Annotated in this window: 218 protein-coding genes, 1 other RNA gene, 4 pseudogenes and 4 riboswitches (1 of these 227 running past the window's edge); of the genes and pseudogenes, 29 read left to right on the top strand and 194 right to left on the bottom strand. The window is 39.7% G+C overall.

Annotated features, from left to right (window positions below):
- The 4 genes from K1I61_RS03630 to K1I61_RS03645 all read left to right on the top strand — a co-directional run.
- On the top strand, positions 1 to 738 hold the 3' portion of the coding sequence (locus tag K1I61_RS03630) for an FAD-containing oxidoreductase (protein ID WP_223333258.1). The gene continues 579 nt to the left of window position 1, outside the view; only the last 738 of its 1,317 coding nucleotides appear in the window; the start codon falls outside the window, past its left edge; the stop codon is at positions 736 to 738.
- A 97-nt stretch (positions 739 to 835) separates the two neighbouring features.
- Positions 836 to 2,179 carry a lipid II isoglutaminyl synthase subunit MurT gene (murT, locus tag K1I61_RS03635; RefSeq protein ID WP_223333260.1) on the top strand — a complete coding sequence of 448 codons (1,344 nt, stop codon included), beginning with the start codon at positions 836 to 838 and terminating at the stop codon, positions 2,177 to 2,179.
- Positions 2,179 to 2,961 (top strand): lipid II isoglutaminyl synthase subunit GatD, encoded by a 783-nt coding sequence (gene gatD / locus K1I61_RS03640; protein WP_223333262.1) that lies wholly within the window; start codon positions 2,179 to 2,181, stop codon positions 2,959 to 2,961. The genes murT and gatD overlap by 1 nt, the downstream gene beginning before the upstream one ends.
- 115 nt (positions 2,962 to 3,076) lie before the next feature.
- Complete coding sequence (locus K1I61_RS03645; RefSeq protein WP_223333264.1) at positions 3,077 to 4,159, top strand: M24 family metallopeptidase; 1,083 nt, start codon at positions 3,077 to 3,079, stop codon at positions 4,157 to 4,159.
- 46 nt (positions 4,160 to 4,205) lie between these two features.
- Here the strand turns inward: K1I61_RS03645 and K1I61_RS03650 are convergent, their stop codons facing one another.
- The 18 genes from K1I61_RS03650 to K1I61_RS03735 form a co-directional block, all read right to left on the bottom strand.
- On the bottom strand, positions 4,206 to 4,748 hold the full coding sequence (locus K1I61_RS03650) for a GNAT family N-acetyltransferase (protein ID WP_223333266.1): 543 nt from the start codon (positions 4,746 to 4,748) through the stop codon (positions 4,206 to 4,208).
- 254 nt (positions 4,749 to 5,002) lie between these two features.
- The gene (nadE, locus tag K1I61_RS03655) at positions 5,003 to 5,827 is read right to left on the bottom strand and encodes an ammonia-dependent NAD(+) synthetase (RefSeq protein ID WP_223333273.1); all 825 of its coding nucleotides are present in this window, start codon (positions 5,825 to 5,827) and stop codon (positions 5,003 to 5,005) included.
- Complete coding sequence (locus K1I61_RS03660; protein WP_223333274.1) at positions 5,824 to 7,284, bottom strand: nicotinate phosphoribosyltransferase; 1,461 nt, start codon at positions 7,282 to 7,284, stop codon at positions 5,824 to 5,826. Before K1I61_RS03660 ends, nadE begins: the two co-directional genes overlap by 4 nt.
- A gap of 107 nt (positions 7,285 to 7,391) precedes the next feature.
- On the bottom strand, positions 7,392 to 7,880 hold the full coding sequence (locus tag K1I61_RS03665) for a DUF6773 family protein (RefSeq protein WP_223333275.1): 489 nt from the start codon (positions 7,878 to 7,880) through the stop codon (positions 7,392 to 7,394).
- A complete protein-coding gene (locus K1I61_RS03670; RefSeq protein ID WP_001107501.1) occupies positions 7,870 to 8,079 on the bottom strand; it encodes a helix-turn-helix transcriptional regulator in 210 nt (69 codons plus the stop codon). The genes K1I61_RS03665 and K1I61_RS03670 overlap by 11 nt, the downstream gene beginning before the upstream one ends.
- 149 nt (positions 8,080 to 8,228) lie before the next feature.
- Entirely contained in the window at positions 8,229 to 8,639 is a 411-nt protein-coding gene (locus K1I61_RS03675; RefSeq protein WP_223333277.1) for a GNAT family N-acetyltransferase, read from the bottom strand.
- A gap of 98 nt (positions 8,640 to 8,737) precedes the next feature.
- Positions 8,738 to 10,111, bottom strand: a complete 1,374-nt coding sequence (locus K1I61_RS03680; RefSeq protein ID WP_049495672.1) for an amino acid permease — start codon at positions 10,109 to 10,111, stop codon at positions 8,738 to 8,740.
- Between the two features lie 81 nt (positions 10,112 to 10,192).
- Complete coding sequence (gene greA, locus K1I61_RS03685) at positions 10,193 to 10,675, bottom strand: transcription elongation factor GreA (RefSeq protein WP_223333283.1); 483 nt, start codon at positions 10,673 to 10,675, stop codon at positions 10,193 to 10,195.
- A 77-nt stretch (positions 10,676 to 10,752) separates the two neighbouring features.
- Positions 10,753 to 12,444 (bottom strand): endolytic transglycosylase MltG, encoded by a 1,692-nt coding sequence (mltG, locus tag K1I61_RS03690; RefSeq protein WP_223333284.1) that lies wholly within the window; start codon positions 12,442 to 12,444, stop codon positions 10,753 to 10,755.
- A gap of 82 nt (positions 12,445 to 12,526) precedes the next feature.
- Positions 12,527 to 13,021: a GNAT family N-acetyltransferase gene (locus K1I61_RS03695; protein WP_223333285.1), complete on the bottom strand. Its 495-nt coding sequence runs from the start codon at positions 13,019 to 13,021 to the stop codon at positions 12,527 to 12,529.
- Positions 13,018 to 13,533: a GNAT family N-acetyltransferase gene (locus K1I61_RS03700; protein ID WP_223333286.1), complete on the bottom strand. Its 516-nt coding sequence runs from the start codon at positions 13,531 to 13,533 to the stop codon at positions 13,018 to 13,020. The genes K1I61_RS03695 and K1I61_RS03700 overlap by 4 nt, the downstream gene beginning before the upstream one ends.
- 8 nt (positions 13,534 to 13,541) lie before the next feature.
- Complete coding sequence (gene murC / locus K1I61_RS03705; protein ID WP_006151975.1) at positions 13,542 to 14,876, bottom strand: UDP-N-acetylmuramate--L-alanine ligase; 1,335 nt, start codon at positions 14,874 to 14,876, stop codon at positions 13,542 to 13,544.
- Between the two features lie 11 nt (positions 14,877 to 14,887).
- Entirely contained in the window at positions 14,888 to 15,481 is a 594-nt protein-coding gene (gene zapJ, locus K1I61_RS03710) for a divisome accessory protein ZapJ (protein WP_006151855.1), read from the bottom strand.
- A 46-nt stretch (positions 15,482 to 15,527) separates the two neighbouring features.
- A complete protein-coding gene (locus K1I61_RS03715; RefSeq protein ID WP_223333287.1) occupies positions 15,528 to 18,641 on the bottom strand; it encodes a pilus expression-regulating Snf2 family helicase in 3,114 nt (1,037 codons plus the stop codon).
- 91 nt (positions 18,642 to 18,732) lie between these two features.
- A complete protein-coding gene (locus tag K1I61_RS03720) occupies positions 18,733 to 19,899 on the bottom strand; it encodes a MalY/PatB family protein (RefSeq protein ID WP_223333288.1) in 1,167 nt (388 codons plus the stop codon).
- Positions 19,900 to 19,903: 4 nt separating this feature from the next.
- On the bottom strand, positions 19,904 to 20,998 hold the full coding sequence (locus K1I61_RS03725; protein ID WP_223333289.1) for a cystathionine gamma-synthase: 1,095 nt from the start codon (positions 20,996 to 20,998) through the stop codon (positions 19,904 to 19,906).
- A 142-nt stretch (positions 20,999 to 21,140) separates the two neighbouring features.
- Complete coding sequence (locus K1I61_RS03730; protein WP_223333291.1) at positions 21,141 to 23,099, bottom strand: peptide ABC transporter substrate-binding protein; 1,959 nt, start codon at positions 23,097 to 23,099, stop codon at positions 21,141 to 21,143.
- Between the two features lie 201 nt (positions 23,100 to 23,300).
- Positions 23,301 to 24,923: a putative polysaccharide biosynthesis protein gene (locus K1I61_RS03735; protein ID WP_223333293.1), complete on the bottom strand. Its 1,623-nt coding sequence runs from the start codon at positions 24,921 to 24,923 to the stop codon at positions 23,301 to 23,303.
- Between the two features lie 105 nt (positions 24,924 to 25,028).
- On the opposite strand from K1I61_RS03735, the gene K1I61_RS03740 reads away from it, so the two are divergent.
- A complete protein-coding gene (locus K1I61_RS03740; protein ID WP_223333295.1) occupies positions 25,029 to 26,474 on the top strand; it encodes a UDP-N-acetylmuramoyl-L-alanyl-D-glutamate--L-lysine ligase in 1,446 nt (481 codons plus the stop codon).
- Positions 26,475 to 26,507: 33 nt separating this feature from the next.
- Here the strand turns inward: K1I61_RS03740 and K1I61_RS03745 are convergent, their stop codons facing one another.
- The 22 genes from K1I61_RS03745 to K1I61_RS03850 form a co-directional block, all read right to left on the bottom strand.
- Positions 26,508 to 27,158, bottom strand: a complete 651-nt coding sequence (locus tag K1I61_RS03745) for a DUF1803 domain-containing protein (protein WP_223333296.1) — start codon at positions 27,156 to 27,158, stop codon at positions 26,508 to 26,510.
- Positions 27,142 to 27,654, bottom strand: a complete 513-nt coding sequence (locus tag K1I61_RS03750) for a YiiX/YebB-like N1pC/P60 family cysteine hydrolase (RefSeq protein ID WP_223333297.1) — start codon at positions 27,652 to 27,654, stop codon at positions 27,142 to 27,144. The genes K1I61_RS03745 and K1I61_RS03750 overlap by 17 nt, the downstream gene beginning before the upstream one ends.
- Positions 27,655 to 27,717: 63 nt before the next feature.
- On the bottom strand, positions 27,718 to 28,653 hold the full coding sequence (locus K1I61_RS03755; RefSeq protein ID WP_223333298.1) for a manganese-dependent inorganic pyrophosphatase: 936 nt from the start codon (positions 28,651 to 28,653) through the stop codon (positions 27,718 to 27,720).
- Positions 28,654 to 28,737: 84 nt separating this feature from the next.
- Positions 28,738 to 29,022, bottom strand: coding sequence for a GIY-YIG nuclease family protein (locus tag K1I61_RS03760; RefSeq protein ID WP_223333299.1), 285 nt, complete (start codon positions 29,020 to 29,022; stop codon positions 28,738 to 28,740).
- The gene (locus tag K1I61_RS03765) at positions 29,012 to 29,761 is read right to left on the bottom strand and encodes a tRNA1(Val) (adenine(37)-N6)-methyltransferase (protein WP_223333300.1); all 750 of its coding nucleotides are present in this window, start codon (positions 29,759 to 29,761) and stop codon (positions 29,012 to 29,014) included. The genes K1I61_RS03760 and K1I61_RS03765 overlap by 11 nt, the downstream gene beginning before the upstream one ends.
- A gap of 48 nt (positions 29,762 to 29,809) precedes the next feature.
- Positions 29,810 to 30,172 (bottom strand): S1 RNA-binding domain-containing protein, encoded by a 363-nt coding sequence (locus K1I61_RS03770; protein WP_004252382.1) that lies wholly within the window; start codon positions 30,170 to 30,172, stop codon positions 29,810 to 29,812.
- Position 30,173: 1 nt separating this feature from the next.
- Positions 30,174 to 31,574, bottom strand: a complete 1,401-nt coding sequence (locus K1I61_RS03775) for a bifunctional Cof-type HAD-IIB family hydrolase/peptidylprolyl isomerase (RefSeq protein WP_223333302.1) — start codon at positions 31,572 to 31,574, stop codon at positions 30,174 to 30,176.
- An 80-nt stretch (positions 31,575 to 31,654) separates the two neighbouring features.
- Positions 31,655 to 32,158, bottom strand: coding sequence for a GNAT family N-acetyltransferase (locus K1I61_RS03780; protein ID WP_223333304.1), 504 nt, complete (start codon positions 32,156 to 32,158; stop codon positions 31,655 to 31,657).
- 99 nt (positions 32,159 to 32,257) lie between these two features.
- Positions 32,258 to 32,497 (bottom strand): 30S ribosomal protein S18, encoded by a 240-nt coding sequence (rpsR, locus tag K1I61_RS03785; RefSeq protein ID WP_000068664.1) that lies wholly within the window; start codon positions 32,495 to 32,497, stop codon positions 32,258 to 32,260.
- A 31-nt stretch (positions 32,498 to 32,528) separates the two neighbouring features.
- Complete coding sequence (locus tag K1I61_RS03790) at positions 32,529 to 32,999, bottom strand: single-stranded DNA-binding protein (protein ID WP_036755226.1); 471 nt, start codon at positions 32,997 to 32,999, stop codon at positions 32,529 to 32,531.
- Between the two features lie 11 nt (positions 33,000 to 33,010).
- Positions 33,011 to 33,301 (bottom strand): 30S ribosomal protein S6, encoded by a 291-nt coding sequence (gene rpsF, locus K1I61_RS03795; protein WP_002896497.1) that lies wholly within the window; start codon positions 33,299 to 33,301, stop codon positions 33,011 to 33,013.
- Between the two features lie 129 nt (positions 33,302 to 33,430).
- The gene (locus K1I61_RS03800; RefSeq protein ID WP_006148127.1) at positions 33,431 to 34,087 is read right to left on the bottom strand and encodes a CBS domain-containing protein; all 657 of its coding nucleotides are present in this window, start codon (positions 34,085 to 34,087) and stop codon (positions 33,431 to 33,433) included.
- A 315-nt stretch (positions 34,088 to 34,402) separates the two neighbouring features.
- Positions 34,403 to 35,113, bottom strand: coding sequence for an ABC transporter ATP-binding protein (locus K1I61_RS03805; protein WP_006151996.1), 711 nt, complete (start codon positions 35,111 to 35,113; stop codon positions 34,403 to 34,405).
- Positions 35,113 to 35,877, bottom strand: a complete 765-nt coding sequence (locus tag K1I61_RS03810) for an ABC transporter ATP-binding protein (RefSeq protein ID WP_006151788.1) — start codon at positions 35,875 to 35,877, stop codon at positions 35,113 to 35,115. The genes K1I61_RS03805 and K1I61_RS03810 overlap by 1 nt, the downstream gene beginning before the upstream one ends.
- Complete coding sequence (locus tag K1I61_RS03815) at positions 35,877 to 36,833, bottom strand: branched-chain amino acid ABC transporter permease (protein ID WP_006151638.1); 957 nt, start codon at positions 36,831 to 36,833, stop codon at positions 35,877 to 35,879. The genes K1I61_RS03810 and K1I61_RS03815 overlap by 1 nt, the downstream gene beginning before the upstream one ends.
- 3 nt (positions 36,834 to 36,836) lie before the next feature.
- Positions 36,837 to 37,706 (bottom strand): branched-chain amino acid ABC transporter permease, encoded by an 870-nt coding sequence (locus K1I61_RS03820; protein ID WP_214262189.1) that lies wholly within the window; start codon positions 37,704 to 37,706, stop codon positions 36,837 to 36,839.
- Positions 37,707 to 37,821: 115 nt separating this feature from the next.
- Positions 37,822 to 38,982 carry an ABC transporter substrate-binding protein gene (locus K1I61_RS03825; RefSeq protein WP_004252370.1) on the bottom strand — a complete coding sequence of 387 codons (1,161 nt, stop codon included), beginning with the start codon at positions 38,980 to 38,982 and terminating at the stop codon, positions 37,822 to 37,824.
- Between the two features lie 87 nt (positions 38,983 to 39,069).
- On the bottom strand, positions 39,070 to 39,339 hold the full coding sequence (locus K1I61_RS03830) for a YlbG family protein (protein ID WP_004252368.1): 270 nt from the start codon (positions 39,337 to 39,339) through the stop codon (positions 39,070 to 39,072).
- Between the two features lie 75 nt (positions 39,340 to 39,414).
- A complete protein-coding gene (gene clpP / locus K1I61_RS03835; RefSeq protein WP_004252366.1) occupies positions 39,415 to 40,005 on the bottom strand; it encodes an ATP-dependent Clp protease proteolytic subunit ClpP in 591 nt (196 codons plus the stop codon).
- A 160-nt stretch (positions 40,006 to 40,165) separates the two neighbouring features.
- The gene (gene upp, locus K1I61_RS03840) at positions 40,166 to 40,795 is read right to left on the bottom strand and encodes a uracil phosphoribosyltransferase (protein WP_004252365.1); all 630 of its coding nucleotides are present in this window, start codon (positions 40,793 to 40,795) and stop codon (positions 40,166 to 40,168) included.
- Positions 40,796 to 40,885: 90 nt separating this feature from the next.
- The gene (locus tag K1I61_RS03845) at positions 40,886 to 41,353 is read right to left on the bottom strand and encodes a deoxycytidylate deaminase (RefSeq protein ID WP_006155564.1); all 468 of its coding nucleotides are present in this window, start codon (positions 41,351 to 41,353) and stop codon (positions 40,886 to 40,888) included.
- Positions 41,354 to 41,371: 18 nt separating this feature from the next.
- A complete protein-coding gene (locus K1I61_RS03850; protein ID WP_016466600.1) occupies positions 41,372 to 41,929 on the bottom strand; it encodes a TetR/AcrR family transcriptional regulator in 558 nt (185 codons plus the stop codon).
- Between the two features lie 124 nt (positions 41,930 to 42,053).
- Here K1I61_RS03850 and K1I61_RS03855 point away from each other — a divergent pair, with 124 nt between their 5' ends.
- Positions 42,054 to 42,899: a DegV family protein gene (locus tag K1I61_RS03855; protein ID WP_223333306.1), complete on the top strand. Its 846-nt coding sequence runs from the start codon at positions 42,054 to 42,056 to the stop codon at positions 42,897 to 42,899.
- 56 nt (positions 42,900 to 42,955) lie between these two features.
- Entirely contained in the window at positions 42,956 to 44,131 is a 1,176-nt protein-coding gene (aao, locus tag K1I61_RS03860; protein ID WP_223333307.1) for an aminoacetone oxidase, read from the top strand.
- Positions 44,132 to 44,172: 41 nt separating this feature from the next.
- Here aao and K1I61_RS03865 read toward each other — a convergent pair whose 3' ends face one another.
- On the bottom strand, positions 44,173 to 44,913 hold the full coding sequence (locus tag K1I61_RS03865) for a MerR family transcriptional regulator (RefSeq protein ID WP_223333308.1): 741 nt from the start codon (positions 44,911 to 44,913) through the stop codon (positions 44,173 to 44,175).
- A 229-nt stretch (positions 44,914 to 45,142) separates the two neighbouring features.
- Between K1I61_RS03865 and K1I61_RS03870 the strand changes: the two genes are divergently transcribed.
- A complete protein-coding gene (locus K1I61_RS03870) occupies positions 45,143 to 46,483 on the top strand; it encodes a sodium-dependent transporter (protein ID WP_223333309.1) in 1,341 nt (446 codons plus the stop codon).
- 41 nt (positions 46,484 to 46,524) lie between these two features.
- On the opposite strand, the gene manA is transcribed toward K1I61_RS03870, so the two are convergent.
- From manA to K1I61_RS03885, 3 genes and pseudogenes are all read right to left on the bottom strand, one after another.
- Positions 46,525 to 47,469, bottom strand: coding sequence for a mannose-6-phosphate isomerase, class I (gene manA / locus K1I61_RS03875; RefSeq protein ID WP_223333313.1), 945 nt, complete (start codon positions 47,467 to 47,469; stop codon positions 46,525 to 46,527).
- A 120-nt stretch (positions 47,470 to 47,589) separates the two neighbouring features.
- Positions 47,590 to 47,745, bottom strand: a pseudogene (locus tag K1I61_RS03880) (family 1 glycosylhydrolase); the annotation flags it as partial.
- Positions 47,746 to 47,979: 234 nt separating this feature from the next.
- Positions 47,980 to 48,240, bottom strand: coding sequence for a SemiSWEET family transporter (locus tag K1I61_RS03885; RefSeq protein ID WP_025170330.1), 261 nt, complete (start codon positions 48,238 to 48,240; stop codon positions 47,980 to 47,982).
- 322 nt (positions 48,241 to 48,562) lie between these two features.
- Here K1I61_RS03885 and K1I61_RS03890 point away from each other — a divergent pair, with 322 nt between their 5' ends.
- Positions 48,563 to 48,907 (top strand): LapA family protein, encoded by a 345-nt coding sequence (locus tag K1I61_RS03890; protein WP_049503129.1) that lies wholly within the window; start codon positions 48,563 to 48,565, stop codon positions 48,905 to 48,907.
- A gap of 177 nt (positions 48,908 to 49,084) precedes the next feature.
- Here K1I61_RS03890 and K1I61_RS03895 read toward each other — a convergent pair whose 3' ends face one another.
- The 5 genes from K1I61_RS03895 to K1I61_RS03915 all read right to left on the bottom strand — a co-directional run bounded on the left by K1I61_RS03895 (position 49,085) and on the right by K1I61_RS03915 (position 54,804).
- On the bottom strand, positions 49,085 to 49,432 hold the full coding sequence (locus K1I61_RS03895) for a VOC family protein (protein ID WP_020901924.1): 348 nt from the start codon (positions 49,430 to 49,432) through the stop codon (positions 49,085 to 49,087).
- Positions 49,433 to 49,686: 254 nt separating this feature from the next.
- Positions 49,687 to 51,462, bottom strand: coding sequence for a pyruvate oxidase (gene spxB / locus K1I61_RS03900; RefSeq protein ID WP_006148113.1), 1,776 nt, complete (start codon positions 51,460 to 51,462; stop codon positions 49,687 to 49,689).
- 332 nt (positions 51,463 to 51,794) lie between these two features.
- A complete protein-coding gene (locus K1I61_RS03905) occupies positions 51,795 to 54,017 on the bottom strand; it encodes a heavy metal translocating P-type ATPase (RefSeq protein WP_223333317.1) in 2,223 nt (740 codons plus the stop codon).
- A gap of 9 nt (positions 54,018 to 54,026) precedes the next feature.
- On the bottom strand, positions 54,027 to 54,398 hold the full coding sequence (locus K1I61_RS03910) for a cupredoxin domain-containing protein (protein ID WP_004252344.1): 372 nt from the start codon (positions 54,396 to 54,398) through the stop codon (positions 54,027 to 54,029).
- A gap of 10 nt (positions 54,399 to 54,408) precedes the next feature.
- On the bottom strand, positions 54,409 to 54,804 hold the full coding sequence (locus K1I61_RS03915) for a CopY/TcrY family copper transport repressor (RefSeq protein WP_074324671.1): 396 nt from the start codon (positions 54,802 to 54,804) through the stop codon (positions 54,409 to 54,411).
- 183 nt (positions 54,805 to 54,987) lie between these two features.
- Positions 54,988 to 55,086, top strand: a riboswitch (TPP riboswitch).
- An 83-nt stretch (positions 55,087 to 55,169) separates the two neighbouring features.
- Between K1I61_RS03915 and thiD the strand changes: the two genes are divergently transcribed.
- Positions 55,170 to 55,961 carry a bifunctional hydroxymethylpyrimidine kinase/phosphomethylpyrimidine kinase gene (gene thiD / locus K1I61_RS03920; protein ID WP_223333319.1) on the top strand — a complete coding sequence of 264 codons (792 nt, stop codon included), beginning with the start codon at positions 55,170 to 55,172 and terminating at the stop codon, positions 55,959 to 55,961.
- 47 nt (positions 55,962 to 56,008) lie between these two features.
- On the opposite strand, the gene thiE is transcribed toward thiD, so the two are convergent.
- The 24 genes and pseudogenes from thiE to miaA all read right to left on the bottom strand — a co-directional run bounded on the left by thiE (position 56,009) and on the right by miaA (position 84,172).
- Entirely contained in the window at positions 56,009 to 56,641 is a 633-nt protein-coding gene (gene thiE / locus K1I61_RS03925; RefSeq protein WP_223333321.1) for a thiamine phosphate synthase, read from the bottom strand.
- The gene (thiM, locus tag K1I61_RS03930; RefSeq protein ID WP_223333323.1) at positions 56,634 to 57,437 is read right to left on the bottom strand and encodes a hydroxyethylthiazole kinase; all 804 of its coding nucleotides are present in this window, start codon (positions 57,435 to 57,437) and stop codon (positions 56,634 to 56,636) included. Before thiM ends, thiE begins: the two co-directional genes overlap by 8 nt.
- Positions 57,438 to 57,451: 14 nt before the next feature.
- Positions 57,452 to 57,961, bottom strand: coding sequence for an energy coupling factor transporter S component ThiW (thiW, locus tag K1I61_RS03935; protein ID WP_223333325.1), 510 nt, complete (start codon positions 57,959 to 57,961; stop codon positions 57,452 to 57,454).
- A gap of 3 nt (positions 57,962 to 57,964) precedes the next feature.
- Entirely contained in the window at positions 57,965 to 58,657 is a 693-nt protein-coding gene (tenA, locus tag K1I61_RS03940) for a thiaminase II (RefSeq protein WP_223333328.1), read from the bottom strand.
- A gap of 10 nt (positions 58,658 to 58,667) precedes the next feature.
- Positions 58,668 to 59,318 carry an energy-coupling factor transporter transmembrane component T gene (locus K1I61_RS03945; RefSeq protein ID WP_223333330.1) on the bottom strand — a complete coding sequence of 217 codons (651 nt, stop codon included), beginning with the start codon at positions 59,316 to 59,318 and terminating at the stop codon, positions 58,668 to 58,670.
- A 1-nt stretch (position 59,319) separates the two neighbouring features.
- The gene (locus K1I61_RS03950; protein ID WP_223333332.1) at positions 59,320 to 60,705 is read right to left on the bottom strand and encodes an ATP-binding cassette domain-containing protein; all 1,386 of its coding nucleotides are present in this window, start codon (positions 60,703 to 60,705) and stop codon (positions 59,320 to 59,322) included.
- Entirely contained in the window at positions 60,706 to 61,266 is a 561-nt protein-coding gene (locus tag K1I61_RS03955) for an ECF transporter S component (protein ID WP_223333337.1), read from the bottom strand.
- A 158-nt stretch (positions 61,267 to 61,424) separates the two neighbouring features.
- Positions 61,425 to 61,513: riboswitch (TPP riboswitch) on the bottom strand.
- Positions 61,514 to 61,636: 123 nt separating this feature from the next.
- Complete coding sequence (locus K1I61_RS03960; protein ID WP_223333338.1) at positions 61,637 to 62,305, bottom strand: TenA family protein; 669 nt, start codon at positions 62,303 to 62,305, stop codon at positions 61,637 to 61,639.
- A 218-nt stretch (positions 62,306 to 62,523) separates the two neighbouring features.
- A riboswitch (TPP riboswitch) is annotated at positions 62,524 to 62,612 on the bottom strand.
- A gap of 148 nt (positions 62,613 to 62,760) precedes the next feature.
- Complete coding sequence (gene lctO, locus K1I61_RS03965; RefSeq protein WP_223333340.1) at positions 62,761 to 63,897, bottom strand: L-lactate oxidase; 1,137 nt, start codon at positions 63,895 to 63,897, stop codon at positions 62,761 to 62,763.
- 164 nt (positions 63,898 to 64,061) lie between these two features.
- Entirely contained in the window at positions 64,062 to 64,694 is a 633-nt protein-coding gene (pyrE, locus tag K1I61_RS03970; protein WP_223333342.1) for an orotate phosphoribosyltransferase, read from the bottom strand.
- A gap of 31 nt (positions 64,695 to 64,725) precedes the next feature.
- Positions 64,726 to 65,427 (bottom strand): orotidine-5'-phosphate decarboxylase, encoded by a 702-nt coding sequence (gene pyrF / locus K1I61_RS03975; protein ID WP_223333345.1) that lies wholly within the window; start codon positions 65,425 to 65,427, stop codon positions 64,726 to 64,728.
- A 207-nt stretch (positions 65,428 to 65,634) separates the two neighbouring features.
- Positions 65,635 to 66,900, bottom strand: coding sequence for a cell division protein FtsQ/DivIB (locus tag K1I61_RS03980; RefSeq protein ID WP_223333347.1), 1,266 nt, complete (start codon positions 66,898 to 66,900; stop codon positions 65,635 to 65,637).
- A gap of 9 nt (positions 66,901 to 66,909) precedes the next feature.
- A complete protein-coding gene (locus tag K1I61_RS03985) occupies positions 66,910 to 67,968 on the bottom strand; it encodes a UDP-N-acetylglucosamine--N-acetylmuramyl-(pentapeptide) pyrophosphoryl-undecaprenol N-acetylglucosamine transferase (protein ID WP_223333350.1) in 1,059 nt (352 codons plus the stop codon).
- A 1-nt stretch (position 67,969) separates the two neighbouring features.
- The gene (gene murD / locus K1I61_RS03990) at positions 67,970 to 69,322 is read right to left on the bottom strand and encodes a UDP-N-acetylmuramoyl-L-alanine--D-glutamate ligase (protein ID WP_223333358.1); all 1,353 of its coding nucleotides are present in this window, start codon (positions 69,320 to 69,322) and stop codon (positions 67,970 to 67,972) included.
- Between the two features lie 260 nt (positions 69,323 to 69,582).
- Positions 69,583 to 76,107: pseudogene (locus K1I61_RS03995) on the bottom strand (SIALI-17 repeat-containing surface protein); the annotation flags it as partial.
- Positions 76,108 to 76,358: 251 nt separating this feature from the next.
- Positions 76,359 to 76,506: pseudogene (locus tag K1I61_RS09040) on the bottom strand (YSIRK-type signal peptide-containing protein); the annotation flags it as partial.
- Between the two features lie 297 nt (positions 76,507 to 76,803).
- Positions 76,804 to 78,552: a glycoside hydrolase family 13 protein gene (locus K1I61_RS04000; protein ID WP_223333844.1), complete on the bottom strand. Its 1,749-nt coding sequence runs from the start codon at positions 78,550 to 78,552 to the stop codon at positions 76,804 to 76,806.
- A 239-nt stretch (positions 78,553 to 78,791) separates the two neighbouring features.
- Entirely contained in the window at positions 78,792 to 78,986 is a 195-nt protein-coding gene (locus K1I61_RS04005) for a helix-turn-helix transcriptional regulator (protein ID WP_006148098.1), read from the bottom strand.
- A gap of 6 nt (positions 78,987 to 78,992) precedes the next feature.
- On the bottom strand, positions 78,993 to 79,322 hold the full coding sequence (locus tag K1I61_RS04010) for a hypothetical protein (protein ID WP_006148097.1): 330 nt from the start codon (positions 79,320 to 79,322) through the stop codon (positions 78,993 to 78,995).
- A 398-nt stretch (positions 79,323 to 79,720) separates the two neighbouring features.
- The gene (locus K1I61_RS04015; RefSeq protein WP_223333363.1) at positions 79,721 to 80,476 is read right to left on the bottom strand and encodes an SDR family NAD(P)-dependent oxidoreductase; all 756 of its coding nucleotides are present in this window, start codon (positions 80,474 to 80,476) and stop codon (positions 79,721 to 79,723) included.
- Positions 80,477 to 80,496: 20 nt separating this feature from the next.
- Positions 80,497 to 81,426, bottom strand: coding sequence for a ribonuclease Z (gene rnz, locus K1I61_RS04020; RefSeq protein WP_223333365.1), 930 nt, complete (start codon positions 81,424 to 81,426; stop codon positions 80,497 to 80,499).
- Between the two features lie 14 nt (positions 81,427 to 81,440).
- Positions 81,441 to 82,064: a hypothetical protein gene (locus K1I61_RS04025; RefSeq protein WP_006148092.1), complete on the bottom strand. Its 624-nt coding sequence runs from the start codon at positions 82,062 to 82,064 to the stop codon at positions 81,441 to 81,443.
- Positions 82,057 to 83,295 carry a GTPase HflX gene (gene hflX / locus K1I61_RS04030; protein WP_223333377.1) on the bottom strand — a complete coding sequence of 413 codons (1,239 nt, stop codon included), beginning with the start codon at positions 83,293 to 83,295 and terminating at the stop codon, positions 82,057 to 82,059. Before hflX ends, K1I61_RS04025 begins: the two co-directional genes overlap by 8 nt.
- Positions 83,288 to 84,172: a tRNA (adenosine(37)-N6)-dimethylallyltransferase MiaA gene (miaA, locus tag K1I61_RS04035; RefSeq protein WP_223333379.1), complete on the bottom strand. Its 885-nt coding sequence runs from the start codon at positions 84,170 to 84,172 to the stop codon at positions 83,288 to 83,290. Before miaA ends, hflX begins: the two co-directional genes overlap by 8 nt.
- Positions 84,173 to 84,294: 122 nt before the next feature.
- Between miaA and K1I61_RS04040 the strand changes: the two genes are divergently transcribed.
- On the top strand, positions 84,295 to 84,465 hold the full coding sequence (locus tag K1I61_RS04040; protein WP_001051780.1) for a DUF3042 family protein: 171 nt from the start codon (positions 84,295 to 84,297) through the stop codon (positions 84,463 to 84,465).
- Positions 84,466 to 84,664: 199 nt separating this feature from the next.
- On the opposite strand, the gene K1I61_RS04045 is transcribed toward K1I61_RS04040, so the two are convergent.
- The 33 genes from K1I61_RS04045 to K1I61_RS04205 form a co-directional block, all read right to left on the bottom strand.
- Positions 84,665 to 85,504 carry a thymidylate synthase gene (locus K1I61_RS04045; RefSeq protein WP_223333382.1) on the bottom strand — a complete coding sequence of 280 codons (840 nt, stop codon included), beginning with the start codon at positions 85,502 to 85,504 and terminating at the stop codon, positions 84,665 to 84,667.
- A gap of 101 nt (positions 85,505 to 85,605) precedes the next feature.
- On the bottom strand, positions 85,606 to 86,565 hold the full coding sequence (locus K1I61_RS04050; protein WP_223333384.1) for an ROK family glucokinase: 960 nt from the start codon (positions 86,563 to 86,565) through the stop codon (positions 85,606 to 85,608).
- Positions 86,566 to 86,696: 131 nt separating this feature from the next.
- Entirely contained in the window at positions 86,697 to 88,037 is a 1,341-nt protein-coding gene (locus K1I61_RS04055) for an Ltp family lipoprotein (RefSeq protein WP_223333385.1), read from the bottom strand.
- A gap of 106 nt (positions 88,038 to 88,143) precedes the next feature.
- The gene (pabB, locus tag K1I61_RS04060) at positions 88,144 to 89,856 is read right to left on the bottom strand and encodes an aminodeoxychorismate synthase component I (protein ID WP_223333386.1); all 1,713 of its coding nucleotides are present in this window, start codon (positions 89,854 to 89,856) and stop codon (positions 88,144 to 88,146) included.
- 137 nt (positions 89,857 to 89,993) lie between these two features.
- Entirely contained in the window at positions 89,994 to 90,197 is a 204-nt protein-coding gene (locus K1I61_RS04065) for a helix-turn-helix domain-containing protein (RefSeq protein ID WP_004252288.1), read from the bottom strand.
- 17 nt (positions 90,198 to 90,214) lie between these two features.
- Complete coding sequence (locus K1I61_RS04070; RefSeq protein WP_223333387.1) at positions 90,215 to 90,691, bottom strand: DUF2975 domain-containing protein; 477 nt, start codon at positions 90,689 to 90,691, stop codon at positions 90,215 to 90,217.
- A gap of 67 nt (positions 90,692 to 90,758) precedes the next feature.
- Complete coding sequence (locus K1I61_RS04075) at positions 90,759 to 91,250, bottom strand: hypothetical protein (RefSeq protein WP_223333388.1); 492 nt, start codon at positions 91,248 to 91,250, stop codon at positions 90,759 to 90,761.
- A gap of 278 nt (positions 91,251 to 91,528) precedes the next feature.
- The gene (gene msrB, locus K1I61_RS04080; protein ID WP_223333392.1) at positions 91,529 to 92,644 is read right to left on the bottom strand and encodes a peptide-methionine (R)-S-oxide reductase MsrB; all 1,116 of its coding nucleotides are present in this window, start codon (positions 92,642 to 92,644) and stop codon (positions 91,529 to 91,531) included.
- A 9-nt stretch (positions 92,645 to 92,653) separates the two neighbouring features.
- Positions 92,654 to 93,214: a redoxin family protein gene (locus K1I61_RS04085; protein WP_223333395.1), complete on the bottom strand. Its 561-nt coding sequence runs from the start codon at positions 93,212 to 93,214 to the stop codon at positions 92,654 to 92,656.
- 167 nt (positions 93,215 to 93,381) lie between these two features.
- The gene (locus K1I61_RS04090) at positions 93,382 to 93,945 is read right to left on the bottom strand and encodes a TIGR01440 family protein (protein WP_223333397.1); all 564 of its coding nucleotides are present in this window, start codon (positions 93,943 to 93,945) and stop codon (positions 93,382 to 93,384) included.
- Between the two features lie 196 nt (positions 93,946 to 94,141).
- The gene (gene mecA / locus K1I61_RS04095; protein WP_070678029.1) at positions 94,142 to 94,879 is read right to left on the bottom strand and encodes an adaptor protein MecA; all 738 of its coding nucleotides are present in this window, start codon (positions 94,877 to 94,879) and stop codon (positions 94,142 to 94,144) included.
- Positions 94,880 to 95,145: 266 nt separating this feature from the next.
- Positions 95,146 to 97,701, bottom strand: a complete 2,556-nt coding sequence (locus K1I61_RS04100; protein ID WP_223333401.1) for an MBL fold metallo-hydrolase — start codon at positions 97,699 to 97,701, stop codon at positions 95,146 to 95,148.
- 71 nt (positions 97,702 to 97,772) lie between these two features.
- A complete protein-coding gene (locus tag K1I61_RS04105) occupies positions 97,773 to 98,579 on the bottom strand; it encodes a LicD family protein (protein WP_223333402.1) in 807 nt (268 codons plus the stop codon).
- Positions 98,580 to 99,383: a LicD family protein gene (locus tag K1I61_RS04110; protein WP_223333404.1), complete on the bottom strand. Its 804-nt coding sequence runs from the start codon at positions 99,381 to 99,383 to the stop codon at positions 98,580 to 98,582.
- A gap of 9 nt (positions 99,384 to 99,392) precedes the next feature.
- Positions 99,393 to 100,880, bottom strand: coding sequence for an oligosaccharide flippase family protein (locus tag K1I61_RS04115; protein WP_223333413.1), 1,488 nt, complete (start codon positions 100,878 to 100,880; stop codon positions 99,393 to 99,395).
- A 233-nt stretch (positions 100,881 to 101,113) separates the two neighbouring features.
- Positions 101,114 to 102,151 (bottom strand): teichoic acid biosynthesis protein TarQ, encoded by a 1,038-nt coding sequence (gene tarQ, locus K1I61_RS04120; protein ID WP_223333415.1) that lies wholly within the window; start codon positions 102,149 to 102,151, stop codon positions 101,114 to 101,116.
- A complete protein-coding gene (locus K1I61_RS04125; RefSeq protein WP_223333418.1) occupies positions 102,144 to 103,610 on the bottom strand; it encodes an O-antigen polysaccharide polymerase Wzy family protein in 1,467 nt (488 codons plus the stop codon). The genes tarQ and K1I61_RS04125 overlap by 8 nt, the downstream gene beginning before the upstream one ends.
- Positions 103,611 to 103,626: 16 nt before the next feature.
- Positions 103,627 to 104,613, bottom strand: a complete 987-nt coding sequence (locus tag K1I61_RS04130) for a glycosyltransferase family 2 protein (RefSeq protein WP_223333421.1) — start codon at positions 104,611 to 104,613, stop codon at positions 103,627 to 103,629.
- Between the two features lies 1 nt (position 104,614).
- Complete coding sequence (locus K1I61_RS04135) at positions 104,615 to 105,718, bottom strand: glycosyltransferase (protein ID WP_223333424.1); 1,104 nt, start codon at positions 105,716 to 105,718, stop codon at positions 104,615 to 104,617.
- The gene (locus tag K1I61_RS04140; RefSeq protein WP_223333427.1) at positions 105,708 to 106,544 is read right to left on the bottom strand and encodes a LicD family protein; all 837 of its coding nucleotides are present in this window, start codon (positions 106,542 to 106,544) and stop codon (positions 105,708 to 105,710) included. The genes K1I61_RS04135 and K1I61_RS04140 overlap by 11 nt, the downstream gene beginning before the upstream one ends.
- Before the next feature lie 143 nt (positions 106,545 to 106,687).
- A complete protein-coding gene (locus K1I61_RS04145) occupies positions 106,688 to 108,007 on the bottom strand; it encodes an LCP family protein (protein WP_223333430.1) in 1,320 nt (439 codons plus the stop codon).
- Positions 108,004 to 108,852, bottom strand: coding sequence for a prephenate dehydratase (gene pheA, locus K1I61_RS04150; RefSeq protein ID WP_223333433.1), 849 nt, complete (start codon positions 108,850 to 108,852; stop codon positions 108,004 to 108,006). The genes K1I61_RS04145 and pheA overlap by 4 nt, the downstream gene beginning before the upstream one ends.
- Positions 108,849 to 109,325 carry a shikimate kinase gene (locus tag K1I61_RS04155; RefSeq protein WP_223333434.1) on the bottom strand — a complete coding sequence of 159 codons (477 nt, stop codon included), beginning with the start codon at positions 109,323 to 109,325 and terminating at the stop codon, positions 108,849 to 108,851. Before K1I61_RS04155 ends, pheA begins: the two co-directional genes overlap by 4 nt.
- Positions 109,318 to 110,601, bottom strand: coding sequence for a 3-phosphoshikimate 1-carboxyvinyltransferase (gene aroA / locus K1I61_RS04160; RefSeq protein ID WP_223333438.1), 1,284 nt, complete (start codon positions 110,599 to 110,601; stop codon positions 109,318 to 109,320). The genes K1I61_RS04155 and aroA overlap by 8 nt, the downstream gene beginning before the upstream one ends.
- An 89-nt stretch (positions 110,602 to 110,690) precedes the next feature.
- Positions 110,691 to 111,029, bottom strand: coding sequence for a YlbF/YmcA family competence regulator (locus K1I61_RS04165; RefSeq protein WP_036757185.1), 339 nt, complete (start codon positions 111,027 to 111,029; stop codon positions 110,691 to 110,693).
- Between the two features lie 11 nt (positions 111,030 to 111,040).
- Positions 111,041 to 112,144, bottom strand: coding sequence for a prephenate dehydrogenase (locus K1I61_RS04170; RefSeq protein ID WP_036757182.1), 1,104 nt, complete (start codon positions 112,142 to 112,144; stop codon positions 111,041 to 111,043).
- Positions 112,145 to 112,153: 9 nt separating this feature from the next.
- Complete coding sequence (gene aroC, locus K1I61_RS04175; protein WP_036757180.1) at positions 112,154 to 113,320, bottom strand: chorismate synthase; 1,167 nt, start codon at positions 113,318 to 113,320, stop codon at positions 112,154 to 112,156.
- 9 nt (positions 113,321 to 113,329) lie between these two features.
- The gene (aroB, locus tag K1I61_RS04180; RefSeq protein WP_223333440.1) at positions 113,330 to 114,397 is read right to left on the bottom strand and encodes a 3-dehydroquinate synthase; all 1,068 of its coding nucleotides are present in this window, start codon (positions 114,395 to 114,397) and stop codon (positions 113,330 to 113,332) included.
- A gap of 18 nt (positions 114,398 to 114,415) precedes the next feature.
- Entirely contained in the window at positions 114,416 to 115,270 is an 855-nt protein-coding gene (locus K1I61_RS04185) for a shikimate dehydrogenase (protein ID WP_223333443.1), read from the bottom strand.
- On the bottom strand, positions 115,260 to 115,937 hold the full coding sequence (gene aroD / locus K1I61_RS04190; RefSeq protein WP_016466646.1) for a type I 3-dehydroquinate dehydratase: 678 nt from the start codon (positions 115,935 to 115,937) through the stop codon (positions 115,260 to 115,262). Before aroD ends, K1I61_RS04185 begins: the two co-directional genes overlap by 11 nt.
- The gene (locus K1I61_RS04195; protein ID WP_223333446.1) at positions 115,934 to 117,097 is read right to left on the bottom strand and encodes a class I SAM-dependent rRNA methyltransferase; all 1,164 of its coding nucleotides are present in this window, start codon (positions 117,095 to 117,097) and stop codon (positions 115,934 to 115,936) included. The genes aroD and K1I61_RS04195 overlap by 4 nt, the downstream gene beginning before the upstream one ends.
- Before the next feature lie 201 nt (positions 117,098 to 117,298).
- Positions 117,299 to 118,933 (bottom strand): hypothetical protein, encoded by a 1,635-nt coding sequence (locus K1I61_RS04200; protein ID WP_223333449.1) that lies wholly within the window; start codon positions 118,931 to 118,933, stop codon positions 117,299 to 117,301.
- A complete protein-coding gene (locus tag K1I61_RS04205) occupies positions 118,914 to 119,663 on the bottom strand; it encodes an ABC transporter ATP-binding protein (RefSeq protein WP_223333450.1) in 750 nt (249 codons plus the stop codon). Before K1I61_RS04205 ends, K1I61_RS04200 begins: the two co-directional genes overlap by 20 nt.
- A 174-nt stretch (positions 119,664 to 119,837) precedes the next feature.
- On the opposite strand from K1I61_RS04205, the gene K1I61_RS04210 reads away from it, so the two are divergent.
- Positions 119,838 to 121,289, top strand: coding sequence for an alpha-amylase (locus tag K1I61_RS04210; protein WP_223333451.1), 1,452 nt, complete (start codon positions 119,838 to 119,840; stop codon positions 121,287 to 121,289).
- 46 nt (positions 121,290 to 121,335) lie between these two features.
- Here the strand turns inward: K1I61_RS04210 and K1I61_RS04215 are convergent, their stop codons facing one another.
- The 12 genes from K1I61_RS04215 to cdaA form a co-directional block, all read right to left on the bottom strand.
- Entirely contained in the window at positions 121,336 to 122,010 is a 675-nt protein-coding gene (locus K1I61_RS04215) for a DnaD domain-containing protein (protein WP_004252223.1), read from the bottom strand.
- Between the two features lie 8 nt (positions 122,011 to 122,018).
- Positions 122,019 to 122,963, bottom strand: coding sequence for a homoserine O-acetyltransferase MetA (gene metA / locus K1I61_RS04220; protein ID WP_036757166.1), 945 nt, complete (start codon positions 122,961 to 122,963; stop codon positions 122,019 to 122,021).
- Positions 122,964 to 123,155: 192 nt separating this feature from the next.
- A complete protein-coding gene (locus K1I61_RS04225) occupies positions 123,156 to 123,668 on the bottom strand; it encodes an adenine phosphoribosyltransferase (protein WP_001049312.1) in 513 nt (170 codons plus the stop codon).
- Between the two features lie 139 nt (positions 123,669 to 123,807).
- Positions 123,808 to 124,401 (bottom strand): hypothetical protein, encoded by a 594-nt coding sequence (locus tag K1I61_RS04230; protein WP_223333452.1) that lies wholly within the window; start codon positions 124,399 to 124,401, stop codon positions 123,808 to 123,810.
- Complete coding sequence (locus K1I61_RS04235) at positions 124,401 to 126,269, bottom strand: ABC-F family ATP-binding cassette domain-containing protein (protein ID WP_223333454.1); 1,869 nt, start codon at positions 126,267 to 126,269, stop codon at positions 124,401 to 124,403. The genes K1I61_RS04230 and K1I61_RS04235 overlap by 1 nt, the downstream gene beginning before the upstream one ends.
- Complete coding sequence (locus K1I61_RS04240; protein WP_223333456.1) at positions 126,266 to 127,465, bottom strand: CCA tRNA nucleotidyltransferase; 1,200 nt, start codon at positions 127,463 to 127,465, stop codon at positions 126,266 to 126,268. Before K1I61_RS04240 ends, K1I61_RS04235 begins: the two co-directional genes overlap by 4 nt.
- Positions 127,462 to 128,229 carry a 4-hydroxy-tetrahydrodipicolinate reductase gene (gene dapB / locus K1I61_RS04245; protein WP_223333458.1) on the bottom strand — a complete coding sequence of 256 codons (768 nt, stop codon included), beginning with the start codon at positions 128,227 to 128,229 and terminating at the stop codon, positions 127,462 to 127,464. The genes K1I61_RS04240 and dapB overlap by 4 nt, the downstream gene beginning before the upstream one ends.
- Positions 128,230 to 128,492: 263 nt before the next feature.
- Complete coding sequence (locus K1I61_RS04250) at positions 128,493 to 129,341, bottom strand: DegV family protein (protein ID WP_223333460.1); 849 nt, start codon at positions 129,339 to 129,341, stop codon at positions 128,493 to 128,495.
- Between the two features lie 5 nt (positions 129,342 to 129,346).
- Complete coding sequence (locus tag K1I61_RS04255; protein ID WP_004252208.1) at positions 129,347 to 129,721, bottom strand: DUF1149 family protein; 375 nt, start codon at positions 129,719 to 129,721, stop codon at positions 129,347 to 129,349.
- 66 nt (positions 129,722 to 129,787) lie between these two features.
- Positions 129,788 to 131,137 carry a phosphoglucosamine mutase gene (glmM, locus tag K1I61_RS04260; protein ID WP_223333471.1) on the bottom strand — a complete coding sequence of 450 codons (1,350 nt, stop codon included), beginning with the start codon at positions 131,135 to 131,137 and terminating at the stop codon, positions 129,788 to 129,790.
- Positions 131,138 to 131,163: 26 nt separating this feature from the next.
- Entirely contained in the window at positions 131,164 to 131,955 is a 792-nt protein-coding gene (locus tag K1I61_RS04265) for a CdaR family protein (protein ID WP_223333473.1), read from the bottom strand.
- Positions 131,942 to 132,799: a diadenylate cyclase CdaA gene (gene cdaA, locus K1I61_RS04270; protein ID WP_223333475.1), complete on the bottom strand. Its 858-nt coding sequence runs from the start codon at positions 132,797 to 132,799 to the stop codon at positions 131,942 to 131,944. Before cdaA ends, K1I61_RS04265 begins: the two co-directional genes overlap by 14 nt.
- Positions 132,800 to 132,931: 132 nt before the next feature.
- On the opposite strand from cdaA, the gene K1I61_RS04275 reads away from it, so the two are divergent.
- Positions 132,932 to 133,900: an NAD(P)/FAD-dependent oxidoreductase gene (locus K1I61_RS04275; RefSeq protein ID WP_223333477.1), complete on the top strand. Its 969-nt coding sequence runs from the start codon at positions 132,932 to 132,934 to the stop codon at positions 133,898 to 133,900.
- A gap of 31 nt (positions 133,901 to 133,931) precedes the next feature.
- Here K1I61_RS04275 and whiA read toward each other — a convergent pair whose 3' ends face one another.
- The 13 genes from whiA to rlmD form a co-directional block, all read right to left on the bottom strand.
- On the bottom strand, positions 133,932 to 134,843 hold the full coding sequence (gene whiA / locus K1I61_RS04280; protein ID WP_223333487.1) for a DNA-binding protein WhiA: 912 nt from the start codon (positions 134,841 to 134,843) through the stop codon (positions 133,932 to 133,934).
- Positions 134,840 to 135,817, bottom strand: coding sequence for a YvcK family protein (locus K1I61_RS04285; protein WP_223333488.1), 978 nt, complete (start codon positions 135,815 to 135,817; stop codon positions 134,840 to 134,842). The genes whiA and K1I61_RS04285 overlap by 4 nt, the downstream gene beginning before the upstream one ends.
- Positions 135,814 to 136,704: an RNase adapter RapZ gene (gene rapZ / locus K1I61_RS04290; protein WP_223333490.1), complete on the bottom strand. Its 891-nt coding sequence runs from the start codon at positions 136,702 to 136,704 to the stop codon at positions 135,814 to 135,816. Before rapZ ends, K1I61_RS04285 begins: the two co-directional genes overlap by 4 nt.
- Before the next feature lie 51 nt (positions 136,705 to 136,755).
- Positions 136,756 to 137,136: a RidA family protein gene (locus K1I61_RS04295; protein WP_223333492.1), complete on the bottom strand. Its 381-nt coding sequence runs from the start codon at positions 137,134 to 137,136 to the stop codon at positions 136,756 to 136,758.
- A gap of 9 nt (positions 137,137 to 137,145) precedes the next feature.
- A complete protein-coding gene (gene yihA / locus K1I61_RS04300) occupies positions 137,146 to 137,733 on the bottom strand; it encodes a ribosome biogenesis GTP-binding protein YihA/YsxC (RefSeq protein WP_049494688.1) in 588 nt (195 codons plus the stop codon).
- A gap of 8 nt (positions 137,734 to 137,741) precedes the next feature.
- Positions 137,742 to 138,974: an ATP-dependent Clp protease ATP-binding subunit ClpX gene (clpX, locus tag K1I61_RS04305; protein ID WP_223333495.1), complete on the bottom strand. Its 1,233-nt coding sequence runs from the start codon at positions 138,972 to 138,974 to the stop codon at positions 137,742 to 137,744.
- A gap of 31 nt (positions 138,975 to 139,005) precedes the next feature.
- Positions 139,006 to 139,176, bottom strand: coding sequence for a hypothetical protein (locus tag K1I61_RS04310; protein ID WP_000442255.1), 171 nt, complete (start codon positions 139,174 to 139,176; stop codon positions 139,006 to 139,008).
- A complete protein-coding gene (locus K1I61_RS04315; protein WP_223333505.1) occupies positions 139,176 to 139,682 on the bottom strand; it encodes a dihydrofolate reductase in 507 nt (168 codons plus the stop codon). The genes K1I61_RS04310 and K1I61_RS04315 overlap by 1 nt, the downstream gene beginning before the upstream one ends.
- A gap of 127 nt (positions 139,683 to 139,809) precedes the next feature.
- Positions 139,810 to 140,328: a Dps family protein gene (locus K1I61_RS04320; protein WP_223333507.1), complete on the bottom strand. Its 519-nt coding sequence runs from the start codon at positions 140,326 to 140,328 to the stop codon at positions 139,810 to 139,812.
- A 149-nt stretch (positions 140,329 to 140,477) separates the two neighbouring features.
- A complete protein-coding gene (locus K1I61_RS04325) occupies positions 140,478 to 142,259 on the bottom strand; it encodes an ABC transporter ATP-binding protein (protein ID WP_223333509.1) in 1,782 nt (593 codons plus the stop codon).
- A gap of 10 nt (positions 142,260 to 142,269) precedes the next feature.
- Positions 142,270 to 144,006, bottom strand: coding sequence for an ABC transporter ATP-binding protein (locus tag K1I61_RS04330; protein ID WP_223333510.1), 1,737 nt, complete (start codon positions 144,004 to 144,006; stop codon positions 142,270 to 142,272).
- Between the two features lie 230 nt (positions 144,007 to 144,236).
- Entirely contained in the window at positions 144,237 to 144,995 is a 759-nt protein-coding gene (tpiA, locus tag K1I61_RS04335) for a triose-phosphate isomerase (protein ID WP_070677113.1), read from the bottom strand.
- Positions 144,996 to 145,112: 117 nt separating this feature from the next.
- The gene (gene rlmD / locus K1I61_RS04340; RefSeq protein ID WP_070677112.1) at positions 145,113 to 146,480 is read right to left on the bottom strand and encodes a 23S rRNA (uracil(1939)-C(5))-methyltransferase RlmD; all 1,368 of its coding nucleotides are present in this window, start codon (positions 146,478 to 146,480) and stop codon (positions 145,113 to 145,115) included.
- A gap of 55 nt (positions 146,481 to 146,535) precedes the next feature.
- Here rlmD and K1I61_RS04345 point away from each other — a divergent pair.
- The 3 genes and pseudogenes from K1I61_RS04345 (at position 146,536) to ntdP (ending at position 148,719) form a co-directional block, all read left to right on the top strand.
- Positions 146,536 to 147,311, top strand: a pseudogene (locus tag K1I61_RS04345) (aminoglycoside 3'-phosphotransferase).
- A 10-nt stretch (positions 147,312 to 147,321) separates the two neighbouring features.
- Positions 147,322 to 148,098 (top strand): recombination regulator RecX, encoded by a 777-nt coding sequence (gene recX, locus K1I61_RS04350; protein WP_223335806.1) that lies wholly within the window; start codon positions 147,322 to 147,324, stop codon positions 148,096 to 148,098.
- Positions 148,099 to 148,185: 87 nt separating this feature from the next.
- Complete coding sequence (gene ntdP / locus K1I61_RS04355; RefSeq protein WP_049504712.1) at positions 148,186 to 148,719, top strand: nucleoside tri-diphosphate phosphatase; 534 nt, start codon at positions 148,186 to 148,188, stop codon at positions 148,717 to 148,719.
- A 323-nt stretch (positions 148,720 to 149,042) separates the two neighbouring features.
- Here ntdP and K1I61_RS04360 read toward each other — a convergent pair whose 3' ends face one another.
- The 6 genes from K1I61_RS04360 to K1I61_RS04385 all read right to left on the bottom strand — a co-directional run bounded on the left by K1I61_RS04360 (position 149,043) and on the right by K1I61_RS04385 (position 155,033).
- Positions 149,043 to 149,900: an Rgg/GadR/MutR family transcriptional regulator gene (locus K1I61_RS04360; RefSeq protein ID WP_223333514.1), complete on the bottom strand. Its 858-nt coding sequence runs from the start codon at positions 149,898 to 149,900 to the stop codon at positions 149,043 to 149,045.
- Positions 149,901 to 149,912: 12 nt separating this feature from the next.
- Positions 149,913 to 150,686 carry a class I SAM-dependent methyltransferase gene (locus K1I61_RS04365; RefSeq protein WP_223333516.1) on the bottom strand — a complete coding sequence of 258 codons (774 nt, stop codon included), beginning with the start codon at positions 150,684 to 150,686 and terminating at the stop codon, positions 149,913 to 149,915.
- A gap of 293 nt (positions 150,687 to 150,979) precedes the next feature.
- Positions 150,980 to 151,747, bottom strand: a complete 768-nt coding sequence (locus K1I61_RS04370; RefSeq protein WP_004252154.1) for an epoxyqueuosine reductase QueH — start codon at positions 151,745 to 151,747, stop codon at positions 150,980 to 150,982.
- A gap of 129 nt (positions 151,748 to 151,876) precedes the next feature.
- Positions 151,877 to 153,220 carry an asparagine--tRNA ligase gene (gene asnS, locus K1I61_RS04375; RefSeq protein ID WP_223333518.1) on the bottom strand — a complete coding sequence of 448 codons (1,344 nt, stop codon included), beginning with the start codon at positions 153,218 to 153,220 and terminating at the stop codon, positions 151,877 to 151,879.
- Positions 153,221 to 153,369: 149 nt separating this feature from the next.
- Positions 153,370 to 154,548 (bottom strand): pyridoxal phosphate-dependent aminotransferase, encoded by a 1,179-nt coding sequence (locus tag K1I61_RS04380; RefSeq protein WP_006151527.1) that lies wholly within the window; start codon positions 154,546 to 154,548, stop codon positions 153,370 to 153,372.
- Positions 154,545 to 155,033 carry a cell wall elongation regulator TseB-like domain-containing protein gene (locus tag K1I61_RS04385; protein ID WP_223333520.1) on the bottom strand — a complete coding sequence of 163 codons (489 nt, stop codon included), beginning with the start codon at positions 155,031 to 155,033 and terminating at the stop codon, positions 154,545 to 154,547. The genes K1I61_RS04380 and K1I61_RS04385 overlap by 4 nt, the downstream gene beginning before the upstream one ends.
- 268 nt (positions 155,034 to 155,301) lie before the next feature.
- On the opposite strand from K1I61_RS04385, the gene K1I61_RS04390 reads away from it, so the two are divergent.
- Positions 155,302 to 155,850: an NADPH-dependent FMN reductase gene (locus K1I61_RS04390; RefSeq protein ID WP_223333522.1), complete on the top strand. Its 549-nt coding sequence runs from the start codon at positions 155,302 to 155,304 to the stop codon at positions 155,848 to 155,850.
- A gap of 42 nt (positions 155,851 to 155,892) precedes the next feature.
- Here K1I61_RS04390 and K1I61_RS04395 read toward each other — a convergent pair whose 3' ends face one another.
- Complete coding sequence (locus K1I61_RS04395) at positions 155,893 to 157,083, bottom strand: O-antigen ligase family protein (RefSeq protein WP_004252136.1); 1,191 nt, start codon at positions 157,081 to 157,083, stop codon at positions 155,893 to 155,895.
- 212 nt (positions 157,084 to 157,295) lie between these two features.
- On the opposite strand from K1I61_RS04395, the gene birA reads away from it, so the two are divergent.
- Positions 157,296 to 158,231: a bifunctional biotin--[acetyl-CoA-carboxylase] ligase/biotin operon repressor BirA gene (gene birA / locus K1I61_RS04400; RefSeq protein WP_006151414.1), complete on the top strand. Its 936-nt coding sequence runs from the start codon at positions 157,296 to 157,298 to the stop codon at positions 158,229 to 158,231.
- Between the two features lie 58 nt (positions 158,232 to 158,289).
- On the opposite strand, the gene K1I61_RS04405 is transcribed toward birA, so the two are convergent.
- The 12 genes from K1I61_RS04405 to K1I61_RS04460 all read right to left on the bottom strand — a co-directional run bounded on the left by K1I61_RS04405 (position 158,290) and on the right by K1I61_RS04460 (position 172,038).
- Positions 158,290 to 159,480 carry an acetate kinase gene (locus tag K1I61_RS04405; protein ID WP_223333524.1) on the bottom strand — a complete coding sequence of 397 codons (1,191 nt, stop codon included), beginning with the start codon at positions 159,478 to 159,480 and terminating at the stop codon, positions 158,290 to 158,292.
- Between the two features lie 50 nt (positions 159,481 to 159,530).
- The gene (locus tag K1I61_RS04410; RefSeq protein ID WP_223333526.1) at positions 159,531 to 160,484 is read right to left on the bottom strand and encodes a class I SAM-dependent methyltransferase; all 954 of its coding nucleotides are present in this window, start codon (positions 160,482 to 160,484) and stop codon (positions 159,531 to 159,533) included.
- A 96-nt stretch (positions 160,485 to 160,580) separates the two neighbouring features.
- Positions 160,581 to 162,188 (bottom strand): CTP synthase, encoded by a 1,608-nt coding sequence (locus tag K1I61_RS04415; protein ID WP_223333528.1) that lies wholly within the window; start codon positions 162,186 to 162,188, stop codon positions 160,581 to 160,583.
- 270 nt (positions 162,189 to 162,458) lie between these two features.
- A complete protein-coding gene (rpoE, locus tag K1I61_RS04420; RefSeq protein WP_223333530.1) occupies positions 162,459 to 163,031 on the bottom strand; it encodes a DNA-directed RNA polymerase subunit delta in 573 nt (190 codons plus the stop codon).
- A 176-nt stretch (positions 163,032 to 163,207) separates the two neighbouring features.
- Complete coding sequence (locus K1I61_RS04425) at positions 163,208 to 164,407, bottom strand: ABC transporter permease (protein WP_223333532.1); 1,200 nt, start codon at positions 164,405 to 164,407, stop codon at positions 163,208 to 163,210.
- The gene (locus K1I61_RS04430; RefSeq protein ID WP_223333534.1) at positions 164,404 to 165,297 is read right to left on the bottom strand and encodes an ABC transporter ATP-binding protein; all 894 of its coding nucleotides are present in this window, start codon (positions 165,295 to 165,297) and stop codon (positions 164,404 to 164,406) included. The genes K1I61_RS04425 and K1I61_RS04430 overlap by 4 nt, the downstream gene beginning before the upstream one ends.
- A gap of 195 nt (positions 165,298 to 165,492) precedes the next feature.
- A complete protein-coding gene (gene pheT / locus K1I61_RS04435; RefSeq protein WP_223333535.1) occupies positions 165,493 to 167,898 on the bottom strand; it encodes a phenylalanine--tRNA ligase subunit beta in 2,406 nt (801 codons plus the stop codon).
- Positions 167,899 to 167,974: 76 nt separating this feature from the next.
- Positions 167,975 to 168,484: a GNAT family N-acetyltransferase gene (locus K1I61_RS04440; RefSeq protein WP_223333537.1), complete on the bottom strand. Its 510-nt coding sequence runs from the start codon at positions 168,482 to 168,484 to the stop codon at positions 167,975 to 167,977.
- Complete coding sequence (gene pheS / locus K1I61_RS04445) at positions 168,484 to 169,530, bottom strand: phenylalanine--tRNA ligase subunit alpha (RefSeq protein WP_223333539.1); 1,047 nt, start codon at positions 169,528 to 169,530, stop codon at positions 168,484 to 168,486. The genes K1I61_RS04440 and pheS overlap by 1 nt, the downstream gene beginning before the upstream one ends.
- 278 nt (positions 169,531 to 169,808) lie before the next feature.
- Positions 169,809 to 170,525, bottom strand: coding sequence for an LD-carboxypeptidase LdcB/DacB (gene ldcB / locus K1I61_RS04450; protein ID WP_223333541.1), 717 nt, complete (start codon positions 170,523 to 170,525; stop codon positions 169,809 to 169,811).
- Positions 170,526 to 170,528: 3 nt separating this feature from the next.
- Positions 170,529 to 170,999: an HIT family protein gene (locus tag K1I61_RS04455; RefSeq protein ID WP_223333543.1), complete on the bottom strand. Its 471-nt coding sequence runs from the start codon at positions 170,997 to 170,999 to the stop codon at positions 170,529 to 170,531.
- 1 nt (position 171,000) lies between these two features.
- Entirely contained in the window at positions 171,001 to 172,038 is a 1,038-nt protein-coding gene (locus K1I61_RS04460) for a M42 family metallopeptidase (protein WP_223333545.1), read from the bottom strand.
- Between the two features lie 131 nt (positions 172,039 to 172,169).
- On the opposite strand from K1I61_RS04460, the gene K1I61_RS04465 reads away from it, so the two are divergent.
- Positions 172,170 to 172,706: a DUF1307 domain-containing protein gene (locus K1I61_RS04465; protein WP_223333547.1), complete on the top strand. Its 537-nt coding sequence runs from the start codon at positions 172,170 to 172,172 to the stop codon at positions 172,704 to 172,706.
- Positions 172,707 to 172,745: 39 nt separating this feature from the next.
- On the opposite strand, the gene brnQ is transcribed toward K1I61_RS04465, so the two are convergent.
- The 5 genes from brnQ to K1I61_RS04490 form a co-directional block, all read right to left on the bottom strand.
- Positions 172,746 to 174,071 carry a branched-chain amino acid transport system II carrier protein gene (brnQ, locus tag K1I61_RS04470; RefSeq protein WP_223333549.1) on the bottom strand — a complete coding sequence of 442 codons (1,326 nt, stop codon included), beginning with the start codon at positions 174,069 to 174,071 and terminating at the stop codon, positions 172,746 to 172,748.
- A gap of 165 nt (positions 174,072 to 174,236) precedes the next feature.
- The gene (locus K1I61_RS04475) at positions 174,237 to 174,518 is read right to left on the bottom strand and encodes a rhodanese-like domain-containing protein (protein WP_006152169.1); all 282 of its coding nucleotides are present in this window, start codon (positions 174,516 to 174,518) and stop codon (positions 174,237 to 174,239) included.
- Positions 174,515 to 175,105, bottom strand: a complete 591-nt coding sequence (locus K1I61_RS04480; RefSeq protein WP_223333551.1) for a uracil-DNA glycosylase family protein — start codon at positions 175,103 to 175,105, stop codon at positions 174,515 to 174,517. The genes K1I61_RS04475 and K1I61_RS04480 overlap by 4 nt, the downstream gene beginning before the upstream one ends.
- Positions 175,106 to 175,158: 53 nt before the next feature.
- Complete coding sequence (gene pepV, locus K1I61_RS04485) at positions 175,159 to 176,559, bottom strand: dipeptidase PepV (RefSeq protein WP_223333553.1); 1,401 nt, start codon at positions 176,557 to 176,559, stop codon at positions 175,159 to 175,161.
- Between the two features lie 9 nt (positions 176,560 to 176,568).
- A complete protein-coding gene (locus K1I61_RS04490; RefSeq protein WP_223333555.1) occupies positions 176,569 to 177,174 on the bottom strand; it encodes a nitroreductase family protein in 606 nt (201 codons plus the stop codon).
- Positions 177,175 to 177,405: 231 nt separating this feature from the next.
- On the opposite strand from K1I61_RS04490, the gene K1I61_RS04495 reads away from it, so the two are divergent.
- On the top strand, positions 177,406 to 178,215 hold the full coding sequence (locus K1I61_RS04495; RefSeq protein ID WP_223333557.1) for an amino acid ABC transporter substrate-binding protein: 810 nt from the start codon (positions 177,406 to 177,408) through the stop codon (positions 178,213 to 178,215).
- Between the two features lie 223 nt (positions 178,216 to 178,438).
- Here the strand turns inward: K1I61_RS04495 and K1I61_RS04500 are convergent, their stop codons facing one another.
- The 5 genes from K1I61_RS04500 to zapA all read right to left on the bottom strand — a co-directional run bounded on the left by K1I61_RS04500 (position 178,439) and on the right by zapA (position 183,428).
- The gene (locus K1I61_RS04500; RefSeq protein WP_223333559.1) at positions 178,439 to 178,741 is read right to left on the bottom strand and encodes a hypothetical protein; all 303 of its coding nucleotides are present in this window, start codon (positions 178,739 to 178,741) and stop codon (positions 178,439 to 178,441) included.
- Positions 178,742 to 179,040: 299 nt separating this feature from the next.
- Entirely contained in the window at positions 179,041 to 179,937 is an 897-nt protein-coding gene (locus tag K1I61_RS04505; RefSeq protein ID WP_223333561.1) for a TDT family transporter, read from the bottom strand.
- A 197-nt stretch (positions 179,938 to 180,134) separates the two neighbouring features.
- Positions 180,135 to 182,471 (bottom strand): endonuclease MutS2, encoded by a 2,337-nt coding sequence (locus K1I61_RS04510; RefSeq protein WP_223333563.1) that lies wholly within the window; start codon positions 182,469 to 182,471, stop codon positions 180,135 to 180,137.
- A gap of 109 nt (positions 182,472 to 182,580) precedes the next feature.
- Positions 182,581 to 183,129, bottom strand: coding sequence for a CvpA family protein (locus K1I61_RS04515; protein ID WP_223333565.1), 549 nt, complete (start codon positions 183,127 to 183,129; stop codon positions 182,581 to 182,583).
- A complete protein-coding gene (zapA, locus tag K1I61_RS04520) occupies positions 183,126 to 183,428 on the bottom strand; it encodes a cell division protein ZapA (protein WP_004252047.1) in 303 nt (100 codons plus the stop codon). Before zapA ends, K1I61_RS04515 begins: the two co-directional genes overlap by 4 nt.
- 86 nt (positions 183,429 to 183,514) lie before the next feature.
- Between zapA and rnhC the strand changes: the two genes are divergently transcribed.
- From rnhC to recD2, 3 genes are all read left to right on the top strand, one after another.
- The gene (gene rnhC / locus K1I61_RS04525) at positions 183,515 to 184,396 is read left to right on the top strand and encodes a ribonuclease HIII (RefSeq protein ID WP_223333566.1); all 882 of its coding nucleotides are present in this window, start codon (positions 183,515 to 183,517) and stop codon (positions 184,394 to 184,396) included.
- Between the two features lie 4 nt (positions 184,397 to 184,400).
- A complete protein-coding gene (gene lepB / locus K1I61_RS04530; RefSeq protein ID WP_223333567.1) occupies positions 184,401 to 185,015 on the top strand; it encodes a signal peptidase I in 615 nt (204 codons plus the stop codon).
- Between the two features lie 89 nt (positions 185,016 to 185,104).
- Positions 185,105 to 187,471 carry an SF1B family DNA helicase RecD2 gene (recD2, locus tag K1I61_RS04535; RefSeq protein WP_223333568.1) on the top strand — a complete coding sequence of 789 codons (2,367 nt, stop codon included), beginning with the start codon at positions 185,105 to 185,107 and terminating at the stop codon, positions 187,469 to 187,471.
- Between the two features lie 45 nt (positions 187,472 to 187,516).
- On the opposite strand, the gene tig is transcribed toward recD2, so the two are convergent.
- The 16 genes from tig to K1I61_RS04615 form a co-directional block, all read right to left on the bottom strand.
- Complete coding sequence (tig, locus tag K1I61_RS04540; RefSeq protein ID WP_223333570.1) at positions 187,517 to 188,800, bottom strand: trigger factor; 1,284 nt, start codon at positions 188,798 to 188,800, stop codon at positions 187,517 to 187,519.
- Positions 188,801 to 188,912: 112 nt separating this feature from the next.
- Entirely contained in the window at positions 188,913 to 189,545 is a 633-nt protein-coding gene (locus K1I61_RS04545; protein WP_006152074.1) for a response regulator transcription factor, read from the bottom strand.
- 18 nt (positions 189,546 to 189,563) lie between these two features.
- The gene (locus K1I61_RS04550) at positions 189,564 to 190,553 is read right to left on the bottom strand and encodes an envelope stress sensor histidine kinase LiaS (RefSeq protein WP_223333572.1); all 990 of its coding nucleotides are present in this window, start codon (positions 190,551 to 190,553) and stop codon (positions 189,564 to 189,566) included.
- The gene (gene liaF, locus K1I61_RS04555) at positions 190,550 to 191,248 is read right to left on the bottom strand and encodes a cell wall-active antibiotics response protein LiaF (RefSeq protein WP_223333574.1); all 699 of its coding nucleotides are present in this window, start codon (positions 191,246 to 191,248) and stop codon (positions 190,550 to 190,552) included. Before liaF ends, K1I61_RS04550 begins: the two co-directional genes overlap by 4 nt.
- 98 nt (positions 191,249 to 191,346) lie before the next feature.
- Positions 191,347 to 192,348: a type 2 isopentenyl-diphosphate Delta-isomerase gene (fni, locus tag K1I61_RS04560; protein WP_223333576.1), complete on the bottom strand. Its 1,002-nt coding sequence runs from the start codon at positions 192,346 to 192,348 to the stop codon at positions 191,347 to 191,349.
- Entirely contained in the window at positions 192,326 to 193,339 is a 1,014-nt protein-coding gene (locus K1I61_RS04565; protein WP_223333579.1) for a phosphomevalonate kinase, read from the bottom strand. The genes fni and K1I61_RS04565 overlap by 23 nt, the downstream gene beginning before the upstream one ends.
- Entirely contained in the window at positions 193,326 to 194,279 is a 954-nt protein-coding gene (gene mvaD, locus K1I61_RS04570; RefSeq protein ID WP_223333581.1) for a diphosphomevalonate decarboxylase, read from the bottom strand. The genes K1I61_RS04565 and mvaD overlap by 14 nt, the downstream gene beginning before the upstream one ends.
- Positions 194,261 to 195,139 carry a mevalonate kinase gene (mvk, locus tag K1I61_RS04575; RefSeq protein WP_223333582.1) on the bottom strand — a complete coding sequence of 293 codons (879 nt, stop codon included), beginning with the start codon at positions 195,137 to 195,139 and terminating at the stop codon, positions 194,261 to 194,263. Before mvk ends, mvaD begins: the two co-directional genes overlap by 19 nt.
- 122 nt (positions 195,140 to 195,261) lie before the next feature.
- On the bottom strand, positions 195,262 to 196,257 hold the full coding sequence (gene cbpF, locus K1I61_RS04580; protein ID WP_223333584.1) for a choline-binding protein CbpF: 996 nt from the start codon (positions 196,255 to 196,257) through the stop codon (positions 195,262 to 195,264).
- Between the two features lie 94 nt (positions 196,258 to 196,351).
- The gene (locus K1I61_RS04585; protein WP_006147978.1) at positions 196,352 to 197,041 is read right to left on the bottom strand and encodes a response regulator transcription factor; all 690 of its coding nucleotides are present in this window, start codon (positions 197,039 to 197,041) and stop codon (positions 196,352 to 196,354) included.
- Between the two features lie 11 nt (positions 197,042 to 197,052).
- The gene (gene gndA / locus K1I61_RS04590; RefSeq protein WP_223333586.1) at positions 197,053 to 198,477 is read right to left on the bottom strand and encodes an NADP-dependent phosphogluconate dehydrogenase; all 1,425 of its coding nucleotides are present in this window, start codon (positions 198,475 to 198,477) and stop codon (positions 197,053 to 197,055) included.
- Between the two features lie 76 nt (positions 198,478 to 198,553).
- A complete protein-coding gene (gene mapZ / locus K1I61_RS04595) occupies positions 198,554 to 200,005 on the bottom strand; it encodes a cell division site-positioning protein MapZ (protein ID WP_223333846.1) in 1,452 nt (483 codons plus the stop codon).
- A complete protein-coding gene (locus K1I61_RS04600; RefSeq protein WP_223333589.1) occupies positions 199,998 to 201,176 on the bottom strand; it encodes a THUMP domain-containing class I SAM-dependent RNA methyltransferase in 1,179 nt (392 codons plus the stop codon). The genes mapZ and K1I61_RS04600 overlap by 8 nt, the downstream gene beginning before the upstream one ends.
- An 82-nt stretch (positions 201,177 to 201,258) precedes the next feature.
- An RNA gene (gene rnpB, locus K1I61_RS04605) (RNase P RNA component class B) lies at positions 201,259 to 201,640 on the bottom strand.
- 18 nt (positions 201,641 to 201,658) lie between these two features.
- Positions 201,659 to 201,994: a cell division regulator GpsB gene (gpsB, locus tag K1I61_RS04610; protein ID WP_006152068.1), complete on the bottom strand. Its 336-nt coding sequence runs from the start codon at positions 201,992 to 201,994 to the stop codon at positions 201,659 to 201,661.
- A 69-nt stretch (positions 201,995 to 202,063) separates the two neighbouring features.
- Positions 202,064 to 202,591, bottom strand: a complete 528-nt coding sequence (locus K1I61_RS04615) for an SLOG family protein (RefSeq protein ID WP_006147973.1) — start codon at positions 202,589 to 202,591, stop codon at positions 202,064 to 202,066.
- 67 nt (positions 202,592 to 202,658) lie between these two features.
- Between K1I61_RS04615 and recU the strand changes: the two genes are divergently transcribed.
- Together recU and pbp1a are read left to right on the top strand one after the other, a co-directional pair.
- Positions 202,659 to 203,255 carry a Holliday junction resolvase RecU gene (gene recU / locus K1I61_RS04620; protein WP_223333591.1) on the top strand — a complete coding sequence of 199 codons (597 nt, stop codon included), beginning with the start codon at positions 202,659 to 202,661 and terminating at the stop codon, positions 203,253 to 203,255.
- Positions 203,252 to 205,387, top strand: coding sequence for a penicillin-binding protein PBP1A (gene pbp1a / locus K1I61_RS04625; protein WP_223333593.1), 2,136 nt, complete (start codon positions 203,252 to 203,254; stop codon positions 205,385 to 205,387). The genes recU and pbp1a overlap by 4 nt, the downstream gene beginning before the upstream one ends.
- Before the next feature lie 78 nt (positions 205,388 to 205,465).
- Here pbp1a and K1I61_RS04630 read toward each other — a convergent pair whose 3' ends face one another.
- Positions 205,466 to 207,448, bottom strand: a complete 1,983-nt coding sequence (locus K1I61_RS04630) for a peptide ABC transporter substrate-binding protein (protein WP_223333595.1) — start codon at positions 207,446 to 207,448, stop codon at positions 205,466 to 205,468.
- Positions 207,449 to 207,653: 205 nt separating this feature from the next.
- Between K1I61_RS04630 and K1I61_RS04635 the strand changes: the two genes are divergently transcribed.
- Complete coding sequence (locus K1I61_RS04635) at positions 207,654 to 208,136, top strand: S-ribosylhomocysteine lyase (RefSeq protein ID WP_004251981.1); 483 nt, start codon at positions 207,654 to 207,656, stop codon at positions 208,134 to 208,136.
- Positions 208,137 to 208,195: 59 nt separating this feature from the next.
- Here K1I61_RS04635 and K1I61_RS04640 read toward each other — a convergent pair whose 3' ends face one another.
- Complete coding sequence (locus K1I61_RS04640; RefSeq protein WP_223333597.1) at positions 208,196 to 210,298, bottom strand: AAA family ATPase; 2,103 nt, start codon at positions 210,296 to 210,298, stop codon at positions 208,196 to 208,198.
- A 405-nt stretch (positions 210,299 to 210,703) separates the two neighbouring features.
- Complete coding sequence (pflB, locus tag K1I61_RS04645) at positions 210,704 to 213,019, bottom strand: formate C-acetyltransferase (RefSeq protein ID WP_004251975.1); 2,316 nt, start codon at positions 213,017 to 213,019, stop codon at positions 210,704 to 210,706.
- 238 nt (positions 213,020 to 213,257) lie between these two features.
- On the opposite strand from pflB, the gene dinB reads away from it, so the two are divergent.
- The gene (gene dinB / locus K1I61_RS04650; protein WP_223333599.1) at positions 213,258 to 214,319 is read left to right on the top strand and encodes a DNA polymerase IV; all 1,062 of its coding nucleotides are present in this window, start codon (positions 213,258 to 213,260) and stop codon (positions 214,317 to 214,319) included.
- 35 nt (positions 214,320 to 214,354) lie between these two features.
- Here the strand turns inward: dinB and K1I61_RS04655 are convergent, their stop codons facing one another.
- On the bottom strand, positions 214,355 to 215,200 hold the full coding sequence (locus tag K1I61_RS04655) for an undecaprenyl-diphosphate phosphatase (RefSeq protein ID WP_223333601.1): 846 nt from the start codon (positions 215,198 to 215,200) through the stop codon (positions 214,355 to 214,357).
- Positions 215,201 to 215,261: 61 nt separating this feature from the next.
- Complete coding sequence (locus K1I61_RS04660) at positions 215,262 to 217,154, bottom strand: DUF2207 domain-containing protein (protein WP_223333603.1); 1,893 nt, start codon at positions 217,152 to 217,154, stop codon at positions 215,262 to 215,264.
- 130 nt (positions 217,155 to 217,284) lie between these two features.
- Between K1I61_RS04660 and K1I61_RS04665 the strand changes: the two genes are divergently transcribed.
- Both K1I61_RS04665 and K1I61_RS04670 read left to right on the top strand, forming a co-directional pair.
- Complete coding sequence (locus K1I61_RS04665) at positions 217,285 to 218,850, top strand: ABC transporter substrate-binding protein/permease (protein ID WP_223333606.1); 1,566 nt, start codon at positions 217,285 to 217,287, stop codon at positions 218,848 to 218,850.
- Entirely contained in the window at positions 218,850 to 219,590 is a 741-nt protein-coding gene (locus tag K1I61_RS04670; protein ID WP_004251965.1) for an amino acid ABC transporter ATP-binding protein, read from the top strand. The genes K1I61_RS04665 and K1I61_RS04670 overlap by 1 nt, the downstream gene beginning before the upstream one ends.
- Positions 219,591 to 219,674: 84 nt before the next feature.
- Here K1I61_RS04670 and K1I61_RS04675 read toward each other — a convergent pair whose 3' ends face one another.
- The 13 genes from K1I61_RS04675 to K1I61_RS04735 form a co-directional block, all read right to left on the bottom strand.
- On the bottom strand, positions 219,675 to 219,890 hold the full coding sequence (locus K1I61_RS04675; protein WP_004251963.1) for a capsule biosynthesis transcriptional regulator: 216 nt from the start codon (positions 219,888 to 219,890) through the stop codon (positions 219,675 to 219,677).
- Positions 219,891 to 219,995: 105 nt separating this feature from the next.
- Positions 219,996 to 220,892, bottom strand: coding sequence for an SPFH domain-containing protein (locus tag K1I61_RS04680; RefSeq protein ID WP_004251962.1), 897 nt, complete (start codon positions 220,890 to 220,892; stop codon positions 219,996 to 219,998).
- An 82-nt stretch (positions 220,893 to 220,974) separates the two neighbouring features.
- The gene (gene ilvA / locus K1I61_RS04685; protein ID WP_004251960.1) at positions 220,975 to 222,225 is read right to left on the bottom strand and encodes a threonine ammonia-lyase IlvA; all 1,251 of its coding nucleotides are present in this window, start codon (positions 222,223 to 222,225) and stop codon (positions 220,975 to 220,977) included.
- An 80-nt stretch (positions 222,226 to 222,305) separates the two neighbouring features.
- Positions 222,306 to 223,328: a ketol-acid reductoisomerase gene (ilvC, locus tag K1I61_RS04690; RefSeq protein WP_223333608.1), complete on the bottom strand. Its 1,023-nt coding sequence runs from the start codon at positions 223,326 to 223,328 to the stop codon at positions 222,306 to 222,308.
- Between the two features lie 214 nt (positions 223,329 to 223,542).
- The gene (gene ilvN / locus K1I61_RS04695) at positions 223,543 to 224,019 is read right to left on the bottom strand and encodes an acetolactate synthase small subunit (RefSeq protein WP_223333610.1); all 477 of its coding nucleotides are present in this window, start codon (positions 224,017 to 224,019) and stop codon (positions 223,543 to 223,545) included.
- On the bottom strand, positions 224,012 to 225,712 hold the full coding sequence (locus K1I61_RS04700; protein WP_006152123.1) for an acetolactate synthase large subunit: 1,701 nt from the start codon (positions 225,710 to 225,712) through the stop codon (positions 224,012 to 224,014). Before K1I61_RS04700 ends, ilvN begins: the two co-directional genes overlap by 8 nt.
- Before the next feature lie 205 nt (positions 225,713 to 225,917).
- Positions 225,918 to 226,607: a 50S ribosomal protein L1 gene (rplA, locus tag K1I61_RS04705; protein WP_001085672.1), complete on the bottom strand. Its 690-nt coding sequence runs from the start codon at positions 226,605 to 226,607 to the stop codon at positions 225,918 to 225,920.
- 96 nt (positions 226,608 to 226,703) lie between these two features.
- On the bottom strand, positions 226,704 to 227,129 hold the full coding sequence (rplK, locus tag K1I61_RS04710) for a 50S ribosomal protein L11 (RefSeq protein ID WP_001085808.1): 426 nt from the start codon (positions 227,127 to 227,129) through the stop codon (positions 226,704 to 226,706).
- Between the two features lie 231 nt (positions 227,130 to 227,360).
- Positions 227,361 to 227,846, bottom strand: a complete 486-nt coding sequence (locus tag K1I61_RS04715; protein WP_036756954.1) for a GNAT family N-acetyltransferase — start codon at positions 227,844 to 227,846, stop codon at positions 227,361 to 227,363.
- Positions 227,821 to 228,240 (bottom strand): ParB N-terminal domain-containing protein, encoded by a 420-nt coding sequence (locus K1I61_RS04720; protein ID WP_223333612.1) that lies wholly within the window; start codon positions 228,238 to 228,240, stop codon positions 227,821 to 227,823. Before K1I61_RS04720 ends, K1I61_RS04715 begins: the two co-directional genes overlap by 26 nt.
- Positions 228,241 to 228,267: 27 nt before the next feature.
- Positions 228,268 to 228,918: a phosphatase PAP2 family protein gene (locus K1I61_RS04725; RefSeq protein ID WP_223333614.1), complete on the bottom strand. Its 651-nt coding sequence runs from the start codon at positions 228,916 to 228,918 to the stop codon at positions 228,268 to 228,270.
- The gene (locus tag K1I61_RS04730; protein ID WP_223333616.1) at positions 228,908 to 229,471 is read right to left on the bottom strand and encodes an ECF transporter S component; all 564 of its coding nucleotides are present in this window, start codon (positions 229,469 to 229,471) and stop codon (positions 228,908 to 228,910) included. Before K1I61_RS04730 ends, K1I61_RS04725 begins: the two co-directional genes overlap by 11 nt.
- 148 nt (positions 229,472 to 229,619) lie before the next feature.
- A riboswitch (FMN riboswitch) is annotated at positions 229,620 to 229,838 on the bottom strand.
- A gap of 53 nt (positions 229,839 to 229,891) precedes the next feature.
- The gene (locus K1I61_RS04735) at positions 229,892 to 230,395 is read right to left on the bottom strand and encodes a tRNA (cytidine(34)-2'-O)-methyltransferase (protein WP_223333618.1); all 504 of its coding nucleotides are present in this window, start codon (positions 230,393 to 230,395) and stop codon (positions 229,892 to 229,894) included.
- Positions 230,396 to 230,686: the final 291 nt, after the last annotated feature.

Below are 230,686 nucleotides of genomic sequence, written 5' to 3' on the forward strand. Positions count from 1 at the left end.
CCTCGCGCAGAACCTTCCATTGCTGCTCTTGCTAAACAATACATGGAAGAAGACGGCATTGAACTCCTTCAAAATATCCATACTACTGAAATCAAAAACGATGGTGACCAAGTTCTTGTCGTGACAGAGAATGAAACCTACCGTTTTGACGCCCTTCTCTACGCAACTGGACGTAAACCAAATGTAGAACCACTTCAACTTGAAAATACAGATATTGAACTAACTGAACGTGGTGCTATCAAGGTGGACAAACATTGTCAAACAAACATTCCTGGTGTCTTTGCAGTTGGAGATGTCAACGGTGGACTTCAATTTACCTACATTTCACTAGATGACTTCCGTGTTGTTTACAGCTACCTTGTTGGTGATGGCAGCTACACACTTGAAGACCGTCTCAATGTTCCAAACACCATGTTCATCACACCAGCACTTTCACAAGTTGGTTTGACTGAAAGCCAAGCAGCTGATTTGGAACTTCCATACGCTGTTAAGGAAATCCCAGTTGCTGCTATGCCTCGTGGTCATGTAAATGGTGACCTTCGTGGAGCTTTCAAAGCAGTTGTCAACACTGAAACTAAAGAAATTCTCGGGGCAACTATCTTTTCAGAAGGATCACAAGAAATCATCAACATTATTACTGTTGCTATGGACAACAAAATCCCATACACTTACTTCACAAAACAAATCTTCACTCACCCAACATTGGCTGAAAACTTGAATGACTTGTTTGCGATTTAAGCTAAGATACACTTATGAAAAAACAACCTCCTTAGGGTTGTTTTTTTATCCAAAATCTCAAATCTGTCTTTTTCAGCATTTATGATATAATAGAAACATGAAATTAAAAACTACTTTGGGCCTTCTTGCTGGGCGTTCTTCTCATTTTATTTTGAGTCGTCTTGGACGTGGAAGTACGCTCCCTGGAAAAATTGCCCTTCAATTTGATAAAGATATTTTACAACATTTAGCGAAAAACTACGAAATTGTTGTGGTAACTGGTACCAATGGGAAAACCTTGACGACCGCTCTCACTGTCGGTATCCTAAAGGAAATTTATGGTAAAGTGTTAACTAATCCTAGTGGTGCCAACATGATCACAGGGATTACGACTACTTTCTTGACTGCAAAATCTTCAAAAACTGGAAAAAATATAGCAGTTCTTGAAATCGACGAAGCTAGTCTCTCACATATCTGTGACTACATCCATCCTAGTCTTTTCGTTATCACCAATATTTTCCGCGATCAGATGGACCGATACGGTGAGATCTATACAACCTATAACATGATTTTGGATGCTATTCGAAAAGTTCCTACTGCTACTGTTCTGCTGAACGGTGATAGTCCGCTTTTCTATAAACCTGCAATTCAAAATCCTGTTCAATATTTTGGTTTTGATCTAGAAAAAGGTCCAGCGCAACTTGCTCACTACAATACTGAAGGTATTCTCTGCCCTGAATGTCAAAGTATTCTGAAATATGAGCTCAACACTTATGCTAACTTGGGAGCTTATATCTGTGAAAATTGTGGATGCAAGCGTCCTGACTTGGACTACCGTCTGACAGAATTGGTTGAGTTGACCAACAATCGTTCTCGTTTTATTATTGACGGTCAGGAATATGGTATTCAAATCGGTGGTCTCTACAACATCTACAATGCTCTGGCTGCAGTTGCTATCGCCCGTTACCTAGGCGCTGATTCTCAACTGATTAAGCAAGGATTTGACAAGAGTCGTGCTGTCTTTGGACGACAAGAAACCTTCCATATCGGTGACAAGGAATGCACACTGGTTCTTATTAAAAATCCTGTTGGTGCTACCCAGGCCATCGAAATGATCAAACTAGCTCCGTACCCATTTAGTCTATCTGTTCTCCTCAATGCCAACTATGCGGACGGGATTGATACCAGCTGGATTTGGGATGCTGACTTTGAGCAAATTACGGATATGGACATTCCTGAAATCAATGCGGGTGGAGTTCGTCATTCTGAAATTGCTCGTCGTCTACGTGTTACTGGCTATCCAGCTGACAAGATCACTGAAACAAGTAGCCTGGAACAAGTTCTCAAAACGATCGAAGCCCAAGACTGCAAGCATGCCTATATCCTTGCGACATATACGGCTATGCTAGAATTCCGAGAATTACTAGCCAATCGTCAGCTTGTTAGAAAGGAGATGAACTAATGGTTTATACTTCACTTTCCTCAAAAGACGGCAATTATCCTTACCAACTAAATATCGCCCACCTCTATGGGAATCTCATGAACACCTACGGAGATAATGGAAATATCCTCATGCTCAAGTACGTCGCTGAAAAGCTGGGTGCACATGTGATAGTTGATATCGTTTCGCTTCATGATAATTTCGATGAACATCACTACGATATTGCCTTTTTCGGTGGTGGTCAAGACTTTGAACAAAGTATCATTGCTGGTGATTTGCCAGATAAAAAAGAGAGCATTGACAACTTTATCCAAAATGATGGTGTCGTCCTTGCTATCTGTGGTGGCTTCCAGCTATTAGGCCAATACTATATTGAAGCTTCCGGAAGACGCATCGAAGGTCTAGGTGTCATGGGACATTACACACTCAACCAAACCAATAACCGATTCATTGGTGACATTAAGATTCATAATGAAGAGTTTAATGAAACTTATTATGGTTTTGAAAACCACCAAGGCCGTACCTTCCTCTCAGATGACCAAAAACCACTCGGTCAGGTTGTTTACGGAAATGGAAATAATGAAGAGAAAATCGAAGAAGGTGTTCACTATAAAAATGTTTTCGGTTCTTATTTCCACGGACCTATCCTATCTCGTAATGCCAACCTTGCCTATCGCTTGGTCACTACTGCTCTTAAGAAAAAATATGGTCAGGACATTGTTCTACCAACTTATGAGGATATTCTCAGCCAAGAAATCGCTGAAGAATATAGCGATGTTAAAAGCAAGGCAGACTTCAATTAATATTTAAATTCCAACATGCCATTAGCTGTTGGAATTTTTTTAGGTTCTTTTCTCCTTCTTCCTTGCATTTTCTCCTAATTTTTGCAAAAATAGAGGGGTAGAAAGAAGGTAGCATATGTCTAAATTACAACAAATCTTAACTTATCTTGAATCAGAAAAGCTAGACGTCGCTGTCGTATCTGATCCCGTCACTATTAACTACCTCACTGGCTTTTACAGTGATCCACACGAACGTCAAATGTTCCTTTTTGTCCTTGCAGATCAGGAACCGCTTCTCTTCGTTCCAGCACTTGAGGTTGAACGTGCAACTAGCACTGTCTCTTTCCCAGTAGTTGGCTACGTGGACTCTGAAAATCCTTGGAAGAAAATCCAAAACGCCTTGCCACAGCTTGATTTCAAACGTGTAGCAGTTGAGTTTGATAATCTCATCTTGACCAAATATCATGGCTTGAAAACAGTCTTTGAAACAGCCGAGTTTGACAACTTAACTCCATTGATCCAACGCATGCGCTTAATCAAATCTGCAGACGAAGTACAAAAGATGATGGTTGCAGGTGTCTATGCTGATAAGTCTGTCAAAGTTGGTTTTGACAATATCTCTCTTGATAATACGGAAACTGATATTATTGCGCAGATTGACTTTGCTATGAAACGTGAAGGCTACGAAATGAGCTTTGATACTATGGTTTTGACAGGTGATAACGCTGCAAATCCACATGGTATTCCTGGAGCCAACAAGGTCGAAAACAATGCCCTTCTCCTCTTTGACCTCGGTGTGATGGTGAATGGTTATGCATCCGATATGACTCGTACAGTCGCTGTTGGTAAACCTGACCAGTTCAAGAAAGATATTTACAACTTGACTCTTGAAGCCCAACAAGCTGCCCTTGACTTTATCAAACCTGGTGTGACGGCTCATGAAGTAGATCGAGCTGCTCGTGAAGTGATTGAAAAAGCTGGCTACGGTGAGTACTTCAACCACCGTCTCGGTCATGGTATCGGTATGGATGTCCACGAGTTCCCATCCATCATGGAAGGAAACGATATGGTTATCGAAGAAGGCATGTGCTTCTCAGTTGAGCCTGGTATCTACATACCTGGTAAAGTCGGTGTTCGTATCGAGGACTGCGGTGTTGTTACCAAAGATGGTTTCGATCTGTTTACAAGCACCAGCAAAGATTTGCTTTATTTTGACTAAAAAGTAAATTATAAAAAATAAGATGGAAAAGAATAACTTTTCCATCTTATTTTTTGATTTGATAATAAATTTTATCAGCGATATAACCTTTTCGTTCAACTGCATTTGGAATTGTCTTCCAAAAAGTCATACCCGCCTTTTCCATCACACGACCAGAGGCGGGATTTAAGCTTGCATAGCAAGCATTAACCTCTTTAAATCTAATCTCATCCAAACAGTATGATAAAACAGCCTTCAAGGCTTCTGTCATGAGTCCTCGTCCCCAATAGTCCATCCCTAAGATATATCCGATCTCACAGCTAGAGTTTTCTTCATCCACACTGACCAGACTAATATCTCCAATGACATAGTCAGGATTTTCTTTGAGACAAGCGGCCCATTTGTAATAGTTAGGATTGTCATAGGATGCTACCCAATTGCCAATAGAATTTCTAGTCTGTTCGACATTCAGGTGTGGATTCCAAGTCACATAAGTCAGATTTTCTGAGCGTGAAGCCCAATTATCAAACATGGCTTCAGCATCACCTTCCACAAATCTCCTCAGTATCAATCGTTGAGTTTCTATAGGTTGTGTACCTAGTGGTTTCATAATCGTAACTCGCTTTCTGTTTGAATGCCCAAGCTAAAAAGATCCACTGGACCTTCTTCGCTTTCTTATTTCTAGGTGAGAGGGTAAAAACACTTTACTCATAAACATTGAGAAAATAACAGTTTCCTCTAATTTCATGACGCAGTAGCTGTCTGGCTTGCGGGGGGTGAGACTACGAAATCGAACTCTTCGAGTTACCGATTTTCCTCGTTCTCCTGTTTCTAGACTCGAGGTTCAAGGTCCCCCGGACCTTTTTACTCCCAAAACGTATCAAATACGGTGATTGGTAGGTGGCGTTTGTGTTGGCCTTTGTGCCACCATTTTTCAATGGTTGCTTGGGCTTCTGGGCTGACTTGTTTACCTTCCAGGTAGTCATCAATCTCTGCGTAGGTTACACCGAGTGCAACTTCATCTGCAATACCTGGTTTTTCTTCTTCTAGATCGGCAATCGGTACTTTTTCATAGAGAGTAGGATCAGCTCCAAGCTCCTTCAATAGTTGTTTTCCTTGACGTTTATTGAGGCGATAGAGAGGAAGAATATCTGCACCGCCGTCACCGAACTTGGTAAAGAAACCTGTGATATTTTCCGCAGCATGGTCAGTACCAATAACTGCTCCAATATGAGCTCCTGCGAGTGCATATTGGGCAATCATCCGGCTTCTAGCCTTGATATTCCCTTTATTAAAGTCTGACATTGGACTACCAGTAGCCTCTACTGCCACTGCCATTGCATCTACAGAATCCTTGATATTGACCACCAAACTAACATCTGGTTGGATAAAAGCTAGGGCTTTTTGGGCATCATCCTCATCAGCTTGAATGCCATAAGGCAGGCGAACTGCTATAAATTTATAAGAATCATCACCGGTTTCAGATCGCATTTCTTCCATAGCTAGTTGAGCAAGGCGACCAGCTAAAGTCGAGTCTTGACCACCAGAAATTCCTAATACATAACTTTTAAGGAAGGGATGTTTCTTCAAATATCTTTTTAGAAAGTCAATGGAACGACGGATTTCTTCTTGAGGGTCGATGACAGGTTTAACCCCTAATTGCTGGATAATGGTCTCTTGCAAACTCATTCTTCTTCTCCTTCACCTAGAGCTGCCTTACGCATCTTATCAATCAAGTCCATCTTATCTTGCCAAATATCATGCGCTAAGTCTACTGGATAATGTTGTGGGTTAAGAACACGTTTGTATTCATCCCAAAGCTTATCAAATTCCTTGCGAGCATAAGCTTGAATTTCAGGTAGACTCGGTAAATCATAGATTAGTTTTCCATCCTTGAAAATATCCACCAAGAGAGGAACTGCATCAAAATTACGGACAGTTTTCTTGATGTAAGTATAGGTTGGGTGGAACATCTTGAGTTCAGTCATACTTGACACATCAACGCCGTCATAGGTAATATAATCACCTTCAGATTTTCCTTTTTCACGACTGGTAATGCGCCAAACTTGTTTCTTACCTGGAGTTGAAACTTTTTCAGCATTGCTAGAGAGTTTGATAGTATTGTGCATCTGACCATTTTCATCTTCAATAGCAACAACCTTATAAACTGCTCCTAGAGCTGGTTGGTCATAGGCTGTAATGAGCTTAGTTCCTACACCCCAAACATCAATCTTAGCTTTTTGCATCTTGAGATTAAGGATGGTATTTTCATCAAGGTCATTGGATGCATAAATCTTAGCATCAGTAAATCCTGCCTCGTCCAGTTGTTGACGAACTTTTTTAGAAATATAGGCGATATCACCAGAGTCAATACGAACACCAAGGAAATTAATCTTGTCACCGAGTTCACGCGCAACCTGAATTGCTGCTGGAACACCGATGCGAAGGGTGTCATAGGTATCCACTAGGAAGACACAGTTTTTGTGAGTTGAGGCATAAGCTTTGAAAGCTTGGTAATCATTGCCATAAACTTGAACTAAAGCATGAGCATGAGTCCCTAAAACCGGAATTCCAAAGAGCTTACCTGCACGTACATTACTAGTTCCATTGGCACCACCAATGACAGCGGCACGAGTTCCCCAGATAGCTGCATCCATCTCTTGCGCACGACGTGTACCGAACTCCATCAAAGGCTCATCTTCAATGACCGAGCGAATACGAGCAGCCTTGGTCGCAATCAAGGTTTGAAAATTAACAATATTTAAAAGAGCTGTTTCAACCAATTGACACTGCGCCAAAGGTCCTTCCACTTGAACAATCGGTTCATTAGCAAATACTAAGTCCCCTTCCTGAGCAGAACGTACAGTCAATTCCAACTTGAGATGACGGAGATATTCCAGGAAGGCACCATGATAACCCAGTGATTCTAAATAAGCAATATCACTATCAGAAAAGCGCAGGTTTTCTAAGTAGTTCACAATTCGTTCCAAACCTGCAAAAACAGCATAACCATTTTTAAACGGTTGTTGGCGAAAATAAACTTCAAAAACTGCTTTCTTATTATGAATTCCTTGGTCGAAGTAAACCTGCATCATATTAATCTGATACAAATCTGTGTGCAATGTTAAACTGTCATCTGGGTACATATACTGTCCTTCTTCCCTATTTGTAAAAAGATGAAAATGTTTCTTCTTTTCTCATAAATTAGTACTATTATAACACATTTTCTCGATATTGATAAAAAGCTAACAAGCTATTCCATGCTCTCGAGCTCATCCATATCTTTTTCATACTTCTTCTGAGCCCATTCACCATAACTTTTCAAACCTAAGTTACCAATAAAGACCCAAGGAAGATAAAAGATATAGGTAAATACCCAAGCAAAAATGTATTTAAGATGTAAAGGGTTATGCTGATATATTTCGATATTGAACTGGTAGTTCTGTAGCATCAAGGTAGCTGTAATCACTAGAGTTAATAATAGGCAACCTAAAATTGTAAAATGAAAACGACTATAGTAAGTCACACCTAGACTTCTAGCACGATTGATAAAGTAAAAAGTCCCTATGATAATAATAGCGAGAAGCATGCTAGGATTAAAAAGGCTTGGTGCTAACACTGCTATGAAATAAGCTAGAAACAACAATCCGATAGAGATATAAAAACTCTCTGCACTAGCTTTATTCATCAGTTGTTCTTCTCTTTCGTCTAATAATTGATAATAATAAAATTTATTTTTCATCTTCTTCCTCCCAAAATAATTGGTCTAAAGTTTTCCCTAAGCATCTGCAAATAGACTGGCAAAGCGAAAGCGAGGGATTGTACTTTCCAGCTTCTATCAAGCCGATAGTCTGGCGCGTAACCCCGACAGCTTCTGCCAAGTCACCTTGTGTCATATCAAGCTCTACTCGAGCTAGTTTTAATTTTAAATTCTTAGCCACTTGTAACCTCCTCCTTAATTTTAAAAGTCGCGCTTCTTTTTTCAACTTTATTATATCATATATTTTACATAATGCAATATATATCTGTCATTTTGTGAGATTTTTTTTACAAAAAAACTCTACCACTTACATGATAGAGAGTTCTATGTTTACAAATCTTTTTGATAATAATGTCTTTGTCCAGTGTAGGGATAGTCTTTTAAGATAAAGACTTCCTTGTAGCCCTGCTTTTGATAAAAGGCTGGCGCTTGAAACTGATAGGTATTCACAAAAGCAAAGCGACAGTTTCTCTTTTTAGCTTCACTTTCTGCTTGCTGTAATAGTTGGGAGCCGATTCCTTGTCCTCGCAAGTCCTCCTTCACAAACAAATACTCAATTTCTAACCAATTCCCGAAAGTCTCTGCTACTAAACCAGCCATGATTTCACCATGTTCATCTTCGACATAAAGGTTTAGTGGCTCACTTTCAGCAACTTCTCTTTTGGAACGATTATAGGAGCGAATCAAGTCTCCTATTATTTGCGATTTCTGAGACTCTGTATTTTCCAATCTTATCTGCATCCAAACCTCCTCAAAGATACTTATAGCTTGATTATAGTCTTATTACCAAGAGCTGTCAAACTAGAAAGCTCATCAACCTGAGTTGATGAGCTTATAACTTATTTTCTAAATTTCCATTGGCTATAAATACCAAAAGCAACAATCCAGATAGCTGAACCTTTGGCTCCCATTACTGTTGATTCTTGTAAAAAGAGAGTTCCGAATACAAAGATGAAGAAGAGCATAGTCAGAGGATTTAGCAAGCGATATTGGGGCATGAGATAGCCATCTGCCATAAAGTCTTTTGACTTGCGATACTTAAGATGGGCCACCATGATTAAGATGTAGATAGCGATATAAACACCTGATGAAGAAGCCGTAATCAAAGCAAAGGCATCTGATACGCCAGGAAGTACATTGATGAAGGCTGCAAAACCAATCAATACCGCAGAAGCAATGATAGCATTCTGAGGAACGTTGTGGCGTGAAAGTGTATCTGCCTTAATAGCTTTCAAGAAACGATTTGGTGAATCATGGGCAATTTGGTACAAGTGACGACCTGTTGAGTAAAGAGTTGAATTCAAGGCTGACGCAGCGGAAGTCAAGACAACAAAGTTAATCAAGGCTGCTGCCCACTTAAGACCAACAAGTTCAAATACCGTTACAAATGGTGAATCCGTCGCAGAAAGCTCACGCCAAGGAATAATAGACATGATTGCAAGCAAAGCCCCACCGTAGAAGAAGATAATTCGCAAAGGAATTTCCTTAACCGCCTTGGGCAAGACTTTTCGAGGATCTTTGGTTTCAGATGTTGTAACGCCAATAAATTCAATCATCAAGTAAGCAAAGAAAACCATTTGAAAGGCCATGACAAAGTTCATTCCTCCATTTGGGAAAAGGGAGAATTGCTCACTAATATTGACAAGGCTTGCTGATCCATAAGGAGTTTCAAAGCCGGTCAAGACCATAAAAATACCCGTCGCAATCATGGCAAGAATAGCAACGATTTTAATCATGGCAAACCAAAATTCCACTTCACCAAATATTTTAACTGCAATCAGATTGACCAATCCTAAAATTGTTAAAAAGACAACCTGAATCAACCAAGATGGCCAAGACGGAAACCAAAACTGAACATAGTGAGCAATAGCTGTAATCTCAGCCATACCAATAAAGACTACTGATAACCAATAAGACCAAACCGAGAAATATCCCCAGCCCTTTCCAAGATAGCGAGTAATAAAATTGATAAAGGTGTGTTGCTCCGGGTCTTGGTACAACATTTCTCCAATAGCACGCATCATGAGATACATGAAGCCACCTGTAATCATATAGACCAAAACAATCGAGGGTCCTGTTAAACTAATAGACCGACCAGCCCCAAGAAATAATCCCGTACCAATCGTTCCTGCAATGGCCATAACCTGAACATGGCGATTGGTTAGGCCACGTTCCATTTTACTTTTCTTTTTGTGCTTTTTTTCTGAATTCATATAGTCTCCTTAATTTTTAGAATTAAGAAAAGGAGTGATAGGAAACGCTTTCCCTAAATCTACTCCTTCTTTTTTATCCTATTAAACGGTTTTTTCAACTTTTAAGATTTTAACATCATAGCTTCCAGCAGGTGTTTCGATTGTAACAACATCACCTTTTTTCTTACCAATCAATGCCTGACCAATTGGGCTTTCATTTGATACTTTTCCTGCAAAGGCATCTGCTCCAGCTGAACCAACGATGATGTATACTTCTTCATCTTCTTCGCCAATTTCTTGAATAGTTACAGTTCGACCAATAGCAACCTCATCCTGAGCAACTGCATCGCTGTTAACGATTTCTGCATAACGAATCTTAGTCTCTAGACTTGAGATTTGTCCTTCAACGAAGGCTTGCTCGTCCTTAGCTGCTTCATACTCACTGTTCTCTGACAAATCACCGTATGAACGTGCAATTTTGATACGTTCTACAACTTCTGGACGACGTACTAGTTTCAATTCTTCTAATTCTTTTTCGAGTTTTTCCTTTTCTTCCAAGGTCATTGGATAAGTTTTTTCTACCATTTTTCTCAACTTTCTTTTGATTGTTTAACTAACTTTTTACTTTCTTAAAGCAAAATTATGTGGAAAACCACATAATTTTAGTTTGTGCTATTTGATTGAGGTAATTTACTATTGATATGTTCTTGAACATTACGATCATGTTCTTCCAATGTTGTTGCATAGTAAACTTTACCATCTTGAACATTGGCTACAAAATAGAGATATTCACTCTTTGTCTGATTGATACTTGATTCAATAGCATCCAAGCTTGGGCTATCAACTGGTCCAGGCATTAGACCTACTTTTGTATAGACATTATATGGTGAATCAATAGATGTATTAATGGCTGCATCATCAGAGAGACTGATGTTTTGACCAAGTTTGCCTTCTGCGTAAAGGATAGCAATATTACTTTGAAGTGGCATACCGATGTTTAAGCGGTTATAGAAGATTCCTGCAATCAGCTTACGATCTTCTGTTTTTGCTCCTTCTTTCTCAACAAGTGACGCAATTGTTAAGAGCTCATTTACGGTTAAGTTCTTTTCTTTGATAGCAGCATAGTGTGAAGAAAGGTTCTTATCCATAGCTGCAAGCATTGAATCAATTAAACTTTCAACAGTTGTACTTTCTTTGATCGTATAAGTCGCAGGGAAAAGATAACCTTCCAAACGGTAACGAACACCACTATCTTTTGCTGGTAAGCTTTCAAGTAAGTTTGGATATTTGGCAACCTCTTGAGCAATAAAGGTCTCATCTTGGGCCTTAGCCAAGAATGATTCCGCTGTCAAAGGTTCCTTAAAGTCGCCTTGAAGTTGGCCAACTGTCTGAGCAATCTGTTCCAAAGTATAGCCTTCAGGAATAGTCAAGTCTGCAAGAGTAACTTCCTGAGGTTCAGGTGTACCACCCTTTTGCAACTCTTTAATGACATCTTCAACGCTCATACTCTTTTGCAAGTTGTAATAACCAGACTTCAATCCAGTGTAGTTTTTATACTTGGCATAAAGTGTAAAGACCAAACCGTTTTTAATAACACCAGATTTTTCCAAAACTGAGCCAATTTCTTGAGTATTAGCACCATCTGGAATCTGAACTGACATATATTGTTTAGAACTTGGATCTACTGGTTGTAGAGCTGATTCAGCATAGCGAAGGCCAAAGAAACCACCAGCACCAATTAGAATCAATAATACCAAAACTGTTACTAAAAATCCTTTTAAGCGGAATTTTTTCTTTTTCTTGGCTGGTTTCACAGTCTCTCTCCGACTTCTTCTAGGAAGTTCTGCTTCTTCAGTAGCTTCTTGACTTGCCAATTCTTCCTCATGTGACGCAAGGTTTACTGTTTCTTTTTCTGGAACAGTATCAAATGCACGGTAAGAAACTGAAACTCTAGTTGGAATTGAATTATTTTCTTCTTTTTCCGGAATTGATTGAGATGACTCAACTACTTCTTCTGGAATTTCTTCTTGTACTTCTTCTTGCACTGCTTCTGGAACTGCTTCTTGTACTTCCTCTGCAGCTTCTTCTGGAACTTCTTCTACAAGAACAGGACGCTCAGGAACAGTTGGGGCATTATCAATCAATTGATCAACAGCTGCAACTGATTTTGCAATCAACTCCTCTTCCGAAATACTTGATTCCTTTTTTTCTGAAGTTGCTTCAGAAGGTTTTGCTAAAGTTGAAAAAAGGTCATCCGTTTGTTCAACTTCATTTGCCTCTTTTTTAAGTCGTTCTAAATCTCGCAAAATTTGCTCTTTAAAACTCAACTTTTCTTCATTTGAATTTTCGCTCAAAGGTATTTACCTCCTTGTTGATAATCCTTAATATTATATCTTAAAAACTAAAGAAAAGCAACCTTAGAAGCCTTTCTACTCACTAATTCTTGTTTTCCCAGACCATATCATACCATTCTTCTCCCGCAAATTGGGACTTAGACTTTCCTTCATTGACAAAACCATGCTTCTCATAGTATTCAATAAGGTAGTCATGACAGGTCAGATTGATACCCTCTCGTTCATGCTTAAGAGCCACTTCTTTCAATGCGGTCAGGAGTTTTTTCCCCAGCCCTAGAGATTGAGCTTCTTTTGCTATAGAAAGACAAGTCACAGAAATATAACCACCTTCCTTATGACTGTGGTCTTTTATTTCTTCAGTGAAAGACTGGTCTTGTAAATAACGATGAGGGATTACCGGTCCTTCGATATAACCAAGTATCTCTCCCTCTTTTTCAGCCACTAGAAAGCTCGTTTTTATTTCCTTTAAATGTGCTTCAAAGACAGATCGAGGTATGGCTTCTTCAATAGAAAAATTTTCTAGTTCAATCTCTAAAATACGGTCTAAATCATTAAGTCTAGCTTGTCGAATAATCATAGTTCCTCCTGATAAAAGGGATTCTTCCAGCACATGAGAAAATCAACTTCATTTCCGACTCCCAAGTCTACTATTCCTTGCTCTATAAATTCATTCATCTCAAAATAAGACAGCAATTCATCTTTACAGAGCAGATAAATAGCTGGACTATTTTGTTGAAGAGCAACTTGTTTCATGGCTGCAAGCAACAAGGTTCCAAATCCTTGCCCTTGATAATTCGGATGAACAGATAAAGCATCAATCACAAGATTTCCATTACTAATAGCTTCTCCATCTGCCATCTCTACTATCCATCTACTTACTGAGGAAGTAGCAAAATCTGTCGCTAAAATATAAGCAATCACCTGATCATCTATACTAGCTAAGAGAAACGTATCCGCAAAATTACGGATACGTTCTTCTATTATTTCTCTATTAAATGTTTCTTGGAAGTTTTGAGTACTCTCCTGTATCAAGCAAACCTGCTCGATATCAGATTGCTGAACTTCCTTTATTTTAATTGGAAATTCCATGGTTTTCCTTACTGAACATTACTTGTCAAATTAGACAAGAGACGTTCGAATGAGTATTCATATGATTGAATGTCACCTGCTCCCATAAAGACGTATACAGCATTGTCATGGTCTAAGAGCGGAGACACATTTTCAACAGTGATAACTTGATGTTTTTTATCAATCTTAGCTGCTAAATCTTCAACCTTAACATCACCATGGTCAACTTCGCGAGCTGATCCATAGATTTGTGCTAGGTAAACTGCATCAGCCTGATTCAAGGCTTGTGCAAAATCATCCAACAAAGCAATTGTACGAGTAAAAGTATGCGGTTGGAAAATAGCAACGATTTCCTTGCTTGGGTATTTTTGACGTGCAGCATCTAGAGTTGCAATGATTTCAGTTGGGTGATGCGCAAAATCATCGATAATGACTGTATCGTTAACAATCTTTTCTGTAAAGCGACGCTTAACTCCTCCAAAAGTATTCAAGTGTTCACGTACCAAATCCAAGTCAAAGCCAGCAGTATAAAGCAAACCAATTACTGCTGTGGCATTCATGATATTATGGCGACCGAAAGTTGGAATGTGGAATTGACCCAACTCTTGACCACGGAAGTGAACTGTAAAGGTTGAACCTGTTGTAGAACGAAGCAAATCGCTAGCTACAAAGTCATTGTTGTCTGCTTCAAAACCGTAATAATAGATTGGAGCATTTGCCGTAATCTTACGCAACTCAGCATCTTCACCGTAGACAAACAAACCTTTGGTGATTTGTTTAGCATAATCATTGAAGGCGTTGAAGACATCCTCTAAGCTTGTGAAATAGTCAGGATGGTCAAAGTCGATATTCGTAATAATAGAGTACTCTGGGTGATATGGCATGAAATGACGTTCGTACTCGTCTGATTCGAAGACAAAATACTTGGCATTTTCAGAACCACGACCTGTACCATCTCCAATTAGATAGCTAGTATCAGTGATGTGGGACAAAACGTGAGAAAGCATACCTGTTGTTGAAGTCTTACCGTGTGCTCCGGCAACACCCATGCTGATAAAGTCACGCATAAAGCTACCAAGAAACTCATGATAACGTTTATAGCTTAGCCCATTCTTGTCTGCATAGGCAATTTCAACATTGTTGTCTGGACGAAAGGCATTCCCAGCTATGATTTCTAAATCCCCTTGAAGATTTTTCTCATCGAAAGGTAAAATTTTAATCCCTGCTTGCTCTAGCCCACGTTGTGTAAAGTAATATTTTTCCACATCAGATCCTTGGACCTTGTGCCCCATTTGGTGCAACATCAAAGCCAAGGCACTCATTCCTGATCCTTTAATTCCGATAAAATGATAGGTTTTTGCCATCTTTTTCCCCTTTACTCTGTCATATTTGTCAAGTTCAACTCTTGAGCAATTTTACGTTCTTTTTCTGATTGATTTTCTTTTTTGTTATAAATTTGGCTTTTCTTTAAAAAATCATAATTATTTTTCTTTGGTCCAAGATGCTCTTCTTTGCTTGTCTGTTGCATCTGAGGAGCCATTTCAGCCAAAATATAATGGTTCTGAGTTAGTTTGTCACTAAATTTTGCTAGCTCCCCAGGATTTTCCTTTTGGAAAGGAGCTGTTGGCTGATTTGCCTGTCTTACTACATTATTTGAAGGTTTATAACGTTTCGTAAAACTAACATCTTGAGTCAAATATTTTGCTGAACGTTTCCGTTTTAGATCGGCTCTTGCTTCTTCACGAGCAAGTTCAGCATAGGATTTTTCCTTCTTTTCAGGTAGCTTATCTGATGCTTGAACCAGTGGCTTTTTTTCGGTAGTAATTGGTGACCATTCCAAGTAGTTTTTGTCCTGGTAATCTCCCTTGATATTACTAATGAGATCCGACTCATCATATAAATCCATAAATGGCATCTCTGTCAGCATAATCTCATCATCTGACACTATTGGAAATCGTACTTGTTTCATTTTTATTCCCTTTCAATACTCCATTATAACGTAAAGTCTTGATTTTTCAAGTCTTGGCTTCAGAAATTCCTAATATTTCTTGAATTTCAGTAAGTGTGAGACTTCCACGAGACTCTGTTCCATCCAATACTTCTGAGACCAGATTCTTTTTCTCTTCCTGCAACTCTTGAATCTTCTCCTCGATTGTGCCTCTAGTTACTAGACGATAAACCTCAACAGCTTGGTCTTGTCCCATACGGTGGGCCCGGCCAATAGCCTGTGATTCAACTGCCGGATTCCACCATAAATCTACCAGAATAACTGTATCCGCACCAGTAAGGTTGAGACCAACTCCACCAGCTTTTAGAGAAATCAAAAATACATCGCGCTCACCTTGGTTAAAAGCCTTGGTCATTTCTTGACGCTCCTGTGATGGTGTAGAGCCAGTAATCTTAAAGGAAGTTAAGCCAAGCTGAGGCAACTCCTTTTCGATGCGATCAAGCATTCCCCTAAATTGAGAGAAGATGAGTACACGATGATTTCCCTCAGCAATTTGACCTAACAGATCTCGTAAACTATCAAGCTTCCCGCTATCTCCCTTATAATCTTCCATAAATAGAGCTGGAGTATCACAAATCTGGCGAAGACGCATGAGTCCTGTTAAAATTTCAACTCGATTTCGTTGAAATTCTGCATCGGTCACTTGTCCCAAGCGCTCTTGCATCTGTTGAAGTTGAGCTAGATAGATAGCTTTTTGCTGGTCCTCCAGTTCATTTTTATAAACGACTTCTATCAGATCAGGTAACTCTGTAAGAACATCCTCTTTTTTTCGACGCATGACAAATGGTTTGATAAACTGTGCCACTCTCTCAGCAGGCAATTTCATAAAGTCTTTTTTTGCTGGCAAAAGTCCTGGCAATACAATCTGAAAGATAGACCATAATTCCCCTAGATTATTTTCAATTGGTGTTCCGGAAAGAGCAAAAACTGATGGAACCACAAACTTTCTCAAAATCTTAGCAATTTTGGTTTGGGCATTTTTCATCACTTGGGCTTCATCTAGAAATAGAAAATCAAAAGATAAATTTCGATAGATTTCACTATCCTGACGGAAAGTGGCATAACTGGTCACATAGACCTGATGTTTTTCTGCTAAAATAGTCTCACGATAAGGTTTCAATCCATGTACGACAGCCACATCCAAATTCGGTGCAAATTTTTTAAATTCATCAGCCCAATTATAGATGAGACCAGATGGAGCAAGAATCAAGACACGGCTATTCTCCTGAAGTTGGCTACTTAAAAAAGCGATGGCTTGTAAGGTTTTTCCAAGTCCCATATCATCAGCTAAAATTCCACCAAATCCATAATGGTCTAACATCTGAAGCCATTGAATCCCTTTTTTCTGATAATCCCTGAGTTGGACTCGAATATCTAGGGACTTCATCGGAAAATCCTCTGGATGCGTTAAATGATGCGCCAAATGACGAAATTCATCAGTAAAAGTAACTTGATCCTTGTCCTTAAACAGATGAGATAAGGTATAAGCCAAAGACTTGCGAGCCTGGAAAGCAGTACTCTCTATCTCATCAATTCCTAATTCCTCTAAATCTTGTCGAATACGTTTTGTCTGTTCATCAAAATAATAGACCTGATCAGACGAGCTAATATAATAGTCCTGCTTGGCAACGAGAGCTTTCATTGCTCGATTGATTTCTTCTTGATCAATATCCTGAAAATCAAATTGAATTTCTAAAAGACTTCCCTTGGATGATATCTGAACTTGAGGTTTTTGAATCTGATAAAGATCTTGCATACTCTCAGAAATCTTTAATTCTCCTAGCGCTGAAAAGGCTGGTAATACTTCCTGAAAGAATGTATGGACTGCTTCAGCTTTCAAACTTTGACGCCACGAACGAAAATCCGCTTCAAACCCCGCAGATAAAGCCAACTGAAAAATCTGTTTTTCCAATTGAATATCATTAGCAAAAGGGAGGTTCTCTAGTTCATTACGATTGGTTACTAGGCAAGTTTCATATTGAAATTGCATATCTAATCGAATAGAACCATCCTCTTCTCGTTCCATATAAAAAGACGGACGGAAGGATTGGATTTGTAGTGAATCAGGAGCTTCTACTTTTCCTAGGCATTTAAACTGTGACAAGGTCGAAGCTAAAAGGTCTCGATCACGAGTATCAAACTGTAAGATCTTTCTACCACCATTGTCTAAAGGAACTTTTCTAAGCGCATCTAATAAACTAGCCTGTTTTTTCGTCATCAGGAAAAAATTCCCCTTGTAGAATAATACTTGTCCTCTGTAAAAGAAATTAAGCCCTGTCTGTTCGAAAATTTCCATTTCAAAATAGTTGGATTCAAAATAGTTGGATTTTTCTTCAATTCTAAATGAAAACAAACTTGCTTGGCCATCAAAGTCTTGGAAGAGAAGACGATGATAACTCGAAAGTTGGTGGTCAAACTGAAAGGCTTCTAATCCCATCAGTAGACTAGCCCCCTGCTCAAAAAAGGTTTTAGGGAAATAGAGATGTCGTCCTTGATTTGGGAAAAAAATAGAATTGTCTGTTTTCTCCTCAACTAATCCAAGTAAAAAATTCAAAACTTCTTGACTGGCTTTATCAAATTGTTCAAGTCTTAATGAAGTCTCATAATGCTTTCCTATCATGTAAGGTTTGGAAAACTCTATGACTTTTAAGAAAAGAGGGATATCCCTAATCACATAAAATTTGTCTTGTTGAGAAAGACCAATTCTTAAAGTCCAGATAATGCGATTGGTTCCTGCTTCCACCTGCCCTTGAGCAGAAAGCCGATAGATGTTGGATTGACGCGGAACTTGGATAGACTTCAAGAATTCTCCTCCGAAAGTCACCTGTGTCTCAACAGTTTCCTTCTCTTCCTGATTAGCCTCCAGATTGAGTAAGATTTCCTGTCCTAGTTGATCATTTTTCAAGTAATATTCTAGAGCTGCTAAATGAACACAGTAACCTCTTTTTTTGAAAAAATCACATGCACAAAAAATCAAGTCATCGTCTAAACTATAACGAATTTCTTCTTCCGCTACACGCGCATAGATGCGATGGTCTTGTTCCTTAATGATTTCAATCTGACCAGTTTCATAGAGTTCCACTCCCTCCATTCGAAGCTTTCCTGGAATCAATTTAGCCATAATTTCCCCTTTACTTTATCTCTTAATTATACCATATTTTCGCCTATGAAAATAGCCTTCTAGGAAGACTTTTCTCCTAAAAGGCTAGTTTTTAAAGATTTGAAAAAGTGGCAATGATTCGTTGGCAGACTTCTTCCAAAATAGATGTCGGCATTGCTACATTTAAGCGAGCGTGGAGGGCTCCTTCTTCACCAAAGTCCAAGCCCCTATTCAGGATAACTTTGGCTTCGTCTCTTAAAAGCTTTCTTAGCTCTTCATCGCTAATATCATATGCTGAAAAATCAAGCCAAATGAGATAGGTCCCTTGAGGTTTCATGACCTTGATTTTAGTTTCTTTGCCAAATACATCCACTACATAATTGATGTGTGTCTCAATCAGTTCTTTGAGTTCTGTCAACCAATCTTCACCATATCGATAGGCAACTTCTGTTGCCAAATATCCCAAACCTGAGATTTCATGTTGATTATTAGCCAGCTGGCGCTTTTGGAAAGCAAGTCTCAACTTAGGATTTTCGATAATAGCGTAGGAATTCTTCGTCCCAGCAATGTTAAAGGTCTTGGTAGCACTGCTTAAAATCAGTGAAAATTCTTTAAAATCTTCATTTACCGTATTGAATGACTGGTGCTTGTTTCCAAATAGAGCTAAATCTTGGTGAATCTCATCAGAAACCAGCAAGACTCCATGTTTTTGACAAAGTTGTCCAATCTTCTCTAAGACTTCCTTTTCCCAAACGCGTCCACCAGGATTATGAGGATTGCAGAGAACGTAGAGTTTCACATCTTCTTCGACAAAGTCTTTCTCCAATTGATCAAAGTCAATCTCAAAAAGTCCGTCTTTTTCTACTAGAGAGTTGGTGATTAGTCTACGATTATTGAGCTTAATACTTCGAGCAAAAGGAGGATAAACCGGTGTGTTAATCAGAACCGCTTCACCTTCTTTGGTAAAGGCTTGAATGGCTGTTGAAATAGCTGGCACTACCCCTTCGATAAAGACTAGAGCATCCTTTTCAAAGCGATAACTATGGTGTTTTTCCTCCCAGTTTTGAACGGCTTCAATCAATCCATCACTCGCATAGGTATAACCATAGACTAATTGCTCAGCATAGTCATGGACAGTCTGACGAATCTCAGGTAAGACTTCAAAGTCCATATCAGCAATCCAGGCCGGCAATACTTGACGATCAGTCTCTGCTTCTTTCCATTTGTAGGTATGATGTCCAAAACGATTGGGCAAAGTCGTAAAATCATATTTCCCCATAGTCTTATCCTTCCAAAGCTTGACGCAAATCTTCAATCAAGTCCCTAGCATCCTCAATACCAATAGACAAGCGCAAGAGGTCATCTGTCAATCCATAAGAATGACGAACTTCTGCAGGAATGTCTGCATGGGTTTGAGTGGTTGGGTAGGTAATCAGACTTTCAACACCACCCAGGCTTTCAGCAAAAGAGAATACTTTCAAAGTATTTAAGATATGAGGGATTCGTTTTTCATCCGCCACTTTAAAGGAAATCATTCCCCCACGACCTGTATACAAAACTTCTTTGACTGCAGGTGATTGTTCCAAAAAGGCTACGATTTCTTGAGCATTAGCTGTTGAGCGCTCCATACGAAGTGACAATGTTTTAAGACCACGAATCAATTGATAACTATCAAATGGTGACAAAACAGCCCCTGTCGTGTTGAGATTGTAAAAGAGTTTTTCGTACAAATCAGCATTATCTGTCACAACTACACCAGCTAGAACATCATTATGGCCTGCAAGGTATTTTGTCGCTGAATGAAGGACAATATCTGCTCCATCTTCAATTGGACGTTGGTAAATCGGGCTATAGAAGGTATTATCGACGACAACTTTAGCACCCTTAGCATGAGCTAATTTTGACAATTTTTCAATGTCAAATTCCAACATCAAAGGGTTGGTTGGTGTTTCGATATAAAGTACATCCACATCCTTTTCTAGCTCGGCAATTAGCTCTTCTTCTGTGTTGGCATAGGTAAAGTGGAATCGTCCTTCCTGCTCCACTTGATTGAACCAGCGGAAAGAACCACCGTAAAGGTCACGGACAGCCAAAACCTTACTTCCTACTGGAAAAACGCTAAAGGCTAACACAATCGCAGACATACCTGAACTAGTCGCCAAAGCATACTTGGCTGATTCAATAGCTGCCAAAACTTCCTCTGCCTTGCTACGAGTTGGGTTTTTGGTGCGGGTATAGTCAAATCCAGTTGATTGACCAAATTCTGGGTGCTGATAAGTCGTTGAAAAGTGAATAGGTGTAACCAAAGCACCTGTTGCCTCATCAGACTTGATCCCTGCTTGGGCTAAAATTGTGTTGATGTGAAATGATTTACTCATACAATACCTCCAAATCTATAGTAACTATTGTACCACTTATTTTGGATCCTTCGTTTTCTTGTTTTCAAGAGCTAGTTATAGTTTCAAACTATATAAAAAACGATAACCTCATCAAAGGTTACCGTTTTTAAATTTAGAGTCATTACTTAACGTGTTTAGCAAAATCTTCTTGGGCTTTTTTATTAGATTCTTCTTTTTCTTTCAACCATTTTTCTTTGGCTTTTTCATATTCATCTTTTGTAACTGTCTTATCTTGTAATTTGAGGTATTTATATGATTCAACCCCTTTATTACCAGCCAATGAATATGGTGTTGAGAAAGGAATAATTTTTCTCAATGTTGGTGTTCCGCCCTTAGAAACATTTGGAATTGCTAAAGCGCTATCTACCAACCACGCTTGGATCTCAGCATACTTTTCATAGCGTTTTACAAGATCTTGTTCCTTATTAGCTTCCTCCAACATTTGAGTGTAGACATCCAATCCAACAGCCTTGGCCTTGTCATTGGCCTCACCTGGCTCTAAACCTAGATTTTGCAACAAACCACCAGAATTAATGTTTAAGACATCAAGGTAGGTTGAAGGATCTTGGTAATCAGGACCCCAACCACCGTTGTAAAGATCATAATCCTTCTGAGCTGCGGTCTGAGCCAAATAGCTTGTATTGTCATAATCTTCAGTAGTGAGTTGTTGAATATCAATTACAACGTTCTCTGCACCTAAGGCTGCTTCAATAGATTGCTTCATAGAATTTGCCTCTTGAACACCCTTTTTAGCAGCTTGGTCAACTGTCATATCCAAGTGGATAGGGAATTGGACTCCTTTGGCTTGGAGTTCTTTCTTAGCTTCTGCAAATTTAGCCTTAGCTTTTTCTGGATTGTAGTATGGATCCTGGGCATCTGCAAAGTTGATTCCTTGCCATTCTTTACCATAATTCACCATCTTAGAAGCCACTACTTCACCAAAGTCTTTTCCGTTGATACTTACGAAGTTTGGAGGAACAACCAAGTTACGCAAAATCTTAGTTGCCCCCTCTTCTCCCTGAGATTGAGCCCCGTAAGCTGTACGATCATAGGCAAAGTTAATGGCTTGACGGAAGTTTTTATTAAGAACCGCTTCCTGAGTCGATTTCTTTTCAGCATCACTTGTTTTTGAAGTGAATTTATATGATTTTCTATCTAAGTTGAAGTTTAAGAAGTAAGAAGTAGCATCTTGCAAGCTATAGATGATATTATCCTTATTCTTCTCTTTAATCCCTTCAAAACTTGAACTATTTGGATAAAGACGAGCATAGCTATAGGCACCCTCTACATAGTTACGAGCCAGTGCATCTTGATCACTACCATCATAATAGGCCAATTTGACATCATCTACAAAGACATTTTTAGCATCCCAGTAGTTAGGATTTTTCTTGAATTCGATGACAGATTTTGAAACAAAGGATTTCATCAAGAAAGGTCCATTATACAAAATGCTAGATGGGTCTACCCGCCCAAAATCATCCCCTTTTGATTTCAAGAAATCTGCATTGACTGGGAAGAGAATGGTTGACGTTGTTTTTGAGTTCCAGTAAGATTCTGGTCGTGTCAAAGTGTACTGAACTGTTTGGTCATCAAGAGCCTTGACTCCGACAGTTGAAAAGTCTGTTGTTTTACCAGTGATATAGTCATCTAAACCAGCAACGGATTCTTGCACTAAGTACAAGGCTTCTGATTTTTTATCAGCCGCATATTTCAAACCTGTCACAAAATCTTGGGCAGTTACAGGAGCATATTCTTCTCCATCTGCAGTATACCACTTAGCATCTTTACGCAGTTTGTAGGTATAGGTCAAACCGTCTTGAGAAACAGTCCAATCCTCAGCCAAAGATGGAATATAGTTTCCATACTGGTCATTTTCCATGAGTCCATCTACCAAATTGGTAACGATATCATTGGTTGTTGCACGGTTTTCTGCAAGATAGTTCAAACTAGACGGATCGCTACTATATACATAGTTGTATGTTTTAGTTGAACTAGCTGAGTTGCTACAAGCCGCCAATAGCAGACCTGCACTTAGGGCAACGCCTGCTAGCGTCAGATATTTCGCTTTAGACTTTTTCATAAACAGAACCTCCAAATTTAAATATTTGTATCATTATACAGCTATTGTTTTTTTTTAGTCAAGCGATTTTATCTAAATTTTACCAAATTATAGATTTTTTTCAACAAATTTTATATTTTATCCTATTTTTTTAATAAAAAATGAACGATTTGAACATTTCAATAGATAAAAATTCAAATCGTTCATTTTATTTATAAAATATTAGGTTAATTTTAATCGTGCTCGTAACTGATTTGCTTTTTCCTGTCCAATAACCTTATCCAAAAGTCGAGTATAGAGACACATAACTCCGTAAAGCCCGCCACCGATTGTACCAATTAAGGCGACATATAGGAAACTCCAGAAACGTCCAGTTGGTTGGAAGACAAATCCAATAATCCATTGCAAGAGTCCTACTAGAATAAACATAACCAGAGTCAAAATAGTAACTAAGATTGTTCTCTTCAGAATTATCTTTCGACGCGCACCTGTAACCTGACAGATATCACGATACATCAAGACATTCGGGATGATAAGACCGATAGTCGTTGAAATGAGAGGACCATAACTATGGAAAATAGCTATCGATGGTAATTGTAGAACAATCTTCGCAATTGAGCCATAAACAAAATACAAGACTGCCTTGCGGTTACGGAACATCGCCTGAAGCATTGGTGACAAGACCATGTACAAGCCAAGAATTGTTGATTGCAAGACCGCAAAGACAAATAAGCCCATAGCCAAGCCATCTGGCTTACCGTAAAAGACTGTATAGAGTGGTTCACCTACCATGACTACTCCAACCGTTGCAGGTAAGAGGAATAGGAAGAGCATGGTGATACTATCTTGAACTAGACGAGAAGCCGCTGGCAAATCCCCTTTGACATAGTTCTCAGTCAAGAGAGGCAGACCAACACTACCAATCGAAACTCCAACCGAAATCAAAATCATAGTGATTTTATTAGGATTGGCAGAGAAATAAGAAAACATGACAACTAAGTCTTCATTACTATAGTTGGTAAACCACTTCATGCTATTGATAAAGGTCATTTGGTCCAAGATTTGGAAAAGCTGAATAGCCGAACCAGTCAAGATAAAAGGAATTGCTTCCTTAATCGTATCAACCAAAAGACTCTTACTGTCAATCTTATCTCGTGTTTCAAAAACTTTTTGGAGCAATCCTTCCTTATAAAGGAAATAAAGTAAGACTGCAAAACTAGCTACCATTCCCACAAAAGCTGCAAAGGTAGATTGGGTAACAGCTGATAGATAATCCTTTGAACCGAGCTTCATGATGATAAAGGTTGCTAAGAGCATCCAAATGACACGGATAACCTGCTCAGCAATTTGACTCATGGCATAAGGTTTAAGATTATTCATCCCTTGGAAAAATCCACGGATAACACTCATAGATGGGAATATCAAGACAGCCCACGCTAAACTTTGCATAATTGGAATTAAGTCCTTACCGACTCCGGAAAGGTCCGCCAACCAAGGTGCAAAGAGGTATAAGATCAAGGCAAAGGCAAGTCCTAGCACAGTCATAAAGCCCAAGAAACTTCGAATCAGGGCAAAACTATGCTCTTCCTCATGCATGGTATTGTATTTAGCGACCTGCTTTGCGACCGCCACTGGGATACCTGCTGTCGAAATCAACAAGAACCAAGCATAGATATTGTAACCCATGGTAAAGAGACCATTAGCCTTAGCAGCATATGTTCCCATCCAAATATACCAAGGGATAATGTAAATAGCCCCGAGCAGGCGACTGATAAAGTTACTAGCTGTAAGCCAAGCAGTCCCGCGTAACATCTGGGCCTGCTGATGATTATTTTCGTTAGACATAACTTCCTCATTCAATTTTAATCACTAGGAAAAGTTCCTTATCTTCCATTATAAACTTTTCCTTGTTACTTGTAAAATTCAGACTTTCAGTTTACAATAGAAAGTATGATAAAGATTGAAACCGTATTAGATATTTTAAAGAAAGACGATCTCTTCCGTGAGATTATCGACCAAGGACATTACCACTATAATTTTAATGATGTAACTTTTGATAGCATCTGCTACGATAGCCGAAAAGCAAAAGATAATAGCCTATTTTTTGTTAAGGGAGCTGCTTTCAAGAAGGAATTTCTTCTTTCAGCAATCTCACAAGGACTCGGTTGGTATGTAGCGGAGCAGGATTATGAAGTAGGCATTCCTGTCATCGTTGTTAGCGATATTAAGAAGGCTATGAGTTTGATTGCCATGGAATTTTATGGCAATCCGCAGGAAAAACTAAAACTTCTCGCTTTCACTGGTACCAAAGGAAAAACAACAGCGGCATACTTCGCCTACAATATCTTAAATCAGCAACATCGTCCTGCTATGTTATCAACTATGAATACGACTTTGGACGGAAAAACTTTCTTCAAGTCTGCTCTGACAACACCTGAAAGCATCGACCTCTTTGATATGATGGCGCAGGCAGTTGATAATGGAAGAAGCCACCTTATTATGGAAGTTTCCAGTCAAGCCTACTTGGTGAAACGAGTTTACGGTCTTACTTTTGATGTAGGTGTGTTCCTAAATATCAGTCCTGACCATATTGGTCCTATTGAGCATCCAACCTTTGAAGACTACTTCTACCACAAGCGTCTCTTGATGAAAAATAGCCGAGCAGTTGTCATTAATAGCGATATGGACCACTTCTCTGTCTTAAAAGAACAAGTTGAGAACCAAGATCATGACTTCTACGGTAGCCAGTCAAGTAACCAAATCGAGAACTTCAAAGCCTTTAGCTTCTCAGCTACTGGTAAATTAGCTGGCGATTATGATATCCAGTTGATTGGATATTTCAACCAAGAAAATGCAGTCGCTGCAGGACTTGCCTGCCTTCGTTTAGGTGCTAGTCTTGAAGACATCAAAAAAGGGATTGCTGCAACACGCGTTCCTGGCCGTATGGAAGTTCTCACTCAGAAAAATGGCGCAAAAGTTTTCATCGACTACGCCCATAATGGTGATAGCTTGAAGAAATTGATCTCAGTCGTTGAAACACATCAGACTGGAAAGATTGCTTTAGTACTCGGATCAACAGGAAACAAGGGAGAAAGCCGTCGTAAGGACTTTGGACTTCTGCTCGATCAACATCCTGAAATTCAAGTATTTCTAACGGCTGACGATCCAAACTATGAAGATCCAATGGCCATTGCTGATGAAATTAGCAGCTACATCCATCGTCCTGTTGAAAAGATTGCTGACCGTGAGCTAGCTATCAAGGCTGCGATGTCTGTTACAGATCAAGAACTGGATGCTGTGATTATCGCTGGTAAAGGAGCTGATTGCTATCAAATCGTCCAAGGCAAGAAGGAAGACTACGCTGGAGATGCAGCTATCGCAGAACGTTTTCTATAAGAACTTAAAGAAGGCTAGGGAATTTCCTAGCCTTTATTTTTTTATAAATATGAGTCTTTCTTTGTCAAATTCTACAGCTAACTCATATTTCCCCTCTTCATTTTGAACGATGTAGCCTAACAAAACTAAACTATCGACAAAGATATCACGTCGTTTCTGCATGAGTTGATCTTTCTTAAGAAACTTGAGCAAAAAAGTAGTCATATACTTGAGAGCATACTCAGGATTGACATCCCCTAAAATTTCATACAGTCTCTGCTGTTCTTCCGTCAGTGGATACTGGAACTTGACCTTGTAGAAGTAATTAGACAAGGTCATCTTTTCCCTTGCAAAATCGGTGTGTTCTTCTAGGATAGCCGCATTGGTTTGATTGCGCAATTCTGTCTTAAAATCTTTCTCCAGGATTTCTTGATAAACAGGACTATCATCGCTCACAAAGACTTCTTGGTCTAGTTCAAGAAATTCTGTAGATTCTAGAAATGGGAGATTGAGATAATAGCGTTTATTCTCTCTCAAAATCAAACCCGCTTTAATGTATTCCTCCAAAAACTTATCAACTGGTATCTCTGGAAACTGAGCCTTGATTTCACGGAGGATAACATCATCATGCTGATCAAGATAGTCTACCAAATCTCTAAAGAATGGTTGTCGCGTCAAGCGAGATGGATTAAAAATCTGAATCATGAAGATTCCTTTCTTTACAAACTAAAAGTGGAGAGGCTGCTAATTGACTCGGGTTAGTGCCAGGCTGATTCAGAGGTACAGGAAGACCCAACTCTCGATAATAGTCTTTCCAGAAATCACTGATTTCTTGCTCACCATCCCCAAACTTCATGGGAATGGTCTCAAAAATAGGGAGGATTTCTGCTACAAACTGGGAACAATAGAAACCATCTCCATCTGGATAAAAGGAAGCATTGTAGGGAGCCCCTAAGAGACTCTCTGCTCGCTTTTTGACCTCTGCACCATCAATCTGCTCATAGTGATAAAGGTCATAGACTTTTCCAGCTTCAAAGAAGTCCTCAGGATCCTGGGCAAGGACGCCACCTTCCACCGTAGCATGATAGACCTGTCCGTCCAAAAAGATGGCCACATGGCTATAGTGACCAGTAGATTCCTGGATGGCCTGTCCTATATTCGAATCATCTTTCACAAAAATCAAATCGCCATTTTCTAACATACTTCTCTCCTAGCAAAAAAGGAGCCGAAACTCCTTTTTAACAATGGGCTTTCCCATATATGATTATGCATTAAAGCTTTCAGTCAATTGTGGTACCACTTGTTTCTTACGTGAAACAGCACCTGGAAGGAAAGCGTGGTTGTTTTCAAGTTTGAAGTTGAAGGCTGCTTCCACCTTGTCCATATTAGCACCAAGAGCCAAAATTTCTGAGTTAGAGTTGACGATATCTGTAATCATCAAGACAAAGTCAGAGTAGCCGTTAGCTGCAATTGCGGCTTGGATGGCTGCTTCGATTTCAGCTTGTCGTTCCAAGACTTCAGCAATATCAACTGTGTTGACTTGAGCCACACGAACATTGTTTCCGTTGAGTTCAAATGTCTTGGCATCGATATTAATCAATTCTTCAGCAGATTTTCTTGCCAAGTTTGTACCAGCCTTGAGCATGGCAAGACCGTATTCTTCCAAGTTCACACCAGCCAATTCAGCCAATTCAGGCGCAATCACCTTATCTGATGGGTGAGTGGTTGGAGATTTCAAAAGAAGAGTATCTGAAATCAAACCTGAAAGCATCAAACCTGCGATTTCTTTTGGTACAGCTACACCATGTTCTTTGAACATGCGGTATACGATAGAAGATGTGGATCCAACTGGTTCCAAACGCATGTAAAGTGGGCTGGCAGTTTCAAAGTTAGCCACACGGTGGTGATCCACCACACCGTAAACTTCTACTTCAGCGATATCTGAAACAGATTGTTGGAATTCATTGTGGTCTGTTAGGATGACTTGCTCTGCACCTTCTGCTTTAGCAGATGTGATCACGCGCGGTGCGTCTACACCAAAATAGTTCAAGACAAAAGCTGTTTCTTCATTTGGAGTTCCAAGAGCAACCGCTTCTGTATCCAAACCGTAAGCTTCTTTTGCAAGATAAGCAAAAGCTACAGATGAACCAATAGCATCTGAGTCTGGATTTTGGTGACCAAATACTAGAATCTTAGACATGATAATACCTCGTTTCTTTATTCTCTTTATTGTAGCATTTTTTTTAATTTTTGACAAAAGTAAGAGGAGCCAAAGGACTCCTCATTACTTATCAAAAGCATCGACTAAATTCTTATTTTGACACTCTTTGAGATAATGTTCTTTTTGCATGCGTGTCTTGCGCTTGAAAAGAGCTTCAGCAGACATGGCCTCTTCCTTGCTGTCAAAACCTTCCGCAAAGATGAGTTTTACTGGCAAGCGAGTTCGTGTATACTTGGCTCCTTTACCGCTATTGTGCACGGCAATCCGTTTCTTCACATCTGTTGTATAGCCTGTATAGTAGGAAGCATCACGGCACTCTACCACATACATATAAGCCTTATGATCCATAGTAAATCTCTTGAATTTCTGGTGTATAAGTACCATCACTATTATGAACAATGAGTGGTGGTAAAACCTTAAAACCACTAGTGGAGCCGTCCTTAATAGCCTCAATCAAAAGCATATTGGCTTCCTTCTCCCGTTTAGGATAAACAAATTGCAGACGTTTTGGAGCCAGATTATGCTGTTGGAGCGTAGCTAAGATATCTAATAATCGATCAGGACGATGAACCATTGCCAAACGTCCATTTGATTTGAGAATACTCTGGGCACTACGACAGATTTCCTTAAGATTGGTTGTAATTTCATGCCGAGCTAAAAGATAATGCTCACTTTCGTTCAGATTAGAATTTGGATCCACTTTAAAATAAGGCGGATTGCATAAAATCAAATCAACCTTGCTCCCCTGAATGTGACTAGGCATATTCTTCAAATCATCACAGATGACCTGCATCTGTCCGTCCAGCCCATTTAAACGCACTGAGCGTTCAGCCATATCAGCAAGACGTTCCTGAATTTCTACAGATAGAATTTTAGCCTTGGTCCGGCTACTGGCAAACAGTCCAACAGCTCCATTGCCCGCACAAAAATCCACAATTAACCCATTTTTAGGGAAACGAGGGAAACGCGACAGGAGAACACTATCAACTGAATAGCTGAAAACCTCTCTATTTTGAATAATCTTGATATCTGTAGAGAAGAGTTGATTAATGCGCTCTCCTGATTTTAATAATTGTTCTTCGTTCATACTTCTATTATAACAAAATATAATAACATCACAATGATTTAAGGGATATCAATTACTGTTTTTCTTTAAATGTTCCAAGGCTTCTCGTGTCCAAACAGGCATCATGCGACCAAGCGGCGCGAATCCATGTTTGATGCGATCATTCGAAAAACGTCTCCGTCTAGGAAGTTGATGTTTTTCTTCTTCCAAGGTACGAATGGAAAGACTAGCCTTCCCTGTATATTCGTCAAAATCTACTACTTGTACCTGGACTTCATCACCGATTTTTAAAACCTCGTAAATATTCTCGATAAATCCTGTCCGAATCTCCGAAATATGAATCAGGCCTGTCACTCCTGTTTCTAACTCAACAAAAGCTCCATAGGGCTGAATCCCAGTAATACGGCCATTTAGCTTATCACCGATTTTCATTTTAGTCCTCAATTTCAATAGTTTCAATTACGACATCTTCAACTGGCTTGTCCATTGCACCTGTTTCGACACCTGCAATTGCATCCAGAACTTCGTAAGAAGCTTCATCCGCAAGTTGACCGAATACAGTATGACGACGGTCTAGGTGAGGAGTTCCACCTTGTTCTGCATAAATCTCCGCAATTGGTTCTGGCCAACCACCACGAGCAATTTCTTTCTTAGAATATGGCAAGTGTTGATTCTGCACGATAAAGAACTGGCTGCCATTTGTATTTGGCCCAGCATTAGCCATAGAAAGGGCTCCGCGGACATTGTAAAGTTCTTCTGAAAACTCATCCTCAAATGACTCACCATAGATAGATTCACCACCCATACCAGTTCCAGTTGGGTCTCCACCTTGAATCATAAAATCTTTAATAATACGGTGGAAAATCACACCGTCATAGTAACCATCTTTTGATAGAGCAATAAAGTTGGCTACTGTTTTTGGTGCGTGATCAGGGAAAAGTTTGACACGCATATCCCCATGATTTGTCTTAATAGTCGCAATTGGACCTTCTACTGTTTCAATGTCTACTTGTGGAAAATGTAATTCTTTTTCTACCATACCAAATCCTTCTAAGGCATCAAAGATGCCATCTTCTTCTAATGTTTTTGTAATATAATCTGCTTTTTCTTTGATTTTTTCATGAGAAACACCCATAGCGACACTAATGCCTGCATAATCAAAGAGTTCTAAATCGTTAAGTCCGTCCCCAAAAACCATCACATTTTCAGGTTTAAGACCTAATTGGTCTGCCACTTTGACAACTCCAGCTGCCTTAGAACCAGAAATAGGCACCACATCTGACGAATGTTCATGCCAACGTACCATACGTAAAGTCGATGCCAAAGTATCAGGCAAGACAAGGTCATCACCCTGCTCCTCAAAGGTCCACATCTGATAAATATCTTCTTTTTGGTAAAAATCAGGGTCCACCTCTAAATCAGGATAAATTGGGTCAATCGCCTGGCTAATCATCTCTGTTCGCCTTGATAGTTTAGCAGCTTGGCTTCCCACCAAACCATAATCAATTCCAACTTCTTTGGTCCAAGTAATATATTCTTCAACCTTATCTTTAGCAATTTTGTTACTATAAATGACATTGCCCTTTTTGTCCTCAATATAAGCACCATTCAAGGTTACAAAGAAATCAGGTTTGAGGGCTTTAATCTCTGGGACGACACCAAAAATACCTCGACCAGTCGCAATTCCTGTCAAAATTCCTTTATCACGTAATTGTTTAAAGGCTGTTGGAATAGTACTTGGAACAAAACCTGTCTTTGAATTTCGTAAAGTATCATCTATATCAAAAAAGATAATTTTAATCTTCTTAGCCTTGTATCTTAACTTGGCATCCATCATAATACCTCCTTCAATTCACTCTTTCCATTATACCATAAAGTAGAGAAATCCCACATCCCCAATAAAATCCTTGTCTCTTATACGAATTCCTTTACTAGATACAAAACCAAATCATCATTATTTTGGCTAGTTGCATTCATTTCCAAGGGTTGATTTCGATACCAGACACCTGTCCCATCTGGAATGTAGCCCCGTCTGATATACAATCTCTGGGCAGGGCCATAGCCTAAGTGCAAACCTACACCAAGAGTGACCTTACTCGAAACAAACTTGACTCGTTTTTCTGCTTCTTCTAGCAGTTGATTCCCAATCCCTTGATTTCGAAAAGGCTCAAACACATTAAAATCTGATAATTCTGGATAGATTTCTGCAAAAGGACCATGTTTAGCAGAGGGCAAAATGGTAATGTAGCCCACTACAGCACCATCAATCTCTGCAACTAAGACTTCTCTCTCCCCACTTTCCTGTTCCAGAAAATATCTAGCTAAAATTTCCTCTCTACCAGGCCAACCCTGATTCATAAATCCATGAGATAAGGATTCAATATCAGACTTAATCATATTTCTAATCCTACAATTCATCTTTGACTTACCCACCTTTACTCTTTCTATTGCCATTATAGCACACCAAGGTCAGAAAAAAACTATCTCGTGAAAAAAAGACCCGTAAGGGTCTTTTCTTTAATCTTCGTTTACGAAAGGCATCAAAGCCATTACGCGCGCGCGTTTGATAGCTGTTGTTACTTTACGTTGGTTTTTAGCTGAAGTTCCAGTTACACGACGTGGAAGGATTTTCCCACGTTCTGAAACGAAACGGCTAAGAAGCTCAGTATCTTTGTAATCAACATATTCAATTTTGTTTGCTGCGATGTAATCAACTTTTTTACGGCGTTTGAATCCGCCACGACGTTGTTGAGCCATGTTTTTTCTCCTTTATAGTATTAATTGTCCATTAGAATGGTAAATCATCATCTGAAATATCCAAAGGATTGGTTGATCCAAATGGATTTTCATCACGTGAAAAGTCAGGTACTGAATTTGTAGGTGCTGCATGACTAGCAGTTGGTGCAGAATAAGCTCCACCACTTTGTCCTTCACGAGCACTACGGCTTTCCAACATTTGGAAATTTTCAGCTACGACTTCTGTCACGTAGACACGTTGTCCTTGCTGGTTATCGTAACTACGAGTCTGAATACGACCTGTAATCCCGACAAGAGAGCCTTTTTTAGCCCAGTTAGCAAGATTTTCAGCCTGTTGGCGCCACATAACGACATTGATAAAATCAGCCTCACGTTCGCCATTTTGACTCTTGAATGTACGGTTTACTGCAAGAGTAAAAGTCGCAACTGCTACATTTGATGGGGTATAACGTAACTCAGCGTCACGTGTCATACGCCCTACAAGTACAACATTGTTAATCATAATCTACCTTCTTACGCGTCAAGTTTGACGATCATGTGACGAAGAATGTCAGCGTTGATTTTTGAAAGACGGTCAAACTCTTTAAGAGCTGCGTCGTCGTTTGCTTCAACGTTAACGATGTGGTAAAGTCCTTCACGGAAATCTTGGATTTCGTATGCAAGACGACGTTTTTCCCAATCTTTTGATTCAACAACAGTTGCACCGTTGTCAGTCAAGATAGAGTCAAAACGTGCTACCAAAGCGTTTTTCGCTTCTTCTTCAATGTTTGGACGAATGATATAAAGAATTTCGTATTTAGCCATTGATATGTTCCTCCTTTTGGTCTAATGACCCCAAGCCTTTGCAAGGGGTAAGTGAGGTTTGCTCACAATAAACTATTATACTAGAAAAAAATTTTTTTCGCAAGCTTAAAGTAAGTTATATTTTTCTTTTTAGAGTTTTTTTGCAGAAGTTTTTGTAATTTCATCAACGAGAATATTTTCATCCTCGAATTTCTTTTTCAATGAAGAAAGGTCAATGCTTCCCTCAATTTGTACTTCAATAACAATTTTACCATCCTTACGCGGAATGTTAACAGTGTGAGAGATATTAAGATTTTCTTCAACAATTAAAGAAACAATCTTACCTAAGACCCCAACTTCATTTTCTGTGATAAAACGAACACGGATTCCCTCTTCACCATAACCAGCGATTTCAAGAAAGGCACTGAATACATCGCGATCTGTAATGACTCCATACAATTGTCCATTATCAACAACTGGCAAAATACCAATCTTATTTTTAAGCATGAGATAAGTTGCATCTTCTAAACTTGCATAGCCTGAGACAGTAACAACATCTCTAATCATGACGTCTTTTACTTTGGTCTTATTAAGCAAATAATTCATCTCGAAGATTGAAAGACTAGTCGCTTTTGAAGGACTAGCTTCAGCGATTGTCCCTTCTGTTACCAAGCCTACTAATTTATCATTCTCAATAACAGGGAGACGGTGCAAGCCTTGCTCGCGCATCAAATCTGCTGCGTGTGCAACAGTTGTATCAGGACTGATATAAACGACCTTGCGTGTCATAAAATCTTTAACTGCCATAGGAAATCTCCTTTATGTTTATAGTTTTATTATACACTTTTTACGGAAAGCTATCAAACGCTTTCATTTCTTTTTCAAGATTCAGAAAAATCTGAAGGACTTTACGAAAAAGAGCTCAACTTAGAGCCCTTAATCTTATACTCATGTAGATTGTATGATTGCTTTGCAATCTTTATCCGCCGACTAAAACAATCTCTAAGACTAGATGTGGATTGCTTGGCAATCTTTATCTGCCGACTAAAAAGGTCCCCCAGACTATAGTGGGATTGCGTGCGCAATCTCCATCCACAACCTAAACTAGTCTCCCAGACTAGTTTAGCCACCTAGATATGCTTTTCTGACTTCATCTGATGCTGCGAGTTCTTTTCCTGTTCCTGATAGGACAATCTTTCCTGTCTCAAGAACATATCCTCGGTCAGCGATAGCTAGTGCTTTATTAGCATTTTGCTCAATCAAGAGAACTGTTGTTCCTTGTTTTTGAATATCTTGGATGATATCAAAAATTTCTTGGATAAAGATTGGCGCAAGCCCCATTGATGGTTCATCTAATAAAAGTAGTTTAGGCGTTGACATGAGTGCACGTCCCATGGCAAGCATCTGCTGTTCACCACCAGATAGAGTAGCCGCATCTTGATTTTTACGTTCTTCCAAACGAGGGAAACGAGAGAAGACTTTCTTCAAATTTGCTTGATTCTCTTCACGATTTTTCTTAAGAAAGGCTCCCATCTCCAAGTTTTCCAAAACAGTCAAACCAGGGAAGACATGACGTCCTTCTGGTACTTGAGAAAGTCCTGATGCCACAATCTTCTGTGCAGGCATTTTTTGGATTTCTTGTCCCAAAAATTCAATTCGACCAGAACTTGGGCGCACAAGTCCTGATAGGGTACGAAGGATGGTTGTTTTACCTGCACCATTAGCACCGATAAGTGAAACAACTTCCCCTTCATTAACTTCAAAGCTCACATCACGTACAGCTTGAATCATACCGTAGTGAACTGAGAGGTTTTCAACTTTTAACATAGACATTAGGCTTCACCTCCAAGATAAGCTTCGATAACACGTTTATTGTTCTTGATTTCATCTGGTGTCCCATGAGCAATCAAACGACCGTACTCTAGAACATAGATACGTTCAGTGACTTCCATGACCAAGTTCATATCATGTTCAATCAGCATGATGGTAATCTTGAATTCATCCTTGATGCGACGGATCAACTCAGTCAATTCTGCAGTTTCTTGGGGGTTCATACCTGCTGCAGGCTCATCTAAGAAGAGGATTTTAGGTTCTGTAGCAAGGGCACGAACAATTTCCAAACGACGTTGTTGGCCATAGGCTAAGTTTTTAGCTAAGGTTTCAGCATCACCATCTAAATCAAAGATTTTTAGTAATTCTAAGGCTTTGGCTTTTAATTCTTTTTCATTCTTATAAAAAGCTGGCAAGCGCAAGAAACTTGCAAAAACATGTTGTTTATGATGGTTACTAAATGCAATAAGAACGTTATCCAAAACTGTCAAGTCTTTAAAGAGGCGGATGTTTTGGAAGGTACGCCCTAAACCAAGAGCAGCAATTTTATAAGGTTGCTTGCCATTTAACAAGTGACCATCTAAGGTTACTGTTCCTTCACTTGGTTCATAAACTCCTGTCAGCAAGTTGAAAAGAGTTGTTTTCCCAGCTCCGTTCGGTCCAATCAAGCCAACAAGTTCACCTTCGTTCAATTCTAGAGTTACATCTCCAACAGCAGTCAGACCACCAAAATGCTTGGTTAACTGTTTTACTTCAAGTAATGCCATTAGTTTTGCCCCTCCTTCTTACCTTTTTTAAAGAGTTTTGATAGGCTCAATTCCCATGTTCCTAGAAGGCCTCCTGGTCTGAAGATCATAACAAGTACCAAGGCCAAAGCATAGATAATCATACGAACGCTAGCCACATCTTGAAGGAACATATTCAAAATACCAAGAACAATCGCAGCGACAATTGCTCCTGTAATTGATCCCAAGCCACCAAATACAACGATAATTAAAACGTTGATAGAATTGATAAAGCTATAATCCTTTGGCACAACAGAACCAATAAATCCTGCTTGAAGGGAACCTGCAATACTTGCAGTCATAGCTCCAAATACAAATGCGATAATTTTGATTTTTGTTGTATTGACCCCGACAGACTCTGCTGCAATTTCATCTTCACGAACAGACAAGGTTAAACGACCGATTGGACTACGAAGGAAATTCAGCGTTGCAATTGTCGTAATCACGGCAAAAATGTATACCATTTGCCAATTAGTAAAGTTTGGAATACCAAGGATACCAGCAGCTCCGTTTGTTAAATCACCACCATTGACGATTAGGATACGGATAATTTCAGCAACCCCAAGTGTCGCAACTGCAAGGTAATCCCCCTTCAAACGAAGGGTAGGAATTCCAACGACCAAAGCAACCAAACCAGCAATGATAGCACCAAGCAACATAGCTCCAAAAAAGGCACCATAAGTTGGAGATTTAGAACCAATAATGGCTGCTGCATAGGCACCGATAGCCATGAACCCAGCATGTCCAAGAGAAAATTGACCAGAGAAACCAACGATAAGGTTAAGTCCTACTGCAAGAATAATATTGATACCGATTTGTTCTAGAATCTGAATATGGAAAAGGTTTAAAATACCAAACGAAACTAATAAGCTAATCACACCATATCCAAGCAACAAAAGGAGCAACCAGAGAATATTAACTTTTAAATTTTCTTTCATTGTTTACACCTTCTCTTTCACATTCTTACCAAGGATACCAGCTGGACGAACAATCAAGATCAATAGCAAGATTCCGTACACGATAGCATCACGGAAATCTGACATTCCGAAGGCTGTTGCAAAAGTTTCCAATAGTCCGATCACAAAACCTCCGAGAGCTGCACCAGGAATAATACCGATACCACCTAAAACGGCAGCCACGAATGACTTAATACCCGGAGTCATTCCCATCAATGGTTCAAGAGAGTTGTAGTAAAGGGCAATCAAGACACCTGCTGCACCAGCCAGAGCTGATCCTAATGCAAAGGTGAAACTGATTGTACGGTTTACGTTGATCCCCATTAACTGAGCTGCATCACTATCTACAGATACGGCACGCATGGCTTTCCCCATTTTTGTTTTTTGCACGATGAGTTGCAAAAGAATCATCAAGACAATCGAAACTGTCAAAATCAACAATTGAATATTTGTTAGACTGATTGGACCCAAGTCATAACGAACTGTTTGGATTGCTTGAGGGAAGGCGCGTGTATTGGCACCTACTAGATAGACCATTCCATACTCAAGCAAGAAGGATACCCCGATAGCAGTAATCAATACAGAGATACGAGTTGAATGTCGGAGTGGACGGTAGGCTAGAAACTCGATGATAACACCGAGAATTGCTGAACCAATCATGGACAAAATTAAGGCTAAAAAGAAATTTAAATGGAGGGAATTAATCAAGAAATAACCCATGAAAGCACCCATCATATAGATATCACCGTGGGCAAAGTTAATAAGCTTGATAATTCCATAAACCATAGTATAACCAAGGGCTAGCAAGGCATAGACACTACCCAAGATTAAACCATTGACAAGTTGTTGAAGCATATGGTTCACTCTTTCTAAGTTTTATTTTTAGGATTTTATAAAAAAATAATCCCTTTATAAATACCGAAACAGGGAGTGAGTAAAAGCTCATTCCCCATTTACGATATCTATAAAATTAAGGTTTTACGACTTCTGCCGCATCTACTTTACCATTATTCATGGTCATCATGAAGGCTGTTTTCACAGTGTTATGATCTGCATCAAAGCTTGTTTGACCTGTAACACCTTCGAAGTTTTGTGTTTTAGCAAGATTGTTCTTGATATCAACTGAAGTTTTTGCACCTTTTGCTGCATTAGCTACAAGGTAAACTGAGTCATAAGCAAGAGCTGCAAATGTTGAAGGATCTTCGTTATATTTTGCACGATAAGCTTCAAGGAAGGCTTTTGCTTTATCTGAAACATCAACAGTAGTTGAGAATCCAGAGATGAAGTAGATATTTGATGCGCGTTCAGCAGTTGCTTGTTGAACAAATTCTGCACCGTTAAATCCGTCACCACCGATGATTGGCTTATCAATTCCCATACCACGAGCTTGGTTTACAATCTTACCAGCTTCTGTATAGTAACCTGGCAATACGATTGCATCAAAGTCTTTATCTTTGATTTTTGTCAAAGCTGCTTGGAAGTCTGTATCACCTGATACAAATGTTTCGTCTGCTACGATTTCACCTTTGAATGAATCACGGAAAGATTTTGCAATACCTTTAGCGTAGTCACTTGAGTTATCTGTATACAAGACCACTTTCTTAGCGTTCAATTTGTTTGAAACGTAGTTTGAGATGATTTTTCCTTGGAAACTATCTTGGAATGTTCCGATGAAGAGGAAATCTTGACCTTTTGTCAAACCATCTTGAGTAGCACTTGGAGAAATCAATGGAACTCCAGCTTGTGTAGCATTTGCTACTGCCGCTGCAGTTGCACCTGAAGTCGCAGGTCCTACAATAGCTGCTACCTTAGATTGAGTCACAAGGTTTGTTGAAACAGAAGCAGCTTCAGCAGTTTCAGATTTGTTATCTTTGTCGACTACTTCGATTTGTTTTCCATCGATACCACCTGCTGCGTTGATTTCATCAACTGCAAGTTGAGCACCCTTTTGCTCAGAAGTACCGTAAGATGCTACAGCACCAGTTTCTTCGAAGTTGAAACCAATTTTTACAACTTTTTCATCAATTGGGTTACCAGTTGTGTTTGAAGCTCCTGACTTCACTTCCCCACAAGCTGCTAAAAGAGCTGTACTTGCAAGAGCTACAAGTGACAATGCAAATTTTTTCTTCATGTTTATCTCCTTTTAATGTTCAATTTAAATTACATGTTAAGAATATACCGAATTATCAGAAAATTGTCAACAAGTTTCTCTCACTTTTTAAATGATAACGTTTTCGCTAGTTTTATAAAGGTTCCCAACGAAAGGAGTTTCCAATTCTTGGATATGACAAACTCTCACTTTCTTGATAAATTTCTCTTTTCCTAAACGATTTACCAGCTCTTCTACTTCCTCTGTTGGAACATAAAGTTGTAGGTAACGATGTTTTTTTGAGTGGTAACAAATATCACCATAATTTGCGAGTTTTTTAGCATCGCGATTATAGTATAAATAGATAATCAGACCAGACCGATTCTCTTTTTGAAACATAATTCAACTTCCTTCTTACAATCTTCCTTCTATTATATCAAAAAAAACAAGCTCAGTCGAGCTTGCTTTAGTAGTTTAATTCAAAGAATTATTAGCCATAATTTCGTCAATAAAACCGTAGTCAAGAGTTTCTTGAGCGCTCATCCAGTAATCACGTTCAGCATCTTTATGGATTTGCTCAACAGATTTGCCAGAATTATCTGCTAGGATTTGCTCCAAAGTCTTACGAGTTTTAAGTAAGTGTTCAGCAGCGATGGCCATATCAGTCTGCTGAGTACCACCACCTGTACCACCCATTGGTTGGTGAATCATGTATTCTGCATTTGGAAGCATGAAACGTTTACCCTTTGCTCCACTTGATGCAATGACAGTCCCCATTGAGGCTGCCATTCCCATAACGATAGTTTGGACATCTGCCTTGATAAAGTTCATAGTATCAACGATTGCCAAACCAGCTGATACAGAACCTCCAGGAGTGTTTACATAAAGGTAAATATCTTTTGTACTATCTTGGGCATCCAAGAAAAGTAATTGGGCGATAACTGAGTTTGCCATATTGTCTTCGACTGGTCCAGTCAACATGATAATGCGGTCCTTAAGAAGACGTGAGTAAATGTCATACGAGCGTTCTCCACGACTTGTTTGTTCAATAACTACAGGAATCATTCATTTCTCCTTTTGATTTCTAATTTCTTTGTTAATAGGATTATTATATATCCTTGGTCAAAAAAGGTCAAATTTTTGCTCTATCCTACTAACAGATACAAAAATTCAACCTCCTTTCAAAACTAAGACTAGGCTATAGTCTCAATATCACTTTAGAATCTTATTTTGTTCCGAACAAGCGGTCTCCAGCATCTCCAAGACCTGGAACGATGTAACCATGTTCGTTCAAGCGTTCATCCAAAGCTGCTGTAAAGATTTCTACATCAGGGTGTGCTGCTTGAAGTGCCTTCACACCTTCTGGAGCTGATACAAGGCAGACAAACTTAATGTTTGAAGCTCCACGTTTTTTGAGAGAGTCTACAGCCAAAATTGCTGATCCACCTGTTGCAAGCATAGGATCAACTACAAAAATTTGACGTTGGTCAATATCTTCAGGTAATTTTACCAAGTATTCTACTGGTTGAAGGGTTTCTTCGTCACGGTACATACCAATGTGACCAACTTTTGCTGCTGGAACCAAACTCAATAGTCCATCAACCATACCAATACCTGCACGCAAGATTGGGACAATCGCCAATTTTTTACCAGCCAACTGTTTTTGAACTGTTTTTGTGATAGGTGTTTCGATTTCTACATCTTCAAGTGGAAGATCACGAAGCACTTCATATCCCATCAACATTGCAATCTCGTCTACTAGTTCGCGAAAAGCTTTTGTAGAAGTGTCAGTGCGACGCAAGATTGATAATTTGTGTTGAATCAGTGGATGATTAATAACTTCAAGTTTTCCCATTTTCAGAATTCCTTCTTTCAATTTATTCTTCTTATTATATCAAAAAATGGTTTAAAAAGCTTTCTAAACCATTTATTTTTTTTATAATTTCTAGATTAGGTGAGCCTCTTGGAGAGCTGCCTGCACTGTTTCAAGTGGTAGGTGAGTTAATTCTGTTCCCTTTTCTTGATAAAGGTGTTGGGCATAGTCATCCATACGGTATTGGTTGATATAAACAACACGCTCACAACCTACCTGAAGCAGTTGTTTTGTACAGTTGAGGCATGGAAAATGAGTGACATAGGCTGTGAAACCTTTTGGAACGCCACGCTCTGACCCTTGTAAGATAGCATTCACTTCTGCATGAAGAGTGCGGACACAGTGGCCTTCAATCACCAGACAGTCATGATCTATACAATGCTCTGTTCCTGATACAGAACCATTATAGCCTGTTGAAATAACCTTGTTATCCTTGACTAAAACAGCTCCTACCTTGGCACGTTTACAGGTTGAGCGATTGGCAATCAATAGGGCTTGAGCAGCAAAATACTCATCCCAAGCTAGTCTTTTTTCTGTCATAGCATTTCTCCTCATGTTTTATTTTTTGAAAAATGGCAGGCGTAAATCTGCGATTTTTTCAGCAGGAACCTTCATCCCATCCTTGATCCATTTAAGCAAGACCGATACGATGGCCGAACTCCAAAAAGAATGCAGGTAAGAACTGACACCTTTTGATTTTCCATAGTATTTTTCTAGAAATTCTTGCATGGCTTGCACAAAGATTTTTTCTAAGTGATAGTCTAGGGCAAGCTGAATAACTTTGGCTTCTTTCTTGGCTTCTCTAAAGAGGTGAACCCATACGAGATAAAGGTCTGTTTTAACATCGTAATGGCCTAATTGCTCCATGATATTATGGACGCTACGTTTAAAGACACTTTCTAAAATCTCTTCTTTTGAATCATAGTTTCGATAAAAAGCTGCACGAGAAACGCCAGCACGCTTGACTAACTCAGAAATGCTAATCTTAGCCAACTCTTTTTTCTCCAAGAGTTGCAAAAGAGCTGTTTCAATCGCTTCTCTGGTTAGCAAATTAGATTCTTGATTTGATTTTCTAAGGTTTTCAAGCGATTTTTCAGATATTTTACGTTCAGACATAACAATTTCTTTCTACTTGTGACAACAGAGAGGTACTACTTTTGTTTCAAGGGCTTTCATGATATAATTGTAAAAAAAGACAGAACCTTTGTCAATGTATAAGTGATAAAGATGGAGAATTTCTATGACTTGGAAGATTGTAGCTGACTCTGGTTGTGATTATCGCCAGCTGGAAAACCTTGCTTTTGATACTGAATTTGTCAGTGTTCCCTTAAAGATTCAGGTAGCAGATCAAGTCTTTGTCGATGATGCCAATCTGGATATCGATAAGATGATGGAAACTATGTATGCGACTTCTGAAGCTTCAAAATCAGCCTGCCCTAGTCCTGATGATTACTTACGAGCATTCGAAGGTGCCAAACATATTTTTGTAGTGACTATCACTGGAACTCTCTCTGGTAGCCACAATAGTGCTCAATTAGCTAAGAATATCTATCTCGAAGACCACCCTGACACTCAGATTCACGTTATTGATAGTTTGTCTGCTGGTGGAGAGGTAGACTTAATTGTTGAGAAAATCAATGACTTGATTGACCAAGGACTTTCTTTTGAAGAAGTGGTTGAAGTGATTACTACTTACCAAGAAAAAACGAAGTTGTTGTTCGTTCTTGCTAAAGTGGATAACTTGGTTAAAAACGGTCGATTGAGTAAGCTTATTGGTACAGTTGTCGGGCTCCTCAATATTCGTATGGTCGGGGAAGCAAGCGAAACCGGAACCTTAGAACTCCTCCAAAAGGCTCGTGGTGCTAAAAAGTCTCTTCAGGCTGCTTATGAAGAGTTAATCAAAGCTGGCTACGCTGGTGGGCGTATCGTCATGGCTCACCGCAGCAATGAAAAATTCTGCCAACAGCTCTCAGAGCTCTTACGAGAAAAATACCCACAAGCTGACATTAGAATCATCCCAACTTCTGGACTCTGCAGTTTCTATGCGGAAGAAGGTGGGCTCCTCATGGGATACGAAATCAACTAATAAATCTGACAAGAGATGTCTAATCATCTCTTGTTTTTTTATGGTACAATACTCTTATGAAACATTTTGATACTATTGTCATCGGAGGTGGCCCTGCTGGTATGATGGCTACGATTTCCAGTAGCTTTTACGGGCAGAAAACCCTTCTCATTGAAAAAAATCGGAAACTTGGAAAAAAATTAGCTGGAACTGGTGGTGGTCGTTGCAATGTAACTAACAACAGCACTTTAGACGACCTACTAGCTGGAATCCCAGGCAATGGGCGATTTCTTTACAGTGTCTTCTCCCAGTTTGATAACCATGATATCATTAATTTTTTCACGGAAAATGGTGTTAAACTCAAGGTTGAAGACCACGGACGTGTCTTCCCAGCCAGCGATAAATCGCGAACCATAATCGAGGCTCTGGAGAAGAAAATTACGGAACTAGGCGGGCAAATTGCTACTCAAACAGAGATTGTTTCTGTTAAAAAGATAGACGACCAGTTTGTCCTTAAGTCCGCAGACCAGACCTTTACTTGTGATAAACTCATCGTCACAACTGGTGGCAAATCCTATCCTTCTACTGGTTCAACTGGTTTTGGCCACGAGATTGCCCGTCATTTCAAACACACCATTACCGAACTTGAGGCTGCTGAAAGTCCCTTATTGACTGATTTCCCGCATAAGGCCTTGCAGGGAATTTCCCTAGACGATGTAACTCTTAGCTGTGGTAAGCATGTTATTACCCATGACCTGCTCTTTACCCACTTTGGTTTATCTGGTCCCGCTGCTCTGCGTATGTCAAGCTTTGTCAAGGGTGGCGAAATCCTATCTTTAGATGTCTTGCCACAACTTTCTGAAGGCGACTTAATAAATTTTCTAGAAGAAAACCGTGAAAAATCCTTAAAAAATGCCTTGAAATCTTTGTTGCCAGAACGCTTGGCAGAATTCTTTGTCCAAGGATACCCTGAAAAAGTTAAACAGCTAACTGAAAAAGAACGGGACCAACTTATCCAGTCTATCAAGTCCCTCAAGATTCCTGTAACAGGGAAGATGTCCCTTGCCAAGTCCTTTGTGACTAAGGGAGGGGTCAGCCTCAAGGAAATCAATCCTAAAACGCTAGAAAGTAAATTGGTTCCTGGACTCCACTTTGCTGGCGAAGTACTAGATATCAATGCCCACACAGGTGGCTTTAACATCACTTCCGCCCTCTGCACCGGCTGGGTGGCAGGAAGTCTGCATTATGATTAAACTTTAAAGTAAGAAATCGGCAGAGATTACTCCGCCGATTTTTATTTTGTCTGAGTTCTAACATAGTGGGCAATAACATCTGAAGTGTATTGAGCTGTTCCTGGCCCAAATTTGTCAATGTTTTCCTTGAACTCTGGATTATAGACATAGCCTTGGCCGATATAACCGAAGACCTCGATAGAGCAGTCAAATCCATAAGTACGAATAGCTTGTAAGAGCTTGGCTGCTTCCTCTTGATTTTCAGATTCTGTTATCGGCAGACCAGCTTTGAGATTTTGAGCCAAGGCTTGAAAGACTTGATTAAAGGCTGATGCAACCTCATCCTCTCGTCCTTTTTGACGATCAAGGGCTTGATCCATGACTTCTTGGCCATACTTGTCTACCGCCTCTTGGTGGTATTTTTGATTGTCTTGGTAGCTAAATCCAGTGAATTTTTCTTGAACGGTCATTTTTATTTCTCCTTTTTGTTCTTGAATGGTTTTTTGTAAGGTTGAAATTAAGGTATCCAGATGTTGCCTCTCCTGGGTTAAATAATCCAACTGTCTAGTTAAATGTGACAATATATCTGTCGTATCTTCCTTCAATAACTCTGCTATTCTTTCTAAAGAAAAGCCTAGATACTTGTAATAGAGGATAACCTGAAGTCGTTCTAAATCCTCTTGACTGTAAGTTCGATAGCCATTTTCTGACTTTAACGGAACTAAGAGTCCAATCTTATCATAATGGTAGAGGGTCTTGACGGAGACACCTGAAAATTGCGCAGCTTCTTTGATATGGTACATGATTTCCTCCCCACATGAATAGTATATCCCCTTACCTTAGGGTAGAGTCAAGTATTTTATCATATTTTTTATGAAAACATGAAAATCGCTTTCTTGACAGGCTTCAGAAAACATGATAGGATAATCAAGTCTATCAATCAAATAAAAAGCTCAAAAGAGCAATTGAGAGAGGGCTATTTGACAACTCAAGTAGCCTTTTCTTATTTTAAAAATAGATTGGAGTTTAACGATGTCTGAAAAATCGCAATGGGGCTCAAAACTGGGTTTCATCCTTGCATCTGCTGGTTCTGCAATTGGTCTTGGAGCAGTTTGGAAGTTCCCTTACATGACTGCTGCTAATGGTGGTGGTGGATTTTTACTGGTCTTTCTAATCTCGACACTATTGATTGGTTTCCCTCTTCTACTGGCTGAGTTTGCCCTTGGTCGAAGCGCTGGCGTGTCAGCAATCAAAACTTTTGGAAAACTTGGCAACAATCAAAAGTACAACTTTATTGGTTGGATTGGTGCCTTTGCTCTTTTCATCCTTCTCTCATTTTATAGTGTCATTGGAGGTTGGATTCTGGTATACCTTGGTATCGAGATTGGAAGATTATTCCACCTAATCGGAAATGGAGATTATGCCCAGCAATTCTCTTCCATCATTTCTAATCCAGTTATTGCTTTAGGAGCCCAAGCAGCCTTTATCTTCCTCAATATTTTCATCGTATCACACGGCGTTCAAAAAGGTATTGAAAGAGCATCTAAGGTTATGATGCCCCTACTTTTTATCATCTTTATTGTTATTATCGGGCGTTCTCTTAGCTTGCCAAATGCTATGGAAGGCGTCGTTTACTTCCTCAAACCTGACTTTTCAAAACTAACAAGTGCTGGACTTCTCTATGCACTGGGTCAATCTTTCTTTGCCCTATCCCTTGGAGTTACAGCCATGTTGACTTACGCTTCCTACCTAGACAAGAAAACTAAGCTGGTCCAATCAGGAATGTCCATCGTTGCCTTGAACATCTCTGTATCGATTATGGCTGGACTTGCGATTTTCCCTGCTATGTCAGCCTTTAATATCCAATCTGAAGGTGGACCGAGTCTCCTCTTTATTGTTTTGCCGCAACTCTTTGACAATATGCCTTTTGGTACTATTTTCTATATCCTCTTTCTCTTGCTTTTCCTCTTTGCGACTATAACTTCATCAGTCGTTATGCTTGAGATCAATGTTGGTAACATCACCAACCAAGACAATCGTAAGCGTGCCAAGTGGAGTATGATTTTAGGAATCTTGACTTTTGTCTTTGGTATCCCTTCGGCCCTATCCTATGGTCTTATGGCTGATGTCCATATCTTTGGAAAGACCTTCTTTGACGCCATGGATTTCTTGGTTTCCAACCTCCTCATGCCTTTCGGTGCTCTCTGCTTGTCCCTGTTTACAGGCTATATTTTCAAGAAAACACTGGCAATGGAGGAACTTCATCTTGATGAAACACCTTGGAAACAAGGACTTTTCCAAGTCTGGCTCTTCCTTCTTCGTTTCATCATTCCAATTATCATCATCGTGGTCTTTATCGCCCAATTTATGTAAATACAAAAAGGACTTGAGAATATCTCTCAAGCCTTTTCTTTTTATGGATGGCTAACAATCAATTCTAGACCTTGCCCTTCCAAGGTCCAAGCTTCAACATCACTTGGCAAGATAAAGTGGCTACCTTTTTGAATTGGATAATCTTTTCCGTCTACAGTCAGTTTCCCTTGACCAGCCAAGACACTCAACAAGCTGTAATCAGCCGTCTTCTCAAATTCAACTTTTCCTGTGATTTCCCACTTGTAAACTGCAAAGAAATCATTAGAGACAAGTAAAGTTGAACGCAAATCATCTGCTTTGACAGTCACAGGACGGCTGTTTGCAGGCTCACCAATATTCAAAACATCGATTGATTTTTCAAGATGAAGTTCACGCAAGTTGCCATTATCATCCTTACGGTCAAAGTCATAAACTCGGTAGGTAGTATCACTAGACTGTTGCGTTTCAAGGATTAAGATACCTGCACCGATAGCATGCATAGTTCCACTTGGTACATAGAAGAAATCTCCAGCCTTAACAGGTACTTTTGTAAGCAAGGCATCCCAGTTCTTATCCTCTATTTGCTGACGGAGTTCTTCTTTTGACTTAGCATTGTGCCCATAGATAATCTCTGAGCCTTCATCTGCAGCGATGATGTACCAGCACTCTGTCTTTCCAAGTTCGCCTTCATGCTCTAATCCGTAAGCATCGTCTGGGTGAACTTGGACGCTAAGCCAGTCGTTAGCATCGAGTATTTTGGTCAAAAGTGGAAATACAGGTTCTGGACGGTTGCCAAACAATTCACGGTGTTCCGCATACAAAGTAGCTAGGTCTGTTCCCTCGTAGCGTCCATTTGCAACCTTTGAAACGCCATTTGGATGAGCTGAGATTGCCCAATATTCTCCGATTTTTTCACTTGGGATGTCGTAACCAAACTCATCACGTAGCTTGGTACCTCCCCAAATTTTTTCTTGCATAACTGATTGTAAAAATAATGGTTCTGACATGTCAATCTCCTGTCTGATTTTTCTCCCTTCATTATAGCAAAAAAAGAGTTCGAATTGAACTCTTTTTCACATCTTATAAATTAGGGAGAAGATTTTATAAAAATAGTGAACAAATGTGCTCTACTCAATACTTGCACCATTGCTGGCAATGACATCCTTGTACCAGTAGAAGGATTTCTTCTTGCTACGTTTGAGAGTCCCATTTCCTGCGTTATCTCGATCCACATAGATAAAGCCATAGCGCTTGTTCATTTCGCCTGTTCCAGCCGAAACCATCCGGAAAAGTCAGTTTTTCGGTCATAAGTCTACTCAACTTTCTTATTTGCTTGTTCATTTACTTATATTATAGCTCATTCTGAAACCTTTTCTTATAAAATACTGTGACATACTGATACTATTCTACTATTTAAGTTGATCAGATTGTTTTTTAAAAAATTATCCTCTCGAAAAAGCAAATAGCCTCCCCGGAAACAAAAAAAGAAGACTGAAAACTAGTCTCCTCTGTTCCTTTTAAATCAAAGCTGTGATAGCGGTTACTAGGCCAAAAATAATACCTGGTGCATTCGCTGCTGCAAGGGGGATATCTCTTTCTTTTTTGAAAAGACCGTAGTAGACCCATAGACTACAGTTGATCGCTGCAACCAAGGGCTCAATGAAATTTCCTTTTTGACCAGCCAGATTGTCCATGATTTGTGGGAAGTAAGACATATACATCATAACAGACATAAAGGTCGCTACCCAACCTAACATTTTCATTTGTTTTTCAGTTATTTTCAAAACCTATTTCATTTTTACTGAATCTTATTTTATAATCTTCTTTCAAAACAATCAAGACTTTGAAGCTTTTGTTATAAAGATGTAAACTATCACAATCTTGTGAGAAGAAAGAGGGAACAGAAAAAAGACTGGATTGCTCCGATCTGTTTAGTCAATCAAATATTAGAAAATGAATACTCCTTTTCAATGAATCGATTGATGGTAAATAAGCTGTTAGAAATTATTGACAGTATCGAAATTTTCTAGTAAAATGAATTTTGTTAATACCTAAATGGTGTGTAATTTTCTATCAACATAGTCAGGAGAAAAGGAACTTATGCTAAAAAAATTTAATGAATTGTCACTGAAAGATAAGGCTTATCTAATTGGCGGTTTGATCTTATTAGTCATTGTGATCTCCTTTGGTCTGCTCAATCGTCAAACAGTAACTGTCAGTCTTGTCTTTACACAACTATCTGCTCCCTTGATTTTGGTGATTTTTACTTGTCTAGTAATCGGGATCATTGTTGGTAGTGCTATTGGTTTTAGCTATCACCATGGCAAGACTCAAGAGCTGAAAAGCCGCATTGCTGAAGCAGAAACGACTATCCATAAAAAAGACAAGGAGCTTCTCCAGTACAAGGAACAGGTGCAACAATTAAAACAGGAAGCCAAACAATAAGTGTAGAAATCATAACCACCCGTCAGCGGGTGGTTTTTTGTCTCGCACCTAATGGAACGAGACGGACTGAAAATCGCATAACAGAAAAAAAACCGGATTGCTCCGATCTTTCAATAGTTCATATTCTCACATTCTGTTTTAAGAATAGTTAAGGTTATCTTCAAATGACTAAGCCCCTTATTTCATACGATAAAAATCAAGCACTAGACCAGCAGGACCTTTAACTAATAAGGACTCTGTTCCCCAATCCGTTTCACAAGGACCGTGTAAAATCTCGACACCTCTCTCTTTTAAACGTTGGTAATTCTGCTCTAGATCCTCAATCTCAATGTGAAGAATGATACCTGACTGAAAATCTTCCAAAGGAATCAAATGATTTTGGGACAACATTAGACAATGACTGCCAATCGTGAACTGAGCAAAGCCTTGATCAACATAATCTGCCTGTTTATCCAAAATACGCTCCAAGTCAGCACAGACTTGAGGAATACTTGAAACGATGATATCTAATTGATTTAAATTCATTAACTATCCTCCAGAAAAAGACCGGATTGCTCCGATCTTTTCAAGTTTCTCTCTATGAAAATCAAAGAATAAACAAGGCGGAACCAAGTTTGATGGCAAATCTTTGCTCATCAAACTACGAAAAATCCTTTAGGACTTTTTCTAGGCTCCGCACTAGATTCCATCATTGAAAATTAAGGTTTCAATGATGAAATCGTCGGCAGTAACCTAATAAAGAAGTCTACAAATTTATCTTTGATTTTCGACGAGAGAAATTATTTAATTGCGCGTGATTGCAATCCTTCTTCTTCCAAGAAGAGGCGGAATGGTACGAGTTCTTCTGCTTCGTATTTTTCCTTGAAGGCTTTGATTGCTTCTTCTGAGTGTTGTTTTGGATCCAACTCAAGTACTTCTACTGGAAGTGGACGATGTGGAGTGATGTGAGCATCGATCACAACAGTTTTACCTTCTTTGTTCAATTTAACAGCTTCTGCAACAACTGCATCGATGTCTTCGATACGGTCAACTGTAAATCCTACAGCACCTTGCGCTTCAGCGATTTTCGCATAGTCAGCATTAGGGAAGTCACAACCAAACAAGTGTTTGTTTGTGTCCTCGTATTTGTCCTTGATGAAGGCATATTTACCATTTGAGAAGACAACGTTGATAACTGGAAGGTCGTATTGAACGTTTGTGATAACGTCTGGGTAGCACATGTTGAATGCACCGTCACCCATGATGTTCCATACTTGGCGATCTGGATTGTCTTTCTTAGCAGCGATACCACCAGGAAGGGCAATACCCATTGTCGCAAAGAGTGGAGATGTGCGCCACATGTTCTTAGGTGTCATGTGAAGGTGACGAGTAGATGTTTGAGTAGTGTCACCTACGTCGATTGAGTAGATAGCGTCTTGATCAGCATGTTTGTTGATTGCATTGTAGACTTGGTACAATTGCAATTCACCCTCAGTTTTACCTTCGAGTTTGTTCATGTAATCACGCCAGTTTTGGTTGTTCTTCACGTTTGCACGCCACCATGGAGTAGACTCAACTGGGTTTACTTTATCAAGGATAGCTTTAGCTGCTTGACCTGCATCACCAAGGATAGAAGCGTCAAGAGCGTGACGTTTACCAAGTTTGTAAGGGTCGATATCCACTTGGATGAATTTTTCAGTGTTTTTGAATGCTTCGTAAACTTCAGCAAATGGGAAGTTTGAACCAAGGAAAAGAACTGTGTCTGCTTCAAAGACCACTTCGTTGGCTGGCTTCCAACCAACACGGTAAGCAGAACCTGTCAAACCTTCGTAGTTCCATTCGAAAGCTTCAAAGTTTTTACCAGTTGTGATGATTGGTGCTTTGATTTTACGTGACAATTCAGTGATCACTTCACCAGCTTTAACACCACCGTAACCAGCGTAGATCACTGGGCGTTCAGCGTTGTTCAAAATTTCAACAGCTTTATCAATTTCAACTTCGTTCAAAGCAGGAGCGATGAATGAACGCTCGTATGAACCTGAACCGTAGTATGAGTTTTCGTCGATTTCTTGGAAACCAAAGTTTACTGGAATTTCAACGACAGCTGGACCTTTTTTAGAAACGGCAGCACGGCAAGCTTCGTCAATAACTTTTGGTAATTGCTCTGCGTAAGCTACACGTTTGTTGTAAACAGCGATACCGTTGTACATTGGGTTTTGGTTCAATTCTTGGAAGGCATCCATGTTCAATTCGTTAACTGGACGTGATCCAAGGATAGCAAGGAATGGAGTGTTATCCATAGCTGCATCGTAAACACCGTTGATCAAGTGAGTCGCACCAGGTCCACCTGAACCAACTGCAACACCGATAGATCCGCCAAATTTAGCTTGCATAACCGCTGCAAGAGCACCTGTTTCTTCGTGACGAACTTGCAAGAAACGGATATCTTTGTCTTCAGCCAAAGCGTCCATAAGTGAGCTGAGTGTTCCTGATGGGATACCGTAGATAGTATCTACGCCCCATGTTTTCAATACGTTGAGCATTGCTGCAGATGCAGTAATTTTCCCTTGAGTCATAATGATAACTCTCCTTCAAAATAATTTCATATATTTACAAAAAACGCTTTTATATGTTATTTGAAAACGATTCAGTAAATTTACAATCCTAATTTATCACATTTGATTTTAGATTTCTAAGTATATGCTCAGAAACTTTCATTCTCTATTACAGTACAGTTTGGAAACGTTTTGAAAATCTGTTTTAGAATAGAAAAAAGCGGTTAAGACCGCCTTTTTATACTCAATGAAAATCAAAGAGCAAACTAGGAAGCTAGCCGCAGGTTGCTCAAAGCACAGCTTTGAGGTTGCAGATAAAGCTGACGTGGTTTGAATTTGATTTTCGAAGAGTATTAATCGACTTTAGTAAAATTAAGCATAAGAGAGCTGATTAAAACAGATACTGAACTAAAGGCCATGGCCAATCCTGCAAGTTCTGGATTGAGTACCAAACCAAGACCAGAAAACACTCCTGCTGCAATCGGAATACCAATGAGGTTATAGATAGAAGCCCAGAAAAGATTGAGTAGAATACGATTAAAGGTCTTCTTACTCATATCAAAAGCACGTGCCAATCCTAGTAAATTATTGGTTGTAAGGACAAGATCTGCGGATTCAATGGCAATATCTGTCCCAGAGCCCATTGCAATTCCGACATCCGCTACACTGAGGGCCGGCGCATCATTGATACCATCTCCAACAAAGGCCAATTTGCCATTCTTTTGAAGCTTGTGAATTTCATGTGCCTTTTCCTCTGGCAAGACATTTGCAATCACTTCTTCGATTCCAATTTGCTCTGCAATCGCATGCGCTACTCCAGCATTATCTCCGGTAAGCATGACCGTTCTAAGACCACGTTTTTTCAATTTAGCAATAGCTTCTCGAGCATTTTCCTTAGGGACATCCTGCAAGGCAATTAAGCCTTTTAACTGACCATCTACGGATAGGAAGACAACTGTTTTTGCTTCTTTCTCAAGCAAATCAAATCGTTCTTGATAATCATGTGGAATAGCAAGATCATCTAAAAGTTTGGCATTCCCAAGCAAGACTTGTTTACCATTAATATCCCCAGTCACACCTTTTCCATGTAAGGCTTGGAAGTTTTCAACAGGGTAAAGGCTAATTCCTAGTTCAGATGCACGATTTACAACTGCTTGAGCTAGCGGGTGTTGAGATACATCTTCCAGTGAAGCAGCCAAACTTAGCACTTCTCCTTCATCTCCGACAACATCTGTCACTACTGGCTTCCCTTCGGTCAAGGTTCCTGTCTTATCAAAAACAACTGTTTGGACTTTTTGGATTTCCTGTAAAACTGTACCATTTTTGAGAAGGATCCCCATCTTGGCACTTCGTCCTGTTCCAACCATAAGTGCTGTCGGTGTCGCGAGTCCTAGTGCACAAGGACAGGCAATTATCAAAACAGCAACTCCGTAGAGAAGTGAAGTCACAAAGCTATTTCCAAGTAAAACAAACCAGACCCAAAAAGTAAGAAGTCCTAAAATGACAACTGCTGGTACAAAAATCCCAGAAATCTTGTCTGTCAAATCTTGAATAGGAGCACGACTCGTTTGCGCTTTTTTCACAAAGTCCACAATCTGAGCCAGCATAGTCTCAGAACCAACTTTTTCAGCTCTAAAGATGATCGTACCACTATTATTGATGGTTGAACCAATGACAGCATCTCCAACTGATTTATCGACTGGAATACTTTCCCCAGTCACCATTGATTCATCAATACTCGTTTCACCTTCTAACACAGTCCCATCAACGGCAATTTTTCCACCTGGTCGAACGCGAATGAGATCCCCAACTTTGACTTGTTCTAGAGGTATTTGAACATAAACATCATCACGCAAAACCTCTGCTGTTTTTGCTTGTAGGTCTAATAATTTTTCGACTGCCTGCGAAGTATTTTTTCGCATTTTTTCCTCAAAAACTGCTCCCAAAAGAATGAAGAAGAGGATAAATGCAGCACTTTCAAAGTAAACGGGTAGACCAGTGAAGAGGGCAACTAAGCTATAGAAATAGGCCACTAGGGTTCCCAGAGCAACCAAGGTATCCATGTTGGAATTGTGCTTTTTAAAACTAGCCCAGGCGCTTCTGATATATGGAACTCCAGCTACCAGCATAATGGGTGTTGTGGCTAAAAAGGTGCCCCAACGCATGACTTGGTGACTAACTCCTCCTGTAGACATCCCAATCATGAGAATCACAAGAGGCACAGTAAAGATACTAGTAATCCAAAAACGTTGTAAAAGACTGAGAGACTTTTTAGTTTTTTCAACAACGGTGTAGGACCCCTTTTGCATCTTCATGCCGCATGAAAATTCATGCTCACCCAAGTCTTGAGGCGTAAAGCGAATGACTTTTTCCTCATCTTGAGCGATTGGTTCTAGGATCCCTTCTTCTTCGAAGAGAATTTCCTTATAACAGTTTGAAGGTGTCACACGATGAAAGGTAATCTCAGCAGGAATCCCTTTTTGCAGTTGAATGTGGGCTGGATGATAGCCTTTTTCTGCTGTAATACGAATTTTTTGCACACCATTTTCAAGGCTTGCCTTTACAATTTCGGTCATAGTCTTCTCCTATTCTACAATCATCTTACCGTGCATCATATTCATGCCACAAGAGAAACCATACTCACCTGCTTCTTCAGGAGTGATTTCAACCACATATTGGTCTCCCATAGGCAGATCAGCATGCACTCCAAAGTCTGGAAAAACGATTTGGTCCAAGCAAGGTGAAGGATCTTTTCGATCAAAAATAATACGAGCTGGTTGCGATTTTTTGAGGATAATAGTTCCTGGAGTGTATCCCCCCATGACTTCCACTCGAATTTCTTGATAGCCATTCTTTTGTTGAGCTCTCTTAGCATCTTCTTGCGGTTTTTTGAAAAACCAAAAGAGGATAAAAGCAATCATTCCTAAAACAACAATAGATACAAATAGATTTAACATAGCGTCTCCTTTACATACAATTACATTTTACTTCTGTTACAGCACTTGCTTTTTTCTTTGAAATCACTTCCTCTAAGCCTTCCAAATCAGCTAGGGTAAAGTCACATTCTTCAATCAAATCAGCTAGCAAGAGCTTCATCCTGCGAGAACAAAGCTTGTCTTTGATATCCTGAACCATTAAACCTCTACTATCGTCTAGAGTTAAAAGGGCCGAATAGACAAAGGACTTGCCCTGCTTTTCCCGAGTCAAGCATTCTTTCTCAACCAAACGGGCTAAGAGTGTCTGAATCGTGGACTTAGACCAGCTAAACCTTTTCTCTAATACTTTGATGAGATCAGTACTAGTCTGTTCTCCCTGCATCCAGATAATCTTCATGACCTGCCATTCTGCATCCGAAATCTGCATCAGCATACCTCCAAAATCTACATTTGTCAATTTCAATTATCAGTATACTCGCAAAATCTACATTTGTCAACTATAATTTTTATTATTTTTTCGAAAAATAGAATTCTAATCATGTAACGAGAGATTTACAGTCAAATTTTACTATATAAACTATAAAAATATGCTATACTGAAGAAAAAAGAAAACAACCACTAGGGGTGCGTAAAGCTGAGATTAACGACTGTTAGATCCCTTTGACTCAATCTAGGTAATGCTAGCTGATGGAAGTGGAAATGATAATGAGGACTAGCAGTCTTCTATTGCTTTCCTCAAACAGACTAGCTTGTTCTTAAGAATACAAACTTCAGTTGGTTGGGAGGTTTTAGATGACTTATTTACCCGTTGCTCTAACCATTGCAGGGACTGACCCTAGTGGCGGTGCTGGCATTATGGCTGATTTAAAATCATTCCAAGCTAGAGATGTCTATGGAATGGCCGTTGTGACCAGCCTTGTCGCTCAAAATACCAGAGGCGTTCAGCTAATAGAGCACGTCTCCAGCCAAATGCTGGAAGTTCAATTGGAGAGTGTCTTTTCGGATATCAAGCCTCAGGCTGTAAAAACTGGGATGTTGGCAACTACTGAGATTATGGAGATCATCCAACCCTATCTTAAAAAACTGGATTGTCCCTACGTCCTTGACCCTGTTATGGTCGCTACGAGCGGGGACACCCTGATTGATTCTAGTGCCAGAGACTACCTAAAAACTAATCTGCTTCCCCTTGCAACCATTATCACACCCAATCTTCCTGAGGCAGAAGAGATTGTTGGTTTTTCGATTCATGATCCAGAAGACATGCAGCGTGCTGGTCGCCTGATTATAAAAGAATTTGGTCCTCAGTCCGTTGTTATCAAAGGTGGCCATCTTGAAGGTGGTGCCAAGGATTTCCTCTTTACCAAGGGGGAGCAATTTGTCTGGGAAAGTCCAAGAATTCAAACCTGTCACACCCATGGTACTGGATGTACCTTTGCTGCTGTGATTACGGCTGAACTAGCCAAGGGCAGAAGTCTTTATCAGGCAGTTGATAAGGCCAAGGCCTTTATCACAAAAGCCATCCAAGACGCTCCTCAACTCGGACATGGTTCTGGCCCAGTCAACCATACAACTTTTAAAGATTAAGAAAAAAACTCTCTAGTTCCCGCTATAAGGAATTAGAGAGTTTTTGATTAGGAAACAATGTCATTTAGCTTTGTTAAAAAGGCTTGCGTTTTTGCTTCAATATCTTCTGCCTGCATCAAATCACGTACGACAGCTACTCCAACTATACCCGTGCCGATAAGTTGGTCAATATTCTCTGACGTCAAGCCTCCGATAGCAACTACTGGAATGGCGACCGTTTGGCAAATTGTTTTCAAGGTTGAAATCAGAGTGATGGGTGCATTTTCTTTGGTCGTAGTCGGGAAAATGGCTCCTGTTCCCAAGTAATCCGCACCCGATGTTTCTGCTTCTAGAGCTCTTTTAACCGTTTTAGCAGTGACACCGAGGATTTTTTCAGGACCCAAGACTTTGCGGGCAACCGAAACTGGCAGTTCATCATCGCCAATATGCAAACCTGCAGCATCGACTGCTAGACAGATATCCAATCGATCATCGATAATTAAGGGGACTTGGTAAGCATCTGTTATTTCCTTGACTTGTTTTGCCAGTTGATAGTATTGATTGGTTGTGAGATTTTTTTCTCGTAGTTGGATGATGGTAACACCTAAACGGCAGGCCGTTTCGACTTTTTCAAGAAAGTTTTCCAAGGAATCTTGGTAGCGATTGGTTACTAGATACAGTCTAAGTGCTTCTCTATTCATAAAAGTCTCCTTTGATTGCTTTTAGCCAGTTTTCATCTCTTTTTAGGAGAGAGAGTTGATTGAGAACTTGGTAACGAAAATCTTCCAATCCCATTCCTTGAACAAGTATTCTCTCAGCAGCGATATTGAGATAAGAGACCGCTAGGCAAGAAGCTTCAAAGGCGGTCTTTCCTTGGCTGAGAAAAACGGTTGTCAAGGCTCCCACCAGGTCTCCTGTCCCTGTTATCCAGTCTAATTCGTCGCAGCCATTCCCCAATATAGCAACCTGGGTCTCCGAAACGATGAGATCCTTTGGGCCAGTGACTAGGAACGACATACCAGGATAGGTCTGACACCAGTCTTTCAAAACTTGAAGTAAATCCTTAGTTTCTTGATCTTTAGCACTAGCATCGACCCCGACTCCGTGGTGTTTTAAGCCAACAAGACTTCGGATTTCCGACATATTTCCTTTAAGGACTGTGGGATTGTATTCTAAAAGATTTCTGACTAGATCCTTACGAATGGGTGACGCTGATACACCAACCGCATCTACTACCATTGGGAGACAAGCTTGGTTTGCATAAGTAGCTGCCATACGGATTGCTTTCTCCTTCTCAGCTGACAAATGCCCCAAATTGATGAAGAGAGCCTGGCTTTGCTTAGTAAAATCAAGAACCTCACGAAGATCATCTGCCATGACTGGTTTGCATCCCAGAGCCAAAATGCCATTAGCCAGCATCTCACAAGAAATCTCATTGGTAATACAGTGAATCAAGGAACTAGTTGCCAGAGGGAAAGGATTTGTCAATTTCTGCATCATTCTATCCTTTCTCAAAAGAAATATCCCTGCACTTTTTTAAAGAATTCCAGCTTGATCAAAAATCGAAAGGCAAGAAAAGCTATGGCTGTACCGATCAAGGTCGCTCCGAAAAATCGCGGAGTATAGATAAACCAGCTGAGCTTGGCCGCAGATCCCGTAAAGAGAACCATGACAGGATAGGAAACAATGGAACCGATAATCCCTGTTCCCAATATTTCTCCTAGGGCAGAATAATGAAATTTTCGACCGTACTTATAAAAGAGACCTGCAAGGAGGGCTCCAAAAGTAGCTCCTGTGAGGGCCAAGGGCGGAATGCCTTGAGTAGACATACGGATAAAGGCTGTGACTGTAGCCATGACCAAGGCATAAACAGGCCCCATCAAGATTCCTGCAAGAATGTTGACCACACTAGACATCGGTGCCATCCCTTCAATTCGAAAGATGGGTGTAAGAACAACATCAAGGGCAATCATCATGGATAAAACGGTTAATTTGTGAACTTGAAGTTGGTGGTTTCTCATTTTCTATTTCTTCTCTTTTTCTAAGGACTGTAAATCACTCGTCCATGTTTGGTGTTGGTAAGCCATCTCCCAAAACTTGGCTTCCATGTGGACACTTCTGTGGAAGGCCTCTAGCATTTTTTGTTTGTCTGTCTCGTCGCTTTCTCGATAGAGTTGATTGACCAGCGCTTCTTCCTCTTTAATCTGCTGTTCTAATTCATCGGTGATATAGGTCTCAATCCACTGCTGATAAAGAGGATTCGGGGATGGTTTGCGATTAAGTGCCTTGCCCAAATCATGGTATAACCAAGGACATGGGAGCAAACTAGCAAAAGCAATGCCCAAGTTTGGCTCTGCAAACTGTCGATAAATATGAGAAATGTAATGATAACAGGTTGGAGCAATCGGTTGCTCCTCCATTTCCTGGTCGCTGATTTCCAATTCCTTGAAAAATTGTTGACGGATAAATAATTCACCCTCCACTAGACTCTGGGCATTTTGTTTCAAGAGCCTTTTCATCTCTTGGTTTGAAGTCTTATCAGCCAAGAGGTGATAGGCTTCTGAAAAAGACTTCAGATAGTAGGCATCCTGAATCAGGTAATAGCGGAAAATAGAAGGTTCTAACGTTCCCTCTTGTAACTGTAAAACAAAGGGATGCTGAAAGGAAGCCTGCCAAGCTTCTCTGGATAATTCCATCGCAATATCTGTAAATTCCATAATAACTCCTTTATAGAAATAAACTGGTTTGAAGCAATAAAAAGAAAAGTAGGTAGATCAATTTTGTCCTCTGTGAAATATAAAAAGTCCGATAGCGATTCTCCAAATGAGCATGTTCGTCATATCCATGTGCAGACAGAGCTCTCAGGTAAAGATGGCGCCATCTAAAGACCGTCATCAGAACCTTGCTATAAATCAAGGGAGACCAAACATGCAGTTTTTGACCACGCAATAAGCAAGCTTCCTTGAGAGACTTGATTTCCTGCTGAATGAGGGGAAAGGCATTGAATACCACAATCAAGGCATAGGCCCAAGAGCGCGATAACCCCTTTTGAGACAAGTACAAGAGAAGCTCTTTTAGGGAAATACTAGAAACAAAGACAAGACCTATACAAACCGTCACAAAAGCCCTCGTTCCAAGTATCACTGCCTGCGAAGCATCCCCATGTAACTGAATTGCCCAGTAGTTGGCGAAGGATGGCAAAATGGCGAGCAAGAGCATCCAAGCCAACATTTTAAATCGACGGTGATAGAGCAAGAAGAGTATGCAAAATGCGGCTACCGAAAGATTAAGAGCAATCGAAGGAATGAAGGATGTTTCCAAGGATAAAATTAGAAAGAAGAGGCTGATAACTGGTGTCTTGGTTGCTACTTTGATCATACTACCTCACCTCCCCTAGAGTATCATTGTTCAGAGATGGGAGAGGTTTGGTAATTGTCACTGCTTTCACATGACTGAGACCCTGACTAGTCATCTCGATCCAATAATCGACCACAGAAATCAAGGGATCTAAACGATGGCTAATGATCAAAAAACTTCTTCCCTGATTTCTGTCCTCCAAAATCCACCTGCAAAAATAATGGCAGGCTCTATCATCCAAACCTGCAAAAGGTTCATCTAGCAAGATCACAGAAGCCTTGCTGGTCAAGATGGTCAATAGCTGAAGAATCTTTTGCTGGCCGCCACTTAATTGGTAGGGACTCTTATCAAGAGCCTGCTCCAGATCAAAATATTGTAAAGCTTGGAAAATTCGCTGATTTCTTTCAGAATCAGGTCCATCTAATTGAAGCTCTTCTCGCAGACTGGCTCTGATAAACTGCTTCTCAGCTTCCTGAACAACACCCGTCAGGTCACGGTACAAACTCTTTTTCTTTTTCAGGACTGTCCCCTTCCAAGTAATGAGCCCTTTATACTTTTGAAATTGAAGAATAGAGCGAAAGAGGGTTGATTTCCCGACACCATTGTCACCCAAGATACAGGAAATTCCTTGGTAGAATGTAAAATCCGCAATGGAAAAGAGGGGGCGATTACCCAGCTCACAAGTCACACGATCCATATGGTATAGTTCTGGGCTAGAAGCAACTTCCTTTGAAACAACCTGTGTCATCTCAGAGGTAGGGATTTGAAACACCTCCCTCAGTTGCCCGTCTCTCAGCTCCACCATATGGTCGATATAGGCTTCATAGTCTGATAAATCATGGTCACACAGGATGACTGTCTTCCCATCAAGAGCCAACTCTTTTAGAATCTCCAATATCTCGATTCTGCTCTTGCGGTCAATGGAAGCAAAAGGCTCATCCAAGAGATAGACCCTAGGATTCATAGCAAAGAGAACAGCCAAAGCAGCTTTTTGCTTTTCCCCACCTGATAGGTGATGGATGGGACGGTGCAAGATTGGCTCGCAACGACATTGCCGAACCACCTCTGCTATTTTAGAATCAATCTCTTGAAGGGGATGGCCGATATTCTCCAGGGTAAAAATCAGCTCCTCAAACAAGTTCTCCATGGTAAATTGATGATTGGGATTTTGAAAGAGAATGCCAACCGACTGGACACGTTCGACGATAGAAAGCTGACTGACCTCTCTCCCATCTATCAGGACTTGACCACTATAGGGTAAGGAACTGACTTGAGCAATGACTTGAAAGAGGCTGGATTTTCCTGAACCACTGCTCCCAACTAACAAGGTAAAAGCTTGCGCATGAAAAGTAAAATCAAGCGGCTCTGAGAAGATTGGGGACTGAATCTCCCGTAATTCCAGACCCATCTATGCCTTTCCTCCAGCTGCAAACTGATGATAGAGTTTGACAATGGCACGAACCAAAATGGCACAGAAGAAAAAGACAGAAATAAAACGCACCACCAGCAAGGAAAGGACAAAAGGAAGGGAGAAGGCATAGTAACCTAACTTAATGTATTCATAGACAAAGCTAAAAAGGGTAATCCCAATACTATTAGCAGTTAGAGAGAGCCAACTTTCATAACGATTCTTTGTTACAATAAAACCAAATTCACTTCCCAAACCTTGAACCAAGCCGGACAAAAGAGCGCCTAGACCGAATTGGCTACCATAAAGGACTTCAGCAAGTGCAGCAAGCACTTCTCCAATCGTTGCACTTCCGATTCTTGGAACAAAGATGGCCGCAATGGGCGCAGCCATACACCAGAGACCAAAGAGGATTTCATTGGCAAAGGCCTGCAAACCAAGAGGGGCCAAGATCAGGGTGAGGATATCAAACAGATAGCCTGAACCCACAAAAACGCCACCAAAAAAGATAGACAAGAAAGCAAGTAAGATAACATCTTTTAACTGCCATTTTTTCAACATAAAAAACTCCTTTTTTAAAGAAAAGTGGGGCATTCAAGGAGAGCTACCAAAAGGCTTGCCGTCAAGCCTATCCTCTTTTGATAAACAAAAAAACTCCAATTACAAACGAGAATTAGAGTTTAGCTTACAAGATTAGACAGTTCTTTTCGACATACGAAAAAAACCTTTTCACATTTCCCTTCGCCAGTATTAACTGTATCAGGTTCAATGGGTATCATCTCAGCCTAAAGCACCCCAAATGTCTTTATTATTTTATTACTGGACCAGTATAACAGAAATTGAAAGCCCTAGCAAGATATTTGACCGGAAAATATATTTATATAGTTTGTTTGTTCATTCTTTTAATCTACATAAAAGTATTGCATCTGTCCTATAATTCATAACCAATATCAAAAAAGGCTAATTCTAAAGCAACTGCTTGATTCCAGCGTTCCTGAAGTTCTGTCAAATCTTCTCGACCTTTCCCGACACGATTGAGTTCGTCAACCAGAAATTGAACCCACTCTGCAAAGAAAGGACCTCTATGGAGATTAATCCATTCCGAATGAATATAGGCTTCAGGTTGAGGCAAATCTTTAGAACCCCAGTCTAAATAGAGACCTTCTGCAATGACCAGCATGACCAAAAGATGAGCATAGTCTGATGAAGCCACAGCAGAATACATTAGCTCCTGAAAGGCTTTTGTTACAGGGTGCAAGGTCACTTCTAGATAGTCATTCTCTGCTACTTTTAACTCTTTGAAAGCCTTTTGGAAATAACCATCTTCATCTGCTTCAAGAAAGCCTAGTTGCTTGGCAAAACGAAGCTTGGATTCAAGCTGGTCTGCGTGAGCTACACAGGCACCCAGCATGGATAAAAAGGCATCAAAGAAATGATAATCTTGAATCAGGTAGTCTTTTAAGACCTTATTCTCAATTGTCCCCGCAAAAAGTTCGTTAACAAAGCGATGATTGATTGCAGACTGCCAATCCTTCTGACTGCTTTTTAATAATTCTCCAACGGTCAAACCTGGCTGAAATGCATAGTCTTGTGTTTCCATATTTATTTTTCCTTTCTTTACTCCTTAGTAATCAATAAAATATCAAGAGATACCAAGCAAGATCGTAATTCCACTTGATACTTTTAAAGAACATCGAGGGCATTTTCAGAGAGCTACCTAAACAAGCCTATCCAGTTTGTATAAACAAAAAAACTCCAATTACAAACGAGAATTAGAGTTTACCTTACAAGATTAGACAGTTTCCTTCAACATACGAAAAAAACCTTTTCACATTTCCCTTCGCCAGTCTTAACTGTATCAGGTTCAATGGGTATCATCTCAGCCTAAGGCACCCCAAATGTCTTTATTATTTTATTACTGGACCAGTATAACAGAATTTGAAAGCCCTAGCAAGATATTTGACTGGAAAATATATTTATATAGTTTCTGATAGCGATTTAATCTTTCTATACACGAAGAAAAGCCTCCACATCAGGTGAAGGCCGTCTTACTTATCAATACAATTTCAAGTCACGTGGGTCAACTGGGAAGGTTGGATTGTATGGGTTATGACGGAGTTTGAAGTGTTTGACATCCTCAATAGTCTGAGTTCCAGACAACTGCATAACTGTCTTCAATTCTGCATTCAAGTGTTCAAAGACTTGACGCACACCAACACTACCACCGAGAGCCAAACCATAGATTACAGGGCGCCCAATAGCTACCAAGTCTGCTCCTGAAGCCAAGGCTTTAAAGACGTGTTGACCACGACGAACACCAGAGTCAAAGACAATTGGCACACGTTTGTCAACTGCTTCTGCTACTTCTTGAAGTGAGTCAAAGGCAGCTGGTCCACCGTCGATTTGACGGCCACCGTGGTTGGTTACCCAGATACCAGAAGCTCCAGCAGCGAGTGAGCGTTCAACATCCTCACGGCATTGTGGTCCCTTGACATAAACAGGAAGTCCTGAGTATGTAGCGATAAATTCTACATCACATGGAGACAAGCGTTGTTTGGCTGACTTGTAAACAAAGTCCATTGATTTACCAGCACCTTCTGGCAGGTATTCCTCAACAATTGGCATACCAACGGGGAAGACAAAACCATTGCGCTTGTCGACCTCACGATTGCCCCCTACAGTAGCATCTGCTGTCAAGACAATTGCTTTGTAGCCCTCAGCCTTCACACGGTCCATGATGTGGCGGTTGATACCGTCATCCTTACTAAAGTAAAATTGGAACCAGTGAGGTGTCCCTTGAAGGGCTTCTGTAATTTTTGGAAGATCTACAGTAGAGTAAGAACTAGTTGTATAGAGAGAACCAAACTCATGCACACCACGTGCAGTAGCTACTTCCCCCTGTTCATTTGCTAATTTATGAGCCGCAACAGGCGCCATAATGATTGGCGAAGACAATTTTTCACCTGCAAATTCAATCTCTGTACTTGGATTTTCCACATCACAAAGCGTATGTGGAACGATGAGTTTGTGGTTAAAGGCACGGATGTTCTCGCGTAAAGTGAAAGTATCCTCTGCTCCACTAGCGATATAACCAAAGGCAGCTTTAGGAATAACTTGTTGAGCCATTGGCTCCAAATCATAAGTGTTAATAAAATCTACAGGTCCTTCTGCATTGCTTGTTTTAAATGACATAAAATTTCCTCCTATTTGAGTAAGCGTTTTCTTTTTTCTTTACACATACATCTTACCTCTTTTTCAGAATCCTTTCAAAAATTTTGTCTGGGAATTTCAAACTGATTACCTGGACCTTTCAAAAAAATCAGGTAATCCTTGTGACTACCTGATTTTTCTATGCTCTAAACATTTTGCCAATTTTCTTGGTCTTCTTTAAAGCGTTTGAGGAGAGCAAGTCCTTCTGGTGTGATGTAGCCTTCTTCTTGGGCTAGGTGAATGAGCTCACTGTAGTTTGAAAGAGTCACTAGTTTGACACCAGCATCCGCAAAGTTTTTATCTGCTTTTGGTAATTGATAGCTAAAAATTGCTACGACACCAAGCACATCTGCTCCTTCGCGTTTGGCTGCTGCTACGGCTTCGAGAACCGAACCACCAGTTGAAATCAAATCTTCAACAACAACCATCTTTTGTCCTTGAGCTACACGGCCTTCGATTTGGTTTCCAGCGCCATGATCTTTTGGTTTGCTGCGGATATAGGCAAATGGCAGACTCATCTTATCAGCGATGATAGCACCGTGTGGGATACCCGCAGTCGCTGTTCCTGCAATCACTTCTACTTCTGGGAATTCTGCCTTGATAGCTTCCACAAAACCATTCTCAATCAAGGTACGTGTCTCTGGGTAGGCAAGTGTTACACGGTTGTCCGTATAAATCGGTGACTTGATTCCTGATGCCCAAGTGAAGGGCTCTTCTGGTTTGAGGTAAACGGCTTGAATTTTCAATAGATGGCTAGCAATGTCTTTAGCAAGTGTCATGGGATTCTCCTTTGTATTTTAAACTATATTCTTATTTCCAGTCTTGGGTCCATTCATCCTTGATAGCATGATAAGCTGCTACTGGATCAGTGGCTTGAGTGATTGGGCGTCCGACAACGATATAGTCACTACCAATATGATAGGCATCTGCTGGTGTCATGACACGTTTTTGATCTCCTACTGCAGCGCCTGATGGACGAATGCCGGGTGTCAGGCAAATAAAGTCTGGACTGGTAGCTTCTTTGATGAGCTTAACTTCCTGAGCTGAACAAACCACACCATCTAATCCCGCTTCAGCAGTTTTCTTGGCATAGTGAATAACCGATTCTTGAAGACTGGTTTGAATATTTTGAAACTCTCTCATTTGCTCCTCAGAGGTTGAAGTTAACTGAGTGACAGCAATCAATTTAGCTTCTTTCCCAAGGCCTTCACGCGCAGCTTTCATCATCTCAACGCCACCTGCTGCATGAACATTGGTCATATCAACGCCCAGATGAGACAAGACCTTCATGGCTGATTTGACTGTATTTGGAATATCATGGAGTTTGAGATCCAGAAAGACACTATGTCCCAAATCTTTCAGATAAGATACAATCTCAGGACCTGTAGCATAATAAAGTTCCATACCTACCTTTAGATAGAGGCTCTCTCCTGCTGGAAAAAGAGCTAAAAATTGCTTGACTGCCTCAAAACTTGGAAAATCAAGAGCAATAACTGGACGAGCTTCGCGCATACTTTTCTCCTTTTACCTTTGTTAGCTAGAGAGCATGAAAAAAGGAACCTGCCTACAGCAAGGTTCCACGAAAAATGGGTAGTCTCCACCCTTTCACCGTCTAACCTTAGCTGCCTCTCTGGACTGCTTTAAAGGTTTTTTACTATTCTATTATTTAAAGCGGTACTTGTCAAGTAAAAACAAGTAACTGAACGAATCATCTGAAACTTAGCGACTCTGTGTTGTTTGAGTCGTCTGTGTTGTTTGATCTTGATTTCCTTGCTCAGCTTGTTTTTTCTTCTCTTCTTCCTGCTTCTTCTTTTCCTCTTCTTTGGCTTTGACTCTTTCGTCATCCAGAGCCTTATCCACTAGACTATAGCTATAGATACCGACCTCCATGTCAATACCGCTAGGAACTGTTAACTGTGGTTTTATCTTACTATAGTAAGGTAATTTCTTCCCTAGTTCTGATAATGGCACCAAAATTTCGTCTGTGTCATACATGGTAATCTTTAGAAGGTCACTTGTTACCTTACTTGGTGCAAGTTCAATCTTCTCAATCTCTTGCTTAATTTCTGGACTAACTTCATTTAGCTGAGAAATTAGGGTTTTAATCTGTTCCTCATCGTTAAATAAAACAGATATGTATTTCTCAGGTAAGTTGTCAGAACTAACGGCAGTTGATTCAATGCTTCCACTAGATAAGATTGGATAATAGTTATCTCCTGAAACTGAATAGGCTACAATCACAAATTCTTTAACTTCAATAGTAAAGTGAACTGGGAATTGATAAACTATCTTAGCCGATTCAATCCAGTGATTTGATTTGACCATTTCCGCATGCTTATCTTTATTTAAGAGCAAGCTGATTGTATAGTCACTGTCACGAATTCCAGAAGCTTCTTTGACTTGCTCTGCACTTGTCTGAACCGTCCCTGTAACTTCAATATGTTTCATTGTAGCTAGAGGACTTAGTAGATAAATAGACAAGAATAAGATTATAAAACTAGGGACGAGGATTGTAACTGCTCGCCAGATATGTATAGAAGGAATGGCCGGTTTTGGAGGTTTACTCTTGGTTTTTACTTTTTTCTGTTTCTTAACCTTTTCGTCAGCTTTTTCTTTCTCTACTTGATCCTGACTCTTAGAGTCTTCTTGAGGAGTTTCCTCCGAATCTTTCTCTTCATTTGAAGTCTCATCGCTAGTATCCGAATCCTTCTCTTCAGATTTTTCGGATTCTTCGTCCACTTCTTCAGAACTCTTAGATTGTTCTTCCGTTCTTTTGCTCAAATACTCGTGGTGTTGTTTTTGCCATTCTGACACTTCTTGAGCGCTTTCAGAAGACTCTGATACTTGTTCTTCTTTTTCACGAGCTTCTTCTTCGGCACGTTTCGCCTCTTCTTCAGCTTTTTTTTGAAGATATTCTTGATTTCGTTTTTGCCACTCTGACAATTCCTTGACTTGAGTGTGCTGATTCTTTTTATCCTTTGACATCAATTTTCCTTATGATAAATCTTTTTTGAGTAGCTCATAAAAATCTGCCACAGATTTTAATTCCTGAGAATTCTTCATCTTGTTTTGGTAAATCTCTTTGTTTGTCAAGAGTTGATTTACTTTTTCTTCTAAAGTTGACAAAGTCAAATCGCTCTCTTGCAACTCCTCAGCATAGCCTTTCTTCACAAAATAGGCTGCATTTTCAATCTGGTCTCCACGACTAGCTTCACGACCCAGTGGCACAATGACGTGCAATTTAGCCATAGCAAGGAGTTCAAAAATCGTATTGGCACCACCACGAGTGATGACCACATCAGCCAGATTCATGAGTGGTTGATAGAGTTCTGTCGCATAGTCAACACGGTAGAGGTTCGAACTTAGTTCATTTAAACTAGCATCACCTGTCAGGTTAATGATATTATAGCGACTAGTCAACTCTTCCTTGTGGTCTGTTACTAGTTGGTTAAAGACACGCGCCCCAGCAGAACCTCCAACAAAGAGAAGAGTTGGTAACTTGTCATTGAAAGAAGTTCGGATATCCACCATTTCTTCAGGTTCTTCCATAACTGGACCAGAAACCTTGGTCACAGCTCCTACATGTTCTACCTTAGTGAGACTAGACGCTTGCTCGAAAGTAGAGTACATCTTAGTCGCAAACTTATAGGCAATTTTATTGGCCAATCCCATAGAGAGATCAGACTCGTGGATGAAGACTGGTACTCTGCATACCCGCGCTGCGATAACAGGCGGAACAGATACAAATCCACCCTTAGAAAAGAGGGCTTGTGGACGAACTCGAAGCATGATAAAGAGCGATTGAAGAATTCCAAAAGCAACCTTAAAGACGTCAACCATATTTTGCCATGAGAAATAACGACGTAATTTCCCTGTTGCAATCGAATGGAAGGTAACATCTAAACCTGACTTGAGAATTTCATGATGCTCAATCCCATTTTTATCACCAATATAGTGGACTTCCCAGCCATCTTCGATGAACTTAGGCATTAACAAAAGGTTGAGGGTAACGTGTCCAACCGTTCCCCCACCAGTAAATACTATTTTTTTCATATTATCCCTTTAACTCCGCTACAGTGTCGATGAAAAGATCTCCACGTACTTCAAAGTTAGCATACATATCCCAGCTCGCATTGGCAGGACTGAGGAGAACAACATCTCCTTCTTCAGCAAGTTCAGAAGCCTTACGAGTCGCATCTGCAATATCAGTCGCGTTGACATAAGCCACACCAGCTTTATCCGCTGCACGTTTGACACGTTCTGCAGATTGACCGAGGATGACCATTTTCTTAAGTCCAGTAATATCAGGAACTAATTCGTCAAACTCATTGCCACGGTCCAACCCACCAGCAATCAAGATAACCTTGCTATTATCAAATCCTGACAAGGCTTTTTGAGTTGCTAAGATATTGGTTGACTTACTATCGTTATAAAATTTAACGCCATTGATTTGGTCTACAAACTGGAGACGGTGTTTAACTCCACCAAAGGCCGACAAGGTTTCCTTGATGGTTTCATTATCAACGCCACGCAGTTTAGCTACAGCAATGGTTGCAAGAGCATTTTCCACATTGTGGCTACCAGGAACACCGATTTCATCAGCTACCATGACTTTTTCACCACGGAAGTAGAGAAGACCATCTTCAAGATAAGCTCCATCAACCTTTTCAAGAGTTGAGAATGGTACTACAGTCGCTTTTGTCTTTGTCGCAAGCTCTTTAGCTAATTCCTGGTTGAAGTTCAATACTAGGTAATCAGCTGCTGTCATATTGCTTTGAATATTCCACTTAGCTTCGACATAGGCTTCAAAAGAACCATGATAGTCAATATGCGTTGGCATCAGGTTGGTAATGACAGCAATTTCAGGATGGAATTCCTGGATTCCCATTAATTGGAAAGAAGAAAGTTCCATGACAAGGGTGTCCTTATCTGTCGCAGTTTGAGCAACCTGACTAGCAGGATAACCGATGTTACCTGATAAGAGTCCATTTTGTACTGCAGCAGTCAGAACTTCACCAATCATGGTTGTGGTCGTTGTCTTACCATTTGAACCAGTAATACCGACGATTGGTGCATCAGAAATCAAATAGGCCAACTCAACCTCAGTCAAAACTGGAATGCCTTTTTCTAGAGCTTTTTCAATCATAGGATTGCTATAAGGAATACCAGGGTTTTTCACCATGAGGGCAAAATCTTCATCCAACAATTCCAAGGGATGACCACCAGTTACAACCTTGATACCATCTTCCAAGAGACTTTGTGCTGCTGGATTTTCCTCAAAAGGCTTGCCATCATTAACCGTTACAATGGCACCCAACTTGTCCAAGAGACGAGCTGCAGACTCACCTGATTTGGCTAAACCTAGGACTAATACTTTCTTATTTTCAAATTGATCAATTCGTTTCATATCTAGAACTCCATTTCTACTCTTACTATTTTACCATTTTTATGAAAATAAAAAAGCCACAAAGGGCTTTCTTATTTGTTTTTTGTTATTTGAAAACTCAATTATCAAGTTTAGCATCTTTGTTAAGGATTTTTTTCTACCAAGAAACATAAAAAAGCGGACAAGATCTAGTTCTGTTTCTTGAAACTAGTTTGTCCACTTTTTATAGTTTAGATTGTTTTCTTGTCCAATCTCTATAATCTAAATACTGTCAGATTATTTTATTCTTCGTCTTTCTTCTTTCCCATTGCAAAGAGTCCAAGAAGCGCTCCCACAACACCTGCTGTTGCAAGGGTTGCATTTTCCTTAGTACCTGTTTCAGGGAGAATATGTTGACGGCTTGCAGGTGCCTGATAAGTCTTGTCTTGTGACATAGCAAGGGCTACAATCGACTGCTCATCTTTGTACTCCGGTACTTCATTGACCGCTGCTTCGGCTGCGTTCACGCCACCAGTATATTCTGGTACTTCGTTCACCGCTGCAAAGACTGCATTGGCACCACCTTTGTACTCTGGCACATCGTTGACCGCTGCTTCGGCTGCGTTCACGCCACCAGTGTATTCTGGTACTTCGTTCACCGCTGCAAAGACTGCATTGGCACCACCTTTGTATTCTGGCACATCGTTAACCGCTGCCTCGACTGCATTCACACCACCAGTGTATTCTGGTACTTCGTGAACTGCTGGTTCGACTACATTCGCTCCTAAAGTATGTTCTGGTACTTCGTGAACTGCTGCTTCAACTCCATTCACGCCACCTGTGAACTCTGGAACTTCATGTACTGCTGGTTCTTCTCCATTCACGCCTCCAGTGTATTCTGGAATTTCGTGAACTGCTGGTTCTTCTCCATTCACGCCGCCTGTGAACTCTGGAACTTCATGTATAGCCGGTTCTGTCTTAGCGCTTTCAGCATCTGCCTTAGTCAATTGAATGCGGTATTCCTTAATATGTTTACCACTTTCTGAAACAAGATGAATCAAGACTGGAAGTTTATCATCACCACTATCAACAATAGTTGCTGCTACATTTTCGCCAGCTTCAACTGTTACTTGAGGACGATTTCCACTATAGGTCACTTGGTAATCCACACGATCTTCAGAGAAGTCAGCAATCTCTTTACCATCCACAAGAAGTTTTGCAGCTGTACTATCCTTAGGTTCCTCACTTGGAGCAATGAAGGCCATTTCTGTAATAGCTACACCCTTGGTATCAGCTTTTCTATCCATGCGCCATCTCATAGCCTTAGCTTTAACTGGGGCAAAGGTTACATGGATATCAGTACCTGCTTGAATCTCTTGGTCCGCACGGTATTCAACTTTCTCCCAGTTAGAAGGAGTGTTAAATGGATGTTCTGGATCGTATGGTTGGTAGTTAGAGTAGTATTCTGGTGAGTCAAATTCTGGTCCCACATAGCGTTCTAAGACTAGTTTAGAAGGTGCATCTGTACCACCATCTGAGAAGAATCGAATGCTTCCTTCAGCGACTGTACGTTCAACAATCTTGCCAGCTTCTCTAAAGATAACCCCTACTGAAACTTCTGGATTATCAGATGGAGTTGGAGACCAGTTGGTCCAACGACGGGTTTCATCATCAGAACCATCGTTAACATAGTCCACACGGTCATGAGAATTTGGATCAATATCATTGGTTGCAGAAGCAAATGAGCGGTTGCTATCATCATCAAAATCAGGGTTATCTGATAGGTTTTCACCGAGTTTATCAGTCACACGTACTGCTACTTCAGCAGTTAAATCAGTACCTAAAACGCGACCACGAACTGTAAATTCACCTGCATTCGCTAGATTTTCAGCTGGAACTTCATCCCATTCAACTGCCAAGTCTTTGACTTCATAGCCATCTTTACCTGTGAAGTAAACAGCGACTTTCGCAGGTAACTCAAGAGTATGCCCCTTAGCAACCAAGCGTGATGATTTCACAGCAACAACAGGTTTACTTGCTAGCAAGTCTTTATCATTTGTAAAGTGGAGACGATATTCACCTAGAATATCTCCGTTTTCAGCCTTAACGACAACACGAACTGGATCACCTTCACGAACGCTTGGAATCACTGTAGCAATACCATTATCTGATACACTTGCTGTTACAGTTGGTGCTTGGTCTTCTTTAGCTTCTAAATAATAGTCAGTCAAGCCAGGGTTAAAGTTTGGCAAATCTTTTCCATCTACTTGGATTTGAGCTTGAGCTTTCTTAGCTGGAGCTACTTGTTTAGAGAAGATTTGAATTTCTGTAATGGAAGTACCCCATTTACCATCTGGTCTAACCATACGGATACGAACCGCATAGGTATTGACTTTATCAAAGCTAAAGTGAGTCATTTCTCCAGCTCTCACTTGGTCTGGAGCTTTAAGATTTGTCACTTGTTTCCAGTTATTGTCATCGTTAAAGACGTGGTCTTCACTAGCTACAAAGCTTGGGTTCTTAGGAACTGTTGGAACATCTTTTCCTACATAGTATTCGATGACATAAGACTTAGGTGCACCAACACCGTGGTCTTCGTGGAAGGCAACATTGAGGTTGTCAACCGAACGTTTAGATAGGATACCAGAATCACCAAAGAGGATTCCCACTGATGCTTCACTTGTACGGTTCCAGTTTGTCCAACGGTTAGCTGGTTGGTCGTTGTATGAGATTAGTTTATCATTAACATTTGCTACCGAGTCACTTGGATTTGAGTCTGATGCAAAGGCAAGTGGCAACTCAGAACCTGTCCACTGGTCAGAAATGTTTGCACCAGTTTCTGTCTGAGCAGATACACGAACATGAAGTTTAGTTGGTAACTGAGTCCCTTCCACATGCCCTGTCACTGTAAAGCTACCTTCAGTTGCATATTGGCTTGGGTCAATAGCATCCCAAGTCACTTTAGCTGAAGATACTTGGCCGTTTGAGTGGTAAGTACGGACACTTTCTGGTAATTGAGGAGCTTCTGAAACTGGAGTTGTTGTAGTCACTTCTTCGACTGCAATGATACCTTCTACAGAAACTTTAGCATGAGCTTCGTTTTCAATTCCTTCTACTTTACCTAGAACATCAAAGCTATGGTATTTAGCAAGGTCTTCCTTAGCAACTGCTTGCCAAGTTACCTTGTGAACTTTTGGAAATCCTTTATCGTACTCTACCGTTACTGTATCAGGTAGACTTGGTTCTTGGTTCAAACCTGTCACAACACTTACTGGACGAATTGCCTGGACAACTTTATTTTCAGTATTTGCCTGAATGTTCAAGTCAATCTGACCCTCTGCTCCTTCAAATTGAGCTTTCAAAGTTACTTGACCAGGTTTATGCAATTCAAGCATACCTTTACGAACAGCTACGTCTCCTTCACCTGAAGTTGAGAAGGTAACCTTGTCAGCCTTCAAGACTGCCTGAGTACCATCTTGGTAGTGAGCCAAGACCTTGATACCGACCGTTTGGTCTTCTTTCAGTGCGTCTGCATTTTCAACTTCTAGACTTAAACGTTCAATCTGAGGAGCTTCTTGTAAGAATTGGATAGCATAAGTCTGAAGTGCTCCACCATCATTTGGTTGAACATAAATACTAGCACGCATACCATTTGCTTCGTTAGCTTGAATAACAGTAACTTGCGCATTTTCAGCTAAAGCTTTGACTTCAGGCAAAGCAGCTCCATAAGCAAGTTTATGGTATAGAACCGGTTGGTCAGTTGAGAGCCCTTCTACAGGCTGGTCTGCAACAGTTACAGTCGGTACTACTGGTGAGGCCGCTTGACCTTCTGCGACTACAAAGGTTGCAGCGATTTCATCATCACCTGAAATTCCTTTAGCTTGGATACGAGAGCCTGGGATAGTTAATTTAGCTTGATCTTCAGCTGCAACTTCCCACCTATCAACGTCATAGCTTCCTAGAGTACCATCTGACAATACATAGCTAACAGATGGGTCAACCGTACTCAAATCTGTAGTTGGTGCAATTCTCTTAACTACCGGTAATTCTGTTTCGAGAGCCAAGACTTCAACACGCGCTTCTACATCTCTTCCTTCTGCCACACCTTTAACAGTAAAAATACCAGGTTGGTTGACATCAACTGCGGACCATTCTACTGGAAGTTTTGCACGACTGCCATCACTGTAGATAAATCCTACTTTTGAAGGCATTTTCGCTGCTTGACCGATTACTGTACGAACTTTAGGAACCTCTGCACCTAAAACAGTTTTTTCCTCTTGGTCTTTCTTACCTGTGAAGATAGTTGTTTGACCAGATTTCAAGAAATCAGAGTGAGCAGTCAAGGTGAATTTACCTGCTTGCTCAGTTGATTTGACAATCACAACACCCTTACCATTAAAGGCTTTGCGAATCCATGAACCATCTGCTTGTTCTTTGTAACGTTCACGGCTGGCTTGTTCCCCGTTATCCACACCGACAATCTGACCTTGTCCATGCAACTGGAAGCGAACAAGATTATTGGCTGTAGGAACTACGTTACCTTTACTGTCAACAATTTCGTAATAGATATAAGTGAGGTCTTTTCCGTCAGCTGCGATAGCATTTTCTTCTTTGACCAAACGAACCCCTGCAGGTTCTCCAGCGGTCACAATCTTATCACGAGCAATGATATTACCTGCTTCGTCACGAGCTACTGCTTCTAAAGTACCTGGTTCAAAAGCAACCTTCCATTCAAGGTAAAGTTCATTAGCGTTGGCACCTTCTTGGTAAGTACGTCCATCACTTGTTTGTTTTTTAGTAAATGTCTTCTTGCCTAGAGTATTACCATTCAAGAATAGTTCTACACTTGCAGCGTTAGAATAGGCACGGACTGGAATATTACCATCTGCATCCGCTACATTCTCTTTTAGGGTAGGATTTTCCCAGTTCCAGTGAGGAAGCAAGTGAACCATTGGTTTCTTCTCAGCAGAAACCCATTGGCTTTGATACAAGAAGTAGTCATGTTTTGGAATACCAGCTGTATCTACGATACCAAAGTACGAGCTTTTAACCGGTGTGTGGTTTTGGTTGTGCCATGGAGTAGGTTCACCGATATAGTCCGTACCTGTCCAGATGAACTGACCCGCGTAACCTGCATTGTCACGGTCAAAAGTCCAAGATGCAGTAGCTGTTTTACCCCAACCAACACGGTCATTACCGTAGTCTGATTGCTCGTAATTACGGTAAGCCTGATTGCTGTGGACCAATTCACGTTCTGGACGGAAATAACTTCCACGTGTACGAGTAGCTGAGGAAGTTTCAGAACCGTAAATCAACCAATTTGGATGTTTTGCACGAAGTTTCTTGTAGTTGTCTTCTGAATAGTTAAATCCAACGGCATCAAGTTCATTGGCAATCTTTTCATGGTCACCACTACCATCACCAAAACGGAACTTATCTGCTCCCATAGTGACATAGCGTGTCTTATCAACAGCCTTGATAACTTGAACCAAGCGTTTAACTGTTGCTAGAGAACGAGGTTTCCCGTCTGCTTCACCGATTTCATTACCGATAGACCACATAACGATAGCAGGGTTGTTCTTTCCTCGTTCAACCATGGTACGAAGGTCAAAATCAGACCATTTTTCACCTTTTTTAGCGTCTGGGTGAGTAGCATCTTTATCAAAGAAGCGACCGTAGTCATACTGTTTCTTACCACCATACCAAGTATCGAAGGCTTCTTCTTGGACCAACAAACCAAGCTCAGCAGCAATCTGCAAAGTCTGCTCACTAGCTGGGTTGTGGGTTGTACGGATAGAGTTTACACCCATATCCTTCATTTGTTTCAGACGACGGTATTCTGCCTTATAGTTTTCTTCAGCTCCAAGAGCACCATGGTCATGGTGAAGAGAAACCCCATGGAATTTAATACGTTCACCATTCAAAGAGAAGCCTTCATTTGGTGTCCAATTGTAGTAACGGTAACCAAACAAGTCCTTCTTAGCATCGACCAATTGACCATCACGATAGACACGTGTCACCAATTCGTAAAGGGCAGGCTTGTCGCTATGAACTGTCCAAAGTTTTGGTTTATTAACTTGTAAAATAGCATTTAAGCTAGCTGATTGATGAGCTTTCAAGACTTGACTAGCTGTACGAACTAGATCCGTTACAGCTTGACCATTACGTTCAATGATTTGATACTCAGCAAGAATTTCATGATCTTTATCATCAGTATTGACAATCTTACTGGTTACATGAGTATCAACCTTGCCATTCTGTTGTTTTTCAAGATCTGGTGTTAAGATAGTTGTTCCATTTTTCTCAGTATGGACCTTATCTGTGACTTGAAGGGTAACATCACGGTAAATCCCGCTTCCTGAGTACCAACGGCTACTTGGTTGTTTGTTGATGGCATGCACTGCTACGACATTCTCGCGACCGTCTTTATGGAGATAGTCAGTGATGTCATAAGAGAATTGGTTGTAACCATTTGGATAGTGACCAACTAGCTGTCCATTTACATAAACCTGAGAATCCATGTAAACCCCATCAAATGTGATGCGTACATTCTTATTGAGGTCTTCTTCATCGAGTTTAAAGGTCTTACGATACCAAGCATCACCACCATTGAGTTGCCCACCTTCGTTTTGGGCAGGTGAGTCATGGTCAAAGTCATTGTAGATACTCCAGTCATGAGGAAGGTCTAATTTCTTCCAACTAGAAACATCGGCATCTGGCTTGACCGCATCTTTAGCATTGGCATTGAGCTTGAAATGCCAGTTTTGGTTGAATTCTACTTTTCTATCCTCAATCAACTGTTTTACCTCATCATTAGTTGCAGGTTTGAGCTCTGGTTTTTCTGTTTGAGCAGATTGATCCTGAGTCACAGCTGGAGCTTGCTTTTCAACATCAGAGGTTTCTTTTTTCTCAGGAGTAGTCTCAGTAGTTGGGGCTTCCACTTTTTTCTCTACTTCATACTTAGTTTCTACTGCTTCACTTTTAACAGTTTCTGTTGTTACAGGTTGTTCAGAAGCTTTTGAATCTACAGCTTCCTCTTTAGGAGTTTCTTTCTCCACTTTTTCTGTAGCAACAGCGACTGGTGTCTCATCCGCAGATACAGAATTTACACCTGCTAGATTTGCTCCAAATAAAACAGAGCATGTCCCGATAAGCACTGAGCATGTTCCTACCGTAAATTTACGGATGCTATAGATACTTTTGCGATTCCAATAATCTTTTCCCATAGGGTTCTCCTTGTTAAGTAACCGCTTCCATTTTTATTGAAAGCGCTATACTTTTTTTGTAATTATTACTTCTATTTTATAAAATAATATAGGAAACTTCAATACTATGACTGTAAAAATCATACTTTTGATTGTTTTTTCTATATTTTGTAGAAAACTATAAAAAATCTGAATGTACATTTAGTGAAATTTACCAAAAAACTGTCCTACTAGAGGACAGCTTCTTGTTTTTATGCATCTAAAGTTACGTAATCCCTTCATTTTTTTGTAACTAGATACTTGTTGCAGTTGATTGCTTTATTTCGAAACAGTAATGACAAATCCATCTGGTAAGATGACTTGCTGACCATCTTCAAACTGGCAATGACTCGCTAAGTCAACTGAATCTCTGTCTAAGATAAAATTCTCTTTAGACTGATTAAAGATTGCTTGAACTTCTTTTCCTTGGTAGTTCCACTTCAAGGATAAAACATCTAGTTTTACTTCTTCCAAGCGATAATTTCCATGCTGAATAATGCTTGCAACTTCCTTGCGAACCTTGATTAATTTCTTCATGAAATTCAGCATGTCATTGTCTTCAGAAACACGGTCCCAAGGCATGACACGACGGCAGTCAGGGTCTGGTCCACCAATTAATGCTAGCTCTGTTCCATAATAGATACAAGGGGTCCCTTTTTGAAGATAGAGGAAAGTTAGGGCTGCCTTGACATGCTGGAGATTTCCTTTGGCAGTTGTAAGGATACGCTCTGTATCATGAGAATCTAAAAGGTTAAACATCACCTCTGAGATTTGTTGCTTGTAGTACATCGACTGGCTATTGATTTCTGAAATAAACTGCTCTGTCTTTTTACGCTGACGCAAGAAATAATCCTTGATACTTTCAGAGAGTGGGTAGTTCATAACTGCATGGAACTCATCCCCTTGTAGCCAAGGTTGTGAGGTATGCCAGATTTCACCTAAAATATACAAATCAGACTTTTTAGCGAGAACTGCCTTTCTGAAATCTCTCCAGAACTGATGGTCAATTTCATTGGCAACGTCCAAGCGCCAAGCATCGATATCAAAATTTTCAATCCAGTAGGTCGCAACACTTAAAAGATAGTCCCTAACCTCCGGATTAGCTGTATTCAACTTAGGCATATAGCTAGCAAAGGCAAAGGTATGATAAGGGAGTTGTCTTGGATTCTGAAGTTTATCCTCAGTAACTGGAAATTCTTGGATATGGAACCAATCTTTATATGGTGACTTTTCTCCGTTCTTTAGAACATCCTGCCATTGGGCAGACTGGTAGCCGATATGATTGAAAACAGCATCTAGCATAATCTTGATGCCCCGTTTGTGAGCTTCCTCGACTAGATTAGCAAAGACTTCCTTGTCTCCAAAGTGACGGTCAATTTCAAAATAATCCGTCGTGTCGTACTTATGATTGGTCGTTGCTTCAAAAATCGGACATAGATAAAGTCCAGTGATTCCCAAATCTTTAAGATAGTCTAAGTGGTCAATAATCCCTTGTAAATCTCCACCAAAAAAATCATCAATATTAGGTGCAATGGCAGCATCCCACTCTCGAGCTCCATCTGGGGTCAAATTAGGATTTCCATTAGCAAATCGTTCTGGGAAAATCTGGTACCAAACGGTATTTGAAACCCAGTCAGGAACCTGGCATCCGTCGATTTCGTGAATATAAGGAAGCTTAAAGCCGTTTCCATCAGCATCCAAGTTTTCTTGAGTATGTTCTACACAACCCTTATCTCCATAAAAGATACCCTGACCTTCCTCATCAAGGAGCTCAAAGAGATACTGAATGCGTGCAAAATCAACCGATACTGTAACCTGCCAATAATCAAATAAAGCATCTGAGGTTACTTTGGTCATTTCTTTCTTAGCTTCATACTTATCCTCAATGAAAATAAAGGGATCTCCATAATGCAAAATAACCTGCTGGACATCATTTTTCTTGGTTCTAATTCGGATATGTAGCTGACCTTCTTTGTAAAGATAAGCATACTCTGATTCTGGTCTATGATAAATGGCTGTTAATTCCATCATTTGTCTCCTAAAATTAATAAAACGCAAACGTTTTCATAACTAACAGAACTAGTATACTATTTTAAGATTCGATTTGCAATTTTTATACCAGTTTTACGATAGATAGATAGATATATAGATGGACAAGGGTAAAATTGAGTAGACTCTTTAAGAGCTTTAAAAAGAGAGTTTCCATGAACCGGAAAACTCTCCATCATTACGAATCAGATGATTAGAATAAATGCTATCTGATATCTTTAATCTTCTAAAATGAAAATTTCTTCAACATGTAGTCGTAGCAGCCTTGCAATTTTCATTGCTAGTTCAAGTGTAGGATTGTACTTGTCATTCTCGATAGCAATAATGGTTTGTCGACTAACGCCTAATATTTTTGCCATATCTTCCTGACGTAGTCCCTCAGATTTTCTTAACTGTTTGATATTATTTTTCATACAGCATTAGTCTTTCTGAAAAAAATAAACGCCAAGAGCCAATACTACGATAAGGATAACAACCATCAAAATCACTCCTTGAACAAGTTTATTTGGTTCTTTATACTCTTCATCACCAGCAATCATATTACGTTTCATTGCGGTTTGAGCAAATCCTTGCACACTTACAGATAAGATCAAAATTAAGCAAGGAAGCATTTCAAGTTTGCCACCACCAACAAGTGCTTGATAGATATTAAATCCTGTCCATGCACATAAACCCAAAAGCGCTGTTTTATAGCCCCACTCCTCAGAACGCAACTGAATATCTCTGTCCATTTCATCCATCTTTTTCATGGCTTTGTTCCTCCAAATTTTTGTAATAATGTCAAGAGCTCTTTACATTTCTTATTATACTCTAAATCGATAAAATGTCAAGATGTTTTAACATTTTTACTTTTTTTTATTTTCTTCATCTATTCTAAGAATATTCCTAACTCCAATTTACAGTCTAATCAATCTGACAAAGGGCAAGTTCTTTTAATCCTATTTTATCTTGACTTCATAAGCTTCGGCTATAGATATACTTTCAGTTATGTTAGACTCGAAGTTTATCCTCTCTTTTCTGCTTTCTTATCTCTATTTATACCTTAAATGGGCTTAATCGTTATAAACTGCCTGTTTATCATGTGGTATTTTTCTACAAATTAGCAACCGAAAAAAATAAAAAGCCATTCCTCAAGGGAACAGCCTTTTCACTTATATTTAAAAGTTTCTCCTGCCAACTTATCTGCTAACTTGGGAAAGAAGGTATAAAATTTATGAGCTAAATTTAGCAAGGCTGGGAGATTGAGCTCGCGTTTGTTTTTGCCTATAGTCTTAACAATTTTTTTAGCTACTGCATCTGGCTCGAGTAGGAAGCGGTCGACCGATTTGAGGTAGGTCCCATCTGGGTCTGCCTGGTCAAAAAATCCTGTACGGATAGGTCCTGGATTAACAGTTGTCACATAGACACCATAGGGCATGAGCTCAAGTCGAAGAGCATTTGAAAAACCGATAGCCGCAAACTTGGTCGCAGAGTATAGACTAGACTTGCAAGTCGCAATCAATCCTGCCATGCTGACGATATTGATGATATGGCCTTTTCGAGTCTCCTTCATACGAGAAGCAACCAAACGTGATAGATTCATGAGAGCAAAGGTGTTAACCTCAAACATTTGATGAATGTCTTGATTAGAAATCTTGTCAAAATCTTCAAAAATTCCGTAACCAGCGTTGTTAATTAAAACATCAATCTTGCCATAACGCTGGTAAAGTTCAACAACTAGTTCTTCTAAGGCTTGAGCATCGGTAATATCAATCTCAACCAATTCAGCCTGAGGATGATTTCCGTATAGTTGAACTAGTTTTTCCTTATTTCTACCTAGCAAAATGAGTTGGTCTTGAGGCAAGAGTTTGACCATTTCTTGGGCTAGACCCCCGCTAGCACCTGTAATGAGAATAGTAGACATACTTTTCCTTTCTCAATCTTCTAGATTTCCACTTCTTCCAAGTCTTTGACCACATGGACGTTTTCAAAAACCGTTGCAGCATCTTTCTTAAGCTGGCTGATATCTTTTGAAAGAAAACGGGCGCTGATATGGTTGAGCAAGAGTCGTTTGGCTCCCGCTTCTGTTGCCACCTGCGCAGCCTGCATATTGGTTGAGTGGCCATGATTGCGGGCAATTTTCTCATCACCTTTACCATAAGTGGATTCATGGACAAGGACATCTGCATTGACAGCCAGACGCACGCTGGCATTAGTTTTTCGAGTGTCACCTAAGATAGTGATAATCTTACCAGGGCGTGGGGCTGAGATATAGTCTGCTGCCTTAATCTCGGTGCCGTCTTCTAGGATGACATCCTGCCCGTTTTTAATTTTTCCAAAAAGCGGTCCAAATGGTACGCCGGCAGCCTTGAGTTTTTCAGCATCCAGAGTGCCTTCTAGATCCTTTTGCATGACACGGTAGCCTACACAGAAAATAGTGTGATCCAACTCTTCCGCATATACTGTAAATTTATCTGTTTCAAGAATTTTCCCTAGAGAATCTTGGTTGAACTCATGGAAATGAATCTTATAGGGCAGGCGTGAACCTGACACTCGTAGACTGGTCAATACAAAAGATTTGATGCCTCGGGGACCATAGATTTCCAAATCTGTCTGCTCTTTATTGGCTTGAAAGGCACGACTAGAGAGAAAACCAGGCAAGCCAAAGATATGGTCTCCATGCAAGTGAGTGATAAAGATTTTGCTGACCTTGCGTGGTCGAATCGTAGTTTCCAGAATGCGATTTTGCGTTCCTTCTCCACAGTCAAAGAGCCAGACTTCGTTAATCTCGTCCAAGAGTTTCAGGGCGAGACTTGAAACGTTGCGGGCTTTAGAAGGCTGACCAGCCCCCGTTCCTAAAAATTGAATATCCATTTGCTTCTTTCTAATTAATCAATATATAACATAGCTGTGCGGTTTTCTGAGCGATAATAAAATTTGCCAGAAAAGGCTCTAGCTTCTAGTAGTAAATCCTCTTGGCTATATCCCTTAAGTCGCTTTCTTCCATCTGCTAAATTTTCCAGATCTGTCAAGGCTGTGAGATTTTCCAGGCTGACTACTTCCTCTTCACCAATCGCCTTCATGTAAATCTTACCAGACTCCACAAAAATTAGCTGATGGGGAAAAATTTGCGCTATCTCAAAGAGTAATTCATCCGTAATTGCTTCCTCGTTCTCTGAGAAAATGCGACCTAGTCCTTCTTTCTCGTAGCAAAATCCAAAGGATTTACCAGATAGATTGAGGCGAATAAAGGGCTTGCTTTCCAAAGCGAAACTTGGCTCAGCATTATAGAGGTTCAGTTCTTGGCTGACTTCTGCAAAATAATCGGTCGCAGCTTGAGGACTCTTTTTCTGGTAAAGCTCTGCAAAGTAGGCATTCACTACGCTGGGTGGAGGTGTAATGAGAGCTAGTTGCTCCTCTTCAGACCTACCAGCTAAAAGTTGGTCCAGATAGACCTTGTCTAGACTTGTATAGCCACCATACTTGAGTGCCAAAGTTTTGATATCAGTCATAAAATTCTTCTAATCTCCATTTGTTTCTCTCTGCAATGTAGCCTGTGATGACTTCACCATCATCTTGGTAGTCCCGTCCTTCAAGAATAGCGACACTCTCTAAATCATGAATCTTGTAAGATTTAGAAAAAGGCACGCGCAGGGTAAATACTTCAAAAATTTCCTTAATCTTATCTAGCAATAAAGCCTGCAACTGTTCGCGACTATCCTTAGATTTAGCAGAAATCAATGCATAAGGCGTTTGAGTAGGCGTAAAGTTCCCCACCAAATCTGCTTTATTATAAAGGGTTAAGCGAGGAATATCCTCCATGTCCAAATCTTTCATGATGGAGAGGACCGTTTTTTCATGTTCCTCATGGTAAGGATTGCTGGCATCGATGACATGGACCAGGAGATCTACATGCTTGCTTTCTTCCAAGGTCGACTTGAAACTTGACACCAATTCTGTCGGTAGGTCTTGGATAAATCCAACGGTATCTGTCAAGGTTACCTGTAGATTGCCCCCCAGATGGATGTTTTTAGTTGTCGCATCTAGAGTTGCAAAAAGTTCATCTGCTTCGTACTGGGTCTTGCTGGTCAAAGCATTCATAATAGTTGACTTCCCAGCATTGGTGTAACCAATCAAACCAATCTTAAAGGTACTTGACTCCAAACGTTTTTCTCGAACTGTCGCTCGGTTTTTCTCAACCACCTTGAGTTGACGTTCGATATCTGTAATCTGGTTGCGAACACTACGACGGTTAAGCTCCAGCTGACTTTCACCTGGACCACGGGAACCAATTCCCCCTGCCTGACGGCTGAGCATAATCCCCTGACCAACCAAACGAGGCAAGAGATACTTGAGTTGTGCAAGATGAACTTGTAGCTTACCTTCATGGCTTCGAGCTCTCATAGCAAAGATATCTAAAATCAACTGCATACGGTCAATCACCTTAACACCTAAGACTTCCTCTAAATTGACATTTTGTCGAGGTGTCAGACGGTTATTGACAATGACTGTCGTGATTTCTTCTGCGTCCACCATTTGAGCAATTTCTTCCAACTTACCAGAACCAACAAAGGTCTTAGAGTCGTATTTTTCTCGTTTTTGTCTGTAGCTATCGACTACAACTGCACCAGCCGTCTTAGCCAGACTAGCCAGCTCTTCCATGGAGAGGTCAAAATTATCCATACCCTGGAGTTCAACACCAATGAGCAGGACTCGCTCCTCTTTTTTCTCCGTTTCAATCATTTAAAAACTCCTCAATCTGGCTTAAAATACGGTCTTTTACACCAGATTCTCCTATCTGATAAAAGGTCACCTGCATACGATTACGGAACCAGGTTAGCTGGCGCTTGGCAAATCGACGAGTCGCTTGCTTGAGACTATCGCTAGCCTCCTCCAAACTCTGCTCTCCTCGAAAATAGGGAAAGAGTTCCTTGTAGCCAATCCCTTTAGCAACCTGCACATCTGGATAATGGTCAAACAACCACTTGGCTTCGTCTAGAAGTCCAGCTTCAAACATCAGATCCACTCTGTGATTGATACGCTCATAAAGCTGACTACGCTCATCATCCAAGCAAATAATCAGCGGATCATATAAACTTTCTTGATTTTCCAAGTCTTGACCAAAATGGGCAATTTCCAAGGCACGCATAGCACGACGACGATTAAATTGGGGAATTTCAAGACCTGCTTTCTCTACGAGATGAACTAACTCCTCATCCGAAACAGGTTCTAAGTTAGCTCGGTAGGCTAAAATATCCTCGTGTGGTGTCTCTCCACCTAGATGATATCCCTCTAGTAGACTCTGAATATAAAGTCCTGTCCCACCAGCTATTATAGCAAGTTTACCACGATTTTGAATATCCTCAATGGCCATCTTGGCTTCAGAAACAAAATCAAAAGCCGAGTAAGACTCGGTTACATCTCTCACATCAATCAAGTGATGAGGGACAGTTGCCTGCTCCTCCGGACTTGCCTTGGCTGTTCCAATATCCAGTCCTCGGTATACTTGTTGGCTATCCCCACTGACTACTTCACCGTTGAATCGCTGAGCAACTTCAATGGCTAGGGCAGTCTTTCCAACAGCTGTTGGGCCAACAATCACAATTATTTTGCTTTTCATCGTTTTTCCTTGAAAAATTCCCATTTTTTCGTTACTATTATTATATCACAAAATAGACAGGCAGAAAAATGCTATATCTTATGCTATTTCCGTCTGATTTATAAATAAAAGGAGGAAGACTCATGGCTAAAGGATTTGCTAAAGGTCTCGTAACAGGTGTTGCAGGAACTGTTGCTGCTGTTGCAGGTGCAGTATACGCATTCAAAAAGAAAGTGATTGAACCAGAAGAACAAAAAGCAGCTTTCATCGAAGAAAATCGTAAAAAAGCAGCTCGCCGTCGCGTATCACGCTAATTAATAAAAAGAAGTTGGATTTTCCAACTTCTTTTTTTCTGTTCTTTTATACTCAATGAAAATCAAAGAGCAAACTAGGAAGCTAGCCGCAGGTTGCTCAAAGCACTGCTTTGAGATTGTAGATATGACTTACGAAGTCAGTTACATATATCTACGGTAAGGCGACGCTGACGTGGTTTGAAGAGATTTTCGAAGAGTATTAAATAGCTAAATCAAACTTCAACTGAGGTTTCACTGGATCATAGTCAACCAACTCAAAATCTTCTGCTTTAATATCAAAGAAGTTGGTCTTGTCTGGTACATTCAAGACCAAACGTGGTTGGCAATTTGAAGGTTCACGACGGAGCAATTCCTGAGCTTGTTCAAATTGATTATCATAGATATGAAGGTTATTGATAAAGTAGAAGAATTTTCCAACTTTCCAACCAAAGTGTTTGGCAATCATCATTTGAAGCGCAACATACTGCATTGCATTGATATGGTGGGCCACCAGCATATCGTTAGAACGCTGGGTCAAGGTTGCATCCAGATAGATGTCCCCATCTACACGACGGACATCAAACATGGTCTGAAAGGCACATGGAAGAAGACCGTCTGTTTCCTCAAAAGCTTGGTAATCCCAGAGAGAGATGATATTGCGACGGTTCCAAGGATTAGTTTCCAACTGTTTGAGGATTTTATTGATGATGTCGTGCTTTTTAACAACAGCCCCGTAACGCTCACCGATTGTCCCTGTATCTCCAACTTCCCAGTCATTCCAGTAGTGAACATTGTACTTGTCATTGAGAACTTCTAGGCTATTTGTCTGGTCTTGGTAGATCCAAAGAACTTCTTTGATAGCTGATTTGATAGCAATTGGACGTAGGGTTGTGATGGGAAATTCACCCTTGGACAAATCATACTCCGCAAAAGCACCTGTAATGTACTTGGAGTTAGCTACTGTTCCATCCTTATACTTGGGACGAGCTTGTTCTGAAAAGACTCCTTCATTGAGAATTCGCTCAATATTTTCTTTAAAAATCTTATCTGCTTTTGTCATTTACTCTCTCCTCAACGTTTATTCTTAACTAGTATAGCATAAAAAAAGAAAGGAGGAAAATCACTCGCTTCAAGATAGTGATTTTCTCCTTCTTTTGTTTCTTATTGCAAGACAAGAGATGCTGCTCCGATCACTCCAGCGTCATTTCCTAGAGTTGCAAGAGCTAGCTTAGTTGTTGTACGAACTTGTGGGAAGGTATTTTCATCATAAACTTTTTGCACGCCTTGAAGCAGGAAGTCTCCTGCAGCTGATACACCACCTCCGATAACAATCGTTGATGGGTTTAGGATGGAACCAATGTTGGCACATGCAATACCCAAGTAGCGTGAGAAGTTACGGTAAACGATCAAAGCAAGATCGTCCCCTTCTTTTGCCAAGTCAAAGACAGTTTTAGCAGTTACTTCTTCACCGTCGTCGATCAAGCGTTTCAAGGCTGCATCGCCTTCGTATTCATCTGCATAACGACGAGTCAAGTTGACAATCCCTGTTGCAGAAGCTACTGTCTCAAGACAGCCTTTTTTACCACAGGTACATGCGATTGGTTGGTCAAAGTCAACAGTGATGTGACCAAGCTCACCAGCAGCACCAGCAACACCGTGAAGCAATTTACCTTCTGCCACGATACCGCCACCAACACCTGTACCCAGAGTCATAAAAACAACGTCTGGTTGGTTTTCACCAGCACCCATCCAGCGCTCACCAAGAGCCGCCACGTTGGCATCATTATCGATGAAGAATGGAATTTCCAAGGCTTTTTCCATTTTCTCTTTGATCGGTTGAAGAGTTTTCCAGTTGAGATTATAGGCTCCGATAACAGTTCCATTTTCACGATCAACCACACCAGGTGAACCCATACCAATCCCTTGGAAATCTGCCGCAGCCAATCCAAGCAATTCAAAACGATGTTGAATTGATTCAATCATATCGTCTACGATATGGCTCCCTTCATCCAAAATGTTAGTCTTGATAGACCATTTTTCTTGGATTTCTCCTTCTTGAGTTAAAATTGCGAACTTGACAGATGTTCCACCTAGGTCAATCCCAATAATCTTTTGACTCATCTTTTTCTCCTTTATATTTATTAATGGAAATGCTTACAGACATAGTATAACAAAATCGTCAGATTTGTGCAAAGGTTTGCGTGTTAAAAGCCAATATTAAAACATCTCATTTGCTTCACTATTTGTAAAAATTAGTCACCTAAATGTTGAATGGCATAGTTTGCTTCTTCTTTTGTAAATTTTCCAATCCAAGGAGAAGTTAGCCTGTTATAAATTTCTGTTTTTGATAAATTACTGTATTTTCGGTATTCTCTTGCTTTAACTAAGGCATTTGCTTTGTAATCTGCGTTCAAGTGATCAATGGCATACTGTGCTGCTGAGCTTGAAAAACCATGTGTAACTTGTGATGTTAACTGTTCATAAAGAGCTTTTTTTGACATATGTAAAGCCGAATTATAGCTTTTTGCTTTAGTTAAAGCAGCATTGTACTGATTCCCGACTGCTGGTTTTGGTTGCCATACACCATTGTATCCCACATAGTAACGGCCACCATCTACCCATTTATCCCTAGCCATTTTACCATCTGATTCAACATAGTAACGGCCACCATCTACCCATTCATTCTTGGCCATCTTACCGTCTGATTTTAGATAGTAATTTCCTATCCATTTATTACGGGCAGAACTTCCTTCAGCTGTCAAATAGTAATAAGAACCAGAATTTTTATCATAGATCCAATCGCTTTTTGCCCTCTTACCATCTGATTTAAGATAGTAATTCCCTACCCAAGCATTTCGGACAGCGTTTCCCGAAGCATTTAGGTAGAAATAAGAATTAGCTTTTTTATCAAAAATCCACTTATTAGTGACTTTAACACCATTTTCATAGTACGAAGACCCTACCCAGCCAGATTGGACTGTAGACTTTGGCTTATCCTGTTTAGGTGTCGTATTTTTTTGTTTATCAGATTGCTTTGGTGCAGTACCTTTGGATTTCTCTGATTGCTTTGGAGTGCTAGATTTAGGCTTCTCTGTTTGTTTTGGAGTGCTAGTTTTTGGCTTTTCTGATTGTTTTGGAGCGCTAGATTTAGGCTTCTCTGTTTGCTTTGGAGCGCTAGATTTAGGCTTCTCTGTTTGTTTTGGAGCGCTAGATTTAGGCTTCTCTGTTTGTTTTGGAGCGCTAGATTTAGGCTTCTCTGACTGTTTTGGAGCGCTAGATTTAGGCTTCTCTGTTTGTTTTGGAGCGCTAGATTTAGGTTTTTCTGATTGTTTTGGAGCACTATCTTTAGGCTTCTCTGATTGTTTTGGAGCACTATCTTTAGGCTTCTCTGATTGTTTTGGAGCACTATCTTTAGGCTTCTCTGATTGCTTAGGTAAATTATTTTCTTTTACGTTACCATTCTTAGGCGTACTCTTTTCTTGAGCAGAAACTTGCTGTATTGAAAAAGGGGACATACCTGCTGTATCTGTAAGCAAAGCAAGTCCAAGTGTTGCTGTCGCTATGCTTGTTACTATATATTTTTTTGATTTCATCTTAAACTATCCCTATTTTTAAATTTAATGACGCCTACATTATATCAAATGCTTAACTTTATTTCAATTTCAATATTTAATGTTCACAAATAATATTTAATAGCCATTATATTTTTAACTCATACAAGCCCCTAACCGCATTGCAGGCATAAATGACCTCTGCCTGTTTCAAATCTTCTACGGTCAAGACCTTCTCTTCTACTTGCCCGCTTTCAAGTAAATGCTGGCGATAAATCCCTGGTAACAGGCCTAGCTGACTAGGAGGTGTATAGAGCTTGCCATCCATTTTCAAGACCAGATTTCCAATAGAGGTTTCAAGCAATTTTCCATCAGCAGTGTGATAGATGATTTCCTGCTCTCCCACTGTCAAATGTGGTCGGTGTGTCGTCTTAAAGTAGGTAAAGGCCTGCTCCAAATCAGCTTCTTGTAGACAAAGTTTGGCCTGACAAAAGTTAGAGCTAAGTGGTGTCAATACTTGTCGTTCAATTTCAATCTCTCCAGATTTGCTGAGACTGATTCGTATCCGATAATCTTGACAGATGTCACAAGACTGGTACTCCTTCTCTATTTTTTGTCTCAAAACTTCTTGGTCAAATGGAAAGGCAAAATAACGACTAGCCTTTTGCAATCTTTCTAGATGTTGCTTTTCAAAGAGCAATTTTTTCTGGTTGATTTTCCCTGTCGTAATCAGCTGAAAACAAGGCTGTTTTCGATAAAGAACCGCTGCTTTTTGCTGGACTTCACGGTATTCTGACTCCCAAGTACTATCCCAAGTGATGCCACCTCCGACACCATAGATGGCTTGCCCTCCATGCAGTTGAATGGTTCGAATGGCTACGTTGAAAATCCGTATACCATTGGGAAGTAAGAGTCCAAATGTCCCACAGTAAACTCCTCTGGGTTGGGGTTCCAAGTCCTTGATAATTTCCATGGTCGCTATCTTGGGAGCTCCTGTGATGGAGCCACATGGAAAAAGCGAACGGAAGATTTCTACTAGATCAACATCCGGTCGTAACTGACTCTTGATAGTCGAAGTCATCTGCCACACCGTAGAATACTGCTCCACTTGGCATAAACGCTCCACATGCTCACTACCAACCTCAGAAATACGATTCATGTCATTGCGCAAGAGATCCACTATCATCATGTTTTCTGAACGATTTTTGGGATCCTGTTCCAACCAAGCCGCCTCTTTCAAGTCGTCATCGTTATTCAAACCACGTTTAGTCGTCCCCTTCATAGGACGAGTCGTCAACTCACGACCATTTTGCTCAAAAAAGAGTTCAGGACTCATGGAAATCACTGCCATATCATCATGCTCTACGTAGGCATTATATCCCGCTTCCTGCTCCACCACCATACGATTGTAAATGGCAAAAGGATTAGCACTTAAATTCTGCTTGAGTTGGACAGTATAATTGACCTGATAGGTATCTCCTTGTCTTAAATGATGGTGAATTTGGGCAATCGCCTTTTCATAGTCCTCAGCAGATGTTACTTCCTGCCAATTTGATGGCAAATCCACCTCCTCATAAGTCAGAGGGATACTGGATTTTTCTACACTATCATGAATAGTGAAATAGAGGAGATACTCTCCTAACAAGGGACCTGAGTGTACTGCTAATTTTTCCTCAAAAGCAGGTGCTGCTTCATAACTAACATAACCAACTACATAATAGCCCTGTTCTTGGTAGCTTTCCACTTGTGCTAATAAGTCCGCCACTTCTGCTAAATCTCTGGTTTTTAACTCTTTGATAGGCTGGGTAAAGGTGTATCTCTCGCCCAAAGCCCTAAAATCAATCACTGTTTTTCTATGCATATCCTAAGTATACCATAAATAAGAAGGTCCCTAGAATTTATCTAGTCAGTATTTTTTATCAGATTATCAGGAAATGTTTTAGAATTCTTTATATAATTTAACAAAATAAAAAGGTTCAGCTTATGCTGAACCACTTTTTAATCTGGCACATATTCCAATATATCACCAGGTTGGCACCCAAGTTCTTTACAAATGGCTTCTAGCGTTGAAAAACGTATAGCCTTAGCCTTACCTGTTTTCAGTATTGAAAGATTTGCGGGAGTAATACCTACACGTTCTGCTAAATCTCCTGAACGCATTTTTTTCTTTGCTAATTCGACATCTAGATTAATAACAATCATGTGATATTCTCCTTTCTCTAAATTGTAAACTCATTTTCTTCTGCAATTTCGTTTGCTTTTTCAAGGACTTTACCAATTGTCCAAACAACGAGAGCAGTAACCATGAAAGTTATATTCAGAAATGAATAACCATTGAGTGTCAAAATACCATCTCCTAGAAATGAGGCAATAAAGAGGGAAATAGAGATACGATTAGCAAGTTTGACATTATAACTTGTAAAAATCTGTTCATGAATAATATTTTGGAAGAACTGTCTAACACAAAATAGTACAAACAGAATGATAAAGCTATTGATAAAGGACAAAGCACTCACTAGTATTGAAGTATTCACCATATCAGGTTTTAAGGAAATAGTCCCAAGGTTAAATAGGTTAATCTCAGTTACATTGAAAACTGTTAAAAGGATGGATATAACCAAAGACACTCCCAAGATAAAAAGTAGGATATTAATAAAACCTAAAGCAAATGGTAAGTAGGAATTTTTCTTAGACATTAATTTCAAAACCTCGTTTCTAATCTCTACTATATTATACAATATTAGTAAGTGTTACGTACATGCATTATGCTACTTTATCTGAAAATTGATTTTTGATTGAAGTAAGCACCAAGCTAGCAATAAACAAAAATGCTGCAATCGAGAAGTTAAAAATGATGTGGGCAGGATTCAAAATAAGTTCTGTAATACCTTGGATTGCTCCTACTAGTGTCATTAGAACTGCACCTTTTTTCAAGAATGAAATGGTTGTATCTTCAAAAAGATCGCTTTCCTTAAAGTTCTTAGCAAACTGTTTTAATTTGATAAGGCCATAAGTCAGAAGTGTATTACCAGCAACAAAGGTTAGAACAAAGGCATTAACCCCTCCCCACGCTTCGTAGCCTGACCTTGTTACCTCTCCACCTTCAGGCATTAGTTGGCTGATATCAAATTGACCAAGGAAAAGAACTAAGGAAGCAATACTAAAGAAACTGAGGGTAAAGATTCCGAAATTAGAGCCTAGTGTAACAAGTGATTTAGTAAAGTTTACGATTTTAGTTGATGTAGTTTTTTTCATGATGATTTCCTCTTTTATAAAATATTTTTAGTTTTACCAACAAATGAGCTCTTTTTGTTACTACTCGAAAACTTATTATCGTTTTTCGATATATCTAGTATAGCATAATTTTTTTGAAATGCAACACTTTTTTATCGTTTTTTGATAATTTTTTTCTTTTATTTAAAAATATCTTTATTTAAGAGCAATTAGGCTTCAAATATTAAAGTCAACACTTCTAAAAAAATCAAATATGAATCCAAAACATTTTTAGTAAACTCTTTTTAAGAATATCACGTTCACTCAACATAATCTAACAAATAACCATAACCCTTTTCTTCCATTTGATTCTTAGGAATAAAGCGAATGGACAGGCTATTGATACAATAGCGTAGCCCTCCCTTGTCCTTAGGCCCGTCTGTAAAGACATGTCCTAAGTGGGAATCACCAGTTCGGCTTCTGACTTCTGTTCTGACCATATTATAAGACTTGTCTTCCTTGTAGGTCGCAACATCTGGACTGATAGGCTGGGTAAAACTTGGCCAACCACAGCCCGATTCAAATTTATCTTTCGAAGAAAAGAGGGGTTCACCTGTCGCCACATCTACATAAATACCTGCTTCAAATTTATCCCAGTAACGATTTGAAAAGGCCCGTTCTGTTTGACTATTTTGAGTCACTGCATACTCCTCAGGAGAGAGGAGTTTTTTCAATTCATCGTCACTCGGTTTTGGATATTTACTCGCATCAATAACAGGATAGGATGCTTGATTGACGTTGATATGGCAATATCCATTTGGATTTTTCTGGAGATAGTCTTGGTGGTAGTCCTCAGCCACAATAAAATTTCTTAAGGCTTCCTTTTCAACGGCTAGAGGCTGGTCATACTTTTGAGCAACTTGCTCAAAGACTTTATTGATGACTTCTAGGTCCTGCTCGTCCTTATAGTAGACTCCCGTTCTGTACTGAGTCCCCACATCATTTCCCTGCTTATTCTTACTAATTGGATTGATAATGCGGAAATAATGGAGCAAGATTTCTTTTAAAGAAATTTGATTGGCATCGTAGGTCACATGAACAGTCTCAGCATGCCCGGTTTGGCCGATCAATTCATACTGGGTTGTTTCTCCTCTACCATTCGCATAGCCAGAAACAGCATCTGTCACACCTGCTACTCTTGAAAAATACTCTTCAACTCCCCAGAAACAGCCTCCCGCTAGATAAATTTCATGTAGGTCAGCATCTTTACTTGGCTCAGTTTTTTTCTTGTCCTTTTGTCCTTGACTAACTGCTGCCTTCTCGATTTGAGTGGTATCTGTGTAGCTTGCGCTTCTTTTTTCCCAAAGAAATAAAAGTCCGATAATAACGCAAATGATGATTCCTATGAATACAATTATTTTTAATTTATCATTCATGATGAGCCTCTAATCTATGCTTTTTAAAGTCTTTAAAATAGTTTCTTTGTCCATAAAACCTGGCTGGGTCTTAACTAGTTTGCCTTCTTTATCGATAAAGGCCTGAGTCGGATAAGAACGGACTCCGTAACTTGCTAAGAGTTTTCCCGAAGGATCTAGCAATACTGGTAAAGCTTTATAGTCCAAACCCTGATACCATTTTTGGAAGTCTCCTTCTGCTTGCTCTCCTTTTTGTCCAGGAGAAACAACTGTCAAGATGATATAGTCATCACTTTCTTCTTTAGCCAGCTCATCTGTATCAGGGAGGCTGGCTAGACAAATAGAACACCAAGATGCCCAAAATTTGAGATAGACTTTTTTGCCTTTGTAATCTGATAGGCGATAAGTTTTACCATCAACTCCCGTAAGCTCAAAATCTGGAACTTCTTCTCCTTTTTTTGCTACCTGAGAGCTAACTTGCGCTTGTTTGTCCCCATTTTGTTTATCAGCCTCGCTCGTCGTTTGATTGTTACAAGCCGATAGACAGACCAGACTAGCACAGACCAATACAGTTGCTTGCCATTTTTTCATTTCCATCACCTTTCTTATTAGATATATGAATATAGATAACGATTTCATAGCTCTATTATATACCTACCTTTCTAAAAATACTTGGAATCTGCTCGGAAACTAATAGCGCTTCTTGATGACAAGAAAACTCCCACCTGCTTAGCAGACGAGAGCTTTCAACTTTTTATCTATATTTTTCTTATAAAATCTTGGGGATATTGTGCACGCGCTCCTCCAATAAGCTTGGGACGACTAGCAAGTGCAGTTACATGAGCTTGACCAATCTCTTTCAAAATTGGTCGAATAGGCACCTGAACATGTTTGACATGCATGCCTATAGAAGTGTCACCAATATCCAGACCTGCATCTGCTTTTATAAATTCGACTTCAACTGGGTCTTTCATATACCGAAAGGCCGCCAATTGACCAGAACCTCCAGCATGTAATGTAGGTAGTACACTGACTATTTCCAAATGGTATTTGATGGCAACTTCTCTCTCTACTACAAGGGCTCGATTTACATGTTCACATCCTTGAACAGCAAGATGGATCCCTTTAGATGATAGGATGTCTAAAATCTTTTCGACAATTAGTTCCCCAATTTCTTGACTGGAGGCTTTTCCAATATGTCCTCCTATCACTTCACTAGAAGAAAGCCCTAAAACGAAGATAGATCCTTCATGGAGAGAAGCTTTTGCTAATACATCTTCTAGGATTTCCTCTACCTCTTTTTGTAATTGTCCTTGGTCCATACTTTACCTCGCTTATTTCTTTCTATGATATCGTTTTTTCATTATTTTAGCAAGCTAAGTGACGTAATAGAAAGTATTTATCTATAGCACCTCAATTGAGTTTACAAAAATTATCATATAGTCTAAGCCTAATCAAATCCAAATCTAAAACGAAAAAAACAGAGAATTCTATTTCTCTGTCTTTTTTTTAAATACTTCAAACTTTCTGGAGTCCTTGGACGGCATCGTGATTGATGATGATTTGACCGTATTCTTGGAGAACTGAACGGCTGATATCACTATCATCAGCAAACTCACGCATGCGAGCCAATAACCAAGCTGGATAAAGACTTGGATGATCTTCTACATCAACCAAGACTGTTAGATAGTATTGGTCGTTCATTTTGTAAAGTTCTGAAGTCTCCATTTGGTAATCAACGGTTTTCGCAAAAGAAACCAAACTAGTTAAGTCGTCAAAGCGTAGGATGTAGTAGATATAAGGTTCTCTTTTCCCTTCATCCACCTCAGCAATTTCATCAATCGCTGCTTCTTCCTCTTTTTCAACCTGCTCTAAAGATTGGATAGCTTCAATGTCTTCTTTAGTTTTCTCTGCCATGGTTTTTTCTAATGTTTTCAAAAACTCATCTGGAGACATTTTTGCTAGTTCATCCATGTCGGGAAGGTCTGCCAAATCCTCAAAATCCAAATTTTGGTCAATCTTAGACTTGGTTACAAAGACGTCGACCTTATCAGGCTTCGGTGTCACTCGGAAGCTAAGCATACCTGTATCCAAGAAACTGTCTGGCATCTCTAACTCATCCAGAATGGCGTAGAAGAACTCTTCTGTTTTTTCTTGTGGAACGAGAAAGTCTGCGATTTCCATCCCACGATCCATCAAATCTTCTAAAGACATCGTGATTTTTAAAGTCGTATCACTGATTTGTTTCATTTTCATAGTTCGTAACCTCATACTTTCAGTTCTATCTATTATACAAGATTTAAATGATTTTATCAAAAGAATGGCGTTGGAATGTTCATTGATATCTAGTATAGAACACTAAATTATGATTTAGAATTCTTTATTATCAAAGATAAAACACTTCACTATGCAATAGATCTAGTTCGTGCAAAAATCAAACGAAGTTAACAAAACACCTATAAAACTTAAGCTTTATAGGTGTTTTTATTGTAGAAAAATTTAATTAAAAATCAGTTAGAAACTTAATTATTTTCTTGGCTCGTTTGTGTCTTAGGTTCAGTAGATTGATTTTTTTCCTCAGACGTAACAGATGAGCTTTCTGTTTGTTGTGTTCTCTCTACTTCTGTTGTTTCGAAAATGTGCCCCTGACTATTTGCCACAGTTCGTTCCTGAGTTGTTTCCTCGGTTGTAACAGTCGTCCAAATTCCATCTGCATTGAGCTTGTACCCGTCAGGACTTGTTCCATTTCTTAGGAGAGAACCATTTGTTTGGAAATAGTACCAGTTACCATTCAGTTGTTTCCAACCAGTTTCCATGGCACCACTTGCATTGAGGTAATAGCGTGCCCCATTTATCTCTTGAAGGCCTGTTAGCATGATACCTTCTTTATCTAGATAGTACCAAAGACCTTTGTCTTTGAACCAACCAGTCTTCATGGCACCACTTCCTGTGAAGTAGTAATAATGGTTATTGAACCATTTCCAACCAGTTTGCATAGCTCCGCTTGTGTTAAGGTAATAACGGGAATCATCAATCTCTTGAAGGCCTGTTAGCATGATACCTTCTTTATCTAGATAGTACCACGTGTCCTTATCTTTTAACCAGCCAGTCTTCATCGCTCCACTGCTTGTGAAGTAGTAATAATGGTTATCGAGCCATTTCCAACCTGTCTGCATAGCGCCGCTTGCATTGAGATAATAGCGAGAACCATCGATTTCTTGGAATCCTGTTAACATGACACCGTCTTTATCTAGATAATACCAGACGTCCTTATCTTTGAGCCAACCTGTCTTCATGGCTCCACTGCTTACGAAGTAGTAATAATGGTTATCGAGCCATTTCCAACCTGTCTGCATAGCGCCACTTGCATTGAGATAATAGCGAGAACCATTAATCTCTTGAAGGCCTGTTAGCATGACACCGTCTTTATCTAGATAATACCAGATATCTTTGTCTTTGACCCAGCCAGTTTTCATATCCCCATCGCTAGTAAAATAGTTCCAATGACCATCAAGGAAGACCCAGCCAGTTTTCATGATTCCATAGTTGTCAAAGTAGTAGGTCTTTCCATTAATTTTTTTCAGACCAACTGAAGGAACACCTTCTCCATCATAATAATACCAGCTTACCCCAATCTTTTGCCAACTAGAAGCCCTTCCTTGAGCCTGTAAGCTACCATTACTTGCAAAGAACATCTTCTTGCCATTAAAGACTTGTAAGCCAGTCAGCATTTTACCGTCTTTATCAAAGAGATATTTTTGACCACCAATTTCAGCTAGTTCATTGTATGTTCTAGCACCAGACCATGTGATATAGTACCAAGCCCCATCATGTTTAAACCAACCTGATTCCTGCATGCTTCCATCTTTCTTGAGGTAGTACCAGTTTCCATCTATTTTTTCTTTAGAATCTTTCAGATGAAGCCATCTATCAGCCTGCATTTGACCTTGTCCATTAAAGAAATAGTAGACCCCATTAATTTTTTTCCATCCGATAGCCATTTGATTATCAGATAGACGATATTTCCAGTAGCCATCTTCCTTATACCACTTTTCTGATACTGTGGGAATATCAGGGAAAGAATCTGATACATTGGAAAAACCACTATCGCTAATATCAAATACTGTCGCATCTTTGGTCTTACTATAAGCCTTGATTGTTTGTATATTTTTTTCTCGGAGCAAATTAGTTGTTGATTGACGATTGATATCTAATCCACTTGTTTGAACAACTATGCTCGGTGACAGATTTTCAATAAAGTTAACTGTGTTTGAAATTGTAGCATCAAAATGATGATTCCATTTCATCATATCTACTTTACCAATTACAGGACCTAATCTATCTTCAGCACCCTGATCATTATCTAAGTCTCCACCTAGATATATTTTCTTGCCTGCTACATTCACTACCGCGACAATTGAGTTAGAGTTATCATCATAGACTCTTTTTAATTTCCCATCAGGACCATACTCATTTTTATAATTGTATAGTTGAATATCCATATTGCCCAATTTAAAATGACTATCCTTATCAGAAATATCTTGGATAAGAGTTACACCACGTTCTAGAGCTGTTCTCACTGCATTATCATAGTTATAGAGATTATCCCACAATCTCCACTGTGTTGTAATACGTTCGTCTGAATATTTTTTGAGATAAAATCTGTCAACAGGGTAGCGTTTTAAAACTTCATCTGCAGTACCAATATGATCACTATGAACATGGGTTCCTAAAACAAAATCTAATTTTTTAACACCAACTTGTTTTAAATGTCGGAAAAGTCTGTCCTCTATTGTGTCTTCATTCTCCCTACTAATTCCCCAACGGTCTGGATAGAGTAGATTACTTCCATCTGGAAAATCATAGTCTTCACCCACATCAATTAAACCAAAATGTCCATTGCTTTCTAAGAGAATAGCATCACTTCCTGACTTTGATTTCAAATTAATAAAATGAATCTTATTACCTCCACCAGTAGAAATAGTATCAGCAAAAACAGGTTTTGATAAAGTTAGTATCACTAAGGTATATAGAAAACAACTGTATAATACTAGACTGTTTATTTTTAAATTATTCATATAAATTATACTTCTCTTTATTTAATTGAACATTCTGTTAACTTTTCTATTTATAAAAGTTTAGGCAATGATTATTTTCGATAAGCTTTTATACCATGGCTGTACCATTCCTGCATTTCTTTTGATGGCGGAGTCATATAATCACCATACATCTGTGTTAGAAAGGCATCATAGTTTTTAGGAATTGGCATCATTCTTCCTTCAAACTCTGTTAAAATTAATTCTTTATAAGTATCTATTGGAAAAACACCTTTCATTCCTTCTTTGTCAACTCCAACAGCTCCTTCATAAGCAGGATTTTCTGTCACACTATTTTTAACTAATTGATCTATTTTCTTATAGAAATATCTCGGATTAACAAGCCTAAGAGGATACCATGTACACAAACGGAGGAAGTCTTTTAATTTGCTATCTCCATGAACAGCACGTTCTTTTTTGATATAGGCAAGCTGACGCAAGGCAACATATTTATAGCTCTTGTCAACGATACTCAAATCTGAAAATTGATCAATCGGAAAAACATCAATGAACAAACTTGTATCATGACGCTTGTATTTTACGTTATCTTCAATAACTGTTGTTGTATCTAAAACAGCTGCAAAATTATGGAAATACCATGAAGAAGTATCGTAGGAAAGGACTCGATATACAGGATGTTGGTCTTCCTCAATCGCTTTTAATAGACGCTCATAGTCTTTTCTATACAGTGAAATATCGATATCATCATCCCAAGGAATCATTCCCTTATGACGAACAGCTCCCAACATGGTTCCATAGCTAAGGAAATAAGGAATGTCATTTTTTTTACAAATTTCATCAACATAGTCCAAAATACCTAGTTGAATTTCTTTAATCTCATTTTTTTCTAAGTACTGCATTTAATCCTCCAATTTATAGGCTTCAAATTCGTGACTATAAAACTGTTTTTCTTTTGGTGGGAGAGTCATATATTCACCATAATACTGCTTCAAAATAGCATCGTATTGTTTCGGTGCTGAAAGCAATAAATGTTCAAAAGGAACTTCAATCAAATCTTCAAATACTTCTTTGGCAAAGACTTCTTTTTCCTTAAATTTGGAAGGAATAAAAGCGATATATTTACCATCTTTTACCCTATACTTTTGAATTTGCTGTTCAATTTGACTCGCGAAATAACGTGGAGAAATAGGACGAAGGATAAACCAGAAGAAGGAACGAATCAAGTCTTTTAACTTACTATCTCCATAAACAATATTCTTATGCTTACTAAAGGATAATAATTTAAAACTTTCCAACTTATAGCAAACATCGATAACTTTAGGATTGTTGAAAGAATCCATTGGAAAAATATCAATGAAAATTCCAGAATCATACGTCTTAGTATTTCGTGTATCCACTATCTTTGTTGTTGAATCTACAACCTTAATAAAATTATTATAATAGCGATCATCAGTTTCTAAGGCTAAAATCTTATATTTCGATTGTTCTTTAGTGAATAACTGGATAAAACGTTCGTAGTTTTCACGTGTCATAGAGAGGTCTATATCATCATCCCAGGGGATAAAACCCTTGTGACGAATAGCTCCAATCAGGGTGCCATAATTGATAAAATAATCAATATCATACTTTTTACAAAACGAGTCAATAAAAGCTAAAATATCGAGTTCAATTTGTTTAGCCTCTTCTATACTTAATCTTCTCATCTATTCCTCCTAAGATTTTTTAATACGTTTTTTGAGCGAGATGACATGACCTAAAAATTCATAAAAGATACTATCTTTGGTCCAAACGAGTAAAGCAATATAGCTAAGAGCTGATAAGGCCATGATGATCACCATATTGATTAAGAAAGGTAGGTTGATAACCATCTTGACCGGATAAACAACATTAACTAAAAAATAGATTGGGACAAATGTCAATGCGAAAAGAGAATAACGCACCGTATATTTGAAGATATGTCCTAGATTAATGAGCTTGGTCTTATGAATAAAGATAACGTAAAGTATTAGGAGAAAACTTTCCGATAACATCGTCGTAATCAAATAATACTCCGGTGTAATAATGTTATTAAAGTAGAGGAGACTATCAAGAACTAGGTTTAGTCCACCTGCAAATAAGGTATAAACTGTAATTCTTTTTTCAAATCCATTTGTAAAGAGAATTTGAGAGCCTAAAATAGTATCTAGGGCAAGAATAATGGTACGAAAAGCAAAGAGGGATGTCAATATGCCACCACCAATATACTTCTCACTACCATACAAAAGGATTGCATTTGGCCCTAAAATCATCAACCCAAAACTAAGTGGAATGATGAAGAAGTTGAAAATGCGACTTCCTCGATTCACCAAATTTACATACTCTTCTTTTTTTCCAATACCTAGATAGTAGCTCAAGCGAGGAACACTGACTCCAATCGCACCTGTAACAACACCTGCGATAACCGTTACAATCCGTTGTGCCATCGTATAATAACTGACATTTACATCAACTCCGGTTTTTACCAAAAAGAGACGATCAAGGAAGGTGAATAACATATTGGCATTGGCAAAGATTAGCATGGCTGTCAAAGGAAGAAAGAGAGGTTTAAATTCCCCCAAAGAAACCTTTACAAACTGGATATCTCTTTTTATCCAAAAATAACTAATGAGGTAATTGATCAGAGTTGAAAGACTCATAATCAGTGTATAGATAACAATATCATGCTCATTTTTTACAAACACAAAGATGGATACCAACATGAGAATGCGGATGAATGCTGTTTTATAAAATAAAAAACTATAATTCTCAAGCGCTTCATTCACCCATTCGATTGAGAATATTTGTGCAATGAGTTGAACCCCCATTACCAAAAAAATCTTTTGTATGACAGGATTACTATTAAAGAATAAAGGATATGATAAAAGATAGACGGCACTTGTAATAATCGTACAAGCTACACACAAATAAAAAAGACTTGAAAAGACTTTATTTAATTCCTTCTTATTATCTTTTACATTACTAATAGCTCGAAGGCCGTAATTATAGACTCCATAGGTTGCAAAGGGTAAGAAAAAAGACAGGATGGTATCAACAGAGTTGAAATAACCATAGTCTGTTCGATCTAGAACACGCGCAACATAAGTACCCGTCAAAATTGGGAAAATAATATTTAAAACACGAATACCCATATAAGCCAGGGCATTTAATTTTATACTTTTCATTCAATTTACCTCGTTGATTTATTATATCATAAAGTTAGTTAAAAAACCTATTTGGCTGGGAAATCTGTTCCTCAAGCCATGTTTGTCCTCCCTGACGAAATCTTATCCAAATCCTCTAGGAAGACTTTTCTACATCATTCTGTCAAATCTGAATTTTTCCCAAAGACAAAGGAGGACTATTCTAGTCCTCCTTTGCCTTGGATGATTTTTAATTCTTTATGTATATCAAATCATTAGAGCGCAAAAGAAATCACACCTAAAACTGAACGATTTAGATTTCTCACTTCTTGCATACTTTCTTCAAATTTTTTATATCGAGTGACACCATATTCTTCTACGAATAAAATATTCTCAAATGCTAAAAGATCCTTGATATTTTTCAAATTGACAAACTGAACTCCTTCAAGATTCAGTTTGTATTCTGCTTGTAATTTATTCAAAATACGATTATCTGAACTTACGATTGCTAGGGGTTGACCTTGACACTTGTAACTCAATAGTTCAGAAAGATTTTCAACAGTGGTAATAGTTGAAACCAAGTCTACTTGATAAGTTGAAAAATCACCTGCACGATTAATAGTTGGATTGAAAAGATATACTAGAACATTTGCCAAGATAACCAAGATGACACAGAGAATACCAATAATCACTAAGCGTAAGATAAGATTTTTCAAGTTAAAGCCAAGAGCAACTTCTCCATTCGGAGTCAATTCTTTAGAGTTAACTGTTTCAAGTTTTTCAATCTTAACGTCTGTATAGATAGACTTGAATTTGTCAATCAATGAATCAAACTTGCTTTCAAGGAAATCATTCACTTCCTTACTTGGAGTTAAAATTTTAACAGTTACACCTGCATCATCAATCAATGGGTTAATCGTTAATTTTTTTGTCCAATAGTCACTTGCAGAATTCTTCAATGCTGTTTCTGTAGTATCTAAATCTTTTGCAATTTCTTTCATCTTATCAGAATCAACATCATTGAAAAGAAAGGCGCCATTGAGATTACCATCAATTAGTTTTGCATAGAAGTCACTATAGCCACCAACTTGATGATTCAAAATTGTTTTTGATGATGTTTCTGGAGCAGTTATCTTATAGGTGATATAAGTAGAATAACTAGTAGAATCTTTGACTGTATTTTTATTTTTTACAGCTTTTAAAGTAAATGGTACAGCTATGAGAGCAAATAAGGCTAGTAAAGCTAGCAAATTCACTTTACGTTTTTTATAAAGATTTGCGAACAAATCAGCTACAGAATAATGTTCAAACATGTATTTCCCCTTTTTTGATTAAGTGATGATTTTCTTTTGTAAGCATTTTTGCCACGAAAATGATAATAAGAACAATTCCCCAGAATTGCATTGTAAAAAGATTAAAGAAACTCTCTGAAAAGCTACTTCTAGGCATAAAGAATAAATTATTCAAGATTAGCAAAGATAATGCAAATAAGATTGTTCTTGAGCGATATGCCACTTGCAACATAGCTATAAAGAGCATACCAAGTAAGATACTTAGTAGAAATAGTCCCAACATACCATAATCAGTATACAATTCCATGATATAACTACTTCCAATACCATGGCCTCTTAGATATTCTTTGTTTAGAACGAGATAGGACAGATTGTGGGCATAACTATTACTATCAATCGCTAGTTCAATACTATTTGTCGTATGTTCAAATGGTTTGGCACCAAATATGATTCCGATACTACCTCTCGCAAAATAGTCAACAACCGGACCAAAAGTGAAATTTCGGAAGTCTCTATAAGGAAGACTACTATTGTACAGGAATCCTCTCGCTAAAACTCCAAAACTAGTTCCTTGTTTATAAATGAAATCGAGTAATAAATCAAAAACTCCACTATGGGACACTTGAGCATTATCACGAACATAGTTTAATGCTCCCATCGCAAGCATGAGAACAGGTGTTCCAAGATAAATAGCCATTTTTTCTTTGAAACCGATCCATTTACCTTTCTCCGTTTGTTCACGCATAAAGTAGTAAACAAAGGCAAAAATCAAACTTAGAATAAAGGGATTTCTAGTACCAATTACTAAGTGAATCAAGTTAGCCACGATATAGGCAACTAAAACCATTGTCGCATGTGACTTTTTAGGTTTAGTTGCTAAGTAAACACACATGGCATAAACCGTGAAAGTCGATAAGATATAGGTAAAGTAGGGCAATTGGCTTTCAAAATTTGCATAATAATTGTAATAAGAAGTTTGCAAACGGTATAGCAAGCGCTCAAATAGTCTAAGAAAATAAAATGGATAGGTGAGTAAAAATACACTCAATGAAACAAAACGTAATTTTTTTATATAATTGATATTAACTGTTTTTTCTACTTTTACAGGAGCCTTGCTTTTTCGAGCAAGATAATAATTCGCTATAAAGCTACCTATAGTCAATCCTAAGATAGAAACAATAACAACTAGGAAAGCAAATCGATAAGCAATTGGTTGATAGGTGTCTAGCGCTCCATCTCTAAAATAATCAATGGTGGGTCTGGATACCAAAAATATAAAAATTGTGATAAAGAATATAAAGTGAATCAAATAGTATTTGATATTATTCCAGCAAAGTAGCAGACTGCTAATTAAGAGCAAAAGCAAAGTTGTCAGAAGTCCTACGTTGTTACTGGTAAACAAATAAGTGATTCCGCTTATTATGGTTACGATATAGCTTAGAATCGTAACCGTTAGAAACATTCGTTTGCCATCAACCATCTCAGGCCCTCCTTTTCTAATTAATTTTTTTCGACTGCTCAATATTTTTAAACAATAATATTCTATACAATCTTACATTTACAGACAAAGCTAAAGCACTAATACGTCTTCCTTTTCTAAAAATGGTATTTTTGAAAATAGCAAAGGCATGTTTTTTTAAATAGCCATAAATCTTTGGATAGTCTTTAAACCCTTTGAAATTATCATCTAGAAGCATTTTATCCAAGATAAAGAAATGTGCATATGCAAGTCTAAAGAAAGCTACTTCTGTTAAGTTTGGATATTCCTTAACAACTTCAGTATAAAATTTTTGATAAATATCAATGTAGGCTAAGTCCTTTTCCGCATATGGTTTGGTAGTAATACTGTCTCCTCGATGGAAATAATAATAGTACGGTTTGGTATTAACAACATACTTTTTAGCTACTTTAATGAGTTCAAAATGATAGTAGGCATCTTCATAAATCAAGCCCTTTGGAAAAGTTAACTGTGCTGCAATTTTCTTTTTGATGAGTTTGTTACAAATAGTACCAGGTATTTTCTCACCAATTAAATATTCTCTAAGGAATGTTTCAGTATCACATACAAAATAATCATCCTGATTTTCAGTTTGCGGACTCTCACTATTGGCATAGACATTCATAACACCACAGCTGGAAACATCCGCATCTTCTTTGACTAATTGTTGATATAAGCTAGCAATCATTTCAGGATGAATATAATCGTCCGAATCTATAAAAATAACATAGTCCCCGTGGGCTTGCTTCAATCCATCATTTCGAGCTTGAGATAGTCCTTCATTTTCTTTGTGATAGACCAAAACTCTTTCATCTTGCTCAGCAATTTGTTCACACAAGCGACCACTTTCATCTATCGCCCCATCATTAACAAGAATAATTTCGAGATTTTTATAGGTTTGTTGCTGAATGGATGCTATTGATTTTTCAAGGTATTGCGCCACATTATAGACTGGAACAATGACACTAATTAATGTAGTTTCCATGCTACTCCTCTAGTAGTTTTTCTACTTGTTCAATTTGTTTAGCAATTGTAAATTGCTGAATAAATTGGCTAGCTTTGTTAACATCAAAGCTTGATACACATGTCATGTAGTTATCAATTGCTTGAGCTGCTTCTTGATTGCTTTCAATGATTTTACCAAATCGACCTTCCTGAGATAATTCTTCTGCTCCGCCAACCTTGGTAGACACAAAGGGAACCCCTAGACTCAAGGCCTCAACATAGACCCCAGGAAAACCTTCCTGTTTGGACATGGATAATAGGACTTTCATATGAGAGAGATACTGATAAGGGTTCTTTTGATAGCCTAAAAAATGAATGTAGTCTTCAAGTTTGTATTCCAGCACTCTTTTTTTCAATTCACTTTCCATCTCTCCAGCACCTATAAAGTAGAGGTGATATTTCTTACCTTGTTGGTGCAAAAGTCGTATAACTTCTACTACTCGGTCAGAACCTTTATTTTCCTCAATACGTCCAATGGTACAGATACTTTGAGGAGCTATCTCAATAGCAATCTTTTCTTTTGATTTTTCCAAAATACTTTCAAAATCGTAACCATTATAGACTGTTACTAATTTCTGTGAGTAATCTGGATAAACTTCTTTGATAGAATTGCTGGTTTTCTTTGAAATTCCTACTATCCTATCAGCAGCATCCAATTGTCGTCTATGAGAATCACGCTTCGAACGATCTGTTAAAAATTCTTCAACACTTCCATGAATCCAAGAAATCTTCTTCACTTCTTGTCGTTTAGAAAATAAAAGAGGAGGATTCATAATAGTAAAGGAAACCTCTACATCATATTGATCTTTTATAAGTAAGCGTCTTATTAATCTTGGGAAATAAATTCTCAATCTCCACAGTAGTGCTCTTAACCATCTTGGTTGACAGTAATCTTGTAAGGATTTTAAAATTCTCACATTTTCAGGTACTGGTTCGTATCCTTTATCAAAATGTTCTATTTCAAGAATGTCAATATCATACTTTTCCGGATTCAAGTTTGAAACAATCGTTGATAAGATTTTTTCTGCACCTCCACCTAGAGAGAAGGACCACATAAAAAATAGAATTTTTTTCTTATCCACCATACTCTCCCTTATATTCTCTATAGCTCTTATCCATATCTGCTATTATGGCATCGTGGTGAGGTACTTGCTTGTCAGCTGGAGGTGGTGTCATATAGTCACCAAAAGCTGTGCTAAGATAAGCATCATAGCCGACCGGAATAGGCATTTCTGTTCCCTCGAAAGGTAGGAAGATGTTGTCTTCAAAGGCCTGAATTGGATACTTTTTCTTCATGTATCCTGGCCCTGAACATAATTCTGTAATGCCATCACTTTCAGCTGGTCCATACTTGGTCATTTCTTTCTCAGCCTTTTTCCAGATACGATAGCGAAGCGATTTAGGAGTCAACCCTAGTAAAATGGTACTACCCCACTTCATGAGAGCTCCATGCTTTTCTGGAATGGTTTGTGCACAAAATAGAGAATAAATCAAAGCCCAGCGGACTTGTTTCTTGCGCTCTACTGGATTTTTAGGGTAGTAGTCCAAGGGAAGAACATCTAAAGCCAAGCCGTGGGGAAGATCCAAATCTTGTTGATAAGGCTTGATACAAGTCGTCTCCTTATCACGAATGGTGATAAAGAGGTTACGGTCTACATAGTCTTTAGAACTCTTTGATAGGAAGTAACGCTCATCCGCATATTGAGGCCATAACTCTGCTAGTTTTTCATAGTCCTTTCGTGGCATAAAGAAGTCCAAATCATCATCCCAAGGGATGAAACCTTTATTTCGTAAAGCTCCAATAGCTCCTCCGCCACACAAATAACAGAGCAATCCATGTTCTTTACAAAAGGCGACAAAATATTCAGCCATCTCTAAGCTACGGGCTTGAATTGCCTTTAAATCACTCATCTCATTCTCATCCTCTTCTATAGAATTACATCATTTCATTATACCATAAAAATGGTCAAAAAATCCATCTAACCATGTGAAAAATCAAAGCCTGAGACATCCATTTAGTTAGATGTTTAAAGCTTTGATTTTAATTAATTTTTTTATCTGAATCCCATTTGGGCTAGCTTATTCTGGTAAGCTTTTTGATCCACTCGAAGGGCTTGGCCTCCATAGACATCATAGTCATCTACCCAGTCTCCAAGTTCCGGTACTGTTAGTCTTTCAATACCGTTCTGACCTCCTTCAAGGACGGATAATCCGTTGGTCAATAAGAAGGTATAAGGAAGGTTTGTAGATGTCATAGCGAATACTTTACCAAGTGCTTCTGAACCTGTGAAAAGTTTTGTAGGATCTTTAATTTGCTGTAAAACAGCTGTCATGACTTGTTGCTGTCTACGAGTGCGTCCATAGTCCCCTTCATCATCATCACGGAAACGTGCATAGTTGAGAAGAGTTGAACCATTCATTTGTTGCGTTCCGACTTTAATGGTTTGTGTAGGTGATTCGGTTTCTGTCGCATGCAAGTCATCACCGACTGTAGCTTCTGTAACTGGAACTCCATTTAGAGTTGAAAATTGAGCATCAATAGTCACACCATTAGGGAAAAGGGTGTCAATGGCAGTCGCAAAAGCTTGGAAATCAACAAGGGCATAGTATTTGATGTCTAAATCAAAGTTATCTTTGAGGACCTTACGCACCATTTCAGCCCCTTGTTTTCCTTCTTGTTCCCCCAATTCGTAGGCCAAGTTCAACTTATGGTCAGCTTGTTTTTGTCCGTTAATAACTTGGCTATAACCATCAATATAAACTAGGTTATCACGCATAAAACTTACAAGCTTAAGTTTTTTATCCTTACCACTTACATTGAGAACCATAATAGAATCTGTCCGTGTTTCTGAACTATTCTGTCCAATACGGCCATCTGTTCCTAAGATAAGAATATTGACACCATCTCTTGTATCCTGTCCATTGAAAACTTCAACTTGGGCAGCCTTGGCATCTTTCGACCCGCTTGAGCCATTCGGATTGGCTGACTGGAAACCTTTCAAGAACATAAAAATCATTCCTACTGCAGCACAAAGCAACAGCATTCCTAACCAAGCAAGTATGCGTTTAAAGCGAAAGACTCTTTTTTTCTTTGGTTTCTTCTGCTTAGGAATCTTAGCTTTTGGTTGCGGTAGACTAGTACGTCGACTAGCTCGACTTCGATTAGTATAACTCGGAAGCCCTGTGTTAGGTTCTGTATAGTCTTGGCTTTCTGCTTCTTCTACGACAACTGAACGAGCTTCTTGTTGACCATCCAGCTTAGCTTGTAAAAAAGCAAACTCTCTCTTTTCTTTATCATTTAGATAGTGGATGTTTTTTAATAGATAGTCGTAACGTAGTTTCTCATGGTGTGTCAGAGGATTTTCTCTAGTCATTCCTTCTCCTTCCCTTTATCCTGTATGGTATAGATAGGGTAAGCTCCTAGTACTTTATAGTGGATCCCAATGGTTTCTAATTCTTTTTGAGCAAAATGGACCAATTCTTTATCAGCATAGTCCACATCAATGATAAAAAAGTACTCACCTAGTGCTGTTTTTAGGGGGCGACTCTCAATCTTAGTTAGGTCAATCCCACGCCAAGCAAAAGTAGAAAGCGCCTTATATAATGCACCTGGAAGATTATCTGGCAAGGTCAAGGCTAGACTCATTTTCTTAGCATTTGCATTCAAGGGCATTTGCGGTGCCTTGGGACCTAACACCCAAAAGCGAGTGAAATTGGCTTCCATCTCTTGAATATCTTGAGCAATTAATTCCAAACCATATTCTCCAGCCGAACTTTTGGGGGCAATGGCCGCAAAAGGCTGATCTGGATGTTCGGAAACGTAGCGAGCAGCATAGGCTGTACTGGCCGTTACTTCTAATTGAGCATCTGGATAATGCTCATCGATAAATTTCTTCCCTTGGGCTAATGCCTGCGGATGAGAAAAGATTTTCTCAATTTTAGATTGCCCTGGCACTGCCATCAACTGTTGATGGATTGGCTGCACAATCTCAGCCACTGCTTGAATCCGAGCTTGATGGAAAAGATAGTCTAGGGTCTCATGAACACTACCTTCAATAGAATTTTCAACTGGTACTACTGAATAGTCTACCAAACCTTGTTCATAGGCCTTGATAACGTCCGTAATATTTGAAAAAGGCTCTAGTTCCTCATGAGGAAAAGCCGTTTGCACTACATGGTGCGAAAAAGATCCTTTAGGGCCTAGATAGGCAATTTTCATCTCAGTTCCTCTATAATTTCTTCTGGGCTTAATCTTGCCACATCTACAACTCGACTAGCTACTTCTTCATACCAAGCCTGTCTTTCATTAAAAATCGCTGCCAAATCTTCCTTGCTATTCTTTAAAAATAGTGGACGTTGATTGTCCTTATCAGCTGAAATTCGCTGGTAAAGGGTCTCAAAATCTGCTTTTAGATAAATATTGTCGGAATTTTCCTTCAGCAAGTCACGATTTTTCTGAGAAATGACCACTCCTCCACCAGTAGACACGACCTGGTTTGTTTTTAGTAAGTCAGCTAAAACTTCTGATTCCACCTGGCGGAAGGCAGCCTCTCCTTTTTCTTCAAAGAAACGAGCAATCGGCATCCCCAGTCGGCCTTCCAGCAAGGCATCCATATCTACGAAGTCAGAATCCAGCTGTCTAGCAATAGTAGTTTTTCCTGAACCCATAAAACCTAGTAAAACCTTAGCCATGAATCAAAGTCTCCAAATCATCAAAGAAGCTTGGATAGCTAGTGTTGATAGCTTCTGCACGATCCAATTCAACTTCTCCATCTGCAACCAAGAGAGCTGCAATGGCTGTCATCATGCCGATTCGATGGTCTCCAAAGGTGTTGACTTTGGCTCCATAGAGGGTAGATTTCCCTTTGATAATCATGCCGTCTGCTGTAGGAGTAATAGTTGCTCCCATGCTATTTAAAGCATCTGCGACAACTTGAATGCGATCCGTTTCTTTAACCTTGAGTTCTTCTGCATCTTTGATAACTGTTTGACCTTGAGCTTGGGTAGCAAGGAGCGCGATAATCGGCAATTCATCAATTAAACGTGGAATCAAGACTCCGCCAATTTCTATCCCGTTTAGTTCTGAAGTCTCGACAGTCAAGGTTGCAGATTTGGCAATTGGATCCATATCAGTAATCTCTAATTTCCCGCCCATAGCTCGGATAACATCGATAATACCTGTACGTGTTTCATTAATACCGACATTCTTCAGCACGACACGAGAATTTGGCACAATCAAACCTGCTACTAACCAAAAGGCTGCACTAGAAATATCTCCTGGTACGACAACCGTTTGTCCACTAAGTTTCTGTGGCCCTTGAACAGTGATTTTCTTACCATTGACACTTAACTCTCCACCAAATTGACGTAGCATATCTTCTGTGTGATTACGAGTGCACTCCTTCTCGATAATGACTGACTGACCTTGAGCCTGCAAAGCCGCAAAAATCAAGGCTGACTTGACTTGAGCAGAGGCAATTGGCAATTCGTATCGAATAGGTCTTAAGTTTTTTGTTCCTTTTAAGTGCAACGGTGGCAAGTCTCGCTCTGTTTGACCTGAAATTGTAACTCCCATTTTTTTCAAAGGACGGGTTACACGATCCATTGGGCGTTTAGAAAGACTGTCATCCCCAAACATCTCTACTTCAAAGTCTGCACCAGCAAGGACACCTGAAATTAAACGAATAGAGGTCCCAGAATTTCCCATATCTAGAGCATTCTGAGGAGCTTTCAAACCATCCATGCCAACACCTTGAATGGTAATGACACCGTCCTTGTCCTCAATCTCAACGCCGAGATCGCGAAAAACTTGCATAGTTGATAAGACATCTTCTCCACGTAGGATATCATAAACCTTAGTCTCACCCTCAGCTAAGCTTCCAAAAATGATAGAGCGATGACTAATGGACTTATCCCCAGGTACGCGAATACTACCATTTAAGTACTTAATGTTTGTTTTTAATTTCATACCGGCCCTCATACTGACAATACTTTTTCTTATTTTATCATAAAAAGTCAGAAATTTCTTAAAAATTCCTGACTTTATGAGGTAAATTCTTATTTTAAAAGTTCTGAAATTGGTTCAAAAACAATTTTTTCAATATCAGAAAGGTAAATCGAAAGTTGTTGCTGTTTGGCAAAGAATTCTGACAAGAGAGAGTTACCTTGAATCTGCTTACCAAAGCTTTCCATTTTTTCTTGGAAAGAAGCATCTGGAATTTGACCAGTTTGTGCCATGATTTGGATTTCATGTTGAAAAGCAATATAATCTGCAAAAATTTTGCTTGCTTCTGCATCCGCTTGGATGGCATCTCTAGCTTCTTTAACTGCCTTGTATTCAGGCAATTCGCGTAGTCCACGACTTAGTGCATTTGCACTATCATAAATATTTGACATAATTGTCCTCCTTATTTAATAACGACTGTGTAGTCTGTATTTTCTGTAATGACTTGCTCAGCACGTTTTAAATCCTGAGCATTCTTAAAGGAAATTTGCAGAATCCCGTGTACATCCTCACGGTTTTCCTCATTGATATGGATATTGACCAAAGAAGTTCCACGTAGCAATTCCAAGATGCGTAAAATCACATCTTCCTCATCGGGAACATCTACATAAAGGTCAAATGAGCTATCTACTCCTCCGCGTTTATGGATTTCCATAGCCTGACGTTGCTCACGCGCTTGATTGAAAAAATTCCAGATTTGGCTTTCATCACCCTTACTGATAGCTTGTCCAATCTCGTCCAAACGGCCCTTGAAGTCCTCGATACGTTCAATAATGGTATCCCGATTGGATAAGAGGATAGAAGTCCACATACCAGGCTCACTTTCAGCAATCCGAGTCATATCTCGAAATCCACCGGCCGCAAAGCGTCGCACCATTTCATGCTCTTCAGCATAACTTGCAGTTTGTTCCATCAGGCCTGATGCTAAGATATGCGGAAAATGGCTAATCTGAGAAGTCACTCGGTCATGCTCTTCAGCATCGATTTCAATGAAACGAGCATGAAGGCCTGACAGCAAGTCTCTCATTTCTTCGAGAGTATCCGGAGTTGTCAGACTAGATGGCGTGAAGATATAATAGGCATTTTCAAAAAGATTAACATCTGCAGAGGCAGCTCCTGTCTTGTGACTTCCTGCCATGGGATGGGCCCCCACAAAGCGAACAGACTTATCAGCAAAACACTTCTCAGCTGTAGCCACAATAGCTGACTTGGTCGATCCAGCATCAGAAATAATGACACCATCTTTCAAGTCCAAGTTGGCCAATTCCTTAATAAAGGCAATAGTTTGCTTGATTGGCAGGGTAAGAATGATGACGTCTGCAAGTGGAGCAAAACTGGCAAAATCATCCGTCGCACGGTCAATCATTCCTCTCTCCAAGGCAATATCTCTGGACGCTTGACTACGATTGTATCCTAAAATTTCATAATCAGGATGATCCCGCTTGATTCCGAGTGCCATGGAAGCACCAATCAAACCTAGTCCTGCGATATAGATGATTTTTGCCATAAGAACTCCTTAATAATTCTTTGTATACTCCCGATGTTTCGCAACAGCTTCTTTTAATTCTTCCAGATTATCAGAGGAGAATTTCTCAAGGATTTCTTGAGCCAAAACCGTTGCTACAACTGCCTCCATAACGACACCTGCTGCTGGAAGAGCAGTAGGATCACTTCTCTCTACTGTTGCTTTATAAGGCTCATGAGTTTCAATATCGACACTCATCAACGGCTTGTAGAGAGTCGGAATTGGCTTCATAACTCCACGAACGATAATCGGTTGGCCGTTAGTCATACCACCTTCGAAACCTCCAAGGTTATTAGTCCGACGAGTATAGCCATCTTCTGATGACCAGAGGATTTCATCCATGACTTGGCTACCCTTAAGATGGCCTACTTTAAAACCAAGACCAAACTCCACACCCTTAAAGGCATTGATAGAAACAACAGCTTGAGCTAGCCTTGCATCTAGTTTACGATCCCATTGGACATAAGAACCAAGACCAACCGGAACACCTCCGACAACTGTTTCCACAACACCTCCGATGGTATCCCCATCTCGCTTAATCTGGTCAATATAGTCCTTAATCTCCTGCTCACGTTCTTGGTTGACAATAGAAACTTCTGACTGGGCAGCTAGTTTCTTAATTTCTTCAACTGTTAAGTTTTCTGGAACATCAATTTCCTTGCCACCAAAGACCACAACATGATTAGCAATTTCTATATCAAGCTCAGCCAAAAGACGCTTGGCTACTGCTCCGACCGCTACTCGCATGGTCGTTTCACGGGCAGATGAGCGTTCCAAAGAATTTCGAAGGTCATCAAAACGGTATTTGATCCCACCGACCAAATCAGCATGACCTGGTCGCGGATGGGTGATTTTTCGTTTGCTTTTAAGGCGGTCTTCAATATCCTCGGCAGACATGATATCCAGCCATTTTTGGTGGTCTTTATTAATGACATCCATGGTAATAGGTGCCCCTGTTGTCTTACCATGACGAACTCCAGAAGTAAAGACAACCTGATCACTCTCGATTTTCATACGTCCACCACGCCCGTAACCGCCTTGGCGACGTTTGAGATCCTCATTGATATCTTCTGCAGTCAAAGGCAGTCCTGCTGGAATTCCTTCAATAATTGCTGTCAGCCGAGGACCATGTGATTCTCCTGCTGTTAAATATCTCATACATTCTCCTTATTTTACTAAGTAATCTTTCATTTCTTCAAGAGAAACTGGGTGAATCGTCGCTGAACCAAGCTCAGGTACCAAAACTAACTTCATGGTATTCCCACGCGCTTTTTTATCATGAGTCAAAGCTCGATAAAGCTTTTCAACATCCCAGTTTTCATAATCAACAGGAAGACCAAACTTCTGACACATCTCTCGGATAGATTTGGTTATTCCCACTGGCATGAGTCCTTTTTCTTCTGCTACCTTAGAGACCTGAACCATTCCCATAGCTACTGCCTCACCGTGCATGACTTTTCCGTAACCAGCAGTTGCTTCGATGGCATGGCCAATTGTGTGACCAAAGTTGAGATATAAACGAACGCCATTATCCAACTCATCCTCAACTACCATCTTGCGCTTAACCTGACAAGAATGCTCAATCAAACTCTCGGAATGTTCCAATATGCTTTCGACAGAACCATCCATATCAGATAATAGGTCCCAAAGCTCTGAATCTTCGATCAGGCCATACTTGATGACTTCACCCATTCCTTCAATCAACTCTCTCTTACCCAAGGTCTCAAGAACAGTTGGGTCAATCAAAACACCATCCGGCTGGGCAAAAGTTCCTACCATATTCTTAGCAAAAGGAGTATTCACTCCTGTCTTACCACCGATTGAAGAATCCACCTGGGCTGTCAAACTAGTTGGAATTTGAACGAAATGAACTCCTCGCATGTAGGTTGAAGCCACAAAACCAGCCAAATCGCCAACTACACCACCTCCGAGGGCTACGATGCCATCACTACGAGTTAAACCTTGCTTAACTAAAAATTCATAGACTTTTTGAACTGTAGTCAGATTTTTTCGTTCTTCGCCCTCTAAAAAGTCAAAAACTGCCACTTGAAAGCCAGCATCCTCCAAACTCAATTTAACCTTTTCTGCATAGAGTGAAGCAACACGGTTATCCGTTATGATAACAATTTTTTGTGGTTGCCAAAGTTCGCGCAACCATTTTCCTGCTTGAGACAAGCATCCTTTTTCAATCTGAATATCGTAAGGATGATGTGGAAGGTCTATTCTAATTTTCATAGCAGGTCTCCTTTTTCTTTATTGGTACTTTTGTTTTAATAATTCCCAGATTTGATCTGTTGGCATTTCCTTGCCTGTCCATAACTCAAAAGCTTCAGCAGCTTGGTAAAGCAACATGCCAAGGCCATTGATAGATTGATTTCCCTGCTCTTTAGCCCACTTTAGAAATGGAGTTTCAAAGGGTTGATAAATCACATCTGCTACCATGAGCTTCTCTGGTAAAACGATGCTGGTCGGGATCGGCTGAGAGGATCCATCCATGCCCACACTAGTAGCATTAACCAAGAGGTCGGCTTGAGTGATGCTGTCTTGAAGTTCTTGAATATCCTCTAATGCAAATAAATCTACTCTAAATCCAGTCGCATTCTGTATTTTTTCTAAGTAAGGTCTTGTTTTTTCCATGGATGAAGAACGAACAAAGACAGAAATCTGACTTACTCCATCCAAGATTGCCTGTGCCAAAATTGCCTTGGCTGCACCGCCTGCTCCTAACAAAACCACTCTTTTCCTTGATATTTTAAAAGAAGGCAAGCTCTTAAAGAATCCCTTGCCATCTGTGTTATATCCAATTAATGTTCCTTCTCGATTCACAACTGTATTAACTGCACCAATTAAACAAGCCTCTTCGCTCAACTGGTCCAGATAAGGAATCACTTGTTCCTTGTAAGGCATGGAAAGATTGATTCCATACATCTGGTAGCGACGAATATTAGCAACTGTTTCTGCTAGTTCAGTCGCATCTACTTCCCAAGCAAGATAAACACCATTGGTATTGGTTGCTTCAAAAGCGCTATTGTGAATAAAGGGAGAAATGGAGTGTTTGATAGGATTTGCGACTACAGCTACTAAACGTGTGTAGCCATCAATCTTCATTTAGAAGCTCCCTAATTTTTTTCATACTAGATAGTGAAATTTGTCCTGGAGCACTAGCTTCATCTAGACTTGCAAAAGACCAACTAGAACCAGTCACATCTGAAGTAATACGAGAGACCTTGCCTACTTTTCCCATGGAAATCGTTACATATTCTTGTTCAGGATTCAGTGTTTTAAAGCCACGTGTAAAGTTCATCAGATCCAATACATCTTGTTCTGTATTAGCCATAACAGCTATTTTCACAACTTTAGGATTTAAACTTGTTAACTCAGACAAGATTTCCATTAGATTTTCAGGTGTCTCTTGGAAGTTATGGTAGCTCAAGACGAGATTTGGAAAGTCTAACATCTGATCAAAAACATCCTTGTAGCTGAAATACTCAAAATCAATATAATCTGGTTGATAAAGCTGTGCCACTTCCTTGATAATTTGAACATACTCTTCTGAAGAGAGCTCAATTTGACCACCCTCGGCACGAGTACGTAAAGTGAAAACAAGCTCACGACCTGCAAATTTTTCAAAAATAGCTGGCGCTACCTGCAAGATAGCTTCCTTGGGTAAGAAGTCTGCTCTCCACTCAATGATATCTGCATCATGATACCGCATAACATCAATAGCCTGAGCCTCTTCTATACTTCTTGGCATGACAGAAACAATTAATTTCATTTACTAACCTTCATGGTAATCACTTTGAGGTAATTACTACTTTCATCTTTTTCATTGTAGACAAAGTCTGCTGGAAGTCCATATTTATGAAGGACCTGATACTTTCTACCTGCAAATCCTTTGTCGATTTGTTCTGTAAATTTTTGACGGGAAACATTAGCCGCATTGGTACTAGCAATAATGATTCCACCTGGGTTTAAAATCTCTAGGCTTTGGGAAATCAACTTATGATAATCCTTAGCTACAGAGAATGTTTGTTTTTTATTTCGGGCAAAGCTAGGCGGATCCAGAACAATTACGTCATAGCTTAAACCTTTTCTTTTAGCATATTTAAAGTATTCAAAGACATCCATGACAAGCAATCGATGATTGTCTAGACTCAAACCATTGGCATGAAAATGAGCTTCTGATAATTCTCTTGAACGCTTGGCCAAATCCACAGAAGTCGTTTCACTAGCTCCCCCCATAGCTGCAGCGACTGAGAAGGCCGCTGTATAGGAAAACATATTGAGCAAGGATTTCCCCATTGCTAAACCATCAACTAAACTCCCACGAACTTCATGCTGATCCAAGAAAATCCCTGTCATAAGGCCGTCATTCATAAAGACTTGGTAGAGAACTCCATTCTCAAGAACAGTGAAATATTCAGCTGCTTCTTGACCATAGATATGGGCAGACTCATAGTCTAGACCTTTAAAGCGAATCTTTTCATAGACACCTAAGACTTCTGGAAAAACTTGATTAAAGGCTGCTATAATCTCTTGGCGAATTCCATAGATATAGGAGTTGTACCAAGAGAAAACAACATAATCTCCATAGAGATCCAGCGTCATTCCACCAAATCCATCGCCTTCTTGATTAAACAAACGAAAGGCAGTTGTCAACTCATCTTGATAGTAGGAAGAACGTTTTTGTTTGGCTTTTTCAAACAAGCTTTCAAAGAAGGTTTGATTAAAAGAAACTTTCTGGTTGGTTACAAACCAACCAATTCCCTTATTTTGACGAGATAAATAAGCCTTTCCTAAAAATTCTTTGCTTTGGCTGAAAAGTTCAACTTCCTGATCAGTTTCAGATAAGTCTGGAAAATCAACTTCTTCCAAAAGAACCTGACCTTTGCGGAGCTTTTTTTCAACACGCCGACTGACGAATACTTTATTCATAGATACAATTATATCAAATTTTTAGACAATTCTCAAAAAAGAAACAACCCTTGCTTTTTTACTCTCGTTTTAAAAAATGGTATACTAATACTAATTAAAAATTAGGAAGTAATTGTGTGAGAATCACAATAAAAGAAATGCTCTTCCGTCTTGGAGGAGCATTTCTTTTTATAAAATTTATCAAGCAAGCGACCAACTGTCTCATCTTTTTTCTATTTCTATCAATATGCGTGATAGATAGTAATGACAGCTAAATATAGCAAGACCAAGCAGGAGGATAAGAGATCCTACTCCCAAGCTGATGGCAAGGATAGCGGAGAGAGACTGAACCAAGAATAAGCTACCAATTACAAGGGCCATTAGGATTGCACTATAAATAAGCAATAGAACCATTGTGACTATGCCATTTGAACGATTCACCAGGTCCGTAATACTAGTCCAATTAGTTGACAGGTTTTTCACGTCCTTAAAATAATGGCGACAAGCAAGGATAACACTGGCAAGAATCCATGCCGCAAGAAGGTAAATCATCGAAAGGATTGGCAAGCCTAAATAAAGGGAAAGACCAAGTAAAATCACGATAGGTAAAAAGGACTGAACAGCAAATATAATCCAAAATTTCACTTTCACATAACGAGCAAAGTCAAAGGGCAAACTCTTCAGAAAATCAAAATTTTCCCTCTCCAGAGATAGCCCGATTGAAGGTAGACTTGTGATATTGTTATTTAAAACTGCTATAAACACTCCTACAAAAAACAAGGGTAACCAGTATGGAGGATGAATATCTGGAACTAACTGAGAATCTCGAACTTTGGAAATCAATCCGATCATCATGATATAAGGAAGAAAGGCACTTGTAAAAAGCACTGTAATGACGCCAGTCCCCTGTCCCAATAGGGAGAGGTTGTAGCGTAAAACCATGCGGAAAAATCCCTTTTTAGGCGTTGAAATCCCCTCTTTACTGCGACGTTCTTTTGTGACTTTCTCCTCACTGTTAAGCAGGATAATATCATAAAAACGAGGAAGAACCTTCTTTTTGGTCAGATAAAGTAAGAAGAGAGTTAGTCCTATCCAAGCGAGCAGACCCAGTATAGCCTCTGTCGAAAAAGGCTCCACCGCTATTTTGTAAAAGAGATGAATAGGATAAAGAAGAGGTGGAATGTCTCTAACTCTGTCAACTATATCTCCAGAAGTCGACTGTAGAAAGAAGACAAATAATAAAGGCGTGATAACCCCTATCCCAATCATCACATTCGCAAAAATAGACTGATACTTTCTAAAAACCGCAGTTTGAGCCAAGAAATGCACTGCCACTACCATCATTAGAGTCACAGAGACAAATAATAAGGCCAAGGACAGCAACATCAAGGGCAAACCCAGCCAAAGAGTAGGAGCTAGCCTAATGTAGAGGACTAGAAAATAAGCTAGGATTGGTACAATTCCAGTTAGAGCTGGCAAGAGGACAGACAGTCCTTTAGCAATTATAATCTCTGATTTTTTAAAGGCATAGGGACTATAGGAGGCCAAGTCCTTACTCTCATAAAAGACATTGTAAAATGCAGTGAAAGACGTTGAAAAGGCAAGCACCAGTAAAATAGCAACCATGGTACTAAAAGAACTTGGCATTTCCTCAAAAGGAAAACGAAAGGCTAGATTAGAAAATAAGATGAGTAGCAACAAACTAGAAGCAAGATAAGAACGCAACAATTTCCCTGATACATCAACCTTTTTATCAGGATTCTTAGCTTGCTTCTTTCGTAGGTTAGCCAAATTAGCTTCTTTAGATGAATAGAGAATATTGATATCAACTAATTTTTTAATGACCTTGAGACGCATCTGTAACCTCCTCTTTTCTACCAGCAAGGCTAAGGTAGATACTTTCCAAAGACTGATCTGGGTGGTCTTTTCTCAAGTCCTCCACGCTACCACAATAAATCAAATGCCCCTTTTTCAAAATGGCAATCCGATCACAGACTTGCTCGGCTACCTCTAAGACATGGGTCGAAAACAAAACTGTTTTACCTTTTTGTGCATGTTCCTTCATCATTTGCTTCAAATCAAAGGCAGCCTGGGGATCCAAACCAGTCAAGGGTTCGTCCAAGACCCAAATATCAGGATCAGACAAGAGTGCCCCGATGACAAAGACTTTCTGACGCATTCCGTGAGAAAGAGTTTCAATAACCTGATAGCGGTTTTCAGCAAAATCAAAAACACTCAATAGCCTAGCTAGACTATACTCCAAGTCAGAGCTAGTTAGATCATAGGATGAGGCAAGCAATTCCCAAAATTCATTGGCCGTTAAACGCAAAAATAAGTCAGGCGAGTCTGCTACGTAGCCAATCTTTCGTTTGATCGCTAAACGATTTTCCGATAGCTCCTGACCATCTACCAAAATACGACCACTGCTTGGTGAAATGATACTGACTAAGGATTTTATAGTGGTCGATTTTCCAGCACCATTATGGCCAATTAAACCCATAATCTCTCCATTTTCAATCTGCAAATTGAGATTGCTCAAAGCCTCTTTATCACCATACAACTTACTAACATTTTGAAATTCAATCATGGGCTGACTCCTATATTTATGTTTTTTTATATTATTATATTAGCATTTTGATACAAAAAAATCAACACTTTTGATAAAATAGTCGAAAATATTTTTTAGATTTGCGCAAACGTTTGCGTATTGCACAGCTTTGTGGTAAAATGATTCTCAAATTGTTAAGTATGAGGACTATCTATGAAAAACCAAACCCTAATGCAATATTTTGAGTGGTACCTTCCCCACGATGGACAACACTGGACGCGACTTACCGAAGATGCTGAGCACCTTGCAAATCTAGGAATTAGCCACGTCTGGATGCCACCTGCCTTTAAAGCTACCAACGAAAAAGATGTCGGTTATGGTGTCTATGACCTTTTTGACCTCGGTGAATTTGATCAAAAAGGAACTGTGCGTACCAAGTACGGTTTCAAAGAAGACTATCTTCAAGCCATTCAAACACTTAAATCACATGGGATTCAACCTATGGCTGACGTCGTCTTAAACCACAAGGCAGCTGCAGACCGTTTAGAATCCTTCCAGGTTATTGAAGTCGACCCAGAAGATCGCACAATTGAACTTGGAGAACCTTTTACCATCAATGGTTGGACAAACTTTACTTTTGATGGAAGACAAAACACCTACAATGATTTCCACTGGCACTGGTACCACTTTACTGGAACTGACTATGATGCCAAACGCCGTAAGTCTGGCATCTATCTGATACAAGGAGACAACAAAGGCTGGGCTCATGAGGAATTAGTCGATAACGAAAACGGTAACTATGACTATCTTATGTATGCTGACTTGGACTTCAAACATCCTGAGGTTATCAAAAACATCTACGATTGGGCTGATTGGTTCATGGAAACGACTGGCGTAACAGGTTTCCGCTTAGACGCTGTCAAGCATATTGACTCCTTCTTTATGCGTAATTTCATTCGTGACATCAAAGAGAAATATGGACAAGACTTCTATGTCTTTGGAGAATTCTGGAATCCAGACAAGGATGCCAACCTTGAATACCTTGATAAAATCGAAGAACGCTTTGACCTTGTCGATGTCCGACTCCATATGAATCTCTTTGAAGCAAGCCAGGCTGGTGCAGACTACGATTTGCGTACCATCTTTAATGATAGTCTGGTTCAAATCAAACCAGATAAAGCTGTAACCTTTGTCGAAAACCATGATACTCAACGAGGACAAGCTTTAGAATCTACTGTAGAAGAATGGTTTAAACCAGCAGCCTATGCTCTCATCCTCCTACGTGAACAAGGGCTTCCTTGTGTATTTTACGGAGACTACTACGGTATCTCTGGTCAATATGCTCAGCAAGATTTTAAAGAAGTTCTTGACTGTCTCTTAGCTATCCGAAAAGATTTGGCTTATGGAGAGCAGACAGACTACTTTGATGACCCTAATTGTATCGGTTGGGTTCGTTCTGGAGCTGACAACCAATCACCTTTAGCTGTTCTTATCTCAAACGCTCAAGAGAATTACAAAACCATGTTTGTAGGTACAGAATGGGCTGATCATACTTTTGTTGATATTCTTGGCAACCATTCAGACCAAGTGACTATTAATGCTGAAGGATATGGTGACTTCCCAGTTTCTGAACGTTCTGTAAGTGTTTGGGGACTTGCTAATTAAAAATAAAAGAACTTGCCAAGCAGGCAAGTTTTTTTGTTATTCATTATTAGTCTTTCCATAGATCCATAGCATTTTTAAAATCAGATGAAACCTGAACATTTTGAGGGTTTGTTGCCTCTCTCTCTTGACGTTTCGCTTCTACCTGGGCTACGCTCCTAATCCCCTCATGACGCCAGTTTCGTAGGATAGCTTGGATATATTTCCAATTTGGTTTTCCATTTAGAACAGCTTCTCGTAAGGCTTCTTTTATCAAATCCGCACTAGTTCCGTCTTCTTTCAAACTCTTTTCCAAGTCTTCAATCTCAAACGGGCTCAATAGACGACCTAGCTCCTGTTGGAAAGTATCTACCAAGCTCTTTAAATCATTTGGGGCAGATTGCACCTGGTTTGGAGCTTGTTTTTCAAACAGTTGGTCTAGGCGCTCCAAGGCAAGAGTTGCATCGAAGATTACTTCTATTTCGCCATTCAGTTCAATGGTTCGGTATTGAAGCAACCCTTTCTCAGTCAATCGTGAAATAGCTTGATTGACTTCAGTGACATTTTTGCCGATTTTTTCAGCAATCTGACTTGGAGACAATTCACCTAAAGCCGTTGTATTCTGTAGGTAAAAGAACTGCCAAACCAAGAAATCATCGCTTGACGAGAACAGTTGATTGTAATGTAAGAGCAGGTCACTCGGTAACACTAAGTTTCCTGATTTGAAAGCATCTAAATATGTCATAATTCCTCTTATAAATATCCAAAATGAGACACATCATCTTCCACACTTTTCCACTCAAACGGCGTCTCTTGGTACACTGCATAATTTACCCAGTTACTAAAGAAGAGGGCTGCAGATGAACTCCAACGCATACATGGGAGTTCATGAATGTCATCATTTTTGAAATAATTTTCTGGTATATGTGGATCTAAACCAGCATCTAGATCTCTAAAATATTCCTTTGCAAGCGTATCGCGATCATACTCTAAATGCCCAAAGCTATAGACTTCTCTCAAATCTCGACTCGCAAGGATAGATATTCCCACCTCTTTTCCTGATGCTAAAATCTCTAGATTTGTTTTATTCAGGATATCTTCTTTGTGGACTTCTGTATGGCGAGAATGAGGAGATACATATAAATCATCAAATCCTCTCAATAGGAGATGACCTTCTTTCAAAACATCTTGAGGATAAATCCCAGAAAGCTTCTGGTCCATCTGGTATTTATCTACGCCATAGCGATAGTATAGACCCGCCTGTGCCCCCCAGCAAATATACAGGGTTGAAAAGACATGAGTCTTAGACCAATCGATAACCTTAGTAAATTCCTCCCAATAGTCCACTTCTTCAAAAGGGAGATGTTCAACTGGAGCACCTGTAATAATCAAGCCATCAAAATACTGGTCTTGAACTTCTGAGAAGGTCTTATAAAAAGTCTTCATATGCTCAGAACGAGTTGTTTTCGACTGATGACTTTCCATATATAAAAATTCAATATCTAACTGCAAAGGAGTATTGGCTAAATGGCGTAAAAGCTGAGTTTCTGTAACCATTTTCAGTGGCATCAAGTTTAAAATCAGAATTTTCAGTGGTCGAATATCCTGATGAGCCGCCCTCTGGTCATCCATGACGAAAATATTTTCCGTTCGTAAAATCTCAACTGCTGGTAATTTTTTATCAATTCGAATCGGCATAGAAATCTCCTTACTGTATCATATTGGACTCAAGTAAACATGGTATCGTCAACGGGGAAAAATGCTGACGTTTCTCTTTCCCTTTATTATACTGTATGAAGATATAGTTTTCAATTATAGTTTTTCTCTAACTAGATATAGCCTTTTTTTATATCATCATTAAGAGAAAACAGCCCTAGGGACTGTTTTTCATTAATAATGCATCAAAACTTTATAATCGTAATCTCCGATTGCCTCACGACCTTTTAGCTCGTCAAGCTCAATCAAGAAGGCACAACCAGCTACGACACCGCCTAATTTCTCAATCATTTCGATTGTCGCTTTAACAGTACCACCTGTTGCCAAGAGGTCATCTACGATAAGAACACGTTGACCTGGTTTGATAGCATCTGCGTGCATGGTCAAAGTGTCAACACCATATTCTTTTTCGTAGTCAGCTGAAATGACTTCGCGTGGCAATTTCCCTGGTTTACGTACAGGTGCAAAACCAATTCCCAACTCAAAAGCAACTGGACATCCAACGATAAATCCACGCGCTTCTGGCCCTACGATCATATCAATCTTTTTGTCAGTAGCATATTGAACAATTTCACGAACAGCATAGCTGTAGGCATTGCCGTTAGCCATCAAAGGGCTGATATCACGGAATGTAATTCCTTCTTGCGGATAATTTTCAATACTTGCAATGTAATCTTTTAAGTTCATAGCGTTTCTTTCTTTTAAAGTTTTTACTCCCTATTATACCATAATTCCTAGAAAAGCAAAATAGAAAGAAGCCTTGATACTTGGTACAAGACTTCTCATTTTTTCTTCAATTGTTGCTAGCATTCGCTGAATGAAGTACTTACTTCTTTTTGCTTTTAGAGTTTTGGTTTCGTTGACGATTTTGTTCGATGCGCCACTCTCGCTCAAAGTAAGACATGGTTTCAAATACTCTTTCTGGCAAGCCAACATCCAGCAAATAGATTGGGATTTTCAAAACATTAGAATGTTTTGAACTTGTAAATCTACTTCGAAGACGATACCAGAAAAAGTTGGGTTTTAAAAGTTCCTTGTCATAAAACTGAACCTCAATCATATAAAAATCCCTTGCATTTCTACTACCCTTAATTCTCGTGAGAGCAAACTTTTCTACCTGTCCCCAGGAATAAAACTGCCAGTCTTTCTTTGGATATGGTTTATAGGAAAATCCTTGAGCCGTACATTTCAAATACTCTTTATCAGAAAAAAGTAGTCGCAAACGTTGATACAAAATGAAGCCAACGATGATGATCAAGAAACCAATAAAGAGAATGAAAGCCACCAATCCCGCAGGTGCTTCTTCGGGATAGCTCAGCAAAAACGAAAAGATCCAAAGTAGAATAGCCAATTCTAGTAGATAAAGAATAAGGCTCAAAACGATTTTCTTACTACTCCATTTAATAATTGTTTCTTCCATTATACTAACTCACTTAAATATTCATAGCGTTCGTATTTTTCAAGCAAGGCTTCATTCTTCTCATCTAGCTCCTTTTGAAGAGTAGCTAGCTTCCCAAAGTCAGAGCCATTTGCTTGCATTTCTTCTTCAATAGCGGCGATGCGATTTTCCAAGGCTTCAATGTCACCTTCAATACTTGCCCACTCCTGCTTTTCTTGGTAGGTCATCCGTTTCTTTTCTTCACGAACTTTGACGACTTTTTCCTTGTCAGCTTTTTGGATTTGAGTTACCGTTTCTGCTTCAAAGGCCTTTTCATCTAGATAATCTGTATAATGGCCAAAGAAAGGACGGATGGTTCCATTCTCAAAGGCAAGGATCTTAGTCGCAACCTTATCAAGAAAATATCGGTCATGACTGACTGTCAAAACTGGACCTGCAAAACCTTGTAAGAAATTTTCTAGAACCGTTAAGGTCGCAATATCAAGGTCATTGGTTGGCTCGTCTAAGAGGAGGACATTAGGTTTTTCAAGAAGTAATTTGAGGAGATAAAGACGTTTCTTCTCTCCGCCTGATAGCTTCTCAATCAAAGTCCCGTGCGTTGAACGAGGGAAAAGAAATTGTTCTAGTAATTCTGCAATGGATGTCGTAGTACCACCGCTAGTCTTAACCTCTTCTGCCACTTCCTGCAGGTAATTGATAACCCGCTTACTTTCATCTAAACCTTCGATTTGTTGAGAGAAATAAGCAATGCGAACCGTTTCTCCGATAATAACTTGACCTTCAGTTGGTTCAAGACTTCCTGCAATGAGGTTGAGTAGCGTTGACTTCCCAACACCATTATCCCCGACGATTCCGATACGGTCCTTGGCTTGGACTAAAAGATTAAAATGTTTCAGAATCGGTTTATCGTCATAGGCAAAGGAAACATTCTTAAACTCGATGACCTTTTTACCGATACGGCTAGTTTCAAAATTCATGCTTAGGTCTGTCTCAACACTATTATCTGAAACTTCCTTCTTCAAGTCATGGAAACGATTGATACGCGCCTGTTGCTTGGTTGCACGAGCTTGAGGTTGGCGTCTCATCCATGCTAATTCCTGTTTATAGAGTTGTTCCTTTTTGTGAAGAAGAGCTGCATCGCGCTCATCCTGTTCCGCCTTGAGACGAACATAGTCTTGGTAATTTCCTTGATATTCTGTCAAACCTGCTCTGTCCAACTCAAAGATTCGCGTAGAAAGAGCATCTAGGAAATAGCGATCGTGGGTGATAAATAATACTGTTTTCTTGGAATTTTTCAAGAAGAGGGTTAGCCACTCAATGGTCGCAATATCCAAGTGGTTGGTAGGCTCATCAAGAAGCAAAAGATCATGGTTGCCCAGAAGGACTTGCGCCAACTGAACCCGTCTTCGCAGACCACCTGACAATTCTCCAACAGGAGTAGATAAGTCTTGAATGCCCAGCTTGCTGAGAACGGTCTTGACTTGACTCTCAATTTCCCAAGCTTGAAGGGAATCCATCTCTGCCATAACCCGTTCCAAACGTGCCTGCTTGTCTTCACTGTAGTTGAGCATAAGCAGTTCATACTCCCGAATCAACTGGATTTCTTTGAGGTCACTGGATAAAACAGTATCCAAGACAGTCTTACTATCATCAAAATCCGGATTCTGGGTCAGGTAGCCAATCTTGTAATCATTCTTTGCTGAAAATGGGCTAACATCACCATCAAAACCTGAAACTCCAGAAAGCACATCTAAAAGGGTTGTTTTACCGGTTCCGTTGACACCGATAAGACCAATTCTGTCCAAGTCATGGATGATAAAGGAAATATCCTTAAAGACTGTCTTATCTCCCACGGATTTACTTAGTTTTTCAACGATAAAGTCACTCATTTTCTCTCCCTTAGGTATGCATGAATGGCATCCAAGTTATTTTCCAAATCTCCATCCACAATAGCATACTCAATTTCTTCTAAAACATCTCCTAATTCTGGACCTGGTTGGTAGCCGTATTTTTTGATGAGAATACCACCATTGATTTGCATCTCTTTCTTATCATGAATGGTCAAGCTCTCATAAGTTTCTGTGATTGTTTGTGGATTATAGTCTTTACCTTGAGCTCGACGAAGATTTTCAGCCTGTAGAAGCAAGTCCAAATCAAAGCGGTAACAATCACGTTTACCTAGTTCCCCTTCTTCACGAAGTTCTAAGATCGTAAGTAAATCTTGAACTTGCTTAGCGAATTGACGCGAAGTTTTCCAATGTTTCAAAAATTGTTGAGCATCTTCCACTTCTAAAACCCATAAAAGTGCAGCCCAAGCTTGCTCAGAAGATTCAAAAGTAAAATCTTTTTCTAAATCAAACAAAGACTGGAGTTTTTCCTGACTGCCTACCATATCTGGAAGATAATCATAAGCTTGACTCTCAATCATAGAAGATAAACCTACTCGCCAATAGGGAGCCAGTAAAAGCTTATCAAACTCGACAAAGGTGCGCTCCACAGAGATTTTATCTAAGAGTGGCGTTAAGGCCTTCATCGCTTCAAACGTTTCTTGCTCGAGTTCAAAACCAAGACTAGCTTGGAAACGAAAGCCACGCATGATGCGTAGCGCATCTTCATTGAAACGTTCACTAGCTACACCGACAGCTCGCAGAACTTGATTTTCTAAATCTTTGAGACCATCAAATAAATCGACGATTTCCCCTGTCTCATCCAAGGCAAAGGCATTGACTGTGAAATCGCGGCGTTTGAGATCTTCTTCGAGTGAACGAACAAAAGAAACAGCACTTGGTCTCCGATAGTCTACATAGACATCCTCTGTTCGAAAAGTGGTGACCTCGTACTCTTCATCTCCATCTAAAACCAAAACGGTTCCATGCTCAATGCCGATATCAGCTGTGCGTGGAAAAATCTGCTTGGTCTCTTCAGGATAAGATGAAGTCGCGATATCCACATCATGGATGGGACGATTGAGTAGGGCATCCCTAACAGATCCACCAACAAAATAAGCCTCAAATCCTGCTTCTTTAATTTTTTCTAATACTGGTAAAGCCTTCTGAAATTCAGAAGGCATTTTTGTTAATTTCATAGTAAGTGTTCTAATCCATAGACAAGCTCATGACGCTTGACAACTTCTTTGATTCCCAAATTCACCCCTGTCATGAAGGAGCTACGATCAAAGGAGTCATGACGCAGGGTCAATCCCTCTCCTTGATTTCCAAAAATAACTTCCTGATGGGCTACCAATCCTGGCAAGCGAACCGAATGGATTCGCATACCATCAAAGTTAGCTCCACGAGCACCAGCAATGAGTTCTTCCTCATCGCTAGCACCTTGTTGAATAGACTCACGAACTTGTGCCATCAACTCAGCTGTTTTGATTGCTGTCCCGCTCGGAGCATCTTTTTTCTTATCATGGTGAAGTTCAATAATCTCCACATTTGGGAAGTATTTAGCTGCCTGTGCTGCAAATTGCATCAGTAAGACAGCACCCAAGGCAAAGTTAGGAGCAATCAATCCACCCAAGCCTTTGGAACGAGACAATTCTTTTAATTCTTCAATTTCTTGGCTGGTGAAACCTGTCGTTCCTACTACTGGAGCAAAGCCATGTTCAAGAGCAAAGCGTGTATTCTCATAGGCGACAGCTGGTGTAGTAAAGTCCACCCAAACATTGGCATCAAAGCCTGCTAAGTCATTTTTATCATTGAATACTGGAATTCCTTGCCACTCAGATTCAGACTCAAAAGGATCCAAAACAGCTACTAGTTCAAGTTCAGGATCAGACAAAACCATCTGACAAGCAGATTGGCCCATTCTTCCCTTAAAACCAGCAATAATCACCCGAATACTCATCTTTACTCCTATTTAAGATACAAAGCCTACAAGAACACAAAGTGAAAATAGGAGTTCTAATCAAGGAGTAGATACTCCTTGGAAGAACTGTCTTTTTCACACAGGGTTCCAGGCGTGTTCAATTGCTAAGATACAAAGGACGTTAGCTGCCCATGAAAAATAGGGAATGGCGCCGACTTTCCATAAAAGGCAAGACTGGCATCTTTTTTCAAGAGGCAGATAGTCCGTGTTCAATTTTAAGATACAAAGCCTGTAAGAACAATCTAGACAATTGGTGTGTATGCCAAAGCGATGCTTCCTTCTCCCAGGTGGGTTCCAATAACACTACCAAAGGTTGCAATCTCAACATCTGTAGCTACTCCACTATCTAGCAATAGCTGACGTAAATCGGATGCTTTTTGAGAGGCATTCCCATGAATTACCATAATCTGGTAGTTTCCGTTACTTGTCACATCTTTGACAATTTCAACTAGACGTTTTGTTGCTTTCTTCTCTGTACGAACCTTCTCATAAACTTCGATAACACCTTGGTCATTGAAATATAGAATTGGTTTAATGTTAAGAAGATTCCCTAAAATAGCTGCGCCATTTGATAAACGACCACCTTTAACCAGATGATCAAGGTCATCTACCATGATAAAGGCAGAAGTATTTTCAATCTGTTCGGTTAACTTATCTAGTATAGACTGGAAATCATCTCCCTGATCAGACCATTGAAACACACTTTCCACCATAAATCCTAGGGGCGCACTTGTAATGCGAGTATCAGGAAAAGCAATGGTTAAATCTTCGAACTCATCCGTCATATACTGGATATTCTGGTGAAATCCTGAGATTCCAGAAGAAAGGAAGAGACCCAAAACATGAGTATAGCCTTTTTCTTTTAATGATGATAAAATTTCATCCAACTTTGCAATACTTGGTTGACTTGTTTTAGGTAGTTCAGATGAACGAGCCATTTTTTCATAAAATTCTTGAGCGGTTAGATTTACACCTTCAACATACTCCTGTCCGTCGATATTCACAGGAATGTCAAGCATAAATAAATCTTCTTTCCGCAAGGTTTCCGCTTGTAGAAAAGCAGATGAGTCTGTTATGACCGCTAATTTCATTTTTTTTAAAACTCCAAATTAATTCCTGGTAAGTCTAGTGCAATTTCCGTTACTTCATAAGTCAAACGGTTTAGCATATCCAAAGAAGGACGAGCAAGCGTCTCAACTTCTTCTTGACTAAAGTCACTTGGTTGATCTACGATACGACCTTCAACGTGGTTCACTTGAGAAATAGTACCACTGATAACAAATTTATCAAAGACAATCATAAAGCTCAAAACAACTACGAGAGAAGTCACCTGATTTTCTTGGTCATGTTGAAGTAGTTGGAAGTTCACATCAACCTTTGTTTCAGGAATTCCGTTCTCATTTTCCCATTCAAAATTACGTGCATCAAAGTGATACTGACTTACAAATTCTTGTTCACGTTTTAAATTCATCATATTCTCCATGGTTACAATTTACTTTGACATTGTAACATATTTTCTTATTTTCTGCTAACTTTCCTAAATTCCGATTTCTGCTTTCACAACTTCAGCAATGGTATCCACATAGTAATCTACTTCTTCAGTTGTTGGTGCTTCAGCCATGACACGCAAGAGTGGCTCAGTTCCACTTGGGCGAACGAGAATACGTCCATTACCTGCCATCTCTTCTTCCATCTTATCGATAATAGCCTTGATAGCTGGTACTTCCATGGCTTTGTCTTTCATGGTGTTTTCCACACGGATATTAACCAATTTTTGTGGGTAAATTGTTACTTCTGAAGCCAATTGAGATAAGCTCTTACCTGTTTCTTGCATGATCTTAGTCAATTGAACTGCTGACAACTGACCATCACCAGTTGTATTGTAGTCCATCAAGATAACGTGACCTGACTGTTCTCCACCGATATTGTAGCCCGATTTTCTCATTTCTTCAACTACATAGCGGTCTCCAACAGCAGTGACAGCTTTATTAATGCCTTCACGATCCAAGGCTTTATGGAAACCAAGGTTGGACATAACTGTTGTTACAATTGTATTTTGTGCCAATTGACCTTTTTCAGAAAGGTATTTACCGATGATATACATAATCTTATCACCGTCGACAATTTCACCATTTTCATCAACAGCAATCAAACGATCGCTATCACCATCAAAGGCTAAACCAATGGCAGATTGACTTTCTTTGACAAGTTCTTGCAAGGCTTCTGGATGAGTTGAACCAACATTCAAATTGATATTAAGGCCGTCTGGCATTTCTCCAATGACTGTTAATTGAGCACCCAAGTCTGCAAAGATTTGGCGGGCACTTGTAGAAGCTGCACCATTTGCAGTATCCAAGGCTACTTTCATTCCTTCAAGGGGAGTTCCAGTCGAAACAAGGTAGGCTTCATATTTACGCAAGCCTTCTGGGTAATCAACAACTGTACCTAGTCCTTCGGCACTTGGACGTGGAAGAGTATCTTCGCTAGCATCTAGTAAGGCTTCGATTTCTGCTTCTTTGTCATCATCTAGCTTAAAGCCATCACCACCAAAGAATTTAATCCCGTTATCTAGAGCTGGATTGTGGCTTGCTGAAATCATGACCCCAGCACTTGCCCCCTCAGTTTTCACCAAGTATGCTACTGCAGGCGTAGCAAGTATCCCAAGTTTATAAACGTGAATTCCCACTGAAAGGAGACCAGCAATCAAGGCTGCTTCTAACATTTCCCCTGAAATACGAGTATCGCGTCCTACAAAAACCTTAGGCGCTTCTGTCTCATGTTGACTAAGAACATATCCTCCGAATCGGCCTAGTTTAAAAGCCAATTCAGGTGTTAATTCTACGTTTGCTTCTCCACGGACTCCATCCGTTCCAAAATATTTACCCATTTTTATAATCCTTTTCTAGTTTAATGTTAATTTTGCTTTGAATTATCTGGCTTCGTTTCTGCTGCTGTCGTTGATGAGTTTTCTACAGTTGAAGCATTACTTGTTGTCGTTGAACTATTTGTTGTTCGGACTGGTTTAGTTATTACTTTCATAGTAACCTCAAAAGGAGTAATAACTGTTGGTAAAACGGTCCCATTCCTGTCGACAGCTTGTAAAGGTACTGACCCTGAATAATTCCCAGTTATTTTTTCACTCGTTGGCAAAACTGCAACAATGCGATCAATCTTAGACAAAGTATCTGCGTCGCTGGTTACTGAAACTTTTTCATCAGAAACAGTCACACGTTCGATTATAATCTTCTCATCAATTTGACTAGAATCAATTTGAGGTACAACAGGTACATTATCTCGAGTAACTTTCTTACCAACCTTGACTGTGATCTTTTGTGGTGTTGCTACAGCTGTCAAACCACTTGGAAGATTTTCAATGGTTAAGGGAACTTCAATCGTTCCTTCTGTAGCTTGTGATAAATCCGCAGTCACTTTAAATTTACGAGTGCTCTCTTTCATCTCACTGGCCAAAGTCACCCGATTTGAACCAGTCAGAAATACCGTTACTTCTGAGCTAAATCCACTAATGAAATACTGCGCACTATCATACTGAATATCAATCGGTACATTGACTACTGTATTGGTGTAGGTTTCAGTTTTAGTTTGTCTCGCATTAGTATTGTTTTGATAATTGATTGATGTTGCATAGATAAATAGGACACATGCAAAGAGGAGTGAGGAGATGATATAAAGGCTATTTCTTTTCATTATTCCACCCTCCTAATAAACGTTCTTTTAAGCTTGGTTCTTGTGAATCCTTAGGGATCAGAATACGACGTAGTTCTTCCTCGAATTCTTCCAAACTTAGATCATGTTTGAAGACATCATTGTAGGTGATGGATATACCCCCAGTTTCTTCTGATACAACAAAAGTAAGGGCATCTGAAACTTCTGATAAACCAATGGCTGCACGGTGACGAGTTCCAAACTCTTTGGAAATACCTGTGTTTTCAGTCAGTGGTAAATAGGCAGAAGTTACTGCAATCCGATCTCCACTGATAATGACTGCACCGTCATGGAGAGGCGTATTAGGGATAAAGATGTTAATTAATAACTCAGCAGAAATCTTAGCATCCAAAGGAATTCCTGTAACGATGTACTCCTGCAAGGTTCTCACACGTTGAACAGCTACCAAAGCTCCAATCTTTCGCGGGCTCATATACTCAACCGATTTTACAAAAGCCTGTACCATCTGCTCTTCTGAACTTATAGGAGTATTTGAAAAGAAGTCCGTAGCTCGACCTAATCGTTCCAAACCTGTCCGAATTTCTGGAGAAAAGATAACAACCGCTGCGATAACTCCATAGGTAATCAATTGGTTAATCAACCAAGAAATAGTCGTCAAGCCCAAAAAATTAGCCGCAATCTGAGCTAAGATAAAAACTAAAACGCCTCGAACCAGAATCATAATCTTGGTTCCTGCAATTGATTTTGTAAATTGATATAAGATATAAGCGACGATTAGAATATCAATCACATTTATCGCAATACTCCAAGGACTGGAAAACAAACTAGACCAGTATTGAAGATTAGATAATTGCTGAAAATTCATCCTGTGTCCCCTCTCCAAAAAAGCTTCTCTTCATTATACCATTTTTAATGGAAATTTTCTCCCCCTTACCTCATTTTAAATTGGCAGAAAATATGATAGAATAAAATGATAAAAATGAAATAAGGAGAAACCATGTCTGAATTATATGATATTACAATCATAGGGGGTGGCCCAGTTGGTCTTTTCGCAGCCTTTTATGCAAATTTACGTCAAGCTAAAGTACAAATCATTGACTCTCTTCCCCAATTAGGTGGTCAACCTGCCATTCTTTATCCTGAAAAACAAATTCTTGATGTCCCAGGTTTCCCAAATCTCACTGGTGAAGAATTAACAAATCGCTTGTTAGAACAATTACAAGGGTTTGATACACCAGCCCACCTCAATGAAACTGTTCTTGACATTGAAAAAGAGAATGATATTTTTAAGATAACAACTACTAAAGGTATTCATAGTAGTAAAGCTGTCATTATCGCTATGGGTGGTGGTGCCTTTAAACCGCGTCCACTTGAACTAGAAGGTGTTGAAGGTTATGAAAATATCCATTATCACGTTTCTAACATTCAACAATATGCTGGTAAGAAAGTCACCATCCTGGGGGGTGGCGACTCAGCTGTGGACTGGGCCCTAGCTTTTGAAAAGATTGCTCCAACTACACTTGTGCACCGTCGAGATAACTTCCGTGCCCTCGAGCATAGTGTACAAGCTCTTCAAGAATCATCTGTAGCTATTAAAACACCATTTGTTCCAAGTCAACTTCTTGGAGATGGTCAAACTTTAGACAAACTTGAAATCACAAAAGTCAAATCCGATGAGACCGAAAGCATTGAACTAGATCACCTCTTTGTCAACTATGGCTTCAAATCATCAGTTGGTAATCTTAAAAATTGGGGATTAGAACTGAATCGTCATAAGATTATCGTCAATAGCAAGCAAGAATCAAGCCAGGCAGGAATTTACGCTATTGGTGACTGTTGTTACTACGAAGGTAAGATTGACCTGATTGCGACAGGTCTTGGTGAAGCACCAACCGCCGTCAACAATGCCATTAACTACATTGACCCTCAACAAAAAGTACAACCAAAACACTCTACAAGTTTATAAGAAAAAACCACGGATCCTAGGATTCGTGGTTTTAAAGTTCATCAGCAATTTTATTTATCTTTCTCAGTCGATGATTGACACCACTTTTTGTGAGTGGATTTGTCAAACTGTCAGCCAATTGCTGGATAGAGTAGTCCGGATGTTGGATACGCAAATGTGCTACTTCCTGCAAATCTACTGGTAGGCTATCTAGACCTATGGTATCAATGATTTTACTGATATTGTTGATAGTTTTCATGCTTGCAGAAACCGTACGAGCGATATTAGCTGTCTCTGCATTATTAGCACGATTGAGATCATTCCGAGTTTCTCGGAGAATCTTGACGCCTTCAAAAGTATCTCTCGCTTCCATGGCTCCCACTAAAATCAGGAAATCCATAATATCTTCAGCTCTCTGAAGATAGGTCACTGCCCCCTTTTTTCGTTCGATAACTTTAGCATCTAGCAAGAACTGCTGCAAGAGCGAAGCAATCCCTTGGGCGTGGTCTAGATAAACCGAACTAATTTCCAACTGATATTTCCCTGACTCGGGATCACGAATGCTGCCATTCGCTAAGAAGGCTCCACAGAGATAGGCACGACCTGCTTCCTCATCTCCTAAAATTTCTGGATCAATCCCAGTCTCCAAACCAAAGAAAGAATCGGCCAAACGCAAATCTGCTAAAAGTTCCTGGACTCGCTCATCCGTAAATACAGTATAGACGCGATTTTTCCGTAGATTACTTCTCTGGTGGTGACGAATCTCAGACTTGATGCCGTAAAAGTGCAAGAATGATTCATAGAGATGACGAGCCAACTTAGCATTCTCTGTAATGACGGACAAGGTCAAACCAGAGCTCGATAAACCAATACTACCAGAAATCTTGATAATAGCTGACAATTCATGACGACTCAGGTGATGCTGACTTAAAATTTCTTCTTTTACTGCTACTGTAAAACTCATTTTCTCACCTGAATGATCCGCATGAGCTCATCTACGATTAAATCACCATCGTGGAAGGCACCCCCATTTTCCAAACGTAAAAAATTGGATGAAATAACACGAGGTACTTGCTTGCGCAAACCTTCAAAATCATGTTCAACCTGCACCAGATATTCATCAAAACGGTTGGTGTCCATATAATCCCTCGGAACCTTTTCGATGTTAACAAGGACAGTATCGATAAATGGACGGCCCAAATGACGATGCAAGACTGCTACGTGATCACTATCCGAGAAATGTTCTGTCTCTCCACGTTGAGTCATGATGTTGCAGACATAGGCAATTTCAGCCTTGGTTTCCAGAAGAGCCTGCCCAATCTCCTCAATGACAATATTAGGCAAAATCGAAGTAAAGAGTGAACCTGGTCCCAAAACAATCATATCACTCTCAAGAATGGTATTGACAACACGACGGCTAGCCTGCGGTTTCTCATCGTCTAGAGTGTTTGTCACATAGACATGGTCAATCATACCTGGATGATCTGCAATGTGACTTTCCCCAGCAACTTCTGATCCATCTTTAAAGACAGCATGGAGTGTCAAAGGATGGTCACTTGATGGGAAAATCTTTCCTGTAGTATGGAAGAATTTACTCAGCAATTGCATGGCATTATAGGTCGAACCCTGCATTTCAGATAATCCAGCTATGATAATGTTTCCTAATGGATGACCAGCAAAAGCACCTGCATCCTCTGAAAAACGGTATTGAAAGACCTTTTCATAGAATTTTGGCATATCTGACATGGCTACAAGGACATTACGTAAATCCCCTGGAGGTGTCAACTGTTGAAAATTCTTACGCAATTCACCTGAAGAACCACCATCATCTGCAACGGTTACTATGGCTGCAATTTCGACGTCTTTTTCCCGTAGACTATTTAAAATAACAGGGATTCCGGTTCCTCCACCAATCACCGTAATTTTGGGTTTTCTCATGAACGGTTTACCGTTTCCTTTCTTCGGTCTTTATCACGATGACTTTCATTTACAGGCCAACTTTTAGATAGGTCATTCGCTAAACGATTGGCAAAAGCAACACTTCGGTGTTGTCCACCAGTACAACCAATCGCAATAGTTAAGACTGATTTGCCTTCTTTTTTATAGCCTGGTAGGATTGGTTCAACCAAGGCTAACAAATGACGGTAGAAATCTTCAGATTCCTCATGGTTCATGACATAGTCATAAACTGCCTGGTCTTCACCTGTCTGATTGCGAAGTTCTGGCAGATAGTACGGGTTTGGCAAGAAACGAACATCAAATACCAAATCTGCATCAATTGGAATGCCATATTTAAAGCCAAAAGACATGACCTCAATACGGAAGGACTGCGTTTGTTCTTGGTCCGAAAATTGCTCTGCAATAGTCTTGCGAAGTTCACGAGGAGTTAACTCTGTTGTGTCAACTACGTTTTGACTCATATTTTTTAATGGGGCTAAGAGTTCGCGTTCCAACTTGATCCCGTCCAAAATACGACCATCTGCTGCAAGAGGGTGACTTCTTCTAGTTTCCTTATAGCGTGCCACCAATTCCTTATCAGCAGCATCCAAAAAGAGAATCTTGAAGTCCAAATCATCCTGATTTTCCAATTCATCCAAGACAGCCTGAATCTCTGAGAAGAAAGAGCGGCTTCGCATATCCACCACTAGGGCTAACTTGTGGTCGTCATCCTTGGTCTCTACCAACTGCAAAAACTTTGGCAATAGAGCTGGTGGCATATTATCAATGGTAAAATATCCTAAATCTTCAAAGGATTGAATGGCTACAGTTTTCCCTGCACCACTCATTCCTGTTACAATCACCAGGTGAAGTTGTTTCATTGTCATCATAGTCTCCTTATATCAAAAGAAGTTTGGAAGAACCAAACTTCAACTCGCTTATCCAATCTCAGCGATGACTTCAATTTCGACTTTTACATCGCGAGGAAGACGAGCTACTTCTACAGCTGAACGAGCTGGAAATTCCTTATTAAAGGCTGTTTGGTATACCTCATTGAAAGGTACAAAGTCGTTCATATCACTCAAGAAACAAGTTGTTTTAACAACATGGTCAAAATCTGTGCCTGCTTCTGCCAAAATAGCTCCAATGTTTTTCAAAACTTGTTCAGTCTGCTCTTGAATCGTTTCTCCTACGATTTCTCCAGTTTCAGGAGATAAAGGAACTTGACCGCTAGCAAACAAAAGGTTCCCAACGATTTTTCCTTGAACGTAAGGCCCGATTGCCTTTGGAGCGTTATCTGTATGAATTGTTTTTGCCATATGTATTCCTCACAATTTTTCTAAAATAGCATCCCAAGCTTGATCCATTCCTGCTTTTGTAACGGATGAAAAGAGGATAAAATCATCACTTGGATCAAAGTTTAATTTCTTTTTAATAGCTGATTCGTGCTTGTTCCATTTACCGCGCGGAATCTTGTCTGCCTTAGTCGCCACAATGATGACAGGAATCTCATAATATTTAAGAAATTCGTACATCTGTACATCATCTGCTGACGGATCATGACGAAGGTCAACGAGACTAACCACTGCTCGAAGATTTTCTCGAGTGGTTAAGTACTCCTCAATCATGCGTCCCCATTTTTCGCGTTCCTTTTTAGACACACGGGCATAACCGTAACCAGGCACATCTACAAAACGCATCTTATCATCAATATTAAAGAAATTGAGTAGTTGTGTTTTCCCTGGTTTTCCAGAGGTACGAGCTAGATTTTTTCGATTGAGCATGGTATTGATAAAGCTCGATTTACCAACATTTGAGCGTCCTGCAAGAGCAATTTCAGGAAGTTCATCCTGCGGATAGTGGGACTTGTTGGCAGCACTCAGTAAAATCTCAGCATTGTGTGTATTGATTTCCATAGTCACCTCTAGGCTGTCTCTAGGATTGGCTTAGCTGTTCCATCAACTGCTTCTTTTGTGATACGGACTGTTTTCACATTTTCTTGACTTGGAACTTCAAACATAACATCTAGCATGGTTTCTTCGATGATTGAGCGAAGACCACGCGCACCAGTTTTACGTTCGATGGCTTTGTTCGCAATTTCCTGAAGTGCTTCATCGTCAAATTCAAGTTCAACATCGTCATATGAAAGCAAAGTCTGGTATTGTTTGACTAAGGCATTTCTTGGTTCCTTCAAGATGCGAACCAAATCATCTACTGTCAACTGCTCCAAGGCTGCAAAGACAGGCAAGCGTCCAATTAATTCAGGAATAATACCGAATTTCTGAATATCTTCTGCAATGATTTCTTGCATGTAAGAACTGTTTTCGTCAATAGCCTTGCTATTTTGTCCGAAACCGATAACTTTTTCACCAAGACGCTGTTTGACAATTTCTTCGATTCCATCAAAGGCACCACCCACGATGAAGAGGATATTCTTTGTGTCTACTTGAATCATTTCTTGTTGTGGATGTTTGCGTCCACCTTGTGGAGGAACACTTGCTACTGTACCTTCGATAATCTTGAGGAGGGCTTGTTGCACACCTTCACCAGAAACATCACGTGTAATAGAAACATTCTCGCTCTTCTTAGCAATCTTGTCGATTTCGTCTACGTAGATAATTCCACGCTCTGCTCGTTCAATGTTAAAATCAGCTGCCTGCAAGAGTTTGAGGAGGATATTTTCAACGTCCTCACCCACATAACCAGCTTCAGTAAGAGCTGTTGCATCTGCAATGGCAAATGGTACATTCAAACTTCTAGCAAGAGTCTGAGCAAGGAAAGTCTTCCCTGATCCAGTTGGGCCAATCATTAGAATGTTTGACTTTTGCAAATCCACATCTTCAGTCTCTTCACGAGTGTCATGGAAATTGATGCGTTTGTAGTGGTTATATACAGCCACTGCCAAAGCACGTTTGGCACGATCTTGACCGATCACGTAGTGGTTCAAGATGTTTAGGAGTTCGATTGGTTTTGGCACCTCAGACAAGTCTGCCAAGACTTCCTCAGCTAACTCCTCACGAATAATTTCCTGGGCCAACTCCACACATTCATTACAGATAAAAGCGTTGTTCCCAGCGATTATTTTTTTAACTTCTTCTTGGCTTTTGCCACAAAATGAGCAATAAACCATCATATCATTTTTCCTATTTGTAGGCATGATTCCCTTCCGTTCTAACTATTCATTCTATCTAAAATAAGGTCATATAAAAAGCATGAATGCTATTCACCAAGTTTGTGAAAGCATTTAGCCAAAGCAGAGTAGCAAGTCCAAAGCGCTTTTTACGAAAAGCGTGTGTTCCAGCTACAAGACAGACAGCACACAAAAGAGCTGTAAAAAATCCAAAAATACTACGCTCCATTAGACTTCCTTTCTCTTTCTATATTCGATGGTAAAATCATAGACATTTTTCTCATCTTTGGAATAAGATTTGCTTGCAACAGTCTCAAAAACAGTCAAGTCAAAATCTTCTGGGAAATAGGTATCCCCTTCAACTTGAGCATGAATTTGTGTCACAATAATCTCATCGAGATAAGGTTCAAAAAGCTGAAAAATCTGCTTGCCACCAATGATATAGAGATTCTTAGCCTGATGATGATACCAGTCTAAAACATCCTCAACATTTTGGAAAACCAGAGCACCATCGATTGCTTCTTCAGGATTGCGCGTCAAAATCAAGGTTTCACGTCCTGGAAGCAATCGTCGACCCATCCCATCAAAGGTTACACGACCCATTAAAATGGCATGATTCAAGGTTGTTTCTTTAAAATGTTTTAACTCTGCTGGCAAATGCCAAGGTAAACGATCCTCTTTCCCGATCACACCCTTTTCATCTTGAGCCCAAATGGCTACGATTTTCTTTGTCATGCTTTCATCCTTTTCATTGATAGTTCTATTTTATCAAAAATCTTCAAAAAAGACTGTTTTGGAATGCCCTCCTGAATAGAAAAAAACCGTAGAAAAATTCTACGGATTTTTAGAAAAATAATTTATCTTACAAACCAGGTGCTTGTCCTAATTCTGCTGCAAGCATCCAGACTGTTTTTTCAAGATCTGCCTTAGCACCAACGAAGATATCATTGGTTACATCATCACCTTCTTCATCTGTTACATCCAATGCTTTTTGGAAAAGAGTGATAAGGTAACGATAAATTTCAAGGACACGTTCCAAACTTTCTTCTACGTTACGGAATTCTCCAACTCCTTCTTCGATTTCACTGTGTTGAAGGAATTCTGTCAAAGTAGAGTAGGGTTTGCCACCAAGTGTAATCAAGCGTTCGCTGATTTCATCAAGGTAAGCATCTAGACTATCCATGTATTCATCCATCTTAGGATGCCATACCATGAATCCACGTCCACGCATGTACCAGTGTACTTGATGAAGAGCGATATGTGCTACGTACAAGTCAGCTACGGCTTGATTCAAGACTTCTTTCGTTTTTACTAGCGTTTCAGGAGCTGTCTTAGATAATGTTGTTACGTCTTTTAATGCATCTTTTTTCAATTCTACCATTTTTCTCACCTCATAATATTATTTTTGTAACCATATTTATTGATTACTACCTCAGTATACTACACCTAGTAGACAAAAGCAAGAAAATTAACCCATATTAAAAAAGTTGTAATTGACTGATAATTTAAGAAAATGAGTGGCTATTTACCCTAGCTATTTTCTCTGTTTTTACTAGAAAATTGACTTTGATAAAGATCATAATAGAAACCTTTTGCAGCCAAAAGACTTTCATGATTTCCCTGTTCGATTATCTGTCCATCTTTAAGTACCAAAATTTTGTCAGCTTCCTGAATTGTCGAAAGTCGATGGGCAATGACAAAGCTTGTTCTCCCCTTCATCAAACGTTTCATGGCCTTTTGAATCAAGAGTTCTAAACGAGTATCGACTGATGAGGTCGCTTCGTCCAAAATTAAGATTGTAGGATCCGCCAAGAGAGCACGCGCGATAGTTAACAACTGTTTCTGACCAAGAGAAATATTACTTGATTCTTGGTTCATCTCCATGTTATAGCCACCAGGAAGGGTGCGGATAAAGTGGTCAACATTGGCCGCCTTAGCAGCTTCAACGATTTCTTCATCTGTTGCCTCAAGATTTCCAAAGCGAAGATTTTCCTTGATACTGCCTTCATAGAGCCAGGCATCCTGTAGGACCATCCCAAACTGTCGACGATAGTCCTGACGAGACAAGTCACGAATATCTTGGCCATCCACTAAAATGGCACCAGCTGTCACATCGTAAAAACGCATGAGAAGGTTAATCAAGGTTGTTTTCCCTGCTCCAGTAGGTCCAACGATAGCTACCATCTCTCCAGGTTCAACATCTAAATTAAAATTGCGAATCAATGGTTTGTTTTCCACATATTGGAAATCAACATTTTTGAAGCTAACTTGACCTGTCAATGGTGCTAGTTCTTTCACTTCAGCAGTTTGGACTTCTTCCTGTTCATCTAAAACTTCGAAGACACGGTCAAGAGAGGACTTGGCACTTTGCATTTGCCCAGCTAACTGAGTGATATTTTGGATCGGCTGGCTGACTTGCCATACATATTGAACGAAGGCCTGCATGTTACCAATAGTCAAGCGTCCTGCAATAACCTGCAAACCACCTAAGACAGCTACAATTAAGTAAGTTAAATCAGACACGATGTGAAGAGCAGGCATCATCAAACCTGAAATAAAGCTCGCCTTAAATCCGACTTGTTGCAATTCATCCGTAATCTTTTCAAATCTCTCTTGAGAGTTTTCTTCGCGTCCGAAAAGTTTTAAAACATTGAAACCTGTCAAGTTTTCCTGTACAAATCCATTCATACGTCCCAATATAGCTGCCTGCTGTTTAAAGTATGGCTGCGAACGATTTAGAATTGTTTTGGCTCCAAAATAAGTCACTGGAATCGACAAGATAACAATGATAGCCAACTGAAGATTTAGATAGAGGACCATACCCATAACAAAAATAATGGTAAAGACTGCATTAACAATCTGTAAGAAGGATTGTTGGAGTGCATTAGATACGGTCTCTACATCACTAGTAAAACGTCCCAGCAAATCTCCAAATTGGTGCTTGTCAAAGTAAGACACAGGGATGCGGTTGATTTTTTCGCTCATTTCATTTCGCAAATCCTGTATCATAGACTGGACAGCATTGGTCATGAAATAGTTTGAGTAATAAGAACCCAACTCATAGAAAAGCCCACGCAAGAGATAAATCACTAGAATTACTGCGATATAGCTAGTATTAATACCTGCTCCTGCAACACCATTTGCCATGGCAAGGAGGTTGCTGGTTAACTCAGTGATAGCAAGCCCCAATATGAATGGCTCGATAACACTCATTATGACGCTGACTATTTTCAAGAAGACTGCAAAGAAAACAGAGAAACGGTAGGCTTTTAAATAACTCCATAGACGAGCTAGGCTAGATTGTTGTTTCATCCTTTACCTCCTATTCTTCTGTCAGAGACGCATTTTTCAACTGCGACTCAGCAATTTCTCGATAGATGTCATTGGTTTCCATCAATTCTTCATGACGACCACGGCCAACTATTTCGCCCTTATCAAGGACGATAATCTGGTCCGCATCCATGATAGTTCCAACACGTTGCGCAACAATCAATACCGTAGCGTCTTGAGTCACTTCCTTGAGACGACGACGCAAGATAGCATCTGTACGGTAGTCCAAGGCTGAGAAGGAATCATCAAAGATATAGATATCCGGACCCTTGATGACTGCGCGGGCAATCGACAAGCGTTGCTTTTGACCACCTGATAGATTGCTTCCCCCTTCAGCCAGATGAGTTGCAAAACCTTCTTCTCGACTCTCGATAAAGTCTTTGGCTTGGGCTACATCAGCTGCTTGGTGCAAGTCCTCATGACTGGCGTCCTCTTTTCCGTAACGGAGGTTATCTGCGATAGTCCCTGTAAAGAGCAAGGCTTTTTGTGGAATAAATCCAATCTTTTGGCGGAGTGATTTGAGACGGTAATCCCGGACATCAACACCATCGACCTTAATCTTCCCCAGTGTAACATCATAAAAACGAGGAATTAACTGAACCAGAGTAGACTTACCTGACCCAGTCGAACCGATAAAAGCAATGGTTTCTCCCGGTTTAGCAGTAAAGGAAATATTATGCAAAACAGGGCTTTCCGTCTCACCAGGATAGGCAAAGGTCACATTATCAAATTCTAAGTAACCATGTGTTTCTGTTTCTTGAATTCCGTCCTCATTTGGATCAATGGAAATAGGCATATCCATGATTTCCTTCAAATGCTCACTAGACACAGCTGTACGTGGATACATGGTAAAGAGGTTTGACAAGAAAAGGAAGGACAAAAGAGCGTGGAAACTATACTCGATGAAGGCTACCAAATCCCCAATCTGCAAACTTCCTTGCTTGAGAGGATCTAGAGCAAACCAAACGATAGCTACAATCATGGCAATAATGATTTGCACAAAAAGCGGCTCCGTCAAACCAGTCAATTTGAACAAACGATTTGAATTATCCGCATAGATCGCATTTTTCTCTTCGAAACGGTTTTCTTGGAAGTCTTCACGAGCAAAGGCACGAATCACTCGTAAGCCCATCAAATTTTCACGGACATATTGGTTTATCTTGTCCAGTGTTTTCTGTTGTTTTTCAGATAAGGGGCGCGTTTTCACTGCCACATAAAGGACTACTACAGCTAGAAAAGGAACTGAAAAAGCAACAATCCAGGCTAGTGAGGGGCTGGTTAAGAAAATCATGAGAATACTCGACAGCATCATCATGGGAGTGATAACACCCAGCTTAAGCGTCTGCTCAGCAAACTGCATAAGGACAAAGGCATCACTGGTAATACGAGTAACCAATGAAGAAACACCAATTTGTTCATATTCGTGATGAGAATACTCTTGCAGCTTAGCATAGACATCATTTCGCATGTCCTTAACCATATTGGTGGTCAATTTACTAGCAGCATAGGATAGAACAACCCGCCCAAATGTCCCCAAGACGATAATAACCAACATTACGATAGCCCAAAAATAGAGCTTTTCTTCATTACCTTGATTAATCCCCTGGTCAATCATGCGAGCAAGAACAGTCGGTAGCCCAAGATTGACAATCACAAAGAAAATAGCTCCGAAGAAGTCTAACACTAACCACTTGGGATAACGTTTGAGATAAGACCAAATGTAAAGCATGATTCTCCTTTCTTTTTCTTCTAATACTCTTCGAAAATCAAATTCAAACCACGTCAGCCTCACCTTGCCGTACTCAAGTACAGCCTGCGGCTAGCTTCCTAGTTTGCTCTTTGATTTTCATTGAGTATAAAATGCAGAAAAGAGCGTGCTTTCGCACGCCTTTTTACTAAAAAGAAGACAGGCAGTCTTAACCTCGAGGGAGGGAACTGTCTGTCTCAGATATTTGAAGCTTATTTTACAAAGTCAAGCAATGCCAAGAAGCTTTCTGGATCAAGTGATGCACCACCAACAAGAGCTCCGTCAACGTCTGGACAAGCCATGTATTCTGCAACGTTTTCAGGTTTAACTGAACCACCGTATTGAACACGTACTTTATCAGCTACTTCTTGACCAAAGTCAGCTGCTACAACGTCACGAACCACTTTACACATTTTTTGTGCATCGTCTTGTGATGCAGATTTACCAGTACCGATCGCCCAGATTGGCTCATAAGCGATAACAGATGCAGCTACTTGCTCAGGAGTCAAACCAGCCAAAGCAGCAGATACTTGAGCACCTACGAATTCAGCTGCTTTACCAGCTTCGTAAGTTTCAAGACTTTCACCACAACAGATGATTGGAAGCATACCGTTAGCAAAGATTGCTTTTGCTTTTTTGTTAATGTCTTCGTCTGTTTCGTGGAAGTAGTCACGACGTTCTGAGTGACCGATAACAACGTAGTCAGTACCGATTTCTTTCAAAACTTGTGGGCTAGTTTCACCTGTGAAAGCACCTGCATTTTCAAAGTAGCAGTTTTGAGCAGCAACTTTAAGGTTTGAACCTTTAGCAGCAGCAAGAACAGTTGTCAAGTCAAGAGCAGGTACAGCAACCCCAGCTTCAACAAGGTCTGATGAAGGAAGTTTTGATGCTACAGCTTCAACGAATGCTTTTGCTTCTTCTGGGTTTTTGTTCATTTTCCAGTTACCAGCGATAAATGGTTTACGTGACATTTCACATACCTCTTTTTTCATTTTATTTTCTACTTATTTTATCATAAATATAGGGAGCTTGCAAATTTTACTCTGTAACTAGAAGTCTTCTTTTCAAATACTTTCCAGTCGTCAATTCTATTTAGAGTCTGGCTTTCTCCTAGTTAATTTGACCACTGCTTCCGTCCGAGCAGTGTGTGGAAACATATCAACCGACTGGATATAATGCAGGTCATAGACTTCAACCAAGCGAACTAAATCACGCGCCAGGGTAGATACATTGCAGGAAATGTAGACCATCTTTTCAGGAGCGTAATTAACGATGGTATCCAAGAGTTTGTCATCTAAACCGGTACGAGGCGGGTCTACAATCAAGGCATCCGCACGATAGCCTTCCTTATACCATCTAGGGATAATCTCTTCTGCTGTACCTGCCTCATAGTGGGTATTACTATACCCCATACGCTGGGCATTTGCCTTAGCATCCTCGATAGCTTCAGGAATAATATCCATCCCCCTCAGACTTTTAACTTTTTTGGCAAAGGCAAAACCAATGGTTCCAACACCACAGTAGGCATCAATCAGATGGTCATTCTCAGTTACGTCCAAGGCCTTAACGGCTTCACTATAGAGGATTTCAGTCTGTTCAGGATTGAGTTGGTAAAAAGCTCGTGGTGAGAGAGAAAACTCATAGTTTAATACACCCTCACGAATACTATCCTGTCCCCAAATAATCTCAGTCTTTTCCCCGTAAATCTCACTAGTTTTAGCAGTATTGGTATTGACTGCGACAGTCACTACTTCAGGATAATCCTTGACTAAATCTTTCACAAATTGAGTCAGATTTAATTGACGATTGGTCACAATGATAATCTGAACTTCCCCAGTTTTCCGTGCTCGACGAACCATGATGGTCCGAACTCCAAGGATTTTCCGTTCATCTGTAATCGGAATTTGATGATAGGTCAAGAGTTCGGCAATGCGATTAGCAATCGCTTGCGTCTCCTTGTCTTGAACCAGACAGTCTTTTAACTCGACCAGATAGTGGGAATTCTGAGCATACAAACCTGCCTTGACTTGACCTTTAAACTTTCGAGTTTGGAATTGCAATTTAGCTCGATAATACTTGGGTTCCTGCATACCAATGGTTGGTCTGATTTCATAGTTTTCGTAACCAGCGGGTGCAAATTTCTTCAGAGCTTGATGGAGAAGGTCCGTTTTAAACTCCAGCTGCTTGTCGTAATGCAGATGCATGATTTGACAGCCACCACACTCATTATAAATGGTGCAGTCTGGTACCACTCGAAACTTAGATTTTTTATTGACCTCAAGGAGTTTAGCCTCAACGTAGTTACGCTTAACGGAAGTCACCTGACAATAGATATCTTCACCCTTGAGGGCGCCTGGAACAAAAACAAGGGTTTTCTGGAAAAATCCGATACCTTCCCCGTTTATCCCCATACGCTTAATTTTTAATGGAATTTTTTGTTTGACTTTAAGACTCATAAGTCTATTATACCACGTAGTTTCTCAATGGTTAAGAATATGTTACAATAAAACCATGAATACAAAGATATCTCATTTTTTCCCATTGGATTTTCCTGAGCAATTACGAACTTATATAGAAGGAGCAACTCTTTCTGACAGCTCTTCTCATTCAGGCGCAAGGGTTCTCTATCTTGATTCAGGTTACTACTTGAAAATAGATCAAAAGGGAAGATTAGAGCGAGAAGCTAGAATTGCGAGTTGGTTTGAACAAGAGGAAATAGGAACGCCAGTCATCCACTATCTATCTACAGATAAAGACTACCTCCTGACTAAAGAGGCTATTGGCCATGATGTCTCGCTTTTTTAGATCAACCAGAAAAAATTTGCCGTACCATGGCAGAGGCTCTTAAAAAGCTTCACAGCTTAAATCCGAAAAATTTTCCATCAGAAAATCATTTACAAGTCTATAAAGACAGAGCCTTTAAAAAGTATGAAAAAGGTGAATTTTATGCCAAGGCCCTCCTACCCCAATTCCGGATTAGCAGCCGCGAAGAGGCCTTCCAGCTCATTCGAGAACAAGAGCACCTTTTAAAGACAGATGCCTTTATTCACGGGGATGCCTGTCTACCGAATTTTATTCTAAAGGATGCTGACCACTTCTCTTGCTTTATTGACCTTGGCTTAGCTGATTTCAGTGACCGACATATCGATCTCTTTTGGGCAGTTTGGTCCCTCAACTATAACCTACATTACCCTAAATACGCTGAACTATTTCTTGACTATTATGGGAGAGAACAGGTCGATATAAATAAACTTCGACTCATTGCTGCCTTTGAAGCGTTTGGATAAAAGGAAAACCATGAAAATCACAAAACTAGAAAAGAAAAAACGTCTCTATCTGCTAGAACTTGATAGTGACCAAACCTGCTATATTACAGAGGATACCATTGTTCGCTTTATGTTGACCAAGGATAAGGAAATTAGTCCCCAAGAATTTTCAGGTATTCAGATCTTTGCACAATTTTCCTACGGAAAAAACTTGGCGCTCTATCACTTATCCTTCAAGGCCCGTACTGAAAAAGAAGTCAGAGACTATTTAGTTAAACATGAGATTGATGAGAAAATCATACCACAAGTCATCCAAGCCCTCAAGGATGACAACTGGATCAATGACCGTCAATATGCTTATGCGATCATCAATTCCAATCAGCTATCTGGTGACAAGGGAAGCTACATGCTGATACAAAAGATTTCTCAAAAAGGAGTTGCTAAGTCCGTTATCCAAGAAGTTTTACAAGAATTTGATCTGACGGAAGTCGCAGAGCGTACAGCTGAAAAACTACTGAAAAAATATCAGGGTAGATTGCCTGCTCGTGCTCTACAAGATAAGATAATCCAAAATCTTACCAACAAAGGGTTTTCATACTCGGAAGCTAAAAAAGCCTTTGACCAACTGGATATCCAGATAGAAGAGGAAACCGTTCAGGAACTAATCTTTAAAGAGTTGGATAAGCAATATCGAAAATATTCGCGTAAGTATGAAGGATACGAACTCAAGCAACGTTTGACCCAAGTTTTAGCTAGAAAGGGTTATGATTTTTCGGATATATCCAGCGCTCTCAGAGAATATCTTTAATTTTTTCATGAAAAACTAAGAACTTTAAACAAAAATGTGATACAATAGTAAACGATAAACTTATAAATTGTAGAAAGTTGGTTAGTTATGAAACTTCCAAAAGAAGGCGACTTTATTACAATTCAAAGTTATAAGCATGATGGGAGTCTTCACCGTACTTGGCGAGACACCATGGTACTAAAAACAACAGAGAACGCTATTATCGGCGTCAACGACCACACACTTGTTACCGAAAGTGACGGTCGTCGTTGGGTGACTCGAGAGCCGGCTATTGTTTACTTTCATAAAAAATATTGGTTTAATATCATCGCCATGATTCGTGATAATGGGATTTCCTACTACTGCAATATGGCAAGCCCTTACTATCTAGACGAAGAAGCTTTAAAATACATTGACTATGATTTGGATGTTAAAGTTTTTACAGATGGTGAGAAACGCCTCTTGGACGTTGAGGAATATGAACGACATAAGCGAAAAATGAAGTATTCTTCTGACTTAGACTATATTTTGAAAGAGCATGTCAAGATTCTTGTTGATTGGATTAACAATGAGCGAGGTCCTTTCTCAGAAGCCTATGTCAACATTTGGTACAAACGCTACGTAGAACTAAAGAATCGGTAAAGTTGTCAAAGGTCAGGATTAAAATCCTGACCTCGTTTTTTGGTAGTATAAAATAAGCTGTGTAAACACAAAAAGGAATAAATCCATTATGATATAATTCGTGAGATATACAAAATAAATGGATAGACTAATACTTTTTTAATTTCTTTGTTCCTTGTAAGCTTACAACAACCTTATATTGTTTAATACAAAAATACGAAGATGATTGCTATAAAAGAATTCAGATCACCTTCGTATCAATAATTTAGTTATTGTATTTCCACATAGCATCAATCATTTAGTACGACATTTTGAAAATAATAATTTGACAGATAAAATGCTATTTAATCTACCAGCTCATTTAATCGTTTTTGAAAATATAAAGCAATATTTTTAGACTCAATAAACTCAAAATATTTAATGACATTTTGCATTTGCTTAATTCCAGATTCTTTAGATTCTGTCAGGTATATTTTATATCCTTCTACAAATTTGAATGTAGATTTTTCAAAAACTTTTGTGTCATCTTTTAATAATTTTTTTAATTTCATTTCAAAGTAGTCTGCATATATTAGATGTGAATTTTCAAGGCAACAGAACCAAAAATTTAAACAAGCTGACACAACTAAATTTCTATTCTTGCCGATTTTTTCGTAATAATGTGTACGCTCTAGTATTTCTTTTCCGACCCTGTAAATATAATCTATCTCAAAAAGATGATATAAATTACCAATCAACGTTATCTCATAGGACTCCCATCGTTCCTTCTGGAATAAATAGTCATATACTAAATTTAGATCTTCTCTACTAACTATATGATTACAATCTATTTGATTTAATAATCCCTGAACCATAATTGTATTTATTTTATGAGTTTTTTCCCCACTCTTCTCAAAAAGTTTTTGTTGCTCATTTTTTATTTCCTCCAATCCTTTAGTATTCAAACTATAAAAATTTGGAGATAAATTAACCAAAAAATTATCAAGCTCTGATCTTTTATAATCTTCTAGATAATTACAAAAATTCTCTATCGAAACATTGATATTTGATAATAATTCAAAAAACGTTGAAAGAGAAATTTCATTTTCTCCCCTTTCAAATCTAGAAAGTTGAGATTTAGATATAGAATCAGCTGCAGCATACTCTAAAGAATATCCGTTTAATTTTCTAAAATATCTAAAAGCTTCTCCGTAATTTTTCACAATTTCGTTCCCTTAACCTTCTTTTCGAGCGATAAACATACCATATTCTTTAGGAATGATCAACATACCATTATTAAACTCACTTTCCAATCTATTACGAATTATTTCCTCTTCTAGTGAACCTATTTCGGAAATTCCTTTCAAGGATTGAATATATTGAACTAGATCGTCTATACTTGTCACCTGTAGCTCATCATCATAAATTAATTTTTCCACAGTGTCAAAATACCTATTTAAAAAAGTCTTCCCGTTTTGTAAAGTAAAAGTTTTATTTTCCAAATTTTGATTAACCACATCTTTAAATAAGCTTGCCAAATAATCTACAACTCCATTTTCACCAAATGTAGCACAGTAAAAAATGCCTCCTGTTTTTAAGACCCTATTCACCTCAGAAAGAGCTTTAGGAATATCATTCACATGATGTAGAAGCATATTAGCAATAACAATATCAAAGGTTTCATTCTCAAAAGAAATCTTTTGAATGTCCATTATTTCATAGTTGACATTGCCTCTATTTCCAATCACTGATTTCGTTGTTTTTACCATATCTTTAGAAAAATCTGTAATAACCAACTGCTTCATTTTATCTATAGAATCATTATTACTTTTCCACAGCTCTCCTGTACCACATCCCAATTCTAGAACCTTTACTTCATTAGTGATTTGGTAGTTGGAAAATATCCAATTGTTAAATCCTAATTTATTTTTTGAATACTTCTTATGCAATTCTACTCGAATATCAAGATTATCATGACTTTTATATTGTTCAATTACTTTATCAATCATTTAAAATGACCTCCACTCTATAATTTGACATTATATCACAAGAATAAACACAGTGCTAAATAAGTTGTATAAATGCAAAAAGGAATAATTTTACCACAGTATTGAACTATTTTTGGTCTTCTAGACTCCAAAAAACACTTTTAACCTAAACTTCATTTTTATCCACAAATCTTAAGTCTCAACTGATTTATTGAATTCTCGCAAGACACGGACTAAAAATTTAAAAATTAATCCATCTATTTCTATCCCAGTACATTTTAGCAAAAAACCTGCCTAATGTGGCAGGTTTTCGTTTAAATGTCTAATTTTGTAACAGTGAACTTGATATGGGAGTAATCTTTCTCGATATCCTTATCTACCATAAAGGCTGTTGCATCCTTCTTGACCTGCACCAAGTCAATATTCTGGGCTTGAGCAGCATAGACACAGCCACAGTAACATTGACGATAGATATCGTACTCTTCACACATCTCTACAGAACGTTTGTAACCTTGATTTTTCTTAAAATCACTCGGAAGATAATGGGTGGTATAGATTTTCTGCACATCGATCCCGATACTATTGATGGTTTGTGAATTTTTATGAGGACTGATGGTTAGGGCTGAGCCGAAGTAATCAAAGCCCAAATCCATAGCCACCTGCGCTGTCTTATCCAAACGATAGTCAAAACAAACCTTGCAACGATCGCCACCTTCAGGTTCTTCTTCCAAACCTCGAACCAGTTTACGGTATTCATTGGGTTCGTATGGTGCTTCTAGGTATTGGACGTTATTGCCAGTTCTCTCATTAAAATCACTGACAAACTTTTGGGTCACATAAGCACGCTTATGATATTCTGCCTTGGGATGGATATTGGAATTAGCAAAATAAATGGTCACATCGGCATACTTAGTCAAGTACTCTAAAGTGTAGGTACTGCAGGGAGCACAACAGACGTGCATGAGAATAGTTGGTCTTTCTTCATTTTTTTCCCAAACTTGGACCATCTTTTGCATGACACGGTCATAGTTGATCTTTTGATTGGGATTCATCTTACTTAGAATTTCTTCTACATCAATCATGCTCTTCTCCTTTTCTTCTTGTTATTTTATCACAAGACAGCTCTTTGGGTAAATAGGCCATTGTTCATTCATGAATCGATAGAATGATTGAATTTAAAGTAAAAACGCCAGACGGCGTTTTTATGGCTATTAAGGTTTGATACGGTGCAACATACGTGGGAATGGAATAGCTTCACGGATGTGTTTTGTTCCAGCTGCAAAAGTTACCATACGCTCAATTCCGATACCAAATCCACCGTGTGGTACTGTACCATATTTACGAAGGTCAAGGTAGAATTCGTACTCTGTAAGATCCATTCCAAGTGATTCCATCTTAGCGACAAGTGCATCATAGTCTTCCTCACGCATGGAACCACCGATGATTTCTCCGTAGCCTTCTGGTGCAAGCAAATCTGCACAAAGTACGCGATCTGGGTTCCCAGGAACTGGTTTCATGTAGAAGGCCTTGATGTCTGCTGGGTAGTTAATCACAAAGGTTGGTACACCAAAGTGGTTTGAAATCCAAGTTTCGTGTGGTGAACCAAAGTCATCTCCATGCTCAAGATGTTCGTAGTCAGCATCTTCGTCGTTTTCATGCTCTTGCAAGAGGTCAATGGCTTCATCGTAAGTAATGCGTTTAAATGGCTCAGCAATGTAGCGTTTCAAGAGCTCTGTATCACGTTCCAATGTTTCCAAGGCTTGAGGAGCACGGTCAAGAACACCTTGAAGCAATGCTTTTACATAAGCTTCTTGCAAGTCAAGTGACTCATCGTGTGTCAAGTATGAGTACTCCGCATCCATCATCCAGAACTCAGTCAAGTGACGGCGAGTCTTAGATTTCTCTGCACGGAATACTGGACCAAAGTCAAAGACGCGACCTAGAGCCATAGCACCTGCTTCAAGATAAAGCTGACCAGATTGACTCAAGTAAGCTGGTGTTCCAAAGTAGTCTGTTTCGAAAAGTTCTGTAGAATCTTCTGCAGCATTTCCTGAAAGAATTGGGCTATCAAACTTCATGAAACCATTCTTATCAAAGAACTCATAAGTTGCATAGATAATAGCGTTACGGATTTGCATCACTGCTACTTGTTTGCGTGAACGCAACCACAAGTGGCGGTTATCCATCAAGAAGTCTGTTCCGTGTTCTTTTGGAGTAATTGGGTAGTCTTGAGATTCACCGATGACTTCGATGTCTGTAATATCCAACTCATAACCAAATTTTGAGCGTTCGTCTTCTTTGACAATCCCTGTCACGAAAACAGAAGTTTCTTGGCTTAGGCGTTTGATGGTATCAAATTTTTCAAGACCTACTTCTTCACCGAATTTTTCGATAAAGTTTGGTTTGAAAGCCACGCCTTGGAAGAAGGCAGTTCCGTCACGCAATTGCAAGAAAGCAATTTTTCCTTTTCCTGACTTGTTAGCAACCCAAGCACCAATAGTCACTTCTTGACCAACGTAGTCTTTTACTTCGATAATTGTTACACGTTTTGTCATGTTTTATCTTCCTTTTTTTGTTTAACTTGTCTAAAGACATTATTACCCACTATTGTACCACAAATAATGCCTGATAGCTAGGTTCTATCAGAGAAAAATCTCAGGTTTTATCCAAAAAAATCTCCGTCAAGACGACGAAGATCTTATTTTTATTTTTCCATAAACTGGTGCAAGCGACGAATAGCTTCTTTGAGTGTATCTAGGTCTGTCGCATAGCTGAGACGGACATTCTCTGGTGCTCCAAATCCTGCTCCTGTAATCAGGGCCAGACCAACTTCCTCAAGAATAGCCGTTGTAAATTCTGTTACATCTGTATAGCCTTTCATCTCCATAGCTTTTTTGACATTTGGGAAGAGATAGAAAGCTCCTTGCGGTTTGACTACATCAAAGCCAGGGACTTGGCACAAGAGTGGATAGATAGTATTCAAGCGTTCCTCGAAAGCCTGACGCATAGTTTCTACAGAGTCTTGTGGACCAGTTAAGGCCTCGATTGTTGCGTATTGAGATACCGCAGTCAGGTTAGAAGTCGTTTGACCAGTCAATTTGCTCATAGCAGCAATAATTTCTGGATCACCTACTGCATAACCAACACGCCAACCAGTCATAGCGTAGGCCTTAGACACTCCATTGATGACAATAGTTTGTTTGCGAATAGCTTCTGAAAGACTGGAGATTGGAACAAATTCATGACCGTTATAGACCAAACGTCCATAAATATCATCTGCTAGGATAAGAATATCATGCTCAACAGCCCAATTTCCAATGGCTAACAATTCCTCACAAGAGTAGATCATACCGGTAGGATTAGATGGTGAATTAAGAACCAAGACTTTAGTCTTATCTGTGCGAGCAGCTTCTAATTGCTCCACAGTTACTTTAAAGTGATTGTCTTCCTTGGCTTGGACAAATACTGGAAGGCCTTCTGCCATCTTAACCTGATCCCCATAGCTGACCCAGTAAGGTGTTGGAATGATAACCTCATCACCTGGATTAATCACAGCCATAAAGAAAGTATAGAGTGAGAACTTGGCACCAGTCGCAAAAGTGACCTCATTAGCTGCCACAGAATAACCATAGTATCGTTCAAAATAAGTATTAACTGCTGCTTTTAACTCAGGCAAACCTGAAGCCACCGTATAGAAAGAAGCACGTCCATCTCGAATGGCTGCAACCGCAGCATCCTGAATATTTTCAGGAGTATGAAAATCGGGCTGACCTAAAGTCAAGAAAAGAACGTCTTTTCCTTCAGCTTTTAACTTCTTTGCTCTTGCATCACTAGCAAGAGTAACGCTTTCTTCCATCTCTAAGACACGTTTGGATAATTTCATTGTTTCTCCTTTTCGACTAAGGCGCCAGATTCAAAATCTACCAGATAATAGTCTCCTCCAGACTTGATTTCCCAGACAGGTTTTTCAGCGTACCGTCCGAAAGTAATCTTGTCGATTTCAGTTGCTCCTTTTTCTCTGACAACTGCTTCTGCTTTTTCTTGAGAAGTACCATTTTCTAGTTGATATACGTAAATATTATTGCTACTTTTCTCTATTAAGACAGCAACTGGTTTCTGGTTCTTATCTTGGCCAAGAACACTATAATAGCTTTCTAAACCATTGAAGATATCAATCTGGCTAACCGTTTCTAGATTTGCATACTGCTTAGCGAGTCTTTCACCTTCTACCTTAGCAGTTCGATAAGGCTTCATGCTGAGCCATACCAAGTAGAGAAAGGAAGAAGTGATGACTAGAGTTAACAAAGTTATACCAATAATGTACTGAAATAATAGGGAATTTTTTTCTTTTTTCTGTCTCTTTTTCACTCGTCTATTTTACCATCTATCCTAGTGAATTACAAGTGAAGTTAGGGGAGGAATCTGGATTTTCAATCCGTTTTTAGGATATCATTACACAACTTCAAGCCGTGTTTTTATAGACTTTTCTACAGTCTTCATTTTTAATTAAAAACTTAGATTCTATTGATTTTATTTTCTGAGCATATCCCTTGCAAATGATTTTATCGTGTTGTAACATATGTTATAACAACAGAGTGATTCTGATTAAAAGATTGAAATTTAAAGGAGACTCCCTATGTCTAAAAAAGTATTATTTATCGTTGGTTCACTTCGTGAAGGTTCATTCAACCACCAAATGGCACTAGAAGCTGAAAAGGCACTTGCTGGCAAAGCTGAGGTAAGTTACCTTGACTACTCAGCCATTCCTCTCTTTAGCCAAGACCTTGAAGTTCCTACACTTCCAGCTGTTGCAGCGGCTCGCGAAGCTGTTCAAGCTGCTGATGCTATCTGGATCTTCTCTCCAGTTTACAACTTCTCAATTCCAGGAACTGTGAAAAACTTACTTGACTGGCTTTCACGCGCCATTGACTTATCTGACACTCGTGGAGCATCTGCTCTTCAAGATAAGATTGTTACAGTTTCATCTGTAGCAAATGCAGGACACGATCAACTCTTTGCGATTTACAAAGACCTCTTGCCATTTATCCGTACACAGGTTGTTGGTGATTTTACCGCAGCTCGTGTTAATGATTCTGCCTGGGCAGATGGTAAACTAGTCCTTGAAGATAGCGTTGCTGCTTCTCTTAAACAACAAGCTGAAGATTTACTTCGAGCTATTCAATAATAAAAAAGATAGTAGAAAATCTCATTTCTACTATCTTTTAGTTTATTCAACAAATTCTCCAATCATACTATGTTTTAATGGTAAACTACACATTACTAAAAGGAAAATGAAGGAGGATTGAATCCAAAAGAGGGCCAAATCAAAAATTCCATGCACAGCAACTACTGTTAAGAATGAAAGATAAAGACCAACAATCGGACGCTTGCTCGGCTCCTGACTCATATCAATCAACATTCGAATTGGACCAGAAGAAGCTATTCCTAACAATACCGTTCCAACCACACCGTAACTCAATATCGTATCAATGTATATACTATGAGCATGTTCGTGATAAGGAGCAAAAATACGAGGATAAGAGTGCATATAGGTTAGGGGACCCTCACCCCAGAAGGGATTTTGTTTGAATAAGGTCATACCTGCATTCCAGATCGACACTCGTTCTTCCATAGACGAATCGAGCGTTCCCATTCGAACTCCCAAATCACTCGAGAAGAGAAAGGCTAAACCAACACCAAAGACTCCGATACTGAGCCAGAAGGCACGCCAGTTCTTAATGGTAGTGAAAAGATAAATAATCGCACCAAAGATAATAGCTGGAAAAGCTGTTCTATTTTGGGTGAAATTCAAGCCAAACAAATTCGCAAAGATTGCAATGAGAGAGAAAATTCTCAACCATCTCAATCTAGTCGTACTAATTAGGTAAAATCCAATCATAATACAGAAGCAACAGATAATCCCATAATAATTAGGATTAAAGAAGGCTACCTCTGCACGGTTCTGATGCCAGACTTGCATCTTAGGTGATAAGAAAGTATAATCAAATTTCTTTACAATCTGAAAGTGCTCTAAGGCTGCAAAAACTGATGCTAGCACACTAAGCGACATAACCGATTGCAATACTAATCTGAAAAACTTAGGGGTTAAATGGGCTTGGTAATAATAAAAGAAAATTGCAAAGAGGAACATTCCTAAAGTGGAAACCATCCCCATCACATTTTGAGCTAAAAGAGAGATAACACCACTATAGCCGATAAATAAAAGTAAGATAGAATGGTGGGATAATCGTTTTAATATCCCCTTCATCTCTCCTGTAAATATTAGACCTATTAAGTAGGCGATAAAAATAATAACGAAAATATAAAAAGGCAAGAAAATACTTAGAATAACAGCTAGTAAGACTAGCTCTTGCTTGGATAAGCCTTTCAATTTTTCAATGATACCTATTGATTTCACAACAGTTCCTTTCTCTCTGCGCTATAAAGCTCAGATAAATAAACTATTAAAACATTTTACCATTTTTCAAATGATTTGAAAACCACTTTGTCCATGTCATCCTGACTAAAACTAGGTAAAATTTTATAGCGAGCTAAGATATCTCTCAAAGCGCGCATCCTTTTTTTAAAAATATGGTACAATAAATCTAGTTGTTCCAGAAAGGACCTAGTATGAAATCCTACCAAGAAGTTTACAAAATCTTAGCTCATGAAACAGATTATTTAAGCGGAGAGAAAATCGCTGAAATATTAAACCTCTCTCGCACCTCTGTTTGGAAAGCTATCCAACGCCTCCAGCAGGAAGGTTTAGAAATTGACAGCATCAAAAACCGTGGCTACAAACTTCTTCACGGTGACCTAATCTTACCTCAAGAAATAGAAGCCAACAGCCCAATCTCAGTTCAATTTAAACCTATCACCAAATCAACCCAGAGTGATGCTAAGGAGGCCATGGAAGCTGGTGCCAAAGGAGACACACTCTACCTATCAACAGGCCAAACTATGGGACGTGGTCGATTTCAACGCCCCTACTATTCTCCAGAACAAGGTGGGATTTACATGTCTCTCCACCTCAAGCCCAATCTCTCTTATCTAGATCTACCAGCTTATACACTCCTGACTGCAGCCGCAATTTATAAGGCTGTTAAAAACCTTTGTCTGATTGATTTAGATATCAAATGGGTAAATGATTTATACCTAAATCATAAAAAAATAGCCGGTATTCTAACCGAAGCCATCACTTCTGTCGAAACCGGCCTTGTCACAGATGTTATTATTGGTGTTGGTATCAACTTTTCTATCGCTGATTTTCCAAAAAACCTACAAGGGAAAGCTGGAAGTCTCTTCTCTCAAAATAGCCCAATCACTCGCAACGAGCTGATTGCAGAAATCTGGAAATGTTTCTACGAAACTGAGACCGATGAGCTGCTTTACCTCTATAAAAAACAATCAATTGTTTTAGGCAAAGAAATTTCCTTTAAGAAAGATCAAGAAATCATCTCAGGAAAAGCTTGTGATATCTCTGACCAGGGTCAACTACAGATTCAATTAGCTACTGGTGAGAAAATTTGGCTCAATAGTGGCGAAGTTTCGCTCACTAAATGGTGAATTATTTTTGTAAAATAAAAATCGACCTCTCTTTCGAGAAGGTCGATTTTCTTATCATTTATTTTTTCAAACGCTCCACATCACGCGCAATCACAAGTTCTTCATCAGTTGGGATGACAAGTACACGAAGTGTCGCAGCATCTGTAGAAATGTCTCCAGTTACTCCAAAGACATTTTTCTCTGGGTCTAGATCACAACCAAACCAAGAGATACCTGAAATAACTTTCTCACGCACAAGAGTTGCATTTTCACCAACACCAGCAGTAAAGATAATAGCATCTGCCCCGTTTAGAACTGCCAAGTATTGTCCAATGTATTTTTGGATACGGTCAACATACATTTCAAAGGCAAGAATAGCATCGTGATTGCCTTCGTTCACACCATTCTGAACATCACGCATGTCACTTGATAAGCCTGAAACTGCCTGAAGACCAGATTCACGGTTTAGAATACGACTAATATCGTCTGGAGTCTTGAAGTCCTCTGTATATTGCATTAAATAAGGAATGATGGCTGGATCAATATCCCCTGTACGAGTTCCCATCATAACACCACCAAGTGGAGTGAATCCCATTGATGTATCGATTGATTGACCACCTTTAACAGCTGTGATAGAAGCACCGTTACCAATATGGCAAGTGATCAACTTCAACTCTTCTAATGGACGTCCCAAAAGTTTTGCTGCTTCTTGAGCAACATATTGGTGACTTGTACCGTGTGCTCCATATTTACGAACCTTGTTTTCTGTATAGTACTTAGTTGGTAATGGATAACGGTATGCTTTTTCTGGCATTGTTGTGTGGAATGATGTATCAAAGACTGCTACACTTGTAATATCTGGCAACAATTCTTTGAAGGCACGAATCCCAGCTGCATTGGCAGGATTGTGCAATGGAGCAAGAAGTCCTAGTTCTTCAATTTTTTCTAAGACATCACCTTCAACAACTGTAGACTCTTTGAAGTACTCTCCACCTGCAACAACACGGTGTCCGACACCAGTAATTTCATCATAAGTTTTAATAATATTAAAACGAATCAAGTCATCAAGTAAAATCTTAACAGCCAAGGTATGGTTTTCAATATCAAGAACTTGTTCTTCAGAACGACCATCAAACTTAACTGTTGAAACAGAATCCTTCAATCCGATTCGCTCAATTAAACCTTTTGCAAGCACCTTTTCTTCTGGCATTTGATATAGTTGCCATTTCAAGCTAGAGCTTCCAGCGTTAATTGCAATGGTTTTTGTCATAAATTTATTCCCCTTTTTAAGCGTTTTCAACTATTATATCAAAATTTGCACTAAATTTCATGCCCTTGACACCAATTTTGAAAATTTTCCTTAAATTCCATCAAAATTTCAGGGTCACGAAGACTGGTAAGTGGATAAACAAATGGTTCAACTCCTTCTCCTGTCTTCTTTTGTAGGACAAAAATGCTCTTAGACTGAGCTCCTTGGGCGAAGAGATCCTCTGGTAAGGCAATAATTGCCACTAGTTGAGCCTGGTCAGTCAGCCATGATTTCAAAAGTTCACTCTGAGGACTTGTCAGGAGATCTGTTGGAGCCAGAAAAATCGCATAGCCTCCTGTTCTGAGATACTTGAGTGATTGTTCCATTAACAAATGATGAGCATAAGTATGTTCATTCTTAGCCGCTACTTGATAACGTGAGGCTGTCTGATCATCTGGATAGTAACCGACAGGCAGGTCGCTCACAATGATGTCACTTTCTTTTAATACTTGTGGACGTACTGCATCTCCTTGGACAAAGCCCATTTGAAGATCCATTACTTCCGCCATGCTTGCCGCCATGTCAATCAAGAGGTCATCAAGTTCTATTCCCAGGTAATCTATCTTTTTGCTCATGGACGTTAAGAAGTTAGCTCCCAGAATTCCCATCCCAGAACCCAATTCCAATAAGCTCACATTTTCAGCAGGGAAAAGTTGTTCAATGATAAAAATCATCAAGTGACCAACCGCATCCGGTGTGAACTGGTGATTGGCTTGAAGAGGTTCTGTTTGAGCTGCCTTCATTAACAAAAATTGATAAGTCCGTAACCACTCCTCTTTTCGAAGTGCCAAACGTTTTAAGGTCTGGTTATTTTTTTTGACTTGCTCCAGAGAGGTTTGACCATCTAGATAGATCCCATTTTGTTCAATCAAGGCATCATAAAAACTTGTCGCCAAATCGTTTTGAATGATTTGGACATTTTCTAGTAAATAGGTATATGCTTGTTCAATTTTTTCAAAATCCATAATCTTATCTTACCAAATTCAGAGCCGATTTTCCAGATTTTCATAATACTGAAAACAAATAAAAACCTCTGAGATGACTCTCAAAGGTTTATTCTACTATTTACTATTTTCAACAGCTGCTGTTACAAAAGCAGTGTAAAGTTCTTCTGGACGATTTGGACGACTTGAAAGCTCTGGATGGTACTGACAAGCCACAAAGAATTTGTTTTCTGGGATTTCAACAATTTCGACCAAGCGATTGTCTGGTGAAACACCTGAGAAGACAAATCCTGCCCCTTCAAACTGTTCACGGAAGGCATTGTTAAACTCATAACGGTGGCGGTGGCGACGTTGGACCACTTCTTTGTTATGATAAGCTGCCGCTGCCTTAGAACCACGTTTCAACTTAGAAGGATAAAGTCCCAAACGAAGGGTTCCCCCCATGTCCTCAACATCAATCTGATCACGCATGATATCGATGATTGGATATTTTGTATCAGGATCAAGCTCTGCTGAATTAGCCCCTTCAAGTCCCAAAACATGACGGGCAAACTCTATACAAGTCAATTGCATTCCCAAGCAGACTCCCAACATTGGTACATCATTTTCTCGAGCATAGCGAATCGCTTGAATCTTACCTTCTGTCCCACGTTGACCAAAACCACCTGGAACGATAATTCCATCAGCGTCAGATATAAGTTCTACCACATTGTCAGCTGTCACATCGTTAGCATTGACCCAATCAATCTTGACTTCTGCATCATTGGCATAACCAGAGTGTTTCAAGGCCTCTACGACAGAAATATAGGCATCTTGCAACTCGACATACTTACCAACAAGAGCAATTTTGACTTGTTTTTTGAGATTCATAACCTTATCAACCATAGCTGACCACTCTGTCATATCTGCTGCCGGTGCATCAATCTTCAAATGGTCACAGACGATTTGATCCATGCCTTGAGCTTGCAGATTAAGCGGAATTTGGTAAAGATGATCTACGTCTAAGGACTCGATAACTGCTTCTGGTGCCACATCACAGAACTGGGCTAGTTTGTTTTTAATCCCTTGTCCTGCTGGTTTTTCTGTACGAATGACTAACATATTTGGCTGGATTCCCAAACCACGCAATTCTTTGACAGAGTGTTGAGTCGGCTTGGTCTTCATTTCTCCAGCCGCCTTGAGGTAAGGAAGCAAGGTTGTATGGATATACATGACATTTTCTGCTCCGACATCAGACTTCATCTGACGAAGCGCCTCTAGGAATGGAAGGGACTCAATATCTCCAACTGTTCCCCCAACCTCTGTAATAATAACATCAGAGTCAGTCGTTAGGGCGGCACGCTTGATTTTTTCTTTCAAGGCATCTGTAATATGAGGAATGACTTGGACAGTTGCACCGAGGTACTCCCCACGACGTTCCTTACGCAGAACTTCGCTGTAGATTTTACCAGTTGTCACATTTGAGTATTTATTGAGATTGATATCAATAAAACGTTCATAGTGACCCAAGTCCAAATCTGTCTCAGCCCCATCATCTGTTACAAAGACTTCCCCGTGCTGGTAAGGACTCATGGTTCCTGGATCAATATTGATATAAGGGTCAAATTTTTGGATGGTTACCTTCAAACCACGATTTTTCAAAAGGCGCCCAAGGCTCGCTGCAACGATACCTTTCCCAATAGATGACACCACACCACCAGTTACAAAAATATATTTCGTAGACATAGATTCCTCTTTCTAAAATGCTCAAGATCTTGTTCACTAGAGGGGGACTAAGAAAACAAGACCTTCACCGATAACCACAATCCAGGATGATAATTCCCCTGGAAAAACAAAAATAGCTCCCTAGTAACTAGGAAGCCCCGACCTCAAAAAGAGGTGCCCGAACAATATCTTACCTCAATTTAGCTCATTTGTCAAATGTCATTCTTTACTAGATTTATAGTTCTACTGCAGAAAAGAAAAACAACAAGGGAATTTCCTTGTTGTTTGGTATTATTCTTCTTCCTCAGAATCTTCGTCATCTTCTTCAACGAGTTCGACATCTTCCCCAAGATCATCTGGTGCGATTTCGTTGATTTCAGCGTCGTAGGCTTCTACTTCGTTCTTTTCATCATCTGGATTTTCATCATCATAAGAAAGAGCTGGATCTTCTTCGTAGGCATCCTCATCCTCTGGATCATCTGCACCATAATCAATGGCATCCGTATCTCCATCCATAAAGGCATTAACACGTTTTTTCTTAGCCTTAGGTGCTACTTCTTCATCGTCACTTTCTTCAAGAGCAATGATTTCTTCGTCAATTTCATCAACTCCATACCATGAACGAAGGCCCCATTTGTTATCTCCAAGAGAGATGAAGCTACCATCAAAGTTCAACTCTGTATAGAACAAAGGTAGTGCTTCGCGAATATCACTATTAGAGGTACCAAGATAGTTTTGGATTTCATTGACCAAATCGCTAAAATGCATTTCGTGATCGCGACCACGTTGTTCCAAGATGGCACGAGCCACCTCAATCATAGATAGTTCACTTTTTTCTTGCCCAGCAAATACTTCTAATTCCAAAGCGTTTCTCCTCTTTTTTTACTACTAACGCCAGAGTATATAAACTCTGGTCTCATTTTATCACGTACTCTTTATTGTACGATAATTTTCTTTATTAGTCAAAGGTTTAGAAGAAATAATGTGAAATATTTCAGCGAATGAAAAGACCTGGGAGATACACTCACAGGTCCCTTACTTTATTTATAGCTTAAAGCTCGTTTAAAGGTTTTCCAGATACCTAAATCATCTGTTTGGAGGACTAGGCTGGCATACATACGTCCGATAAAGGCTGTTGCAGTCACGGCAAATACAACTGTGATCGCAAGAGAAATCCAAGCTTCGATGCTATTTGCATAACCATTAATAGCTCTGAAAGGCATAAAGAAGGTCGAGATGAAAGGAATATAAGAACCGATTTTCAAAATCAAATTGTCTCCTGCAGCGCCTAGGGCAGTAACGCCAACAAAACCAGCTATTATCAAAATCATCAACGGAGATAAGGCCTTTCCTGCATCTTCAGGGCGAGAAACCATAGAACCTAAGAAGGCTGCCAAGACTACATACATGAAAAGACTGACTAAGACAAATAACAAGGTATTGACCGAAAAGGCTTCTCCCAAATGACTTAGAATACCTGAATTAGCCAAGATAGGCATATCCTTAAAGAATAAGATAGCTCCAAGTCCGCCTACAACATAAATACCAATATGAGTCAAAATGACAAGAAGTAAGGCAATCATGCGCGCGTAAAAGTAGTGACTAGCACGAATACTTGAAAAGACCACTTCCATAATTTTTGTCCCTTTTTCACTGGCTACTTCTTGAGCAGTGACACTAGCATAAGTAATCAAGATCATATAGAGGAAGAAGCCTAGTCCTGCCGCCGCAAAGGTTTGGACCATCTTTTTACTTTCCTTAGATTCATCAATCTGCTCTGAGAATTGAATCGTTTGTGCCAAGTGCTGTTCCTGTTCCTGAGATAAATGTGCCTCTGAACGATTGAGTTGGTATTGGAGTTCATTCAACTTAGTTGTCACAGCTAATTTTATACCAGTTTCAAGTGAAGTTTCACCGTGATAGACTGCCTTGAGGACACTACCTTCTTGATCAATCGTTAGATAGCCCTTGATTTTTTCATCCTTGACAGCTTCTTGTGCGCTTGCTTCATCCTTATAGTCAAAATTAATGCCATTGGTCGATTTAAGACTCTCTGTTACAGCAGGCACCGAACTAACTACTGCCACCTTATTATTCTGAGCCAGAGAGGAACCTTGGAGATAGCCAATTCCGCCAGACAAGCCGATAAAGAGAAAAGGCGAGATTACCATAAAGAAGAAACTCCAGGATTTGACATGACGTAGATAAGTTTCTTTGATTACAACCAACATATTTCTCATACTTCCACCCCTGATTCTAGTTTAAAGATTTCATCAATTGTCGGAGCTTGCTGGTCAAAGGTCGTGATATAGTGTCCTTGAGTCAAGATAGCAAAAAGCTCCTGTCCAGCATTTTCATCATCTAGGATGAGCTTCCAAATCCCCTGCTTGGTTAAGCTAGCATGTGTGACATGAGGAAGTTTTTCCAAGTCTTCCTGACTCTTTTCACTTGCAACAAAGAGTCGCGTTTTGCCGTATTGATTACGAACATCTTGGACTGGTCCATGCAAGACGACACGCCCATCACGAATCATAAGGATATCATCACATAGCTCTTCGACATTGGTCATGACGTGGTCTGAAAAGATAATGGTTGCACCACGTTCTTTTTCTTTGAGGATAACCTGCTTGAGCAATTCGGTATTGACTGGATCCAGACCACTAAAAGGTTCATCTAGAATGATCAGATCTGGTTCATGCATTAAAGTAATAATCAGCTGAATCTTCTGTTGATTCCCTTTTGAGAGACTCTTAATCTTGTCTGTCAATTTTCCCTTTACTTCCAGCTTCTCCATCCATTGAGGGAGTTTTTCTTTGACTTCTTTGGCATCCATGCCTTTTAACATGGCTAGGTAACGAACCTGCTCTAAAACTGTCAACTTAGGCATGAGACTACGTTCTTCGGGTAGATATCCAATCCGAGCATAGGTTTCCTGACGAATTTCCTGGCCATCAAACTGAATTTCTCCCTGATAATCTAAAAATTTCAAAATACTATGAAAAATGGTTGTTTTCCCTGCTCCATTTTTCCCAACTAGACCTAAAATTCTTCCAGGCTGAGCTTGAAAATCAACGCCAAACAAGACTTGTTTGGGACCAAAACTTTTTTCAAGATTGCGGACTTCTAACATAATCCACCTCCTACTAATCTTACTCTCATTATACTCCTTTTTTTAGTCATTACAAGGATTTATGTACATTTTTATTAGTAGAATTTACTGGGCATTTTTTATATTAAAACGAAGAAGATTCAACTTCATTTTTCTTTCCAATATTCGGCATTTACAAAGACAAAAAAATCCATCCTCAGGATGGATTTTAGACTATTAACGCACTTCTGCATTGACTTTTTCTTCGAGAGAAGCTTGGATTTTTTCCATGTAGCGTGCGACTTCTTCATCTGTCAAGCTATCTTCTGGATTTTGGAAGGTCAAGCTATAAGCCATTGACTTCATTCCGATACCCAGTTTTTCACCGGAGAAGACGTCAAAGAGTTTAATGTCTGTCAAACGTTTCACGCCTGCAGCTTGAATGGCATCGACCACCTCTTGGTGAGTCACTTCTGCCTTGAGGAGAAGGGCAATATCACGGCTGACTGCTGGGAATTTAGTAATTTCCACAAAGGCTGCTGCTGGTTGAAGGGCTGCCTCAATAGCTGAAAGGTTAAGCTCAGCTACATAAGTCTCTGGAATATCGTAAGCCTTAGCCGTCACAGGGTGCACTTGACCGAGGAAACCGACTACTTGATCACCGAGTGAGATCAAAGCTGTACGTCCTGGGTGAAGACTCTTAATCTCTTGCGTTGCTGCATAAGTCACTTCAAGACCCAAACGAGTAAAGAGTGCTTCAAGGATTCCCTTAGCATAGAAGAAGTCAACAGGAACAGCTGCTGTTTGGAAGTCTTTTTCAGCGACTAAACCAGTCAAAGCAAAAGCAAAGCTGTTGATTTCATTTGGCAAGTCTTCTTTTGGATTACCCGTCTGCTCGAAGACTTTTCCAATCTCATAAAGAGCCAAGTTTTTATTCTTACGCGCTACGTTGTAGGCAACTGTATCTAAAATACCTGAAACCATATTTTGACGAAGGACCGAACGGTCCACAGTCATTGGCCACATCAATTCTGTCAAATGACTTGGTTGAATGGTAAACTCAACCGCTTTTTCAGGAGTTGTCAGTGCATAGGTGATGATTTCTGTCAATCCAGCACCTTCTGCAATGGTACGAACTTGACGGCGAAGCTTTTGTGTAGCTGTTAATTCACCGGCTGTCCCATCATCTTTTGGAAGACTGGTTGGCAAGCGGTCATAACCATAAATTCGGGCGATTTCTTCAAAGAGGTCCGCTTCGATAGTGATATCCCAACGGCGACGTGGAACGCTAACTGTGAAGGCTTCTGCATTTCCAGAAAGGCCAAATCCAAGACGACGGAAGACATCCTCTACATCCGCGTAGGAAAGTTCAGTACCAAGGACACGGTTGACGTCTGCAAGAGTAGAAGAAATTTCTACATTAGATGTATCCAACTGGCCTGCTGAAACGATTCCCTTACGCACTGTCGCACCAGCCAATTCCGCAATCATGCTTGCTGCTGCATCAAGGGCTTCATTAACAGTTGCCACATTGATCCCTTTTTCAAAGCGTGAAGATGATTCAGAGCGTAGGTTGAGACGACCACTTGTCTTACGGATAGATTTGCCATTGAAGACAGCAGCTTCAAGGACGACACGAGTAGACTTTTCAGAGATTTCTGTAGCTTGTCCACCCATGACACCTGCAAGGGCTACTGGTTTGTCAGCAACAGTAATCACTAAATCAGTTGTTTCCAACTCACGCTCTTCCCCATCCAAGGTCACTAATTTCTCACCAGCACGTGCTTCACGCACACGGATGTCATTTCCTTCAAAGGTATCTAAGTCAAAGGCATGCATAGGCTGACCAAAGTAAAGCAAGATATAGTTGGTCACGTCGACGACATTATTAATGGGACGAATGCCTTCGTTCATGAGGAGGTTTTGCAACCATTGTGGACTTGGTGCGATGGTCACATTGTCCAAGATACGAGCTGCATAGTAAGGAGCCTTGTCTGTATCAATGCTGACAGAAAGAGCATCCGCTGCAACTTGGTCAGTTTCTGTTAAGGTAAATTCTTTGAAGTTGACTGCCTTGTCATAGATAGCTGCTACTTCGTAAGCTACCCCACGCATAGAAAGAGCGTCTGCACGGTTAGGTGTGATAGAAAGCTCGATGATTTCATCATCCAAGTCTAAGTAAGAGAAGACTTCCTCACCTGGAACTGCATCATCTGGCAAGATTTGGATGCCATCTGCAAATTCTTTCGGTACAACAGAGTCAGAAATCCCTAATTCACCAAGTGAACAGATCATCCCGAGTGACTCTAAGCCACGGATTTTCCCTTTTTTAATCTTGTAGTTGTCCGCAATGCGAGCACCTGGAAGAGCCACCATAACTTTGATGCCTGCACGCACATTTGGTGCTCCACAGACGATTTGACGGGCTTCTTCTTCGCCAACGTTAACCTGACAAACATGAAGGTGAGTTTCGGGCACATCTTCGCAAGACAAGACCTCACCAACGACAATTTTTGAGAGACCAGCAGCAGGTGATTCCACACCTTCTACCTCGATCCCTGTAGTTGACATTTTTTCAGCCAACTCTTGTGATGGAACATCAATGTCCACCAATTCTTTTAACCATTTATAAGATACAAGCATAATTTAATTCTCCAGAATGACAGTTGCCACTCTAGTTTTTTTCCTTTCCTATCATTTCATTAGAAGAATCATCTTCTTACCTTAATTTCTTTTTCAGTAACCAATCCGTATCTACCTTTTGCCCAACCATAAAATTATGTTGGCTAAATTTTTCAAAACCATATCGATTATAAAATGCTTGAGCTTTTGTATTATGCTCCCAAACACCTAGCCAAGCCCAGGAAAAAGCATTTTTTTCGGCGTGTTCCAGAGCGAATTCAAATAGTTGCTTACCAAGTCCAAATCCTTGATATGTTTGTAGCACGTAGAGGCGTTGAATTTCAAAAGCGTTCTCTAATTCTCTCTCGGTTTGAGCATTTCCCCAGTTGACTTTGAGAAAACCAGCTATCTCCTCTTCATGCATAATGAAATAGGTTTCGGATTCAGGATTTTCCAACTCAGTTGACAAAACTCTCAGATTATAAGTCTCTTCAAAGTATTCCTGTAACTGCTCTTCCGTATTATCATGAGCAAATGTTTCACGAAAAGTTTGTTTGGCAATTTTTGCCAACACCTCAACATCTGCTATTTCCACTTTTCTAATCATTATTTAAACTGTTCTGAGAAGCGGACATCTCCTTGGTAGAATCCACGGATATCGTTGATTCCGTAGCGAAGCATAGCGACACGCTCTTGACCAAGACCAAAGGCAAAGCCAGAGTAAACAGTTGCATCGATACCACTCATCTCAAGGACACGTGGGTGAACCATACCGGCACCCATAATCTCGATCCAACCAGTTTTCTTACATACGTTACAGCCGGCTCCTCCACACTTGAAGCATGAAACATCCACCTCAACAGAAGGCTCAGTGAACGGGAAGTAAGATGGACGCAAACGGATTTGACGCTCTTCACCAAACATTTTTTGGACAATCAACTGAAGCGTTCCTTGAAGGTCAGCCATAGAGATGTTTTTCCCAACAACCAAGCCTTCGATTTGATGGAATTGGTGACTGTGGGTCGCATCGTCTGTATCACGACGGAATACACGTCCTGGTGAGATCATCTTCAAAGGACCTTTAGAAAAATCATGGGCGTCCATAGCACGCGCCTGAACTGGAGACGTGTGGGTACGGAGCAAGATTTCTTCTGTGATGTAGAAAGTGTCCTGCATATCACGAGCTGGGTGATCTTTTGGAAGGTTCATACGTTCAAAGTTGTAGTAGTCTTGCTCCACTTCAAAACCATCCACGACTTGGTAACCCATACCGATGAAGATATCTTCGATTTCTTCACTGGTTTGTGTAAGGACGTGACGGTGACCTGTCGCAACTGGACGACCTGGGAGAGTCACATCAATACTCTCACTTGCTAGTTGAGCTGCGACTTTCTTTTCTTCCAAGAGCTTAGCTGATTCTTCAAATGCAGCTGTCAAAATATCACGCGCTTCATTGACGTGTTTTCCGATAATTGGACGCATTTCTGCAGAAACGTCTTTCATCCCTTTAAGAATTTCAGTCAGGGAACCTTTTTTACCAAGGACAGAGACGCGCAATTCTTGCAGCTCTTTTTTATTTTCAGCAGAAATCTGCTTCAAGCTAGCTAGCGTTTCTTCACGAAGCGCTTTTAATTGTTCTTCAATAGTTGACATAATTCCTCCATCAGTCTCTCGTAGATAAAAAGAAAACCACATGCCAAAAACTCCACACTCGGAGCGTTGACACGCGGTACCATCCGTTTTTATCTGACAAGTCAGACCTTTATTTCTGAATCCATAGGCAAGTGAATTCACCCAGCTTTCATATAGAGAGCTTTCAGTCGCGGCTCTCCTCCCTGATATACTTCCCCTGAGATACTAGTCTTGCAGATTCCTATTTAATTATTATTCATTTTATCAAATTTCAAGTATTCTTGCAAGATATTTTGCGACTAATCAACATAGTCCCCACCTTCAAAGCCGTAATACTCTTCCAAGCTGAGACCACTTGCAGCGATGTCCTTGGCTTCTTTTCCGACGTAGCGAAGGTGCCATTCCTCAGCCATATAGCCTGTTTCTTTTTCCTTACCTTTGAGATAACGAACGACGAAGCCATAATCTGCAGCATGGTCCAATAGCCATTGAGCAGCCTTTTCTTCAGTCACTAAATCTCCATTTGTTCCAATTAGGTCAAAGGCAAGGCCAGTTTGGTGTTCACTATATCCAGGTCGTGCAGAATAGCGGTCAGCCTCTGCCTTTCCGTCTTGGTTGACATAGTCCTGATAAAGTTGAGTTTGAGTTTCATAACTTCTGAAGCCACTATACTGGTCACTAATTGGGAAACCAGCTTCTTTCATAGCAGCAATCAGTTTCAATAGCTCCTCTTTAGCTATTGGATTTTCTCCAGGATTGTAGTCTTTTGACAAGGGATAGTGTTTATTAGCGATGACAATCTCATCGTATTTCCCTTGAATACTGTAGTATCCCCCTTTATTGACTACTTCTGCCTTTTTCTGACTGGCTTCCTGAGATTTACTTCCGACTGTACCTTCTTGGATTGTTTTCTCTTCAATTGCAGCAGTTGTTTCTGAATTTGCTGGTTTTTCTTGCGAACAAGCTGCCAATGTCAAGGCTAGCAATCCTGATAATACAAGGTATCTTTTTTTCATTGTTTATCCTTTCATTTCTATCATTTGGTCCAAAGTTTCAGATAAGGTTTCAACCAAACCTTCTAATTTGCTTCCCTTAACCTGATATTCTTCAGCGACCATTTCTTCCCAAGGAACCCACCAAACTGGACCACGACCATTAAGACCGTGTCCCTTCATATCACCCTCTCGTCTCGGAAAAATATGCCAGTGGGCATGTGCATCACCGTTTCCCAACAACTCTACATTCATCTTTTGAGCAGAAAAGGCCTTAGAGACAACTTCCTCAACCAGACTCATTTCTTCTAAAAAGCGGAGTTTGACAGTTGGATGTAGATGATGTAATTCTGTAACATGTTCCTTGGCTAGGAATAGAGTGTAGCCTTCAAAATACTGGTGGTCTCCGATGACAACATAGCCTGTTTCCAGTTCTTTCACAAAGTAGGGATTATCCCCTGACTTTATCAATTCAATTCGTTGGCAAATCAAGCACATCTTAGTCCACCAACTCACTCTTAAGATAAGCGTCCACCATACGCTCAGTAGCAACTACAGAATCGATATGAGTACGCTCGTAAGAGTGACTAGACTCAATACCAGCTCCGAGAAGGGCGTGTTTGACTTCTGCTCCAGCTGACATAGCTGCAGAAGCATCCGAACCATAAAATGGATAGATATCGAGTTTAAATGGAATATCCTGCTCTTTTGCCAAGGCAACCAGATGTTGACGGAATTCATAGTGGTAAGGACCTGAAGCATCTTTGACACAGATAGATACTGTGTACTCATCCGTCTGCTGGTCATCTCCCATTGCTCCCATATCTACTGCTAGATATTCAACAACTTGACTTGGGATATTTGAGTTAGCACCATGCCCCACTTCTTCAAAGACCGAGAAGGCAAAATGCGTAGTGACAGGAAGTTCAATTCCTTCTTCCTTATAGGTTTTAAGGAGATTTAGAAGGATAGCTGCACTGACCTTATCATCCAAATGACGCGATTTGATAAAGCCTGTCTCAGTTACGACAGTTCGTGGGTCAAAGCTGATAAAGTCACCAACCTCAATACCAAGTGCGCGTGTTTCTTTTTCATTGGTCACTTTTTCATCCAAACGCACTTCCATATTGTCCTGCGTGCGTTCAGCAGTGCCAGCGTCTTTGTATACATGACAAGAAGTCTGGTGGATCAAAATGGTACCTGAAATAGTCTTACCTGTACTAGCCACATGAACTGTACAGTTTTCTCCTTCAATCATATTCCAAGGGTAGCCACCGATACGGTCCATTTTAAGACGACCATCTGGTTTAACAGCGCGAACGATAGCTCCCAAGGTATCCACATGAGCGGTCACATAACGCTGTTGCTCGTCATTTTTACCTTTGACAGTAACATTGACACCACCTTTGGCAGTACGGATTGGTTGATAACCTAGTTTTTCAAGAGTCTCAACCAAATAATTCGTAATCTCACGTGTGAAACCAGTTGGTGATGCGATAGCAGTTAGTTCTTTGATATATTCTACAGTTTGATTCATTTCTTCACCTCTTCCTAATATTATATCACTTTTCCCATTTTAGTATGTGTAAAAAGGAAAACGAATATACTTTGATTGCGAAAGTATTTTATGATATAATGAAAAAAGTTCTTATGATGAAAGGAAAAAATATGAACAGATATTTCAAAATGACGCTTCTCTTAGCCTTACCGTTGGCATTCTTATTGGGATGTTCTAAACAATCATCAACAACTTCTAACTCCTCAAAAGCAGAAACAACTGAGGTAAAAACTACTGAAGTTGAAACAACTGAAAAGAAATCCGAACTAAAAACTGTTACTTTTGTAAATGATACTCGTACTGGCCTTAATTCTACTTTAACCTACACTGTAGATGGAGACAAAGTATTGAAACAATCGGGTCATAATGTTTATGATCCAGAAGCTCTCGACACTACTGCTGAGACTCTTAAAGCATTCATTGAGGAAACCTATAAAGGATATCAAGGCCTAAAAGGTGTTACTCATAGCATTGAAATCAAAGATGGAAAGGTCGTTCAAGATGCTGAAGTTGACTATACAGTCGCAAGTCTTGACGAACTTAGAAAAGCAAGGCCAGAAGAATACTCAGGCATTGGTAACCATATTAGCCTTACTGCTTCTAAGAAAATGTTAAAAGATCTTGGATTTACAGAAAAAACTAACTAAGAGTAATTGAAAAAACCTTGGCATAAGCCAAGATTTTTTTTATTCCATCTCAAAAGCTTCACTCTTTTGCTTATTTGGAAGAACAAGGGAAAGTAAAATCCCAATAATCGCTGGTACTAACCATGGCAATGAAGCCTTAGCAAATGGTAGAGCATTCACAATGTTGGCAAGGAAGGTCACTTCAAATGAACTTCCCAAGACACTAGCTACGGCAATAGCTGTAACAAGACCCATCGTCAATTGCATGCCTGGTTTTGAAAGTGGTACAAATTTGTTCACAATCACAATCATAACAATCACAATGGTAATTGGATACAAGATAACTAGGACAGGGATAGAATATTTGATGATTGCATCAAGACCGAGGTTGGCAATTGCAAACCCAATCAAGGTAAAGACAGTCGCATAAACCTTATAGCTGAGTTGTGGGAAACGTCCGTTAAAGAATTCAGCAGTTGAAACAATCAAACCTACAGTCGTTGTGAAACAAGTTACTGTTACCATGGCTGCTAGGAATAATTGAGCTGTTGAACCAAAGATTTCTTGGGTCGCTTGTGACAAGATATAAACCCCTGGAGTTCCACCCTTCATCGCTTCTTCTGTCATCGGGAAGTGATTTCCAAGGAAACCTAGGCCAATGTATAGAGCACTAAAGCCAAGCGCTACGACAATTCCGACTACCCAAATGGTTGAGATGTACTCTTTTTTACTCGAAAATCCAAGCTGTTTCAAGGTTTCAACCGCGATTACACTAAAGGCAACAGATGCGAGAGCATCTAGAGTATTATATCCTTCAAGGAATCCTGCTCCAAATGCTGAAGCTTGATAAGCTGCTGTAGCTGCTTGTGGAGCATTTCCACCATATTTGAGGGCTCCAAGGATTACCAAGATGATAATTAAGAGGGCAAAAACTGGAGTCAAAACACGGCCGATACGATCCAAAATCTTTGAAGGATTAAGCGCGATTAAGTATGCTGCAACAAAGTAGATAAGGGTAAAGACAATCAAGCCTAGACCTTTGTCAGCATCTGCCAAGAGGGGACTAATCCCTACTGCATAAGAAGTTGTTGCAGTACGTGGAATAGCAAAGAATGGACCAATCGACAAGTACAAAACTGCTAGATAAATCGTTGCAAACCAAGGGGAAATCTTTGTAGAAATCTCATAGATATATCCCTTAGGATTTAAGGTCCCGATGATCAAGGTCAAGACGGCAAGTCCGACACCTGAAAGTACAAATCCTGCAATGGCAGGGAGAAAGTGTTCCCCAGATTGAGCACCTAGGGTAGGGGGGAAAATCAAATTACCCGCACCAAAAAATATTCCAAACAGGAGTAATCCCGTTAAAGCACCTTTTTTAGCCATAAACTCTCCTTATAAAAAATAAAATACTTTCTTAGTATAACATGATTAAAGGCTTGAAAAGGCTATCTCGAAATAATTTTAAAATGTTTTCAATTTTCTGATTTTTAGAGTAAATAAACTCCCTTTAAAACCTTTCTTATTTTCGGTCTTAAAGGGAGTTTTTTCTTATTCTAAGGCATCCATGCCACCTTGGACATTGATAACCTCATATCCTTGTTCTGCTAAAAATTGACAAGCGCGTGCTGAACGCATTCCTGATTTACAAATCACATAGTAAAGATTATCCTTATCTAGTTGTTTATAAGTATCAGCTAATTGGCTGAGAGGTAAATTACGAGCACCTTCTAAATGAAGAGTCTCAAATTCCTCTACTTCTCTCACATCTAATACAGAAAGCGACTCTTTCTGGTATAGTTGGTAAAAATCATTAAAAGTAATTTCTTTCATTTTTCTTCTCCGAGAATTTTTTGAATTCTTTCTTTCAAGTCAGGCAAAACATCTGCTTCAAACCAAGGATTTTTTTTCATCCAGATTTGGTTCCGAGGTGACGGGTGCACCAAAGGGTAATAATCTGGCAAATAATCCTTAAAGCGATGCACACGGTCTGTTACCTTGCCACTGACTTTCTCATGCAGATAGTAGGACTGGGCATACTGCCCAATCAAGAGCGTCAATTGAATATCTGGTAATTCTTTCAAAAGTTTAGGGTGCCACTTTTCTGCAAATCCAGGTCTAGGCGGTAAGTCACCGGATTTTCCATGCCCTGGAAAATAGAAATCCATAGGCATGACTGCAAAATAACCTGAATTATAAAAAGTATCCTCATCCACACCCAACCAGTCTCGCAAGCGGTCGCCACTTTTATCCTTCCAGTAAAGTCCTGCTTCTTGGGTTTTGAGACCAGGTGCCTGCCCAATGATATTGATACGAGCAGTTTTTGGAGCAGCAAAGAGAGGTTCGATTCCTCGCTCAGTATAGTGTTGATTTTGTGGATCAGCCATGATGGCTTGTTTGATTCTTTCGATTTGAGACATCTACTCTCCCTCCAAAAAGAAGTCTAAGCATAAAATCTCAGACTTCTATAGCATTATTTGATCAATTCATAGATAGCTTCAGCGTAGATGGCTGCTGCACGGAAGAGATCGTCCAAGGCGATAAATTCGTTGGCTTGGTGCATGGTATCAATAGAGTCTGGGAACATAGCACCATAGGCTACACCACGTTCTAAGAGACGTCCGAAAGTTCCTCCACCGATGACTTGTTCATGCCCTTGAAGACCTGTTTGTTTTTCATACACGCTCAACAAGGTTTGTACAAGTGGATCTTCCATTGGTACATAGTGAGGTGTGTGACCATGTTCTGATAAGCTAACAGATACAACTGGCAAGCTTTCAAGAACTGACTTGATTTGCTCTGGACTTGTTCCTTTTGGATAACGGAAGTTAAGGGCAATGGTATTGTCAGCACTTGTTTCATCAAAGCGGAAGACACCAGCATTCATAGAAAGGGCACCCATCTTTTCATCCACATGAGCCACTTTCATGTTTTTGCCTTCATGGTCATTTAAAAGAATCTTACCAGCAATGTCAAGGAAGTCTTTTGCAGGTCCTTCAAAGACAAACTGGCTGAGGAAGAGAGCAAGGTAAGTCGCACCATTGACACCTGAAGCAGGCATAGCACCATGGGCAGATTTACCGATAATTGTGACTTTGTACTTGCCGTTCTCTTCTTGAATGTCTCCTATAAGCTTGTGCTCTGCAACAAAGGCATCTAGTTTCGCTGGCAAATCAGCCAAGTCACCTGAAACGACTGCTGTTGCTGATTCTGGCACCATGTTTTCACGCAAACCACCTGTGAAGCTGTGAAGACGGGCTGCACCTTTGTTTTCACCAGCAAAGTGGAGGTATTCAGTGATATTTCCTTTTTCACCATTGATGATAGGGAATTCAGCATCTGGAGAGAAACCAAAGTCTGGTTTTGCTAGTCCTACATGTTCAAAATAGTAGTCCATATCTGCCCAACCTGATTCTTCATCAGTTCCGACGATAAAGCGAACTTTTTTAGAAGTTGGAAGTCCCAATTCTTTGATGATTTTCAAACCATAGTAACATGCTGTTGTTGGTCCCTTATCATCAGAAGCACCACGCGCATAGAGACGACCATCCTTGATGGTTGGAGTATAAGGATCAGTGTCCCATCCGCTACCTGCTGGCACTACGTCCATGTGGGCAAAGATTCCGAGAACTTCTTCCCCTTCACCAAACTCGAAATGTCCTGCATAGTTGTCGACATTTTTTGTTGGGTAACCATCACGGTCTGCGATTTCAAGGAATTTCTCCAAAGCTTTTACCGGACCAGGTCCAAAAGGATGCTGCGCATCTGCCTTACTGTCATCGCGTTCTGAGTTGATTTCCAAAAGGCTGAACAAGTCAGCCAAGAGGGCTTCTTTACGTTTTTCTACTTCTGCTGTAAAATCAATAACTGTCATTTTTACTTCCTATCTTTTTTCGATAATTTCATCTACTGGCAAGCGGTAGCTTGGTTCCAATTTCTCGTCTGTGTATCCTACTGTGATCAAAAGTTCTGGACGGAAGCGTTCTTCAATTTCCAAGACTTCATTGGCTTTTGATTTGTCAAAACCAAGGATAATGTTTGATCCGATTCCCTGGTCAGTCAATGCAAGGACTAAGTTCATCGCAACCAACCCTGCATTAAGGGCTAGGTAGTCACTGATTTGTTGTTCATTGTAACGCGCAAACTCTGCTGGAAGATTTTTCATAAAGTACTGAAGTTGTTCTTCTGAGAAGTTCTTTGCTCCACCAACACGGGCAATCTTGCGAGCTCGTTTAGCTAGGTCAGTATCTGTAAACAAGGCAATGGTCACCGGTGCAGATGCTACTTGCTCAAAGTTTGAACCGTAAGCCAATTTTGCTAGTTCAGCATTTTTCTCACGGACTACAACAAATTTCCAAGGTTGGATATTGTGAGCACTTGGTGCTAAAGTAGCAATCTCAATCGCTGTACGAACATCCTTTGGATCTACTGGCTTATCAATAAATTGCTTTGTCGCATGACGTTTTTTATTTAACTCAAGAAATTTCATAATTGATTTCCTTTTCTATTTCTACTGCTTCCATTTTACCACATTCTGAAAGAGCTTGCAGAGATTTTTCATTTGTGGCCTAAATTATCTTTTTCTTATCTGATTTAAATTTTAGATTACAAACTCAAACTGAAAATTATAATATTTTTCTATCACTTCCATAAAAAATATATATTGGCTATTTGATTGATTGTCTGGTAAGCTAGATACCATTAAGTAAAGGAGACACACATGAAAAAATTATTCTTATTATTAGCCATTAGTCCCTTGTTGGTGGCCTGTGGGCAATCTAAACAGGATAGTGCTTCAACTTCTACTACTAGCCCTAAAACCATTGTCGTAGCAACTGCTGGAGACATCCCTCCTTTTGATTTTGAAAAAGATGGTAATTTGACTGGATATGATGTTGAAGTTTTAAAAGCGGTCGATGAAAAACTAGATCAATACAAGATTGAATTTCAAAAAACAGCTTGGGAGAGTATCTTCCCTGGAGTTGATGCTGGCCGTTACCAAGCTGCTGCCAACAACTTGAGCTACACCAAAGAGAGAGCCGACAAATACCTCTACTCACTCCCAATCGCAAAAAATCCTTTGGTTCTCGTGAGCAGAAAAGACAAGGCTCTTACCTCTCTTCAAGACATCGCTGGTAAAACTACTCAGGATGACACTGGAACTTCTACTGCCAAGGTTGTTACAGACTGGAATCAAAGCCACTCCGACAATCCTGCTACCATCCAATATTCTGGCGAAGATGTGGCTAAGCGTCTGACTGACCTCGCCAACGGTGAATTTGATTTCCTAATCTTTGATAAAATCTCTGTTCAAAAAATTATCCAAGACCGTGGCTTAGACTTGAACGTAGTCGACTTGGAAAACAATGACAATCCAAACAACTACATCATCTTCTCAAGCGACCAAAAAGAATTTAAAGAACAATTTGACAAGGTTCTCAAAGAACTCTACCAAGATGGAACCCTTGAAAAACTCAGCAAAACCTATCTCGGTGGTTCTTACCTACCAGATCAAAGCGAACTGAAATAAAAAAGCATCCAATAAAAACAAGCTCTCGTATAGAGGGCTTTTTGCATACAAAAAAAGCCATCCTTGCGGATGACTTTCTAGCAACCGAATCGGTGCTTAGTTGTATTATTCATTTTTGGGACCATTCGAAACAACAAAGCTCTAAAACTATGAAACATTGATACTATCAACCTACACATCTCATTTAGACAGCTTTCCTTATCTTTTTTTGCATTCTTCAAAACTATATCTTGTACAAATTATTTAATCTTTCTAACTCTAATACATTCATACATACTTCTACTCCAGTAACTACCCCCTTACTATAAATAATTCCACAAGAAAACACAATCCTCTTCTCACTCAAAATATTTGACAATATTACAAATGATTCCAAAACATAATCCTCTATAGTAATAAAACAATTATTTTCATCTTTAAAAAACTCTATAAATCCAATATCCTTACACCTATCACGAAAATGAAACCTAAGTGATTTTAAAAAATAATCAAAAAACACATCACTATCCATAGAAATCCCTTTCATTTTTAAAATATTCTAATATAATCATACAAAAAATAAATTTTGGAAACATCCGAAACAACACAGTCAAAAGATTTTCTTTTAAGTTAAATATGGTTATCCATAATCAGTAACGCGCGACACTTATTCGGTGCTTTTTTTATTTTATTATCCTAATTTATTGTACTCCTAATTTGATAAATAAACAAATAATATTGTAGCGTTTTCATAATTGTCATTAAAAACAATTTCTTAAATTATTTAACTTGTGTTTAAGTACTAATCTAAAATACCCCTAACACTTCTCCGTGCTAGGGGTTCTTTTAGTTCCTTAAATATCGTATATACTCTACTAATACGTAGATGAGGATTGTTAAACAAATGATAATCTCTAACCAAACGAGGAGGTTGAGGACTGGAAAATGCAGAATGCCTTGGGACATTTTCAATGAAGTTGCTGTGATGATGGTTGGAAAGGTTAGGGCTGAGAAGGCTGGTTGGAAACCTTGTTTTAAAATCCTTGGCAAGCGACTAAGGACAAAGAAAAAGAAGCTCTGTGATGCAAGGATCATAACTAGTAAAATCCAACTAGGAAGACTGTATCCTCCTACTCTCACTAATGCTGCCAAAAGAAGAGAAAATGGAGCACAATAGATTCCTTCTTGCCCCAGCAAAGCGATCGGCAACGGATTTTTCCTTAAATCTTGATAAATTAGAGGGTAAAGGATAAGGGTTAAGATAAAACCAAAAATCCAAGCTCCATAGGCAATCCCAACAATGCCCACCACGGGGTAGGTCAAACTTGCTACTGCTATTCCTACATAAAGAACCGTCCAAGTTGGTGTTGCGCTCGTCCTTGGTTTAGCTTGCACGTAATTGATAGTGAAGTAGATAATCAAGCCTACATCCAATAGAAAAGCAAACCACCAGAGAATCTGTGCAACAATGCTCAAGCTCATAGGTAACGTTCGCAGCAAATAAGTCGATAAAATCATCCCTGCCATGGGAAAGGTTGCCATTCCTGACAAAACAGGGGCTTTCTTTAATTCTTGCTTACTTTCATGCCAGTTATTGAGGTGGCTCACCAAAAAATAAAACCACAAAATCAAGCCTGACAAACTAAAGATGTGTGATAAAAGCGGTAAAATATCCAAGATGAGATTTCCTGCTCCAGCCAATCCCAATAAGCAACCTGAAAAGGCTAAGGGGAGTTTTTTCATACCAACCTCCGAAAATGACGTTACTATCAGTATAGCATAAATAAAGCTCAGTTAGACAAGCCTTCATCAATTTTTTTGGCTATAAAACGATTGTCCCCTTTTAAAATACTCACTAACAATAATAATTAAAATAAATTTAGCAAAAGAGTACCTATCACTTGATAGGTACTCTTTTCACATTTCATTCTATAGCTTGGTTAGCCTTTAAAGGTAACGATTGTTGCACCACTTCCACCTGCATTTTGCGGCGCATAACCAAAGCTCTTGACCTGCTTGTTTCTTTGAAGGTATTTGGTTACTCCTTCACGGATGACTCCTGTACCGATACCATGGATGATGTCCACTTGAGCCATGTTGTTGAGTAGGGCTTGGTCGATAAAGGCATCCAAGGCTTCCATAGCTTCCTCGTAACGTTTGCCACGAAGGTCAAGTCGAGCCTGTGGACCTTTACCACCTGCCCGTTTGACAACGTTGACTTGTTTTTTCTTGACTGGTGCTTCTTGCTGAGCCTGAACCAAGTCAAACTCTTTTTCTTCAAGCGTCATCTTAATTAAGCCAACTTGAGCTTCCCAACGGCCATCCTTGAGTTGGTTGGTCAAGGTACCTCGTTGACCATAACTTAAAACGATGATATCATCCCCAACTTTTGGAGCTCGTTTTTTCTTAGCCTTTTGGAGGACCTTATTTTTAGAAAGATCAACTTTTTCAGGTGCTAATTTTTTGAGCTGAGCCTTGGCTTCGATAATTTCATGTGGTTTTAGTTGAGATTTGCTGTGGAGATTTTTTAGAATATCATCACTCTCAGCTAGTGCTAAATCAACTATTTCAGCAGCTTGCTCACGCGCCTTATTGAGTTCTGTTTCCTTCTCACGATTGAGCTCGTTGTATAGTTTTTTAAGGGCACGGTTCATCTTGAGGTTTTCTTGCTCGACCTGGCGAATATTCTCAAGACGTTTACGGCTTTCAAGCGTCTGCTCTTCCAATTGCTCAATAATACGATTGACATCATTGTCTTGGTTAATCTGCTTGCTAGCGTCACCTACGATGACATCTGACAAGCCGAGACGTTTAGCAATCTCAAAGGCATTACTTCGACCAGGTACTCCTTGCATAAAGCGATAGGTTGGGCGCAAGCTAGCTGTATCAAACTCCATGCTGGCATTCTGAACATAAGCCGTTTCAATCCCATAGGCCTTGAGTTCAGGATAGTGAGTGGTTGCCATAGTCTTGACCTGACGTAAACGCAAGTCCTCTAAGATTGACATGGCAAGGGCTGCACCTTCTTGGGGGTCTGTTCCTGCTCCAAGCTCATCTAGTAACAAGAGCGAGTTTTGATTGACCTTGCCAAGAATATCTACGATATTAGTCATGTGACTAGAGAAGGTTGACAGACTTTGTTCGATGGATTGTTCATCACCGATATCCGCAAAGACCTCCTCGAAAATCCCCACACGACTTCCCTTATCGGCCAAAATCGGCAAACCTGACTGGGCCATCAATTGCGTCAAACCTAAGGTTTTGAGCATAATGGTCTTACCACCCGTATTGGGACCAGTGATAACGATGGCTGTTAAATCCTTACCAAAGTGCACATCATTAGCAACAGCATTTTGCACCAAGGGATGACGAACATGAAGGAGTTGAATCTCCTGCCCTTCAGAAACTTGAGGAACCACTGCTCCTGTCTCTTGGATAAAGCGGACCTTAGCCCGAATCAAGTCTAAATGCCCAATAATCCAGGCATCATTGGCAATTTCAGCCGCGTGAGGTCTTACTCGTTCAGAGAGTTCTTGCAGGATACGCATCATCTCATAGCGTTCATCTGCACGAAGACTAGCAATTTCCTCACTCAGCTTGACCACTTCACGCGGTTCGATATAGACAGTATTACCACTGGCAGAAATATCATGTACCACACCAGCAATCTTATTACGATAGGTGTTTTTGACAGGAAGAACCTGACGACCATTTCGACTAGCGATGATGCCTTCAGTCAACATCTGAGCCTTTTGTTTGAGAAGTTCTTGCAAGACATCACGAACTTGACTTTCACTATCATGGATTTTACGACGGATTCGTGTTAGTTCTTCACTAGCAAAATTCTCAATAAATCCAGCTTCGTTGATAGCTTGGAGATTTCCCTGTAAATGTGGGAAATCATGAAGTTTCTCAAACCAGTTAGCCAGGTGATCCAAGCGTACATTTTCAAGATTGTCATAGAAATTTTTCAGTTCACGGCTGGCAAATATGACACGTTTGAGTAGAAGAAATTCCTCGATGTTGAGATCAGCACCCATCTCCAAGCGTTTGCAGGTAGCCGCAATATCTTTTGTCCCCGAAATGCTGAAATGAGGATGCTCAACAAAGAGTTCCTGCATCTCCTTCATTTCTGCAAAGGCCTGTCTAATTTTATCAGCTTTATCTGTTGGGACTAGCTCTTTTAACTGTTCTAGTCCTTGTTCCGTCAAAAGATGAGGTTCAAATAAAGCCTTGACCTTGTTAAATTCTAACGTTTCTAGTATTTTTGTATTCATCTTATTTCCTTAGTATAAAAGTTATGGCTTTTCTTATTTTCAACTCTTTAAATCAATCTCTTACTTTTCGAAATTGTAAACAAAAGGCTAGGAATAGTTCCCGCCCTTTTTATCCGATTAATTTAGTAACCCAAAGCTGTTTAATAAAATTAGTTGTGAATGGAATGCTTTGGATGATATGTCTAGCTACAAAGCTATTTTCAAGTGAATTTTGAACAATTTGTAATGGCACAGTCGCGAGAATCGTTAGCATCATCTGGAGGACAAACAAGGTCACACCGATTGATAGCACACCCGCACCGATACGATAGTATTTCCCATCAAGTATCTTACTTGGTACTAGGTTTAGAAAAAGACCAAGCAAACGGCCAATGCAGTAAAAAATCGTAAAGGCTAAGAGGAAGCCGACACCTGCATAAAAAACCTTATCTAATTGGAAAAGTTGATTGGATGGAAAAAAGAAAGTTCCCTGTCCTTCCTGGGGATTGGCATAAGGGATTAATAAATTGAACTTCTGCCCTAAAGCTAGGTAATATTTGCTTGCAAAATAAGCAGAGACAATCGTTGCTACAAGATAATATGCTTGCAAAATAATTCCTCTGCGGTAGCCAATATAAAAGCTCCAAGCAAGGATTAATAAGAGTAGAATGGAAATCATAGGGAATCCTCAATCTTACTCTGCTCTTGTTTAGCCGCAACCACTTTATAACGGAGCGATTCTAACTCTTGCTCCTTATCATCAAATTCAATCTCACGGCTGAGCTGTGTTGACAAGCAGTTAACTGCTAAGAGAATAGCTACTGTCTCATCATCAGCTCCAGGCATTTGTTCTTTGATTGCTTCATACTTTTCCGTCGCAACTTTAGCAATCTCCTCCATGAAAAGATTGTCATGTTCAGTTGTCAGCGTTAATGTTTTTTTCCCAAATGTAAACTTGAATCGATTTAAATTTGCCATAAAATTCACCTCAAGATATTATACCAAATTTCACTTAGTTTGTCAGTTTTTACCAATTCTAGCGCTTTTATGGTACAATAGAGACTATGGCAAGTATCACATTAACTCCGAGTGAAAAGGAAATTCATGCTTTTGTTCAAAAGCATGAACATGCACTCACTCCTAGTAAAAATCCCTATATTCGCTACTTTTTAAAACTTCCGCAAGCTAGTGTTTCCGTCTATACATCTGGGAAAGTCCTCTTGCAAGGAGAAGCCGCTGAAAGCTATGCTAGCTTTTTTGGTTATCAAGTAGCACAAGTAGTTAGCGGGCAAAATTTCCCCTTGATTGGAACAGATGAGGTTGGAAATGGTTCTTACTTCGGTGGTCTGGCTGTAGTTGCGTCATTTGTAACTCCTGATCAGCATGACTTTTTACGAAAACTCGGGGTTGGAGATTCTAAAACACTAACTGACCAAAAGATTCGTCAGCTTGCTACCCTTCTTAAGGAGAAGATTCAGCATCAAGCACTCCTTCTTTCGCCAAGTAAGTATAACGAAGTCATCGGTGAGCGCTACAACGCTGTTTCTGTCAAGGTAGCTCTTCACAATCAAGCAATCTTTCTCCTCCTTCAAAAGGGAGTTGAGCCTGAAAAAATTGTTATTGACGCCTTTACCAGCTCACAAAATTATGAAAATTATCTAAAAAATGAAGCCAATCATTTTCCTAATCCAGTCTCGCTAGAAGAAAAAGCTGAGGGCAAGTACTTGGCTGTTGCAGTTAGCTCCATCATTGCGCGTGATCTCTTCCTAGAAAATCTTGAAAACCTAGGACGAGAGCTAGGCTATCAACTTCCAAGTGGTGCTGGAGCTGCTTCTGACAAGGTAGCTAGCCAAATCCTTCAAGCATATGGAATGAAAGGGCTCGGCTTCTGTGCAAAGCTGCATTTTAAAAACACAGAAAAAGCTAAGCAACTTCTAGAAAGGTAAAAGTATGAATTATTTTAAAATATTTTTAAAAGAGTGGGGAATTTTCTTCCTGATTATTGCATTAATAGGTCTCAGCCGTCTCTTTCTCTGGAGTAATGTTCGTGTAGAAGGACACTCTATGGACCCTACTCTAGCTGATGGAGAAATTCTCTTCGTTGTCAAACATCTCCCTATCGATCGCTTTGATATAGTTGTCGCTCATGAGGATGAAGGGAATAAAGATATCGTGAAGCGAGTCATCGGATTGCCAGGTGATACCATCCGTTATGAAAATGATAAGCTCTACATCAACAATCAAGAAACCGATGAGCCTTACCTAGCAGATTATCTCAAACGCTTTAAAGAGGATAAACTCCAATCAACCTATACCGGAGATAGCTGGGATGGGAAAAAAGGCGAGTACTTCAGAAGTCTTGCTGAAAAAGCTGATGCCTTTACCTTAGATGTTAACTTCAATACTAGCTTCACCTTCACTGTTCCAGAGGGACAATACCTCCTACTTGGTGATGACCGTCTGGTATCTAGTGACAGTCGACATGTTGGTACTTTTAAAGCAAAAGATATCATTGGAGAGGCAAAATTCCGTTTCTGGCCACTCAAACGTATCGGAACATTTTAAGAACACTAAGAGGCCGAGAAATATAAATCTCACCCTCTTCTCATTCTATTCTGAATGATAGATTTCATTCAGGAATGTAAAGGAATTATATGGAAGTCTATTTTACAGGTACGATTGAACGTATTATTTTTGAAAATGTCAGCAACTTTTACCGTATTCTCCTTTTAGATATAGAGGATACCAATGCTGAGGACTTTGATGATTTCGAAATCATTGTTACAGGGACCATGGCTGATGTCATCGAGGGAGAAGAATACACTTTCTGGGGGCAGATTGTCCAACACTCCAAATACGGAGAACAACTGCAGATTTCCCGTTACGAAAGAGCAAAACCAACTAGTAAAGGATTGGTCAAATATTTCTCTAGTAGTCATTTCAAAGGGATTGGTCTCAAAACTGCCCAAAAGATTGTGGAACTCTATGGGGAAAATACTATCGATGAAATCCTGGAACATCCTGAAAAACTTGAAACTATCTCAGGGCTGTCTTCTAAAAGTCGTGAGGCTTTTGTATCTACACTCCGTCTCAACTACGGTACAGAAATGGTCTTGGCCAAGCTTGCCAACTACGGAATCCCTAATAAATTAGCTATTCAAATTCAGGATACCTACAAAGAGGAAACCATCGATATCGTTGAGAACTATCCTTACCAGTTGGTAGAAGATATCAAGGGTTTGGGTTTTACCATCGCTGACCAATTGGCACAAGAATTGGGCATTGAAAGCCAGGCGCCTGAACGTTTCCGAGCAGGACTCATTCATAGCCTTTTAAACGCTTGTATGGAAAGTGGGGATACTTATGTTGAAGCTAGAGACTTATTAGAAAAGACTCTAAATCTACTGGAATCCTCACGTCCTGTAGAACTGGAACCAAGTCAACTTGCTCAAGAATTGTCCAATCTCATCGAAGAAGAAAAAGTCCAACAAGTTGACACCAAAATCTTTGATAACAGTCTCTTTTTTGCAGAAGAAGGGATTCACAATCACCTCATTCGTATCCTTGAAAAAGAAGAAACCGATAAACAAGAAACAGAAATCATCCAGGAGCAGATCGCAATTGTTGAGGAAGAATTAGGCATCCAATACGATGCCATTCAAAAACAGGCAATCTGCGATGCTATCCAAAACAAGGTCTTTATCCTGACCGGCGGACCTGGTACTGGAAAAACCACTGTTATCAATGGGATTATTGCCATCTATGCTCTATTAGAAGGACTGGACCTTCGAAAGAAAAGTAATCTACCGATTATCCTTGCTGCTCCAACTGGTCGTGCGGCTCGTCGCATGAATGAACTAACAGGCTTGCCGAGTGCAACCATTCACCGCCACTTGGGTATGACTGGTGACGACGACACTAGCCATTTGGAGGATTATCTAGATGCTGACTTTATCATCGTAGACGAGTTCTCTATGGTAGATACTTGGCTAGCCAATCAACTCTTCTCAAATATCTCCTCTACTAGTAAAATTCTCATCGTTGGAGATAGTGATCAGTTGCCATCGGTTAGCCCAGGTCAAGTTCTGGCTGACTTACTCCAGATTCCAAGTATTCCGCAAACACGCTTGGAAAGAATTTATCGTCAGAGCGAAGAATCAACCATTGTCACTCTTGCGAGTCAGATTCGTCAGGGAATTTTACCTGCAGATTTCACTCAGAAAAAAGCAGACCGTTCCTACTTTGAAATCGCTAGTAACCAGATCCCAGCGACCATTGAAAAAATCCTAGACGCTGCCATCAGAAGTGGCATCCCTGCACGAGACATCCAAGTTCTAGCTCCTATGTATCGTGGAGCAGCAGGAATCGATGCCATCAATCAACTCATGCAAGAACTGCTCAATCCTCTTCAAAAGGGACAGATTAGTTTTGAAGCAAGTCAGTTTCAGTATCGTAGCGGAGATAAGGTCATTCATTTGGTTAACGATGCAGAAGTCAATGTTTTTAACGGAGACCTAGGCTACATCACGGACCTCATTCCTGGAAAATACACTGAATCTAAACAAGATGAAATGATGATTGATTTTGATGGGAACGAAGTTATCTATCCACGCAACGAATGGTACAAGATTCGTCTTGCCTACGCCATGAGTATCCATAAATCTCAAGGTAGTGAATTCCCAGTTGTGTTTCTTCCCATCACCAGTGCTAGCAAGCGTATGCTGGAGCGTAATCTTATCTACACTGCTATTACTCGGGCTAAAAGCAAACTCATTCTACTCGGTGAACTTCAAGCCTTTGATTATGCGACTAAACATATCGGAACAGCTCGAAAAACCTATCTGATTGAACGTTTCAGCGACTTAACTGAAAGCTCTGAGGAACTAAATGAGCCAATTCTTGAAACAGAAAACCAGATTAATCCACATCAACCTTACATCCTAACTGAAGATAACTGGATTAGTATCCCAGCCATGATTGGGATTAGCCAAGATGACCTTGATGAGTTTTTCGGAAAATAAAGCACAAAAAAACCACCGAATCCGGTGGTTTTTTATCTTTTCAGATTATTTTACAGTTGCAGTGCTTGTGATCAATTCAACAGCTTTCTTGATTGTGATATCATGTTTCAACATGTCTGCTGAAAGCAAGCTTTGTACTTGGGCAACTTCCATGTTGTAATCTGCAGCCAATTGCTCGATTTCTTTTTGAATTTCATCTTCAGAAGCGTCAAATCCTTCAGCTTTCGCAACTGCTTCGATAACAAGGTTAGTCTTAGTGCGTGACTCAGCTTCGGCTTCGTATTGTTTGTGAAGGTCTTCTTGAGTTGTTCCAGTGATTTGGAAGTACATATCAGGGTTGATCCCTTGACGTTGCAAGTTTCCAAGGAACTCATTTACTGAGCGGTGAACTTCTTCGTGGATCATTTCTTCTGGAAGTTCTACGATTTCAGCGTTTTCAACTGCTTTATCGATTGCTGCACCTTCAACGGCTTCAGTGTATGCTTCTTCTTTAGCAGCAGCTAATTCTTTGCGGTATTTTTCTTTCAATTCGTCAAGAGTTTCAACTTCTTCGTCGATATCTTTTGCAAGTTCATCGTCAAGAGCTGGAACTTCTTTAGCTTTAACTTCGTGGATAGTTGTTACGAATTTAGCTTCTTTACCTGCAAGGTCTTCTGCTTGGTAGTCTTCTGGGAATGTTACGATAACGTCAACAGTTTCACCAGCTGAATGTCCAACCAATTGGTCTTCGAAACCAGGGATGAATTGACCTGAACCAAGTCCAAGTGAGAAGTTTTCACCTTTTCCGCCGTCAAATTCAACACCGTCGATAGAACCAACAAAGTCGATAACAACAGTGTCGCCATTTTCAGCAGCACCTTCTTTGATCACCAATTCAGCCAAGTTGTTGCGTTCACGTTCGATACGTGCATCTACATCAGCGTCAGTTACTTCTTTATCTACATCAACTGATACTTCAAGGTTTTTGTATTCACCCAATTTTACTTCAGGTTTTGTAACAACTTCAGCAGTGATAACCCAATCTTGACCTTTTTCCATAGAGGTTACGTCAATTTTTGGTTGTGCAACGACTTCAAGACCAGCTTCTTTAACAGCTGCTTCATAAGCGTCAGGTAAAAGAGCGTTCATTGCATCTTGGTAAAGTGCTTCTTCACCAAATTTTTGGTCGAAGATAGGACGTGGAAGGTGACCTTTACGGAAACCTGGAACGTTAAGAGTTTTCTTTACTGAGTTAAATACACGGTCCAATTCTGGTTTGATTTGGTCTTGAGAGATAGTGAAAGTCAAGACACCACGGTTTGTTTCTTTGTTTTCAAATGATACAGACATTCTGTCATTTCTCCTTAAAATTTTTAATACAGTCCATTATACCACATAGTAGCGAACTTTTTCAAGTAATGGATGCGCTTTTCGTCCATGCTTCAGTTACATCCTATGTCCCCTAAAATTCATCAGAACCCACCAGATGGTGTTGAAAAGCATAAACAGCTGCCTGGGTACGATCACTAACTTCAAGTTTGGCTAGGATATTGGAGACATGGGTCTTGACTGTCTTAAGGGAGATAAAGAGCTCATCTGCAATGCGCTGATTTTCATAGCCCTTGGCAATCAGTTGAAGGACATCGCGTTCTCGCGCAGTTAATTCTTCGTGCAGTTCGACGTGATTACGGTTATATTCTACCTTCTTGCTGACCTCTTGTTCAATTGCAAATTCACCGGCTGCTACCTTACGAACTGCGTGTAGCAACTCATCTGCGCTCGAAGTTTTGAGCATATAACCCTTAGCTCCAGCATTCAAGACCGGCATAATTTTTTCATTATCCAGGTAAGATGTTACAATCAAGATTTTAGCCTCCGGCCATTCTTTGAGAATAGCTAGAGTTGCATCAATTCCGTTGACTTCAGGCATGACAATATCCATGACAATCACATCTGGACGAAGCTCCAAGGCCATGGAAATCCCTTCGGCTCCATTAGTTGCTTCTCCAACAACCTCTACATCATCTTGTAGTTCAAAATAACTTTTTAATCCAAGACGCACCATTTGGTGGTCATCTACTAATAATAATTTCATTTTATTTCCTTTTGTTAGTCAATCAAGCAAGGGGATCCGAATATCCACTGCCAAACCCTGCTTGGGTGCTGTTAATAGTTGTATGCTCCCTGCCATATCTTCCACTCGTTCTTTGATATTGCGCAGTCCATAGCTCAGTTCATCAACATCATCTAGCTGAAAACCGCGGCCGTTGTCTACTACCTTTAACTGCAAGCCTGTTTCCGTTTGATAAAGATAAACATCTAGACAAGAAGCTTGGGCATGACGGAGAGTATTACTAATCAATTCTTGGACGATACGAAAGACATGTTCCTCAATCTTTTTAGGCAATTCGTCTACCTGATATTTAAAACTGACTTTGAGTTCACTTTTTTCTTCCAATTCTTTGAGAAGCAACTGAATTCCCTCAACCAGACTCTTTTGTTCCAGTTCAATAGGACGCAAATGCAAGAGTAGAATACGCAAATCTCTTTGGGCTGTCTCCAAAATAGCTGTTACACTCTGGAGTTGTGTCTGCATCTTCTCTTTGTCTAATCTGGAAGCTTGTTGACTGAGTCCTGATAAAATCATATGGGCAGCAAAAATTTCTTGGCTAACCGTATCATGCAAGTCACGCGCGATTCGCTTGCGCTCCTTTTCAATAATCACTTCTTCCTTGATCAAGGCTTGATTGTCCGCTTTTTGAATGGCTTCTGTCAATAAACCAATCTTGCCTGATAGGTTTCTAAAACTTGCGTCTAAATCAGCATCTCCAAGGCTTTTAATATCTTTACCAGCTAGCAGACGTTTAAGATTTGCTTGGATTCTTCTTCTTGAAATTTCATCAACCATTGTCCAAAACAAGACCAATAAAAAGGCTAGAGCAAGACTAAACATCAAAGCTAGAAATAGGACTTTTTCTGTCTTTTCAAAATCTTGGAAAAGAGAAGTCCATTCCAAATCTAAGATCTTAAAAATGCTTCGAAATAGAAAAGCAACAAAGAGAAATGAGGTGAGACCAATTAAAATATAGGGTTGCTTTTTCATCCTCTCACCACCTCAACATCTCCAACCATAGTTGTCAAAAGAATCTTAACGCTCTTTGGACTCTTGAGATAATCTCTGGTTTCTTGATGAAATTGCTCATTACGCAAAGCACGTTTAGGCTGGTCAAAAAAGGTTAAATCTCCGTACAGAGAATTGACACTTAGGCTGACTTCAACATCCACTGGTACGATAATTCTAGTCGTACCAACCAGTTTTCTCAAGATGATGACATTATCATGATTGCTCAAAATCACGTGCTCTAGATGAATGGTATCCTTCCCCATAAGGCGAAAGAGATTGATATCATCAAAACGACAAGTCTGATAACTTGAAAAATGGTGGAGATTTCCAAACCAGCGATTTTTCTCCCTCTTTACCGTCACTACTTCCTCAAAAACCAGATTGGTATCTTCTCTTTCCTGGTTCATCATAGGGTAAAGCAGGAAGAGACTATAAATCAAGGCCACAAAGATGGCTAAAATGACAAAGGGATTGAGCATGATGATAAAGAAAAATAGGATGCTCACCGCTACTAAAATGAAGTTATTCCCCTGTCTACCAGTATAATATCGAATCAGCAGTAAAAACAAGAGCAATATCAGTAGAAAACGGGAAAAATGCTCTGATACCATCATAATCAGAGCTCCTGTTAATAAACAAGCTTCAATAAATAGAAAAATTTGAAATTTTCGCATGTATCCGTCCTCTCCATTTAATTGTATCACAAATCCCAAAAGTCACATCAGTCTGAGGAATGATAAAGAGGTCGGGACTAAAATCCCGACCTCCTTCTTTACATTTGGTCTTTTGCTTCTTTTAATTTTCCATATAGGAGATAGTCGACCTCTTGCAAATCTTCAATTCTTTTACAATTAAGAGCACACATAATCAAGCGTAGGTCTTCCTTCCAGCTTTCAACAATGGAAATAACGACATCAACAGAGTAATTTTCAACCAGCTCTAACATAGTGCGTGATAGACCAACTGCCTTGGCTCCAAACACCAAGCATTTGATGATATCTAGTGGATTGCGAACTCCTCCACTCACCAAAAGTTCCATCTTGTCTTTCCAGTCTTGGGCATTCAGAAGAGCTTGCATGGTCGATTGACCCCAGTCATTTAGGTAGTCACGCTGTCCACTGCGACGGTTTTCGATATAGGCAAAGCTCGTTCCTCCACGACCAGACAAATCAACGGTACGTATTCCCATCTCATAAGCCTTAGCAATAGTTTTCACATCCATACCAAAGCCGACTTCTTTTAAAACAAGTGGCACAGAGATTTGCTCAGCATAATCTTTCAGATTATGCTGCCATAATCTAAATTGACGTTCACCCTCTGGCATGAGCAATTCCTGCATGACATTAACATGAACTTGTAAGAGAAGGGGATTCATCTCTTTCTCTGTTTGTAATCCTAGTTCTACAGGTTTGTCTAAGCCAATATTGGTTCCAAGAAGAAGGTCAGGACGATTTGACTTCACGGCAAAAGAATCATCTGATGGATCCTTGAGTGCGGCACTGTAGGATCCTGTCACAAATAAAATCCCACAGGTTTCAGCCACCTGGGCTAATTTTTGATTGATTTCTTTACCCTTTTCACTCCCACCTGTCATGGCATTGATATAAAAAGGAAAGTCCCACTTTCGACCTGCAAATTCTGTCGAAAGATCAATTTCATCTAAGTCATATAAGGGTAGCGAGGAGTGAATCAACTCCACTTCATCAAAACTATTATAAGTACTGTTTTGTTCAAGGGCATAGCGGATGTGTTCATCCTTCCGATTTATCGTCATGTCCTATCCTTTCTTGGTATAAGAGCTCAATCCCCAGATCAGCCCAGCGTTTTTTCAGTAATGTGGTCGAATCTTGGTCAAAGCTAAGTGCAATCCCACAGTCTCCACCACCAGCACCACTACTCTTAGCAACGGCTTTCAAGTCTCGGCTGGCATTTTTTAGTTGTCTGAGCGAAGGTGTGTAAATATCTGAACTCAAGCCTTCTAAAAGTTGGCTGGCTTGTTCCAGCAAGTCAATAATGGTTTCTTCTTGACCTACCTCCAAAGCCTTTACCAAGTTAGCTACTGTTTCTTTTGAAGCCTGTAAAAAGCTAGAGTTCATATTATCCTTTATTTGCTTGACCATATGACTTGATACAGCCACTTCCTTGGTCCAACCAACCAGAAAATCAAATTTCAAAGCTAGTTCAACACTCCTAATAGAAAAGCCCCAGTCACGTGCTAATACAGCTTGCAAGTCTTCTTTTTCTAGCCAATCTGCCACTTTCTCGCGGTCAAATGACTGATAGAGGACGAGGTCTTCTGATACGATACAGGCAATGTCCCCCATGGAGCCATTGTCTCCACGTTTAAGAAGTACAGCACTCGCCAATTTAAATAAGAGTTCTCTATCAGCTAATCTTTCATAGAAGGCAAGCATGGCCTTGATAACCAAGACAACTACACTACCACTAGAACCCAGGCCAAATTTCTTCCCCTCGCGTTCCATTTTCCCACGAATGTCTAAAGAAAAAGGCTGCAGTTCAACTCCTTGGGCAGTTAGATACTCCTCCACCAAGGCAACTGTTTCTTGAATCAAGGCATAAGAAGAATCTGGTCGCATGTCCACACTATAGGTAAACATATCTGAGTAGAGTCTATAATCATCAGAGGCTTTAATCTCAGCCATCATATAGATGGGAATAGCCTTGATTAGCGCTAATTGACCTGGCTCTAAAATGGCATACTCCCCAGCCCAATAGAGCTTCCCACAAGTTTTAACAATCGTCATCTTGGCTCAAATCCTTTGTCTTTGATACGATCAAGCGATAGCGTTGGCCTAAGATTTCTGATAAGTGTTCCAAGTCCTCTTCCAAGCAAAGAACCTTGACATTCGGGCCCGCATCCATGGTAAAGTAGCAAGATTCTCCTTGTTCTCTAAGCTGACGAACAAAATCCATAGCCTCATAACTAGCATCTGTCAGATAAGAGAATGATGGGGTGGCTGTTTTTGTCGTAGCATGCATAGCCAAGGAGTTCTTCTCTGTCAATTCTCCAACTTTCTTAAAGTCATTTTCCTTGAGGTAGACCAACATATCCTTGTAGTCCTGTTCAGATTGACGAATCCACTCATCAAAAGTCGTAGAAGTTTCGACACAGAGCTTCATACCATCTCGACTGGAAATTGGTTTTTTCTGGTCTTCCAACACCAACATAATCATAGCGAGTTTCAAGTCAGTATCAACTGGATAAATCTCTCCACTATCCTTGTCCCAGGCTGCCAAGGGACCATAAAAACTACGAGATGAAGAACCCGATGCAAACTTAGCTTCCAAGGCCAATTCTCTGCGATTCAGCCCAAGTTGGAAATAGGCGTTACAAGCTTTGACCAAGGCAGATAAACCACTGGAACTTGAAGAAAGGCCTGCTGCTGTTGGCATATTGTTCTTAGTATCGATACGAACAAAACCTGCTCCTTCAGGACGGTAGCGGTCAATGATTTTACTCATCTTGGCATGCTCAGCTTCGTTTTGCAACTGACCATTGATGTAAAAAGCATCCGCCTTTGCATCTACTGGTAAAGGAGAAAGTGTCGTCTCCGTATACATATTTTCCAAAGTCAGAGAGATACTGCTAGTCGCAGGAACCATCTCTTTTTCTGCTTTCTTTCCCCAATATTTAATAATAGCAATATTGGCATAGGAACGTACTGTTACAGGCTTTCGATCCATGTCTGAACAGCTCCTTTCTCTTCTAATCTTTCAGCTAAATCTTGAGCTTGGTGATAGTCGGCTACTAAGGCTATGATACAGCCACCTAAACCACCACCACTCATCTTAGCACCTAAAGCTCCATGGTGAAGAGCAGTTTCCACCAAGGTATCAGCCTCAAGGCTACTAACTCCTATTTCTTTTAGATTTCCATGTGCTTTTGTTAAAATCTCTCCCAGCATCACGGCATCTCTTGCCTTTATTGCTTCTTCTGCTTGCTGGGTCAACTCTCCAAGTGCATACAAGAAAGGTAAAGCTTCCTTACCCTTGCTCTCTACAACTTGAATAGCTTCACGAGTGTGTCCATAGACTCCTGTATCTGCAATGACCAGATAAGCCGACAAGTCCATAGCTAGTTCTTCAAAACCAACATTCTTGAGAAAACGAATAGGTTGGTCACTAAGACAGGTCTTAGCATCCAATCCGCTAGGATTCATATGGGCAATCATCTCTGCTCTATTAACCAGAATCTCTAAAACATCATGCGGAAGTTCTGCTTGGTAATAATCAAATACCGCGCGAATAGCCGCAATGCTAATGGCTGCTGAGGACCCCATCCCCCGTTTTTCAGGAATAGCCGAGTCAATTTGGCAACGGATGTAAGCATCTTTGATATTCAGATACTCTAGGGAAGCATAAACTGCCATGGACAAGGTATCCTCTTCAAAAAGGCGCCATGGTGTCGTTGCCGGCACCACCCGACAAGTCACCTCTACCTCTAAAAGCGGTAAAGAGATGGCTGGATAGCCGTAAACGACTGCATGCTCTCCTATTAAAATAATTTTACTATGTGCCTGACCGACACCAACTTCTTTTGTCATTTAATCCTACTATCAGACGAAAAGCGTCTGTTTCTAGATAAAATTTTAGAACTTTATTCCTTTCTATTTTATTATATTTTCACAAAAAAAGCGATTGTTTCCTTCACAATCGCTTGTTTTCATTACTGTACCCATTCACCATTATAGTTGACGTAGTAGCCATCTACTTTTGTATTTACAGCTAAGGCACCTGAACTATAGGCATAGTACCATTTCCCATTAACTTGGAACCAACCTGTCTTCATATCGCCATTGCTTGCATTGAGATAGTACCAAGTTGAGCCATCTTGAAGCCAACCTGTCGCCATAGCTCCTGATGAACGGAGGTAGTACCAATAGCCATTGATAGAAGCCCAACCTGTCTTCATATCCCCATTTTCAGCATCAAGATAATACCAAGTGGAACCTTCTTGGTACCAGCCAGTTGCCATAGCTCCTGATGAACGAAGATAGTACCACTTGTTACCAAGGTATTGCCAACCAGTTTGCAATGCAGCGGTTGTTGGATCTAGATAGTACCAAGTTGAGTTATCATTGGTCCAGCCACGCACTAGCTCCCCAACCGTTAAACTGTCGATACGAGCATCGAAGCTACCATCCTCCTGTAAATAATACCAGTGTCCCTCATCACGAACCCAACCAGTCTTTAAAGTGTGATAACTTCGTTGGTCTTTAAAATAATAGACTCGTTTCTCTGCTGGACTATCATATTGTTCCCCATGATGTTTGTTGGTATTTGTAGCAGTTTTTGCTTCTAAAACTTGCTTACCAACAAATTCTTGTAGTACCCCATCTTGACCAAAGTAAAACCAATCTGGTCTAAAAGCAACATCTTGCCTTGGACCAGAGCCAATCGTAACTCCTTTGTGTGGAGCAGGTATATATTGCCAGCCGACAACCATCTCTCCAGATAAAGGATCAAAATAATAGTACTTACCATCAATCACTCGCCAGTAGGTTTCTTTGAGTTCGCCTTTCTTGTAGTAGGTTCTACCATTTTCTTGGACAAATTGCCAGCCTTCTGAATCAGCATCATCCGCCAATACTACACTTGTCGCTAGCAAACCGAAGAAGAAGACTGCTAGTCCAACTTGCATCATTTTTTTCAAAAATTTCATTCTTTTATCCTCCAAAATGATTGTAGCAAAGACTGAACTATATGTCAATATATAATAATTTCAAAAAAAGCAGTTACACAAGGTAACTGCTTTTTTATTCTTGCATAGTGTAACCCACACCACGCACGGTTTTAATGTAGCTCTTTTGACCTTTTACGTCAAGTTTGCTACGTAGATAACGGATATAAACATCCACGATATTGGTTTCGGTCGCACTTTCATACTTCCAAACACTTTCCAGCAACTGCTCTCGAGTTAAAACTTTCTTGCTTCCCATAAGGGTAGCCAAAAGGTCATATTCACGACGTGTGAGGGCAATCATTTCCTCACCACGATAGACAGTATGATGTTCTACGTCCATACGCAGATTGCGATAGGATGTCGGAACCTTCATTTGACTACAGTGTTGGTCGATAAAATCCCGACCTCGGAAAATTGCTGCAATACGAGCCACCAAATCATCAATAATGACTGGCTTGTATATATATGAAACAGCGAAACGCTGGATTGTTTCAAGTTGGTCTTGCAATTCTTCTCGATGGTCCAAGACTATAATAACCGAAGCTGGCTTAGTCCGACTCAACTGTTCTGCAAAACCCTGGGCTGTCATATCCCCTAGATGAGCATTCAGTAAAATCAAGTCATAGTCAGTCTGAAGAGCCATGGAGAGGGCTTTTTGACCCTCTTCTACCTGATCAACTCGGTATTGCTCTTTTTGGAGTTCCAGACTTAAAAAATGAGCTAGATTTCTTTCTTTCTCAAGTAATAAAATCCGTTTCCCCATGGCTGACCTACTTATTTTTCGTCATACCAAGAGTAGTGGAATGTTCCTTCTTTGTCTTTACGTTGGTATGTGTGGGCACCAAAGTAATCACGTTGTGCTTGGATCAAGTTTGCTGGAAGGTCAGCTGAACGGTAGCTATCAAAGTAAGTGATGGCAGCTGAGAAGGTTGGTACTGGTACACCTGCTTGAACAGCAAGAGCTACGATATCACGAACTGATTGTTGGTACTTAGCTGTTACATCCAAGAAGTACTCATCCAAAAGAAGGTTAGCAAGGTCTGCATCACGGTTGTAAGCATCTGTAATCTTTTGCAAGAAACGAGAACGGATGATACATCCATCGCGCCAGATAGATGCGATATCTGCAAATGGCAAGTTCCAGTTATTTTCTTTAGAAGCTACACGCAATTGCGCAAAACCTTGTGCGTAAGAGATGATTTTTGAGAAGTAAAGGGCTTGGCGGATCTTTTCGATCAACTCAGCCTTGTCTCCTTCAAATTTGAAAGCAGCTGGTTTTGGAAGCACCTTGCTAGCATGAACACGTTCTTCTTTGTAAGTAGAGATGTAGCGCGCAAATACTGACTCAGTAATCAGTGACAATGGCACACCAAGGTCAAGAGCTGATTGGCTAGTCCATTTACCAGTTCCTTTGTTTCCTGCAGCATCAAGGATATAGTCAACGATTGGACCATCTTGACCTTCGTCGTCTTCGCGTCCAAGGATATCCGCAGTGATTTCGATCAAGTAACTATCTAATTCGCCTTTGTTCCACTCAGTAAAGATTTCAGCCATATCTTGAGCTGAAAGGCCAAGCAAGTGTTGCATCAAGTCATAGCTTTCTGCAATCAATTGCATATCACCGTACTCGATACCATTGTGGACCATTTTCACATAGTGACCAGCTCCATCAGGACCGATGTAAGTCACACATGGTTTACCATCTTCTGGTGCTTTTGCAGAGATCTCTTCAAGAACATCTGCTACCAATTCATAAGCTTCTTTTTGTCCACCAGGCATGATAGAAGGACCTTCAAGGGCACCTTTTTCACCACCAGAAACACCTGTACCAATGAAGTTGATACCAGAGTTCGCCAATTCTTCGTTACGACGGATAGTATCTTTGTAGAACGTGTTTCCTCCGTCAATCAAGATATCGCCTTTATCCAAGTGTGGAAGAAGGGCTTGAATGGTTGCGTCTGTACCAGGTCCTGCTTGAACCATGAGCATGATACGACGTGGTTTTTCAATTGAGTTTACGAAGCTTTCAATATCATAGCTTGGCACAAAGTTCTTTTCAGGATGGCAAGCAACAACATCTTCTGTTTTTTCTTTACTACGGTTATAGATAGCAACTGTGTATCCACGAGATTCAATATTAAGGGCAAGGTTACGACCCATTACGGCCATACCAACAACACCAAAGTTTGCTTTTGTCATGTGACACTCCTCTTATTTAATATGTTTTATTTTATCACGTTTATCTGTGAAAAGAAAGAATTTTATAACAATTTGACTAGTAGTCTAAATCATCCGCATGGCCAGAACCATTTCCAACAAAGTATCCTGTCTTACAGTTTAGAGTGAAGAGATAAGTTCCATCTGGTTTGTAAAGATTGTAATATCCATTTCCATTCACAATATTTACACGTTCTAAGATATATTGGTTTCCAGTGATATATCCACGCGCACGGGATGTCTCAAGGATTTGTTCAAGAACACCATCTGCAAAGGTCCAGGCAGGATTACTACTATCGTTTACAGCAGATTGATTATACGGCACTCGGCTAGCGCTTCTTTGCAAATTAACACCTTCGCTTGACAAGCCACTATTAGCAGATGCCGCAGTATCACTTGTTGAAGTAGATGGACTGCTTTCTGTTGTTGGGCTTGACGCTTCCTGGCTCGCGGCTGTTGTCGCAGCTGTTGTTGTGGCCGTTGTTGTACTTGCTAGTTGGCTCTTACCAAGGCTGATTGCTTTATCTAGAAGTTTGTCAATTTCAGTATTACCAGTCTTGATATCTGTAAATTTAGCATCCGCTTTGATTTTTGCATTTGTATCCAAGACACCATCTGTAATAGCTGGAGTTTCAAATTGAGAGTTCACTTCTTGGATAGCCTTTATTTGAGTTTCTAGACTATCATATTTTGATTTGGCCAGAGTATGTTCTCTCGCTCCTTCAAGTTTATCTAGAAGTTCCTTCAATTGATTCAGTTGACTAAACTGGCTATTTTTAAGAGCTGTTTTGTTTTCATCAGTATAAAACGTGTCGTAGAGCGTATTGAATTGTTCATAGACTGACTGATTGCTTACCAAACCTGAATCCGCCGCCTTCGTTTGAATCTCTTGAGAAGAACGCGTAATCTGACGATAAACGTAATAACCACCTCCAAAAATTAAGAGGAAACCTAAAATAATAGCTGACAAAATTGCCCATTTCTTTTTATTTTGTGGTTTATCATCTGCTTGAGCAGAACGAGACAAGGGTTGAAGTTGTTCTTCATTTTTCTCATCAACTACTGACACTTGAGAAGAATCGACTTGAGCCTTTTCAACAGCTTCCAATTCATCCTTAAAAGGTTGCTCGAGAACTCTCGTTTCCTCTTCTTCGGATTCTTGGGCAACGATTTCAGTTGTATCTGTGGCTACTACAAGAGCAATCGCTTCCTTTTCCGGACTTAACACATTTTCTTGTTCAGTAGTTTCTATCACTTCTTGGATCATATCATCCAAGCTTTGAGTAGACTCCTCTTTTTTCGTTTGTAAATTTTCAAATTTGTCTGCTTCGATTTCTTCACGGTGTTGCTTGATATATTTATCTAAGATGGTATCATCTGGAGTCACACCTGCTTCAACCTCTTCGTTCTTGCGAATAGCCTGACCAACCGTTAAATCTTTAGCCTCTTCAAATTCAAATTTAGATTCTTGCTCATCCTTGTGATGGCTATCGCGTCTTTTCTTACTCATTTGCATTCCTTTCCACTTTGACATCTTGTCTTTTCACTCGTTGACCAAAATATTGATATAAATCAACTTTCAAAGTACCATTATAGAGTTTCCGTTTTTTATCAGCCTGACTACCATATTTACTTTCAAAAGCTTCATCACTGGTCAGGATAAACTTACTCCAGGTTTTGAGTGGAGCAAATACGTCTCCCATCTCTGCATAGAGCTTTGTTACTCCTGCATCATCTGATAAGCGTTCCCCATATGGTGGATTCGAAATAATAACTCCATTAATCTTATCTGTTCGCAAATCCTGCACGCGCATCTGCTTAAAGTGGATATCCTTAGAAACCCCCGCAGCCTGAGCATTTGCCTTAGCAATTTCCACCATGCGGCCATCGATATCACAGCCCATGATGTCTAGCTCAATCTCACGATTAATCTTCTTGCTAGCTTCCGTACGAATCTCCTGAATCAAACGATCACTAACCCAATTCCATTCTTCGAAAGCAAAGGAACGGCGTAAGCCTGGTGCCATATTACGAGCAATCATAGCTGCCTCAATACAGAAGGTTCCTGAACCACAGGTTGGATCAATCAAAGGTTTATCTGGATACCAGTTTGATAATTGCAGAATTGCTGCTGCCATATTCTCTTTAATAGGAGCACCACCTTTTTCAGTGCGATAACCTCGTTTGAAAAGACTAGAGCCACTTGTGTCAATCATGATAGTCGCAACATCTTTAAGAATTGAAACCTCTATTTTAAACTCTGGACCATTTTCCATCAAGGGAACGCCTTCTGGTCGAGCATAATGTTTCTGCAATTTCTTGACAACTGCCTTTTTAGAAATAGCTTGAACACTAGGTTCATTATGAAGTTTTGATTTGACACACTTAGCCTTTGAAATTGGAAAACGCGCTCCAAGTGGTAAATAGTTTTCCCAATCTAAGGCAAAAACTCCTTGAAAAAGTTCTTCAAATGTTTTTGCAGGAAAAGTCCCAACAACAATCTTAATCCTATCTGCAGCTCGTAGCCACAAATTAGTTTCAATAATTGCCTTTATATCTCCTTCAAAGCGAACGCGACCATTCTCAACTTGACAGTCATAGCCAAGTGCACGCACTTCCCGACCTACAACAGCCTCTAAGCCTGCTGCAGCAGTCGCGATTAAATTAAATGTTTGTTTCATGTCAGTCTTTAAAGACCTTTCTCTTGTTCACCTTTAAAAAATGAGGTTGAGAAAATTTCTCAGCCCCAACCTATATGCAATTTTCTATAAGCCATGTTTTGTTCCAGAAGTGACTAGGACCACTTCTTTCGATAATCATCTGTCTACCACTAACAGCTAGAAGCTGCTAGCAGTCAGAGTACTACGTTCGTTTCCGCGCACTCCATGCCCCGACCAAAATTTGGGTTGCTAGCTTGAGGGGTTTACCGCGTTCCACTCTCTCTGTTTCCAGAGAGACTTCGTCACTGTGGCACTTTCAGAGCTACTAAAACATATCCGAAAACTTAGTCTATTCACTCGCCGTAACGATTTCTCGTCCCTAGGCTTATGGTTTCGCCTAGCACAAACACTACAGGCATCACAGCCTGTGCTAGCATGGACTTTCCTCATGAAAAGATAAACTCTCCACGCGATTATCCAAAAATTGCACAACTGTATGATTCTTAGAAATCAGAATTTTCTACGATTTGTTTGCCAAATACTTCTTTTTCAAGACGATTCAAGCGTTTCAAGATATCAAAGTTAGTCATAGAAGTCGTACTTCCAAGCTCAGCAGGCTCAGACGTTACAGATACAGGTTCCACTTGAGGTTTGTTCGCCAATTGTTCTTTCAATTCTGCGACTTCCAAGCGCAATGATTTAACCAACGCTGCATAGGTTTCATAATCCTTGATAACGTCATCTAAGAATTCATCTACCTCTGCTTTACTGTATCCACGTACTTCTCTTCCGAAATCCTGCTCAAAAATATCTTTTGCTGTAAAAATAATACTTGCCATGTCTCTCTCCATTCTCAGTTACTAGTATTATTATATAAAAAAAGGCAAACAAAAAGCAAGGTCAAAGCCTCAATTTTCGGAAAAATTTTCGGCTATTTCGTTTAAATCCTCAAATGTTAATCTTTTTGTAATATAGTTGTCTTTCTTTTTCATCAGTTCGTAAAAAAATCTCAGTTTTGTTTCGTTTTCTTGATCATAAAAAAGATAGGCTCCATCTGTATTTTCAAGTAAAAAAATCTGGTAATCTCTCAATTGACCTTTATGCTCATAAGCCGGATAGGCATACTTGATAAAATCGACCTGTTTAAAATCACTCAATTTGATCTGATTTGCTTCATTCCAATTCGAGCCATGTGTTTCAAAATCAAAAATAGTCGCTAGTTGGAATCCATAGTCATCTTTCATTTCCTTGGCGACTTCTAAAACCCAATGTTCAAAACCAAGAGAACCTGTGAACACTAGCCATTGCAACCCTTCCTCAACCATTCTTTCCAAATCTCTTCGAATGGCTTTTTTGATAATTTTTAAGCGAATGTCCTTTTCATTAAACACTCCCAAATCAAAAGCTGAGTATCCCAAAACCAAGGCTGTATGCATTTTTTCACCCTTTCTGAAAACCTTTGTGGTATAATAGAGTGATGTTATTGTACCAATAAGGAGGACTATGGTCAACTATCCACATAAACTTTCATCTAAACCAAGCAAAACTTCTCTACCTCAAACTAAAAATTTCGCAAATCGAGGTATGAGCTTTGAAAAGATGATTAATGCTACCAATGACTACTATCTATCACATGGAATAGCAGTCATTCACAAAAAGCCAACCCCTGTTCAGATTGTTCGGGTCGACTACCCTCAACGGAGTCGCGCTAAAATTGTTGAAGCCTATTTTAGACAAGCTTCAACTACTGACTACTCGGGTGTTTATGAAGGATTTTACATCGATTTCGAAGCAAAGGAAACCAGACAAAAAAATGCTTTCCCGATGAAGAACTTCCATTCTCATCAGATACAGCATATGGAACAGGTTCTTGAACAAAAGGGAATTTGCTTCGTCCTAATCCATTTTTCTTCTTATCAGGAAACATATTTATTACCGGCGATTGACCTTATCCGTTTTTTTCAACAGGATATGGGGAAAAAATCAATGCCGCTTGATTATATTCGAGAGCATGGTTATGTGATTGAACAACAAGCCTTCCCTCAAATACCTTATCTCGATATCGTCAAACAACATTTACTAGGTGGTAAAACAATATGAACAAACAACTTATCTGGCGCATTGCTAAATATCTAGGAATTGGATTTTTAGCAGCCTTTATTGCTGCAATATTGATTGGTGGAAGTGTCTTCTTCTACTATGTATCTAAAGCACCAGAACTTTCTGAAAGCAAACTTGTCGCAACAACTTCAAGTAAAATTTACGACAGTAAAAACGAATTGATTGCTGACTTAGGAGCCGAGCGTCGTGTCAATGCTCAAAGCAATGAAATTCCTATTGAACTAGTCAATGCAATTGTCTCTATCGAAGATCACCGTTTTTTTAACCATAGAGGAATCGATAGCATTCGAATAGCTGGAGCTTTCCTGCGAAACTTAACTAGTAGAGGTGGCCTCCAAGGTGGTTCAACCTTGACGCAACAGTTGATAAAATTAACTTACTTTTCAACTTCTTCGTCAGACCAAACAATCTCACGTAAAGCCCAAGAAGCTTGGCTAGCTATTCAGTTAGAAAGAACTGCAACTAAACAAGAAATTTTGACATATTACATCAATAAGGTATACATGTCAAATGGTAACTATGGTATGCAAACTGCAGCTCAAAGTTACTATGGTAAAGATTTAAAAGACCTATCAATTCCACAACTTGCTCTTCTAGCCGGAATGCCACAGGCACCTAACCAATACGATCCTTATTCTCATCCAGAAGAAGCAACAGAACGTCGTAATCTAGTCCTATCAGAGATGCAAAAGCAAGGCTATCTAACAGCTGAACAATATGAAACGGCTATAAATACACCTATTACTGATGGTTTACAAAGTCTTAAAGGAAGCAACTCCTATCCTCCATACTTAGACAATTACCTCAAAGAAGTGATTGAACAAGTTGAAACAGAGACAGGCTACAACCTTTTAACTACTGGAATGGATGTCTACACTAACGTAGACCAAGACGTTCAAAAGCGTCTTTGGGATGTATACAACACAGATGAGTATGTTTATTATCCGGATGATGAACTTCAAGCAGCTTCTACTATCGTAGACGTTACAAATGGTAAAGTTATTGCTCAGCTTGGTTCAAGACACCAGTCAAGCAATGTATCCTTCGGACTCAATCAGGCCGTTGAAACCAACCGTGACTGGGGTTCTACTATGAAACCAATCACAGATTATGCACCTGCACTTGAATACGGAATTTACGACTCTACCGCAGCAATCATAAAAGATGCCCCTTATAACTATCCTGGAACAGATATTCCTGTTTATAACTGGGATAAAGCATACTATGGAAACATCACACTACAATATGCAATCCAACAATCGCGTAACGTACCTGCCGTTGAAACACTTGAAAAGGTTGGTTTAGACAAAGCCAAGACTTTCTTGAATGGTTTAGGTATTGACTATCCGGATATGCACTATGCCAACGCTATTTCAAGTAACACGACTGAGTCAAACAAAAAGTACGGAGCAAGCAGTGAGAAAATGGCTGCTGCTTACGCTGCTTTTGCTAACGGTGGTATCTACCATAAACCAATGTATATCAACAAGATTGTCTTTAGTGACGGTAGTTCAAAAGAGTACTCTGATCCTGGCTCACGTGCCATGAAAGAGACTACTGCCTATATGATGACAGAAATGATGAAAACCGTATTAACCTACGGAACTGGTCGTGGTGCCTATATGTCTTGGTTACCTCAAGCAGGTAAGACGGGGACATCTAACTATACAGATGATGAAATTGAAAATTACATTAAGAGATATGATTATGTTGCACCTGATGAAATGTTTGTAGGATATACCCGCAAATATTCAATGGCTGTTTGGACAGGTTATTCAAATCGCCTCACTCCAATCGAAGGAGATGGATTTAGAGTAGCGGCCAACATCTACCGATCAATGATGGAGTACCTTTCCGAGGATGATAACCCAGGTGATTGGACAATGCCTGAAGGTCTATATCGTAATGGTGAGTATGTTTTCAAAGTTGGCGCTCGTAGTAACTGGATCCCTCAAACAACCCAACAAGCTACTACAGAAGCTCCTACTACAACAACCGAAAATCAAACTACAGTAGCTGAAACTACTAGCCCAAATAATGGACAAAACCAAACTGTTCCAAATACAAATCAAAATCCTCAACAAAATCCAAATCCTCAAGGACAACAATAATCTTAAAAGACCTAGGAAACATCTTCCTAGGTCTTTTATTAATGAAAAAGTGGAGTTAATGACTAACTCCACCTTCTTTTATTTTACATGGTTTGCAAGATCTTCTTGCGCTTTTTTATTAGATTCTTCTTTTTCCTTCTTCCATTTATCTTGAGCTTTTTGATATTCATCAGCAGTTACTGGTTTATCTTGAAGTTCAAGGTACTTGTACAAGAGGGCTTCGCTTGTTCCCTTGTTACCTGAGTAAGCAAATGGAAGCGTGAATGGTACCATCTTAGACAACATTGGACGTCCAGTTTGAGAAGCAGTTGGAATAATCAAAGCGCTATCTGTCAACCAAGCTTGAGCTGCAGCATATTTGTCATAACGTTTTGAAACGTCAGTGTTTTCGTTTCCGGCTTCAACAACCATTTTTTCGTAGTCTTCCAAACCAACTTGTTTGGCTGCTGCATTATTTGTACCTGCATCAAATCCTAGGTAAGTCTTAGTATTTTCACCGACTGATGGTTTGATGATATCAAGGTAAGTAGATGGGTCTGCAAAGTCTGGAGTCCAACCAACGTTATCTGAAAGATCCCAATCTTCCCCAGCAGCTGACTCAGCAAAGTAAGTGACATTCTGAACTTCATCTTTTTGAAGTTGTTGGATATCAACGACTACGTTATCAGTTCCTAATGTTGCTTCAAGTGATTGTTTCAATGATTGAACACGTTGTACTTTTGTAGTACTTGTTTGGTCAACCGGCATATCCAAGTGAATTGGGAATTGAACACCTTCTGCTTGTAGAGCTGTCTTAGCTTTAGCAAATTCTGCTTTTGCTTTTTCTGGACTGTAAAGACCGTCTTGAGCATCGTCTAGGTTAACATCTTTCCACTCGTCACCATAAGTCACCAATTTTTCCTTAACTAACTCACCAAAGTTTTTACCATCTGCTTGAACAAATGTTGGTGGTACGAACAAGTTACGAAGAAGTTTTGTTGCTCCACTTTCTCCATTGATTTGAGAAGTATAAGCTGTTCTATCAATACCGAAGGCAATCGCTTGACGGAAGTCTTTGTTAAGGAGAGCTTTCTTAGTTGAAGTTTTTTGCTCATCTGTAGTCTTAGAAGTATATTTATAAGACTGACGATCAATATTGGTACCAATTAAGTAAGTTGAAGAATCTTGTGGTGTATAAACGATATTGTCTTTAAACTCTTTTTCAGTTTCAGGATAACTTGCACTTGTTGGGAATAGACGAGCCGTTGAGAAACCACCAGCCTTAAAGGTTTCTGCAGGTTTGTTTGTATCTTGACCATCCCAGAATGATAGTTTTACTTTATCAATATGAACATTGTCCTTATCCCAATAATTTGGATTCTTTTCAAATTCTACTGAAGATTTTGCTACCAATGATTTCAACAAGAAAGGACCGTTGTAAAGAATACTGCTTGGATCAGTTGCTTTGGCAAAGTCACTTCCTTTAGAAGTAAGGAATTCTTCATTGACTGGTGCAAGAATACCCATGGTTGTCTTAGAGTTCCAGAAGCTTTCTGGTTTATTCAGAGTATATTGAACAGTTTGATCATCAATTGCCTTGATTCCAACTTCTGAGAAGTCTTTTACTTCACCTTTGACATAAGCGTCAAGACCTTTAATAGATTCTTGAACAAGATAAAGGGCTTCTGACTTATTATCAGCTGCATATTTAAGACCTGTTACAAAGTCTTGAGCTTTCACAGGTGCATACTCTTCACCTTCAGAAGTGTACCACTTAGCATCTTTACGGATTGTATAAGTGTAAGTCAAACCATCTTGAGATACTGACCAGTCTTCTGCCATAGATGGCACGAAGTTCCCGTAACGGTCATTCTCCATCAAACCGTCAACAACATTACTTGTGATATTAGCAACCGCAGCCTTACCTGTTGTCAGATAGTTGAGGCTGTCTGGATCTGTTTCATAAACGTAAGAAAAAGTTTTCTCACCTTTTGCACTAGAGCCTGAACCTGAACAAGCTGCCAAAACACCTGACGCTAACAGAGTCACTCCTGCTAGGGCCATTACTTTTGAAAATTTCATAATAAACTCCTTTATGACTTTTTATACATTATAGTCCCTTTTCAGCCATGTGTCAATACAATTTTCAGAATTTTTCAAATTGATTTGAAAATATTTTCTTCCTCTATTTCTAATATGAAAATCTTTTTAGGAAAATTTCAATCATTGACATTTATCAACTATATCTTTATGATATAATGAAAGAAGAAAGTTGAAAGGAAATACCATGTCAAAAGAAGTTATTGTTGAAAGTTTTGAACTAGATCATACGATTGTAAAAGCTCCTTATGTCCGCTTGATTGGAGAAGAGACTGGACCGAAAGGAGATATCATTTCTAACTTTGATATCCGCTTGGTTCAACCAAATGAGGACTCTATCCCTACTGCTGGACTTCATACTATTGAGCACCTCTTGGCTAAGCTAATCCGTACTCGCATCGACGGTATGATCGATTGTTCACCATTTGGTTGTCGTACAGGGTTCCATATGATTATGTGGGGACGTCATTCTAGCGCTGAAATCGCAGCTGTCATTAAGGATTCATTGAAAGAAATCGCTGAGACAACAACTTGGGAAGATGTCCCAGGAACAACTATTGAATCTTGCGGAAACTACAAGGATCACAGCCTCTTTTCTGCTAAGGAATGGGCAAAATTGATTCTCCAACAAGGAATCTCAGACGATGCCTTTGAACGTCATGTCATCTAATAATAAAAAAAGAAACCAGCTTTTGAACTGGTTCCTTTTTTTATTTTCTAAATCTTGATTTAGGCTTTTTCACGAATGACCAAAACACCATCTTCCATGTCAGCTTCTAGGTGTTTAGCATCAAGGTTATCCAAGTGGAAGTCTGTGACTTTGTCACGGATTTGTTGTTCAACCACACGACGGAGTGGACGAACACCCATGACTTCATCGTAGCCTTCTTCAGCCATGTATTCTTTAGCAGCTTCGCTCACTGCCAAGTCAATATCTTTCTTAGAAAGCGTCTTGTTAACTTCAATCAACATAAGGTCTACAATCTTAGAAAGATCTTCTTTGCTCAAGTGTGAGAATTCGATGACAGCATTGAAACGGTTAAGGAATTCTGGACGGAAGTATGGTTTCAAACGATCCATAAGTTCTGGTTTATCAGCATCTTCTGTCAAGTTAGATTCGTAACCAAAGCCTGCGTTTGAAGTTGCGATAATCACCGTATTCTTGAAGTTGACAGTGTTACCTTGACCATCTGTCAAACGACCATCGTCCAAAACTTGGAGGAGAAGGGTGATGACTTGAGGGTCAGCCTTTTCAATCTCATCCAAAAGTACGATTGAGTATGGATTGCGACGAACGCGTTCTGTCAAGGTATTGTTGTTGTCATCGTAACCAACATAACCTGCAGTTGTACCAATCAATTTAGATACGGCTGTACGGTCGCTATATTCTGACATGTCCAAACGGATGATGGCATCTTTCGTTCCGAACATATCAAGAGCCAATTGTTTGGCCAACTCAGTCTTACCAACACCAGTAGGACCTACAAAGAGGAAGCTACCGATTGGACGGTTACCTTCATCAAAACCAGCACGGTTACGACGGATAGCTTTTGCTACTGCTTCAACAGCCTTGTCTTGACCAATAACTTTCGTTTGCAAACGGTGACCCATATCTTTCAAGCGTTCGATATCGGTTGCACCCATTTGTGATACTGGGATTCCAGTCATACGTTCGACAGATTCAGCTACATCATTAACTGTTGCTGTAACCTTGTGATCTTCTGTATGATTAGCAATTTGCTTTTCAAGCTCTTCGATACGGACTTTTGCATTTAGAGCTGCTTCGTAATCTTCTTTAGCCGCAGCTTCTTCTTGTTTAGTTTTTTCCGCTTGAATTTCGTGCTCAACTGCATGTACGTCTGTCACTGGGTGTTGTGCTGCCAAGTGAGCTGCTGTCACATCCACAAGGTCAATAGCCTTATCAGGCAAGCTACGTTGTGGAATATATTGAACAGAGTAATCAACAGCCGCTTTCAAAACTTCATCTGGCAAAATAACATTGTGGTGTTGTTGATAAAGATCTCGAATACCTTGAAGAATCTTGAAAGTATCTTCAGCAGATGGAGCATTAACCTTCACTTCGTTGAAACGACGAGCAAGGGCTGCATTTTTCAAGATAGTATTACGGTATTCATCTTGAGTAGTTGCGCCAATCACTGTCAATTCTCCACGTGAAAGAGCTGGTTTCAAGATATCAGCAAGACCTTTAGACCCTTGACCGTCACCTGTGCTACCAGCACCAAGGATTTGGTGAATTTCGTCGAAGAAAAGAATAATATTTCCAGCTTCTTTGACTTCGTTTACCAAGTTTTGAATGTTTTCTTCAAAGCTACCACGGTATTGAGTACCAGCTTCAAGTCCAGAAATATCAATAGAAATGATCTCTTTGTTCTTGATAGCTGCAGGAACATCACCGTTCACGATAGCTTGGGCCAATCCTTCTACTACTGCAGTTTTACCAACACCAGCATCACCGACGAGAACTGGATTATTCTTTGTGCGACGAGAAAGAATTTCAGAAGTTTCTTGGATTTCTTTATTACGTCCAATAACCGGATCTAACTTACTTTCACGTGCTTCTGCTGTTAAGTTACGTCCAAGTTTTGCAAGAATCCCATCTTGTTTCATACCTTTACCTTGAACGTACTGAGCTTGTTCACTTCCTTCGCTTGGAAGTTGACCAGTTTGACGGTAAATAGCGAATTCTTCAGGCGTTACTTCACGGCCGTTAATCAAGTAACGACGGTTTTCTGAACTGTATCCACGCATACCACCCATCAATTGGTTAAATAAATCATCCATGTTGTTAAAGTTATTAAAGTTGTTATTCATATTTCATACCTCGTTTGTTTTCAAATTTACTTAGTCAAAATAATTTGACTTTATCTGACCTTTGTTTTAAAAAATTTAGACTAGCTATTTGCTACTCTACGTATAATTTCAGGTTTTTCTTTATCCAATACAGGTTTTTCGATTGGACTTCTAAAAATACTAATGTTAACCATAGGTTGTACCTCTTTTCTAGGTTTTACCCATACTTTGATCTTAAGATAGTATATGCAATCACCTTAAAATCAAGGTTTTCTAAGGACTTTCCTTATCCTTATGTTCTTAGTATATCACTTTGGTCAGTTTTAGTCAAGAGTTTTGACTAAATTTGACTAATTTTTTTTAAAAAATTTTTATAACAAAAAAACCAGTCAGAGTGACTGGTTTTTGATTTACTATTTATAAATCTTAGCTCAATGCATCATCCATTGAAAGAACTTCGTGGAAGACACGTTGTGTTAATTCAGTTTTTTGTTCTGGAGTGAGGTATTTAGTGTTTACACAGTATCCAGAGATACGTACGATTACGTCTTCACCTGACATGATCTTTTCGTAAACATCGTTCAAGTCCATAACGTTCAAGTTAACGTGTTGTCCACCGTTTTCGAAGTAACCATCAAGGATTGTTACCAAGTTATCAACTTGTTCGTCACGAGTTTTACCAAGAGCACGTGGTGAAACTTGAGTTGTCAATGAGATACCATCAGCTGCATAACCAAAGTCAAGGCTAGCAAGTGAGTTCAAGTTTTGCAACCATCCACCTTTAGCTTTGTTAGATGGGTTAGCACCTGGTGAGAAGAATTCAAGTTTAGACAAGTTCACAGAACCATCTTCGTTGAGGTATACACCTTTGTGGACTGGCGAGTTACCAGTTTGTTTAGAGTAAGCAACGTTAGATGTGATTGTCAAAAGTGATACTGTAGCTTCTGCGTCTTTGTATAGTTTGTGGCTACGTAGACGAGTTGTGTAAGCTTCGATCAACCATTCTGCCAATTCGTTTGAACGTGGGTCATCTTCACCCCAACGTGGGTATTCACCGATTGTTTCGTAATCGTAGATGTAGCCATTTTCGTCACGGATTGGTTTAACTGTAGCGTACTTGATAGCTGACAATGTATCAACAGTGTTAGCAAATCCACAGATACCGAATCCCATGTTAGCACGTTGTTTAGTTGGCAAGAAGGCCATTTGAACAGCTTCGTAGTTGTACTTATCAGTCATGTAGTGGATGATGTTCAAAGCATCTACGTAAGTGTCAGTCAACCAGTCAAGAGATTTTTCAAAGTTTGCTTTAACTGATTCGAATTCAAGAACTTCGTCACGGATTGGTTCGATGTCAAATACTTTATAGTCTTTATGAACATCGTCGTAACCACCGTTCAAACCAGTAAGAAGAGCTTTAAGAACGTTAACGCGAGCACCGAAGTACTGGATGTTGTGACGTTGTTCTTCGTTTTCTGGGTCAAGTGGAGACACACAACATGAGATACAGCTCATTTCACCGTATCCATCTTTAGCCATTGTTGTAACACCTTCGTATTGGATTGAAGAGTGTTTGTGGCTCATGTGCATACAGTAGCGACGGAAGTTGTATGGCAATTTGTCAGTCCAAAGAACTGTCAAGTTTGGTTCTGGAGAGTTACCGATGTTGTCAAGAGTGTTCAAGAAACGGTAGTCCATCTTAGTAACACGGTGACGACCGTCGTTACCCATACCAGCCATAGAAGTTGTGATGAAGGTTGGGTCACCTGAGTACAATTGGTCATAAGCTTTTGTACGAGCAAATTTAACTGTACGAAGTTTCATAACGAAATCATCAATAAATTCTTGGATTTCTGATTCAGTAAATGTACCACGAGCAAGGTCACGTTCTGCGTAGATATCCAATACGATTGGCACACGTCCTAGAGATGTAGCTGCACCGTTGATAACACGGCAGACAGCCATGAAGGCAATGTTTACCCATTGGATAGCTTCTTTAACGTTCATCGCTGGTTTGCGAACGTCAACTCCGTAAAGATCACCCAAGCGTACAACTTGTTGCAATGCTTGATATTGAAGGTTGATTTCTTCACGAAGACGGATTGTTTCTTCATCGATTTCTTCGATTGAGTTCCAATCGTTTACTTTTTCTTGCATCAAGTAGTCTGCACCGTAAAGAGCAAGACGCGCATAAACACCGATGATACGTCCACGTGAGTATGCATCTGGAAGACCAGTTACAGTGTGAGCGTGGCGAGCACGACGGATGTTTGAAGTGTAAGCACGGAAGATACCGTCGTTAACAGTTGTTACATATTTTGTGAAAATTTCGTGAACAGCTGGGTCTGGCTCGTATCCATTTTCTTTCAAAGTAGTTTCAGCCATACGGATACCACCTTTTGGCATGAAGTTCAATTTGAAGAGTTCGTCATTTTGGATACCAAAGATAACTTCGTTTTCTTTGTCGATGAATCCTGCAGGGATGTCAGCGATAGACGTTGGACGAGTGTCCATTGGGAAACGAGTTTCTTCGTAGTGTGCTTTAGTTTCTTCTACGATTTTTTTGATGTGAAGTGAACGCTCTGTTGGTCCTGCAAGGAAGCTTTCATCTCCATCATAAGGTGTGTAGTTAGCTTGTACAAAGCGTGATACACTTGCTTTTTCTTTCCAGTCAACACCTTTAAAGCCTTCCCAGGCTTTGTCAAAAATGTCCTGTGCTTCAACAACTGTCTTAACAACCATGTTAATGTCCTCTTTTATCTTTCTAGTAACAGTAATCTGTTACATTCATATATTCAGTATAACACACAGTAAACGATTTCAACAAGTGAAATCACACTTTTTAGGTACTTTCTTTTATAATACAGTTGTTATTTTAGTACAAACTGTAGTATATTTTTGAAAAAGATTTAGCTATTTCCTATTTTTTCAGAAAAAAGGTATAATAAGGCTAGATAAACTACCAAAGAAAGGCCATTTCATGCTGATATTTCCACTGATGAATGATTTATCCCGTAAAATTATCCACATTGACATGGATGCCTTTTTTGCTGCTGTAGAAATTCGTGACAATCCTAAACTTAAAGGGAAACCTGTTATTATTGGTAGCGACCCTAGGAAAACAGGTGGTCGGGGAGTTGTTTCAACCTGTAGTTATGAAGCCAGAGCATTCGGCATTCACTCAGCCATGAGTTCCAAAGAGGCTTATGAACGCTGTCCTCAAGCTATTTTTATTTCTGGGAACTATGAAAAATATACTACTGTTGGCCAACAGATTCGAGCTATTTTTAAACGATATACGGATAAAATTGAACCCATGAGTATCGACGAAGCTTATCTAGATGTAACTGAAAACAAGCTTGGTATCAAATCTGCTGTTAAAATTGCTCGTTTAATTCAGCAGGATATCTGGAATGAATTACAATTAACAGCTTCTGCTGGTGTATCATACAATAAATTTTTAGCTAAAATGGCAAGTGACTATCAAAAGCCTCGTGGTTTGACAGTCATTCTTCCTGATGAAGCTGAAGATTTTCTCAAACAAATGGATATCGCTAAATTCCACGGTGTGGGCAAGAAAACAGTTGAAAAACTCCATCAAATGGCTGTATATACGGGTACTGACCTTTTAGAGATTTCTGAAATCACTCTCATTGATCGTTTCGGAAGACTCGGCTTTGATCTATATCGTAAGGCTCGTGGTATAGATAACTCTCCCGTCAAATCAAATCGTATCCGTAAATCTATTGGTAAAGAAAAAACTTACAGTAAGATTCTAAGTCTAGATGAAGATATTAAAAAAGAGCTAACTCTTCTTTCGGAAAAAGTTGCTCTTAGTCTTCAAAAATATGAGAAAAGTGGTAAGATCGTCATTTTGAAAATCCGCTATGCTGACTTTTCTACTTTGACAAAACGAAAAACACTGAATCAACAAACACAAGACTCTGAAGAAATTGCTCAAAGCATTATCCAACTCTATGAAACACTGAGTGATAAAGACAAGGGAGTCCGTTTGTTAGGAGTCACTGTGACAGGATTTTAAAAACCTTGAAGGAATCTACCCTCAAGGTTTTTTTCTTATACAAATAGTCGAATGAAGCTATAAAGTAGTAACACACTACCAAGGACAATACGGTATTTACCAAACACTGTAAAGTCGTGTTTTTTGACATAGCTGGTCAAGAAACGAATGGCAACCATGCTGACTGCAAAAGCCACTACCATGGCTACCAAGAGCAAGAAGAATTGACCAAAACTCAAGACTTCTCCCGCTTTGATAAATTTAAAAATCTTCAAAGCGCTGGCTCCAAACATAACTGGAATTCCTAGATAGAAGGTAAATTCTGTCACCACTGAACGACTAGTACCGTTTAACAAACCACCAATGATTGTGGCACCAGAACGACTAGTTCCTGGTAAAAGGGACAAAACTTGGAAAAGACCGATATACAATGCTGTTTTGTAAGGTAATTTATCTAACTCAGTAACTGTTGGCTCAATCGCTTGCGCTTTGTTACGTTTTTCAAGATAGATAAAGGCAACCCCATAAACAATCAACATAATGGCTACTGAAACCTTGTTATGGAAATAGGTATCAAACCAATCATCAAACTTAAAGACTAAGAGAAGAGGAAGAGTCGCCACAAAAACTTTGGACCATAACTGCCAAGTTCTACGAACTTCGGCTTTTTCTTTACCTGGTTTGAAAGGATTAAGTTTATTAAAGTAGATAACCACTACTGCAAAGATGGCACCAAGTTGAATGACTACGTTAAACATAGACATAAAGGCTTCATTTTGATCTTTATACTGGATAAACTCTTCTGCTAGGATCAAGTGACCAGTACTTGAAATCGGCAACCATTCCGTAATTCCTTCAACAATACCAAAAAAGATAGATTTTAAAATTTCAATAAGATACATAGATAACTCCTTTTTCTGTCCTCCATTATATCATACTTTTATAAGCTGTGTTTAATTTTCTTTAAAAGGCGCCTATACTACCGCCTCCACCGCCTCCAGAGAATCCGCCTCCAGAACTTCCATTACTAGAAGATACTGAGTAAGTACTTGCCGTATTTGCGACACTGGCATAATGGTTCATTTGCGCTGTTGAATAATAAAACATGCTATGCCAGCCATAGGCTACATAGAGATTGATATCTGGATTTTCAACTTGGATCTGGTGAACCTTCATCAAATGGCTAACCTTGTCAGCATATCCAAACAAAGTTGCATACACTAATAGACGATTCCAAACAACAATACTTTCCAATTCAGCCTGATCCAGTCGTGCAATCTCACGTAACATATTTTCAAAACTCGTCCAAAGATAATAGACCTCTGCTCCTGCTTCATTTAGGACACCATCACGATTATCTAGTCGAATCTTCCAATAATAGAAAGCAGCCAAAACTAAACCTATTAAGCCAAGTATTGGCAAGGGCAGGTAAAGATAGCCATGAACGTCCAAACTGTACAAGAACAAACCAAATCCGATGATTAGTGGGAAAATAGTAGAAACACCCATGCTCACTTGCAAGACCTTTTCCCCGCTAGTCAAGGGGCGATAATAATCTGGTAGCCCCAAGAAAGCGACTCGGTCCTTGACCCCTTCTTGCATCTCTTTCAATGCTCTTTCAAAAGAATATTTGAGCTTACGACCTTTTGTTTGAATCCGTCTTTCATCAGCAGCTTTTGCTCCACGGTAAAGACTCTCAGAGACCTTATAATCCGCAAATAAATCAGAAACAGCAACTTCTTTTTTACCTGAAAAGGCCAGATTTAGACAGGTCCTCTCAAAGCTTGCCAAGCCATCTTCTTTTACCAACCTTAAAGTAACTACATCTCCTTCTGAAATAATAGAAACATTCCCACGGTCAATCACATCTAACAAGGTAGCTTGAATAAGCTGGTTGAAGGTAAATTTGCCTGCTCCTTTGATTAGAGGGCTTACTTCCTCTATGGAAGTAGAATAAACAGCTTCAGATAAAACCATAGGCTCTAATTCCATCGGCGGTTCATAGAGACGATGATTTTTGGCATATTTGACTGAAGGAGTGGTTTTTCTTCTATAAATAAAATAGAAGCAGATACTCAATAACAAGGAGATGGAAAGTATTGAAGGAAACACCCAAGTAACGAGTTGTTTACTCTGCTCTTTTTCTCTACCAATCGAGTCTTCTATCTTATTAAACTCTTCTAAACGATTCCCTTTTAAGCCCTGATCCATAGCGCTAGCAAAATCAGTTCGAGGCCAGTAGGCATGCAACTCAACTCCGCGCTTAGACGGAAGATTATCTAAGCGAATAGTATAGTCAGGACCACTCTGTTCAATACTTCCCTCTCTATAAAGTTGACCTGTGTGGAAAAAGAGTTTTTCAGCCCCCTTCTCTCCGCTTACATGAAACTCAAACTTTTCAATAGATTCTGAACTGTCTGTTAAGGGTTGCCAATTTAATTCAGCGATATCATTATACAAGAAAAGAAGGTTTTTCAATTGCCAGGTAAGTTCCACTTCGACCCTGTCCCCTTCCCGACCTGGATTATAGACTTTAACAGTATAACCATTCGTTTCTTCTGTCACTTCGCTAGTAAGATTTTCAATTTTATGACCGTTTTTAGATGCCTCAACCTTTGGATCAGGATCAATTTCAAATCCCTTCGGCATTTTCCCTGCTTTTCCGAGTCCAATCAATTGACCATTAAAATCATCTTTAAAGTGGTAGGTGATTGTTTCTTTGAAAACTGCTGTATTATCTGCATGAATATTCAAATCTCCTTTATAGGAAAGAATATCGAAATCTACTGCAAAAACTAGACGAGGCACAAATAGCAAACAGGTAAATACCAGAGCAAGAAGCCATCTCTTTTTCATCTTACATTCCCTTTCATGTTTTTTCACTATTATATCATTTTTTAGAACTTAAGGTTTACTTGTATTGAAAATCTCACCATTTTTAGATACAATAGAGGAAGCCATTTTTAGACTAGAATTAGGAGAAAACATGAAAAAATTATGCTTATCTATCCTTGCTAGCCTAGCCCTTACTCTAGGACTAGTTAGCCAGGTCCAAGCCGATGAATATTTACGCATCGGAATGGAGGCAGCTTACGCACCTTTTAACTGGACTCAGGATGACGACAGTAATGGTGCTGTCAAAATCGATGGAACCAATCAATATGCCAACGGGTATGATGTCCAAATCGCTAAAAAGATTGCTAAGGACCTTGGTAAAGAACCTTTGGTTGTAAAAACTAAATGGGAAGGACTCGTTCCAGCCCTTACCTCTGGTAAAATCGATATGATCATTGCAGGTATGAGCCCAACTGCCGAACGCAAACAAGAAATTGCCTTCTCAAGCAGCTACTACACTAGCGAACCAGTACTTTTGGTCAAGAAGGATTCTGCCTATGCTAATGCTAAATCACTAGACGACTTTAGCGGAGCAAAAATCACTTCTCAGCAAGGTGTTTACCTTTATAATTTGATTTCACAAATCTCAGGTGCTCAGAAAGAAACTGCCATGGGTGATTTCGCACAGATGCGTCAAGCCCTTGAAGCTGGTGTTATTGACGCCTATGTTTCTGAACGTCCAGAAGCCTTAACTGCCGAATCAGCAAACGCTAAGTTCAAAATGATTCAGCCAGAACCTGGTTTTAAAACTGGAGAAGAAGATACATCTATTGCTATCGGGCTCCGTAAAGACGACGAACGTATCAGTCAAATCAACGCTAGCATTGAAACCATTTCTAAAGAAGAACAAGTTGCGCTCATGGATCGTATGATCAAAGAGCAACCTGCCGAATCTACAACAACTGAAGAAAGCAACAGTAATTTCTTTGGCCAAGTTACTAAAATTCTATCTGAGAACTGGCAACAACTCTTGCGTGGTGCAGGTATTACTCTTCTCATTTCCATTATCGGTACTATCGTCGGTCTCATCATTGGTCTTGCTATCGGTGTCTTCCGTACTGCACCTCAATCTGAAAATCAATTTATCTACGTTATCCAAAATCTACTTGGCTGGATTCTCAACGTCTATATTGAAATTTTCCGTGGTACTCCTATGATTGTACAAGCCATGGTTATCTACTATGGTACTGCACAAGCCTTTGGAATCAACCTAGACCGAACACTGGCTGCTATCTTTATCGTTTCTATCAATACGGGTGCCTACATGACAGAAATCGTCCGTGGCGGTATTCTGGCTGTTGATAAGGGACAATTCGAAGCGGCAACTGCACTTGGTATGACTCATAATCAAACCATGCGTAAGATTGTTTTGCCTCAAGTTGTTCGAAATATTCTACCAGCAACTGGTAATGAGTTCGTCATCAACATCAAGGATACTTCTGTATTGAACGTTATCTCTGTTGTAGAACTTTACTTCTCAGGAAATACAGTAGCAACACAAACCTACCAATACTTCCAAACCTTTACCATCATCGCAGTTATCTACTTTGTCCTTACCTTTACAGTAACGCGTATTCTCCGTTACATTGAAAAACGTATGGATATGGATACCTACACAACAGGTGCTAACCAAATGCAAACGGAGGATTTGAAATAATGAATCAACCCATTCTTGAAATCAAACACCTCAAAAAATCCTATGGACAAAACGAGGTCCTAAAAGACATCTCACTCACTATTCATAAAGGAGAAGTGATTTCTATCATCGGTAGTTCCGGTAGTGGTAAATCAACCTTCCTACGTTCAATAAACTTACTTGAAACACCAACTGAAGGTAAAATCCTTTATCACGGTGAAAATGTCCTCGAAAAAGGATATAACCTCACTCACTATCGAGAAAAACTAGGAATGGTCTTCCAGTCCTTCAACCTTTTTGAAAATCTAAACGTGCTTGAAAATACAATCGTTGCCCAAACAACTGTACTCAAACGTGATCGCTCAGAAGCAGAGAAAGTTGCTAAAGAAAACCTTGAAAAAGTCGGCATGGGAGAACGTTACTGGCAAGCCAAACCTAAACAACTTTCTGGTGGGCAAAAGCAGCGTGTTGCTATTGCTCGTGCACTTTCCATGAATCCTGATGCCATTCTCTTTGATGAGCCTACATCAGCCCTTGACCCTGAAATGGTCGGTGAAGTTCTCAAAATCATGCAAGATTTAGCTCAAGAAGGCTTGACCATGATCGTCGTAACCCACGAAATGGAATTTGCTCGCGATGTATCACACCGTGTCATCTTTATGGATAAGGGTGTCATTGCAGAAGAAGGCAAACCAGAAGATCTATTTACTAATCCCAAAGAAGAACGTACAAGAGAATTTTTACAACGCTATCTTCGATAAGAGAAAAGACTGCCATTGCAGTCTTTTTTTATATTCCAAAAAATGAAAAGGCAGATTCTTTTCGAACCTGCCTATATCCAAAGACTAATCTTCAAATTTTTCATGATTTTTATTGTAGAAATCAATTAAGCCGAGGGCTGTTTCAAAGGAAATGTTTTTAACTTTTGCACGTCCTTGAGCCAAAGCAATGATAGACATCTCACGCGCATTCGTTTCCTTAGAAATACGATACCCTGTGATCTTCTTATCACGAACCCAGCTAACAACTGCTTCTACTTTTTCAAAGTTAGACTTAGCCATGTTATTCTCCTATTTTTTTCTTTACGCAACTTCATTCTATATGTTTTTATAGCATTTGTCAATTGAAACACATATATTAATAAAGTTATTGCGTTAAGATTATAATTATTTAGCTTTCAAAGCTGATAATATATGGGTTCGAATATCTTCAACTCCATTAGGATTTGCTGGCAAGAATATTGTATTATTTCCTTGTTTATCTGCAAAATTATTCAATGTATCCAAATACTGATTGGTTAATAGGATTGACATAATTTGTTCTTCAGTTAATTCGACATTGGCTCCTTTTAACTCTTTAATAGAATCAGCAAGTCCATCAACAATTGCTTTCCGCTGCTCTGCGATCCCCACACCATGGAGGCGATCTTTTTCTGCCTCAGCTTCTGCCGCTGTAACGATCTTAATTTTATCTGCTTCAGCCAATTCTTGAGCTGCCACTCTCTTACGTTGGGCAGCATTAATTTCGTTCATTGATTGTTTGACTTCTGCATCCGGCTCAACTTTGGTAATGAGCGTCTTAACGATAATATACCCATACGTTGACATTTCTTCCGCTACTTGCTTTTGAACTTCTAATGCAATTTCATCTTTTTTCTCAAACAATTCATCCAAAGTTAACTTAGGAACAGATGAGCGCAATGCATCTTCAATATAAGATTTGATTTGAGCTTCAGGTCTCATCAATTTATAGTAAGCGTCTGTAACGTTTAACTCATTGACACGATACTGAGTTGCGACATTCATAGTCACAAAAACGTTATCTTGGGTTTTGGTTTCAACCACGATCTCACTTTGTAAAAGGCGTAGCTGCACACGAGCTGCAATTTTGTCAATGCCAAATGGTGCCCGTAGATGAATACCACTATTACTTAACTTTTGATACTTACCAAATCGTTCGATAATTGCAACAGACTGTTGACGAACGACATAAACAGAGCTCACTAACATAGCTCCTACAATAAGCATTAGAATCACTAGAACAAGTAAAACTTGTAAAACCATGGGAATCTCCCCCTTTCTTCACTTACATTATAGCACTCGTATATAGGTTAGGCAAATGATATGATAAAAATTTTATAGGATATTAAACAAGCATATTATATAGAGTTTCATTCCCATTCAAGTTAATATAAGACGGATCAAATTTCTCCATTCGGTGAATCAAGCCCGCATAATCATGCTTGTTAGCAAGAGCAATACCGATTAAGACTGGTCCTGTTCCCTTGCTGGCACGTTTAATATACTCAAAACGTGTGATGTCGTCATTCGGTCCTAAAATATCATTTACAAACTCACGAAGAGCACCTGGACGTTGTGGGAAGTTTACCACAAAGTAATGCTTGATCCCATCATAAATCAAGGCACGCTCTTCCATCTCTGGCATACGGTTGATATCGTTATTTCCTCCAGAGATGATACAACAAATAGTCTTACCCTTTATATAATCTGACAGTACTTCCAAGGCCGCCACACTAGCAGCACCGGCAGGCTCAGCAACAATCCCCTGTTTAGAGTATAGATCTATCAAGGTCTCAGAGATTAAACCTTCATCAACTCCGATAAGCGTTTCAACATTTTTACGGGTTGCTTCATAGGTCAATTGTCCAACCTTCTGCACAGCAATCCCGTCTGCAAACTTATCAATTTCTTTAAGTTTAACCGGACCTCCAGCCTCAAATGCTGCCTTCATGGAACGAGCTCCGTTAGCTTCTACACCCAGAACTTCAATAGCCGGATTCGTTTCCTTTATATAAGTAGAAACTCCTGCAATGAGTCCTCCACCTCCTACAGGCACCAAGACAGTATCAAAATCAATGGATTCTTTTCGCGCTTCTTCTAAAATTTCATAAGCTACTGTTCCCTGACCAGCTTGAACATAGGGATCATCAAAAGGATCAATAAACGTACGATTTTCAGCAACTGTATAGTCTTGAGCTGCCTTGGCCGAGGCATCAAAGGTATCTCCTACCAATTTGATAGTTACAAAATCTCCACCAAAGAAACGAACCTGACCAATTTTCTGTTGAGGCGTTGTAATTGGCATAAAGATTGTTGCAGGAATCTTCATCTCGTTACAAGTGTAGGCAACACCTTGAGCGTGATTTCCCGCTGATGCACACACTACTCCACGTTCACGTTCTTCCTTAGTCAATTGTGAGATGGCATAATAAGCTCCACGAATTTTAAAAGAGCGGACTCGTTGAGCATTTTCTTTTTTGAGATAAATTTTAGCTCCGTATTTTTCTGATAAATAATGATCGTAGTCAAGTGGTGTATTGGCTACGACACCACTCAGAACCTTGTGGGCCTTCACCACATCTTTTGCACTAAGCATAATCTTCTCCTTGATTCTTTTTCAAGATAAAAAGCGGGTTAGGTACCCCCCAACTCGCCTTCTATTTTTATTCTCAAAAATTAGTTGTAGATTTTGAATGCGTCATCGTCGTTTTTACCAACAAATGGCATTGCTTTACGCAACTCTGCACCAACCTTTTCAATTTCAAGGTTAGCTGCTTGTTCACGGTAAGCAGTCAATTTTGGACGTCCAGCTTTGTAGTCGTTCACAAAGTCGTTGGCAAATGTACCATTTTGGATGTCCGCAAGAACGGCTTTCATGTTTTCTTTCACTTGGTCAGTGATGACACGTGGACCAGAAACATAGTCACCGTATTCAGCAGTGTTTGAAATTGATTGACGCATTTTCTTGAATCCACCTTCGTAGATCAAGTCAACGATCAATTTCATTTCGTGAAGGACTTCAAAGTAAGCCAATTCTGGTGCATAACCAGCTTCAGTCAAGACTTCAAATCCTGCTTCCATCAAGGCAGTTAACCCACCACAAAGAACTGCTTGTTCACCGAACAAATCTTCTTCTGTTTCTTCTTTAAAACTTGTTTCAAGAAGACCAACGCGTGCTGAACCAACACCTTTAGCCCAGTCCATGGCGATATCTTTAGCATTTCCAGTCGCGTCTTGGTAAACTGCATAAAGTGCTGGAACACCAAATCCTTCTTCGAAAGTACGACGTACCAAGTGACCTGGCCCTTTAGGAGCACACATGAAGACATCTACATCTGCAGGAACTTTGATGAATTCGAAGTGGATATTGAAGCCATGCGCAAATCCAACTGCATTCCCAGCTTCCAAGTTTGGAGCTACTTCTTCTGCGTAAAGGTCAGCTTGGATTTCGTCTGGTGCCAAAATCATGATAACATCAGCCAATTTAGTTGCTTCTGCTACTGTATAAGTATCAAAACCATCTTCTTTTGCCTTATCAAAAGATTTACCTGGACGAACACCGATGATCACATCGTGACCTGAATCACGCAAGTTTTGAGCGTGAGCATGACCTTGTGAACCATAACCGATAACAGCGATTTTTTTACCATCAAGTGCTGCTACTTTTACATCTTTTTCGTATTCCATTTGAACTGCCATAGTTTTTCTCTCTTTTCTATATTTATTGCCTGATAGGCTAGATTAACAAATTTAAGTTATTTTTTACTCAATGAAAATCAAAGAGCAAATTAGGAAGCTAGGCGCAGGTTGCTCAAAGCACTGCTTTGAGGTTGTAAATAAGACTGACGAAGTCAGTAACATATACCTACGGCAAAGCAAAGCTGACGTGATTTGAAGAGATTTTCGAAGAGTATTAATCGCGGGTAAATCCAGTTGCACCCGTCCGAGCGATATTCTTGATACCGTATGGTCGAATAACCCGAATCAAAGCTTCACTCTTTTCCGCATTCCCAGTCATCTGAACAGTAATGGAGCTCGGAGCCACATCAACAACAGTTGCACGGAAAGGCTGGATAATAGCTAAAATTTCTGCTCGCTTCTCTGCAGGCGCTGAGACCTTGATCAGAATCACTTCGCGCTCCAAGTGCGGTTTATCTGTGATATCACGGACACGAATAACGTCGACCTGACGGTTGAGTTGTTTGATGATTTGCTCAACCTCATCATTCGATGCAACATCAATGATAATGGTAATTCTAGACACATTAGGATTTTCTGTTGCACCTACCGAGATACTCTCAATATTGACTTGGCGTCTAGACAAGACACCGGTAAAGCGATTGAGAACTCCTGACCGGTTTTGAAGTTTGGCTGTTAACATTCTACGCATTAAACTTCACCCCCAACATCTCATGATTACTCTTACCAGCTGGTACCATCGGTAAAACATGCTCTTTACGAGAAATATCTACCTCGATAAACATTGGTACATCTTCCAAGATGACTTCCAAATCCTTCTCTAAGGTTTCAGGATTATCAAATTTATAATTCTTAATTCCATAGGCTTGAGCCATCAATTGGAAATCAGGAAGGCTATCAAAGACTGACTCTGATGTTCGACCATCGTAGAAGGCTTCTTGCCATTGACGAACCATCCCAAGTGAATGGTTATTAAGCATGATGACCTTGATTGGAATCTTGTAGATGTTCAAGATTGCTAATTCCTGATTGGTCATTTGGAAACCACCATCACCGACAAAGAGCACGACCTCCTTATCTGGATTAGCAATTTTTGCCCCAATGGCTGCAGGAACTCCAAATCCCATGGTTCCTAGTCCACCTGAAGTTACGAGTTGACGCTCGTTTTGATAAGGGTAGTATTGAGCCGTCCACATTTGGTGTTGTCCGACGTCAGTTACGACAATGGCATCACCCTTAGTCAATTCGCCTATACGTTCAATAACTGCTTGTGGTTGTACGACACGTTCCTTTTTATCATAAGAACGAACACGATTCTTATCTTTGGTAACTTTTTCAATCCATTTTTCAGTATTGTTACGAACGATTGGCTCCGCTAGTAACTGCTGCAAGGCCTTTTTAGCATCTCCGACAACTGGGATATCAACAGCGATAATCTTACCAATCTCTGCTGGATCGATATCAATATGCGCTACTTTGGCATTCTTCGCAAATGTCTTAGGATTACCAGTCAAACGGTCGTCAAAACGACACCCAATCGAAATCATAAAATCAGCTTCAGTCATTGCGATATTGGCTGCAAAGGAACCATGCATCCCACCCATTCCCAAAAACAGTGGATGGCTAGTTGCAATTGTTCCCTGTCCCAAAAGACTGGTAACAACAGGAATTTGATATCGCTCTGCAAATTCATTTAACTCCGCTGCAGCCTCTGCATAGCTAATTCCACCACCAGCTAACAAAACTGGCTTCTTAGCCTTAGAGAGTTGCTTCAAGATCTTCTTGATTTGCATCTCATTTGGCTCTAAAGTTGGTTGATAACTTGGTAAATCTATCTCTGAAGAATAGACGAAGTCCGTTTCAAGAGCTGAAACATCTTTTGGCAAGTCAATAACAACTGGTCCTGGACGACCGGTAGTCGCAATGTGCACAGCCTCTGTAATCACACGTGGAATATCTGCTGTCTCACGAACCTGATAGTTGTACTTGGTAATCGGCATGGTAATACCGACAATATCTGCTTCTTGAAAAGCATCTTTACCGATTCCCGCTCTTGCCACCTGACCTGTGAAGACCAAAAGGGGAACACTGTCACTCATGGCATCTGCAATACCAGTAATAGCATTCGTAGCTCCTGGTCCACTTGTGACGACTGCGACACCAAGTTTCCCTGTTGACTTAGCATAACCTTCTGCTTCATGAAGACAACCTTGTTCATGCCGACCTAGAATATGGCGAATGCCTTTAAAATTATAAATAGCATCATATAAAGGCAATACCGCCCCGCCTGGATAACCAAAAATCGTATCGATTCCTAGGTCACGGAGCGTTTCCAAAACGAGTTCCGAACCTGACTTTGGTGAGTCTAAAATGATTTTCTCCATCGTTCCCCTTTCTCTTCTCAATAAAATGACTTGTTTCTATAATACCATTTTTTCAAAAATTTTCAAGACAAAAGAAACAATTTTCTGAATTTTCTATCTAGATACTTTACACTATCAAATAGATTAGAAAGTTTATACGTATTTATATTTTTTGAATAGAAAAAAGGTTGAGACAAAATGTCCCAACCTTTTGATTATTTACTAATTAAAGTGAGTTAACGTCAACCTTGATACCAACACCTTGAGTAGTTGTGATTGTCAAGCTTGTTACGTAAGTTCCTTTTGCTGTAGCTGGTTTAGCTTTTTGGATTGTTTCGTTGAATGCTTTGAAGTTTTCAACTAACTTGTCAGCTTCAAATGAAACTTTACCGATGATAGCTTGTACGATACCTGCACGGTCAGCACGGTAAGTAATTTTACCACCTTTAGACTCTTCAACTGCTTTAGCAACATCCATTGTTACAGTACCAGTTTTAGGGTTTGGCATCAAGTTACGTGGTCCAAGGACACGTCCAAGACGTCCAACAAGAGCCATCATGTCAGGTGTAGCGATAACTACGTCGAAGTCCAACCAACCGTCGTTGATTTTAGCAACAAGGTCGTCTTCACCAACGAAGTCTGCACCAGCAGCTTTAGCTTCTTCAGCTTTTGCACCACGTGCAAATACAAGAACGCGAGCTGTTTTACCAGTACCGTTTGGCAATACCATTGCTCCACGGATTTGTTGGTCAGCTTTTTTCACGTCGATGTTCAAGTTGTATGCAACTTCTACAGTTGCGTCAAATTTTGCAAAGTTAGTTTCTTTTGCAAGAGCTACAGCTTCTTCTACGCTGTATGCTTTTGTGCTGTCGATTTTCTCAAGAGCAGCACGAAGTTGTTTGCTTTTTTTAGCCATTTTCTATTCTCCTTGTAAGTGGTTCAATCGATTTTCATCTCCCACGTCACTTCTCGAAATGATGAAGTCTTGCGGGTTATATAGGGAAGTTATTGATTAGTCAACAACAGTGAATCCCATAGAACGAGCAGTACCTTCGATCATACGCATTGCAGACTCAATGTTTGCAGCGTTCAAATCTGGCATCTTAGTTTCTGCAATTTCTTGTACTTGTGCACGAGTAACTGTAGCAACTTTAGTTTTGTTAGGTGTACCTGATCCTTTTTCAACACCTGCAGCTTTTTTCAAAAGAACAGCAGCTGGTGGTGTTTTAGTAACGAAAGTAAATGATTTATCTTCGTATACTGAGATAACAACTGGAATGATCATACCAGCTTGATCAGCTGTACGAGCGTTGAACTCTTTTGTGAATCCCATGATGTTGATACCAGCTTGACCAAGAGCAGGTCCAACCGGTGGAGCTGGTGTAGCTTTACCAGCAGGGATTTGCAATTTTACAAGTTTTTCGACTTTTTTAGCCATTTTTAAATCCTCCTTTGTGGTTTTGGCGGTAATTTAGAGATTTTTACCTCCCACAAGTATGTTTTACACATACCCTACTATTATACACTAATCTATCTCAAATGCAAGAGAAAAATCCTATTTTTAGAGAAATTTTATTACTGAATTTGGCTATTATTTCTTTCGTGAAAGAGTTCTGAACTACAAACAAAAAACCGCTCTGTTTTGAGCGATTATAAGAAATAATAAAGTTTAGTAGGAATCCAGTTTTAAGAGCAGGCTTGTCCCTTTTTCAGTACTTCCACTTTCCACAAATCCAAGGGACTCAAAACATCTTCTAGAAATCCGATTAAAAGTGTAGATTTCCTGAACTTTCAACTGTTTCCACCCCTTTTGCTGGGCTAGATCAATTAAAGCTCTTAAAACCTTGCGTCCAATACCTTGATGCTGATAAGCTGGATTGCCAATCACAATAGGAAGATTCTCCTGAGATAAGGCTACATCACCAATTGGAAGCCACTCTCCCTTTTCTCGAAACTCAATCCAGAATAAATCCCCGTGTTCCTCTAAGTAGGAATACATGGCATTTAATTTTTCCAAACTATAGGGAATTCTAATGCCATCTACCAGTTCCACCAAATCCACATCTTGATACCAGGATAAAGCTGCATCACGATGATCTGCTAAAAAATAGGGAACTAGACGTAGGGAATCATCTATCTGAATAATCTTTGGCATCTTTTTTTACTCCTAACAACTGCTTCGCAGCCTGATTAAAACCATCACACCAGTTATACCATTTTGCTTCATACTCATCTTGGGGTAAGATATGATTTTTTAAATCCAGAACAGAGTATATCTTTCTTTCCTCGCAAACTTGCGCATAGAGATGATATAGTTCATCACCACCATCTTTATCCCACTCAGCAGAAATCGTATCCTGACCTAGCAACAATGCCTGATAAGCTCTGTGATGCCCGTCTGTAACTAGCAAGCGATCTCCAAATGCAAGAACACTGATTGGATTTATATTTTGCCTCTCTACCGACTGATAAAGCATCTGGATATCTTGCAACTTCTTTTCTGATAAGTATAGTTGAGTCGGATGAAGATCTTTTATCTTGACTTCCATTTTTATCTCCTCAAGAAGGGTTGAACCCTACTTTTGTTTGCCTGTAAAGCGCCATTGAAAGCGAAGTTTGTCATAAAATGGAAATTCAATGAATAGAATTCCAAGACCCAGACAGAGACTGGCAAGAACATCTGATGGGTAATGAACTCCCAGATAGACTCTGGAAATGATTACACTTACTAGATAGATTCCCAGTAAAATCTGGAGAATGAGCTTTACTGTCCTATATTTCACTCTCTGTCCCACAATGATAATTAGAGAACCGATTAAGAGGGTTACTGCTAGCGAGTGACCACTAGGGAAAGAAAAGCCCTCTTCTTCAACCAAGTGTAAAATTTCAGGTCGCGGACGTTGATAGAGGTGTTTTAAGGACACAATTAAAATTCCAGCCAAACTAAGATTGCCAGCTACTAAAAGGCTTTCTGACTTCCACTTTTTCAGATAAAAAATAACAGTCAATAGAATTGCCCAAGAAATAACGATTGGTAAGTCAATCAGACGAGTAATCCCACGAAATATAGTTGTCAATATAGCTGGTAAATCTCCACGAATTGCTGTCTGGATAGACGAATCAAATGGTATCAATTGTTCTGGATAAAACTTAACGACATAACCCAGAATTACAAATAGTAAAAGGGCAAAAGAGCCCTTTGTTAAATATGTTTGTTTATCTTTCATAGTATTTCAAAGTTGGTTTCAAGAGGACAATTAATAACCAGAATGAGATGGCAAAGATGACTCCTTCAATCAAATTAAATGGTAAGACCATTGCCAACAAGTAATTACTAAGTCCTAGGATATTCTCTATATCAAAGTTAGCAAATTTTGCGTACAAAGGTACAGCATAAACGTAGTTTAGAACTAACATGGCTAAAGTAAGACCAATCGTCCCTGCTAATGAAGCTAGGACAAAACGCATGGTTGTACGCTCTTTTTTCCAAATCAGACCAAAAGCAAGAACAAAGACTCCTAAGGCTACGATATTCATCGGCAAACCAATGTAGGTACTAACTCCTTGATTGTTCAAAAGGATTTTCAACAAAGACCGAAGGAATAGTACTCCTAAAGCCGCTGGTAAATCCAAGACTACCAAACCTACAAGAACTGGTAAGATACTGAACTCAATCCTTAAAAAGGGTGCCACCGGTAGAAGCGGAAAGTCAAAGTACATCAACACAAATGAAAGTGCTGATAAAATTGCAATGGTCGAAAGTCGACGTGTGTTTGTCATAACAGGTTCCTCCAATTTTCTATAAAATCAGAAGAAGTTGGAAAGTTTCTCTCTATCTACTCTCTTAACTATCTCAAAAAACAACCTAAGCTTACAAAGAAACTGGTTTTATTTCTATTATAATGAAGCAGAATAGACAAAGCCATCCTTTCGTCTTCTCCCATCCAGACTATACTGTCGGTTGTGGAATCTCACCACATCAGCTTGCGCTCGCGGACTTATTTGGCTAAGATATTTTAGATTTATCTAGACGTCGCAGTCGAAGATAATACTTAAAGTATATCGAGACAAGACAACGAAGAGAAAGCTAAAATAGCTAGTCAAATTTACCGCCGGTCGGGAATCACACCCTGCCCTGAAGACCCTCTAATGATAACAAAAAAAGCTTGCAAGCGCAAGCATTTTATCTCTTATCAGTGTTTATTTCAACTTATCCGTTTCGTAAGTATGAACCAGTTCGAGACCCGCAAAATTTTGTTGACGAAGGGCCTCATAGACAATCATACATACCGTATTGGATACATTGAGACTACGGACATGTTCATCATTCATAGGAATTCTGAGAGCTTTTTCAGGATGTTCCCGCATAAATTCCTCAGGCAAACCTTTATCTTCACGTCCAAAAAGAAAATAATGGTTTCCTTCTATCGTGAATTCAGCATCTGAATAGACCTTTTCTGCAAACTTGGAAATCAAGTAGAGTTGACCATCCATTTTTTTCATAAATTCATCTAAACTATCATAAAAATAGATCTCAAGTTTGTCCCAATAGTCTAGCCCGGCTCGCTTCATTTTACGATCATCAATCGGAAAGCCCATCGGTTTGATAATATGAAGAGGCGCATTCGTCGCCGCACAGGTTCGTGCAATATTCCCCGTATTTTGTGGAATTTGTGGTTCAAACAATACAATATGATTGGCCATGCCTTGCTTCCTCTCACTAGTGCAAAAAAATAGCCACACTGCCCGGAGTCAAGCTCAGCAAACAGCGTGGTTAAGGCGTCGTTAACTTACCTCACAACAGGTTTGAAGTAAATCAGCGAAACTACTTTTTTAGTATAACACTTTCAGCCTGATTGTCAATAGAAATGACTTGATTTTTTCATTTTTTTTACAAGCATATTTACAAAAGTTAAAATTTTAACTTTTAGCAAGCAATATCATAGAATTTACATAGATTAAGAATTTTCGGAACAAGTATTTTCATAAACATAT

Source organism: Streptococcus infantis (genome assembly GCF_019929665.1).
Lineage (GTDB): Bacteria > Bacillota > Bacilli > Lactobacillales > Streptococcaceae > Streptococcus > Streptococcus infantis_H.

Excerpts from the sequence above, each read along its gene's own strand:
- murT (WP_223333260.1), top strand. The coding sequence starts at position 836 with ATGAAATTAAAAACTACTTTGGGCCTTCTTGCTGGGCGTTCTTCTCAT.
- gatD (WP_223333262.1), top strand. The coding sequence starts at position 2,179 with ATGGTTTATACTTCACTTTCCTCAAAAGACGGCAATTATCCTTACCAA.
- K1I61_RS03645 (WP_223333264.1), top strand. The coding sequence starts at position 3,077 with ATGTCTAAATTACAACAAATCTTAACTTATCTTGAATCAGAAAAGCTA.
- K1I61_RS03650 (WP_223333266.1), bottom strand. The coding sequence starts at position 4,748 with ATGAAACCACTAGGTACACAACCTATAGAAACTCAACGATTGATACTG.
- nadE (WP_223333273.1), bottom strand. The coding sequence starts at position 5,827 with ATGAGTTTGCAAGAGACCATTATCCAGCAATTAGGGGTTAAACCTGTC.
- K1I61_RS03660 (WP_223333274.1), bottom strand. The coding sequence starts at position 7,284 with ATGTACCCAGATGACAGTTTAACATTGCACACAGATTTGTATCAGATT.
- K1I61_RS03665 (WP_223333275.1), bottom strand. The coding sequence starts at position 7,880 with ATGAAAAATAAATTTTATTATTATCAATTATTAGACGAAAGAGAAGAA.
- K1I61_RS03675 (WP_223333277.1), bottom strand. The coding sequence starts at position 8,639 with ATGCAGATAAGATTGGAAAATACAGAGTCTCAGAAATCGCAAATAATA.
- K1I61_RS03680 (WP_049495672.1), bottom strand. The coding sequence starts at position 10,111 with ATGAATTCAGAAAAAAAGCACAAAAAGAAAAGTAAAATGGAACGTGGC.
- greA (WP_223333283.1), bottom strand. The coding sequence starts at position 10,675 with ATGGTAGAAAAAACTTATCCAATGACCTTGGAAGAAAAGGAAAAACTC.
- K1I61_RS03695 (WP_223333285.1), bottom strand. The coding sequence starts at position 13,021 with ATGATTATTCGACAAGCTAGACTTAATGATTTAGACCGTATTTTAGAG.
- K1I61_RS03700 (WP_223333286.1), bottom strand. The coding sequence starts at position 13,533 with ATGGAATTTCCAATTAAAATAAAGGAAGTTCAGCAATCTGATATCGAG.
- murC (WP_006151975.1), bottom strand. The coding sequence starts at position 14,876 with ATGGCAAAAACCTATCATTTTATCGGAATTAAAGGATCAGGAATGAGT.
- zapJ (WP_006151855.1), bottom strand. The coding sequence starts at position 15,481 with ATGAAACAAGTACGATTTCCAATAGTGTCAGATGATGAGATTATGCTG.
- K1I61_RS03715 (WP_223333287.1), bottom strand. The coding sequence starts at position 18,641 with ATGGCTAAATTGATTCCAGGAAAGCTTCGAATGGAGGGAGTGGAACTC.
- K1I61_RS03720 (WP_223333288.1), bottom strand. The coding sequence starts at position 19,899 with ATGGGGAAATATGATTTTACGACTTTGCCCAATCGTTTTGGACATCAT.
- K1I61_RS03725 (WP_223333289.1), bottom strand. The coding sequence starts at position 20,998 with ATGAGTAAATCATTTCACATCAACACAATTTTAGCCCAAGCAGGGATC.
- K1I61_RS03730 (WP_223333291.1), bottom strand. The coding sequence starts at position 23,099 with ATGAAAAAGTCTAAAGCGAAATATCTGACGCTAGCAGGCGTTGCCCTA.
- K1I61_RS03735 (WP_223333293.1), bottom strand. The coding sequence starts at position 24,923 with ATGTCTAACGAAAATAATCATCAGCAGGCCCAGATGTTACGCGGGACT.
- K1I61_RS03740 (WP_223333295.1), top strand. The coding sequence starts at position 25,029 with ATGATAAAGATTGAAACCGTATTAGATATTTTAAAGAAAGACGATCTC.
- K1I61_RS03745 (WP_223333296.1), bottom strand. The coding sequence starts at position 27,158 with ATGATTCAGATTTTTAATCCATCTCGCTTGACGCGACAACCATTCTTT.
- K1I61_RS03750 (WP_223333297.1), bottom strand. The coding sequence starts at position 27,654 with ATGTTAGAAAATGGCGATTTGATTTTTGTGAAAGATGATTCGAATATA.
- K1I61_RS03755 (WP_223333298.1), bottom strand. The coding sequence starts at position 28,653 with ATGTCTAAGATTCTAGTATTTGGTCACCAAAATCCAGACTCAGATGCT.
- K1I61_RS03760 (WP_223333299.1), bottom strand. The coding sequence starts at position 29,022 with ATGGATCATAAGGCTTATATGTATGTGGTAGAGTGCCGTGATGCTTCC.
- K1I61_RS03765 (WP_223333300.1), bottom strand. The coding sequence starts at position 29,761 with ATGAACGAAGAACAATTATTAAAATCAGGAGAGCGCATTAATCAACTC.
- K1I61_RS03770 (WP_004252382.1), bottom strand. The coding sequence starts at position 30,172 with ATGAAAATCGGTGATAAGCTAAATGGCCGTATTACTGGGATTCAGCCC.
- K1I61_RS03775 (WP_223333302.1), bottom strand. The coding sequence starts at position 31,574 with ATGGATGCCAAGTTAAGATACAAGGCTAAGAAGATTAAAATTATCTTT.
- K1I61_RS03780 (WP_223333304.1), bottom strand. The coding sequence starts at position 32,158 with ATGAATTGTAGGATTAGAAATATGATTAAGTCTGATATTGAATCCTTA.
- rpsR (WP_000068664.1), bottom strand. The coding sequence starts at position 32,497 with ATGGCTCAACAACGTCGTGGCGGATTCAAACGCCGTAAAAAAGTTGAT.
- K1I61_RS03790 (WP_036755226.1), bottom strand. The coding sequence starts at position 32,999 with ATGATTAACAATGTTGTACTTGTAGGGCGTATGACACGTGACGCTGAG.
- rpsF (WP_002896497.1), bottom strand. The coding sequence starts at position 33,301 with ATGGCTAAATACGAAATTCTTTATATCATTCGTCCAAACATTGAAGAA.
- K1I61_RS03800 (WP_006148127.1), bottom strand. The coding sequence starts at position 34,087 with ATGGCAGTTAAAGATTTTATGACACGCAAGGTCGTTTATATCAGTCCT.
- K1I61_RS03805 (WP_006151996.1), bottom strand. The coding sequence starts at position 35,113 with ATGTCTATGTTAAAAGTTGAAAACCTCTCAGTTCACTACGGTATGATT.
- K1I61_RS03810 (WP_006151788.1), bottom strand. The coding sequence starts at position 35,877 with ATGGCATTACTTGAAGTAAAACAGTTAACCAAGCATTTTGGTGGTCTG.
- K1I61_RS03815 (WP_006151638.1), bottom strand. The coding sequence starts at position 36,833 with ATGAAAGAAAATTTAAAAGTTAATATTCTCTGGTTGCTCCTTTTGTTG.
- K1I61_RS03820 (WP_214262189.1), bottom strand. The coding sequence starts at position 37,706 with ATGCTTCAACAACTTGTCAATGGTTTAATCTTGGGTAGTGTCTATGCC.
- K1I61_RS03825 (WP_004252370.1), bottom strand. The coding sequence starts at position 38,982 with ATGAAGAAAAAATTTGCATTGTCACTTGTAGCTCTTGCAAGTACAGCT.
- K1I61_RS03830 (WP_004252368.1), bottom strand. The coding sequence starts at position 39,339 with ATGTTTCAAAAAGAGAATCGGTCTGGTCTGATTATCTATTTATACTAT.
- clpP (WP_004252366.1), bottom strand. The coding sequence starts at position 40,005 with ATGATTCCTGTAGTTATTGAACAAACAAGTCGTGGAGAACGCTCGTAT.
- upp (WP_004252365.1), bottom strand. The coding sequence starts at position 40,795 with ATGGGAAAACTTGAAGTTATTAATCATCCACTGATTCAACACAAATTA.
- K1I61_RS03845 (WP_006155564.1), bottom strand. The coding sequence starts at position 41,353 with ATGACAGAAAAAAGACTAGCTTGGGATGAGTATTTTGCTGCTCAAGCC.
- K1I61_RS03850 (WP_016466600.1), bottom strand. The coding sequence starts at position 41,929 with ATGTCTGAACGTAAAATATCTGAAAAATCGCTTGAAAACCTTAGAAAA.
- K1I61_RS03855 (WP_223333306.1), top strand. The coding sequence starts at position 42,054 with ATGACTTGGAAGATTGTAGCTGACTCTGGTTGTGATTATCGCCAGCTG.
- aao (WP_223333307.1), top strand. The coding sequence starts at position 42,956 with ATGAAACATTTTGATACTATTGTCATCGGAGGTGGCCCTGCTGGTATG.
- K1I61_RS03865 (WP_223333308.1), bottom strand. The coding sequence starts at position 44,913 with ATGTACCATATCAAAGAAGCTGCGCAATTTTCAGGTGTCTCCGTCAAG.
- K1I61_RS03870 (WP_223333309.1), top strand. The coding sequence starts at position 45,143 with ATGTCTGAAAAATCGCAATGGGGCTCAAAACTGGGTTTCATCCTTGCA.
- manA (WP_223333313.1), bottom strand. The coding sequence starts at position 47,469 with ATGTCAGAACCATTATTTTTACAATCAGTTATGCAAGAAAAAATTTGG.
- K1I61_RS03890 (WP_049503129.1), top strand. The coding sequence starts at position 48,563 with ATGCTAAAAAAATTTAATGAATTGTCACTGAAAGATAAGGCTTATCTA.
- K1I61_RS03895 (WP_020901924.1), bottom strand. The coding sequence starts at position 49,432 with ATGAATTTAAATCAATTAGATATCATCGTTTCAAGTATTCCTCAAGTC.
- spxB (WP_006148113.1), bottom strand. The coding sequence starts at position 51,462 with ATGACTCAAGGGAAAATTACTGCATCTGCAGCAATGCTCAACGTATTG.
- K1I61_RS03905 (WP_223333317.1), bottom strand. The coding sequence starts at position 54,017 with ATGACCGAAATTGTAAAGGCAAGCCTTGAAAATGGTGTGCAAAAAATT.
- K1I61_RS03910 (WP_004252344.1), bottom strand. The coding sequence starts at position 54,398 with ATGTTAAATCTATTTGTATCTATTGTTGTTTTAGGAATGATTGCTTTT.
- K1I61_RS03915 (WP_074324671.1), bottom strand. The coding sequence starts at position 54,804 with ATGCAGATTTCGGATGCAGAATGGCAGGTCATGAAGATTATCTGGATG.
- thiD (WP_223333319.1), top strand. The coding sequence starts at position 55,170 with ATGACTTATTTACCCGTTGCTCTAACCATTGCAGGGACTGACCCTAGT.
- thiE (WP_223333321.1), bottom strand. The coding sequence starts at position 56,641 with ATGAATAGAGAAGCACTTAGACTGTATCTAGTAACCAATCGCTACCAA.
- thiM (WP_223333323.1), bottom strand. The coding sequence starts at position 57,437 with ATGCAGAAATTGACAAATCCTTTCCCTCTGGCAACTAGTTCCTTGATT.
- thiW (WP_223333325.1), bottom strand. The coding sequence starts at position 57,961 with ATGAGAAACCACCAACTTCAAGTTCACAAATTAACCGTTTTATCCATG.
- tenA (WP_223333328.1), bottom strand. The coding sequence starts at position 58,657 with ATGGAATTTACAGATATTGCGATGGAATTATCCAGAGAAGCTTGGCAG.
- K1I61_RS03945 (WP_223333330.1), bottom strand. The coding sequence starts at position 59,318 with ATGATCAAAGTAGCAACCAAGACACCAGTTATCAGCCTCTTCTTTCTA.
- K1I61_RS03950 (WP_223333332.1), bottom strand. The coding sequence starts at position 60,705 with ATGGGTCTGGAATTACGGGAGATTCAGTCCCCAATCTTCTCAGAGCCG.
- K1I61_RS03955 (WP_223333337.1), bottom strand. The coding sequence starts at position 61,266 with ATGTTGAAAAAATGGCAGTTAAAAGATGTTATCTTACTTGCTTTCTTG.
- K1I61_RS03960 (WP_223333338.1), bottom strand. The coding sequence starts at position 62,305 with ATGGAAACACAAGACTATGCATTTCAGCCAGGTTTGACCGTTGGAGAA.
- lctO (WP_223333340.1), bottom strand. The coding sequence starts at position 63,897 with ATGTCATTTAAAACAAGCAATGCAGAAGGACCTGTAGATTTTATTAAC.
- pyrE (WP_223333342.1), bottom strand. The coding sequence starts at position 64,694 with ATGACACTTGCTAAAGACATTGCTAGCCATCTATTGAAAATTCAAGCC.
- pyrF (WP_223333345.1), bottom strand. The coding sequence starts at position 65,427 with ATGCGCGAAGCTCGTCCAGTTATTGCTCTTGATTTTCCAAGTTTTGAG.
- K1I61_RS03980 (WP_223333347.1), bottom strand. The coding sequence starts at position 66,900 with ATGTCAAAGGATAAAAAGAATCAGCACACTCAAGTCAAGGAATTGTCA.
- K1I61_RS03985 (WP_223333350.1), bottom strand. The coding sequence starts at position 67,968 with ATGAAAAAAATAGTATTTACTGGTGGGGGAACGGTTGGACACGTTACC.
- murD (WP_223333358.1), bottom strand. The coding sequence starts at position 69,322 with ATGAAACGAATTGATCAATTTGAAAATAAGAAAGTATTAGTCCTAGGT.
- K1I61_RS04000 (WP_223333844.1), bottom strand. The coding sequence starts at position 78,552 with ATGGAATTAACAGCCATTTATCATAGACCAGAATCAGAGTATGCTTAT.
- K1I61_RS04005 (WP_006148098.1), bottom strand. The coding sequence starts at position 78,986 with ATGAAAAATAATATCAAACAGTTAAGAAAATCTGAGGGACTACGTCAG.
- K1I61_RS04010 (WP_006148097.1), bottom strand. The coding sequence starts at position 79,322 with ATGAAAAAGATGGATGAAATGGACAGAGATATTCAGTTGCGTTCTGAG.
- K1I61_RS04015 (WP_223333363.1), bottom strand. The coding sequence starts at position 80,476 with ATGTCTACTATTCTCATTACAGGTGCTAGCGGGGGTCTAGCCCAAGAA.
- rnz (WP_223333365.1), bottom strand. The coding sequence starts at position 81,426 with ATGGATATTCAATTTTTAGGAACGGGGGCTGGTCAGCCTTCTAAAGCC.
- K1I61_RS04025 (WP_006148092.1), bottom strand. The coding sequence starts at position 82,064 with ATGACTGATATCAAAACTTTGGCACTCAAGTATGGTGGCTATACAAGT.
- hflX (WP_223333377.1), bottom strand. The coding sequence starts at position 83,295 with ATGATTGAAACGGAGAAAAAAGAGGAGCGAGTCCTGCTCATTGGTGTT.
- miaA (WP_223333379.1), bottom strand. The coding sequence starts at position 84,172 with ATGAAAAGCAAAATAATTGTGATTGTTGGCCCAACAGCTGTTGGAAAG.
- K1I61_RS04040 (WP_001051780.1), top strand. The coding sequence starts at position 84,295 with ATGGCTAAAGGATTTGCTAAAGGTCTCGTAACAGGTGTTGCAGGAACT.
- K1I61_RS04045 (WP_223333382.1), bottom strand. The coding sequence starts at position 85,504 with ATGACAAAAGCAGATAAGATTTTTAAAGAAAATATTGAGCGAATTCTC.
- K1I61_RS04050 (WP_223333384.1), bottom strand. The coding sequence starts at position 86,565 with ATGAGTCAAAAGATTATTGGGATTGACCTAGGTGGAACATCTGTCAAG.
- K1I61_RS04055 (WP_223333385.1), bottom strand. The coding sequence starts at position 88,037 with ATGAAATCAAAAAAATATATAGTAACAAGCATAGCGACAGCAACACTT.
- pabB (WP_223333386.1), bottom strand. The coding sequence starts at position 89,856 with ATGCATAGAAAAACAGTGATTGATTTTAGGGCTTTGGGCGAGAGATAC.
- K1I61_RS04065 (WP_004252288.1), bottom strand. The coding sequence starts at position 90,197 with ATGATTGTTATTAATCTAGATGTCGAATTAGCAAAGAAAAAAATGCGT.
- K1I61_RS04070 (WP_223333387.1), bottom strand. The coding sequence starts at position 90,691 with ATGTCTAAGAAAAATTCCTACTTACCATTTGCTTTAGGTTTTATTAAT.
- K1I61_RS04075 (WP_223333388.1), bottom strand. The coding sequence starts at position 91,250 with ATGAAAAAAACTACATCAACTAAAATCGTAAACTTTACTAAATCACTT.
- msrB (WP_223333392.1), bottom strand. The coding sequence starts at position 92,644 with ATGAATGATAAATTAAAAATAATTGTATTCATAGGAATCATCATTTGC.
- K1I61_RS04085 (WP_223333395.1), bottom strand. The coding sequence starts at position 93,214 with ATGAAAAAATGGCAAGCAACTGTATTGGTCTGTGCTAGTCTGGTCTGT.
- K1I61_RS04090 (WP_223333397.1), bottom strand. The coding sequence starts at position 93,945 with ATGGACCAAGGACAATTACAAAAAGAGGTAGAGGAAATCCTAGAAGAT.
- mecA (WP_070678029.1), bottom strand. The coding sequence starts at position 94,879 with ATGAAAATGAAACAAATCAGTGATACGACTTTAAAAATCACGATGTCT.
- K1I61_RS04100 (WP_223333401.1), bottom strand. The coding sequence starts at position 97,701 with ATGAATAATTTAAAAATAAACAGTCTAGTATTATACAGTTGTTTTCTA.
- K1I61_RS04105 (WP_223333402.1), bottom strand. The coding sequence starts at position 98,579 with ATGCAGTACTTAGAAAAAAATGAGATTAAAGAAATTCAACTAGGTATT.
- K1I61_RS04110 (WP_223333404.1), bottom strand. The coding sequence starts at position 99,383 with ATGAGAAGATTAAGTATAGAAGAGGCTAAACAAATTGAACTCGATATT.
- K1I61_RS04115 (WP_223333413.1), bottom strand. The coding sequence starts at position 100,880 with ATGAAAAGTATAAAATTAAATGCCCTGGCTTATATGGGTATTCGTGTT.
- tarQ (WP_223333415.1), bottom strand. The coding sequence starts at position 102,151 with ATGTTTGAACATTATTCTGTAGCTGATTTGTTCGCAAATCTTTATAAA.
- K1I61_RS04125 (WP_223333418.1), bottom strand. The coding sequence starts at position 103,610 with ATGGTTGATGGCAAACGAATGTTTCTAACGGTTACGATTCTAAGCTAT.
- K1I61_RS04130 (WP_223333421.1), bottom strand. The coding sequence starts at position 104,613 with ATGGAAACTACATTAATTAGTGTCATTGTTCCAGTCTATAATGTGGCG.
- K1I61_RS04135 (WP_223333424.1), bottom strand. The coding sequence starts at position 105,718 with ATGGTGGATAAGAAAAAAATTCTATTTTTTATGTGGTCCTTCTCTCTA.
- K1I61_RS04140 (WP_223333427.1), bottom strand. The coding sequence starts at position 106,544 with ATGAGTGATTTAAAGGCAATTCAAGCCCGTAGCTTAGAGATGGCTGAA.
- K1I61_RS04145 (WP_223333430.1), bottom strand. The coding sequence starts at position 108,007 with ATGACTAGAGAAAATCCTCTGACACACCATGAGAAACTACGTTACGAC.
- pheA (WP_223333433.1), bottom strand. The coding sequence starts at position 108,852 with ATGAAAATTGCCTATCTAGGCCCTAAAGGATCTTTTTCGCACCATGTA.
- K1I61_RS04155 (WP_223333434.1), bottom strand. The coding sequence starts at position 109,325 with ATGGCTAAGGTTTTACTAGGTTTTATGGGTTCAGGAAAAACTACTATT.
- aroA (WP_223333438.1), bottom strand. The coding sequence starts at position 110,601 with ATGAAATTAAAAACAAACATTAAGTACTTAAATGGTAGTATTCGCGTA.
- K1I61_RS04165 (WP_036757185.1), bottom strand. The coding sequence starts at position 111,029 with ATGTCAAATATTTATGATAGTGCAAATGCACTAAGTCGTGGACTACGC.
- K1I61_RS04170 (WP_036757182.1), bottom strand. The coding sequence starts at position 112,144 with ATGGCAAAAATCATCTATATCGCAGGACTAGGTTTGATTGGTGCTTCC.
- aroC (WP_036757180.1), bottom strand. The coding sequence starts at position 113,320 with ATGAGATATTTAACAGCAGGAGAATCACATGGTCCTCGGCTGACAGCA.
- aroB (WP_223333440.1), bottom strand. The coding sequence starts at position 114,397 with ATGAAAATTAGAATAGACCTTCCACATCATCCTTACGATATTCAGATT.
- K1I61_RS04185 (WP_223333443.1), bottom strand. The coding sequence starts at position 115,270 with ATGAAGATTGATGGCTACACACGTTTAGTAGCTGTAGTCGCAAATCCT.
- aroD (WP_016466646.1), bottom strand. The coding sequence starts at position 115,937 with ATGAAATTAATTGTTTCTGTCATGCCAAGAAGTATAGAAGAGGCTCAG.
- K1I61_RS04195 (WP_223333446.1), bottom strand. The coding sequence starts at position 117,097 with ATGAATAAAGTATTCGTCAGTCGGCGTGTTGAAAAAAAGCTCCGCAAA.
- K1I61_RS04200 (WP_223333449.1), bottom strand. The coding sequence starts at position 118,933 with ATGCGTCTCAAGGTCATTAAAAAATTAGTTGATATCAATATTCTCTAT.
- K1I61_RS04205 (WP_223333450.1), bottom strand. The coding sequence starts at position 119,663 with ATGATTGAATTTCAAAATGTTAGTAAGTTGTATGGTGATAAAGAGGCT.
- K1I61_RS04210 (WP_223333451.1), top strand. The coding sequence starts at position 119,838 with ATGAAAAACCAAACCCTAATGCAATATTTTGAGTGGTACCTTCCCCAC.
- K1I61_RS04215 (WP_004252223.1), bottom strand. The coding sequence starts at position 122,010 with ATGACATATTTAGATGCTTTCAAATCAGGAAACTTAGTGTTACCGAGT.
- metA (WP_036757166.1), bottom strand. The coding sequence starts at position 122,963 with ATGCCGATTCGAATTGATAAAAAATTACCAGCAGTTGAGATTTTACGA.
- K1I61_RS04225 (WP_001049312.1), bottom strand. The coding sequence starts at position 123,668 with ATGAACTTAAAAGATTACATTGCAAGTATTGAAAATTATCCGCAAGAA.
- K1I61_RS04230 (WP_223333452.1), bottom strand. The coding sequence starts at position 124,401 with ATGGAAGAAACAATTATTAAATGGAGTAGTAAGAAAATCGTTTTGAGC.
- K1I61_RS04235 (WP_223333454.1), bottom strand. The coding sequence starts at position 126,269 with ATGAGTGACTTTATCGTTGAAAAACTAAGTAAATCCGTGGGAGATAAG.
- K1I61_RS04240 (WP_223333456.1), bottom strand. The coding sequence starts at position 127,465 with ATGAAATTAACAAAAATGCCTTCTGAATTTCAGAAGGCTTTACCAGTA.
- dapB (WP_223333458.1), bottom strand. The coding sequence starts at position 128,229 with ATGAGTATTCGGGTGATTATTGCTGGTTTTAAGGGAAGAATGGGCCAA.
- K1I61_RS04250 (WP_223333460.1), bottom strand. The coding sequence starts at position 129,341 with ATGAAATTAGCGGTCATAACAGACTCATCTGCTTTTCTACAAGCGGAA.
- K1I61_RS04255 (WP_004252208.1), bottom strand. The coding sequence starts at position 129,721 with ATGAATTTAAAACGTGAACAAGAATTTGTAAGTCAGTATCACTTTGAT.
- glmM (WP_223333471.1), bottom strand. The coding sequence starts at position 131,137 with ATGGGTAAATATTTTGGAACGGATGGAGTCCGTGGAGAAGCAAACGTA.
- K1I61_RS04265 (WP_223333473.1), bottom strand. The coding sequence starts at position 131,955 with ATGAAAAGAAATAGCCTTTATATCATCTCCTCACTCCTCTTTGCATGT.
- cdaA (WP_223333475.1), bottom strand. The coding sequence starts at position 132,799 with ATGAATTTTCAGCAATTATCTAATCTTCAATACTGGTCTAGTTTGTTT.
- K1I61_RS04275 (WP_223333477.1), top strand. The coding sequence starts at position 132,932 with ATGTCTGAATTATATGATATTACAATCATAGGGGGTGGCCCAGTTGGT.
- whiA (WP_223333487.1), bottom strand. The coding sequence starts at position 134,843 with ATGAGTTTTACAGTAGCAGTAAAAGAAGAAATTTTAAGTCAGCATCAC.
- K1I61_RS04285 (WP_223333488.1), bottom strand. The coding sequence starts at position 135,817 with ATGAGAAAACCCAAAATTACGGTGATTGGTGGAGGAACCGGAATCCCT.
- rapZ (WP_223333490.1), bottom strand. The coding sequence starts at position 136,704 with ATGACAATGAAACAACTTCACCTGGTGATTGTAACAGGAATGAGTGGT.
- K1I61_RS04295 (WP_223333492.1), bottom strand. The coding sequence starts at position 137,136 with ATGGCAAAAACAATTCATACAGATAACGCTCCAAAGGCAATCGGGCCT.
- yihA (WP_049494688.1), bottom strand. The coding sequence starts at position 137,733 with ATGGAAATCAATACACACAATGCTGAGATTTTACTGAGTGCTGCCAAC.
- clpX (WP_223333495.1), bottom strand. The coding sequence starts at position 138,974 with ATGCCTACAAATAGGAAAAATGATATGATGGTTTATTGCTCATTTTGT.
- K1I61_RS04310 (WP_000442255.1), bottom strand. The coding sequence starts at position 139,176 with ATGGAGCGTAGTATTTTTGGATTTTTTACAGCTCTTTTGTGTGCTGTC.
- K1I61_RS04315 (WP_223333505.1), bottom strand. The coding sequence starts at position 139,682 with ATGACAAAGAAAATCGTAGCCATTTGGGCTCAAGATGAAAAGGGTGTG.
- K1I61_RS04320 (WP_223333507.1), bottom strand. The coding sequence starts at position 140,328 with ATGGTAGAATTGAAAAAAGATGCATTAAAAGACGTAACAACATTATCT.
- K1I61_RS04325 (WP_223333509.1), bottom strand. The coding sequence starts at position 142,259 with ATGAAACAACAATCTAGCCTAGCTCGTCTATGGAGTTATTTAAAAGCC.
- K1I61_RS04330 (WP_223333510.1), bottom strand. The coding sequence starts at position 144,006 with ATGCTTTACATTTGGTCTTATCTCAAACGTTATCCCAAGTGGTTAGTG.
- tpiA (WP_070677113.1), bottom strand. The coding sequence starts at position 144,995 with ATGTCACGTAAACCATTTATCGCTGGTAACTGGAAAATGAACAAAAAC.
- rlmD (WP_070677112.1), bottom strand. The coding sequence starts at position 146,480 with ATGAGTCTTAAAGTCAAACAAAAAATTCCATTAAAAATTAAGCGTATG.
- recX (WP_223335806.1), top strand. The coding sequence starts at position 147,322 with ATGAAAATCACAAAACTAGAAAAGAAAAAACGTCTCTATCTGCTAGAA.
- ntdP (WP_049504712.1), top strand. The coding sequence starts at position 148,186 with ATGAAACTTCCAAAAGAAGGCGACTTTATTACAATTCAAAGTTATAAG.
- K1I61_RS04365 (WP_223333516.1), bottom strand. The coding sequence starts at position 150,686 with ATGATTGATAAAGTAATTGAACAATATAAAAGTCATGATAATCTTGAT.
- K1I61_RS04370 (WP_004252154.1), bottom strand. The coding sequence starts at position 151,747 with ATGATTGATGTAGAAGAAATTCTAAGTAAGATGAATCCCAATCAAAAG.
- asnS (WP_223333518.1), bottom strand. The coding sequence starts at position 153,220 with ATGACAAAACGTGTAACAATTATCGAAGTAAAAGACTACGTTGGTCAA.
- K1I61_RS04380 (WP_006151527.1), bottom strand. The coding sequence starts at position 154,548 with ATGAAATTATCCAAACGTGTCTTAGAGATGGAAGAAAGCGTTACTCTT.
- K1I61_RS04390 (WP_223333522.1), top strand. The coding sequence starts at position 155,302 with ATGTCTAAAAAAGTATTATTTATCGTTGGTTCACTTCGTGAAGGTTCA.
- birA (WP_006151414.1), top strand. The coding sequence starts at position 157,296 with ATGAAATCCTACCAAGAAGTTTACAAAATCTTAGCTCATGAAACAGAT.
- K1I61_RS04405 (WP_223333524.1), bottom strand. The coding sequence starts at position 159,480 with ATGACAAAAACCATTGCAATTAACGCTGGAAGCTCTAGCTTGAAATGG.
- K1I61_RS04410 (WP_223333526.1), bottom strand. The coding sequence starts at position 160,484 with ATGGATTTTGAAAAAATTGAACAAGCATATACCTATTTACTAGAAAAT.
- K1I61_RS04415 (WP_223333528.1), bottom strand. The coding sequence starts at position 162,188 with ATGTCTACGAAATATATTTTTGTAACTGGTGGTGTGGTGTCATCTATT.
- K1I61_RS04425 (WP_223333532.1), bottom strand. The coding sequence starts at position 164,407 with ATGAGAAATATGTTGGTTGTAATCAAAGAAACTTATCTACGTCATGTC.
- K1I61_RS04430 (WP_223333534.1), bottom strand. The coding sequence starts at position 165,297 with ATGTTAGAAGTCCGCAATCTTGAAAAAAGTTTTGGTCCCAAACAAGTC.
- pheT (WP_223333535.1), bottom strand. The coding sequence starts at position 167,898 with ATGCTTGTATCTTATAAATGGTTAAAAGAATTGGTGGACATTGATGTT.
- K1I61_RS04440 (WP_223333537.1), bottom strand. The coding sequence starts at position 168,484 with ATGATTAGAAAAGTGGAAATAGCAGATGTTGAGGTGTTGGCAAAAATT.
- pheS (WP_223333539.1), bottom strand. The coding sequence starts at position 169,530 with ATGTCAACTATTGAAGAACAATTAAAAGCGCTTCGTGAAGAAACGCTA.
- ldcB (WP_223333541.1), bottom strand. The coding sequence starts at position 170,525 with ATGAAAAAAAGATACCTTGTATTATCAGGATTGCTAGCCTTGACATTG.
- K1I61_RS04455 (WP_223333543.1), bottom strand. The coding sequence starts at position 170,999 with ATGTGCTTGATTTGCCAACGAATTGAATTGATAAAGTCAGGGGATAAT.
- K1I61_RS04460 (WP_223333545.1), bottom strand. The coding sequence starts at position 172,038 with ATGAATCAAACTGTAGAATATATCAAAGAACTAACTGCTATCGCATCA.
- K1I61_RS04465 (WP_223333547.1), top strand. The coding sequence starts at position 172,170 with ATGAACAGATATTTCAAAATGACGCTTCTCTTAGCCTTACCGTTGGCA.
- brnQ (WP_223333549.1), bottom strand. The coding sequence starts at position 174,071 with ATGGCTAAAAAAGGTGCTTTAACGGGATTACTCCTGTTTGGAATATTT.
- K1I61_RS04475 (WP_006152169.1), bottom strand. The coding sequence starts at position 174,518 with ATGAAAGAAATTACTTTTAATGATTTTTACCAACTATACCAGAAAGAG.
- K1I61_RS04480 (WP_223333551.1), bottom strand. The coding sequence starts at position 175,105 with ATGTCTCAAATCGAAAGAATCAAACAAGCCATCATGGCTGATCCACAA.
- pepV (WP_223333553.1), bottom strand. The coding sequence starts at position 176,559 with ATGACAGTTATTGATTTTACAGCAGAAGTAGAAAAACGTAAAGAAGCC.
- K1I61_RS04490 (WP_223333555.1), bottom strand. The coding sequence starts at position 177,174 with ATGAAATTTCTTGAGTTAAATAAAAAACGTCATGCGACAAAGCAATTT.
- K1I61_RS04495 (WP_223333557.1), top strand. The coding sequence starts at position 177,406 with ATGAAAAAATTATTCTTATTATTAGCCATTAGTCCCTTGTTGGTGGCC.
- K1I61_RS04500 (WP_223333559.1), bottom strand. The coding sequence starts at position 178,741 with ATGAAAGGGATTTCTATGGATAGTGATGTGTTTTTTGATTATTTTTTA.
- K1I61_RS04505 (WP_223333561.1), bottom strand. The coding sequence starts at position 179,937 with ATGAAAAAACTCCCCTTAGCCTTTTCAGGTTGCTTATTGGGATTGGCT.
- K1I61_RS04510 (WP_223333563.1), bottom strand. The coding sequence starts at position 182,471 with ATGAATACAAAAATACTAGAAACGTTAGAATTTAACAAGGTCAAGGCT.
- K1I61_RS04515 (WP_223333565.1), bottom strand. The coding sequence starts at position 183,129 with ATGATTTCCATTCTACTCTTATTAATCCTTGCTTGGAGCTTTTATATT.
- zapA (WP_004252047.1), bottom strand. The coding sequence starts at position 183,428 with ATGGCAAATTTAAATCGATTCAAGTTTACATTTGGGAAAAAAACATTA.
- rnhC (WP_223333566.1), top strand. The coding sequence starts at position 183,515 with ATGGCAAGTATCACATTAACTCCGAGTGAAAAGGAAATTCATGCTTTT.
- lepB (WP_223333567.1), top strand. The coding sequence starts at position 184,401 with ATGAATTATTTTAAAATATTTTTAAAAGAGTGGGGAATTTTCTTCCTG.
- recD2 (WP_223333568.1), top strand. The coding sequence starts at position 185,105 with ATGGAAGTCTATTTTACAGGTACGATTGAACGTATTATTTTTGAAAAT.
- tig (WP_223333570.1), bottom strand. The coding sequence starts at position 188,800 with ATGTCTGTATCATTTGAAAACAAAGAAACAAACCGTGGTGTCTTGACT.
- K1I61_RS04545 (WP_006152074.1), bottom strand. The coding sequence starts at position 189,545 with ATGAAATTATTATTAGTAGATGACCACCAAATGGTGCGTCTTGGATTA.
- K1I61_RS04550 (WP_223333572.1), bottom strand. The coding sequence starts at position 190,553 with ATGAAAAAGCAACCCTATATTTTAATTGGTCTCACCTCATTTCTCTTT.
- liaF (WP_223333574.1), bottom strand. The coding sequence starts at position 191,248 with ATGCGAAAATTTCAAATTTTTCTATTTATTGAAGCTTGTTTATTAACA.
- fni (WP_223333576.1), bottom strand. The coding sequence starts at position 192,348 with ATGACGATAAATCGGAAGGATGAACACATCCGCTATGCCCTTGAACAA.
- K1I61_RS04565 (WP_223333579.1), bottom strand. The coding sequence starts at position 193,339 with ATGACGATTGTTAAAACTTGTGGGAAGCTCTATTGGGCTGGGGAGTAT.
- mvaD (WP_223333581.1), bottom strand. The coding sequence starts at position 194,279 with ATGGATCGAAAGCCTGTAACAGTACGTTCCTATGCCAATATTGCTATT.
- mvk (WP_223333582.1), bottom strand. The coding sequence starts at position 195,139 with ATGACAAAAGAAGTTGGTGTCGGTCAGGCACATAGTAAAATTATTTTA.
- cbpF (WP_223333584.1), bottom strand. The coding sequence starts at position 196,257 with ATGAAATTTTTGAAAAAAATGATGCAAGTTGGACTAGCAGTCTTCTTC.
- K1I61_RS04585 (WP_006147978.1), bottom strand. The coding sequence starts at position 197,041 with ATGGGGAAACGGATTTTATTACTTGAGAAAGAAAGAAATCTAGCTCAT.
- gndA (WP_223333586.1), bottom strand. The coding sequence starts at position 198,477 with ATGACAAAAGCAAACTTTGGTGTTGTTGGTATGGCCGTAATGGGTCGT.
- mapZ (WP_223333846.1), bottom strand. The coding sequence starts at position 200,005 with ATGAGTAAGAAAAGACGCGATAGCCATCACAAGGATGAGCAAGAATCT.
- K1I61_RS04600 (WP_223333589.1), bottom strand. The coding sequence starts at position 201,176 with ATGAAACAAACATTTAATTTAATCGCGACTGCTGCAGCAGGCTTAGAG.
- gpsB (WP_006152068.1), bottom strand. The coding sequence starts at position 201,994 with ATGGCAAGTATTATTTTTACAGCAAAAGATATTTTTGAGCAGGATTTC.
- K1I61_RS04615 (WP_006147973.1), bottom strand. The coding sequence starts at position 202,591 with ATGCATACAGCCTTGGTTTTGGGATACTCAGCTTTTGATTTGGGAGTG.
- recU (WP_223333591.1), top strand. The coding sequence starts at position 202,659 with ATGGTCAACTATCCACATAAACTTTCATCTAAACCAAGCAAAACTTCT.
- pbp1a (WP_223333593.1), top strand. The coding sequence starts at position 203,252 with ATGAACAAACAACTTATCTGGCGCATTGCTAAATATCTAGGAATTGGA.
- K1I61_RS04630 (WP_223333595.1), bottom strand. The coding sequence starts at position 207,448 with ATGAAATTTTCAAAAGTAATGGCCCTAGCAGGAGTGACTCTGTTAGCG.
- K1I61_RS04635 (WP_004251981.1), top strand. The coding sequence starts at position 207,654 with ATGTCAAAAGAAGTTATTGTTGAAAGTTTTGAACTAGATCATACGATT.
- K1I61_RS04640 (WP_223333597.1), bottom strand. The coding sequence starts at position 210,298 with ATGAATAACAACTTTAATAACTTTAACAACATGGATGATTTATTTAAC.
- pflB (WP_004251975.1), bottom strand. The coding sequence starts at position 213,019 with ATGGTTGTTAAGACAGTTGTTGAAGCACAGGACATTTTTGACAAAGCC.
- dinB (WP_223333599.1), top strand. The coding sequence starts at position 213,258 with ATGCTGATATTTCCACTGATGAATGATTTATCCCGTAAAATTATCCAC.
- K1I61_RS04655 (WP_223333601.1), bottom strand. The coding sequence starts at position 215,200 with ATGTATCTTATTGAAATTTTAAAATCTATCTTTTTTGGTATTGTTGAA.
- K1I61_RS04660 (WP_223333603.1), bottom strand. The coding sequence starts at position 217,154 with ATGAAAAAGAGATGGCTTCTTGCTCTGGTATTTACCTGTTTGCTATTT.
- K1I61_RS04665 (WP_223333606.1), top strand. The coding sequence starts at position 217,285 with ATGAAAAAATTATGCTTATCTATCCTTGCTAGCCTAGCCCTTACTCTA.
- K1I61_RS04670 (WP_004251965.1), top strand. The coding sequence starts at position 218,850 with ATGAATCAACCCATTCTTGAAATCAAACACCTCAAAAAATCCTATGGA.
- K1I61_RS04675 (WP_004251963.1), bottom strand. The coding sequence starts at position 219,890 with ATGGCTAAGTCTAACTTTGAAAAAGTAGAAGCAGTTGTTAGCTGGGTT.
- K1I61_RS04680 (WP_004251962.1), bottom strand. The coding sequence starts at position 220,892 with ATGGTTTTACAAGTTTTACTTGTTCTAGTGATTCTAATGCTTATTGTA.
- ilvA (WP_004251960.1), bottom strand. The coding sequence starts at position 222,225 with ATGCTTAGTGCAAAAGATGTGGTGAAGGCCCACAAGGTTCTGAGTGGT.
- ilvC (WP_223333608.1), bottom strand. The coding sequence starts at position 223,328 with ATGGCAGTTCAAATGGAATACGAAAAAGATGTAAAAGTAGCAGCACTT.
- ilvN (WP_223333610.1), bottom strand. The coding sequence starts at position 224,019 with ATGCGTAGAATGTTAACAGCCAAACTTCAAAACCGGTCAGGAGTTCTC.
- K1I61_RS04700 (WP_006152123.1), bottom strand. The coding sequence starts at position 225,712 with ATGGAGAAAATCATTTTAGACTCACCAAAGTCAGGTTCGGAACTCGTT.
- rplA (WP_001085672.1), bottom strand. The coding sequence starts at position 226,607 with ATGGCTAAAAAAAGCAAACAACTTCGTGCTGCTCTTGAGAAAATCGAC.
- rplK (WP_001085808.1), bottom strand. The coding sequence starts at position 227,129 with ATGGCTAAAAAAGTCGAAAAACTTGTAAAATTGCAAATCCCTGCTGGT.
- K1I61_RS04715 (WP_036756954.1), bottom strand. The coding sequence starts at position 227,846 with ATGCCAAAGATTATTCAGATAGATGATTCCCTACGTCTAGTTCCCTAT.
- K1I61_RS04720 (WP_223333612.1), bottom strand. The coding sequence starts at position 228,240 with ATGGAAGTCAAGATAAAAGATCTTCATCCGACTCAACTATACTTATCA.
- K1I61_RS04725 (WP_223333614.1), bottom strand. The coding sequence starts at position 228,918 with ATGAAAGATAAACAAACATATTTAACAAAGGGCTCTTTTGCCCTTTTA.
- K1I61_RS04730 (WP_223333616.1), bottom strand. The coding sequence starts at position 229,471 with ATGACAAACACACGTCGACTTTCGACCATTGCAATTTTATCAGCACTT.
- K1I61_RS04735 (WP_223333618.1), bottom strand. The coding sequence starts at position 230,395 with ATGGCCAATCATATTGTATTGTTTGAACCACAAATTCCACAAAATACG.